Genomic DNA, 230686 nt, shown 5'->3' with positions numbered 1-230686 from the left:
GTCGCCGACGCATCATCGAGGCCGTAGCCCTGAAATGTCTTCCATGATGGGAATGCATCGGCAAGATGGTCTGCCAGGACGGCCGATCGCTCGATACGAAAACGTGAGATCGAACCGTCAGGCATCGGAATTCCAAGAATGACCGAACGTTCGTTAGCATCCTGGGTGAATTCGAGCGGCATTTCACCCATCAGACGCTTCAGACGGCTCTGATCAAGACTAAATGTTTGGAATCTTTCGGGGTTGAGCTTGCGTTCCCCGCGAGCCCTTACCTTGGCAGCGTCGATCTGCCGCCAAACACCCTCAACATCATTATTTACAGCGAACGTGGTCTGAACTCCGGCAGCAAAGATCGCCAAGGCGACTGCTGCAAATAGGGTTCTCACGATCAAAAAGCTTTTCATTGATCTTTCTCCTCAAATTACAAAAATATATCCAACGTACGTGCGTCGACTTTCTCGACGATCACGGCGGTGACTGCAAACCAATTCCAGTCAGAAGTTGCGCAAAGTGATCTTAGTTTGATTCGGGCTGGCGGGTGAAACGACCATGCGGCCCCAAAAAAGGCCGCATGACCAGATCGAATTAGGATTCAGTTTAACCAGTTTCTTGCCAATTGACCAAGTCATTGGCACCGAAACTTACGATCAAATTCTGACAAATGGCATTTTACTCCGACTCATCGTACAAACGCGCTCGGCAGCGGTACGTCGCCGGCGGCACCGAACTGCTGGATCAGCGTTCCGGCGGTCGAGCGTTGGATGAACCACGTTGAGTTCGAAGGCCGAAAGACGCCCGCGTCCGTCTTGCCGTCGCCGTCGTAATCGCCCGCGACAGGCACGTCACCGGTCGTGCCGAACGGGAACGCGAAGTACGAGAGGTCCTCGCTCCGCAGCACATTCCAAAATCCCGTCGAAGGCCGCCAGAATGCGATGTCAGCCTTGCCGTCACCCGTGAAATCGCCGGGAACGGCCTTGTCGGTGGACGAACCGAACTGCAATGCAGCCACCACTGCGGTCGACGAACGCCGCACCCACCACTCGGCCCCGTTCACACCGACCGGCCTGAAAATAGCCACGTCAGCCTTGCCGTCACCGTCATAGTCGGCCACCGCCGTCTTATCACCGGCCGACCCGAACCCGAATATATCGGTCCCGCCCGACGACTTGTTAATGTACCAAGTCGACGAACTCTCACGAAACACAGCCGGATCCGACTTCCCATCCCCATCAAAATCCGCCGGCACCGGCACATCGCCATTCGCCCCGAACGGAAACGCATAGAACGAAAAATCCTCGCTCCTCAACACGAACCAGAATCCGGTCGACGGCCTGAACGTAGCGATGTCCATCTTGCCGTCGCCCGTGTAATCCGCCGGCGTAAGAATGTCGCTTCCGGCTCCAAAGGTGACCGCTCCGTTTGAGCCATTGCTGCTCCTGAGCCACCACCATTCGCCCGGGCCGGGGCGAAAGATCGCCAGATCCGTTTTTCCGTCACCGTCCAGATCGAACGGGGCACTGCCGGTCACCGCCAACTGGTAAGCACCCCGCCCATAGCTCGCGGCTTGGATCAGACCGTTCTGCTGAGCTGTGATCTTAGTGATGACCGCGGGCGGCAGGCCGCTGTTGAATCCGGACCAGGCTCCGCCGTCATTGAGCGAACGAAAGATGCCGATGTCCGTTCCGACATAGAGCGTGTTTGCATTTCGCGGATCGACAAGCAGCGTATTGACCGGCACGTCCGGCAGGTTTGTGCTGATATCCGTCCAGGTTCCGCCGGTATTGGTCGTCTTGAACACGTGCCCCGAACCAAACCCCGAGACCGTGAGATATGCCACCGCTGCATTCGTTCTGCTGACCGTGATGCTCGTAACAGAACGGTTAGGGATATTGGTCCCGGCAGGATTCCAATTCACGCCGGCATTCGTACTGACCATGACCCTGCCGTCGCTCGATCCGGAATAGATCACGCTCGGGTTAGCCGGCCCAACGCCAATGGCCGAGACCGTTCCGCCGTTCGTCAGGTCCTGAGCTCCGCCGGGTGCGGTCCACGTCGCACCGCGATCCGCACTGATATAAATGCGGTAAGTGCCGATATAGAGGTTGGAATTAAGACCGTTACCAGTGATCGGCGGGTAGAATGCCACGCGGTCGTTGTTAAATGTCGCACACGTCACAAATGTTTCGCAGCCGACCGGAGCGTCATAGTTATCCCCGTTGTTCAGAAAGCGGACCATATATCCGTTGACGTAGGACGCGAACACGATCGACGGATCGACGGCGTCGATCACGGCGTGCCCTCCGTCGCCGGCAAAAAATTCCTGCCACGTGGATTGTCCGGTCCTTCTCTGTGTGCCGTTGTCCTGCGTACCGCCGTACGAAATTGCTGCATTGGTCGGGTGAAGAGACAGGCCGACGAACATCGACAAATTGAGCGATGCATTAAGCGTTTGAAATGTAGTGCCGCCGTCGGTCGCGCGCCATACGCCGCCGTCATTGCCGATGTATATCGTGTTCGGAGCCCCGGGGCTGATAAACATCGAGTGCTGGTCGGGATGAGCGTTGGACTGGGTCGGAGTATATGTGTTGTCGGTCGGGCTCTGAAAATTCTTGTTAAGATTGGTGAAATTCACGCCGCCGTCAGTACTCCGCCACACGTCGCGTGTACCGACATAGACCGTGTTCGGGTCTGCCGGACTGACATATACATAATTGTTATAACCGAATTGTCGTACGTCGAACGTTGCCGAACCGCGGTTCGTCCACATGCCGCCGCCGTTGGTCGTCACCTCGAGCCGCGGCCTCGGGTTGTCGCCGGCGAGAACGTAGAGCACCTGGCCGTTCGAGGGTGCGATCGCCAGTTTTACGACCTGAGCTTCGATCGGTGATGTATAGATCCGGTTCCAGGACGCTCCGCTGTCGATGGATTTAAAAACGCCGCCCGCGGTATTCGGGAGGTTTACAAAGCCAAATGCGGCAAAAAGTGTGGCGGCTTCGGTCGGGTGCCGGACGAGGTCCGTGCCCATACCCGATAGCGTATTGGTCCATGAAACGCCGCCATCATTCGAAAGGAAAAATCCGGCACCGTTCCCTCCGTTTGCAAATGTCGATTGGAGCACTACGTATACACGGTTTGGATTTGTCGGATCTATCTCGACCTTGACGGCCTGCGCCGGAGTCGGGAACGACGCGTTGCTGACACGCGTCCATGTCGCACCGGCGTCCGCCGACCTGAGGACTCCGGTTCCCATATAAGCACTCTTTGAGTCGCCCATGGCGGCGTAGACGACGTTGGCATCGCTGGGTGCAAACGCTATTGCACCGACCGCCATATCGACCTGCGTGTCGCTGACCGGAGCAAATGTCGTTCCGCCGTTCGTCGATCGCCAGATACCGCCGACAGCTCCGCCGACCAGTACGATCTGAGCGTTAGCCGGCGAAACCGCGACGGCGTTTATTCGCCCGCTCGTGACGCCCCAGTTCGCCGGAAACGCCGATGTCGTCGGTGCCGGCCCGATCGATTGCCAGATCGACGCAGCCGTCGCATTCATCATCGAATTTTCTGCGGGGCGTGATAGCCAGGCCCGTCTCCGGGCCTCATCCGGAAGCTTATCGAACGGATACTTTCGCTGATCGATGAACCAGTTGTCACGTTCCTTCTGGTCGCCTTCGATCCCGTCCTCCGATTTGGGCTGCGGGAAGTTTGCGCTCAGTCCGGCTTTTGACCTTTGCCTTTGTTTTCGAACGCCAAGTGTCTTCTGCTTTTGGGTCCGTATCTGTTTTTGGCTCGATCTCGAGGTTCTCGATTGGCCAAGGGCGGCTGTAGTGAGCCCAACCAACGCGATCAGGCAAATTATCAGCAAGTTCCGTACTTCGTGCATAACGCTATTCATCTTGATCATATTTTTGTTTGTTTCCAGTCAAAAGGGATTTTTCTGAAATTCTGCCTGCGTCCAAATTTACCCGCGATTTCGACGGATCGAGGGATAAAAAGCCGGACTCACGAGGCTTTGAGACCACAACAAACTACGATCTCCCAATCGGCAAAAAATAGGCATTGGGGAGTGTTTACCCCAAACCTAGATCCAACACATCGAATTTTGCCTTAAAACGCTACTTACTTAGCATAGAAAAAATGTAATTGCAAGAAAGAATGGAGTTCGTGTAGCGCCTGGGAAACACACGAATTTCGTGTCGTTATGCCTAAATGGCAGAAACGACATTGAAAGGGCGGCCCACGTCAACTTCCGAGATCAACACCCAAGTCTCCGTCTTCCGCCCTTATTCCGGTTGGGTCAGGACTACCTCACAAACGCGCTCGGCAGCGGAACATCGCCGGCGGCACCGAACTGCTGGATAAGCGTCCCGGCGGTCGAGCGTTGGATGAACCAGATCATCGGGATCAGGCATACCTTCTTTCGATTCGCTCGGAATGTTACTCATAGTACCAACGCAGCGTACGAAGATCCGACAATCGTTTTTCCATGTCAAATTCAGAAATTCCGTTTCACTTTCACAGTCGTTAAGATCACGTTCAATCAAATCTGTCGGACCCGCCGGTCTCGTCGTCGGCTGGCGGTGCGAACGGCGGGTTTTAGTTTGCTTTATGCGGCAAACCGAGATCTGTGAGCCGATGATCATCATTGTCATCGGCACAGTCGAACTCATTATTTTGGTGGTAATGGTCGGAGAGAGGCGAAACACACTTATGGCACCGATCTTCGCTGCGGAGCGGCCAGCGACAGTACTGATCCGTCCAAAAACGGATTGTCGCTGGGGGTCTTTTTATTGTCGCTGACCCTGTTTTTTACTGTCGCAAGCCCCCTAAAACACTGTCGCTGGCCCCCTTAAAAACTGTGGCAGAACGCATTTCTACGACATTTTCATCAATTTTGTTGATAAAATTGTGGTACGTACCACAATTTGAACGTGAGGTGAAAAATACACGTTTGGTTCACCCCCAAAAACGCGTTTCACGGATCACAAAATGCGGACGCGGCCGAATTCGGTCACGTGGCGTAACATGTGTTCGACTACGCTCTGATCTGCGTTTCCGTAACATCGGTTCGGTCGACACGAACAATGAAACAGACTCAAAACCACGGAAAAAGCCCACATGATCGCGCGAGTATTTCCGCACTTCAAGGTTCGTCTGACTCACGCATATAAGCGTCCGGAACCGGAATGTCACCGACAAAAGCACGCCGCCGACGGGTCCTATCGACTGGCACAACTCTTGCGCTCATGATTGATATGGAGGTGGATTGACCGTTACGGCGCGCGATCGACCTTCAGTTCACCTCCGGCGTTGTTCGAGATCGAACAATCACGTCCGGTCTAGGCAACTTTATTTGATGTTCTTAGGAGGTGAAGACAATGAGGATCCTTTCATTTAGCAGAGTAATCTTTCTCGCGCTCGGGCTAGGTCTTTTTTCAGGCCTTGCTTTTGCGCATCACATTTCATCTACACTTGACGCAACCGCTCCGGCAATACCGGACGGCGTGACGTCAGTTACGACGGGTACAATGCCCGCTCGTTTGTATCGTCCAGGCGGCACGCCGGGAACGTGCGACACGCCCAAGACGGTCCCGGTAGAGGCAAATTATACAGGTACGTTCCGATACGATACCTACACCATTACGCCGGCGGTCTCCGGATGTGTGACGGTCAGTTCCCATTATTATGGCGGCGAGGGTGTTTTTCAGGTCACTGCCTATTCGAGCTTTGACCCCACGAATCCAAAAGCGAATTTCATTGCGGATTCGTACCTGTCAGTCACAGGCACTAACAAAAGACAGTTCATGTCGTTCATGGCAACGGCAGGGACGCCCTACACCCTGGTCGTCTGGAACGCCTTTACAGGTGAAGGACAGCCTTACGTTATTGAGATCTGCGATTCGATGGCCCGTCCCGGCGATTTTGACGGCGACGGATTTACCGACACGGCTGTTTTCAGGCCGTCGACCGGTGATTGGTATATCCTGCAGAGCAGCACCAATACCACCTTTATCGATCACTTTGGTTTGAACGGCGACATACCGATCGATGCCGATTACGACGGCGACGGCTTGACGGATCTTGCCATTTTTCGGCCGTCGGCCGGCCAATGGTGGTTCAAGCGAAGCAGCAACGGCGTGGTTCTTGGCGTTCAATTTGGGCTGAGCAGCGACAAGCCGACGCCCGGTGATTATGACAAGGACGGCATAGCGGACATTGCTTTCTTCCGTCCGAGTAATTCCTACTGGTATGTTCTGCGAAGCAGCGACAACTTCGCGTCGTACTACGGCTATCCGTATGGTACTACCGGCGATATCCCTGTTGCGTCAGAGCGGAAATAACCCCCGGCGGCATCGTGCCGCGTGATCTGACAATTGCGTATGCAAGAAAAGGCCCCATCGATCGTCGATCGATGGGGCCTTCGTCTGGGCCGAATAACCTCAGTCCGAGTCAGCGAACGAATGCATTCGGCACAGGCATGTCGCCGGTGATGCCGAATTGCTGGATGAGAATGCCGGAGGTCGATCGGTCGATATACCAGTTACCGTTCGACGGGCGAAAGACGCCCGGGTCGGACCTTGCATCGCCGTCGTAGTCGCCCGGAACCGGCAGGTCGCCTGCGGCTCCGAACGGAAAGGCGAAGTACGAAAGGTCATCACTTCGCAGGATGTACCAATAGCCGGTCGCCGGATCCCAGAATGCAATGTCTGCCTTGCCGTCGCCTGTGTAATCAGCCGGTACGGCCTTGTCTGTCGGCCGGCCGAATTGTGTTGCAAACACACCGCCCGAGCTATATGCTATCCACCATTCGGCCCCGTACACACCATTCGGCCGAAAGATCGCAACGTCGGCTTTTCCGTCGCCGTCGAAATCCTCACCGATCGGCTTATCGCCGGTGGATCCAAATTGTACGATCCCGACGTCTCCCGCGGACCGATTGATATACCAGGTCGCATTCGACGGTCTGAAGATCGACGGGTCTGCCTTGCCGTCACCGTCGTAATCAGCCGGAACGGGAATATCCGACGTCGTACCGAACGGGAATGCGTAGAATGAAAAGTCCTCACTTCTAAGGATGTACCACTGACCGGTCGACGGCCGCCAAAAACCGACGTCAGTTTTACCATCACCGGTGTAGTCAGCCGCAACGACGGTGTCGCTAGAGACACCGAACTGGACTGCCGAGTTGCCGCCCGTGCTCCTGAGCCACCACCATTCAGCTCCAAAGGTTCCGTTTGGCCTGAAGATCGAAAGATCGGACCACATATCGCCGTCAAGATCTGCGGTGGTTTGCGTGCCCGCACACTTGCCGAAACCGTATTCAGAAGCGGCGTTGAAAATAGACCAGACTTCGGACGGCAAAAGAGCACGGTCATAAACGCTGACCTCGTCGATCCTTCCTTGTAGATTTGCCGCTGTTCCGTAATCCCAAAGCCCGAGCCGTGTCCCCCTTGACTGGTAGGAGTCGGAAACACCGGTGACTGATTTTTGATCACGAAGCACACCATTTACATAGAGAGCAAACGAATCGCCGCTTTTGGTCGCCGCCACGTGATACCAGCTTCCAAACGAGTATTTTAGGCCGGAACGCAATACTACTTGCCAGACGCTGCCGTCACCAATATTCAGTCCAAATTCGTTGTGTTCAGTATGGCCCGCTCCCAGATAGGCGAGCAGCAATCCGTCGGGAGTGCCATTGCTTCTGCCAAACACGGTACAGTGGCGGTCATCTGAACATGACGCGGGATTGACCCAACCTTCGACTGACCAATTGCTGCCCATATTGAATGCCGGTGCGGTGACGTAGTCATTAACACCGTCAAAGGCAAAGGCGTTGCCCAACATTCCGTTGACAAACGTCGTTCCGTTCATAAGTGTTGCGTGGTTAGCCTTTCGTTGATCGAGGGCATTTCCATTAGCCCTCCACCATGTGTTCAGTCCGTCCGGAATTGAAGCACATCCGGGTCCTTGAACTGTGGCGGCATTGCAGGTTCCAAGTCCTCCCGACCTATAGATCGTTTGGATCTCAGACTGTGATAGTGTGCGGGCGAATAGTTGGACCTCGTCGATAGTGCCGGCGAACCGATAGGCGGGGCCGCCATACACATCTGTTACTCTGGCACCAAGATATAGGTTTTTGGCCGTCATTGGGGTAAAGATCCCAAGGTTTGTGTTGGCAACGACTTCGCCGTTTCGATACAACTTCGCATCCCCTGTTGTTTTGTCGTACGTCAATGCTACATGGTAAAAGGAGTCAGCAGAAACCACGCCCGGACCGCTTTCGAAAACATGATATGTGCCGCTGGTGTCGATCAGATTAGCGAACAAAACACCGGCTGCGGCTGACAAATAGAAATGGGAGCCATAACCATTCGCGTCGCCCGGTTCGCCGCTCCATTCGAGTATCGGTCTGAGAGGTTCTCCGGTCGAATTGTCCGACCTGATCCATGCGTTCGCGGTAAGGCCGTTCGCTGCACCAACATTCAAGCTGGCAGACGCCGGGATTCGAACGTAGTCGTCAGTTCCGTCCAAAACGAACCCCCGACCTACCATTGCAGTACCAAAGGTAGTTCCTTTTAACAATGCTCCGTGATTTGAACCGACATTATCCAGGCCGTTGTCTTCGCCCCGCCACCAGCTGATCAAGTTCGCTGGCGGTGATGCACATGAACTGCACTTGCCGGTGAATCCGGCATTGTAGATCGCCAAGGCCTCGGCCGGCGACATCGCCTGTCCGGCGATTCCAACCTCATCGGCCATGCCGACTAGCTGTAGGACCGGCATTCCATCGTCCCGATCCATTCCGATCAGCAGCGGAGCGCTGTCGTAAGCGACGTCGCCATCGCCGGTTGTCGACGCAACCACAGAACCATCGATAAACAATCGGTGCATATCCGAAGCGTCGTCGTATGTATATGCGATGTAATACCATCGGCCGGGTGTCGGTGAGAATGGGTACGACAAAAAGACTCCACCATAGCTACCGTTAAGGTTGCCGCCTTGCATCCATATGACGTATGCGTTGAATCCACCCGTAAGGTACGGCTTAGAGATCAATGCCGCTTGCGGCGACGCCTCATTGAATTTGAACCAGCCGTCGAGTGTTATTCCGTTCACTGGGCGAAGGCTCGGGCTGTCCGGTATCTCGACATGCTGACCCGCAACGGCAAAGTTGAAAGCCTGACCGACCTTGCCTGCGGCAAACGTCGCTCCGTTCATAAGCGTGCCATTATTGTTCCCGATCGTGTCGCTGCCGTTCCCTTCGCCGGGCCACATACTTATCATATTGCTTGGTGGAGGCGCACAATCCGGGCACATGCCGGCGGCATCCGCGTTATAAACAGCGGCGACCTCGCCGGCAATGAGGGTTCGGTTGAATATCGCGACCTCGTCGATCTGTCCGGAAAAAAAGACCGAAGGGTCATTGATAAATCCGAACCCGATGCGTGCCCACCCTGAAACGTAGTTAAAATTCCGCGGCCGGCTCGCGGCCAGCGACCCATTCTTATACAGCCGTTCGGTCGTGCCATCCCATGTGTAGGTGATGTGCGTCCATGTACTGACTGTTACAGGCACCCCGGTCTGCCAGTCAAACGTATCCGTATGGTGATAGACCCTCACATTTCCGTTATCGATACCGAAACCGACCGCCTCGCCCGGTGCTCCGCTGCCGAATGCCGTAACCATGTGAAACTGTGTGACCGCGACCGGTGCCTGATTGACCCATGCCGAGATGGAACCCGCCGAATTATTTAGGTGCTGCGAAGTCGTGCCGAATGGAAGTTCGACATATTGTTGATTCAACTGGTTAAAACTGAATGCTTGATCGACCTTGCCCGGTGCAAATGAGACGCCGTTGACCAAGCTGCCGTTGTTGCTGTTTATAATGTCCGTGCCGTTACCATTGGCGGGCCACCATCCGACCGCACCGCTCGGAAGGGGCGAGCATTGGATCGTACATTTGCCTGAACTTCCTGCACTGTAGATCGCGGCGATCTCCGAATCGGAGAGCGCCCGGTCATATAGAGTCGGTTCATCGATCTGACCCGTCCAAGACGAACCTCCGGGCCGATAGCCGATCGTGATACCGGTTGTGTCGATCACGGTATTCAGGCCGATGGCCCCGGAATTTTCGAGCTGGCCATTAATGTAGATCTTTACGGTTGTGCCATCGTATGTCACGGCACCGTGATACCAGGTGTCTGGCTGGATGACCGTACTTGCTGCGAGGTCTGCACTATGGCCATAAAAATATAGCCGGCCCGGGGCATTGCTTGATGTAATTAGACCGAACATTTGTCCGCCGGACGGCGTGCCGTATTGAAAAAGACCGGACTCGCCAGGTGTCGCCGGAGCTTTGAACCAAAGTTCGACGGTCCGTGCCGATGCACCGACAGGTAAAGCCGATGTCGTCGACACCTGAGCATAGTCGCCGTCGCCGTCAAGATTGAAAGCTTGCCCGACCTTACCCGCGGTAAATGCCGCGTTGCCCTGCAGAACGGCATTGTTTCTGTTGAAGTTATCACCGGAACTATTCTCTGCCGACCACCACGAGATCGCCCCGGAGGGGATCGGCACGCATGCCTGACCGTTCGCGGTCGTTATCGCGCCAAAGATAATTATTGAAACTGCAATGAGTAATAGAATTTGGTATCTCATCTTGACCTCCACTCACCGATCCGGCGCAAACACAAAAAAGCACCGGCTTGCCAGACGGTGCTTTTTTCGGATAGTAGCGTTGAATTTTCCGGCTCAGGCGGAGGAATGCATAAACGTCCCGCGAACAGCCGATCGGTTGTAAAAATTTGTCCGGAAATGTGGCTTTCTATCATCGCCGCTCCCTCCCGGAAGAATAACTGAGAATATTTTCACATTTCGGTGGGCAAGAACTATGACATATGTCACAAATCCCAATAAACTTCGCCAAAAAAAGAAGAAAAGCTGCCCTTTTGGACAGCTTTTTTCGAAGGGATGAAACAGGCTCTCAGCGCACAAACGCATTGGGGACGGGCAGGTCGCCAGTTGTTCCAAATTGCTGGATGAGCGTTCCGGCGGTTGAGCGGTTGGCGTACCATGTTGAGTTGGACGGGCGGAAAACGGCCGCGTCGAACTTGCCGTCACCATCATAATCGCCGGGGCTTGGCAGATCGCCCGTAGTGCCGAACGGGAAGGCAAAGAATGATAGATCCTCACTTCTCAACACCGTCCAGAAACCGTTCGACGGGCGAAAATATGCAATGTCCGCCTTTCCGTCACCGGTAAAGTCGCCGGGAACCGTCTTGTCGCCATTTTGCCCGAATTGGAGAGCGAGCAAACCTGCAGTACTGCGGTTGATCCACCATTGGCCGACGCTTGGACGAAAGATCGCAACATCTGAGTGCCCATCGCCGTCGTAATCTGCAGGGACCGGCACATCGCCGTTTGTTCCGAATGCCTGGATCGAGATTCCTCCTCCGCCTGAATTATTAATATACCAAGTGCTGTTTGACGGGCGGAAAATGGCCGGATCCGCTTTGCCGTCGGCGTCATAATCAACCGGGGCCGGCACGTCGCCGTTAGTACCGAACGGGAACGCATAGAATGAAAAGTCCTCGCTTCGCAAAATGAACCAGTTGCCGTTCGACGGCCTCCAAACGGCAATATCCGTCTTGCCGTCTCCGGTGAAATCGCCCGGAGTGACCGTGTCGGTCGACGAACCGAACGCTACGGCCCCATTCGTACCGTTCGACGACCTTAGCCACCACCATTCGCCGGGGCCCGGACGAAAGATCGAAAGGTCTGTCTTTGCATCGCCGTCAAAATCAACCGCCGTCGAAGCTCCAACGTTGAAGGTCTGTTCATAAACGACCGTGTTGTATGTCGCACGGAATTTCCACTGTCCACGCGGCGCGTTTGCCGGAAGCGTGTGTGTCCAGTACCAGTACGACGAATTGTATGTATTTGGACTGTTGTGTGTCCACGATTGAAACGTCGAACCGTCAGGCCTAAGCACAATATAATTGGTTCCCTGTCCGGTCGTTTGATCTCGATAATAAGCGGCCGTAATGAGTGTGTCTCCGGGCTTGAATACACGTTTTTCGTTCGTGGTTTCGGTCGTTGGGCAGGCCGGGAAGACCGGAGCAGCGGAATGTGTGATAAGGCGGTTGATGCGTGAGACACGATACGGGTCCTGTGCTGCCCACCATGATGCTGCGTTCATCGTATTACAAGTGCCTTGAAACGGATCCTGCAACTGGTTCGCGGAATTGTACAGTTCGAAATGAAGGTGCGGCCCAGTCGAATTGCCCGAGCTGCCGATCACGCCGAGGCGTTCGCCGGTCACGACCGTGTCGCCGACCACTTTCGGATTGAGTGAGCCACTCTTCATGTGGCCGTACCATGCGACCGAATTATCCGCGTGACGGACGTAGATCGCGTTCCAATTGCCGGCTCCGAAGCCACATTGGCGGTCAAAATTTCCGTCCGCCTTGTTAATGATAGTTCCGGGGGCAGCGGCGATCACCTCGGCTTGGTTATTGTCCATCTTGTGCCAGGAGAAAGGCCATGTGTATATGTCTATGCCGCCGTGATTATATCCCGACGCCTGATCGTAGGTCCTTGCACCGCAATTCCAGTCGAGTACCTGATTTGGAAAGGCTAGATTTTGATCGACGTAATTCGAGATGGCGTCGGCGTTAAAATGGTCAACTCCGGGAGTCTTGCGAACCGGCCACGATAACGGCACAAGCTGCGGAACAGCCTCTGAAATCAGGCCTTCACGCGTCAGCCGTTCAATGTTTGCTCGATTCTCAGCCTGGATCGAGCGGCGCTGTTCGTCTGTGATCAGATCCTTTGGCTCATTTTCAAATTCGCCGCCGCCGAAGGGCTCCAAAACAGGCACGAGTTCCTGTGCGCCCGAGCCGGGGCCGGTTAGCGACAAGGAACCGAATGCGACCGTCATCACAATAGCGATCCCGAAAATCAAACTGAGCGAAGAGCGTGTTTTCATATGATTCTCCATAGGTACGGATCAAAAATCTGAACGACTGGCAGCCGTTAACAGAGCTGCCCAGGAATTGAAATCGAATGAGCTGTATTATATTTTCATTTCACCAAAATGAGCAAGATATTTTTATTTTTGGGGGAAGACCGATCGTGTATTTTTCACCTCGGGTTTGAATTGTGGTACGTACCACAATTTTATCAGCAAAATTGATGAAAATGTCGAAAAAACGCGTTCTGCCACAGTTTTTAAGGGGGTTAGCGACAGTGTTTTAGGGGGCTAGCGACAGTAAAAAACAGGGTCAGCGACAATAAAAAAGACCCCCAGCGACAATCGAAAAACGGGTGCAGTAAAATGTCGCTAGCCTTGTCGGAGACCGAGTTTGAGCAGAAAGTCCTTTCTCTGCCTTCGGACGAGAACGATCAAATCGACGATTCTGACTGAGCCGACAAGGACGAGCAGATTTTGCCGGAAGACTCCCTTTTGACCTTTAAGGACAAGCTCAGACGAATGTCCTAGCCGCCCGTTGCTGACAACCGCGACCAGATCAGCGATCCCGACATTGCCGGCAAAAACGAGTTGCCGGCCAGACCCAAGATATCTGGGCGAACGGGCGTCCTCATCCGTCATCCGGTATTGCGGATCGGTAAGCACCGCAGGGAAAAGACAGACCCGGCTTGTCCTCTAATCAAGAAGCGTTATTTTTTTACAAAAAAACGTCCGGAGATCGAATCTTCCGGACGGTAGTTACTATTTTAGATATGTGCTAGAGGCCGATCCTGAAGATGTGCCATGCGACATAGATGAACCCCGAAAGGAGTGCCCAGACGGCGCCGACGGTGAAGGTTCCGATCTGTGTATATCGTTTAAGAATGACCCGGTGAGTGCGGCTCGCATATCCCGTCAATGTCGCGATCTGAGGGCTCGCGAGCATGATCAGGACGCCGACAACCAGGTTGTAGGTCACGATCATCGAGCTGACATCACCGGTGGATTGCATGTTTTAGTATTTGAGGAAAGGACCACGAGCAACGGCCAAAGCGGCGGGCTCACCTCGTTGGTAGGGAGGTGAGCCAAGCCACAAGGTTATTTCGTCGGACCACCGGCGAGTTTGCCGATGAGTGAGAAGAGCGGCAGATACATCGAGATGACGATCGAGCCGATGGTCACACCGAGAAATGCGATGAGTACGGGCTCCATCAAGCCGAGCAAGTCGGCGATGGCGGTATCGACCTCTTCTTCATAGAAATCGGCGATCTTGCCGAGCATTGCATCGAGGGCACCGGTTTGTTCACCGACGCCGATCATCTGGCCGACCATATGCGGAAAGACGTTGGTCGCCTTGAGCGGGTCGACAAAATTCTCACCGCGTTCGACACCTGCACGGACCTTGAGGATCGCGTCTTCGATGATGACATTACCGGCTGTCTTTGCCGTAATATCAAGTGATTGGAGGATCGGCACGCCTGACGACAATAGTGTCGAGAGGATGCGTGAAAATCGGGCAACCGCCACTTTTCGGAGGATGCTGCCGATGATCGGCATCTTGAGCATCAAAGCGTCGATCTGCCAGCGGCCCTTCGGCGTGGCGTAGTAGAACTTGATGCCGACACCGCTTGCGATAAGGGCAACGGCGGTTGAGAGCCCGCCCCAACCGGCAAGGAAGTTACTGATCGACATGACGATACGAGTAGGCAGCGGAAGCTGTTCGCCCGGACCCAATAAGCCCAAAAAGATCTGTTGGAATTGCGGTATGACGACGATCATGATGATCGAGATCGCTCCGATCGCGACCGCTATGACTGCGGCCGGATAGATCGACGCTGATACGATGCTGCGTTTCAGCTTTACGACCTTTTCGATAAGGGTCGCCAACCGCTGCAGGATCAGATCGAGAACACCGCCCGTCTCACCGGCCTCGACCATGTGTGTGTATAGTTTGTCGAAGACCTTCGGATGCTTGTCCAGAGCCGCATAAAGGGTCGAACCTTCCTCGACACTCTGTCGAACCTGTCGCAGGACATCCTTGAAAAAGGCATTTTGCTGCTGTTCGCCGAGGATGTCGATACACTGGACCAGCGGCAGACCGGCATCGATCATGACGGAAAACTGTCGCGTGAACACGGCGAGTTCCTTTGCCTTGACCTTTTTGCGGCGGCCGAGTTTTGGGATCGAGATCTCGCGGCCCTTTTCTGAGGCCTGCGTCATCACGATCTGTTCGCGTCGCAATAGTGCTCGCAATTCGTCCTGTGTCGCGGCTTCGCGGTCGCCGGAGACAAGTTCGTTGAGACGGTTTCTACCCTTAAATGCGTATGTTGGCATATTTAACTCCAATGGAAAATCGAAAGTGGAAATTGGAAAATGGTGAATGAAAAAGTGAAAGGTGCTTGAATCTTCCGTTCTCCAATTTCCGCTTTACGTTACTATCTCGGCCTTTCGCCGATGTTTCGTCCCTGAGCGTAGGGGCTCGCGTGGCCGTTGGGCGGCATTCCGGCCCGGGCCGGTCCGCCGTATGATGAGTTCAATCCGCTGCCGCGTTCGATCAACTCCTTGAGCTCGTCGGCGTTAGACGAACGCTGCATGGCGACATCGAGCGTGATCTGTTTCTTATGAACGAGTGTCGCAAGAGCCTGGTTAAAGGTCTGCATACCGAATTTGTCCTGTCCGGTCTGCATCATCGAGTAGATCTGATGGATCTTATCCTCGCGGATGAGGTTGCGGATAGCCGGATTCGGGATGAGAATTTCGAGCGCCATACACCTGCCGTCGCCTGTTGCTTTCGGCAGCAGCGATTGGCACATGATGCCTTCGAGAACCAACGAGAGCTGCGTGCGGACCTGCGACTGCTGGGCCGACGGGAACACGTCGATGATACGGTTGATCGTCGAGTAGGCTGAGTTGGTGTGAAGTGTGGCGAACGTCAAATGGCCTGTTTCAGCAATACGCAGGGCCATCTCGATCGTTTCCAGATCTCGCATTTCGCCAACAAGCACGATGTCCGGATCCTGGCGAAGTGCAGTTCTAAGTGCGGCTCCAAATGAATGCGTATCGGCCGCGACCTCGCGTTGATTGACGACACAATTCTTATGGTTGTGCAAAAACTCGATCGGATCCTCGATCGTCAAAATATGGTCGTGGCGGTCCATATTTATCTTATCGATCATCGACGCGAGCGTGGTCGATTTACCGGAACCGGTCGGGCCGGTAACCAGGACCAGTCCGCGGGGCTTTTTACAAAGATCTGTGACGATCGGCGGCAGGCCCAGAGCGTCAAATGTTTTGATCTCGTAGGGAATTGAGCGGAAAACCGCACCGACGGCACCTTTTTGATTGAAGAGATTGGCACGAAAACGCGACATTCCTTTCAATCCGAAGGAGAAGTCGAGCTCGAGATTCTCTTCGAATCGGTGCTTTTGAGCATCGGTCAGGACCGAATACGCAAGGCGCTTTGTATCCGACGCCGTGAGCGGGGCAAAGCCCACGAGCGGAGACAAATGACCGTGTACGCGTACCTGCGGTGCCGAGTTGGTCGACAGGTGAAGGTCACTGCCGCCGGCATCGGTCATCTTTTTGAGCAGATCGGGAAGTGTGATCTGCGATTCAACACTGGTTTGGTTTTCGTAGCTCATAATGATCTGTGAGAGTCGAGTCGACTAGTCCTTTGTTGCGGCACGCTGTGTTCCGCGGACGCGGGTCTGCAGCGAATCGAGCACCTTTTCTGATTCCTCGGCTAGACGTTCTGCCTGTTCGACAGGTGAATTGGTCGCGACGTTGTAAATGCGGCCGTCAACCTCGGTGAAATAGAACATACGTGACTGAACACGGCCATTCTTTGCCTGAGATTGAGCAGCTACGACATATACCGTTCGTCCGCCGATCTCTTTCTGATAATCGTTAACGACCCAGCCGTTTTCGCGGATCATTTTGTTGATCACATCGCGGCGAAGTGCGGATGTCGAAACGCCGCCGACGCTCTTGCCTTTTACCGACGTCGAACTATCGCCCGCCGGGCCGACAACCGAGATCGACGCGATCCCGACTTGGGATCCGGCCGAATCATCGACGCGGAATTGCAGTTCGGACGGCGAACTCTGTGCTTGATTCCAGCCTTTCGGTGCGGTGTCGGCGGCCGACACTACAGTTGATTTGGCCTTTTCCGATCTGGGCCTGGGTGTTGAAGTTTTAGGCAAACCTGCCTGAGCGGCCCTGGCCAGACGAAGCTGGCGCAGGCGGAGAGCCCTCGCTCTTTTACGCTGAGCCTTTTTACGGGCCATACGGGCGCGATACTGACGCCACCATTTTTTAGAGTACTTTTTGTACTTTTTGACCTGTTTCTTTTTCTTGCGTTTCGGGCCGGCTTCGACGCTGTCCGTCGCGAGCGGAACGATGACGCCGATACCAACCAATAATGCTAAAGATAATGCGATTGCCCTAACTAACATACTTCCTCCGTGTGCTAAATAACTGTTTCCTTCACCACTTCTTCGATGGTTGTGATTCCCTGTCGGATCTTGCAAAGACCCGATTCCCGTAGGGTTATCATTCCGAGTTCGATCGCCTTTCTCCGTAATTCCATGGCGCTGGCGCCTATGATAATGAGTTCGCGGAGTTCGTCCGTGATCTCCATGACCTCGTACAGGCCGACGCGGCCTTTAAATCCTGTTCCGTTGCAAGTCGTGCAGCCGCGGCCCTTGTAAAGCTGTATCTCTGACACTTCTTCGGCTTTGAAACCGACGCTGACCAAGCCCTCCGGCGGATGGCTGACCTCTTCTTTACAGTTTGAACAGATGCGGCGAATAAGCCGCTGTGCCTGAATGATGTTGACCGACGTCGCCACCAAGAACGGCTCGATACCCATGTTGACCAGTCGCGAAACCGTCGATGGTGCGTCGTTGGTATGCAGTGTCGAGAGAACAAGGTGGCCTGTCAATGCGGCTTTGATAGCGATCTCGGCCGTTTCGAAGTCTCGGATCTCACCGACGAGCACGATATTCGGATCCTGACGCAGGAACGAGCGAAGTGCGGCGGCAAAATTGAGCCCGATCTGCTCCTTCATCTGCACCTGATTGATGCCCGAAAGGTTGAATTCGACCGGATCTTCGGCCGTCATGATGTTGGTCTCGGTCGTGTTTAGTGCCTGCAAGGCAGAGTAAAGCGTGTTCGTTTTACCCGAGCCGGTCGGGCCTGTAACGAGTACCATTCCGTAAGGATTGGCGATGTTGCGTTTGAATTTCTCGAGACTCTCTTCCTCGAAACCGAGCTTGGTCATATCGAGCATCAGCTTGTCTTTATCAAGCAGACGAAGCACGACCTTTTCACCGAATAGAGTCGGCAGGGACGATACACGAAAATCGAGCTCTCGCGAACGGTTGTCGATCTTGACCTTGATCTTGATACGGCCGTCCTGCGGCAGGCGTTTCTCGGAAATGTCCAATTTCGCCATGATCTTGAGACGCGAAATTAGCGGATCGCGAATCTTAAGTGGGGGATGCATGACATCGTAAAGGACGCCATCAATACGGAAACGAATGCGAAAGTCTTTCTCGTACGGTTCAACGTGTATGTCAGACGCTCCGCGTCGGAGTGAATCGACCATAAGCACGTTGACGAGACGAACGACAGGTGCATCTTCGCTGGCTTTTGCGAGTGCAGCGAGGTCTATTTCCTCGTTGTCGTCCAGGACCTCAAAATCCTCCCCCTCGTGAGAGGCGAATTCGAAGCGATCAAGGGAGACATCAAGGTCGGATTCATTGAGGCGTTGAACTTCGGCGGATTTGTTGTGATTAACAACGTGGCCATTGCCGTTGCTGTGACCGTTGCCGTTTAGGGCGGCTTCGGCTTCGACGGCGAAGGCAGCGTCGAAAATGTCGATCTCGTTCGAGCCGATGTAATATTTGCCGATGGCGAGTTGGATGGAGGATTCGGCGGCGATGACGGGCTCGACATTAAATCCGGTCATGAATTTAATATCGTCCATCGCAAAAACGTTGGTCGGATCGGCCATCGCGAGGGTTAGCGTAGCGCCGACCTTGGAGACAGGCAGGACGGAATATTTGAGGGCGACCTCGTGAGAGATCAGTTTGATGACGTCCTGTTCGATGTGGAAAAGTTCGAGGTTGATCGAAGGGACGCCGTACTGGCGGGACAAAACTGCGGTCACGACATCGTCCGAGCAGATGCCGAGTTTGACGAGATTAGATCCGAGACGGCCGCCGTTGGTACGTTGGTACTCGAGGGCCTCGCGCAATTGCTGCGACGTGATCAGATTTTCGCGGACGAGTATTTCGCCTAGTTTTGTGGACATTTATATGTGGGTTGCCTAAACAGTTACTTCAGCTCCGACATTGCATCGTTCAGAAGAGAATTGTCGCGGTCAATTTACTGAGAGGTAATACAGGAAAACGATGATAAACATCGTTGACAATTAAATATACATTGTTTAACCAACGAGTGTCAACAAAAGTTTTGTCGATTTGGAAAGAAATCGATCAGTATGAACAGTCGGTCAAATTGACGCAATTTATTGCCCGTCGAGCTGTTTGCGGAGTTGGGTGACGAAGGATCGGACGGCGGTGGCTTCGTTCGAGTCGGGGAAGATGCGGAGGAATTCCTCGTAGACGGCGATGGCGTCGGCGAGTTTTTGCTGGCGTTCGTAGATGAGGCCGAGGAGCTGCATGATGACCATGGCGTCGGGGGCACCCGCGAGCTGTTTGATCGAGAGCTTTAGATTCTTGGCGGCTTCGTTGTAATTCGCCTGCTCGTCGTCGAAATTGCCTGAGCCGCCGGCTGATTCGGCACGTTCCTTATATAGGAGTCCGAGGCCGGTGTAGGCTTCGGGCTGAAAGCCCTTGCCCTCAGTGATCGCGCGTTTGTAGAGGGCGATCGCCTTTTCGTCCTCGCCGTATTCGCGTTGGACACGGCCCTCGACAGCGGACGCCTCAGCGTAGCCGGGACGGAGTTTGCGAGCCGCGGCGAGCGACTTGAGAGCATCTTCGAGGTCGCCCATGTCGGCTTGTGTGCGGGCCATCGCAAGAAATGCCTCGGGATATGCGGGCCGCAGTTTTACTGCTTTTTTATATGCCGCGACGGCCTTTTCGCGGTCGAGTTGGCCGAGGCGTTCGGCTTCCTGGAATGTGAGCTCGGCCTCGTCGTCAGTCTTGACGAGCGGGACCTTGATCTCGCCTTTTTGAGCGGCGCTTAGCGGCTGATCCTTTTGCTTGAAACCGTCGGCGCGAACGCGGATCTTGTGACCGCCGGTGGTGACCGTTCTTATCGCCAAACTGCCGTCCTTATCTGCCTTGCCGTACAGAACGCCGTCGATCCAGACCGAAGCTCCGGGCTCGGTTACTACAGTGATGCTTCGAAATTGAGTTGCCGCCGTGACCGGGCGTTTTGGCTGGGCCGTCGCCGCCAACGGCAGAAGAACCGCCGTAAACACTATCGCAAGCCACAGATTTGCCCTTGTATTTCGCATAGATATCGTCCTTATTCGACGCCGCGGCGGCGAGCCGGGATGCTTTTGATTTTACAACAGAGATGTCGTTGAGCCACAAAGAACACGGCAAAATTTCTACGCAGAGGGCAGAGAGTTATTCGCAGAGGCCGGAGAGAAACCCGCTCTCACTGTCTTGCAACCGTTTTGCCCTTGATTTTTTCGCACGCGAAACTATAATCATATGTTCGTGGCTGGGTAGCTCAGCTGGTTAGAGCGCGGGATTCATAACCCCGAGGTCGAGTGTTCAAGTCACTCTCCAGCCACCATTTCGATTTAACAGGCTGCTGTTGAAACACATGTTTCGGCGGCAGCCTTTTCTTTTCAAAGCGTATATTCTGCGACAAAAAATAAGGCCCAGCGACAGTTCGAAACGGGTCCAGCGACAATCAAGAATGGGGGCAGCGACAATTAAAATTGGCCCAGCGACAATACGGAATTGGTACGATGGGTGAAATTTAGGCGAATTCGTCGCGTCCGGCGAATCGATCGATCTCGTCGAACTCTTCCGCCCGCAATTGATCCACGCAGAGGTCACGGAGCAAGGCCGCGGAGTTCGCGGAGGTGCCTTCGGACCATCGATCGATCCGAGCAGATTTCATAGTTGCAACATAATCGCGTATATGCTATATTGACCATCCGAATTTTGGAGGTGAACAACTATATGGAACGAAAATGGATGATCTATAGCGAACCGCCGACGCGGGTGACGAATGGCCTGTATCTGTCGATCAACAAGATCGGTGAACTGACGCTGGGCCGCGGTTCCTACGAAGCATTGGGGCAGCCCGAGGCCGTGTATCTGATGTATGACCCCGATAATGACCTGATCGGACTGAGAAAGACCGAACGGCTGATGCCGAACGCCTTCGCTCTGCGTGCCAAGAACGACAGCGGAAACTACGTCGTTCGTGCCAAACCGCTGTGCGTCAAGCATGACCTGAGATTTGACGGCACGGTCCAGTTCGTCGAAACATCGGTCGAGGGCGAAACCCTCGTCGCCCATCTGCTGAAAACAAGGCCGGTCCGCAAGCGATCGAACCCCAACCGCAAACGGTCTAAATGATAGACCGCTGCCCGCACGTAAAATGCGCGAGCGGAGAGTGGCGTCGCGATCGCGGAAATCACAAAATGCTTCGCGATCGCGAAGGAAACTGTTAACATCCATATCTGAACGCTATTGGGGAATTGTTCGCTGACCTTTGCCCTGAACACTTGTTCGGGTTGATTTTCTGAACAGCGCAAATATTGCCGGAGGAACGTTATGCATCTCTCAACGACCGGGGCCGGTCTTTTTAGGATCCCAGGGTATATTGCTTTGTTTTCGCTGATCATTTTCGCGTTTGCGGGGGTTAGTTTCGGGCAGGCCTGCGATCCGCCGGCGATCCAGTTCAATTCAAGATCGGAAAATATCTTTACTGCCGAGCAGGAAATGTATCTGGGCGAGACCATTTTGGACAAGGTCCGCAACAACCACGGCGTGATCGACGATGCGGCCGTGACGGCGTATTTGAACAAGATCGGCGAACGGCTTGGCCGCCACCTGCCAAACTCCGGCATCAAATTCAGGTTCATGATATCGGACGTTCCGGACACGAACGCGTTCGCATTCCCGGGCGGTATAATCATGGTCACGCGAAAGATGGTCAATTTCGTCAAGAACGAGGACGAACTGGCCGGCGTAATGGCACACGAGCTCGGCCACGCGACGGTAAGGCACGGCGGGCTCGACTGGAGCAAGTATTTTACCTCGCTATTGAATGTAAAGGCGGTCGGCGACCGAGCCGACGTTTTCGAAAAATACAATCAGGTGATCGATCTGTGGAACACGAAAAACGTAAAGACGGGCTCGAATCACGAAGACAACCAACAGTTAGAAGCGGACAAACTAGGCATGTTCGCCCTCGTTGCCGCCGGATATGACGCGTCGCAATTTCCGCAATTCTGGGTACGTTTGACCAAGGCCAAGAAACGCGGCGGCCTGTCGGCTCTGTTCGGCAGCAGCAGCCCGGCTGACAAACGGCTCAAGGAAATGCTCGACCAATTTCAGTCGCTGCCGCCTGCGTGCCGCGAACAAAGGGGCGGAGCCGCAACTGCGGATTTTGAAGCCTGGCGAACGTCCGTCCTCACGTTCAACGCTTCGGCGAAGACCGAGGTCGTGCCGGGACTGATCAACGTTCAGGAATTCAATCCGCTGCGGAGCGAGATCGAGCACCTCAAGTTCAGCGGAAACGGCCGGTACATTCTCGCCCAGGACGCATCGACCATAACCGTGCTGACGCGCGAACCGCTCAAGGCCGTGTTTCAGGTTCCTGCGTTGGATGCCCGTCCGGCCTGGTTTTCGGCGGATTCGAGCGAGATCGTCGTTGTCAGCGAATCGCTCCATGTTCAGAAATGGAATATCGCGGCGAACAAGTTGACCTCGGAATACGAGGTCTCGATCCCGGACCCGTTCTGGCAGTCGGAGGTTTCGCCGAACGGCGATCAGATAGCCGTCTACCATTACAGCGGCGATGTTGCGATATACGAGCTGAAGACCGGTGATGAGCTGTTTCGGGATAAAAAGTTCTTTGTGCCGCAGGACTTCATAATGGGCATGATGTACTTTATGCGGGCGATCAATGGCGGCGGGGAATTACCCGTACTGTCGCTGAATTTTTCGCCGGACGCTAAATACCTCTTAGTGAGCCGCGACCTTTCGCCGGGTTACGAAGATGGTTTTGTCGAATTTTCCGGCTCACCCTTCGGGAGCACTATGCGCGGTGCGTCAATACTCGGACTCCAATCGGACAAGTTCCTGGGCGTTGACATTGCGGCCCGAAAGGCATTTCCTGTCGGCGATAACATCAAGAAGCTGGTTCGGATCGGTTTCGGGTTTATGGGGACGGACAGGATCGTCGGACGGGCCGACGCGGATATCAAGAAGTCCGGCATTTTCTCGTTTCCGGATGGTAAAAGGCTCGAACAGTTCGATCTGGGCGGCACTAGCTTTAGCCAGTCGACCGCAGGCGATCATATCGTCGTGCGTCCGGTAAATGGTGCCGCGGTCGGCGTTTTCGATCTGAAGCAAAAGAAATATGTCTTTGCGGGAAAGAAAAAAGCCCTCGATGTGAGCGGAAACTCGGTCGTTGCGGAGAGAAAGAACGGGGAACTTGCAATATATACGGTCGGAACGGTCGAACCCATAGCTGCCGTTACCTTGCCAAAGAGCGACTTTGGTTCGCTGCGGACCGTGACATTCTCAGATGACGGGCAATGGCTGGCGGCGTCCGAGCGATCGCGTGGTGCGGTGTGGAATCTGGAGACGGGCGAGCGGCGATTTCATATCCGTTCGTTTCGCGGCAGCTATATCGCTCCTGACGGCAAGGTCTACGCCGATTTCCCAAAATTGGGCGAGACACCGAGGTCGATCGCTGCCCTCGATACAACCACATTGAACGTTGTGCAGGGCACCGAACTAAAAGACGGTGATTTTCGACAGTTCGGCCGGTATGTCGTCGTTCGCAGGCCGTTGAAAAAAGAAGCTCCGAAAACCGACAAAATTGCCGAGAAAAAGGCCGGAGATAAGCCGTTCGTCGAGGAAGAGGCAGACCGGCGGATCGGCTCGAAGCAGACGGCGATGGAGGTCCTCGATGCTCAAACGGGGGCGTCGCTGTGGACGCGCGAATTTCGCGACGAAACGCCGCGTTACTTTGTAAATCCGACCCACAATTCGATGGTTCTGGTGTGGCCCGTTAAATCGGCAGCAGCGGCGGAGATCATCAAGCAGAACGGCGAACTGCAGGGAAAGGTCAAGACCGCGAAAGAGAACGAACGCGATCTGCTGATCCAGATAGTCGATCCGGCGACGGGCGTCACGAGATCTCATTTCATACTGGAAACCGGACAGGGTTCGTTCGGTGTGCAGAGCGCAACGGCGGCCGGCGATTATCTGGTAGTCGACGACGACGAGAACCGGCAGCTGATCTATTCGATCTCAAAAGGTTCGCTTATACGGCGTGTTTTCGGCTCGAAGGGAACGTTTTCTCCTCAAAATGGCCTCATCGCAGTCGAAAATACCGAAGGCCGTGTCTCGGTGATCGATATTGCAACGGGACGCGAGTCCGGGCAGGTCGTGTTGAAAAAAGGGATCGCCGCGATGACATTCTCATCGGACGGCAAACGGCTGTTTTTACTGACCCGCGATCAGATCGCGTATGTCCTGGACGCAGAAAAGATCGGCAATTCGCAGGCCAATTGAGACGCTCAGAATGACGAATAGAACCAGATACTGCTTTGCCTTTTTGCTGATGCTCGTTGCCGCTGCGGCGGCGCGGGCCGACGGGCTTGATAGATTCATCGCCGAACAGATCAAGGAGCGAAAGATCCCGGGGCTTTCGATCGCTGTTATTCGTGACGGCAAGGTAATAAAGGCAACGGGTTACGGTTTTGCGAATCTTGAGACGCAGGCTCCGGCGACGAAAGACACGGTATATGAGATCGGTTCTATATCGAAGCAATTTGCGTCCGAGGCAGTAATGCTGTTGGTCGAGGACGGCAAGCTAGATCTCGACGATCCCATCCGAAAATATTTGCCCGCAAACGCGCCAGAATCCTGGCAGAAGATCACGGTCAGGAATCTGCTCAATCACACCTCGGGACTCAAAGACTGGACGGAGATCAAGGAATTTTCGTACCGGCGTGAATATTCGGCTGAGGAATTTATCGATCTTGTTAGGCCGTTTCCGTTGGTGTTTCAACCGAACGAAAACTGGGGCTATTCGAACACGAATTTGCCGCTGATCGGTATCATAGTCGAAAAAGCGAGCGGGAGATCGTTCGAGGAATTCGTCACTGAGCGCATTATCAGGCCTTTGAATTTTCCTTCGATACGTTTCAAACATCAGGAAGACGTAGTGAAGGATCGGGCGGCGGGCTATGTTTTGCGAAACGGCGAGTGGAAGACCGGCGAGCCTTTTCGGCCAAAGGTGATCGCTCCAAGCGGCGGGATCCTGGCGAGTGCCGTCGACCTCGCCCGTTGGTGGGAAGCCGTTTTTCAGGGCCGCGTGGTCAAACAATCGAGCCTAGAGCAAATGCTAATGCCGGCGAAAACTAGCGACGGCCGCCGCGTAAACCACGGCTTCGCGTTCTTTACGGATTCATTTAACGTCCACAAAATGGTCCATCATCACGGCTCGACCGTCGGCGGATTTGGCAGCGTCGTGCGTTATTATCCGGCGGAAAAGATCACCATAGCGATAATCGGGAACCTCGAGGATGGCGGTTTTGGGCCTGAGTATATTTCGAAACGCGTCGCCGACGCCTACATTCCCGGAACCTTTGCCGGCGGAATCAAAGAAGTGATCGACGCGGAGCAATCACAGAGGTCGCTCCAGATCTTGAAGGATATTGCTGAAGGTAAAACGCCGGATCAGTTGTCGGCAAATTTCGCCTCGAAAGTGAGTGCGGATTTTCGAAAACAACTGGCGTCAAACCTCAAGGCGATGAGGTCTTTCGCGTATCTCGGCACGGAAAAGATAGGCAGCGATCACTTTATGCTCGACGTGACGGCCAGCGAATTTGTCCGTTTCAAAATGACGCTCGCGAAAAGAGAGGTCTTTTATCATTTTCGAATGAACAATGAAGGCAAGATCGGTTGGATCGTCTTTGAGGATTAGCGGCGTATGAACAGTGTTCGCGAGACGTTCGGCGACATCGACATCTATCTTTTCGACCAGATCCAGAAAGGCCAATTCACGCCGGGAATGAAGATACTGGATGCCGGCTGCGGCGGCGGGCGGAATATCGTTTGGCTGATGCGGAACGGCTTTGACGTGTTTGCGGTCGATAAGGATGAAAGGGCTGTGGCGGCGGTCAGAGACACGGCGAGGCTAATTGCCCCCGATCTGCCGATGGATAATTTTCAGACGGCGTCGCTCGACGCGATACCGTTTGCGGAACAGACGTTCGACTGGGTGATATGCAACGCGGTGATGCATTTTGCGGCTGACCGCTCTCAATTCGATCGCTGGCTGGCCGAAATGTGGCGTGTACTCAAGCCCGGCGGCGTATTTTTCGCACGGCTTGCGTCGTCGATCGGGATCGAAAAGCTGCTAATTCCGACATCGAACGGCCGATATATGATGCCGGACGGGTCAGAGCGATTCATTGTCGATGAACAAATGCTGCGAGACTCGACCGCGAGCGTCGGCGGACAGTTTCTCGAACCTATCAAAACTACCAATGTCGAGAATTTGAGATGTATGACGACCTGGGTCGTCGTTAAATAGAAAGCGTCCGTTCCGGCTGTTCGAGCCGAAACGGACGCTATATTTACCAACTGATTTCCCGCCTATTTCATCTTGGCCTGGATGGCTTTGATCTTTTCGAGATGGCTCTTTAGTGTCGGCAAGGTCTTGGCGGCGAAGGCTTTGACGTCGGCATCGGTCGCGTTGTCGGCCTGTTTTTGGAAGGCGGCGACGTCGTCCTCGTGGTCTTTGACCATCGCTGCGACGTAATTTTTATCGAAATCCGCGGTCGCCTTGGTCAGGTCGTCAACGGTTGACTTGTGCGAGCCGATATCGATGGGAAGCGTGAGCTTAAGTTTGGTTGCGAGGGCCTTGACCTCGGCGTTGACCTTGGCGTGGTCGGCCGCGATCATCTTGCCGAACGCCTTTACTTCAGCATTTTGCGATTTGGTTGCTGCGAGGTTGCCGAGTTGGACCTCTGCCATTCCGCCCTGGGCGGCTGCTTTCAAAAAGTCCTCGGCACTCGGTGTGGTCATCGCCGTGGCGGTGTTCGCTATCGCGTTGACAGCGTTGCCGGCCATATTGGCGGTCCTGTTCACTGCATTGCCGGCCTGATTGGCCATGCGGTTGGTGTTTACGTTGACATCGCCGCAGGCTGCTAAAAATACGGCAAAGCCTATCGTCAATGAAGCTAATATAATGATGTTTTTCATGATCTACTCCTTATTCGTTGGAAAAAAAAGTTCCCGGTCTTAGGGATTCTAATCAACGCGGAGCGATCGAACTGTTAGTTATCGAACATAGGCGTAAATTTATTTAGCGGAGCCATGAGGCGACCGCCTTGAGGCCGTCGTACGGTTTTTTAATGATCGAACCTACTTTGGCGAGGAAAGAGCGTTTGTCGGGGCGTGCGGCTTTTTCGGTTTTGGCGGCATACTCGGAACGCTTATCGTCGGCCGCCGTGAATGTCACGGTCTGCGGAAATTCGGTCCGCTCGACCGTATACGCGGCAGATCGGTAAACGGGAGCGACGAACTTAGGCTGCGGTTTGACCGTTCTGGCGGCACGCGGGCCGGCGTTCGGTGTTCGGCGTTCGACGGCTGCGATGGCCGCCGGCCTCCGGGCCGTTCGTCTGTCAGCCGCGGGCGTTTCGGCCGGTCCCTCGGGCGTGGTGCCGCCGGCAACGACGATCTCATTGCTGAGAACGGGTTCTCCGGCCGCCGGGAGGGCATTTGGTTTGGCAAGCGATCTATCGTTTCGGGTCGATTCCATCGTGTCGAGCGTCGCAAAGAACGCCACAAATACGATATGCACGCCCAGGACAGCGATCATTCCGAATATAAATTTTCGCATGTTATCTCCGTTCTCCCTGTTATTTTTGTTTAAAACTAGACAAACACTGACAAGAGTTAGTATAGCGCGAAGGTAAATTGGTTGCAGGAACTATTCGCAATTATTTCATTGGGGTAAAATAACGTAAAATAGATTTGCAATAAAGTTTTCAGGGGAGCCGCAGGCTGAGAGTTGTTCGAGAGGACATTACCCTAAAAACCTGATGCGGATAATACCGACGAAGGGAGAAAAACATGGAACAGAGATCAGAGGTCAGTGGACAGTTGTCAGTGGAGAAGACGAGCGATGAGGTTAAATTGCCGGCTTCGCGCAAAGTTTATGTCGAGACGAATGGCTCGACGGTCAATCAAAACAAACACAATTTAAGGGTGCCGTTTCGGGAGATCGCTCTGTCGCCGTCGAAGGACTTTGACGGGGCTTTGCAGGAGAATCCGCCGGTGCGTGTGTATGACACGAGCGGCGTTTGGACCGATCCGGGCACTAAGTGTGACGTCCGCGAAGGCCTACCGGCATTGCGTCGGGATTGGATCGTCGGACGCGGCGATGTCGAGGAATACGAGGGCCGCCAAGTTTTGCCGCAGGATAACGGCTATCTGACCAAAGGTGCCGAGGAGATCGCGAAGGCGAATGAACGCGGGACGCTCGAGGAATTTCCGGGACTGAGGCGCGCTCCATTGAGAGCCAAAAACGGTGCGTGCGTCACGCAGATGCATTACGCGCGAAAGGGAATTATTACTCCCGAGATGGAATACGTCGCGATACGCGAGAATCTGGGGCGGCAGGCGGCGTTCGATCATCTTGCTCTTTCGGAACGCAGCGACCGTTCGTCGCTCAATCATCAGCACAAAGGCGAGTCGTTCGGGGCGGCGATACCTGAGTTTGTGACGCCCGAATTCGTCCGCGACGAGGTTGCTCGCGGGCGGGCGATCATCCCGAACAACATCAATCATCCCGAAAGCGAACCAATGGCGATCGGGCGTAATTTTCTGGTCAAGATCAACGCGAACATCGGCAATTCGGCGATCGCCTCAAGCATTGAGGAAGAGGTCGAGAAGATGCGTTGGTCGACGCTGTGGGGAGCTGATACGGTGATGGACCTCTCGACGGGCAAGAACATCCACGCGACTCGCGAATGGATCCTCCGCAATTCGCCGGTGCCGATCGGGACCGTTCCGATCTATCAGGCTCTTGAAAAAGTGAACGGCAAGGCTGAGGACCTGACGTGGGAAATTTACCGCGACACGCTGATCGAACAGGCCGAGCAGGGCGTTGATTATTTTACGATCCACGCGGGTGTGCGTTTGCCGTACATTCCGATGACGGCGAAACGCACGACCGGCATCGTCAGCCGCGGCGGTTCGATCATGGCAAAATGGTGTTTGGCCCATCACGAGGAAAGCTTCTTATACACACGTTTCCGAGAGATCTGCGAGATCATGCGGACGTATGATGTGGCGTTTTCGTTAGGCGACGGTTTGCGGCCTGGTTCGATCGCCGATGCGAACGACGAAGCGCAGTTTGCCGAGCTAGATACGCTTGGCGAGCTGACAAAGATCGCTTGGGAAATGGAATGCCAGACTATGATCGAAGGGCCGGGCCACGTGCCGATTCACCTGATCAAGGAAAACATGGACAAGCAGCTCGAGGTCTGCGGCGAAGCTCCGTTCTACACGCTGGGGCCGCTGACGACCGACATCGCTCCGGGCTACGACCACATCACGTCGGGCATCGGAGCGGCGATGATCGGCTGGTTCGGCACGGCGATGCTCTGCTACGTGACACCTAAAGAACACCTCGGACTGCCGAACAAACAGGATGTAAAAGAAGGCGTCATCACTTACAAGCTCGCCGCCCATGCTGCCGATCTGGCAAAGGGCCATCCCGGAGCACAATACCGCGACAATGCACTGTCGAAAGCACGCTTTGAATTCCGTTGGGAAGATCAATTCAACCTCGGCCTCGATCCGGAGAAAGCAAAGGAGTTTCACGACGAAACATTGCCTGCCGAAGGTGCAAAGCTCGCCCACTTCTGCTCGATGTGCGGCCCGCACTTCTGCTCGATGAAGATCACTCAGGACGTCCGCGATTATGCGAACGCCCAAAACATAGAGGCGGAAAGAGCATTGGCGGTTGGTATGAGCGAAAAAGCTGCGGAGTTCAAAGCTTCTGGCAGCGAGATCTACCACGGGAATGTGCCTGATGGGGCAAAAGAGCATCATTAACTCTTGCCTCAAAATTAACAGTCATGGAAGACGAAATCGTTGATGGTGTTGATTTTACGGAAAATCTGCCAAAAAACAACGAATACGAAAACTACACATTTAATAATTGCAATTTTTCCGAAATCGACCTTTCGGAATTTAAGTTTATAGATTGCGAGTTTAACGACTGCAATTTGAGTTTGGCAAAACTTATCGAAACGGTTTGGCGTGATGTGAGTTTCAACAACTGCAAAATGCTGGGACTGAGCTTTGACGTTTGCAACAAGTTCGGGCTGTCCTTTTCCTTTGACGGTTGCTCGCTAAATCATTCTTCGTTCCACAACACGAAAATCAAAAATACTGTTTTCAAAAATACTCGGTTACTCGAAGTCGATTTTTCGGAAAGCGATCTGACGGGCGTGATATTTGACCAATGCGACTTGAAGAACGCCGTTTTTGACCAGACCATACTTGAAAAATCGGACTTTCGGACTTCTTATAACTATTCCATTGATCCAGATAACAACAAGATCAAAATGGCGAAATTCTCGATCTCGGGGGTTAGCGGACTTTTGGAAAAATACAATATTGAAATAGAAAGATGACACCGCGAATAGAAATATCTAATGAGAAAAAATTAGCAGGCAACAAACTAACGATGAGTTTGGCAGATTTCCGAGTCGGCGAACTTTGGCAGTTGTTTTTACCGCGACGGAAAGCAATATCTAACAATCTGACGAGTGAACTCATCTCAATGGCCGTTTATCCGTCAACATATTTCGCGAATTTTTCACCGTCAAACGAGTTTCAAAAATGGGCAGCGGTTGAAGTTTCCGGCTTTGAAAACATTCCCGACGAGATGGAAAAGTTCACTCTGGAAAGCGGACTTTACGCGGTATTTGATTACAAAGGCCCAAACACGAACTCTATTTTTCAATATATTCTCGGCACTTGGCTGCCAAACTCAGAATATCAATTAGACGACAGACCCCATTTTGAGGTCTTGGGCGAAAAGTATAAAAACAACGACCCGAACTCTGAAGAAGAGATTTGGATCCCCATAAAACCAAATAAGTAAACATGCTGTCGCCGTCGGCATGAGCGAAAAGGCCGCCGAGTTCAAAGCGACCGGCAGCGAGATCTATCATGATCCGGATGGAGCTGCCTCGGGCGACCACCATTAAACTATGAAAATGACCAAGTTCATTTGTTTGTCGGCACTTGCCATTTTGGCTGCGTCAAGTTCGGTATTTACTCAGAGCAAGGACTCGCTTCGGAAGCAGATCGAGCAGATCGTTTCGACCAAGAAAGCTTTGGTCGGCGTTGCGATCGTTGGCGGCGACGGCAAGGACGAGATAGTGATCAACGGCGAGCGTCGCTATCCGATGCAGAGCGTTTTCAAATATCACATCGGGCTGATGATGTTGGCGGAGATCGACAAGGGCAAGTTTACGCTCGATCAACAGGTCGAGATCAAGAAAGACCAAATGCTGCCCGGCATGTGGAGTCCGCTAAGAGAAGAGAACCCCGAAGGCGGCAGTTTTCCGATATCAAAATTGATCGAATACTCAGTCTCGCAGAGCGACAATGCCACTTGCGATGCTCTGCTGCGGCTTCTCGGAGGCCCGGTCGCCGTTGAAAACTACTTCAAGAAACATGGCATCAAAGACATCGCGATCAAGATCAACGAAGAGACAATGCAGTCGAATTGGGACTTGATGTTCCAGAATTGGACCACGCCAAATGCCGCCAACGATGTCCTAAAAAAGTTTTACGAAAACAAGAAAAAGCAGCTCTCGCAAATAGGTCACGATTTTATCTGGAAAGCAATGCGTGAAACCTCGACCGGTCCAAAGCGTCTTAAGGGCCAGCTTCCCGCCGGTGCGATCGTCGCTCATAAAACAGGTTATTCCGGTGCCCACAAAACCACCGGTGTTTACGCCGCCGTAAATGACATCGGCATCGTCTTTCTGCCAAACGGCAAGTATTTCTACATCAGCGTATTCGTCACCGATTCGAAAGAAGATTTCGACACCAACGAAAGAATCATAGCCGACATCGCCAAAGCGGCTTGGGATCATTTTGCAGCGAAAACGAAATAGCTCGCATCAGCGGTTTATAAACAGGTTGTAAGCAGCGATCGCCTCGGGGGTGTCGAATAGCGATGTGTGGCCCCGCCCACAGCTCGTGCCTCATAGCTTTCCCAGCCTATCCCGGATAGCCAAGTTCCCGAGCGCACGGTCCATAGGTATCGTCTTAAACCCGTAATTCTAGTTCTCCGGCTCCCGTATACGCTTCAGGTCTGGTGCTTCTGGGCGGTTCCGATTCGTGTTAATTGGCCGTTAGAAAATCTAATCGGTTTAATTAGGTAATCGGATGTTATTCGTGTATAGTTCCTGAATTCAAGCCTTTTTCGTGCTCCCAGCCCTCTGTCAAACGCTGTGAATAAGGGACCAAACAGTCCCTCATTGCGTGCCGTTTGAACTCTCGTTCGTCAACGAGGACCGCATTCCTACCGTGTGCAACGTCTGTTGAATTACATTTTCCAGTGGCCCTGTGAAGGCCAACTTTTCAGGAGAAAAAAATGAAGCAGAAACTTTTAGTTCGGACAAAACCTGAAATGTATCGATCTAACGCTCTGGCTTATTTCGGGCTATTGATCTTTACGTTGTTTGCGGTTTTGATGCTGACGAACGCCGCTCAACTACCTGCGAGTGCGGCCGACACCGAAAGGCCGGCGCTTGAGCTCAGCTTCGAGGATCTTGATGCTGCTTCCAGGCACTCATGAACGCTCAGAACATCGTCTGGGAGCTTCGCTCAGATCAAGTAACCTCAGAAAACTCTTTGAAGGAACTGCGGGACAATATTAACCGAGCTCAAGATGCGATCGGCAATATAAATCGTACTTCGATATCAGACGAATGCACTATGGATAATCGAAGTCTTGAAGAAATGAAGTTATGTGCGGAAAACATGCTAAATGCAAATAAGAATTACCTCAGGACGGCATTGTCCGAGGTAACTGCGGCGAAGACCAAAAGCGGGATTATCAAGGACGATGGATTACGGAAAAAAGTAGTCGATTTTCTCGGCAAGGCGATCGACCATCTTAAGTAACGTCAATAGACAATACCTTTCGCCTTTCGCCAGATATCTTGATCGATTTCTATCGTGTGCAACGTTTGTTGAATTACATTTTCCAGTGGTACGAGGAGAGCCTTGCGACCACGACCAAACAAGGACGAAGTTTCAGAGGGATCGAAACATCTACGAGCGGACCCTCGGGATTTTGCTAAACACTCAAATACGCGGAAGATCACCGGCTTATTTCGATCGTTACCAATAAGGAGATCAATAAAATGTTAAATAGTGTCTGGAAAGCGCTTGGCTATTTCCGAATGAGCTTATTCCTAATAATTGTCGCGGGGTTTATTTTCGCGCCCACAATATATTCCCAGTCGTGGGGCAATACAAGCTTGATGACTACTGTCGGTAATGATCTCTACACTACTGAGCCGGATGGGAACCTCTACCGCACGGAAATCACAACGGGTGTAAAAACCGCAGTAGGTAAGGGCTTTCAGTCGGAAAAGTTTTTGTTTTCCAATGGCACAAATCTTTATAGCATTACCGCTGGTGGTGATCTTCAGAAACACTTCCCGTCAACGATTATCGCCAGTCGCAATTGGATCAACGTACGTTTACTGACTACAGACAGTGCTTTTCTTTATACGATCGAGAAGGATGGGGGGCTCTACCGAACAGATCTCATAAGCGCTGTTAAAACGAGAATTGGAACTAATCCCTGGCCAGGTGCCAAACTTTTTTTTGTCCAAGCTGGAATGATTGTCATAATTGGCTATTCACAAATTTATGGAGTCAATCCGTCAACTGGCGCGGCGGTCGCCGGTGGTCCGGCTAATCTATTGACAGGTACCCGTTTGGGCACTAATGTCGATGATCGTGATTTTTACAGTATTGAATCGTCCGGACTTTACCGCACTGTTACTACTACTCAACCTGTTAAAACTTTGGTTGTGGCGGCATGGGGTGCTGCGAAGTTTCTATTTTCTGTTGGCAAGGAATTGTGGCTGATCAATAATGACGGGCTCCTTTATCGAATCGAGCATTCAGGTAATGGCGGATACTCAATGGTCTTTCCGGCACCGACAAAGACGACGACACCGACACCGACACCGACACCAATACCGACGCCGACGCCCACTCCGGAGGTCAATGTTGCCCTCCGAAAACCCGCCGAACAATCGAGCAACATTGGGGGCGGTTCTGGTCCCACGGAGGGACTTGCGGCTCTGGCGGTGGACGGAAACACGGATGGCAATTGGTTTGGGGAAATCGGTTTCGCACACCGCTGTTGGGATGTCTGCGAACCCCTGGTGGAAGGTGGATTTGGGAGCGGATCACAAAGTCAGCAAGATCCAGATCTGGAACCGAACGGATTGTTGTTCGGAGGCACTGACCGATTTTCGGATCTGGACAAAAACTGCGACGGGCGAATGGGAAGAATTCTCTTTGGGATTGAAAACTTTTAAGAAAGACCAAACATATCCACTAAAATTTACCGGCAGCAAACGAGCCCGATATGTGATGGTGCAGATCACAGGTCCCAGTGCGAAGTTGATGCTTGCAGAAGTTAAGGTGTTCGGTACGCCTGCCGGCCCGATATTATAGAGCTTCGTGCTTTGTAAATAAGTGGAGCAGATCTGTCCTAAGGGCCTCCAAACCTTTAGCTCGCACCACGAGCAAAGTGACGCAGCGTTTGTTCGAAAATGAGGATAAAACCTAGATTCAGAATACGGAGAAAAATCAGATGATCAAAAATATATTGGTAATCGCATCGTTGATGCTTGTTTTTGGCAGCTATGCCATGGCTCAATCCGACGAGGCTGCTGTTTTAGACAATGCTTTGAAAGCTTGCCAAGCAAAAACTGCGGCCAACGACGAAGAAAAACCATGTCTTGAAACAGCTCTGGACGTTTGTGTTGAGAAAGACGACACCGCAGGGTGGGGAGCGCGTTGTGCCACGAGAGCTGAACAGTTGTGGGATAAGGAACTAAACAAGGTTTATAAAGAACTGCAGGGGAGATTGACCTTAAAGGAACGCAGCGTCTTGATCTCATCCCAACGAAGCTGGATCCTATATCGCAATGCCGAGTTTAAGCTAATAGATAGTATGTACTCTTTTGAGAAAGGTACGATGAACATTTCTTTCAATGCTCATGCACGCAAGGGAGTGGTCATGAAAAGGGCATTGGCTCTTAAACATTATTTGGAGGGGTATTCCCCGGACACAATGGCAAAATGATCTACCTTAGATGGACAAAAATACGGCAACAGGAGAAAAAATGATTGTAAAAACTTTGATCTGCGGTTTGTTGATAACTTTTTGCGGAACTCTTAATTTGTTTGCGCAAGACGGTTGTGGCGATGATGCATTTATCAATGCTTACGTAGCTGGTAAAGCCCCAAGATCTCTGGACATCCGAGATCAGCCAAATGCTAAAGGTAAGATCTTAGCGACAGTAAAAACGGTCCCTAATGATGCAGATTCCGGGTTTATTGTGGTTGTAATAAAGGGATTTTCAAACGGCTGGGTGAAAATTGCCAGCGCCCTTCGAGATGGGGGTTCATCGTTTGACGGCATCGGTTGGGTTTCGGCCAATATCGCGGTCAAGATCAAGGGATCAAGCGGACGAAACAACAAGCCCGCCGATCTTTACGCAGCGGCCAGGTCAAAGAGAAAGATCGGGACGCTCGCCGTTGAAACCCAGGTGTTGATCACCGATCTAACCTGCGGTTGGGTAAAGGTCAAATACAAAACGAAGGTCGGCTGGATCAAGGCTTCAAACTTCTGCGGTGACCCGGTTACGTCCTGTTCCTAAATGGTTAGTGTGAACCTGAAAACTTGGATCTGAGATCGTAAAGCGTCTCAGAGAGGCTCTTATAGAAATAAGGGCCTCTTTTTTGTCCGGAATAGCCCGATCAGCGGTTTATGAACGCGTTGTAAGCGGCGATCGCCTCGGGGCTGTCGAATAGCGATGTGTGGCCGCCGCCGGGGATCTCGATGAATTGGCGGTTTTGGCATGTGGTGCAGTTGGTCATTTGCTGCTTGAATGTCGGCCATGAGAAAAGCTGTATCGGCGAATCTTGCAAGCCCTGCACGAAAAAGATGTCAGATCGGTGGCCCTCGGTAAAGTTCAGCAGCGATCGTGCCATATAAGCTGCGGGGTTTGCCGTTGTTGTTCCGTAGGTCTGTCTCAGCAGATTGCAAACGGCGCTTTGCGGGGCCTGACCGGTTTCTTCGAGCCCGCAGCGGTAGACCAGATTCAAAGGTCCCGGGGCATTTGCGATCACGCCGTCGGTGGCATGCATCGTGTTCAGTCTGGTGACGATATATCCGCCCTGAGAATGGCCGATCAGGAAGATCTTTCTTACCTTTCTTTTCAGGTCCTTTCTGCTTTTTTCCTTGACCCAGAGCAACGCCGCCTCTGCCTCGCGAACATTATCGCCCATCAGCCGGCCCTCTTGAGGATAAGCCACACTGACGATCATCATGTCTGTTCGATTTGTGATTTCCTTCGTTCTTTGCAGGATAAACCTCGCCGCTTCAAGAATGTTGGCGTCAGATACGACCGTTCCGGGATATGCAATTAGCACATCGACGAAGTAGTTGGCGGGCTTATCAATGACAACGTCCATGCTTACGTTGTTGTACGTAATTCGCCGAACCTCTTGTGCATTATGAGAAATGCTCAACAGCAAGATGCTGAAAAGCGTTGCATATAAAAAAAGAAATTTGGCTCTCATAATTTGGGGCTCTAGACTATTATTATATTAAGACGCAGTTTGTTCGAAGAAAGCCCAAAGATCTTTTCGCCACGGGCCGAAAAATCTAACACGGGACCGGCGGACCAACGACAAGGAAATTATGAAACCGATCGTAATGGTTGACCTCAAGGGTCAATATGAAAAGATCAAGGACGAGATAGACGCGGCGGTGCTCGGGACCGTGAGTTCGACGCAGTTCATCAACGGGCCGCAGGTCGCGGATCTCCAGAAGAATCTCGAGGCATATCTGGGCATCGAGCACGTCATTCCGTGTGCTAACGGCACCGACGCATTGCAGATAGCGATGATGGCGCTCGGGCTGGAACCGGGCGATGAGGTGATCGTGCCGGCGTTTACGTTCATCGCGACGGCCGAGGTGATCGCGTTGCTAAGGCTGACGCCGGTGATGGTCGATGTCGACGAAGGCACATTCAACGTCACCGCCGAAGCGGTCGAAGCCGGAATCACGCCGAGGACCAAGGCGATCGTGCCGGTGCATATGTTCGGGCAAAGCTGTGATATGGAGCCGATAATGGCGGTCGCGGCGAAACACGGAATTCCGGTGATCGAGGACAACGCTCAGGCGATCGGAGCTGACTATATCTTCGCCGACGGCCGCCGGGCAAAGACCGGAACTGTCGGTGATATCGGCTGCACGTCGTTCTTTCCGTCGAAAAACCTCGGCTGCTACGGCGACGGCGGAGCGATATTTACGAACGACGGCGACCTCGCCGAGAAAATGCGCATCGTCGCGAACCATGGCCAGACACGGCGTTATTATCACGACCGAGTCGGCGTGAATTCACGCCTCGATTCGATCCAGGCAGCTGTTTTGAATGTAAAACTGCCGCATCTCGACGAATACTGCGATGCAAGACGAGCGGTCGCCGAACGCTACGACGCTGCGTTTGCGGACATCGACGGCGTCAAGACACCGGCCAGGGAACCGCGTTCGACGCACGTATTTCACCAATACACGCTCCGGATCGCCGACGGCCGCCGCGACGAACTGAACGCGTTTCTCGCAGCACGCGACATTCCGTCGATGATCTATTACCCCGTGCCCCTCTATAAACAAGAGGCATTTAAGGAGACCGCCGACCCGAATTTCACGCTCCCGGCCACCGAACGCCTATGTGAACAGGTCCTGTCGCTGCCCATCCACACCGAAATGGACCGCGATACCCAAGACCAAATCATCGCCGGCGTCCAAGAGTTCTTCGTCGGCAAAACGCGATCCGCGAGGTGAGGATCTGGATGATATGCGTTTTGGTGACGAGTTTTCTTGGCAGTTTTATCCTCTCGCTGCGCAATTGAAAGAAAAAGTTGCGGAGAAAAATGATTTAGTTGCAAAGTTTCAAGGCAAATTGCGCAGAAAATTGATCTTATTGCACATTGTAACGATAAAATTGCGCAGAATAATCATTGTGTTAGCTAATTCCACGGCAAACTGCGCAGAAAAATGAACAAAGTACTCAATGTAGGAACAAAATTGCGCAGAAAAGATCTCAATATGCGCAAATTCAAAAGAAAATTGCAATGAAAAATCATTTTTCTTCAAGGAAAAATGATTTTTCTGCAGAACACTGCAACCTTCAAGTTAATCGACTCCTATTACGTGGTAATTGGACAGTATTGAACCGAATATGTATACAGATGGATGCCTTTTGATGGGCTATCTCGCCAGATATCGATATTCGAGAGAGTGAATGAAAGTAGGTTAGGATAAAACGTTGACCGGTATGTATCTCAATCGCACCCCATTTTTAAGATCTTCTGTTTCCGCCCCAACGAGTTCCAAGTGCCGGCCGTCGCATTTGCGATACTCGATTCAATTACCAATAAGCCAAATGAGCAAGGACTAATGGCAACGAATTTGTACATTTGCTACTTTGGGGTACAGGAGCCGCTCGTTCAGACGCAAGTGCTGCCGTATCTGCGTGAGATCCAGAAGGACGGCATCGAGGTTAGCCTTTTAACTTTCGAACCGGCCCGAAAGGTTGGAAAGGCTGTGAACCGGAAAGAGCGTAAAAGGGAATTAGAGGCGATTCGTCAAGAACTGGCAGCGGAAGGTATTTCCTGGGATTGGCTCACGTATCACAAACGATTGAGTGTTCTGGCGACCGCATACGATATTCTGTGCGGATCGGTGTTTGTTTGGAACAGGCTCAGAAAGAAGCATATCGATGTGCTTCACGGACGAGTTCATATTCCAGTTTTGATGGCAGCGATCGCTCGTAAATGTTCTCGGCAGAAGCCGAAACTACTATTTGACATTCGCGGGTTTTTCCCGGAGGAATATACGGATGCTGGCCGGTGGGCCGAAAATGGATTGATATTTCGTTCTGCTAAGCGCGTCGAAAAGTGGCTTTTAAGAGTTTCCGATGGGTTTGTGGTATTAACCGAAAAGGCGAGAGAGATATTGTTCCCAGAAAGCTTGGAAGGCGGCTGGGAGGCACAGGGGCGGCCAGTCGAGGTCATACCGTGCTGTGTGGACATTGACCGGATCGGCTCTGCGGACGAAGGACGTCGAACTGAAATGCGTGAGCGATTGGGCATCGGCGACCGGCGAGTCATAGCCTATGTTGGCTCATTTGGCGGCTGGTATATGACCGATGAGATGCTTGAGTTCTTTCAGGCCGCCCACAAAGCCGACCCGACGGTGTTTGCAATGATATTGACTCAGCGGGAACCCGAAAAAATAGCAGAAAACCTGAAAAAACGGGGTTTTGCCGACGACGACCTCATTGTAGCGAGTGTCGCTCCCGGCGAGATCGCCGGTTATTTGGCGGCGGCCGATCTGGCGATCTCATTCATCAAGGCATGCTACTCTAAACAATCGTCCTCCCCGACAAAGATCGCAGAATACCTGGCTGCCGGATTGCCGATAATCTCGAATGGCGGGGTTGGCGATCTGGACGAACTCATCACCGGTGAAAGAGTCGGGACGATATTAAATGGATTCAGCGAGGCAGATTATTTAGATGCCGTTGCGCAAATAGATGCATTGATGCTGGATAGCGGTTTGGCTGCACATTGCAAAAGTGTGGCGAGAAAAAGATTTGACTTAGCTTCGGTAGCTGGAGAGAGATATCGGCGAGTTTATCGACGATTATTGGGAGTGGAAAATGCCAGAAAATAAGATAGTCGAGGTGGTCGAGGGGTTTGGCGACGAATGGTCAAGGTTTGACCAGTCCGCTTTATCCGTCAACGAACTTGAATCGATGTTTGAAAATTATTTCAACATTTTTCCATGGGAAAAGCTGACGGCCGATGCGATTGGCTTCGATCTGGGATGCGGCAGCGGACGTTGGGCAAAATTTGCAGTGCGACGAGTCGGGCGGCTGGTGTTGATGGATCCGATCTGGCGGGCCGTCGAAGTTGCTAAACGGAGCTTACAGGGGCAGACAAATTGCGAATTTCACGTGGCAGGTGTAGATGAGATCCCGTTTCCAGACGAACATTTTGATTTTGGATACTCGTTGGGGGTTCTACATCATATTCCTGATACTGAAAACGGACTGCGAAAATGCGTCAGCAAACTAAAGAAAGGTTCGCCATTTTTGGTCTATCTCTATTACGCATTTGATAATCGACCGTTCTGGTTTCGCTGGATTTGGAAGTTGAGTGAAATGATCCGGCGTGTTGTTTCCCGTCTTCCGCACGGACTTAGATATGTATTTAGTCAGATCCTAGCTCTCTTTTTATATTTGCCACTAGCGAGAACCGCATTTTTGTTAGAAAAGGCCGGATTGAATGTCGAATCGTTTCCGCTCGCACAATACCGTCATAACAGTTTTTATGTCATGAGAAATGATTCGCTTGATCGATTTGGAACGCGACTTGAACAACGATACACCAAATCCGAAATGAAAGCTTTGATGGAAAAATGTGGTTTGCAAAACATAACATTCAGTACAACGTCGTTTTGGACGGCGGTAGGTTACCGTAAATAAATTTAGGATGCGATCGAAGAATAAAAGAACGATATTGGTGATCTGCCCTTATCCGCAAAACGTAGCTGCAGGCCAACGATTGAAATATGAACAATACTTCGATGCTTGGCGTGAATCGGGTTTTGAGATCACGGTCTCGTCGTTCATGAGTGATGGGATGTGGTCGATCGCACATAAAAAGGGATATCTGATTGGTAAGATCCTCGGTACGTTACGCGGTGACATAAAACGAATTGGGACAATGTTCGTTTTGCGCAAATATGACCTTGTTTATGTGTTTATGTATGTTAGCCCGATCGGCACTTCTCTTTTCGAAAGGTGCTTTCGGTTCCTTTCCAAAAAGCTCGTCTACGATCTCGAAGACAACCGCTTTCTCGGTGCCGATGCGAAAACGAAAGGGCTTGCACAGATATTGAGAGGCACAGATAAGACCAGATTCCTCGTTAGATCGGCCGATCATGTCATTACAAGCTCACCAGCCCTAAATGAAGTATGTTTGCAGACAAATCAACAGAAGCAGTGTACATACATTTCATCATCGATTGATACTGATCGCTTTGTGCCCACGAATCAATATTCGAACGAAAAAAAGGTTACGATTGGTTGGACGGGTACATTCAGTACACGTCCCTTTCCTAGACTTGCTGCGGCCGGTGTTTATTGAGCTTAAGAAGCAACGCGATTTCAAACTGATCGTAATCGGGAATTTTGAATACGACTTTCCGGAAATGGATCTGGAGGTTATTCAGTGGTCCGCTGAAAGGGAGGTCGAAGACCTACAGAAACTAGATATTGGCGTATATCCGCTTCCTATGGATGACTGGGTAATGGGAAAGAGCGGCCTAAAGGCGATACAGTATATGGCTTTCGGTTTGCCTTGTGTGGCAACTGATATCAGCACTGTTCAGCAATTTATAGAAGATGGTAAAAACGGAATTTTGGTAAAGACAGTTGACGAATGGGTTTTCGCCCTATCAGAGTTGATCGATTCGCCGGAATTGCGACGACAAATCGGGCAATGCGCGACAGACCGTCCTAGAAAAGTTTTCGAAACACGTGGTAGAGGAACAATATCTCGAAGTGCTTGAGAGCACTGTGAAAACGAGTGGGTATGGAAACTAAAAATCGCCTCCGATATTTTTTGATGCCGTGAATAGTTGCGAGATGTGCGGATCCGGGCCTGATCTGCATAAAAATCTCGGGCAGCGGTTGAATCGTTCACAGGGACGCGACTCGAAGAACAAACCTGGAATTTCCGTTACGATCTTCAAATGCAGGCGTTGCGAGCTCATATTCACATCGCCCCAGCCGGTTCCTTTCGATATAAGCGACCACTATGGAATTCCGCCGGAGGAATATTGGCATTCTGATGATTTTCAATGGGGCCCGAATATTTTGCAGATCAGATAATTACGGCAAAACAATTGCTTCCGTTTACCGAGGGGATGTCGGCGTTGGATATAGGTGCCGGGTTGGGGAAAGGCATGATATCACTCGAGAAGGCGGGATTTGACACCTACGGTTTTGAGCCGTCGGAGCCATTTTATGCGCGGGCGATAGACAAAATGGGATTGGATCGGTCCAAGCTACGATACGGGATGATCGAGGAAATGGAATACGATGAAGAACGTTTTGATTTCATAACGTTTGGTGCGGTTCTCGAACATTTATATCACCCCGCCGAGAGCATTGAACTCGCACTGCGGTGGTTGAAGCCAAATGGGGTCGTCCATATAGAGGTTCCTTACTCCAATCACCTCATCTCACGAATCACAAATCTTGTGTACAAACTGAAAGGTACTAGTTTTGTAACTAATACCAGCCCAATGCATTCTCCTTTTCATTTGTATGAGTTTGGCTTAAAATCATTTGAAGAACTGGGAAAAAAAACTAGTATTTACTGTCGAGAGAAGCCAGCATGAAGTCTGCACAATATTCTTCATTCCTAGGATCTTACAGCCATTTTTCAGGAAGTATATGGAATTTACCAACTCAGGAATGCAGTTGACAGTTTGGTTGCGTAAGAATGCTCGAAAGTAATAATAATTTAGTTCCTGAAAATAAAAAATGAAGAAGAAAATATATATTGCCGGCGGAGGTGGAATGCTCGGCGAAGGGTTTTATCAGATCTTTGGGAATGATTTTGACTTAAGGGTTACAGACATCGATGTAAATGAAAGTTGGATATCCTATCTCGATTTTAGAGATTTTGAGGCTTATAAAAAGGATGTTTACGCGTTTGATCCGGATTATTTGTTTCATTTGGGTGCCTTCACAAGCCTTGAATACTGTGATCTCAATCCCGATGATACATATGATACCAACACGTTATCGGTTGAGAATGCGGTACACATCAGTAATGAACTCGACATCCCTCTGCTTTACATTAGCACCGCAGGTATTTTCGATGGAAATCAGGACACCTATGACGATTGGGATTTACCGAATCCGCTAGGGGTCTACGCTCGCAGCAAATATATGGGCGAGCTTTTTGTAAAAGAGAACAAAGCGAAACATATAATTTGCCGGGCCGGGTGGATGATGGGGGCGGGCCCGGAAAAGGATAAGAAGTTCATACAGAAATTGATGAAGCAGCTCAAAGATGGGAATAGGGAGTTGTTCGTTGTCAACGATAAAATGGGTACGCCAACGTACACCCATGATTTCGCAAGGAACGTGAAATTCCTGTTTGAAAAGGAGCATTGGGGCCTTTACAACATGGTTTGCGGCGGCACGACCGGTCGATTGGAGGTCGCAATCGAGCTGATCAATATTCTCGGAAAGAACGACGAGATAAAAGTCATACCGGTTAATTCGGAGTATTTTGCAAAAGAATTCTTTTCCGTTCGTCCACCGAGCGAGAGGCTTATTAACAAGAAGCTTGATATACGTAAATGCAATATAATGCGTGATTGGAAAGTCTGTCTTAATGAATACCTTAGCACTTACTATGCGGGCTACTTAGAAAAGTAGCCACTCTCCCTAGTATATGTAGGCGTCACCCATCCTGCTGAACCACTTCAATGAACCGCCTTTTAGTTATCTTAGCTACAATAACCGCGATCGCTTATTGCTTTATTGCGATGCCTGAAGGAGCTATCGCCATCGTGATCGTGGCGGTTCTCTCGGTGGGCATGATCCTAGTTATCCGTAAGGTTGACGATGATGTGCCCTTTCTCACTAACCTTTTTGTGACGGCATTACTTATTCGTTTATTGTTGGCTGCCATTATCAACATATTCGATCTCTTTGATTTTTTTGGGCCGGATGCTCGCGGTTATGTCGAGATCGGCAGGATCATCTCATCGGTTTGGAGCGGCACAATGGACGCGTCCACTCCGACGACAAGATTTTTAATGCGGATAGGCGGGCCCGGTTGGGGAATGAACTATTTTTCGGGAGTCTTATATTGGGCGTTCGGCCCCAATATGCTTGTCGGGCAAGCCGTCAGCTCGTTTTTTGGAGCAGCAACCGTTCCAACTATCTATTGGTGTGCGAAGAGTGTATTTGGTAATCAGCGGGTTTCGCGATATTCGGCAATTTGTATCGCTTTCTTTCCATCGATGATCGTTTGGTCGTCACAGTTTCTGAAGGACGGATTTATTATTTTCTTCTTGATATTGACTATGATGATGGTACTGGAGATTCAAAAGAAACTAAATCCTACATCGGCGGCGTTACTTATTTTTTCTTTACTGGCTATTTTATCCCTTCGATTCTATGTTTTCTACATGGTTGCAGCAGCTGTGTTCGGCAGTATTGTGATAGGTCTGGGTACGACGACGTCGTCAATTTTACGAAGAGTATTAGTTGTTCTGATAGTTAGTGGGGCGTTTATGTACCTCGGGTTGGTGCAAACGGCAACCAGCGATTTCGATAGATTTGCGTCGATCGAACGGTTTGAAAACAGCCGCTTCGGCATCGCCTGCGTCCTGCCGTTCCGATATTGATCTTTTCGACATTGCTTACTGTTGTTTATGCTTTTTCAGGGAAATGTCGGGACGGCATATAGGCAGCGGACGCAGATCCAAGTTTTTCTTTTGATCTTTATTTCGGTCGGGTGGGCGCTTTATCGCGAAAAACAAGAGAACCGCAAATTCCTGCGAATCGCCAATGAGAAACGACGATTTGCACAGTTTGGGGGGAGAGTGGAAAACGGATCTAGAATTTAAATGTGTGGAATTGCTGGTTTTGTAAATAAGGGGTCGAGGGGGGCGGATCGTGGGGTTTTGGCGGCGATGAACCTGGCGATCGAGCATCGGGGGCCGGACGATGACGGGTTCTATGTTCATGAGAATGTAGGCCTGGCTATGCGGCGCTTGGCTATTATCGATCTGGCGAGCGGCAAGCAGCCAATTCACAATGCCGACAGGACGAAATGGATCGTTTTTAACGGCGAGATCTATAATTATCAGGAACTGCGTCGTGGCCTGGAGCAACGCGGGCATAAGTTTTATACAAAATCTGATACCGAGGCGATCATTCACTTGTATGACGAATACGGCGTCGATTGCTTGCAGCATCTGCGAGGAATGTTTGCGATCGCGATCTGGGACCAGACGGAGAAAACGCTTTTTTTGGCACGCGACCGCGTGGGTAAAAAGCCGATACTTTACTCGCATCAGGCGAACGGCGATCTGATCTTCGGATCGGAATTCAGGGCGATGCTCCAGCATCCTTCGATCACGCGTGAGGTCGATTACGAAGCGATAGACAGCTATTTGTCGTATCTTTGCGTGCCTGCTCCGCAAACAGCGTTCAAGCAGATCCGCAAGCTCGAGCCCGGGCATTGGCTCAAATGGAAAAGCGGAGAGATCGAAACGCGGCGGTATTGGCTGCCGAATTTCTCTAAGAAAATAAAGATCACTGAGGAAGAAGCGATAGTCGAGACCACCCGAATACTGCGTGAATCGACGAAGATGCGAATGATCTCGGAAGTGCCGCTCGGAGCGTTTTTGTCGGGAGGCGTTGATTCGTCGGCGGTAGTGGCGTTGATGGCTCAGGAGAGTTCGACGCCCGTCAAGACATTTTCGATCGGTTTCGAGGAGCAGGATTTTAGCGAATTGAAATACGCCAAACGCGTAGCCGAACACGTCGGGGCCGAGTATAACGAGTTTATCGTCCGTCCAAATGCGGTTGATGTAATCCCGACGCTCGTCGACCACTACGGCGAGCCATATGCCGACTCAAGCGCGATACCGACCTACTACGTGTCAAAAGAGACGCGAAAACACGTCACCGTCGCTCTGAACGGCGACGGCGGCGACGAGAGCTTTGCCGGTTATGAGCGTTATATGGCGATGGAGATCGCCGAGGTTTATAAAAAAATACCAAAACCGCTGCGGCGAACTTTCATCGAAGCCCCGATCAATTTTCTGCCTTCGTCTGAGCTCAAAAAGACGCGGATCCGTGACGTTCAGCGGTTTTTGACGTCGGCCAATGAGGAAATGTCGGAACGGTATTTTCGCTGGATGTCCGTTTTTAAGCCGGCGTTCAAGCCTTTGGTCTATACTTCGGCGTTTAGCGAACAGATCGCTTCGAATGATGCGTTCGAGCTAATGGATAAATGGTACATGAGTTCGACAGGTCTAGGGTCGGTCGATGCGACTTTGTTGACTGACCAAATGACATATCTGCCGAACGATCTTCTCGTAAAGGTCGACATCGCGTCGATGGCTAACTCTCTAGAGGCTCGTTCCCCATTTCTCGATCATAAATTGATCGAATTCGCCGCTAGCCTGCCGGAAGGCCAAAAGATGAGTAGGTTTCGTCCGAAATCGCTCTTGAAAAAGGTCGCAGCCAGATTGGTGCCGAGTGACGTGGTTTACCGGCGGAAAATGGGCTTTGGTGTACCGATCGGCCGATGGCTTCGCGGATATATGAAAGATTATATGATCGAGAACCTGCTATCCGAAAAGTTGTCCAATCGTGGCCTTTTCGAACGAAAAGCGATCAAGAAAATGATTGACGAACATCTTTCCGGACAGACCGATTATGCGACACCGCTTTGGTCCCTGCTAATGCTCGAACTCTGGTTCCAACAATTCATCGATTAAGCTATAATCAGAAATCGCTCAAACGATTCTTATGTCCATTTCCGATTGCAGAATAATCGAACTACCCAAGATCGCCGATCCGCGTGGCAATCTTACATTTATTGAAAGTGGCCGACATGTGCCATTCGATCTAAAGAGAATTTTTTATCTATACGATGTGCCCGGCGGTGAGAGCCGGGCCGGGCACGCACTCAAAACGTGCTATCAGTTCATCATCGCGGTCAGCGGAAGTTTTGATGTTACGCTCGACGACGGAATCGCACGGCAAACGCATCATTTGAACCGCTCATATTATGGATTACTTGTACCTCCATTACTCTGGCGCGAGATCGACAACTTTTCTTCGGGCTCGGTTTGCATGGCGCTTGCGTCGGAGAACTATAACGAGGCCGACTATTATCGCGAATATGACGATTTCAAATTCGCCATGAACGAGACGAAATGATGAACGTCCCATTCCTCGAACTCAAGCGATCTTATCTAGAATCTAAAGTCGAATTTGACGCGGCGTATCAACGGGTGATGGACTCTGGATGGTTCATTCTTGGGGAGGAAGTGTCGGCGTTTGAGATCGAGTTCGCGGCGTACTGCGGAGCTAAATTCGCCGTTGGCTGTGCAAACGGCCTTGACGCTCTGCATTTGCTGTTGAGGGCCTACGGCATTGGCCGCGGCGACGAGGTCATTGTTCCGTCAAACACTTATATCGCATCTTGGCTTGCCGTGTCCTATGCTGGTTCGGAAATAGTACCGGTAGAGCCTGATCTTCGAAGTTACAATCTTGACCCTAAAAAGATCGCTGCGGCGATCACCGTTAGGACCAAGGCCATTATGCCGGTCCATCTATATGGACAGGCCGCGGATCTTGATCCGATCAAAAAGATCGCGGACGATTATGGCCTGAAAGTAATTGAAGACGCGGCACAAGCTCACGGGGCAATTTACAAAGGGCGAAAAATCGGTGTATCAAAAGACGGGGTCGGGTGGAGCTTTTATCCGAGCAAGAACCTCGGGGCTTTTGGGGACGCCGGTGCTATAACGACCGATGATGAAGAACTGGCGGTTAGGCTGCGAAGCCTCAGAAACTATGGTACTACGTCCAAATATGTCAACAAGATCAAGGGTTATAACAGCCGTTTGGACGAACTCCAAGCCGCCTTTTTGCGCGTCAGGCTTTCGAATCTTGACAAGCATAATGCGCGAAGACGCGAGATCGCTAATATTTACCTCGAACGGCTAACAGGCCTTGATCTGATCTTGCCATTTGTTTTGGACGAAACCGAGCCGGTTTGGCATTTGTTTGTTGTCCGTGTGAAAGAGCGCCAGAAGCTACAGAATTATCTGAACGAAAACGGTGTAGGAAACCTGATCCATTATCCGATACCGCCGCATCTACAAGACGCCTATGAGAACCTGAAGTTTCACGAAGGTGATTTTCCGATCGCTGAAGAAATTCATCGCACGATACTCAGCTTACCGATCAGTCCGTACCTGACGGACGAACAGGTCGATCATGTCATTGCGACGATCAGAGGGTCTTATGCTTAGTGACAAACACGCTGATTGGCTTGAACACTTTGTAACTACACTCTCGGCATCGCCGGATCTGCAAACGTGGGGCGGACACACAAAATGGCGAATGGCCGAGATGGAAATGATCTGCGAACGGGTCGAGATCGGCGAAGTGGCCTCGCTGCTTGAGATCGGATGCGGAAATGCGTTCGGCGGAGCGTATCTGGCAAGTCATACTGATAATCTGGTCGTATCGGACCTGCCGATGGTGCTTCACGCAGCGCACTCAATTGGTTTAACAAAGGCGAAAAAACTGCTTGAGCGGCTAGAGGTCAAAACCCATTCGGTCGTCGGTTGCTCGGGCGAAGATATGCCGTTTGAAGATAACAGCTTTGACATTGTTTTTTCGCTGTATAATCTTGAGCATATTCCGGACAGAGGTAGATGCCTGCGTGAGATCAAACGCATTCTTAAACCGAACGGGCGAATGATCGCGACCGTGCCGACGTTCGGCTGGTCGGCGGTCTACCCGATCATGTTTTACGCTGACTTTGCACAGCGAATTTTGAGCAGGGTTTTGCCAAAGCGAAAATCGTCAGGTCTGCCGGCAGAAATCGGTGAGCCGCTCGATCATTCGGCCGGGAACGGGCATAACATCAACAACTGGAAGACCTTTCGTACGGCTTTTCCGCAGTTTCCCTTTCCGAAACCGCACGGTGAATACAAAAGCTGGTCGGATGAATTGTGGAGTCAGAGAAAGAGCAATTGGGAACGGCAATGTGAAAAAGCTGGTTTGACCGTGAAGCAGTCTTTTCCGCTTTCGATCGTTCCGCAGGGATTGTTTGTAACGCTGTTGGGCAGATTCGGGTCGTCTCTTTATGAGCGGTTATTCAATTGGGATAGGCGCTTGTCGATGAACCCGAGATTTCAAAATGTCGGACAGTTTCTTTGTTTGGTTTGCGAAAAATAATGAATGCCGACCTTATAGCTGCTGCGAGATTTGACGACCTCGCAGTAAATTATTCCGATCTACTGCCTGGCGACAGGTCTGCTCGCATCCTTGACATCGGCTGCGGCAGCGGGCGGTTTTTGGAATATTTGAGTGGGCTCGGTTTCGCCCAATTGACGGGTGTCGATATCGACGGAAGATCGATCGCCGGCGTTAGGGAAAAACTGGGAATACGGGCCGAGGTGATAAACGATGTTGCCGGATTCTTGAATGAGGAATCGGAAAATATGAACTGATAATTGCTAAGGACGTAATATATTACTTTTCGAACGAAACGCTTATCCCTTATCTGAAAGCAATAAGAACAGGTTTGTCGCCGGGCGGCATACTTATTGTTGAGGTATTTAATGGGGCGCCGATGACCGGTTCGTACATCAAGAATAAGGATTATCCGATCAATTTTGTGTTTACCGAGCACAGTTTGCGAAGTGCACTGCAGGACGCAGGCTTTCAGGTCGACAAATTATTTGGCACCCGCTCGATCAGGAAGGGTCTAAAACGCGGGATATTTAATCTTGGCCAGGCGATATGGCAGAGTTGTTTGAAATTCATCTACCTAGTGGAACGAGGCGCGGACGAACAAAATCCAACCATCCTGACCAAGACACTGATTGCCGCCGCATCAGTTCCAAAAGGGTCCGGCTAATAAATGTCAGTGTCGAAACCGAACAAACGCAGATCGATCGTACACATCTGGAGCACCTTTACCCCCGGACTTTTTGCCGAACCCCATACGTACCTTCTCGAACACCGAGATCGTTGGGGCTCGACGCTGCTGGCGGCCCGTCTCGCTGATAACGGTTCGATGCTTCCGCCCCACACGTCGTATCTCTTGAAAGCGGATGTCGGCACTGCAGGGTCGTACACGTTTTTCGGGCGTTTGAAAGACAAATTTTCGGAGCGGTTAATTTGGCTAAGATTCAACAAGTGGTGTCTGAACAAAGTGCGTGAGCAGGGCGGTGAACTTGTCCACGCTCATTTTGGCGAGACCGGCGTCAGAATACTGCCGCTGATCAGGAAAAGCGGGTTGCCGTTGGTCGTTTCATTTTACGGGTTTGATGCCAGCACGCTCCTGCAAAGGCCGGATTGGGTTGCCCGGTATCAGGAGATGTTTAGGTACACGGATGCGATCATTGTTCTTAGCGAATCCGTTAAAGAGAGAATGACAAAGATCGGTTGCGACCCCGATAAGGTCCACGTATGGCGAATCCCTGTCGATCTTGATTTTTACGACTATCAGCCGCGGATTCCGACTGAAACTACGAGATTTTTGATCTGTGCCAGATTTGTAGAAAAGAAAGGGTATACCTATTTGCTTGCATCTTTTGAAAAACTGGTGCGTTCAGGAAGGAAGGTCCATTTGACGATGATAGGTTACGGGCCGTTGAAGGGTAAGATCGATGCAGAGATCGAAAAACGCGGTCTCGTTAATCACACGACGATCATCGACACCGAATTGCGTTCGGATTTCCCGGACATTTATCGCAAAGCTCTCACTTCGCATGACATTTTTGTTTTGCCATCGGTCGTCGCGAAAAATGGAGATGACGAGGCCGGGCCAGCTTTGACGATGATAATTGCACAGGCGGCGGGACTTCCTGTGATTTGTACGGACTTTTCGGGTGCTGAGATGTCCGTTGTCGACGGAAAGACGGGGTTGTTATGCGAATCGAATAGTTCGGACGATCTGGCCGAAAAGATGTCCTATCTGGCCGCATCCCCGCAATTGTGGACCGAACTTGGAGCGCGTGCGAGTGAATTCGTTCGAAAACGATTCGCGTCCGATCACCAAATGAAAGAGATCACGGATATCTACACCAACATATTGACCTCCGCAAAACGTAGGGGATAAGAACCATGTCCGAAAGTGTCACGCCGGTAAAAGCAGGGTCAAGCGCGTTTGAATTTTTTCGGGCAACTCTAAATACGGCGGGATTGACGATCGTCCGTCTCCTGACGGGCTGGGCCAGGGCCAAGGTGACATCGCTTCTGCTCGGGACCGCCGGCATTGGAATTCTTGCGCAGGCAAACCAAATATTGCTTTTGGGAACCTCATTCGGCTCGCTCGGACTCGTAAATGGCCTAATAAATCGTCTCAGCTTCAATTACGCTAACAACGACGACAAAAAAACGAAACAGCTTTTTTCGACGATCTTTACCGCGCAGTTGATTGCAATAGTGGTCTTGATGACTATCGGAATAATTGGGGCAAGACCGCTGGCAGCGTACTTTTTCGGCAGTGCCGAAAATTCGAACTATTTTATCATCACGTTGTTAGCCATTCCATTTTCAGTGGTTTCGACGAATTTTATCGAAGCGATCTTTTTTGCGAGAAACCGCTACGACATATACACCAAAGCCGGGATATGGGCCACCCTGCTCGGGCAATTGACGGTTATTGTGCTGACCTATTACTTTGGCCTGACGGGAGCGTTCTTCGGGATATTGGCCAGTTCAGTATTGTTGTTCCTATTTTATATTTTGTACCTAAACAAAGTAGAAACGTTTAAGAACGTTTTTAGCTTTGGAATTGAAAAAAGCAACTTTAAAGATGCAACTTCGCACGGATTTGTAAATTTGACCTACGGGGCTTTGGTGCCGTTGGCGTCGCTGGTGATAAGGACGTTTTTGATCGACGATTCGGGGGTTTCGGCAAACGGCATCTATCAAGTGCCGATAGCTCTTACGGCATATTATACGCCTTTCATCACGAATGGATTATGGGCCAGATTGTATCCAAAGGTAAGTGCCGTAAAGGATCCGAAGGAAGTGGACGGGGAGATAACGGCGTCGGTCAGGCAGAGCATTTTGGTGGTAACGACATTTGTTTTGCTGCTGCTGGTTTATCCCGAGGCACTTGTTTTGATCAGTTATTCGTCCGACTTTTTGCCTTCGGTTGAAGTAATGCCTTTTCAATTTGCGGGCGATCTTGGTTATTTTGTATTGTTCAATGTAGGGGTTTTCGCGCTTGCACTTAACCGACTCAGGGTCTACTTTGGCTTTTGGTTCATTTATTATGCAGCTCTCATATTAGCTTCATATTTGCTAATTCCCGGATTTGGGGTCAAAGGTGCCGCACTCGCGTATCTTATTTGCGCTAGTGCCGTTGGCACCTTTGCAATGATCTGGCTGGTGAAAAGTACCAGCCTGGAAACGATGCGTTCGATAATTGGTTTCTTTGTTTTGGGCGGAATTCTGATCGCTGCTCAATGCTCGATCTTTTCGTTATCGACAAACATCTGGTTGCGGCTTCCGATCCCGGGGATCTGGATGATCGTTATCGCCGCCAAATTTTTGGGCATGAGTTCGATCAGACGGGCGACGCAACTGTTTGTTTTAAGAGGCAATTTCTATGAAAGGCGTTGTGTTAGCCGGCGGCTTGGGTTCGCGCTTAAGTCCGTTGACGAGAATTACTAATAAGCATTTGCTGCCGGTTTATAACGAGCCGATGATCTATTATCCGATCAAGGCTCTTATAAATGCGGACATTGATGACATTATGATCGTCACCGGAGGCAATTCGGCGGGTGATTTTTTGAAGCTGCTCCGGAACGGCAAGGATTTTGGGCTGAAGCATTTGAATTACACGTATCAGGAAGGTGAAGGCGGGATCGCGGATGCGTTGGGTTTGGTCGAGCATTTTGCCGACGACGAGCCGATCTGTGTGATCCTGGGCGACAACATAATCGAGGGCAACATCCGTCAGGCTGCTGAAGAGTACAAGGCGCAAGGAAAGGGTGCAAAAATACTGCTCAAGAGAGTGCCTGATCCGCAGCGTTTCGGCGTGCCCGAACTCGATGGCGATCGAGTTTTGAATATCGAGGAAAAACCGAGTGATCCGAAATCGGACATGGCGGTGATCGGTATTTATTTTTATGACGCCACCGTATTTGACGTGATCAAAACGCTGGTTCGGTCGGGCCGCGGCGAGCTTGAGATCACCGACGTCAATAATCATTACATCAAACGGGGCGAGATGACCTGGAACGAACTCGACGGCTGGTGGACCGACGCGGGAACGTTCGAGAGCCTGTTGCTAGCTTCGAATTTGGTCGCTAAGAGCGGTGCGAATAATATATGAGTTTCATCGAAGCAGACATAAAGGATGTCGTAGTTTATCCGCTCAAAAAATATCATGACGACCGAGGCTGGTTGGCCGAGTTATTTCGTCATGACGAATTGGACGAAGAGTTTTATCCGGCGATGTCGTATATTTCGTTCACGACGCCGGGCGTTCAACGCGGTCCGCATGAACATGTTGACCAAGCGGATCTGTTTTGCTTTATCGGACCATCGACATTCAAAATGCGGATGTGGGACAACCGGCCGGAGTCGCCAACGTTCAACCACATAATGACGTTTTTGGCCGGTGCAGATAACCCGATGGCAGTCGTTGTTCCCAAGGGCGTTGTGCATGGATACAAGAATGTCGGCGAAACGGACGGTATGGTGATAAACTGTCCAAACCGGCTATACATGGGCGAAGGAAAACGTGAACCGATAGACGAGATCCGTCACGAGGATGACCCTGAGACGATCTACAAGATGGATTAGATCCAAGTTTAACTTGATCTGAGCCTTACAGGATCCGGCAGGCGGCGACGACTTGCCCGCACATTCGTATGGCCGAATACCACTGACGACAAGTTCCGATGCCGTGTTCGACTGAGCCGCCTGCCGGTTAATTTTATCCAATGAAGATCGCCCGTATCATCGCCCGCCTCAATGTCGGCGGCCCGGCCCGGCATGTGGTATGGCTAACCAAAAAACTGCAGCCCGCCGGATTTGAAAGTGTTCTCATCGCCGGAACGGTTCCCGAGGGCGAAGAGGATATGAGCTACTTTGCCGCCGAGAACGGCGTAGATCCGATCTATATTCGCGAGCTCAGCCGCGAGCTCTCGCCTAAAGACGTAGTTTCTCTATTCAAGATTTACCGAGAGATGTTCCGGCAAGCGCCGGATATTATCCACACCCATACTGCAAAAGCGGGAACCGTCGGGCGCGTTGCGGCCTTTTTTTACAAATGGCTGACGCCCGGAACGCTGGTCGGCCGGCCGCGGAATGTGAAAGTTGTCCATACGTTTCACGGACATGTATTTCATAGTTACTATGGAACGGCGAAAACGCGTGTTTTTTTATTGATCGAGAAGTTGCTGGCCAGGATCGCAACAGATCGAATAGTGGTGATCACGCCTCAACAGTTTGTCGAGATACATGAGGAATTTCGTGTCGGAAAGCGAGATCAATTTAGCATTATCCCGCTCGGAATCGATCTTGAACAATACCAAGATAGTGATGATAAACGAACCATCCTTCGAGAAGAGGTAGGAGCCGCGGCCGATGAATTGATCGTCGGATTTACCGGCCGTCTGACCGAGATAAAGAATGTATCGCTGCTGCTTGAGGTTGCGGCGAAATATCGGGAATCAGGTGAGGCTCCGCCGGTGAGATTTGTCATCATTGGCGACGGCAATCTTCGACAGCAGCTGGAACGACTGTCGGACGAATTGGGGCTCGGCGGCTCGGTTGTTTTTATCGGAAATCGCGACAACGTCGCGGAGCTTTTGCCGGGCATGGATATCATCGCTTTAACGTCGAGAAATGAGGGGACCCCGTTGTCGCTGATCGAGGCGATGGCTGCGGGAGTTCCGTTCATTTCGACGGCTGTCGGCGGCGTTGTCGATCTTGCAGGTGATACCCTCGAGCAGCATCTCGGATTTCGTGTTTGTGAGCGCGGCTTGGTCGTGGATGATTTTGATGCTGAACATTTCGTTAATGGCTTGATTTATCTTGTGAAAAATGAAAAATTACGATCAAGGATCAAAGACGAAAGTGCCGCTTTTGTGCACTCAAAGTACTCGGTTGACAGATTGACTAACGATATCGCTTCGCTCTACAGGGAATTGCAACGCGGCAATCAGAGCGATACGGGCAAAGTCTAAAAATGCTGCAATTAACATCAAACCCACTTTTGATCGGCGGCGTGAGCATTTTGCTCGGCATCTTGATGACGCTGGGCGTCAGGCATTATGCAACCGCACGCGGATTTGTGGCGAAGCCGAAGTCTGACCGGTGGCACAAAAGGCCGACGGCTATGATGGGCGGCGTGGCGATCTTTTTGACGACGATCGTCATGTACGCGCTTTTTGTGCCGCCGACGCGTGAGTCACTGGCGTTGATGGGCGGCAGCACGTTCTTGTTCATTGTCGGGTTGGTGGACGATGTAATAAATATCAAGCCTTATCAAAAGTTGATCGGCCAGCTGATCGGAGCGGCGATTTTGGTTTCTTTCGGGTTGACGCTACCAATCACGGGCTACGCGCTCGTCGATATCTGGATCACCACATTTTGGATCATCGGCATCACAAATGCGATCAACTTGCTCGACAACATGGACGGCCTTGCCGCAGGAATTTCGGCGATCGCAAGCATAGCATTGGGACTCAGTTTTGCGGTCAACGGTCAAACGACAGAGCTGATATTCGTCGCTGTGTTTGTCGGTGCCCTGGTCGGTTTTCTGGTATTCAATTTCAATCCGGCGTCGATCTTTATGGGCGATTGTGGCTCGATGTTCGTCGGCTTTCTGCTCGCCGGATCGGTACTTCTCAATCAGGTCGGCGGACGTTCCCGAGGTATATTGGCGATCCTCGCGGTGCCCGTTCTGATCTTGTTCGTACCGATATTCGACACGACATTCGTAACCATTTTGCGGAAGCTTTGGGGCCGAAAGGCTTCGCAGGGCGGACGTGACCATACATCGCACCGTCTGGTGGCGTTGGGGCTTTCGGAGCGTGCAGCGGTTTTGATGCTTTACGGTTTCGCCGCTATTGCCGGGGCGATCTCGATCGCGATCAGCCGGCTTGAGACTACCCAGAGCCTTGCACTGATCACCATTTTTTCGATCATCCTGGTGATAATCGGCGTTTACCTTTCGAAGGTAAAGGTCTATGAGGCAAAGGACGAAGAGCTGGCCGCCAAGGACAACGCTGTCTTCGCATTTTTAGTAAACGTCTCGCACAAACGGCGGATCTTTGAGGTATTCCTCGATGCGGCATTGATCACGCTCGCTTATTATTCGGCATCTGTCATTGTGTTGGGATCGATCGAGCGTAGTGGTGAATGGGATCTGTTCATCAAGAGCCTTCCGATCATCGTACTCCTACAACTCGGTGCCTTTCTCGCCACCGGAGTCTATCGAGGGCTGTGGCGGTATACAAGCGTCGGTGATTTCATCACGTATGCAAAAGGCGTCGCACTTGGGTCTGTTTTGAGCATATTGGCGCTGCTTCTGTTGTATCGATTTGAATTTTTCTCGCGAACCGTGTTTTTTGTCGACGCGATGCTGTTGTTAGCTGCGCTTATCGGCAGTCGAATGGCGTTTAGATTGATCCGGCAGGCGATCCCGCTCCCGATGATCAACGAGGGCCGGCGTGCATTGATCTACGGTGCAGGCGACGGCGGGGAAATGGTGCTGCGCGAACTGCGTAACAATCCAACGTGGGATTTTCGGCCGGTCGGCTTCATTGATGACGACCCGCTCAAGGCCGGCAAGGTCATCCACGGCCTGACGGTATTCCAGGGAAATGGTTTGCTGCCGGAGATATGCGAGGAGAAGGATATCGAAGAGATCCTTATCGCTTGCCGTGATATGACCCCGGAACGGCTAAAATATCTGCGCGAGTTGTGCAGCGACCAGAACATATCATTGCGGCGGGCTCAACTAAGGATCGAGCCGGTCGATTTTGAATGACCCGTTGAATTTCTATCCCGTGGCAAATTGTGGCTTTAAGTATCGTTAAGATCAAAACGAAGACCGATTGGACGATGCTAGGGATCGCTGCGGTCTTTGTGTTGCTCTGTGTGTGGTTTTCTGCCAAATGGAACTTTGCAAACGCCCTTTCGACGCGTGCCGGGCAAAAGGAAGTAGCCGATCTGGCGGTTTCGCTTGCTCCGTCTGATCCGCAGACGCGATTTGCCGCAGCGGCGATCTACGGAAGGACGTTTGAACCCGCAGATCTCGACCGGTCGCTCGCGGAATATGAACGCGTTGCCGCGTTGTCGCCTAACAACTTTTTGTGCTGGCTCGAACTCGGGCGTGCCCGCGAGCGAAACGGCGACCGGTCCGGTGCCGAACTTGCACTTAAGCGGGCATTGGAACTTGCGCCAAATTACGCCGACGTCCAGTGGGCGTACGGGAATACGCTGGTGCGTGCGGGTAAGGTTGACGAAGGTCTGGCTCAGATCAATTCCGCGGCGCGGACAAATGTGAGATTCGTTCTCCCTGCGGTTGGGATCGCGATGGAGATCTTTGCCGGCGATGCGAGCGTTGTTCGGCAGCAGCTCGGTGATACGACCGCCGTGAATATGGCATTGGCCGATTATTTGGCGAGGCAAAAGCGTTTTGACGAAGCAGTGGCGGCCTGGAGATCAAAACCCGCCGGACCACCGGACGCAGACGTGAAAGATCTGGGCAACCGGCTTTTGTCGTCGCTGTTGGCGGCAAAACAGTATCGGGCTGCATCTGCCGTATTCTCGGACCTCTACGGACCGCAGGACGAATCGCCTGCCGTCGGCCGGATATTGGACGGCGGCTTCGAGGCAGGAGTCAAGTTGAAAGGTGCACGCGATTTTGAGTGGCAGATCGCGGAAGGTGCGGAGCCGCAGATCGCGATCAGCCGGACCCAGAAACACGGCGGCGACAACTCATTATACTTGGTCTTTAACACTACGCAGGCCGCAGATATCAGGCCGCTCGGACAACTCGTCGCCGTCGAGCCGGGCGCGGTATACGACGTTGAGATATTTTATCGCTCCGAATTGAAGAAGGGTGTTACGGTCCGTTGGGACATTGTGAATGCAATGGACGGCGTCGCCATTGCATCATCGGAACCTATTGAGTTGATCAGTGATTGGAAGGCACTCAGCATCAAATTTACAGCTCCCGCATCGACGGACGGAGTTATTCTTCGGCTCGTGCGTGACCGTTGCCCGTCGCCCGTATGTCCGATCAGCGGATCCGTTTGGTTTGATGACGTTTCGATCAAAAAATTATGAGTCCGGCTGAGAGTGGATCCAAATATACCGAGATCTCGAGATTTGAAGAGATCGAGATCGGCGAAACCTCATCGCGGGCAAGCGGCGTTGTGTTTTTTGTCCTTTGCCTGATCCCGATATTATCCACCGTACTTTACGGCGGTGTGGATTCGGGTACTTGGGTTGTGATCAGCCTCCTCGCCGGCATCATCGCACTTGCCTGGCTGACAGACGCCTGGTTGGGAAAGGCGTTCCTCGTTGACCGCAACTCGATGCTGCTGCCGATCGCCGGAATGATCGCTATCGGTCTGGTCCAATTGGTTCCGGTGTTTTCGAGCGGTCTTGGCAGCGACCTGCTGCCGACGCAATACAGCCAGCCGATCTCGGCCGATCCGTATTCGACAAGGCTTTTTGTGATAAGGCTGATCGTTTACTTCGCATTTTTCGCAGCGGCATTAACGTTTATCAACACCGAGCGGCGGCTGAAACAGTTGACGGTCATTGTGATCAGCCTTGGGGCAATTACGGCGTTTTTCGGCATACTTCAATTTCTTGCAAAACCCGAGGCCATATACGGCTTGCGAGCGACGCCGAATGCCATTCCTTTCGGGCCATTTGTCAACCAGCATCATTTTGCGGCTTTCACGGAGCTCGGATTCGGGCTTGCCGTCGGGCTCATGGCCGGCAAGGCAGTAAAACGCGACAAAATGCTGCTGCTGGCGGTAGCTGCGTTGATGATGGTCGTTGCGGCAGTACTGACGGGTTCGAGAGGCGGGTTTCTGAGTTATGCCGGCATCGCGGCATTCATATTGGTGGCTATTGCCAAGTTGAAACCACGAGAAGGTGCGAACGGAGACACTTCGGCGACGATGCAAAAGGCGGCACTGGCCGCGGCGATCGTGATCTCGATCATTCTAGTCATCGGGATCGTTTTGTTCGTCGGCGGCGACAGCTCTCTCTCGCGTTTGACCGGAGTTGCCGGTGTCCAGGCAGACGTCAGCAGCGGCCGGATCCATTTTTGGACAACCGCGATCAAGATCTTTTTCGATCACCCGATCCTGGGGGCCGGATATGATGCATTTGGCGTCGCGTTTACGAGATACGATACATGGAACGGGGTCTTTCGCGTCGAACAGGCACACAACGACTATCTGCAGACGCTCGCGGATGCCGGCATCGCCGGATTTGTCTGTGTCGCGGGATTCATCTATTTGTTGTTCAGGAAAGGACTGCGGGTGATCTCGTTGACGGCTGATCCGCTTCGGTCATCGATAGCGATCGGGGCCATGGCGGGTTGTTTTGGTATCTTAATTCACAGCTTTTTTGATTTCCCGCTACGCACCCCGGTAAATGCCTTTCTATTCCTCCTGCTCGCCGCCGCCGCCACAGTTACCGTTAGAACGGCCGAACCCAAACGAAGAAAAAGCCGTTAACGGACACGAACCTCAACTTCTTGTTTGCCGCATGGCAAGGAAAACGTGATCTGGTATAGACCTGCCTTACCGCTTATCGTGCGGACAATGAACAAAGCCCGTCCTTTGACCGCCGAGATCTCCTCGCGACGCACACCGATCTCTTCCGGTTCGCCGGATACGAAGGTAAGATCCGTCAGGTCTTCGTCAGTCTCGGTGCCAATGATTATGGCCAGTTCACTGCCGGCCTTTTGAAGTGTGATCGACGACTCACTTGCTGTGAATGAACACGGCTTTATATCTGGCCGCTCATCTTGGGTCTTGACGGCAGCCGTAGTTTCACCCGGCGTCGGAGACGCTGTCGGTTTCGGCTGGTCTACGATGGTCTTCGCCATGGCCGAGTTTGCGGCCGGTATCGTGATCACGACCGGTGGAAAGAGATTGGTGGTCTTTGGTGAAGGGGTCGCTGTCGGCTCGGGGGTTGGCGTTGGAGTGGGCGTTTGGACAACGTCCGCGGCCGGTTCCGGAGTCAGTTCGGGCGAGGCTTTCGGCGTCGGCGATGGCGAAGCTGAAACGGTAGGCGTCGATTCAGGCGTAGGTTCGATCTTCACAGGAACGGTCGCGGGAATGGTCGGGCCCGGTTCCGGAGTCGGCTGCGGAGTCGCTTCCGGAGTTGAAGTCGGCGTTGTATTTTGAGCCACACCTTCGTCGGGCAGTAGCCTCAGCGGATTACGGCCGATCTTAAGTTCGAGGCCTTCGGTATTTCCGTTCGTGCGTCTATAGAGTGATTCGATCACCGCGTACTTGATCGGATCAGGTGTGCCTGCCTTGTAGCTCTTGTAATACGCGTCGAGTGCCTCAGCTGTGTTCCCGCTTGCCTCATAGGCTGTCGCCAGACGCCACATCGTCGAACGCCACCAGACACTATCGCCCGGAAGCACGCCGACTGCACGCCGATAGCGAATGATCGATTCTGCCGTATTGTCCATCTGAAAAAGAGCAGCTCCGGCCAGCTCCTCGATGCGGCCGCGAAGAATAGCGGAAAGGGTCGCCCTTGAGACATTTGCCACTTGAATATACTCATTACGTGCCTCGGCAAGGGTTCTCGGCTGGTATATCTCGTCCGCCAAGATCGCGGAGGTCGCATGTCTGAAATCGAGAGCAGTCTCAACGCCGGGTACCGCCGCCTTTGCCAGTTCGGCGACTTTGGCAGGGGCGAGTTTTTTTGCGAGCAGCTGCGACGACGCGAAAAGCTGGCGGTACGTTTTCATTCGGTCGCTGCCGTCGACAAACGCGTCTGCCAGTTTGGCCGCGGCGTCAGCCTCCGAGCCGTTGACCGCGTTCATGAATTCGAACAGCGATCTGAGTCTCAAAGCATTCTCTTGGGTGTCGGCAGCCATAGGAGCAAAGGTACTTGCACGCCGTTCGTCCTCGATCAGCTTGATGAACGAATCCGCCTGAACGGGCACGCGAAGCCCCAGATCTGTCGCAACTTGGCCGTCCTTCATCACGAACATTTTTGAAAGCGACTCGGCAGCCTCACGATATAGTCCGGCGGCGGCACGCATCGTGGCGATCTCATATTCGATGGTCGGAAAATTGCCGTATTTGCGAGCTGCAAGAAGTGTCTTTTCGGCCTCGAGCGGTTTGTCCTCGAGAAGCAGGCCGCGAGCAACGGCAATGTGCGACCAAATATATCTCGGATCAGCGGTGATCGCTTTTTGACCGTATTCGACCGCCTTTTCACCGATACCGTTTGCGGCGTACCAATAGGCTGCACCGGCGAGCAGGATGACGTTGCCGGCATTGGCGTCCAGCGATGTTTTGAGCTCGGCTTCGGCGTCGGCACGTTTGCCGGTATCAAACAATGACAATATCAGGCCCGCTCTTGCCGGGGCATTCGCGGGGTCACGTGTCAAGATCTCGCGATAAAGAACGACGGCTTCGTCAGCCTTGCCGAGCGAACGTTTCATTTCGGCGAGGCCGCGGCGGGCAGAGACCGATCCGGCATCAAGCTCGAGAGCTTTGGCGTAGGCCGCCGCCGAGTCTTCGAGTTTGAACTCAAGACGATTTGCCAGCCCTAATGTTTGGTAGGCCGCGGACGAATCCGGAACTATCTTTATTACGTTCTCAGCGACTCGTTTTGCCTTGGCACCATTCTCAACGCTCAGATAGAAATTGGCGATCGTGATCAGCTGTGTCGGGTTTGTTTCGATGCGTTCCTCGATCGTTTTGGCGATGTCGAGTGCGGCTTCCTGACTGCCGCGGAAGAATAGGTTAGCCGGAAATTTGGCCAGCGTCTCGGTAAACAGCTGATCGGCGACGGGCTTTGGAGCCTCGGCGGCTCCGGCCTTGAAGAGCTTGGCCGCGTTTTCGAGATCACCGGCGAGTATTCGCTGGTTGCCGATGTCAGCCCGCAGACGGAGCATCATCTCAAGACCCTCGCTCTGCCGCGTACTCCTTGGAAATTTTGAGAGAAATTTCTTGATCGCCCCGACTCGCTCAAATGCATCGGCTGTCGCGGTCGCCTTTTCCCATTCAGCGGTTTCGTCGACCTTTGGCTTCGGCGTGGCGGTCACCTTTGGCTTGGAAGCGGCGGCTGAAGGTTTTTTCGGCGTGGTTTTCGGTTTTGCAGCCGCCGTTTTCGAAGCAGTTTGTTTTGGTTTGGTGGTCTGTGTAAAGGCCGGGATGAGCAGTACGGAAAACAGGAAAATGATCGCAAATGATCTCATAAAACACTTTAACTAAGAGCCGTCGTTCTCAAAAGGATACCACGAAATTGCCTTTTGACACGTCTCGGCGGTATCCTCACCCTATGGTCGAACTCGACGAAATATGGTCGCAAATGCTCGCTGCCGCCGCCGCGAACGCGAGCGACGCAGGCCGGAGCGATGTCGCCGATTTTCTGCGGCTCAAGGCGTCGAATGATGCGATACGTTCGACGGGCGTCAAATGGCTGTTCGACACCGTGATCGAGATCGCAGCGAACGCAAACCGCGGCAGCACTTCACTTACCATCGAACGCGACGACCCGCACAATTTTGCCCACGGCAATTCAAACCTCGTCGGAACTCGCGTGATGGTACGTCACGGAGTGAGATGTCTTTCGGTCGAGGCAGGTTGGACGCGAACTCCGGCGGACGGCATAATGCGCGGCGGGGCACTCGCATTTGCTCGTGTTTCGCATTTTGGAATGCCGAAAAAGACGACCGAATTGAAGCTCGTGGCCGAAGAACCGGCACCGAAATGGCGCAACGCAGAAACATCGGACCACATCGATTCCGCCGAACTGCGGCGTCACCTCGAGATATTGACGACATGACATCACGGCTTTTTATTACTGCTTGTGTAATGTAGAATACTTATTAATCTTAGCTTTTGTATTAGGGAGATATTTTAACAACGTGATAGCAGATCTTGATAAACTGATAGAATTACAGCAGACGGATACTCACCTCAGAAAATTAAAACAGGCAATAGAATCATCGGAGACCAGGCGTGCAGAGATCGAACAAGAATTCGAACAGCACGCCTCTTCTATTCGGGATATACAAAACCGGCGTGATTCGCTGCATGCAAAACGTGCTGAGCTCGAAAAACAGATCGCCGAGAACAAGACCTATCTCGAACGTGCCGACCGTAACCTAAAGCACGCCCAGAACTCAAAAGAATACGAGACCGCAATGCGCGAGACCGACGCCCTGCAAAAGCAGATCGCGGCATATGAAACGCAGATCGTCGAGACGATGGAAGAGGTCGAAACAGTAGAAAAGGAGATCGCCGAACGCAGCGAAGAGATCGCTACGCTCGACACCAATCTCGAAACGGCCCTAAAACAGCACGATGCACAGATCGCAGCCGACAAGACCCAATTTGAAAAACTGTCGGCTGGACGTGAAAAGGTCTTTGTCACACTGCCCGCTCAACTCGCTTCCGTTTACAACCGCATGGCCCAACGCAGCCGCGACGGCATAGCCGTTGCCGAGGTCGTCAACGGTTCTTGCAGTGCATGCTATATGTCGCTCCGCCCGCAGATCCTGCTCGAGGTCAAACGCGGCGACCAGATCATCACCTGCGAGAGCTGCACCCGAATCATGTACATCCTAAAACGCGACGCCGAAGCCTCGGCGTAATTGAACCAGACATCTCAGATAGATCGGACGGCCCGGCCCGTCCTTTTTTATTGTCTTCTATCTAGGCTCTTTAACCATTTTAAGAACGAATCTTCGTAGACGAGCCACGGATCGTTTGGGCGCTTTTTGCCGGCCGTCTCAAGTGTTCCGTCTTCGCAGAGGCATATCAGTGCGCGTCGGGAAGGTGCGGGGATGATGATGCGGTGTGAGCGGATAAGCCGTTCGATCTCGGAAAGGCGGAGCTTTGGCCGGAGCGACAAATCCAATAAGTGTTGCGTGATATTCATATGTGTAGTGTGTAAGTTTGAATTTGTCCGCCGCACGCGGCGAGAGACCTCAATAAAAATGGGGCTGCGAGTAACGCATTTCCTGCAAAGTACGTCAAAACCTGAAAAGTACATCATTTCCTGCATTATCTGCAAAGTACGTCAAAGTCTGCAAAGCTGCATTTACTTGCCAAACGTGACTTGGTTAGTCTGAATATGTCGGGCGGATTCCATGTTGTGCAACAATGTTGCATCTATGCGTCGTCCGACCGTTAGAAGATATCAAACAATAGGCAAGAAAGCAAGAGTTTATGACATACACAGAAAAAGACAAATCAAAGGCAATGGCGATCGTGCATGTTTTCGAAACGTCGCGGCCGTTCGGCGAATATGCAGCGTGCGTCGTGCTAGACGACGGTGCGGGGATCTCGTACGGAATCAACCAATTTACGCACCGATCGGGCTCGCTCGCGGCGGTGGTCGATAAGTATCTGAAAGCAAAGGGCGTCGTCGGAGCGGCGGTGATGCTCGAAAATCTGGCATTGCTCCGAAGCACATCGGCAGCGGCTGTCGCCAAACTATCGGCGAATACGGTCTTGAAAAAAGCACTGCGGGCGGCGGCCGTCACGAGCGAGATGAAACGGGCTCAGGAACAGACGGCGTTCGAACTGTATCTGAGACCGGCACTAGTCATTTGTGAAAGATACGGATTTACCGAGCCGCTGAGCCTCGCTGTTATCTATGATTCCGTCGTCCACGGCTCATTCTTTCGCGTGGCACGCGGGGTCGATGTTGGGCCACGGAACGAACGCGAATGGATCACGGCGTATGTTCGCCGGCGTGATGCGTGGTTTGCCAGCTATCCGCGGCTCGCCAAAACGCGATACCGGACGCGGTTCTTTCTCGGCCAGATCGCAATAGCAAATTGGGCCCTAAACACACCGTTCGCCGTCAACGGCGTTAGATTGACGGGCCAAATGTTCGAACACCAGGCTGCGGCCCGCGGAAGAAGGGGAGAAGACGAGAAGGGGAGCAGGGGAGCGGAAGAACTTTCGACCGCGACGGTGTTCCCCGGGGCTGAGACGTCGGCGATTCCGGCAGCACCGATCGTTGAAAACGTTCTCACCACAGCGACCGAGAAATTTGACGCGGTCGAGAGCGTTGTCACGGGCGTGACGCGGCGGGCCGATTCGGTGAGATCGATGTGGGCGACGGTTGGCGGCTCGATCGGGCAGGCGGTTTGGGCGGTGTTCGGGTTTTTCGCCGGGCTGCCGCGTGAGGTCTGGATAACGGTCGCGGTGATCGCCGGATGCCTGATGATCTTTTATCTGTACCGGCAGATCGTACTGGGCAAGATCAGGGAGACTGCCGGTCGATCGTCGCCGTAGAACTGGATGTGCGGTTTTGCCGCAGGAAGAATAAGACAAGGCACGGTGAACCATAGGTTCACCGCAAATAGATGGGCAAAGCCCAAAGAGGGGAGGCAATGAACGACACAAAGAACATTTTGCTGGCGTGGGCCAGTACGGCAACGACCATCGCAACGGCGATCGATACACGGACGTGGATAACGCTGATCTCAGCCATCGTGCTGCCGATCGTATTTTTCGCGATCGGCAAGACGGTCGATGTGCTGCTGCAGATCTATTTCAGGCGGAAACACGACCGGTAGGGAGAATCTGCTATGAGTTGCCACTAGCTTCAGCTAGTGGTTAGAGGACAAATTGATCTGGGCTTTAGCCCAATTTAGGCTAAAGCCGGGAACTCTTGAGACCAAGCCCACTAGCTAAAGCTAGTAGTAACTCATCGGAAAAGAAAAATATGACAAACAAAACAAAGATCTACGTCGCGGTCGCGGCTTTGGCTTTGGTCACGCTCGGCATCATTGGCGGGCAGGCGTGGTCGGAGCATAAGATCGGCAAGCTTGAGGCGGCAGTTGAGGCGGCGAAACAACAGGCCGAGGAGCGCGAGAGCATCGCTCTCGCGGCCGAGCAAAAGGCGGCCGAATACAAGTCAAAGATCGAATATCTCGAACAACAGATAGCCGAATCGAAAACCAGGGCAATGAGACAAGATGAAAAAATCAAAACACAAAATACTAATACCACTCGTGCTCGTCGTGATGTCGAGCGTGCTCGCAGCGTCCGGTCAATCGACACAAACGCAGACGAACTCTGCGTCAAACTCGCCGAACTCGGGCATCCGTGCGGGTGAGCCCGTAGTCGCGCCATTAGGTGTGACAAGTGCGGCGGATATCACGCGTAAACGCGTAACTCTGAACGCTTGTATGGCTGCCGCGATCGACCTTGAGAAGTCGCGGGTTCTCGTCGCGGAACTTGAAAGCGAGAATCGGCTGCTCAATGAACGGCTGGCGACGGAGCAACGGACGACCGTAGTGCTGACCGAGCTCAATGAGACGCGGAAGAGCGAGAGCGAAGCTTTGCGTTCGACCATCGCTGCCAAGAACGAGACGATCTCGGCAAAGGACGCGGTCATCGCGTCGCAGGACAAGCTAGTTGACACATTGAGACGCAAAAAGACCTCGATCTGGCGACGCCTCGGCGACGTTCTGATCGGTGCGGCGGCGATAGCGGTATTGAGGTGATCCGATCGTATGAGCAAATTCGAAAGAAAGATACCGCGGGTGCCGCAGAAAAAGATCGACGATATCTGCGAGCTGTTCGTTAAATATCGCGGCCGAGAGCTGCAAAAGCTGGAAGCCGAAATGCGTGAACGCGGGTGGAACACGTTTTCTCAGTCGATGCTCCATAACAAGATCCACACAAGACAGCCGGGCTGGATACAGAGGTTAAAGCTGGTCGAACTCTTGAGCGAGGATGACCGGAAAGCCTTTAACGACCGGCGAATAAGACGCGGGTTCAAGACGTGGCTCCACTGGTCATCGCCGCAAATGACGTGGTCAGTTAAATTTCAGCATGAAATATTCGAACATCTGCAGCGTGTATCGCGCGGCAAATGCAAGCGGTTGATGATATTCCTGCCGCCGCGTCACGGAAAATCGGAGATGGTAACAGTTCGGTACGCGGTTTGGAGGCTGCTCTTCGAGCCCGCGACGAACATCGTCATCGGCAGTTATAACCAGCGACTCGCGAATCGATTTTCGCTCAGGGCAAAGCGGATAGCTGCCGGAGCCGGACTCAGGACCGGCGAGGCCCGCGAACGTCTGCAGCGTGCCGACGAATGGGAAAACGAATCGGGCGGCGGTGTAAAGGCGGTCGGTGTAGGTGCCGGGATCACCGGATTTGGGGCCGATCTTGTGATCATCGACGACCCGGTCAAGAGCCGCGAAGAGGCCGAATCTGCGAACAACCGCGAGCGGATCTGGGATTGGTACAACGACGATATCTGCACCCGTTTAGAGCCGGAAGGGGCCGTGATCGTGATCCAAACCCGCTGGCATGTCGACGATCTCGCCGGACGATTGCTGCAGCGGATGAAAAACGGCGGCGAACAATGGGAAGTGATCAGTCTGCCGGCACTTGCGGAAGACCACGACCCGATCGGGCGTCCCGAGGGCGACGCTCTGTGGCCAAAGCGCTTTACCGCAAAGCAGCTGCGGGAAAAGCAAGTACAGATGGGCTCGTATTCGTTCGAAGCACTCTACCAGCAAAGGCCGGTCCCGCGTGATGGTGCACATTTTAAGCGGAGCTGGTTTGCGGGCAAGGTCATCGACGACGCTCCGCGAGGTTTGAGGTGGTTTCGCGGATATGACCTCGCGGTCTCGACACGGACGTCCGCCGACTACACGGCGAGCTTTCGGGTCGCGATGGACACGAAGGGAAACATCTACATCGCTGACGGCTTTCGCAAACGGATCGAGTTTCCCGAGCAGCGGCGATACATCATCGAGCGCATTCGCGAAGAACGAAACACGACGCACGGTATCGAGTCAGCACTGCACGGGAAGGCGTTCGTACAGGACCTGATGCGTGACGAGCGGCTGGTAAACCGCAATTTTAAGGCGATCACCGTCGATAATGACAAATTTACACGAGCCCTGTCGTGGCAGAGCCGTGCCGAGGCCGGCAAGGTGCTTTTGGTTCGCGGGCCGTGGAACGAGGGATTCCTGGACGAGCTATGTTCGTTTCCGGACGGCAAACACGACGATCAGGTCGATGCGGTCAGCCTGGCGGTGCAGATGATGGCGCAGAGGCCGAAAGGGACGTTTGGATTTTAGGCGGTAGACGGTAGACGAGGGAAATAGAGATGAATATTCATATCGAAGAAGCGATCGAAAGTTTTCGCGGGAACGCGGCGAGGTATGCAAGGTCGGAAAGGTATTACGGCGGGAATCATGATCTGGCATTTGCGACGGACAAGTTTAGGAATGCGTTCGGGTCGCTGTTCAGGGAGTTTGCACTCAATCTGTGCCCGGCGGTTTGTGAGGCGGTGCGGGACAAGCTGCGGGTGGTCGGGTTTGGCGTTGACGGCATCAGTGCTGGTGGCGAAATGCAGGCTGCAGGCGTGCGGTCCGACGCAAATCGCATTTGGAACGCGAATCGAATGCGGATCAGGGCCGGGGAAGTGCATAGAGAGGTTCTTATATGCGCCGACGCGTATATGATCGTCTGGCCGGACGCGGCGGGCAATGCCGTGATGTATCCGAACGGTGCGGGAAGCGTCACGGTCACGTACGACGACGAACAGCCGGGCACGATAGCGCGTGCAGCGAAGTATTGGCGAGGTGTGGACAAACGGATAAGGCTGAATTTGTTTTATCCTGACAGCATCGAGAAATATGTGTCGAAAGAAACAAGTGAAGGCTCACTGTTCGATGCTGCGGAGTTTGTGCCGTTCGTTGAGAAAGAGAGAACCACCCCGTCCGCCCAGAGCGGCGGCCACCCCTCCTTTGTAAGGAGGGGAGCTTCCGAGCCGGAAATCGGCAATCCGCAATCCGCGATCCGCAATCCGTACGGCATCGTGCCGGTCTTTCATTTTGCAAATAATGCGGGGATCGGGGCGTTTGGGCGGTCGGAGCTGGAGGCGGCGATACCGATACAGGACGGGCTGAATAAATCGATGCTCGACATGCTGGTGGCGATGGAATATTCGGCGTTTCGGCAGCGTTGGGCGGCGGGCATCGAGGTCGAGGTGGACAACAACGGCAAGGTCGTGCCGCCTTTTACGGCCGGCATCGATCATCTATGGATCTCGCAAAACGCGGACGCGACGTTTGGCGATTTTGCGACGGCGAACCTCGAACAGTTCTTAAAAGTAAAGGACAGTTTTCGCGGCGACATCGCTTCGGTGACGGGAACGCCGCTGCACTATTTTATGCAGAGCCAGACGCGAAATACGGCGAGCGGCGAAGCCCTCAGAAAGGCCGAGACGCGTTTTATCGCCAAGGTCCGCGACCGGCAGGAATCGTTCGGCCAGATCTGGGCCGACGCGATGCAGTTCGCCCTCACGATCGAAGGCAAAGGCAGCGGCGTCCAGCTAATCACCGATTGGGAAGACCCCGCACCGATGTCCGACAAGGAATTTCTCGAAAATATTCTATTGAAAAAACAGATCGGTCTGCCGGTCGAACAGGCGTTGATCGAAGCGGGCTATGGTGAGGCTGATGTGAAGGCGATGGTAACGAAGGCGAGTTAATCAGAGCGTCGATCTCTGATCTTCGATATCAGCGTCGCTATTAGTGAACAGATCCCGTAGATGATGGCCGCGTTGATAAGGGCCCCGATCAGATAGATCACGATCGCGGTCGTTCTGCCGGAACCGGGATCGTCGAAACGGCGGGGCGGAAGGATGGACTGAGGAGCTCCACGGAAGATCCATGACCAATAATGCGGTTTCGACACGTTGAAAATCGATAGAGCGAACGGCAAATTCGGCTGCACGAGCAGGCCGCAGATGAAGAGGAAATACAACGATGCGATGGCGAACCCAAATTTTGACCGCATGGATAGCGAGTTTATGCGATGAAAAACCGCATCGTCAAGCTGCTAGTCGAATGACGGCGGTGGAGGTGGATGATCTAAACGGCTTGAGTCAACTTTTCCGATAAAAAATGCCTCCATTTTATCGGACAGGCTCAGAACGGCGATAACGATCGAACGCTGAAGAGGACTTGGATGACAATGCCGGTCATCGACTGGTCGGAATCCGATGGAAAGAGAACCTTTGAAAGGTTCGCAAAGATTTCCTCTTGAATGATGGCAAGCCAGCGCCTCAATCAACGTCAGTGGGCTTGCGAGATCTCAAAAAACCCAAAACGTGCCGTTAGAAAGAGCGACAAATATACTTGGCAGGCAGTGTAAAGGACCGCCGGGAATGAACGATATGGTGCGTAGTCATAATGGTCGGAAAAAGGCCGAACTTCCAGGAAGCAAATAAACGAAGAGCTTATATGTTCGATCCACCGGCATGAGGACGTTTGACCTGATTTGCCAGGAACCGCTGTTCCCGCGAGGCCGTTACTAAAAGCACGGAACCGGAACTCTACAAGGTTGGCCATGCAAGCCCGAGCGATGCTGATACCAAACGAGATTGCCAAGCGAACCATTTAATAAATTTACCAAAAAGAAACTGAAAACACAACACAACAAGACAACGAAGACGGCACGATTCGGCTGATGAACGGAAGCATGGAAGGCTCTTCAGGCGGAGAATGCGAAGACTCAAGACAGCGATCCGGTTGGCGGCGGCGAAGGAGCAGATCACGGCTTCGTTGGCTAGGGCCGGGGCGAGGTCGCCGGCGTTATTGTTTGACGCGGCGAAGGGCGATCTGCAGTTTGCGGAGGACGGCGGGCTTGCCAATGCGGCGGCGATCGTCGAGCGGCTGACGCGTGAGTTTCCGGAGCAGTTCGGAACGGAACGTCCGGTGTCGATAGATGCGGGTGCGGGACGTGTGATGGCTCCGGCACTCACGAAAGAAGCACTGTCACGGATGTCTGCGAGCGAGATCGCAAAGCTCGATTGGGCGGAGGTGCGGCAGGTTCTGTCGGCACCTTAATGTAAAAGTGAAAATGCAAAATGTGCTGAGAGATCCGGCCAAAGCCGGGAACCAAAAGCTACTTTTCCACTAGCTGAAGCTAGTGGAATCTTATAGATAAGAAAACACAGGAGAAAAAACATATGTCATTAGAATTTATACCAACAGTATGGGCGGCGAGGCTGCTTACCGCTCTCAACAACTCTCTCGTATATGGACAGGCGAATGTGTGCAATCGCGATTACGAAGGCGAGATCCAAAAGGCCGGAAATACGGTCAAGATCGCATCGGTCAGCGACGTTTCGGTCAACAACTATACAAAGGACGCCGATATCGCGGATCCCGAGATCTTGTCGGACGACGACCAGACCCTGTTGATAGATCAGCAGAAGTATTTTAACTTTTATGTCGATAGCGTCGATCGTGCCCAGCAGAATGTAAATGTGTTGGACGAAGCGATGCGTCAGGCGGGATGGAAACTGCGAAATGTGGCGGACACATACATTGCCGGGCTGATGGAAACGGACGTGCCGACCGATAACAAGATAGGCTCGGTGGCCGTACCGATCGTGCCGACCAAAGACAATGCGTACGAATACCTCGTCGATCTTGGCGTCAAGCTCGACGAATCGAACACGCCGATCGACGGCCGGTTTGTCGTCGTGCCGGCCTGGTTTCACGGGTTGCTGCTCAAGGACGACCGCTTTGTGCGGTCCGGAACCGCGACCGGCGACCATAGGCTCAGAAACGGCGAGGTGGGCGAGGCGGCGGGATTTTCGATCCTCAAATCGAACAACGTACCGCACACCACTGGGACGAAATACAAGATCCTCGCGGGCCATTCGATCGCGACGTCGTATGTCGAACAGGTCGTCGATGTCCAAACGTACAAGCCGGAAAAGCGCTTTGGCGATGCTGTCAAAGGACTGCACGTATACGGTGCCAAGGTCGTGAGGCCAACGGCGCTGGCGTGCTTGATCGCGAATAAGGCGTAAAAGTTGGAGAGTTGCAGGAAGTTTCAGAGTTGCGGAGTTTTTGAGAATCGCGACTCTGCAACTCCTGCGACTTTCTGCAAATTCTTGAAAACTATGACTTCATTAGACAAACTAAAACTACTTACAGCATGGGATGTGGAGCCTGCTTTGACCGAAGTCGAACTCGGCGATACGCTTGCTGCGTTTGCACTCGAAGACGCAAATGGCCTCGCTCCCGTCAATGAGGAATGGACACCGACCTACGACCTGAACGCCGCCGCGGCTCAAGCATGGCTGATCAAATCCGCCCGTGCCGCTGCTACGGTCGATGAACCGACCGCAGGCGTCGTCACATCAAAGGTCTTTGACAACTGCCGAATAATGGCAAGGATGTATGCCGGAAAACGTGGAATGAGTATTTCGGTGAGATAATATATGCGTGAAAGCATATGTGTAAAACAGGGCGGCCGCGGGGCCGTCCTGTTTTTTGTCAGGCACTGGCGGTCGGACGGCGATCGAGTAAGAACTCGTCCATATCACCAACTGTCAATGCTTTTGAAAAATGGAATCCCTGGCCGGCCTCGCAGCCGAGCAGTTGGAGTTCGCTGATCTGTTCAGGGTGCTCGATGCCTTCGGCGATGGTCTTGAGGTTGAGCGAGTCGCCCATCATTATTATCGCGCGTGCGACGGCGTTGCCCTCCCGGCCCTGGCCGAGTTTGTCGATGAACGATTTGTCGATCTTGAGGATGTCGATCGGGAATCGCTGCAGATAGCTGAGGCTCGAATAGCCGGTACCGAAATCGTCGATGGCGAGGCGTACACCGAGTTTTTTCAGCTCGTGGAGTTTTGCGATGGTCGCCTCGGTGTCCTGCATCATAAAGCTCTCCGTGATCTCCAGTATCAGCGAACGCGGCGGCAGGCCCGAGTTGCGAAGCGCCCGGCTGACGAGCTCGACGAGCTCTGCCTGCAGGAACTGGCGAATCGAAATATTGACCGTTACGGCGACATCGAGATCTTCCGGATACTGCACCCGCCATGCCTGAACCTGACGGCAAGCTTCGCCGAGGATCCATTCGCCTAGCGGCACGATGAGGTTCGTCTCCTCTGCCATCGGGATGAATTTCATCGGTGCGAGCAGGCCGAGTCGCGGATGCATCCAGCGCACCAAGGCTTCCATGCCGAGCATTTTGTTCGATTGCAGATCGAGGATCGGCTGGTAGTGAAGGACAAATTCACGCTTTTCTATTCCGCGGCGAAGCTCTTCTTCGAGTTCGATCCGCTCCATCAAAGCCTCGTGCATCTTGGCTTCGAAAACGATGTGTTTGCCTTTGCCCTGGCTCTTTGCAAGGTACATCGCGAGGTCGGCGTTACGGAGCAATTCTTCGGACGAAAGTGCGGCAGGCGAACTGACGGCTATTCCAATGCTGGTTCCGACGTGGATCTCTTTGCCGTCAACGACAAAAGGCTGGCGAAATACTGAGAGAATTCGTTCGGCGATCATGACGGCCTCGTCAGGCCGGTACATCGTTTCGACGAGGACGGCAAACTCGTCGCCGCCGAGCCGGGCTGCCGTATCAGCCTCGCGCAGGCAATCCTGCAAGCGTTCGGCGACACAGACCAGCAGCTTGTCACCGGCCGCGTGGCCGAGCGAATCATTTATCGCCTTAAAATTATCGAGATCAAGGAAAAGAACGGCCAGCGATGTATTTGCACGCGCGAGCTTGGTCAGTGCGTGATCGACCCGATCCTTAAAGAGTACTCGGTTTGCGATCTTAGTCAGCGGATCATGCAGTGCCTGATGCGTCAGCTGATCTTCGAGCGATTTGCGGTCGGTGACGTCCATCATCGAGCCGAGCATTCGCAGGGGCGTTTCGTTGTCGTAAACGACATAGCCGCGGTCAATGACAAAAGCATACGAGCCGTCGGCACGCCTGAAACGATATTCGTCCGACCAATTTGTGTGGCCGCTCTCGATATGACGGTGGATGTCATGTACCACGCGTTCCGAATCGTCAGGATGCAAACGCCCGATCCAAGAATCAAGGCCGCCGCCGATGGCTTCGCTCTCGTAGCCGAAGAGCTTTTGAAAGCCCTCATTCCACCAGATCTCATTCGTCGAAAGATTCCAATCCCAAACGGCATCGCTGGTCGCCCGGGCGACGAGTTCGAAGCGTTCCTGACTTCGGATCAATGCGTCTTCGGCACGCTTGCGCTCGATCGCCAATGCGATCTGATCGGCGACCGACGTCAATAATTCCACGTCGCGATACGTATACGTATCGGAATTCTCATAGTCCTGGACGACCAACACTCCAATGTTGCCTGACGGCGTCTTGAGCGGTACCCCGAGCCAGATCGGCGAATCGGTGCCGACCGATTCGACCTCGCCGCGTTCGATCAGACGTTTCGCATCGGCGTCGGTAAACAACATCGAACGCCCTTTACGAAATACATACGCGCTCAGGCTGCGGCCAACCTTGAGCGGTGCCGGCATTGGGTCGTATTTATCGACCCAGAACTGCATGGTAAGCATCTCGGTCTCGGGATCGAAAAGGGCGACGAAAAAGTTTTCGGCATAGACGATCTTTTTGATCGTGCGGTGAATGAGTTCGAATAATTCCTCGAGATTGGCGGTAGAGGCGGCCCCGTGGATGATGCGTGAGATGGCACGGGATTCGGCTTCGAGCCGTTTGCCCTTTGTAATGTCGCGGGCGACGCAGATCAATTTGTGCGAATCGGTCGCTGAATCGAATATGGTCGAGGTCGAAACTGATACGGGGAACCGGCTGCCGTCCTTTCGCTGGCAATGCATTTCAAAGCGGTTTCCGAGTGCACTCTTGTGCAGCGAACGCTCAAACATCTTTTCAAAGAAGCGGCGGTTTCGGGTGAGAATTTCGACGGATCGGCCGACAAGCTCGGCTTCGGAAAAGCCCGTCAGCTCAAGCGTTGCAGGATTGATCCGTTCGATCCTGGCATCAGCGTCGAGGACAAGGATCGCGTCCGAGATCGAGTTGAAGATGTTGTCACCGAGGCTTTGCGCTGACAAATCGCCGACGAAGCTATCGACCGGCGCCGAATTCGATTGGGTGACCGATTCCACTTCGCTAAACGTCAATGGGATCGAACGATCCTGACTCAGATTATTGTGCAGTTGGGATTCCATTTGTTTTTTTGGGCCGGATTGGGGGAAACAGATCCATCGGTCCGGCATTTGCCGGAAGGACAGAGCTACCTAGATGATGTATTAAACAATGTTTAATTGTCAAGAAAATACTTCAACGACACATTCGCTGAAGTCTTCGCCTGATTCAACTATAATGAGCATCGAATGAACGAAAAGATAAACGTGATTGGCGGTGGATTGGCTGGTGTAGAAGCGGCATGGCAGGCGGCGGAGTTGGGTGCGCGAGTTAGGTTGTACGAGATGCGGCCCGTGCAGCAGACGCCCGCACATCGGACCGACCAACTCGCAGAGATCGTTTGTTCAAATTCGCTCAAAACGGATGAGCCTGGCTCGGCACCTTATCTGTTGAAAGAAGAGCTGAGACGCGGCGGTTCGATGGTGCTGGAGGTTGCTCACGCGACTCGCGTTCCGGCTGGTGCGGCTTTGTCGGTGGACCGCGGGAAGTTTGCGGAGATGATAACCGAACGCGTTGAGGCTCATCCGGATATTGAGGTGATCAGGGAGGAAGTTACGGAAATTCCGGCGGATGAGATCTCAATAATCGCGACAGGGCCCCTGACCTCGGACGCGTTGACCAAAGAGATCATGAAGCTGACGGGCGACGATCAGCTTTATTTTTATGATGCGATCGCACCGATCATCGCGGCGGATTCGATAGATATGTCGATCGCGTTCAAGGCGGCCCGGTATGACAAAGGCGGCGACGATTATATAAATTGCCCGATGGACCGCGATCAGTACGAGGTATTTATCGACGCGGTTCTGAACGCGAAATCCGTCCCGCTCAAACGGTTTGAGGACACGCATTGGTTCGAATCGTGCCTGCCGATCGAAGAGATCGCCCGCCGCGGGCCTGAGACACTGCGGTTTGGACCGATGAAGCCGAAGGGCCTTCGGCACCCGAAGACCGGTGAAGAGCCGTGGGCGTGTGTGCAGCTTAGACAGGAAAATATGATGGCAGACGCGTATGGAATGGTCGGTTTTCAGAATCATCTGCGATATGGTGAGCAGGAACGCGTCCTAAAACTCATTCCCGGCCTCGAGAACGCTGAATTCCTGCAATTCGGCCAGATCCACCGCAATACATTCATCAACAGTCCAAAGATATTAAACGAATCGCTCGAAACACGCACAAATCCGCGACTCTTTTTCGCCGGCCAGATCACCGGCGTCGAAGGCTACGTCGAATCCGTCGCCACCGGCTGGCTCGCCGGCATCAACGCCGTTCGGGTCGCTCGCGGTTTCGATATGGTATCCGCGCCGTTAACATCGGCGATCGGAGCGCTATGTCGCTACGTCTCAAACGTCGAGACCAAAAATTTTCAGCCGGTGAATATTACGTTCGGTTTGCTCGAACCGCTGCCGGTCGAGCTTCGAAAGAAACACCGAAATAAAAGAGAAAGGCACGGCATTCAGGTCGAACGTGCCCTTGAGGATTGGGATGAATGGATCAAAGAGCTATAACGCTTTCCAATCTTTTGAACTCGTGGTTAGAAATTTTTTCCATTCGGATTTCACGTTATCTCGATAGAGTCGAATTCGGAACGTTCGTTGACCGCGTTCTGTGCCGCCGATGCCATTGGTCTTTTGTGTATATACTCCGACTAGATCGAACGAGACCGAATTCATCGTGTGCCAGTCGAATTTTGGATCAGCGGGCGGGCCGAACGATTCGATCTTGCCTACGACATTGTCGTAGTTGATACTGCCGAAGATCTCCTTAACAGTAAACCGATCGATCAACGCTTGGATCTCCTGGTTCGTCGGATTTGGAATTCCCTCAAACCTGCTCGAATTCGGGAACGTGCGCCAAAAAGTGTATGAACCACCGTTGGCGTTATAGGCGGCGTAACCCGTTACGATCTGAAATATTTTCGGGTCATCGCTCTTAAGTTTGGTTGTATAGTCGCGCGTCCATATCCATTTTTGCGACGATGTGTCCCACGTTCGAGAACCAGGCTTACCAAAAGTAATTGAAACGGTTCGAGGACCGGACATATCCTTTTTGATCTGAGCTTCAGATGGTTGGGCATAGCCCGCGATCGCTGAAGCTATCACGAGGAGAATGCTGAACAGTCCAAAAGATGCGAGTTTTTTCATAAACGAAATGGTTATCTCCTAAAGTAAATTGAAATCAAATTTCGAAGTACTGTATCAGTACATGTTCGCGATCCAATCGGGTAGGTGCGAAAATATGCCGAAATGTTAGCATAGGATTGGCTTACGTCCTAGATTCTTGCAGGGATAAATCCGAATTATTATTAAGATCGATTCGTTATGGAACCAGCGGCAATTCTGATCATTCTCGCCGTATTTGTCGTCGCGGTCCTATATTCATCGGTCGGGCATGGCGGGGCTTCGGGGTATCTGGCGGTGATGGCGCTTTTGGCGGTGGCACCTGAGGTTACGCGGCCGACGGCATTGGCGTTGAATGTCATTGTCTCGATGATCGCATTGGTACAGTTCGCTCGATTGGGGCATTTTTCCTGGAGGCTGTTTTGGCCATTTGCAGTTACGTCGATACCGTTTGCGTTCATCGGTGGAAACATCGATCTGCCGATGCACATTTATAAGGTCGTTCTCGGCGTTGTGCTGATAGTGACGGCGCTCCGACTTTCGCTGAATATCAGATCAAAAGGCGAAATAACCGAGCCGCGGCTGCCATTGGCCTTCGCGATCGGTGCGGCGATAGGGTTGGTTTCCGGTCTTGTCGGCGTCGGTGGCGGTATCTTCCTCACGCCGGTTCTGCTGTTGATGAATTGGTCAGAGGCACGTGTTGCTGCGGGCGTTTCGGCGTTGTTTATTCTGGTAAATTCCATCGCTGGTCTCGCGGGTGTTTATGAGAAAGCCCTTGCATTGCCGATGAGTGTGTTGCCTTGGGTCGTGGCTGCCGTTATAGGAGGATCGATCGGATCAACGATGGGTTCGAAAAGGTTCGACTCGTTGACGCTCCGACGTGCCCTCGCAATTGTGCTGGTTGTCGCGGGCGTGAAGTTAATTATTGTCTAGGCATATATTCTCGCGGTTTTGCAATCAAATGGAGAGAATAGAACGCGGATAAAGCGGATTCGGCGGATTTTCGCTGATCAGAAGTCTTATTTCATATCCGTGCAGATCCGTCTCATCTGTCTGATCAGCGTTCGATTTCTTTACAGCTTTAATGAAGTCAGTCTTGTTCACAATTTTGGCATTGACGATCAGCGTTTCGGCGCAATCGGGCCGTATAAAGCCGAGCCCGACGCCGACGCCTACGCCGCAGGATCGGACGTCAGTTGGTTACGTCCCGACCCAGATCAAAACGCCTCCGGGCGCAAAACCGACACCAACGCCCACGGTAGACGATATCGTCAAGGTCGATTCGACGCTCGTGCCGATCCCGGTTTCGGTCCTGGACGCGAACGGACGCTCGGTTTCGAACCTGCACGAGAAAGATTTTGAACTGCGGATCGACGGCAAACTCGCGGAGATGGGCGAGATATTCCGGAGCGATGCACCGATCAGGCTCGCGATGCTGTTTGATAATTCATCGAGCGTGCTGATCGCCCGCGATTTCGAACGCGAGGCCGCTATCCGATTTTTCCGCCGCGTTATCCGACCTGAAAAAGATCAGGCCGCGTTGTTTTCGGTCGCCGATTACACGAGGCTCGAACAGCCGTTTACAAGCGACATCGACCGGCTCATACAGGCGATACAGCTGTTCCCCGAACCTAAAGGAGCTACGGCATTGCTCGACGGTATCGTCGAGGCCGCCGATTATCTTAAAAAGTCCACGGGCCGCCGCGTGCTGGTCATTGTCTCGGACGGCGAAGACACATACAGCGAGCAAAAGAACACGCTCGAAGCAGTTGTTCGCCTCTTGCATATCAACAACGTCCAGGTCTATGTGGTGAAAACAAAGGACTTTGAGAATTACAAACGCAGCGGGACGCGTACCGGCAACGCCAACATTCACGCTCTCACTGCCGAACGACGGATGCTCGAGATCACGGCTCAAACCGGCGGAGCCGTCTATTCCCCGATCGACGAACGCGAAATGAAAGACGCCTTCGACCGCATCTCAGGCGAACTCGCACAGCAATACGTGATCAGCTATTACCCGGAAACTGAGACGGACAAGGCGGGCGAATTTCGCGAGATCGCGGTGACCGTCAAGACCAAACAAAACGTGACCGTAAGGGCGAGAAAAGGGTATTATGTGGGGAAGAAGTGACCCATGCTCAACGACCATCTCGCACAATTTCTCCAGCACCTCAAATACGAGCGTAATGTGAGCCCGCACACGCTGCGTAATTATACGAGCGATCTCGAGCAGTTTCGGCTGCATTTATTTAAGGTCGAAAAGCGTCAAGACGTGCCTGTCGCGGAGATCGATCGTCTGACGATCCGCGAATGGATGGCGGAGCTTCACGCGGATCATAAGAAAACAAGCGTGGCGAGGAAACTAGCAAGTTTACGCACCTTTTTCCAGTTTCTCGTTCGCGAAGGCAAGCTCGAATCGAATCCTGCAAAACAGGTCGCAACGCCAAAGATCGAACGTACATTGCCCAATCATCTCTCCATCGAAGACGCCGTTCGCTTTATCGAGACACCCGACATCAACACCGACCTCGGCCGCCGCGACCGTGCGATCATTGAATTTTTGTACGCGACGGGAATTCGTGTCGGCGAGCTTGTGAGCATTGACCTGCGCGACATTGATTTTCGCGAAAAGATGGTCCGCGTCACCGGCAAACGCAAAAAACAGCGCATCGTGCCGTTCGGCGAACCGGCGTTGCAAGCGTTGATGTTGTATCTCGAAACGACTCGCGGCACATTTCTCAATGAATGCCCCGAAGCCGATCGCGACCTGCAGGCCGTATTTCTCCACCGCCGCGGCGGCCGCATCACGACCCGCAGCGTCGGCCGAATGATCGACAAATACATTCGCCAATGTGCCGATATCCACGACATTAGCCCGCATAGCCTGCGGCACACGTTCGCTACGCACCTATTAGACCAAGGCGCCGACCTCCGCGACATCCAGGAACTCCTCGGCCACGCGAGGCTGTCGACGACGCAAATATACACGCAGGTCTCAATGGAAAAGATGATCGAGGTTTATGATAAGGCTCATCCAAAAGCCTGAGCAACAAGATACCTAACGATGGTTATGACTCCAATAAATGCCATGAAAAGAATTAGAACTAGGCAGCCGATGACTACTACCGGGACGAGATCGTCCTTCCAATTTCGCTTGTATTCATCGGCCTGAGGTTCATCACTAACCTTAAAATAGTGGCAATGGAAGTCCGAGTCTTCGTTGATCAGGTAATCGAGTTCAGCATGAGTTTCATCTTTATTGTCTTCTGTAATGCGAAGTCCGGCCTTAAGGAACTCGATTCCGTACCTTAAATATCCAGTCGTATTTCCCTGAGTAAATGACTCGTCGGCACCTCCTCCATACGTGTAAATGGCAAAGTGTGCACTCTCCTTAGAAACGGCAGAATCCAAGCAATCGACGATCTTACTGATTTCGACTTTGTCCATTTAAAAGGAACCAAACTACGCTGAAATCGAAAGTTTCACACCTATGCCGTTCAGGACCTTCAAGATCGTATCGTATCTCGGCTTCGCCCCCGGAGTGAGAGCCTTGTAGAGACTCTCTCGACCTAGTCCGCTTTCCTTGGCGATCCCAGCCATGCCGCGAGCCTTGGCAACGTCTGCGATCGCTGCGAGAAAAACGTCCGGATTTTTGTACTCAAGTGCCGCAGTGAGATATTCGGCTATCGCTACGTCACTCGTCAGATATTCTGAAGCATCAAATTTAGTCAGTTTCGCCATTTTTAATTTCTTCACTTTCCAACTCACTCACGACCGCCCAAATGTATCCAAATAGATACAATTTGTCAAGGTTGATTGACGCTCTTTATTGGCTTATGATGCAATTCATTGGTATTTAATCAAGTTTGGTACTCATCCGGAATATGAAAAAGATCAACCTGTTTGTAATCGCCCTTTTCGTTTTTTCCTCGGCTATATTTGCTCAAGAAAAACTGCTTTCGATCGACGACATCTACAATCCTGATCCCGCGAAGCGGGTGCGGTTTTCGGGGGCGTTGCCGCAGTTGCGGTGGGCGCCGAACGGGAAGTCGCTGATGCAGATCGCCGGCGGCAAACTGCTGCGGGTCGATCCGGTCAGCGGGAATTCGGCACCGTATTTTGACACGATGCAGTTTATAAATGCGGCGGCTCGTGCGGGCATTGGGGCACGTTTGGCCCAGCGGATCGTTGATTCCGGAGACTTTACGTTCGACGCCGGCGAGGCGAAGGTGTTGTTCAACTTCGAAGGCGATATCTATTTGTTCGATATCGCAACGGTAGTCACTAAGCGCGTAACGAACACTCGTGAAGAGGAAAAAGAAGCTGATTTCAGCCCCGACGCAAAATGGGTGAGCTTTGTTCGCGGTAATGATCTCTACGTGATCGACCTCGCGAAATCGGGCGAAAAGCAGCTCACACGTGACGGTAAAGAGGGCGACAAGCCGATCTACAACGGCTATCTCGATTGGGTCTACGAAGAGGAGCTCTACGGCCGCGGAAACAAGCGTGGCTATTGGTGGTCGCCCGATTCGACGCGGATCGCGTTCTTACGTCTCGACGAATCGCCGGTGTCCAAATTTATCCTCACAAACGACGTGACGCAGCCGCAGGTCGTCGAGACGATGAGCTATCCGAAGGCCGGCGAGCCGAATCCGATCGTTCGGATCGGCATCGCGAATGTCACTAAGAACTCGCTCATGCCCAACGTCGGCCGTATTCCAAAGGTTGGCGAACGCCTGCCGCCGACGCTGCTTCGATTTGGGGATTCGGTCCAATTCGTTGATCTCGCGGCGTACAAGCCCGAAGATCTGCTCATCGCCCGCGTCGCGTGGTCGCCGGACAGCCGTGCGGTCGTTTTTCAGGCGCTCAATCGCGAGCAGACGTTTCTCGATCTCAATTCGGCTGACGAGAAAGGCAAGGTCACGAAGCTTATCAACGAGACGACGCCCGCGTGGGTAGAGGTTTACGATAACCCCAATTTTCTGGCCGACGGCACCGCCGTTTGGCAATCGGCCCGCAACGGTTGGCGGCATCTCTATTTGTACAAGAGCAACGGCGAGTTGGTCCGGCAATTGACCAACGGCAAATGGGAAATTCGCAGCGTCCACGGTGTCGATGAGAAAAACGGCTGGGTCTATTTTTCGGGAACGAAGGACAGTCATATCGCCGAAAACGCCTATCGGGTTGCTCTCACGGGCGGCGAACCTGAGCGTTTGACGCAAGGTGCGGGTGCCCATCAAGTGTCTTTCAACAAAGACCTTACGCACTTTATCGATGTCACGAGCGATGCTCTGACGCCGCCGCAGATGCGGCTCTACCGCGCGGACGGCTCACTCGAACGCGTCATTACTGAGAACAAGGTCGAGGTTCTGAAAGATTATCGCCTCAGCAACGTCGAATTTCTCAAGGTGCCGACGCGCGACGGTTTTCAGATGGAAGCGATGATGATCAAACCGCCTGATTTTGAGCCGTCGAAGAAATATCCGGTTTTCCAGTTCACATACTCAGGCCCGCACGCGCCTTCGGTGGCGAACCGATGGTTGGGAAGCCGTGGAATGTGGTTTCAGATGCTCGCTCAAAAGGGATACATCGTTTGGGTCTGCGACAACCGCTCAGCGAGCGGCAAAGGCGAAGAATCGGTCTGGCCGATCTATAAACGGATGTACGAGCTCGAGCTCCGCGACCTTGAGGACGGCATAAACTATCTCAAATCAACAGGTTACGTCGATGCCGATCGTATCGGCATTCACGGCTGGAGCTACGGCGGTTCGATGACGAGCTATGCAATGAACCACAGCAAAGCATGGAAACTCGGCATCGCCGGCGGCACCGGCACCGATTGGCGAAACTATGATTCGATCTATACCGAGCGTTACATGATGACGCCGAAGAGCAATCCCGAAGGCTACAACACGACCTCGATCGTAAGATCCGCCGCCGGACTTTCTGGCAAATTAATGCTCATCCACGGCCAGATCGACGATAACGTGCATATGCAGAACACGACGCAATACGCCTACGAACTGCAAAAGGCCGGCAAGCAGTTTGACCTGATGATCTACCCAACCGCCCGCCACGGCGTTACCGACCCGCGACAGGTCCATCATATGTATACGATGATGACGGATTATATTTTGAAGAATCTATAGGACTATCTCGTCGGACTGTAGGCGGTTGACGTCATCGAGACAATCGATGTCGCCAGCCGCTTTTTCAATGACAACTGTGTCAACGATCTCGATATGGTTTTGGATAATTTGACGAGCACCTTTGTCACCAGTCAGCTCGAATAGTTGGTGAAATATTTCCTTGGAAAACAGAGCGGGAACCCCAGTGGTTTTGCCGTATTTTGCGGCTACTATCGGCGGACGGGAGACGTTATAGGCCGTGATGAGTTTGTCGATATCTACTGAATTTACGTGCGGTTGATCGCACAGCGTAATTACCGCGGCGTCGAGGTTGGGCTCGATCTCCAGCATTCTCTCCAGGCCGGTGATTATTGACGAACTCATTCCCGCTTGCCAATTTTCGTTGATACAGATCGCAACTTCAAGGCCGTGGAGTTCCGCAGTCGCATGTTCGATCTCGGCGCCGAGGACGACGACGATCCGATCGCATTGTGAGCCAAAAAGTGTTTCAGCGGCGCGGCGGATGAGGGTTTTGCCTTGGAATTTTAGTAATTGTTTGGGCTGGCCGAGACGGGACGAGCCTCCGGCGGCGAGCAGGATTCCGCCGATTTTTGACTTGCTATTTTCGGTCATATATCGAGCCTTGGCGGTTGCGAAGGTGGCCACCGTTGCGGTTCGCGAGGACGGTTTGGATCTCGCCGATGATCGAAAGAGCGATGCCCTCGGGCGTGTCGGCACCGATGTCGAGGCCGGCCGGAGCGTAGAGACGGGCGAGTTGTTCGGGCGAGAACGAGCCGCCGATCTCTTCGAGAAGCTGTTCGGTACGGCGTTTTGGGCCGAGGGCTCCGATATAAAATGCGTCGGAGTTCAGTGCGGGCGGTAGAATATAGCGGTCCCGGGCGTAGTTGTGAGTCATTATCACGATGGCGGTTCGGTCGTCGGTTTCGAGATCTGACAGGACATCGCACGCCGTTTGATGGACGAGCATTTGTGCGGTCGGGAACCGTTCGGTCGTCAGGAATGCGTGCCGATGGTCGTGAACCGTGATCTGCCAGCCCAGTTCAGTTCCGATCCGGACAAACGGTATAGCATCCGCACCTGCCCCGAACAATTTAACGGCGAGCGGGATCTCAAACTCATCATTACTGATGCGATCTTCGTAGGCGACCCGCATCTTTCCGATGACGGGGCTGAATTTTCCTATCGGTTCGAGCCGAATATCGATAACGCCGCCGCAGCCCATGTTTAGGCTGAAAACCGAATCTTCGTTTCCAGTCGTGTCGTAGGTGAAGATCTCGGCCTCGCCGCTCGCGAGCACTTTCTTTCCACGTTCCAGCACGTCGGCCTCAAGGCAGCCGCCGGAAACTGTGCCGACCGTTTGCCCGTCCGCGAGCATCAGCATCCGGGCTCCGGGCAAACGATAGCCTGAGCCTTTGACGTCAATGACCGTCGCTAGGATCGCTTTGTCGCCGTCGGTAAACCTGGTGACGACTCGTAGGATTTCAGCAATTTCTTTCATCCAAACAGAAAGAGCGACCCAATAGTGAGGCCGCATCAATTACAAGCGTTCTTATCAATTGCCTCCAGCTTTAGCTGGAGGACTGGGCTAAAGCCCGCCGTCTTTTCCAAATTTAACCACTAGCTGAAGCAAGTGGCAACTGATGAGAATAACACCTACTCCGGACACGCCGCTCCATTGTCGACCCAATCATTCATTTTCTTGAGGAACTCGGCATGGCTGAGCGGCGGCGTAGTGCGGCCGTTGCCGGGTTCCCACGCCCAGAGAACTTTGGGATCGGTGGTAATGTGCTGCACGGCGTCCTTGGCGGTCTTTCGGCCGCCGTTTTGAAGTGGGTCTTTAAGATTTCGGCAAAGCTGAACGGCGGAAATGCCCTGAAACGGCATCTTCTGAGCGGCTCCGGGCATGTGCCAATCGGGAGCTCCCGGCGGCATGTTGTCGCCGTCAAGATTGATGTCCTGATGGCAAGTCGAGCAGCTCAGCTCGCCGACACCGCGGCCGTCAGGCCCGCGTTTCACTTCCATCGAATGCGGCGTCATCGAATCGCCTTGCGTCGGGGCGTCGCCCCCCGGATGGCAGTTCGCACATCTCGCCGAAAAGAACACCCTGACCGCGTCGTTAAATGCAGTGCGCGCCTTTGCCGGATCGGGATCGGAGACAATAGATTCGCTCGAAACAGTTGATGCCTCGACCCGAATCAAACGATCTGAACGGTCCGAATATGCAAAAAACGCGATCAGCAATCCTGCAGCAGCAATGACCGTCAATTTCAAATATTTGGAATAGCTAAACAAGTATCTCATTACGCTTTTGTCGCCAGATCCGCAGGTTTGATCGGCAAACTTCTGACACGTTTTCCGGTCGCCGCAAAAATAGCATTGACCAGAGCCGGTGCGATCGGCGGAGTTCCCGGTTCGCCGACGCCGCCGTGCGGAGCTTTACTTGGAACGATATGGACCTCGACCTTTGGCATTTCGCTCATGCGGAGCGTTCGGTAATCATTAAAGTTCTTTTGCTGGACGCGCCCGTCCTTGAACGTGATCTCATTGAACAGGGCCGAACTGAGACCGTAGACGATGCCGCCTTCCATCTGTGCGGCGACCGTATCCGGATTTACCACCTGTCCGCAATCGACAGCGCAGACGACGCGTTCGACCTTGACCTTGCCGTCAGCCGCGACGGTCACCTCGGCGACCTGTGCGACAAAGCTGCCGAAACTCTCGTGAACCGCAATGCCGCGGCCGACTCCAGCCTTGGGCCTTGTCGACCAGCCGGCCTTTTCGGCTGCCAATTTCAGGACGCCGGCATGGCGTGAAGCAGGATCGAGCATCGAAAGCCGCAATTCCAACGGATCTTTGCCCGCCGCGGCTGCGACCTCGTCCATAAAACACTCGGTCGAAAACGCCGTATGCGAACTGCCTACGGACCGCCAAAATCCGACCGGTACGCCCGTATCGACGCGGACCCAATCGCACTGAAAATTAGGGAAAGTGTATGGCAGGTCATGGGCACCTTCAAACGAGGTTCCGTCGGGCTGATCGTCCTTGAGCGTGAAACCGAACGCCGGGCCGACACGTGCCATGATCGCATCATTGACGACGCGATGGTGCCAAAATACGGGCTTGCCCGCGGCGTCGACGCCGGCAGACATTTTGTTGTAGGTGCCGGGACGATAAAAGTCGTTCTGCATATCGTCCTCGCGGGTCCAAATGACCTTGACCGGTTTTCCCGCAGCTTTTGAGAGCAGCACCGCATCGACCACGTAGTCCATTTCAAACCTGCGCCCAAACCCGCCGCCGAGCAGCGTAGTGTTGACCTTGACCTTTTCGATAGGCACTCCGGCTGCTTTTGCGACCGTTCCCTGAACGGCCATTTGGGCCTGAATACCGCCCCAGACCTCTGCACCGTCGGCCCGAACGTCGGCCGTGAAATTCATCGGTTCCATCGTCGCGTGGGCGAGGAACGGTGCCCAATAGACGGCATCGATGGTCTTCGCCGCGGTGGCTTTGGCGGCCGCGACATCGCCGATCTTCTTCGGAACGAGACCCTTTTTATTGTCTGCACCGTCAGCGAACGACTTCATTATCGTTTCGCTTGAAACTGTCGCCATCGCACCGTCGTCCCACGTCACCTTCAGTGCATTCCGTCCTTTTCGGGCATTTACGAAATTGTCGGCGACGACGCCGACGCCGTAGCCGAGCGGCACGACGTGGGTTACGCCTTTGACGGCTTTGGCCCCAGCGTCATCGACGGTCTTGACCTTGCCGCCGATGACCGGCGAACGCAGGATCGTCGCATATAGCATTCCCTGTACGCGAACGTCGATGCCGAAAACGGCTTTGCCGTTCACCTTGTCGGGTGAATCGAGGCGTTTAATGGCCTTACCGATATATTTGAAATCTTTCGGATCTTTGAGTTTCGGCTCTTTCGGCGGGGCGATCTTTGCGGCTGCCTCGAGCAGTTCGCCGTATGCGGCCGAGCGTTTTGATTCCGCGTGAATCACCTTGCCGCCTTCGGCCTTGCAAGTGTCAGGCGACACATTCCAGCTCTGAGCCGCGGCAGCCACCAGCATTTCACGAACGGCAGCCGCAGATTTGCGAAGCGGCATAAAAAAGCCCTTGACGCTCGAACTGCCGCCCGTGCCCTGCATTCCCATCGCCGGATTTATAAAAGCCTTGTCCGGCGGGGCAGCTTCGTACGAGACGTTTGACCATTCGACCTCGAGTTCGTCGGCGACGATCATCGGCAGCGAAGTGTAAACGCCCTGGCCCATCTCGACCTGGCTGACGACCACCGTAACTTTGCCGTCCTTGGCGATCCTGATAAAAGCATTCGGTTGAAAATCAGCGGCGGGGTCGATCTCGATGCCAAGCCGTTCAGCCGCCCGAGTGCCCAGCGGAAGATTGAATCCGAAAACCACTGCACCGCCGGCGACGATCGTTGCCTTGAGAAATGTACGCCTGTCTAATCCGGAAGTTTGTGTCATTTCGAGCCTCCGTTCATCGCGGCCAGCTTGATCGCGGATCTGATGCGGTTGTATGTGCCGCAGCGGCAAATTATCCCGGCCATTGCCTGATCGATATCTGCGTCGGTCGGTTTGGGTTTTGCTTTCAGTAAACCGGCGGCCGCCATGATCTGGCCCGATTGGCAATATCCGCATTGCGGAGCGTCGGCCTCGATCCAGGCTTTTTGCAGCGGATGGCTGTTGTCGTCGGACAAGCCCTCGATGGTAGTCACCTCCTTGCCGGCGACCGCACTCACCGGCGTTACGCAGGAACGCCGGGCTTCGCCATTGACGTGCACGGTGCAAGCGCCGCACTGGGCGATACCGCAGCCGAATTTAGTGCCCGTCAGTCCGAGCTCATCGCGAAGCACCCAAAGCAGCAACGTGCTCGGGTCCGCATTGGTCTCGTACTGCTTACTGTTTACGCTGATCTTAGCCATAAAAATAACCTCGCAGATCGCAAATCAGATGGATTTGATTGTCAGAAAGTGTAATAAAACAATGGCGGTATTATAGCATCGAGCGAAGCAGAAAGGGAACACGATAACGGCCGGCCGGAAATCTATTAGTACTGAACTATGACATAGATCAAAACAGAGCTTTATTCAGCTGCCGTGTCATCAACATTCACTTCAGGGTACTCGGCCGTGAACTGCTCACGCGGGTTGCTGTCGATCTCGCCCCTCAGCGGCCGCGAGCCGACCTTTGTCCTGAAATTGCCGTTCTCGTCATAGAGGCGGCGGTATTGGGCCGTGTTTCGAATGATCCCCTGGACGTAGAGCCTTGTTTCCTTGAACGGTATGGCTTCGACGAAATCGTCCATGTCGGGCGGCAACAGTGCCCGCCATTGCGGCACACGGCCAGGTCCGGCATTGTACGCCATTGCTACGAATTCGATACGGCCAAATTTGTCGAGCTGATCGCGGAAATAGGCTGTGCCAAGCTCGATGTTGAACGGGGCCTGATAAAGCGATGAGGCTGTGACCATCGATGTCTTCGAAACATATTTCTTCGCCATCGACTGGGCCGTCGGAACGAGAAGCTGCATTAGTCCGTGGGCATTTGCCGGCGATTTTGCGGCCGGCATAAAGACCGATTCCTGTCTGATCATGCCCGCGACTTCATATGGATCAAGGCGGCGTTCACCTGACCAATATTTGATCTCGTTCCAGTGCGTGAGGGGATAGAATATCGCCCATTCCTCGCGTCCCATTTCTTCGGGAAACATCTGCGCGTAATCAGGGTAGCTGCCTTTGAGTGCAAGGAAAGCCGCGGTATTGTCGCCTTTCCAGCGGTAATGGCGTGCGAGGGCGAGATTGACCTTGGGGCTGTTTCCGGCGGTCTTTTTGGCCTCCGTCAGTTCGCTGATCGCCCAATCGAAAAGGCCGATGATACTCAATTCGTCGCTCTTTTCGACGCGGTCGAGTTCCTTGGCGGTCGAAGTTTCAGCGGCGACCGTGACAATTTTGAGATTAGCGACGGCCCTGGCAATGGTGTCGTTCGGCGGCACCGTCGAAGCACATTTGCCCTGAGCCTTCATCGTAGTCAAGCGCCCTATAGCCAGATAGCCGTACCAATTCGCGCTATACCGATAAGCGACACCGTCGTAGAGAGCGCATGCCTCGGCGGTCTTACCGGCCCGTTCACTATCGCGGGCGGCCCAATAGCCGGCGATGCCGCGATTGGTCGTGTCCTTTCCGGAATAGCGGGCGAGATGTTCGGTCAGCATCTGCGACGAGGCCGCGAAATTTTTGCCCAAATGCTGAAACCAGGCTGCCTCGAATTGTGCCTGAGCGACTTCGATCGCATTGGGAAATGCTGAGACGGCCGAATTGAGAAAGTAACCTTCGTCTATCCGGTTCTTGGCGTCACGAGCGGCGAGGCCGGCATCGATGAATGTTTTGGCCGCAAGTTTGCCGTTCGGAAATCTCGCACGCATTTCCTCCGCAGCCGTTTTCGCTTGTGCCCACATTCTAGCTTTTGCATAACCGAGAACGAGCTGGCGATAGCCTTCTTCCCGCTCATTCGCAGATTCGGGAAGTGAAAAGAACGCATTTTGCGCATCGGGCATTTTGCCTGAATTTGCCAACGCGGTGAGCCGGCTAAGCCGCGTTTGCGGGGTGAGCGAATTAGGGAAGTTATTTACCAGCAATGTATACGCAGCGACAGCATCGGCGTAACTCTTTGCAGCGAGCAGTTTATCGGCACGCGAGAGCTGTTCCTCGGCCGTTTGAGGGGCGAGCGGTTGGCCGAGCGAATTCAATTTTGCTTCAGCCTCCTTCGAGGCAGCCGAACCGGCGGCAAAGAAATATGTTCGGCGAAAATACGCGACCGCATCGTCCTGCGAGCCTTGGGCCTCATATGCCTTTGCGGTCACGAGCAGGGCGTCGGCGTCATTTTTTTCACTCAACTGAACAAGAAACGGCGGCACTTCGACCGCTCGTCCGGCCTGAATTGCTGACGTTGACCAGAGGAGTTTGGCATCTCGGACACGGATCGATTCCGGAAAATCGTCGAGCAATCTTGCAAGCACGGCCATCGCTTCTCCGTGGTTTCCGGCTGACTGCAAAGCCCTTCCTCTCAGCCACATCGCGTGATCCGCGAGCTTAGTTCGATTGCGAAAAACGTCTGAATTCAGGATCGCTGCCGCTCCTGCAAAATCCTGATTCTCAAATTTGATACGGGCATGCAAAAGAGCGGCGAGGGAACCGGTCTTTTTGCCCGCGAACCGTTTCTCAAGATCGGCCACGACGTTCTCCGGCGGCAATTTACCGCTGGAAGTCATATCGCGAAGGCTCTTAAGGGCCTGTTCCTCTGTCTGCTGGGCAGAGCAGCTTACGGTGAAAAGGACCGAGAGAACGAATACCGAGATGCCGAGTTTTGCCATTTCTGAAAGGTACCTTTGAAACATATTGCTTGGAGCTCCGAAGAAGTTTGGATGCAGTTTTGAAAGTTCGCTTTGCATGAGACAAAAGACTTTCCGCAAGACCCAAACCGTTATATCATATCAAACACAGTGGCTGGTTTTGGAGTTTGTTGTAATGAAGAAATGTTTCGCGATCGTTTTGACGTTGTTGTTTGCGGCTGCGAACATTTTAAGCCAAGACACCGGAGCTTCTCCAAAACCGACCCCGCCCGACGACGACGTTGTTAAAATTTCCACGAACCTTATCCAGATCGATGTTTCCGTCACTGATGCCAAAGGCAAGCCGATCACTGACATAAGACCGGAAGAGGTCGAGATATATGAGAACGGCGAAAAGCAGACGATCTCAAATTTTTCATTTGTTTCGTCCCACACTGTAAGATCCGTGAAGCCCGCCGTCATCGACAAGACCGGCGTTCCAATACCGCAGGGAACGCTTCGTCCTGAACAGATCCGCCGCACGATCGCCCTTGTTGTGGATGACCTTTCCTTATCGTTTGAAAGCGCATACCAAACGCGTCGCGGCCTAAAGAAATTTGTCGACGAACAGATGCAGGACGGCGATCTCGTCGCGATAATCCGGACCGGGGCCGGCATCGGTGCGCTCCAGCAATTTACAGGGGACAAGCGAATATTGTACGCAGCGATCGAAAAGGTGAAATGGAATCCGCAAGGGGGCGGCGGTATAAGCGCATTCGCACCCATCGAATCTGCCCCCGACACTTCGCTGCAAACGTCCGGCGACGATGGATCAACGGACGAGGTTCCGGCAGCGGGCGGCAGCGGCCAGAGCCTGGACGATTTTAGAACGCAGGGTTTTGTGACCGGGACACTCGGTGCCCTTCGCTACATCGTAACCGGCATGGGCGAACTGCCGGGACGCAAATCGGTGATCTTGTTCTCCGACGGATTTCGCATTCTCGAAACGGACGAAAGCGGCATTTCGACCACGGGTGTGGTGCTCGATTTTATGAGGGCATTGATCGACCAGGCAAATCGCTCGTCGGTCGTTTTTTATACTATTGATGCACGCGGGCTTGTATTTACGGGCTTTACCGCAGCCGATTCGATCACAAACACAAGCCCGGAGGGGATGAACCGGTTAGCTTCGGCCCGCCGTGAATTGCTCTCCGATACGCAGGCGGGACTCAGTTTCCTTGCCGAGGAAACCGGCGGCCTCGCCATCAAAAATAACAACGATCTCAGCGGAGGCGTCCGGCGCGTTCTCGAAGATCAGAGCTATTACCTGATAGCCTACGAACCGGACAGCGATACGTTCGATGCCGCAAAACGAAAATACAACAAGCTGGAGGTCAAGGTTTCCCGCAAGGGTGCAACGGCACGATATCGCAGCGGATTTTTTAACGTTGCTGACAGACCAAGTGTTCCGATCACTGCAAATTCGCTACCGCTCGATCAGTTGGAGACTGCGCTTGTTTCACCTTTTGCGGTCAACGGATTGAATCTTCGGCTCAACGCACTGTTCGGCAATGACAGGGTTAGCGGTTCGTTCGTCCGTTCGCTGCTTTTTGTGGACGGAAGCGAACTAAAATTCACAGACGAAAAGGACGGCATGAAAAAAGCGGTTTTCGATGTGATGGCGATGAGTTTTGGCGATAACGGACAGCCGATAGACAAGATCGCCAAAACCTACACGATTACCGACAAGGCAGAGTCGCTAAAGAAAATAATGAAGGACGGATTTGTCTATCATTTTCAATTTCCTGTCAAAAAGCCGGGTGCATATCAGTTTCGAGTCGCCCTACGCGATGCTCAGGGCGGCAAGATCGGTTCGGCAAGCCAGTTCATCGAGGTGCCAGATCTCAAAAAGGAACGCCTGTCGGCCTCAAGCGTTTTGCTTGAGAATCTGTCGGTCAAGGAATGGGAGAGTTTGAACGACCCGAACGGCGGATCTGTTCGCGGTGATCCGATGACTGCGACCGCACTTCGCCGGGTGAAATTAAATACGGTACTGAGATATGGATTTGAGATCTATAACGCCAAATTCGACAATTCAAAACAACCATCTCTAACTACTAAGGTCAGGGTCTATCGAGACGGCAAACTACTGCTCGACGGCAAGGATCAGCGTTTGGATCCTGCCGGTCAAACGGATCTTCAGCGGCTTAGATCTGCCGGTGCACTTGTGATAGGCGGCAAAATGCTGCCCGGCGATTACATTCTCCAGATCATCGTCACCGACGGTCTTGCCAAACCGAAACAGCAGATCGCGACGCAGTTCGTGCAATTTGAGGTCGTAGAATAATGTTTCGCGTGAAACACCTTTGTGTGGTGGAACGGAACACCCCTGCGGCACCGCCGATTGCTTTTGAAGCCTTCAGAAACTAACCTGGATTTTTGCAGCCATGCTCAAGATCAAATCAATACAGCTTACCGAGATCGATCTGCCCCTCGTCCATTTTTTCGAGACCAGCTTTGGCCGAACGTATAAGCGTCGGATAATTTTGGTGCGAGTCGAGGACACGGGCGGAGCTGAGGGCTGGGGTGAGGTTACCTGCGGCGAGACGCCGGGCTACTCTGACGAATGGACCGATTCGGCGTGGGCAACTGCAGAACAAATACTTGCCCCGATGGTCATTGGCAAGGAATTTGAAAGTGCGGCAGAAGTTTGGGACTCGATGAAATGGGTCCGCGGACATCGAATGGCAAAGGCTGGAATCGAAACCGCATGCTGGGACCTCGAAGCCAAAAAACTCGGCGTGCCGTTGTGGAGACATCTCGGCGGCGTCAATCAAACCATCGAATGCGGTGTTTCGATCGGTATTCAGGACAATGTCGCTCAATTATTAGAGAAGATCCGCGTCGAGGTCGAAGCGGGTTACAAACGCATCAAGATCAAGATCAGCCCTCGGTGGGATTACGACGTGATCAAGGCGGTGCGTGCCGAATTTGGCGATATTCTGCTGATGGGCGACGCAAATTCGGCGTACACGCTCGCCGACATCGACCTGCTCAAGAGTCTAGACGAATTTAACCTGATGATGCTCGAACAGCCGCTTGGTTACGACGACATAATCGACCACGCCAAACTGCAGGCTCAGCTCAAAACACCGATCTGCCTAGACGAGCCGATCAAATCGCCGGAAGATGCCAGAAAGGCGATCGAATTAAAGTCCGGCAAAATAATCAACCTAAAGAACGGACGCGTCGGCGGCCATACACAATCGAAAATGGTCGAGCAGATCTGCCGCGAAGCCGGAATGCCCGTCTGGTGCGGCGGAATGCTGGAGAGCGGGATCGGCCGTGCCCACAACATCGCCATCTCGACCCTCGCCGGCTACACGATGCCCGGCGACGTCTCTGCTTCGAAGAGATATTGGCACGAAGACATCATAGAACCAGCGGTTGAGGTTTCAGCAAATGGAACGATTGCCGCACCTGATTTGCCGGGAATTGGGTTTCGGGTGTGCAAGGAAAGAATCGAAAAGGCCACAACAAGGAGATTCTCTATACAATGAAGCTCCTTCTAGTATTTACGGGGTTCTTAGTGGTCTTTTTTGCTTGTTCGACTCCGAACGAAGTAAGGATCGCCGAGCCGCTAAAGCAAATAGAGATCCAGCCAACTCCGGAACCCACCAAACCGTCAATACCGGTACATATCACCGAAATGACAGCGACTGAATTGTGCGATCGCGTGGGTCAGATTGAGGTCCTTCCGACCCACGATCCGACGATCACGGATCCGATATACGAGAGTCTTTTACTTAAAGGTAATGAAGCAATTCCGTGTTTGGTCGAAAAAATAGGCAACGATACTTTAATAAAGGATCCTAGATATTCGGTTCCGACGTGGCATAGCTACGCGGTCGGTGATACTGCATTATTCGTACTCCTCCGTATAGTGAGCAAGGGTGACGACAAAGAATGGGAGAAGCGGTTGCTCGAATCACTTCCGCGGAAATACCAAGAAGAATGGGAAACCAACGGCATCTATGCGTACTTCAACTACGTTTTGGAACCAAAGAATCGGAAGGAGCTACAACGTTGGTGGAAGAATTGGTTGAGCAAGAATAAATAGTGGGCAATCCAGAACCGCCAGGATCAACTTTTCGGTGTAAAAGGCATTCGGCTTGGCAAAGTTTGCCATAACTGTTATTTTCTAACTATGAGCACAATGAACATCTCATTGCCGGAAACTCTTCGAACATTTGTGGATACACAAGTGTCTGATGGCGACTATGGCAGCAGCAGCGAGTATGTGCGGGAGCTTTTGCGAAAAGAACAAGATCGGGTACGACTGCGAGAGATGCTTCTGGAAGGGGCCGCGTCACCACTGAGTGAAAACGTGTGGAATGCGGAATACTTCGAGAAAATGCGTCAGAGCTTGAAAGCGGAAAAGAAGTGAGTAAGCCTGTCATCCCTCGCGTCCTGGCCGAGGACGATCTCGATCGCGCGCGCGATCATTATTTGGCAACTGCCGGCACTGATGTGGCCGTGGACTTCTTGCACGATTTTGAAAAGGCGGTCACGTTAATTTCGCGGTTCCCCGAAACGGGTTCGCCGAAATATGGATATGAGCCTAGCTTGGCCGGTATCCGTTTCTGGCCGTTGAAGAAATTTCCGTTCCTTATCTTCTACATTGAGACCGAGCATCAAATTGATGTCTGGCGCGTGATGCATAGCAATATGGATATCACCGCGGGACTTCACGATCCCGACTCACTTCCGTAATTATTTGTATATGAGCAATTCAGAACCAAACAAGATCATCTTTTCGATGGTCAAGGTCAGTAAGTTTTACGACAAAAAGGCTGTCCTCAAGGACATTTACCTTTCGTTCTTTTACGGTGCGAAGATCGGTGTACTGGGCCTAAACGGCGCGGGTAAATCGTCATTGCTACGCATCATCGCGGGTACCGACAAGGATTTTAACGGCGAGGTGGTGTTTTCCAAGGGCTACTCGGTCGGCTATCTTCAGCAGGAACCTCACCTGGACGAAAACAAGACGGTCCAGCAGATCGTAGAGGAAGCGGTCCAGGGGACGGTCGATCTGCTCAAGGAATTTGAGGAGATCAACGCCAAGTTTGCCGAGCCGATGGACGACGATGCGATGAACGCACTCATCGAACGTCAGGGCGAGGTTCAAGAGGCTCTCGATCACGCCGACGCGTGGGACCTCGACTCAAGGCTTGAGATGGCGATGGACGCGCTTCGCTGTCCGCCGGCAGATACGGTCGTCAAGAATCTTTCGGGCGGTGAAAAACGCCGCGTTGCCCTGTGCCGTCTGCTGCTGCAAAAACCCGACATTCTGCTGCTTGATGAGCCTACCAACCACCTTGACGCCGAGAGCGTAGGCTGGCTCGAACAGCATCTGCAAAAATACGAAGGCACGATCATCGCCGTCACGCACGACCGTTATTTCCTCGACAACATCGCCGGTTGGATACTTGAGCTCGACCGCGGACAGGGCATCCCGTATCAGGGCAATTACTCGTCGTGGCTTGAGCAAAAGAGCACGCGTCTTGCGCAGGAAGAGCGTAAGGAAGACAAGCTGCAGAAAACGCTCGAACGCGAACTCGACTGGATCCGCATGTCGCCCAAGGGCCGTCACGCCAAATCAAAGGCACGTATCAATGATTACGAGGCGATGGTCGCGACCGAGTCCGAAAAGCATGCAGACGACCTCGAGATCTATATTCCGCCGGGCCCGCGGCTCGGCGATAATGTCATCGAGGCACACGGAGTTTCTAAGGCTTACGGCGACACCGTTTTATTTGAGAATCTGGAATTTTCGCTGCCAAAGGGCGGGATCGTCGGTGTCATCGGCCCGAACGGTGCGGGTAAGACCACTCTATTCCGACTGATAACCGGACAGGAAACCCCGGACGCAGGGACGTTCAAGGTGGGCGAAACCGTCAAACTCGGCTACGTCGATCAATCGCGTGACTCGCTCAATGCCGAAAAGAATGTCTTTGACGAGATCTCGGACGGACTCGACAATGTTACGCTCGGAACCCGCGTGATGAACGCACGAACCTACGTTTCAAAATTCAATTTCTCCGGTGCCGATCAGCAAAAATTCGTCGGCCAGCTTTCTGGCGGCGAACGAAATCGAGTTCATCTCGCCAAGATGCTCAAGACCGGTGCCAACGTTCTGCTCCTTGATGAGCCGACCAACGACATTGACGTCAACACGATGCGTGCCCTCGAAGAAGCGCTCGAAAACTTTGCCGGCTGCGCCGTCGTAATTAGTCATGACCGTTGGTTTTTGGACCGTATCGCGACGCATATTCTGGCGTTCGAGGGCGACTCGCACGTCGAGTATTTTGACGGCAACTACAGCGAGTACGAAGCCGACCGCAAACGCCGCCTCGGCCACGACGCAGACCAGCCGCACCGGATAAAATATCGCAGCCTGACACGGGCCTAGTACGTAAAAATGACCGCACGACGCAGCAGAGACCGACGACCGGTGCCGATCCGAACCGACCGCGACCGGGCGTTGCTGCTCGTTTCGATACTGGCCGTATTTATTGTCGGATGGGCGGTTTTCATCAATGCTCGAAGCATTTTTGCGCTTGCCGAGCCGATGATGCGTGCGGCCTTGAGCGCTTGGGTCTCGATCGGTGTCACGATCTTGGTGACGACCTTTTCGTTCGTATTCGTTGCTTTGTCGCTTGTCTCTGTTCAATTTTCGCCTCGGATCGTGCGGCATTTCTGGCACCGCGACAGGTTTCGAGCGTTGTTTCTGTGGTCGTCGATCGCTGTTTGCGCGTTTTGTTTTGTAGTCCAATTCGGTGAAAATTCGTCGCTTCACGCCCTTGGGCTATTTCTCGGTGCGTATCAGACCTTTGTGTTGTTTCCCCTGTTTTTGGGCTACCTGGCGGACAATCTGAATGCTGCCACAATCACAAAAAGTATCGCCGACCGGACTGTCGCCGAGATAGATGGCGTCTACGATCTGGGGCCGATCGATACCCAGACCGAGGTTGCCGACGGTACCGTAATTTCGGAACGAAGCGGATTTCTCGAAAAGATCGACGCCGATCTGCTGGTCCAGGCGAGTCGCCGGATCGCGAAAACACATCCGGAGAGTTCGTTGCGTGTCACCAATTATCTCGGCAGCTTTATCGAGGTCGGTTCGACTTTGGTCACGATCGAGCCGCCGGTCGCGATCGATGGCGAACTGGAAACTTTGATACGCAAAAGTTTTTCGATACAGAAATTTCGAAGCTTTGACCAGGACGTCGAATATGGCATCAGGCAGTTGGTCGATATCGGGATCAAAGCTATCTCGCCTGCGGTCAATGATCCCACAACGTGTGTCAATTGCATTCACTATCTCGGCGTTATCATCAAGGAACTTTCGACACGCGATCTCACGTCACGCACGGCAAGAGAACTGGCTAATCATCGAATTAGCGTCAAGGAGCCGAGTTTTGAACAATTTGTTGATGATGCGTTCGATCAGATCTATCATTTTGGCCGACGCGACCATGTTATCGTTCGCACGCTGATCGGCGTTTTGACCGAGATCATCACATCAGTTGGCGATGCTGACAGGTTAAGGATATTGGCGAAAGAGGTCGCGGAAATGGAACTGTCCGAGCTCGGTAAGCATGATGGCGAAACGGCGTTCGCGACGGCTGAGCAGCGAAACTATGTTCGCAAATCGCTCGTAACATATTACCGAACTGCCGCGACACGGGCTGACGCCGTTGGCGAATCGGAGCTTGCCGCAGAATATCGTGCTTTGCAATCCGCCTATTCCGACGCGATCGAATAGCGGCCGTCAGTATTAATGATCGATGAGATATGTTTTTTATATCATTGCTACGGCAATTTTGGGAGTTTCGTGCACGAGACCGGTCGAACCTCCAACCAATGATTCTTCGACCACCTTGGACGCACCGACACAAGTACCTCAGCCAACGGCCGTTCCGACGCCGTCGATCCCAAACCTGCAGGCAGAGCTGACAGACGACCGCAATAAGACAACAACCTCGCCGATCGGGAAGTTTGATTTCAAAAACTACACCTACGAACTGCCTAGAGGCTGGCAAAATCCTGATGGTTCGACCGAGATCACATTGAAGAACGGAAAGATCGCACCGGTCGAAACGGCAGTTGATGAAGATATGGATCCCGAGAAAAAGGCAGAGGCTAAACAGCAGCGGCGCATCGGGATGACATTTGTTACGGCGAAATTCCTCGACGTGACCAGCGACGGAGCGGACGAGGCTATTGTCGTACTCAAGATCGAGACCGGCGGCGGTGCCGTTCCGCAGATCGCATATGTTTTTGAGTGGAAAGGCGGCAAGCCCGAGCTGATCTGGCCCTTCCGCACCGGTGATCGCGCCGATGGCGGGCTTAAAGATGTGCGAGCTGAGAATGGCGAACTCGTCATTGAGCTGTACGGCCAGGACCGCTTTGTTCTAGGCCAAAATGAGACCGGCAAGATCACGGGCGACGAAGAGCAGCTATGTTGCCCGACATTTTTCACCCGTTCATATTACAAATGGAACGGCAAGAACTTCCTCATGCAGCGAAAGCGACTTACATTTCCAGTTGGCGATCCGACTGCCCCGCCGCAAGAAAATCTCGGCGATATCGTCAATAATCCGAAGAACTTTAAAAAGTAATTGCTATTTAGTTTCGACTCGATATGATGAACGCGATCGCACGACCGTATCTGCCCGGGCGACCTTTACTTTGATCTCGTGCAGCCGTTTTTCGCCTGTTTCGTCCGGAGGATAAAAGCCTAGACGATATTGGAACCGCAGCTCCTCGACGATCGAGGCAAACAGCTTTTTGAGCTTGCCGTCGTCACTTTCGTAAAACCGTCCTGCGGTCGTGTCCGCTATTTTTTGCAGAAATTCCGAGGCCTCGCGATTTTGGCGTTCGACGCGTTCGACGCGTTCGCGTTGCCGGCCGTTGTCGCGCCGAGGCGGAAGTCCGCCGCCATTTCGTCCGCCGCCGGGGAAACTTCCTCCGCCTCGACGGCCAGGAAAACCGCCGCCGAATATGTCATCACGACGTAATATCTGCCGCATTATCATTCGACGTTCGTCAGTCTTAAACATTATCGGATAAACAAGCGTGTCACTCTCCTGCAGCCGGTAGAGCAACTCGCGGATTGAGATTCGGCTGCCGGCGTCTTTGCCGTCGGTCAGCAGAATGACGGCTTTGCGTCCCTTAATTCCCGAGAATGAGCGAAAAACAGTTTCATACGCTGCATCCCGCAGAGCCGTGCCAAACTCGCCGTCCGGGATCTCCGCCGATCTGACCGCTTTCTTTAGCTGCTCCTGATCTGATGTAAGGCTGCTGAGGACCTCGACATCGCGGTTAAAACTGACGATCATCGCTTTATCGGCGGGTGCCAGCAACTTAATGAATGAAACGGCCGAATCCTTGATATCGCCAAGCACTCCGCGCGTGCTCTGGCTCGTATCTATAAGCAATGCAATAGTTAACGGTTCTTCGGTAGCGGCGAAGAACTCGATATTTTGTTTGTTTCCATCCTGAAAAATGTTAAAGTCGGCCGCCGTAAGTTTAGGCACGTACCGGCCGTTCCGGTCGCTTACGATCACCGGTACACTCACCAAGGCCGTATCGACCTTGATGGTCTCGTCCGTGGCTTTGTCCTGCGAAAGCACGGTCAGAGACACCCCAAAAAGAGCCACCCAAAGCAAAACTGCGCGCCTGGTTTTCATATCGGTACGTTGGTTCATCCGTTTAGACGTTATACCGGGAACAAAAGTCGCAAATTTCTAATGCATTGTGATATCTATCACGTTTTACCTACGGTCGGTTCGTTATCTTTGAGCTAAAGGAACTGGGCATACGGCGGCGCGTCGGATTGTGCACCATCAAAGTAAGCCCAATATACAATGTTTTCCACCTCAAGGAGGATCGATGGAATCTAATACGCTCGCTCGAATACAATTTGCATTTACTATTACTTATCACTATTTGTTCCCGATGCTAACGATGGGCCTTGCCCCATTGATCGTCATTTTTAAGTCGCTTGCGATTTTGAAAAAGGACGAGCGTTGGAACGAGATCGCACGTTTCTGGGGCAAGATATTTGGCATCACATTCCTCTTCGGCGTAGTGACCGGAATTCCGATGGAGTTTCAGTTCGGAACGAACTGGGCAGCTTTTTCAAAATACGCGGGCGGCGTGATCGGCCAGACCCTCGCGATGGAGGGCACGTTTGCCTTCTTTCTCGAATCAGCATTTATCGGCCTATTTCTCTTTGGCGAGAAACGGCTAGGCCAAAAACTTCATTGGCTCACCGCATTTTTGTTGTTTGCCGGCACTTGGCTTTCGGGCTGGTTCATTATCGCGACAAACGCGTGGATGCAGCATCCCGTCGGTTACGAAATGATGCCGGACGGGTCGGTCCAGCTAACAAGCTTTTGGGCACTCGTGCTTAATCCGTGGGCCGTCTATCAGTACATGCACAATATGGGCGGTGCCGTCGTTGTCGGATCTTTTGCCGTTTCGGCTCTCGGTGCGTTTTATGTTCTTTCTAAGAAAAAGGTCGAATACGGACGGATGTTCATGAAGGTCGGCGTCATCGCCGGCTGTATCAGCAGCATCTGGATGCTGTTCCCATCCGGTGATCTGCAGGGCAAAATGGTCGCCGAACACCAACCTGCGACGCTTGCCGCGATGGAAGGTCTGTTCGAAACCCAAGAAGGTGCCCCGATCGCCCTCATCGGTCAACCCGATATGGAGAAACAACGACTCGATAATGCCATCCATATTCCGAACATGCTTAGCTTTATCACCTACCAGCGTTGGAACGCCAAGGTCCGCGGGCTTAACGAATTCCCGAAAGAAGACCACCCGACTAATATTCCGCTGCTATATTACAGCTTTCACATAATGGTCGGATTGGGGACGATATTTATTGCGATCATGGTGATCGCGGCAATATGGCTGTGGCGTGGATGGCTCTTTGACGCAAATTGGCTGCTTTGGATATTGATGCTCAGCTTTCCGTTCCCTTTCATTGCAAATACGGTCGGCTGGGCCGTCGCCGAACTTGGCCGGCAGCCGTGGCTGGTCTACGGGCTTTTCCGCACCGAACACGGTCATTCGCCGATGGTCTCGGGCGGCAATGTGCTGTTTACGCTGCTCGGCTTTGCGGGTATGTATACGATATTGTCGCTGCTCTACATCTTCTTGATGCTTCGTAGGATCGAGCACGGAGCCGATGAATTGGGAGCTGAGATAACAGCGGAGACCGTTTAAGGAGGACGATATGGAAACAGTTTGGTTCATGATAGTTGCGTTTATGTTGGTCTGTTATGTCATCCTCGACGGTTTCGATATCGGAGCAGGGATCGTCCACCATTACGTCGGCCGTACGAGCGGCGAACGTGCCGCCACGATCAGCGCCATCGGCCCCGTTTGGGACGGCAACGAGGTTTGGCTGCTCGCCACCGGAGGTACATTGTATTTCGCGTTTCCCGCCCTTTATGCTGCAGGTTTCAGCGGGTTTTATCTGCCGCTGATCATGGTGCTGTGGCTGCTGATAATGAGAGCGGCCGGCATCGAGCTTCGGCATCAGCTCGACAATCCGTTGTGGGTCAAGTTTTGGGATTTCGTATTCTCACTTTCGAGCATATTGCTTGCGATCTTTTTCGGCGCTGCTCTCGGCAACGTCATCCGCGGAGTTCCATTGGATGCGACCGGCTACTTTTTTGAGCCGCTTTTTACCGACTGGACGACCACGGGAGCGACGGGAATTCTCGATTGGTTCACCGTCCTCTCGGGCGTGGTGGCGTTTGTCGCACTTGCAATTCACGGTGCAAGCTACTTGGCGATCAAAACCGAGGGCGAAATGAATACACGTTCGCGCCAGGTCGTCAGCATCGCGTGGTTCGCGTTGGTCATCGTTACAGTGTTGAGCCTCGCCGCCGTTATGAGTGTGAGGCCGACTCTGATTGATAATTACTATTATCTGCCTATCGGTTGGCTGATACCCGCAGCTGTTATCGCTTCGCTTATCGCGATCAAATATTTCAACGCCAAGGGAAGCGATAAGGCTGCATTCATCGCATCGTCTGTTTATCTGGCAATGATGCTCGGCGGCGCCGTCTACGGGCTCTATCCTAACGTCCTGCCGGCTCTCGATCCTCAATACAGCCTGACCGTTCACAACGCGAAAGCAGGTGCCTACGGCCTCGGCGTCGGCCTCATCTGGTGGCCGATCGGGATCATCATTGCACTCGGATATTTCACATTCCTCTTCCGTACATTCAAAGGAAAGGTCGCGGTCGAGGATCACCATTAGTTTTTGTTTGCGTTCATCCTCCTTTTCGGGGCGGCCCTGCGGCTGCCCCATTTTTGCGCCCAAATAATTAGTACTTTGCAATACAAAGTACTTGACATCAAGAATTACTTGATGTAATTTACATCTACTATGGCGAAACTGAGTGCTGCGCGAAAGAGTGAAACCGAGACGAACGGCCCGGTAACTATCGGCGATCGAGCGATCGACAATTTGCAGTTTATCCGCGAGACGATGGAGCGTTCGACGCATTTCACGGCCGTGCCGGGCTATGGCGGAATGCTGATGGGTGCGACCGCGGTCGCGGCGGCGTTTATTGCAAACAGTCAGATGTATCTGCGTGATTCGCTCCTTGTCTGGCTCATCGAGGCCGCTCTCGCATTCGCCATAGGACTTTTGGCGATGTGGCAAAAATCGAAGATCGCGGGGACATCGCTGCTGTCGGCTCCGTCAAAGAAGTTTGCGATGAGCTTTGCCCCGCCGCTGATCGTCGGCGTCGCGATCGTTCTCGGTGTTTGGAAATACGAAAATTATTACGCGATGCCGGCGATCTGCATGCTATGCTACGGGGCCGCCGTGGTCTGTGGCGGAGCGTTTTCGGTAAAGGTTGTTCCCGTAATGGGCTGGTGCTTTATCGTGTTGGGAGCGGTCGCGTTTGCTCTGCCTTCGAATTACGGAAACCTGATGATGGGCGCAAGTTTCGGTGGGCTGCACATAATCTTCGGAGCGATCATCGCACGGCGGTACGGAGGTTAGAAATGGAAACATATATGACATTTCAGAATAAGAGACTCATAGGAATTGTGTGGGGAGTAGGGTTGCTATTGCTTATACCGTTCACAGCAATGAATTTAACGGCCGAAGTGAAATGGTCGGCATTTGATTTTGTAATCGCTGGCGTCTTGCTGCTGGGAACGGGGCTCGCAATCGAGCTAGTGCTGCGTCTCGTCAAAAAGCTTCAGTACCGATTGGCGATCTGTGCGGCCATTTGACTGGTCCTTTTCATCGTCTGGGCGGAACTCGCCGTCGGACTGATCGGGACGAGATTTGCGGGAGGTTAGGACAGGAAGAACAGCCCGGTGGAAATATGTCTAAAAACAATCTAGCAATAAGGCAGGAGGCCGACGATAACGGGAAGAATCGGCTTCGCGTCGAAGCGGCGGCCGAAAATGTCTCGGGCGATCTCGACAAGGTCATCCACGAGCGCATGCGGCTCGGCATCACGAGCGCGCTTGCGGCAAACGAAAAGCTCAGCTTTACCGAGCTCAAAACGCTGCTCAACACGACCGATGGCAACATCAGTGTCCACGCCCGCAAACTCGAAGACGCCGGTTACGTAACCTGCGAAAAATCATTCAAAGGCCGCATGCCGTTGACCGAATACAAGATCACCAAACACGGCCGGGCGGCGCTGGAACGATATCTAAATCACATGGAGTCCCTGATCAAGGCTATGAAAAAAGTATGAGCCGAGTGATAACCCGAAACGACCTGAGCTACACAAAACGGTCCAGACGATCGAGAAATCGACTTAGCCTCTACATGCTTGCATTTATTGCCTATTGGTACGCTCCGGTGATTTACGGATTTTGGCTTTGGCAAAACTTGAAAATGGGGGCATTCGCCGCCGATACCGACTCGACTGCGATTCCCCTGATGGCCTTTGTTTTCTTATGGTTTGTTGGATTTCCATTCTTCCTGCTGGCGACGATCGGCTTTGAAACGTTGATGCGAAAACGCGATAGGCGAGCAAGCTCACACGTTAGCGTTCGGTCAAGAGTTTGGGAACAAAGCCGCCCGGCCGGCGTCAAATAGAAATGGACCGCGAGACTCCGATCATCACCAAGATCCTGTTCATATTCTGCGGAGCTGCTTTCGCCCTACCGGCACTTTTCTTTGCTTATTACACAATTCGGCTGATCTGGCTCAATCTGACGTTGGAGAACGCGGCCGACTACCGTTCGACCGGGATGCTGATCGGGGCGATCGCATTTCCCCTTGCCGCAATTATTTTTGGTTTCATGAGTTGGTTTTTCATAAAGCGAGGTTTTATAAAAAAATGAATGCACGAACGAAGGCAGGCCTTCAGATCCTGCAGGTGGCAGTCGTTATCGGTATTTTGGGCAATCTTTTGCTGAGGGTGGCACCGTGGGGACTCAATGTACTCTTGTTCAACGCCGCATTTGCGGCGGGGATGATCGGGCTGCTCAGGCGGCACAAGCCTGAGTATCTGACGGCTCAAACGTATGCTCTTTTTGGGGCCCAAGTATTTTTCTCGGCTATGTTCGTCCTGCGCGATTCGGTCGAGCTCAGGGTTGCCGATTCGGTTGCGATCATCGCGATATTATCGGTACTATTCGTGCCGAAAATGAGGACGACAACGCGGCTCGCCGGTGTCTTTCAATACGCCGTGGCGTTCCTATGGTCGATATTCAGTGCATTTTTCGCACCGTTCGCCCTTGTGTTCAACGATATAGAATGGGTTTCCATCGAACGCACAGGTTGGTCGAAGCACGCTTTCTCGGTCTTTCGCGGACTGGCGATAGCAACGCCTATATTGCTGATATTCGGAGCGCTATTTGTTGCGGCCGATGCGGTTTATGAGAGCTGGGTACAGCGGGTTTTTAATATCGAACCGGCAGTGCTATTCACGCATCTGCTGCTCACGTCAATCTTCGCATGGTTCTCGGCAGGTTATCTCCGCGGCGTGATGATCGACTGGGCGGTTGCGATACCACTTCGAGTCACGCCTACGGAGGCAGAAGGGCGGGTGTCCGTCGCTGGTCCAATTCGATCAAAGGTCGAAGATCTCCGAACCGATGCGGCCGAAAGTTCTCCGGTTCTGCCAAATAATCTCTCGATCCTCGAACACATCAACCTGTCCGATCCACCAAATCCAAAGGCGGAAACGCGGGCCGCAGGGAGTGTGTCTTCTTCCGACGCTTCGGCTGAAGGGCCGAAAAACGAGAACGAGCCCAAAGAGAAATGGGACTGGCAAAAATTCGACAATACGGTCATGCCGACGGCATTCACCCTCGGCTCGGTCGAGATCGGTGTCATTCTAGGACTTACAAATCTGCTATTCCTCAGCTTCGTCATCGTCCAGGTACCGTACCTTTTCGGCGGAATGGACCTCGTCCAAAATACGCCTGATTTCAAACTCGCCGACTACGCACGCCGCGGATTTGGCGAACTCGTAGCCGTTTCAGCTCTCGTGCTGCCGATATTGCTCGCTTCGCACTGGCTGATCAGAAAAGACAGCCCGCTGGCGACGACGCTTTTCCGTGTATTCGCCGGTATTCAGATCGGCCTTTTGTTTGTAATCATGGCGTCCGCGGGCCAGCGGCTCGTGCTGCTGACCGGCAACCTCGGTTACGGCTTAACAACTATAAGGCTCTATCCGATGATCTTTATGTTGTGGCTTGCTTTGGTTTTTGTCTGGTTCTCGATCACGGTTCTTCGCGGCGCCCGTCAGCATTTCGCCTGGGGAGCACTTTGGTCGGCTTTCCTGATCCTCGGGGCGACGCATATTCTAAACCCGGATGCGTTTATCGTAAAAACGAACATCGCTCTAATGCAGCAGGGACGCGAATTCGACGCGACCTACAATTCAAGGCTCAGCAATGATGCTCTGCCGGTGCTTATCGATTCGTTTGATGAACTCAACTCTGAGGACAAGAAATATGTTCTCATAAATATTGGCCAACGCTATTGCAGCCTAAATGAAAAGGCCGATCTGCGAAGTTGGAGCATTGCCCGCCGCAATGCATATTCAGCCCTTTTGCTCAGAGAGGGCGCGTTGATGCATTTTGGTGAGTGCATCGGAACACGATTCGCATATCCGCGGCAATGATCATATTTTTCTTGCATTTGGGTCATTGATTTGCGTAGTCTTAAGACGCGCCACCCGATCTATCTGGTACGCATCTTATTCTATTCCGAACACAAATTGCTAATGACCGAAGATCTACGCCCAAAACGTGACCTGATTCGCGAGTATTTGTCGTACTGCCGCGTCGAGAAAGGGCTTTCGGCGAACTCGATCGAGAGTTATGCACACGACCTTTCGCGTTTGGGCGATTGGGCAAAGAAAAATGGCTGCGGCCTATTGGATATAAAACGGACCGACCTGCGTGAGTGGCTGATCGATCTGTCAGCGGAGAAATTGTCTGAGAACTCAAAACGCCGTCTGATAAGTGCGGTTCGTGGGTTTTACAAGTTCCTCATGTTCGATGGCCATATCAAACACAATCCCGCCGAGGACCTCGTCGCACCGCAAAAAGGCGTTTATCTGCCGAGATTCTTGAATTGTAGTGAGATCGAAACGCTGCTTGCCGTGCCCGACACTTCGACAGAGATCGGGCTCCGCGATCGTGCGATTTTGGAACTGATGTACGCTTCCGGACTGCGCGTTTCGGAGGCGGCAAATTTACGGATAAATGACATCGATCTCGACGGTGGTATTCTCACTACTACCGGAAAAGGCTCGAAAACGCGGCGTGTTCCGGTCGGTTCGAGTGCGATCGAATGGATCCGCAGCTACCTCGCTCTGCGGCGAAAGAAGGAAAATATCGAGATCGACAATATGTTCGTAAACGCCGCCGGCTCGCCCATCGACCGGCAGGCGATCTATAATTCGGTCACTCAATATGCCGAAAAATGCGGGCTAACCGGCGTGTCGCCGCACACCTTGAGACATTCATTTGCGACGCATCTCATCCAAAACAACGCCGACATCCGCTCGGTCCAGCAGATGCTCGGCCACACGGATATTTCGACCACACAGATCTACACGCACATCACAAGCGCCCACCTAAAGAAAAACTACGAACGCTTCCACCCGCGTTCGCGCGCTAAATAGCGCCAAAAACAAGCGTTTACGCGCTTGCAACCGATAGACTTTTTAGTTAGTATTGGAAATTTGCTATTTGACTCTAAAAGTCAGTAGGAGCAAATAAAAGAGATCACGCATGGGTGGTCGAGCGGTCAAAGGCAACGGGCTGTAAACCCGTCGGATTAATTTCCTACGTAGGTTCAAATCCTACCCCATGCACCATTTTGACAATTATGAATTTCGAATCAGGAATGTCGAATAACTGCGATATTCATAATTCTGCATTCGTCATTCATCATTGATTTGCGGGAGTAGCTCAGTTGGTAGAGCGTCAGCCTTCCAAGCTGAATGTCGCGAGTTCGAATCTCGTCTCCCGCTCCAACAGTTTTTTGTCAGGCGAGAATCTGCCCAAATAGCTCAGGGGTAGAGCGCATCCTTGGTAAGGATGAGGTCGCGGGTTCAAATCCCGCCTTGGGCTCCAGATTTTATTGATTTAGCTAAATATTTTTTAGAGGGAAAGAAAAGAGATGAGCAAAGAGAAATTCGACCGCAGTAAGCCGCACGTGAATATTGGGACAATTGGGCACGTGGATCACGGCAAGACGACATTGACGGCAGCGATCACGAAAGTGATGTCGAAGCACAACGCCAAGATGGTAGTACGTGCATTCGATTCGATCGACAACGCGCCTGAAGAGAAGGCACGCGGTATCACAATTGCGACGGCTCACGTTGAGTATGAGACGGCAAACCGCCACTACGCCCACGTCGACTGCCCGGGCCACGCTGACTATGTCAAGAACATGATCACTGGTGCGGCACAGATGGACGGAGCGATCCTGGTCGTTGCAGCGACGGACGGCCCGATGCCTCAGACCCGCGAGCACATCCTGCTTGCACGTCAGGTCGGTGTGCCTTCGATGGTCGTGTTCATGAATAAGGTCGACGCGGTTGACGATCCTGAATTGCTCGAACTCGTCGATATGGAGATCCGTGAACTTCTCAGTTCGTACGAATTCCCCGGCGACGATACACCGATCACGCAAGGGTCGGCACTGAAAGCTCTCGAAGGCGACCCGGCATGGGAATCGAAGATCGACGAGCTGATGCAGACGGTGGATGATTTCATCCCGACGCCTGCACGTGAGACGGACAAGCCGTTCCTGATGCCGGTCGAAGATATCTTCACCATCCAGGGCCGCGGAACAGTTGCGACGGGACGAATCGAGCGTGGAGTGATCAACGTCAACGAACCTGTCGAGATCGTCGGTATCAAAGACACGAGAAACTCGGTCGTCACCGGCGTCGAAATGTTCAAGAAGCTTCTTGATTCGGGAATGGCAGGCGACAACGTCGGACTGCTGCTCCGCGGAGTTGAAAGAAAGGAAATTGAACGCGGACAGGTCATCGCCAAACCGGGCTCGATCACACCGCACACTAAGTTCAAGGCTGAGGCATATGTCCTCACCAAAGAAGAAGGCGGACGCCACACCCCGTTCTTTACGGGATACCGCCCGCAGTTCTACTTCAGAACAACGGACGTGACGGGCGTTGCACACCTTCCGGCAGGAGTCGAGATGGTGATGCCCGGCGACAACATCCAGATGGAGATCGAACTGATCGCCCCCATCGCCATGGAAAAAGGCCTCCGCTTCGCTATCCGCGAAGGCGGCAGAACGGTCGGAGCCGGAACGGTTTCGGAAGTGGTGGAATAAGAATTAGTTAGTTGTTCGTGGTTCGTTGTTAAGAACGGCCACGATCAACCAACGACGAACGACGAACAGTTGTAGAGGATTTATGCCAAGAGATAACATTATTTTGCAGTGCACTGAGTGCAAAGAGCGCAATTACGTGACGACGAAGAACAAAAAGAACACGCCTAATCGGCTTGAGCTTAAAAAGTTTTGCCGTCGCTGCCGCTGCCATCGCGTGCACAGAGAGAATAAGTAAATGCCGAATATCGAATGATGAATGATGAATTTGAAACCAAGTTTGCCATTCAGAAAGTCGAATTCTTCATTGAAAATAGGGGTATGGTGTCAATGGTTAGCATGGAGGTCTCCAAAACCTTAGGTCCGGGTTCGAGTCCTGGTACCCCTGCCATTGGATCTTATTAGGAGAGAAAGTAGTGTCAGAAGCAGCAGCCCCGATAGAGGGGAAACATAAAGAAGGCATCGGCGAGTTCATCACAAAGACTCGCGGCGAGCTGGATAAAACATCATTTCCATCATCGGACGATGTAAAAGGCACGACGATCATTGTGATCGTCGCGGTATTCTTTTTCGCTGCATACCTCTTTCTCGTCGATCATGGTTGGACATACCTGTTAGAAGGGCTGACTTGGGCTGTTAATAAGCTCGCGGGTATATAAGGATATTTGAAATGAAGCAGTGGTATTTTATCCACACATATTCGGGGCATGAGAACAAGGTCGTTGAAAGCCTTGCGGCGAGGATCCGTGATCTGGAACTCGCTGAGCAGATCACCTCAGTAAAACTCCCGAAAGAAAAGGTCGTCGAAATGCGCGGCAACAAGGAATATGTCTCGGAGCGTATGTTCTATCCGGGATATGTTCTGGTCGAGATCGAGTGTGACGAAAAGGGTAAAATACCCGACAACGTTTTTCACGCGATCAAATCCACACCGAAAGTGACCGGCTTTCTCGGCGGAAAACAGCCGACGCCGCTCTCGCAGGAAGAGGTCGATCAGATCGACCGAAATATCGAGGTTACGACAGAGAAGCCGAAACCAAAGTTTTCGTACGAGGTCGGCGAAGTCGTCAGGATCAAATCGGGCCCGTTTGCCAGCTTTACCGGCAAAGTCGAAGAGGTCAACGAAGACAAGGCGACTCTCAAGGTCTCGATCACGATTTTTGGCCGCTCGACCCCGTACGAGTTGAGCTTCCTGGAAGTGGAAAAAGTCACTTTCGCAGAAGAAGAATAGCCGGAATGCAGGCTGCCAGGCTGCGAGAATTTGAAAAGTATTCGTTTGAATGAGGACATTCCCGCAATAAGTATCGGGATCGTTAATCGACAAGGAGAGACGCAGGCTGGCAGCCTGCGATTCGACACAAAATGGCAAAGAAGATAGAAGGTTATATTAAGTTGCAGATCCCGGCCGGTAAGGCCAATCCGGCGCCGCCGATCGGCCCGGCTTTGGGTCAGCATGGCGTCAACATCATGGAGTTTTGCAAGGCGTTCAACGCCAAAACGCAGAACGACGATCCGGATATGAAAATCCCGGTCGTGATTACGGTTTACGGCGATCGTTCGTTTACATTCGAAACGAAAACTCCGCCTGCTGCCGATCTATTGAGAAAGGCTTCGGGAATCGCTAAAGGTTCGGGTAAAGCCAATCGCGAAAAAGTTGGTTCGATCTCGAAAGCTAAGATCGAGGAGATCGCGAAGTTGAAAATGGTCGATCTGAATACGTCAGACCTTGCAGCCGCAATGCGGACGATCGAAGGAACGGCAAAATCGATGGGCTTGACCATAGATTAAGAAACAAGTCCTATTGGACCCATTGGTCCCAAAGGTCTCATTAGGGAGAGCAACTAGATTGCTCGTTAATACCTGGAGGTAAAATGAAAAGAGGCAAGAAATATCTTGCGGCTCTCGAAAAAGTGGAGCCGTACAAGAAGCACACGCTTGAAGAAGCGGTTGCAAAGTTGAAAGAGATCGCATTTGCTAAGTTTGACGAGACCGTCGAACTGACAATGTGGCTTGGTGTTGATCCCCGAAAGGCCGATCAGCTTGTCCGCGGCACGATCGTTCTGCCCCACGGCCTTGGCGGCACGGCAAAACGTATCGTTGTTATCGCTCAGGGCGACAAGATCCGCGAAGCTCAAGAAGCAGGTGCTGACGAAGCCGGCGGCGACGACATTGTCGATCGCATCAAGGGCGGTTGGCTCGACTTCGACGCACTGATCGCAACGCCCGATATGATGGGCAAGGTCGGTATGCTCGGTAAGGTCCTCGGTCCTCGAGGCCTGATGCCCAATCCAAAAACAGGAACGGTCACGATGGACGTGAAAACTGCCATCGAAGAGACCAAGGCCGGTAAGGTCGAATATCGCGTCGATAAGACAGGCGTTATTCACTCGCCGGTCGGCAAGGTGTCGTTTGACGATGACAAACTCGCCGAGAATACAAAGGTCCTGATCAATGCTGTGATGAAAGCTAAGCCGACCACCGCAAAGGGGCGTTACCTGAAAAAGATCAACTTGGCCGCGACCATGAGCCCGGGCGTTCTGCTCGACGAATTGGCGTACGCATAAGTGAGGTTGCAGACCGGCGAGGGAGTTGGAGGAAAAATGAAAAACAGAGAAACAAAAGCAAGAGATCTGGCCGCCCTCACTGAGTCGCTGTCTACGTCGAAATCCGCGATGGTCGTCAGTTTTACTAAGCTGACCGTGACCAAAGATCAGGAATTCCGTGCTCAGCTTCGCGAAGCAGGTGCGAAGTATCAGGTCGTCAAGAATACTTTGGCACGTATCGCTGTCAAGGGAACGCAGTTCGAAGATACGACGGAGAGCCTCAAAGGCGTGACCGCGATCGCGTGGACCGACGGTGATCCTGTGGTTCTTTCGAAAGCAATTTCGAAGTTCATGAAGGACAATGCCGACATCTACACGTTCAAATCGGGCGTTGTTGATGGCAAACTGGTCGATCTCGCACAATTGACGACGATCGCAAACTTGCCTTCGAAAGAAGAGCTTATTTCGAAACTGATGTGGGTGCTCAACAGCGGTGCACAGCGTCTCGTTACGGTCATCAATGCCGTGCCGCGTGACCTGGCCGTTGTGATCAAACAGATCGGCGAAGCGAAACCAGCAGAGGCGGCAACAGTTGCAGCAGCACCGGCGGCCGAAGCACCGGCAGCGGCAGAAGCTGCACCGGTAGCAGAAATTGCCGTAGCAGAAGACGCACCGGCGGTCGAAGCGGCACCGGAAGAAAGTCCGGAAGCTGTATCCGAGCCTGATGCTGGCGACAGTGTGGCCGAAGTTGAAGCGGACGCCGCACCAGCTGTGGAAACCGCAGTCGAAACCGTCGAGGAAGAAGTTTTAGAGGAGCCGACCGAAGCAGAGGCTGAAGAAAAGGCGGAATAACAAGGATTTAGATCTCACATATGAGATCTGAAAAAGCCGTACTCAAGGAAAGCGAGTCCAATTGATTTGTCAGGTCAAGTGGGCTTCGGACGCGGAAAGAAAGGTGATGCAACCCTTACTCGACACGTCCCTGGGTTCTAGCGGCAAGGCAAAAACCGTGGATTATAAAAGATTCACGATCAATAACTTAAGAACCCTAAATAGGAGATAGATAAATATCATGGCAGTTACAAAAGCAGATGTAGTTGAGTATTTGAAAGGAATGTCGCTTCTCGAAGCGTCGGAATTGGTCAAGGAATTGGAAGAAGTGTTCGGCGTTAGCGCCGCAGCCGCAGCTCCGATGATGATGGCCGCTGGTGCCGGTGCAGGCGGCGGTGACGCTGCTCCTGCGGCAGAAGCAAAGGATTCGTTTGACGTTGTTCTGACAGCGGCCGGCGGCAACAAGATCGCAGTGATCAAGGTTGTTCGCGAAGTCGTTGCAGGCCTCGGTTTGAAGGAAGCCAAGGATCTCGTCGATGCTGCCCCGAAGGCCATCAAAGAAGGCGTTTCGCAGTCAGAGGCAGACGATATCAAGGCCAAGCTCACCGAAGCCGGTGCTACCGTCGAATTGAAATAGTAAACATTCAATTATTACGGAGAGCCGGCGGTTTGACGCGCCGGCTCTTTCGTAACTTGTGTTTACAATAAATGGCTGTTATGCTACTTGGTTCGCGGGACTCTATTGATGTCGGAGACGCGGAACCAGGCACGGTCGGTTCGGAAGCAATGTTTTATTACGCTTTCGGTGGTTTTTACCGCGATAAAGATCGCAATCAAGTGGAGAGTTAGTGTCCCTTTTAGGCACGCTCGTACAAAATATCTAACGGCAAAAGCTGCTGCTAAGCGGTCAGGGAGAACTTTACCCTCGACCGCCGTTGCCGTCTATTCTTGACAGATTTTTACTACGGGGAGCGTTAGATTACGAAGAATCGTAACAGCAACCTTTGCAAAAATCAACAAGTTTTTATAGCCCGCTTTTAATAATATGATCAACAATCCTCTACAAAGCAGCCCCAACGGCCTCGGACGACGCACAAGCCAGTCGCCGACACGCGTAGATTTTTCTAAGATCTACACGTCGGCCCAGATCCCGAATCTTATCGAGGTCCAACGCGAATCATACAACCGCTTTCTGCAGATGGACCTGATCCCTGAGGAACGCGATTATATCGGTTTGCAGTCGGTATTCGCTTCGATCTTTCCGGTTTCCGATTTTCGCGAGACGGCGACGCTTGAATATGTCGAATATCAGATCGGCAACTGGCAGTGCAAATGCGGCAACCTCGAGGGCCTCGAGCACTTACGTGCAAACTGTAAGAACTGCTCGGCCAAGATCAAGGTCGATCCTTTTAATCCGGCCGAAGTGCTTTGTAAGAATTGCGGCACGTTCAATGCCGTCCGCCCGAATCTCTGCAACAACTGCGGGGAGCCGGTCGGCCTTAAGCACAAACACGATCAGCAGGAATGTCAGGAACGCGGAATGTCGTATAGCGTGCCGCTCAAGGTGAAGATCCGCCTGACGGTCTACGACAAAGATCCCGAGACCAACGTTTCGACGATCCGCGACATTAAAGAAGAAGACGTTTTCTTTGGCGAAATTCCGCTCATGACCGATAACGGCACGTTCGTTATCAACGGTACCGAGCGAGTCATCGTTTCGCAGCTTCACCGTTCGCCGGGCGTGTTTTTCAAGGGTGACCGCGACGATTATTTGGCGAAGATCATCCCGTACCGCGGTTCGTGGGTCGAGTTTGAATACGACCAGAAGGGTATCCTTCACGCACGTCTCGGTAAACGCAAGATCATCGCAACGATCTTCCTGCGGGCCCTCGGCCTGTGGCTGAATCCGCAGATCGATATGAAAACGGTCTCTGACCAGATCCTCGAAGAGGTGGTCAAGAACGCCGAATACCCCGATTCGAGCATTCTCGAACTCTTCTACGTGACAGACGAAGCGGTTGTCGAAAAGGGCAAGCTGTTCGTTAAGGTCCCTGAAAGGGCGAAACGCACCTCGTCGGTATGCGTGCCGAAGAGGACATTAAGAACAAGAAAGAAGAAGTCACACGTGTTGGCAAAAAGATCACCAAGTCCGCATTGAGCGAACTTCGCTCGATGGGCACCGGAAAGGTCGCCGTCGCGACTGCGGATTTTGAGACCGCCTACGCACTCGAGGATGTCATCAACACAGAAACCGGTGAGGTCATCATCGAATCGAACACCGAGATCGCCGCTGCCAAATTGCAGCAGATCATCGAAGAAGGTGTCGAGAGCTTTAAGGTGTTTTTCCCGAAACGCGACGTCATCGGCGACGTCATCGCCGCGACGCTTCGCAAGGACGCTATTTCGAAACCGGTCGATGCTCTGCTCGAAATTTACCGCAAGATGCGTCCGGGCGATCCTCCGACGGTTCCGACAGCTTACCGTCTGCTCGAAGGCATGTTCTTCGACGCACGCCGGTTCGATCTGTCGCGTGTCGGCCGTTTGAAATTCAACATCAAGATGGGCCGTCCTGAAAAAGAGGACATCACCAATCCGCTGCTCAAGCCGACCGATTTTATCGAGGTCGTCAATTACTTGCTGCGGATGAAAAAGGACAGCGAGCATTTTGGTCAGGACGATATCGATCACCTCGGCAACCGCCGCGTCCGCGCGGTGGGCGAACTGCTTGAAAATCAGTTCCGGATCGGCCTCGAACGCATGGAACGCGCGATCAAGGAGAAGATGTCGATCCAGCAGGATATGTTCACCACGATGCCGCGTGACCTGGTCAACGCAAAGCCGGTGACGGCTGCGGTCCGCGAGTTCTTTGGTTCGTCACAGCTTTCGCAGTTCATGGATCAAACTAATCCGCTGTCGGAAATTACGCACAAACGCCGTCTATCGGCTCTGGGACCAGGTGGTCTTTCGCGTGAACGTGCGGGATTCGAGGTTCGCGACGTTCACCCGACGCACTATGGCCGTATCTGCCCGATCGCGACGCCTGAAGGCCCGAATATCGGTCTGATCTCGTCGCTACCGCTCGAGGACGTCGAGGCAGCAAATAAAAAGCTCAAGGGCGGACAGATCGCACAGTTTGAACCGTGGCCGTTCTACCTCACCGCTTGGGAAGAGGACAAATGGATCATCGGCCAGGCAAATATCGAGCTGGACGAGAAAGGCAATTTTGTAAACGAGCGTAATGCCGCGCGTCAGAAAGGTGAATTTATCACCGCTGACAAGATGGACACGCAGTACATGGACGTTTCGCCGAAACAGCTTGTTTCGGTCGCCGCGTCGCTGATTCCGTTCCTCGAAAACGATGACGCCAACCGTGCTCTCATGGGCTCGAACATGCAGCGTCAGTCGGTGCCGCTACTTCGTGCTGAGTCGCCGTTCGTAGGTACCGGTATGGAAAAGATCGCTGCCCGCGACTCGGGTGCCGTCGTCATCGCAAAACGTGATGGCACGGTCGATTTTGTCGACAGCGAACGCATTATCGTCAAAGCCGATCATCAGGTCGACGGCACGATCTCGCGTGAGGTGACGGCCGACATTTACTCGCTGGTCAAGTTCAAGCGTTCCAACCAGAACACCTGTATCAACCAGCGTCCGATCGTTCAGGTCGGCGAACGCGTCAAGAAAGGCCAGGTCATAGCCGACGGCCCTTGTACCGACCGCGGCGAACTCGCTCTCGGCCGAAACGTGCTCGTGGCATTTATGCCTTGGCGAGGTTACAACTTTGAGGATGCCATTTTGGTCTCCGAAAAACTGGTCAAGGACGATTACTACACGTCGATTCATATCGAGGAACTCGAGATCGAGGCCCGCGATACCAAACTCGGACCTGAAGAGATCACACGCGATATTCCGAATATCGGTGAGAACATGCTCCGCGACCTCGACGAATCGGGCATCATCCGCATCGGTGCACAGGTCAAGCCGGGCAGCGTTCTGGTCGGTAAAGTAACGCCGAAGGGCGAAACGCAGTTGACGGCTGAAGAAAAACTTCTCCGTGCCATCTTCGGCGAAAAGGCCGGCGACGTTAAGGACGCTTCGCTAAACTGCCCGCCGGGAATCGATGGTACGGTCGTCGATGTTCAGATCTTTACACGTAAAGGCCAGGACAAGGACGAGCGTTCGCTCGACATCGAGGGAATGGAAGAAGACGATTTCCACCGCGATCTCGACGACGAAATTCGCATCCTGCAGGAACAGCGTGACGAGCGCATCTACGAGCTTTTCGACGGCCGCAAGCTGACGAAAGACCTCGTTGACGGCAAAGACGTGCTGATCAAAAAGGGCGAAACGCTGACGCGTGAAGTATTGACCGGAATCGATATCCGCCATCTTGGCAAAGCCGAAGTTTCGGCCGGATCGATCGATATCGCCGGTGAGGTCAAGGAATACCAGCAGCGTACCGAACGCCAGATCAACATTCTGCGTGACATCTACGACGAAAAGATCACCAAGCTCAAGCAGGGCGACGAATTGCCTCCGGGCGTGATCAAGATGGTCAAGGTCTTTGTCGCGATGAAGCGTAAGCTTAGCGTCGGTGACAAAATGGCCGGACGCCACGGTAACAAGGGCGTTATTGCACGCATCCTGCCAGAGGAAGATATGCCGTACCTGCCGGATGGAACTCCGGTCGAGATCGTGCTAAATCCGCTCGGCGTGCCGTCGCGTATGAACGTCGGACAGATCCTCGAGGCGCACCTTGGCTGGGCCGGCAAGATTCTCGGACTTCACTTTGCGACGCCCGTTTTTGACGGTGCGAGCGAAGAAGAGATCAAGGGCTACATCACTAAGGCCAATCAGAAGTACGACGAACTCGGCATTCCGGCATCGGTCGGGCCGTCGGGCAAGACCAGGCTCTATGACGGCATGACGGGCGAGCAGTTCGAACAGAAGGTGTGCGTTGGCTACATCTATATGCTCAAGCTCTCACATCTGGTCGACGACAAGATCCACGCACGCTCGATCGGGCCGTACTCGCTCATTACGCAGCAGCCGCTGGGCGGTAAAGCTCAGTTCGGCGGACAGCGTTTCGGCGAAATGGAAGTTTGGGCACTCGAGGCCTACGGTGCGGCTCACATCCTGCAGGAATTGCTGACATGCAAATCCGATGACGTCGCCGGACGTTCGAAGATCTACGAAACGATCGTCAAGGGCGTTTCGAACTTCGAACCGGGCATTCCCGAATCGTTCAACGTTCTCGTCCGCGAGCTGCAGAGCTTGTGCCTCGACGTTGAACTGATCCAGGAAGACGAGATCGATCCGGAAGAGATCGTAGCCGGTGTCGATGCCCTGGTTGGCGTTGATTGAGCCCATTAGGAGCTTATGAATCGGTCTCAAATCATCGGAGTACTTGCGATATGGGGAGCGGCCGTTTTGATTGCTTTCCTTTGGAGGAGTACTGCAGACCAGCTTCTATCTTTTTTTCTTCTTGTATTAGGAGCTGGCATGTGGAGAGCCTTCATAGGTTTTGACAAAAAGAGTGAATAGTTCTGACCCGCGATAAGCATCCTAAATTTTGGATAGCTGGAATCATTTTGGAGAAATATGTTTCGATTTAATAACGAGAGCAAAACACAATTGACCACCAATTACGAAGCGATCCGCATTTCACTTGCGTCGCCGGATAAGATCCGTTCGTGGTCGCACGGAGAGGTCACCAAACCGGAAACGATCAACTATCGAACGTTCAAACCGGAACGCGACGGCCTGTTTTGCGCCCGCATCTTCGGCCCGGTCTCTGACTGGGAATGTCTGTGCGGAAAATACAAGCGAATGAAGCATCGCGGCGTCATCTGCGACAAGTGCGGCGTCGAGGTCACTCAGTCGAAGGTCCGACGCGAACGCCTCGGCCATATCGAGCTTGCTTCGCCCTGTTCGCACGTCTGGTTCTTCAAAGGCCTGCCGTCGCGTATCGGCCACCTGCTCGACATCACTCTGCGCGATCTCGAAAAGATCCTTTATTTCGAAACCTACATCGTCGTGGACGAAGGCGACGTGCCTGATCTCAAGCCCAAGGAATTGCTCAACGACGAGCGTTTCCGCGAATTGTCGCGTGATTATCCTAATCAGTTCGTCGCCAAAATGGGGCCGAAGCGATCAAGGACCTGCTCCAGACCATCGATATTGCCGAGCTCGTCGAAGAGCTGCGTGCCAAAATGAAAGACGAAACGTCGCAGCAGAAGAAGCTTAAATATTCCAAGCGTCTCAAGGTTTCGAACTCATTCTTACGAAGCGGAAATCATCCCGACTGGATGATCCTCGACGTTATTCCGGTCATCCCGCCTGAGCTTCGCCCGCTCGTGCCCCTCGACGGCGGACGATTCGCGACATCTGATCTTAACGATCTCTATCGCCACGTTATCAACCGTAATAACCGTCTCAAGAAACTGATCGAGCTGCGTGCTCCTGAGGTCATCGTCCGCAACGAAAAACGCATGCTGCAAGAGGCTGTCGATGCGTTGTTTGACAACGGACGCCGAGGCCGTGTCTGCGTGGTGCGAACAATCGCCCGCTCAAATCGCTGTCCGGCACGCTCAAAGGTAAGCAGGGCCGTTTTCGTCAGAATCTGCTCGGAAAACGTGTCGATTACTCAGGACGTTCGGTGATCGTCGTCGGTCCTGAACTGAAACTGCATCAGTGCGGTTTGCCGAAGAAAATGGCTCTTGAGCTGTTCAAGCCGTTTATCTACAACAAGTTAGAAAAGACCAGCACGCCGCGACCATCAAACAGGCACGCGAAATGGTCGAACGTCAGGAGCAGATCGTTTGGGACCTTCTCGAAGAGGTCATTCGCGAATATCCGGTTCTATTGAATTGCGCACCGACCCTTCACCGCCTTGGTATTCAGGCTTTTGAGCCGGGACTAGGCGAAGGTAAGGCGATCAAGATCCATCCGCTCGTTCGTACGGCTTTCAACGCCGACTTCGACGGTGACCAGATGGCTGTTCACATTCCGCTGTCGCCTGAGGCACAGATCGAAGCGAGCGTACTAATGCTGGCGTCGAACAATCTGCTGTCGCCCGCCAGCGGCCAGCCGATCACGGTTCCTTCGCAGGATATCGTTCTGGGCTGCTACTATCTGACGCTCGCTCGCGACGAGATGAAGGGACACAATAAGGCTTTCAACTCGATCGAAGACGCACTGCTCGCACTCGACGCCGGCGTCATCGAAACACAAACCAAGATCCGTCTGCGTTGGCGCGGAGATCTGATCGATCTCTCGGCCGAACATTCAAATCAGGACGTGATGCGTGCCAACGTTCGCGAAGGTGTTGACGTTCTCATGGAAACGACCGCCGGCCGTGCGATCCTCAACGAACGCCTCACCCGCGACGGATTGCCATATATCAATGGTGTTCTCAAGAAGAAAGGCTTGCAGAGCCTAGTTACTTTTTGCCACCTTAAACTCGGCCACACGCAGACGGTCGCATTGCTCGACGATCTGAAAGCGATGGGCTTCCTGTATGCCACGAAGGCCGGTGTTTCGATCGGAATCGATGACATGGTGACGCCGACCAACAAGAAGGCGATCATTGCCGAAGCCCTGAAAGAGGTAGATAAACTTCGCAAACAATACGAAGACGCCACAATGACCGATATGGAACGTACCAACAAGGTGACGGCCATTTGGTCCGACGTGACCGATCGCGTTGCTAAAGAAATGTTCAAGGCGATGCACGATCGTGAGAATGAACGCAACGAACTGAATCCGATCCTCGTCATGGCCGACTCAGGTGCTCGTGGTTCGGAAGCTCAGATCCGACAGCTCGCCGGTATGCGAGGCCTGATGGCCAAGCCGTCGGGCGAGATCATCGAAAACCCGATCCTCGCGAATTTCCGCGAAGGTCTCGACGTCCTGCAGTACTTTATTTCGACGCACGGCGCCCGTAAGGGTCTGGCCGATACGGCTCTCAAAACGGCCGATTCTGGTTACCTGACACGCCGCCTCGTTGACGTCGCACAGGATGTGATCGTTTCCGAACAGGATTGCGGCACGCTCCGCGGTGTTTACTCTGAGGCCATCATCCGTAATGGTGAAGAGGTCGAGAGTCTTCGTGACCGAATCGTCGGCTGCACATCGCTCGACGACATAATCGATCCGGTCGACGGCAACGTCATCGTAGCCGCAAACACTGAGATCGACGAGGACCTCGGCTCTGCCGTTCAGCTTTCGGGCCTACAAAAGGTTCGTATCCGTTCCGCACTGACCTGCGAATCGCGTCGCGGTATCTGCGTCAAATGTTATGGCCGCAACCTTGCGACCGGCAACACGGTCGAGATCGGCGAGGCTGTCGGCGTTATCGCCGCACAGTCGATCGGCGAACCGGGAACGCAGTTGACGATGCGCACTTTCCACGTCGGTGGTACCGCTCGTCTCGAACAGGAGACCAAACACGTCGCTGCGATGGATGGAACGGTCAAATATCTCGGCGAGACCAAGGTCATTAAGAACCGTGCTGGTGAATCCGTGTCGCTTCGCCGCCAGTCGGAGATCGCCCTATTGGACGACCGCGGCCGCGAAGTAGCTCGTTACACGATCGTTTACGGAGCTCAGATCCACGTCAAGGATGGCCAAAAGGTCAAGGAAGACGACATCATCGTCACCTGGGATCCATTCACCTTCGCTATTCTTTCCGAGGTTTCGGGTACGATCAAGTACCAGGATCTGAAGGAAGGCAAAACGGTCGAAGAAGAGATCGACAAGGTCACGGGCCAGAAACGTCTCGTGGTCAAAGATTCGGATGAGAAAAATCAGCCGCGTCTCGAGATCCGCAACGGCAACAAGGTGCTCAAGACCTATCAGTTGCCGATCAGTGCCAACCTTCACGTCGAAGACGGTGATGAGGTTCAGGCCGGCGATATTATCGCTAAGATCCCGCGTGAAACCACCAAGACGAAAGACATCGTCGGCGGTCTGCCGCGTGTCGTCGAGCTTTTCGAAGCACGGCGTCCGGGCGAAACGGCGGTCATGTCAGAGATCAACGGTACGATCACGTTCGGACCGATCTCAAAGGGTAAACGAAAACTGATCGTTACCGGCGACGATGGCAGCGAACGCGAATACGACATTCCGCGTGGTACGCACATCAACGTGCAGGAAGGCGATCACGTCCGTGCCGGCGAACCGCTTATGGACGGCCCGCTCAACCCGCACGATATCCTGCGTGTTCTCGGAACGGGAGCATTGCAGAATTACGTCGTGAACGAGATCCAGGAAGTCTATCGTCTGCAGGGCGTTAACATCAATGACAAGCACATTGAGGTCATCGTTCGTCAGATGCTCCGCTGGGTCAAGATCAAAGAGGTCGGCGATACGGAATTCCTGCTCGAAGAACAGGTCGATCGTTTCCGTTACGAAGACGAAAACCGACGTGTCGCGGACGAAGGCGGACAGACATCTGTCGGCGAACCGCTGCTCTTGGGTATCACGAAGGCTTCGCTTTCGACCGATTCGTTCATCTCGGCGGCCAGCTTCCAGGAAACGACTCGTGTCCTGACCGAAGCTGCCATCTCGGGCCGCATCGATTATCTGCGCGGTCTCAAGGAAAACGTCATCATGGGACGCCTCATTCCGGCCGGTACGGGTATGAAATACTACCGCAACGTCAAGGTCGCCTACGATCCGACCGAGAATCGTAAGCAGGAGGACGAGTTCGACGAGTTGACCGACATCCGCGGCGGCCTCGAACTCCCGATCCCGATGGACGTTCCCGGAATCGAGGCAGACGGTTTTGATGACGACATCGATCTCGATGTGGACGAGAACCAGGAGCTCGAAAATGACGAGATCTTTGACATCGACGAAGCCATGAAGATCGAGCTTCCGGACGACGAACTCTAATCGAGTGCGGACGCTGTTGTCCGCTCAACGTTAATTAATATAGAGGCCGCGAGAACCACGCTCGCGGCCTTTGTTCCTGAACGCCGTTGCATATATGAGAGAGTGTATTAGGATCGCACTTTGTGATATACTCGCAGGGATGGATCACATCCGATTTTGCTCTTTGAAAAGAAACCGCCATTCTTGACTCGGTCGATCGTCGCAAACGTTTTTCAAAAACTCGCGGTATGACCCTTGAATACCGCAACCATACTATTTACAACATTTCCGGAATTACGACGTGCGGGACAGCAGCGACAAACGGGACGGTAAACGGTACCGATACTTAGCTAAACTGAATGTTTACAGGCAGTTAGCCGTGTCAACTGTGACAATTTGTGACACAGCTCAAACGAGTCGGCGAAGCAAAATGGGCCAATTGCTTCGACAGCCATTGACCAGTTTAGAATCCAATCGATCTACCAGATCTCACAGAACTTCTCACGGATCATCTTGGCCGGAGCTTTACATGCAAATGCTTCGGCGAATTCGGGCATGTTCGACATCGGGCCGTTGACGCGCCAGCGGGGCAGGGAATGAGAGTTGGTTGCGACCTGCAGGCGTTCAGCGTCGGGCGTGTATTTGCCGGCCCAGACCTGGGCCCAGCCGAGGAAGAAACGCTGTTCCGGTGTAAAGCCGTCGATGTTGGCCGGACGAGGTTTGCCTTCCATCGATTTCTTGAACGCGTAGTACGAAACGGTTAGCCCTGCAAAATCGCCGATGTTCTCACCGAGTGTCAGTTTCCCGTTGATAAACAGGTTAGGCTGGACTTCGTACTCGTTGAACCGTTTGACGACACCTTCGGCACGTTTCTCGAACTGCTTACGGTCGGCGTCGGTCCACCACATCTTCAGGTTGCCGTCGGCGTCGAAACGGCTGCCCGAATCGTCAAATCCGTGCGTGATCTCGTGGCCGATGACACCGCCGATAGCACCATAATTTATGGCGTCGTCAGCGTTGAAATTAAAAAACGGCGGCTGCAGGATCCCGGCCGGGAAAGTGATGTCATTGTTGACACTGTTGTACGAGGCGTTGACCGTCGGCGGTGTCATGCCCATGCGCGTCTTGTCACGCGGTTTGCCGAGGTCCTTAAAGTTACGCGCGATCTGGAAACTGATTCGACCGCAGAATGTTGCCCGCATACGATTTGCGGTCGATCGTCAGCCCGCATATCCGCGAAGGACATCAGGATAGCCGATCTTTCGTTTGAACGTCGCGAGCTTTGCATGAGCCTGTTTTTTGGTCTCGGCACTCATCCATTTGAGTCCGTCGATACGCTCTTTCATCGAGACCATCAGGTTGTCGATGAGTTCGTTCATCCTTGCCTTCGCCTCCGGCTTAAACGCGATCTTTGCGTACTCCATTCCGAGTGCTTCTCCGAGTGCACCGTCAACGGCCTGAGTGCAGGTTTTCCAACGTGGTTGGCGTTCCTTTTGACCGGCTAAATATTTGCCGAAGAAATTGAAGTTTTCGTCGGCGAATGCCTTGGGCAGGGCCGGAGCGGTCGAGTTTATCGTCATCCAGCGGAAATATACTTTCCAGTCTTCGACGGGAACGGACGTGAGCATCGCGTTCACTTCTTTAAAGAAATTAGGTTGGGCGAGATTAATGGTGGCTTCGGGAGTCACGCCGCGTGTCGCCATATAGGTTGCCCAAGAGAGATTCGGAGTCAGATCCTGTGCCGCAGCCATTGTGATCTTGTTGTAGCGAGTGTCCGGATTTCGCATCTCGGTCTGAGCAAGTGATGCCTTGGCAAGACGGGTCTGCATCTCCATGACCTTGGCGGCATGGTCTGCTGCAGAATTTGGAGCATCTCCGAGCAGCTTGAACATATTCGTCATGTATTCGACGAATTTGCCACGCGTCTCTACAGATTTGGCATCGTCTTTGGTGTAGTAATCTTTGCCCGGCAAGGTCAGTCCGCCTTGACCGGCGTTTATGATCACGGCGTTCGAATCTTTCAGATCGGGCCCGGCACCGAAACCGAAAAGGGCAGGAAGAGGAGCATTATGCATCTTCCCGATCAATTTGACGATATCTGCTGACGATTTCAGCGATTCGATCTCCTTGAGATACGGTTTGATCGGCTTGAGGCCCGCCTTTTCGATCGACGCTTCGTCCATGCAGGATGCGTAATAGTCACCGATCATCTGCTGATCACTGCCTTTCGTTGCTTTTGCTGTAACCGCTTTTTCGAGGATCGTTTTCAACAAAGCGCTGTTCGAATCGCCGAGAATATTGGAAGGTTCCCCAGCGGGATTCGGTCGGAGGGATCTGAGTATTCTTAAGCCAAGTGCCATTGGCGTATTCGAAAAGTCCTGGCAGGCATCCACCGAACGGTCCATTCGGCCGGTATCAAACCCGGTGCTCTGGGCAAGGGTGGACGAGTACATCGACATCAAAATAACGAAGACCGTCATTGAACGGAAAAGGTGTTTAGGCATAGTTTGCTCCTGTAAGAAAAGTCGTGTTAATACGGAGGGAATTAACAAAAGTTTATGTCGAAACGTACCGGATCACAAGACCGGAACGAACATCTCGGCCACACGGTCACGCAATTCGGCAGCGAGCAGTTTGCGGTCCTGGTTCTGGATCGGAGTTTCACCGAATGTAACGGTCGCGGTGTACTCAGGTTGTTTGAAAATTCGCCAGAGATGCTCGAAAAAACTGATGTCCTCCCACCAGCAAATAGCCTGATTTGCCGACATTCCGCCGGGCGGCATCCGGTAGCTTATCGAGGCATACGAGACCGGAATATTTTTGACGGCGGCAAATTGTAGAAACGACGAGTTAAAGGGCAGCACAGTTTCGCCTTTGGTGCTTGTACCTTCGGGAAAGACGATCACACCTTCGCCGTCGTCGAGGCGTTTTATGATCTCTTCGCCGGCACGCGGAATGTCGCGGCGATTTTGACGGTCGATAAAGATGGTACCCATATCGCGTATGATCCGGCCTGCGACCGGCCAACCGTTGACCTCGCTCTTGGCGACAAATACTCCCATTGCAGCAACTCGCAATGCTGACATGTCGACAATGCTGAGGTGATTGCAGACCAGAAAAACGGCGGCTTTGGCGCGGTGCCGATGACCTCAAGCCGCATTGCCGATATTTTTGCAAAGCTGAGCGTCCACCAGTAAAAGATCGACTGACGCCAATGTATTTTGTTTGGAACAAAGTAATGCGTGATGAGCCAAAAAGAAATAAAGCCCAAGCGTCGATACTGTGAAGAGAATTGTTTTGACGGTGGCCCGAACAGTTTGCATAGATCACGGTTTGGCTTCGGCCTTTTTGAAATTGTACCGAAGCAAAACGCGCATTGGCAAAGTCCTTTTGTCACGTTCCGCGGGTCGCCAGTTCATCGTTCGCACCGCTTTTTGGACCGATTCATCGAGCCCGAACCCAGCCCAGCGGACGATCTCGGTTCCGGGTGACAGAGCCGGCAGCATCGAGGTCGACGAGAATCTCGACCGTCGCGGTGACGTTGTAGAGATAGGCCGTCTCTGAATATTCGGGTTTGATGCGTCGATAAGGGATCGGGGCAATAAAGCCTTTTGCATCCGGCGTACCGGCAGCGGCGGCTCTGCTATGTTCAAAGGGCGATGTTCGACGATCTCCAGCTTATGAGCTCCTTTGATCGTTGCCGCAAGATCGAGGGCCATAGCCGGGATAAGAGCGAGCAGCTTGGTATTGGCCTCTGCCTGAGTTCTTTGCTCGGCGTTTCGGATCGTCCAATATGCGAGTCGTCCGGTGCGTGAACTAACGACATAGATCGCAGCGAACGATTCGTAATACTCGGGCCGTTCAAATGACGTTCGCCTTAGGTTTCCCGTCTTTATAAGGAGTAGGAAGTCACACCCGATCGCCGAACCAGTGATCTTGGCCTCTTCGGAGGTCATATTGTATGGATCGCTATGCTTCGAAGCCTTGAAGGCCGCTTCGACAAGCGATGGGTCAAGTGTATCAAGATGAGCCGAAAGGTCGCCTTTGAGTTTGGGAACAAGGTCAGAGACCGGTTCAGCATTCGGTTCCAGCACAGCGACGATCTGGGCTTCTACCGAAACGGTGAAAATACACAAGAGTAAGCTGATGAAAAGAATGGGGCTCCAATTATGCGCACCTTTTACCTTTCCACTCGAGAACTTAGTTTTTATGATAAAGCCGGCCGATCTCATTTTTTAGCTCGGAAGGAAAACAAATACGGTGAAGCGAATAGCCCTCTTGTAGTCCTCGAACGGCTGCGCTGACCTCAGATATCTCGCGGATCGACGGCTTAGCAAAACCGTGCTCGACATATATCAGATCTTTGGCGTCCGATTTGTCCTTGGTATAAAAATAATGATCCGAATTTCCGCTTCGTCCTCGATCACGTAATAATCGGGATCGAAGCCGTGGTCTTTGACAACTTGACGGACGCCTTCGATAAATGCCGGCCTTGTCTCGGCCGGCATATCAAGATCGAATGCTTTGAAAAGCCGACGGTCGAGAAACCGCGAGGACAGGTCGGCGAGTATCTGGTCCGTCGATGTGCGCCATTGCTTGATATAAAAGAGCACGTCAGTATCATCGAGGGCGAGGTGTTCGGTCAAAGTCAATTTCTGTCCGCGAAGTACATTTTCGAATGGCGTATTGGGCCGGTACCAAACATCTCCACCGTTACGAAACAGCTGAAGGGCACGTCTAAGCAGCAGTTTGAGCACGGCCTCAGCTGATCGAAGCGTTCGGTGAAAATAGACCTGACGAAACATATAGTACCTCGCCTGCAGATAATCTTCGACGGCATAAATGCCCGGAGCTGAGATATAAAGATGGTCCTCGGCCTCGTTGATCTCGATCGATTTTATGATCCACTCAAGGTCGTAGATGCCGTATTTGGCACCGGTCATCAAGCTGTCTCGGAGCAAATAGTCCATTCGGTCGACATCGAGTTGTGACGATACAAGCTGAGCCAGTGCCCGCCGGCGAAAATCGCCGCGAATGATCGACGCCACGTCCGCAGCAAGATCAGGGGAGTGATCATACAACAGGCGGCCTATCGCGGTTTCGGTGCTCAATATCGAGTCGATCGAAAATTGCTCGTGATGGAAACCGAGGATCGACTCAACAACATGTGAATACGGACCGTGGCCTACGTCATGCAGAAGTGCGGCGATCCGCACTGCGGAATATTCCTCGCCGCTGATCGAATATCTCAGCCGCAAACGATCGAGTGAACGCGTTGCCAGATGCAATGCTCCAAGTGAATGCGTAAATCGTGAATGTTCTGCCGATTGATATGCAAAATACGCTAGCCCTAGCTGCCGGACACGGCAGCCGCTGAAATTCCGGGGTGTCGATCAGCGACACGAGCAATTGACCATCGGTCGAACCATTACCGACGCGAATAATATTGTGCACCGAATCTCGATAGATCCGCTCTCGTCCGTGTTTGCTCATAACGAATTATCCCGAGGTCTAAGCTCGAATTTTAACAGGATAAGGCGAAAACTACACATCAAAATAGGTTGATGATATAATTCACTCTTCCTATCAATTTCGTTCTTATTACCTGGAGGTTGCAATGAAACCAATTTACAAACGACTACTTATGATCTCTGCCGTGTCATTATTGGCTGCCGGGGCTGTATTAGGTTCCGCGGGTACGCCCGTTGCGAGTAGTGTGCAGGGCACGGTCTACGACAAGCAGCGAAACCCATTGCCTGACGTGGATGTCGAGATATTGAATGATCTCTATCAATCGCTCAATCGTACCAAGACCGATGCCACCGGTCGATACTACTTTGGCGGATTGAGTGACGGACGCTTCACAATACGTGTTCTCGCGTTCCGATATGATCTTGCGGATCAGGACGTCCCGATCGAGATCTAAACGATGACCGTCAGAGGCACCGAGGGAGTTTCGACCATTGTCCAGGATTTTTTCCTTCAGCCGAAGAAAGGCGGGCTTAAGGAGTCGGAAATGGGTGTTGTGTTCGCGCAGGATATTCCAAAGGCCGCCAAGGATTCATATGATCAGGCCTTGAAGGATTTTGCAAGTAAACGCGATTCGGAAGCTTTTCAAGGAATAAAGAAAGCCCTTGAGCTATTTCCAAACTACTACAATGCTTCATCGTTTCGGAACGGAGTTATTTGTGAGAAAACAGTATCTCGAGTCTGCCGGAGTATTTTTGAAGGCAGTCGAGATCAATCCGAAAAGTGCAACATCTTTCTATTACCTGGGTTTTGACTTTTACAACCTTGGCGATAAGTACAATAAGGCTGCGAGAACCGCTACGAAAGAAGCGCTTTCGATGGCTCCCGGATCGCTGCAGGTACTGATGCTTATGGGCAAGATCGAGCGGCGTGACAGCAATTTTGCCGACGCGGAAACTCATTATCTGCTTGCTAAAAAGCTCTCAGCGTCCAAGGTGCCGGAGATCCATAAGGAACTTGCCCAGCTATATGCAAACGATATGAAGAAATATGGCGAGGCCGCGGCGGAACTTGAACTTTACCTCAAAACAAGCGGAGCTACGGGTGAAGATGAAAAGAAGACCAAAAAGCTGATCGCGGATCTTAGAGCTAAATCAAAGCCTTCGAATTGATATTGTTTCAGATCTGACCGGTATATGAGGCTGTCTGGCAAGACAGCCTCTTTTTTATGCCCAGGAAGGATCATCTCCGCTCCGAGAGTTTCCGATCGTTCTTCTCGCAAGACCTCCCCAACTTCTCATCGGATACGAATGACCGGCGGAGTGTTCAAACCCCGTATTTGTCATAATTCTTCAAGTGAACCGAGTTTGAGCTGTATCAGGATCGCTGCAACATCAACGAATATCTTTCCGATAGCTTGCTCGATGCAGTGTGCGATATCTGCCTAAGGGGTTCCGGAGATATGCTCAGTTCCGGGTAACGCCAAGCCAATCATATTGCCGGAGCAGGACATCTGTCGACGACCTTGAGTCCGGTCAATATGGATATGCATGTCGGGAAATAAAAAGGGCCTGTCCGTTGCCGGACAGGCCCAAAGCGTTTCTTAAACTATAATTTAGAAGTAGAAACGGAATCCAAAGCGGACGTCACGTCCAGCCTGGAATGAGTTAGGCTGACCGTACGTGTTGAGCGTACGGTTGGCTTGAGGTGTCTGGACAAGGCCCAGGTGACCAAAGGAACGCCAATTTATTGTTGATATAATTCAGCACAAACTGGCTAATTCCAGTACCGTTGAATATTGTCTGGAATACCTGAAGTTCACCCTGACATGTGGTGCAGCCGCCAAGGACCAGCGCGTCGAAGGATTACCAGCATTGGGGTTGCTGGCCCGCTACGCCGCCCGTATAGCAGTCCACCAGCAAAGTTTACTCCGCTAATGTTATTCTGTACTCCAAGTACATTGCTTTCATTGAACAAGTTGCGGATATCGAGGAATCCTTCGATAGCGAAGCGATTGTCACGTCCGAACTTGTAGCGATGATTGATACCGATGTCGGTTTCCGTAAACATTTCTGTTCGGCCGAGGTCTCCGCGTCCGTTGAGGATCGTGGTTCCCAAGCTGTACAGATTGTAGATCGTGGTCAACGGAGTTCCCGACTGGATGGTCGTGAAAGCATTGACGCTGGTGCGGTTGACACCGTTGCTCTTCCAATCAAATGAATAACCGCCGTATGCCTTGACGACATGCGTACGATCTGTTGCAAGAAGTCCGTTATCCGGATCGCCGTCAGCGGTGAAGCCGAGGGGCGGAAGGTCGAAGTAACGGTTTACGTTCGGGCTGTTACGTCCGCCTTCGTCAGTACTTGCCAAACCTGAGTAGTTACCGAATAGACGGCTCCAGGTGTAGTTAATATTGAAGAAGTAGTTAGTAGCACGTTTGTCCAAACGAACTTCGATAGCATCGTATTTACGATTAGCTTTCGTGCAAGGATAGTTGCCCTGACGCGAAATTTCGCAAACGAGGCCAAGTCCCGGGTTTCCGATGATGTATGCTTCCGAACCTTGAGCGTTGAAAACGCCGACGTCTTCGATAGCACGGTCAACCTGCTTGTGCGTGTAACGTCCGGCAAGAACAAAGTTCTGGCCAAGCTGTCGCTCAAGTCCGAATGTGTATTCGCTCTGACGAGCGGCCTTGATGTCAGGATCGATACCGCCTGATTCAAAGATATCGGCTCCGATGATGTTCGTCGCGATACGGAAATCACGCTGACAGATCGAATATCCGGTACCGCCAACGATCGGGCACTGTCCACCAAGGATATCCGGCGTGTTGCCGAGAATGTTGGCGTAAGTGTAACCGAGGTAGTTGTAGCCGCGAGCCGGCGTGAGGTCAAAGAAATCACGACGGAAGAAATCGCCGCCAAACGAACCGCGGGGCAGTTCATACTTGAAGCGGTCATAGAACCAACCATAGTTAGCAATCAATTTGGTCTTGCCATCACCGGTCAGGTCAAATGCACCACCGATGCGGGGTGAGATCTTGTCGCCCCAACCAAAGGTGATCGCCTGCGAAGTTGCAGCCGGGCCAAAGCTCGGGACCTGTTCGTTTTCGATACGGACACCGAGGTTGAGCGTCAAGCGGCTGTTAACCTGCCAGCTGTCCTGAACGAACAAACCGTGGTTGTCGCTGCTGGCTTCTCCGACCGTGCCGAAACGGGTCATCAGACCAGATCCGAGTACACAGCCAGGGGTCGGCGGAGCAGGTGCGGTCGGGCAAAGCGGTCCTGACGGGGTTGCTCCACCGTCAAGTGCGTTGACCAAACGGCCATAGAACAACTGAATGAGGCCGAGGTCCGCGTATCCGCGATCAACGGTATTGAACAAGCGGTTCAACTGGTAACCGAATTTGATATTGTGACGTCCGCCGGCATTTAAGCCAACAAATCCGGCATCAGCATCAAATGTGGTACGGGTCGAAACGTCGTAGCTAACCTGTGAGTTAGTGGAAACGTTCTGGAAGCCCTGGGTGCAACCGGTCAAAGCGGCGGTAGCAGGCCCCGAAACCTGAGAGCAAAGCACTCGGGTTATACGCGGAACTGAATATGAGCCAAGTTTTTCATTCAGGAAGCTTCGGCCGAAGCGGAAGTTCAGAATCGCCCAGTTGGTCGGATTCCAGGTTGCGCCTGAGTTGAACGCGTTGGCGTTCTGACGTCCACCATACTGGCCATAAAGGTCAGGACCGACAAGCGTTCCAATGGTGCCGCCGTAATTGACAGGTGCCGGAGAGCCGTTAAGGCCTTCGGTCGTTCCCGGAAGCAGGCCGTCCTGAACCGGCGGGTTGTAAAGGAATGTTGCAAACATGCGAAGTCTCTTGAACGGCTGTGCATCCAAACGACCAAACATATTCTCCTGACGGGTATTGCTCTGATAGCGAACGGTACCTGCAGGAGCGACCGCACGCGTCGCAGGGTTAAGTGCGCTGCTGCCCGGATCGGTTGTGATGAAATACGTAATGTCACGTGTTACATCATCGATCTGCGGTGCATACGAACCAGAGAACCAAAGTTTGCCTTTGGCGATCGGGCCGCTGAACGAAGCAGTCGGATAGAAAGAAGTTCCGCCGTCATTGGGCGGCTGGAAATAGGTCGTTGCACCGGCCGTGTTCGTGACACCGCCGACGTTGAACGAACCCAGGATCGCACGACGGTCACCCTGGAATTTTGCGACTCGGAAGGACGAACCGAACGATCCACGCCATTTGTCATTACCACCAGAGGTGACAACGTTGACGATACCACCGGTAGCTCCGCCGTATTCAGCTTCGTAACCGGTCGATTTTACCTGTACTTCCTGAACCATTTCGAAAGGAATGTTGAAGTTCCCGTCGAGTGAACCGGTACGGAAGTTAGTAACTTCCTGTCCATCGATGATGAACACGTTTTCCGATCCGCTGGCGCCGTCAATCTGAAATCCGCCGAGTTCCGGACGGACATTCGGAGCGATCTTGAGCAACGAAGCAAAGGTAACGCCTGCAGGAAGATCTTCGATGATGCGTTTGGTGATGGTCGTGTCAACCTTGGTATTGCCAAGATCGATACTAACAGCCGAGTCAGATGTGACTTCGACCGTAACCTCACCAGCACCGACTTCGAGTTTCGGGCTTACGTTGGTCGTTTTGTCGACCGAAACCTGGATCTCCTGGGTGGTTCGCTTAAAGTTTGTCGCCGTCGAGGTCATGGTGTATGAGCCCGGAGCGATCTGTGAAAATTGAAAGAAGCCGTCATCTCTCGATGTGGTCGTCGCAGAAAAACCAGAGGTTGATCCCGATGCCCTTAACGTCACCGTTGCGCCGGCTACGACGGCACCATTCGGGTCAGTTACGGTTCCTTCAACATTACCCGTGGTCTTTTGGCCGAATGCAATTGCCGTGAAGCAAAAGACCAGCGAAAGAGCTGCGGTAATAAATTTGAAGTTCTTGTTCATTTTTATCTCCTAAAAAATTAGAGTCGTGAAGTTAAATACATAAGCGAATCGATCAAACCATTTAAAATACTCAACCGATGCGCAAAATACACCTTACTTAATGCAATTCTGAAGCCATTGGGAAACCATTGCGGTGTTGGATGTTAAAGTGTTGAAAACAAATGACTTGTCGTCAGGGTTACCTGCGGGATGATGAGCGAATTTCAATGCGGGATTTCAATTTATCGTAATATATTCACGAATTTGGATTTTTCGAATCAAAAATTGATCAAATGGCCCATTTTTTCCTTTTTTGTCCTCATATAATGGGCTGCGGGCTTCTCGGCTGCCACTTCGATCGGAATTCGTTCAACTATCCTGAGTCCGGCTGTTTCAAGAGCTTTCAATTTGTCGGGATTGTTAGAGATCACGCGGACCTTGCATAATCCAAGATCGAACAAGATCTCGGCACACTGCTGATAATCTCGGCTGTCCACTGCGAATCCGAGCTGCTCATTGGCCTCGACAGTATCGGCACCTTCGTCCTGCAGTGCGTAGGCCCGGATCTTGTTTATGATGCCGATGCCGCGGCCTTCCTGCTGTTGATAGACGATAGCTCCGCGGCCTTCGGCCTCGATCATTTCCATCGCCTTGTGAAGCTGCGGGCCGCAATCGCATTTGATCGATCCGAAGACGTCACCCGTCAGACACTGCGAGTGAATACGTACAAGAGTCGGCACGTCTGCCTCCATCTCGCCCTTATAAATGACAACAAACTCCTCATCGCTGGTGAGCGAGCGGTAACCGGTGATGTTGAACTCGCCGATCTGCGTTGGCAGTTTGGCAGTGGCCACACGTTCGACAGTGACTGTGCGGGAGGCCCCCCGGCAATCGGGACTGCTTTCAGGTTGACCGGAGTTTTCTAGCATCTTTTTCCTATTGCTGGATTATAAACTTTAACGCGAACAAAATCTATAAACAACAATTCTCTTCAAAGCGGATCGAATTTTCGATCGTATCGACCATGCCGCCTCTATCCGGATCAATGCCCGAAACTAGTTTCGCACGGCGTACTATTCCTCGCTCTCACGGGAAAAATTGGCCAAAACTTTAATATCTTGTCCCGCAGTTGTCCCGCTCATGTCTGGGACAGGGAAGTAACTGAAAACAATAGAGTTGCAGTGTTTGACCGTGAAATTTTCGCCAAAATCTGAAAAAAATCTCCGCGGATCAAAAAAAAGCTAAACTGCTGGAAACAGTAGGCTTAACAATTTCGGCTGGCGAAGTCTCTTTGGGACAAGTTTTCCCCGACCTCCTTTGCCCTAGACCACCTATTTTTTCAAAGATCACGCCTCTTCGCTGCGATAATTTTGAGGCCAATAAGAAGTATATCATAGATAGCGAGGCGTTCCGTATATGCAATTATTCAAGCTCAGATGCATATAGTAGGCGCAATTTCTTTGAGCGGTGAGAATTGCCGATTCCCCGACGTGAAGCAAGTCGATCAAATATAGAAACTAAGAAGCTGCCGGGAAAGCGAATTTCCGGCAGCCTCGTAATCCATCGATGGCGATCTCTATTTGTCGTCTTTCGTTTCGTCTTCAGAAGCTTTCTCATCATTATCAGGTTCCTGGTGAGCGAATACGGCCGAGTCGGCAGATCCGAATATCCGTGAGAGTATTCCGCTCAATACTTCTGAAACTTTTGCTGGTGCGCGGTCGGAGACGAGCAGGGCACTGTTGTCGTTTTCGGCAAATGCGAGGTCGAGCCGGACAAGTTCGGAGGTGATGTGCCGGCAATAATTGCAATCGGCAAGGTGGCTGACAACCGGCGCGGCTTCGCGCTCCGTGATGTTGCCCTCGGCAAATGCACTGAGAGTGTCCTGATCGAGATGGCTAACAGTTGCTTCGTTCGACGAGCGTCCGCGAAGGAAACTGCCAAGCAATGCCTGGAACCTCTCGTCCGTATTGTTGATCTTTTCTATGTTTCCCATCTCAATTATGAACCTCCCGAATACTAGACGCAGATCGCAAAACTTTTTGCGTAAGTATTTTGTATGCGACTTGATCTCCTTAAACTAGACGAGCGTGAGCGATCATTTTGCCGTCAAGTTTCGATAAATATCGCCGCCGGAAAGGTCTTGTGTTGCAAGGCCAAGACAGATCTCGATCTCCTCCTTTTTGAGATTGTGAACATTGGTAAGTTCGTCGCGGAAAAGCTGCAGCACTTTGGCATAACTCTTTTCGAGCCAACGCATTACGGTCGATTCGTGGATCTTGGCTCCGGGCTGGTCGCGCGTTGCAGACTTTCGCTGGAACCATCCGCGGAGCGGCGAAGTTTCGTTTTCAACCAGTCGCGAGATCTCTCGCAGCTTTAGATTATCGACGTGGTAGTACATCAGCAAGAGCCGTTCGTGATCGTCGAGTGAGCGGAAAGCGTTGTTAAGAGACGACACCGTGGCGGTTCGGTAGCGATTGACGGCCATCTCTTCGAAAACGGCATCTTCGCCGCCGGATGGTGGAGCCGCAAAATTGGCGTGAGCGGCACCTTCACCGATCGTCTCGGTCATTTCGTCGAGCGAAACTTCGTCGTGGCTAGCACGATGGAGATCGACGACTGAATGCCATATTACCGTCCGGAGCCAACCGCGAAGAGAGCCACGGCCGCTGTAGGTTGCAAATTTTGAGACGCGTTCACCGTCAACCACGCGTGTTCCATATAATTCGACGTAAACACTGTCGATAACTTCCTGAGCGTCGATGTCGGTCTTGGCGAGGTGACGGGCGACGCGTTCCATGTAGGACCGGTGCTGCTGATCAAATTCCCACCAGGCACGTTCATTGCCAGCCGAGCAGGCGAGAGCCATAAACAGATCGTCTGCCTGGATCTGACCGAGAAATTCCCGAAGGTCTGATTCTGTAACGGGCTCAGACGAGGCGGCAAAGAGATATTTCGCGGCGGTCTTGTTTAGCGACGCGTTGAATGTGTCAGCCGAAACACCAAAATTAGGCTCGTTTTCGTAGCAACCGGCGTAAATACCGGCGATCATCGAATCGGCTAATTTTTGGAGAGAATCATTCATCGGTTGAGAGTGAGCAATTTATTTGCCCGTAATTATAAACAAATTTGAATGAGCAGCCTAATTAAAAAGTTCACCCTTGTGTTCCATTTTCGACACCCAGCGGCGGCGTCAGAAATCCGGGAGCTGAAGTGTGCAGCTTCTCGTCGGAATACTGCAATTGGTATAGACGCCAATAAAGGCCTCGATTTGCCAACAGTTCATTATGCGTACCGATCTCGCGGAGTTCGCCGTGATGCAGAACGATGATGCGGTCGCATTTTTGGATCGTCGAAAGACGGTGAGCGACAACCAGAGACGTTCGGCCTTCCATTACGCGTTCGACGGCGCGTTGGATAAGCTGTTCGGTCTCGGTATCGATCGAGCTGGTGGCCTCGTCCAGGATCAATATCGTCGGATCGAAGGCGAGTGCACGGGCGAATGAGATCAATTGCTTCTGCCCGACTGACAGGCCGGCACCGCGTTCACGAACCTCTGCGGAATAGCCGCCATCCAGCTTTTTAATGAATTCGTCGGCCCGCACTTCTTTCGCGGCCCACTCGACGCGTTCCATACCGATCTCATCATTGCCGAGTTTGATGTTATTTTCGATCGTCCCGCTAAACAGAAAGACGTCCTGCAAAACGACCGCAAAGATCGAACGCAGGTCGTGAAGATCCCACTCGCGGATATCGACACCATCGAGCAGGATCGATCCCTTCTGAATGTCGTAAAACCGCATCAGCAGATTGGTGACTGTCGATTTGCCTGAACCTGTATGGCCCACAAGAGCAATACTTTCACCGAGATCGACCTTGAACGAAATATCCTTAAGGACCCAATCTTCTTCTTTGTAAGCGAACCAAACGTTCTTAAATTCGATCTTGCCCACCGCTTTGCCCGTGCGTTTCGGCGCCGCCGGTGTGGTGACCTCAATGTCGCGGTCAAGCAAAATAAAGATGCGATGCGAAGCTACGATTGCGGCCTGCAGCACGTTGAACTTGTCCGAAAGATCACGTATCGGCTGAAACAGCTGCAGCGAGTACTGGATAAATGAAGCAAGGATACCGACCGTAAGCCCGGCACCGGCCGCAGACATTCCACTCAAGCTTTCGTAACCATAAGCAAAGATGACCATCGCAATGCCGATCGCCCCAATGAAGTCGACCAACGGATAAAATATCGCGTAGTAATAAATGGTCTCAATATTCGCATTGCGATAATCGTCGTTGATCTCGGAGAATCGCTTTTTTGCTTTATCCTCAGCATTGAATAGCTGAACGGTTTGAGCACCAGAAATGTATTCTTGAAGAAATGCGTTGAGCTTGGCACTTCGGGTCCGAACTTTGTCGAAACCATTCCGGGCGTGCTTGCGAAACCAATTTGTGGCCGTGAACAAGAGTGGGACTGTGATCAGCGAGACCAAGGCAAGCTTCCAATCCATCCAGAACATCATCCCGATGATCGCGAAAATGACGACCAGATCGCCCAACACATCGATGACACCTGAGGTGAAAAGTTCATTGAGAGCATCGACATCGCCGGTCAGCCGAGTCATCGTCCGCCCAACAGGATATCGGTCGAAATAGGCTACTTCCTGACGTTGGAGTTTTGTGAAAAGCTCCGTCCGCAGATCGAACATCACCCGCTGGCCGACATTATTAAGAAGAATTTCCTGAATATAGGAAAAGAGGAACCGGAACAGGAATACACCAAAAAATACGAGTGCAAACAACCAAATACCGTCTGTCTTTTTGGGCGTGATGTAGTCGTCAACCGCCATTTTTGTGAACAGTGGCTGCGTGCTGATCAATATATTTGTTATGAGTGTTAGAAATAGAGCAGTAACGACGAGTTTCCAATATGGGCGCAGGTACCGCAACAGACGGCGAGCCACACGCAGGTCGTACGTTTTTCCGATCTCGTCTTCTTCGTGATATTTGCGAACCTCGTCGGACATAGTTATAAATAGATTCTAGTCACGACGAACGATTTGCGCCAACGGGTCGGCATGAGTTTGAGGGGGAACGGATCAAGCGTTACTAAACTGTTAAATCTGCGGTATCACGAACTTACAACCGTCCGAATTCGTATTTACGTTCGCGAATATTCTTAATGGGGAACACTGTATGTCTGATCTGATCGTTCTAGGCGACTCCGGGGCGAGTCCTTATCACACAACCGAGCACTACCTACGAAAGGTGCTCGTCGGCGATATCAAAAGCGTTCGAGTCAGATTGATCGCGGCACTCGAGCGGTTGGATTATGACATCTTGGATGACGACGACCACATCGTTCGCGGCAGGCGGCAGGCACGCGGTTGGGGTACGTCGTATTCGTCGGCGGATGTGCTCGATTATCCGATGACGTTGATCGTTAAGCTCAAGGAGCAGGGCGAACACGCCACGCGTGCCACCTTCGATTATGTAGTTAAACACCCGTCACTTTCGAAGGGCGAAAAGGAAGTTTTGACTCGAGAAGCCGAGGCGATCTCCGCACTGGCGACGGTTCGTGCCCTCGACAAGATCTGCTCTGCATGCGGAATTGAATCGACTGACGATTCTCGATTTTGTCGTCGATGCGGATCGAAGATGGTCGTCGAGTCAAACGAACTCGAAATATTGCCTATGTATTCAGAGATCCGGGCTGGCCATACCTCCGTCGTGACGACCTTTATTGTGTCAGCCGCTTCAACTGTTATTATGGGTTCGGCACTGCTCGCAATGCTGCTGAACGGGGTCGTGTTTGGAAAAGGCATCGCGGCACTGTTGGTGATCGGTATGGTGCTGTCGTTTCTTTCAACTGTATTTGTTTGTTTCGGTTGGAACCGAATGAACCGTTCGCTCAAACGATCTCAAAATGAGAGAGAATTGATGGGATCCTCAACTTCGGTACTACCTTTTCCGGACCGTTCAAATCAATTCGAACTCGAAACGCCGCCTGCGTCGGTTACGGAGCGAACTACAAACCTTCTCAGAGTAAATGCGGATCCGGCGAAGACCGGCGAATTCGGTACTGATTAGCCAAGTCCAACTAATTAATGAATCGATTTCTAAAGGAGAAAAAGGACAACTGGCAGCGGCTCGAAGACCTACTGACAATGCTCAGTGGTTCGAGTCTTCGCTCACTGTCGCGGGTCGAGGTCCGTGAGTTTGGCGAACTTTATCGGCGGGCGGCCGCCGATCTTGCCATTGCAAGGGCTGAAACGCGGGATGCAAAGCTCATAAATTATCTGAATAGCCTTGTTATCCGGGCACATGGCAAGATCTATCGTGCGGAGAGCGATGGCTTTGGGCTTATTTGGAAATTTTTTGCTCAGGATTTTCCGGCCGCATTCCGAAGTGCCCGAGTGTTTATATTGGTCGCGTTTTTGGTCTTTACTGTTTCAGCATTTATTTCAGGCTGGCTCAGCTTCAATAATCCTGAATTCGCAGTATTGATCGGGGTTGAAGAGACGGCGGACGCGGCAAGATCAAACAAAATGTGGTGGCTCTCGCTTAACGAAGCAAATCAGGTTGGTGCCAGTCAAATTTTGACAAATAACATTAGGGTTGCATTTCTCGCTTTCGCTTGGGGAGCGTTATTGGGACTTGGCTCGTTCTATATTCTAATGATGAACGGCGTAAGTATCGGCGGAGTCGTCGGTGCTTGCTATCGTGGAAATACCGATTTTGCCAATGAGCTAATGACGTTTATGGTCGGCCACGGTGTTATTGAATTGTCGACGATCTTCATGGCCGGCGGCGCGGGCATGATGATCGGGTACGCTTTCATCGATCCCGGCGATCTGACACGGGCTCAGGCACTCAAGAAAAAAGGCATGGAAGCTGCCAAGATCGTGTTCGGATGTGCTTGCTTACTAGTAGTTGCAGGCGTTATCGAAGGTTTTCTCTCTCCTTCGGCATTGCCGGCACCATATAAGATCGCGACAGGGGTTTTCACCGGAATTGTTATGTACTCGTATCTGATGATGGCCGGCCGTGATCCGCTGCCTGTAAATGAGGACATCCCCTAGTCGATCACTTTGATCGACGGCTGGCATTTGTGGCGTTCTTTCACACGGACAAACCTCAGGAAATTTGCGGTAACGGCATTTGTGATCGTAAGCTTTCCGTTTGATAGTTCGAAGTTTTTTGCACCTTCCAGAGTTCGAAAGAATGTCTGCTCAAACTGCATCGATGGCTCTTCGCACGCCATCATTGTGGAGATGATGCCGGTGATCGAAAGTTCTCCATCCTCCATCGAGTAGTTGCCGCCGTATACATTGCAACCTGATTTGCCGCCCAGTTTTCCTTCCTCATGGATGTTCAGCGTAATCGTATTCTTATCGATCGGATAGGCGATCTTTTGCATAAAATTGTACGATTCCAGCCGCCATTTGCCTTGCGGTAAAGACTGGGAAATGGCTGTCGTCGAGATGATCGAAATCGAAATCATCGTAATAATAGCGGATTTGATAATTTTTCTCATATAGCTCCTAGATTCGGGTCTGCAAAATAATGAACCCAAATTTAGGAACGGCGGAAAGTAGGAATTCTTGCGTTATATCGAGGTCTTCTTCACGTGTTCGAGTTTTGCTTGAAATGCTGCGAGAGCAGCTTTTTCATCACCGAAGTATCGCCGGTGGTAAGAAAAACGTCGTTGCCGTCACCAGTCAATTTCCATTTTGCGACCCGATCAATAAGAGCGCCAGCGGGATCTATGAATCTTGTTTCCGGAGAAACATTGGCTTCAAGTAGTTCGGTAATCGCCGGATAGTGAGTACAAGCAAGCAGAATGTGAGAGCAATTCCTAAGAGGCGAGATGATCTGGCGTGCCGACAATCTCAATTCGTCCGACGAAACGTCGCCGCTTTCGATCATTCCGGACAGTGGCTGGGCTATGCGTTGTCTGAGACAGATGCCGGATCCAGCAAAGGCTCGTCTGTAAATTCCTGAAATCACAGTCCTTCGTCCACCGATCAGCCCGAGATCCTTCGGCTCAAGATTCACGGTCATCGCGACTGCGGGCTCTATGACCCCCTCGATCGGGATGCAATGGTCGGCCAGGTCGCCGATCGCAGTGCTCGCAGCGTTACAGCCGATGATCAAGTGAGTGACGCCTTTATTTTTCAGATGATCAATAACCAAATCCAGGCGGGACGAGAGTTCCTTACGTGACATCTTGCCGTACGGTGTAGTTCCCGTATCAGAAAAATAGGTCACCGGCACTCCGCCAAGTCGTTCCTTTATTAGCTTATGAATGCTGACGCCGCCGATGCCCCAATCGATTATGCCGAGTCGATTCATTTATGGATAAGATAGTTTGACTTCGATACCTTGCTCAACCGGCCCGCTGTCAAAGGCGACGATCCGCGAATTCCAAGCCATATTAAGCGTTTCCATTTTTTGACCGGGGAAACGGCTTTCGAGATACCATTTCATCTCGTGTTCGGATCGGATCGGATTATACTCGAGCATCTTTTTCCAATCGGGATGAGAAACGAGTTTCTGCAATGCGGCGTCGAACCGGGCATTTGCCTTTTGGTTGCGTTTTGTCCGCATCTTATCCTTGAGCAGCCGCGGATATTCTGAGATTGCGACAGGAACGGTGACCATGTCAATTATTAGAAATTTTCCGCCGGGTTTCATCACACGTTTGATCTCAGTCAACAACGGGTCCCAATCTAGATATCGAAATGACATCAGCGAAGTTACGACATCGAACGTATTATCGGCAAACGGCAGGACAGGGCCGTTTATCTTCTGAAATTCGATCTGTTGGTGCCCAATGTTCTTGAGTTTAGCGCGTTCGATTATGCCAGCTGATTCATCGACTCCTCGGCCAATCGTCACGCGATCGGCGAGCGCGTTTAGCAGAGCTCCGTTTCCACAGCCGATATCGAGCATTGTGAAATTGCCGGGCGGCAGGTGTTCGTCAAGCCATTTCCACTCATCCTTTCGCACTCGAATATCGACAAACGCATCGTCGTACAATTCGGCAACGTGGTCATACGAAGTATCTCCATCCGGTGGCTTCGGCTCGAAACGTTTCATTTCCTCAGCGGGCATAAACCCTAGGCGCTTTTGTGCCGATGCTAGTAATCCGTGCGATTTTCGGCCTTTGCAGCCTATTGTGTATAGATCGCCTTCGGTGCTGTCACCAGCGGAGACGTATTTCGAATTGCTTCGCGAGAATGTCGTGTACCAAAAAAAGCCATATGCCAGAACATTGAAGGTTCTTGCGAAAAATGGTGCAAACCAGCGTGCAGAACGGCAGCAGTGGAAATATGCCATTCCGTCCTCCGCAAACGGAATTTCCATCTGCTCCCATTCATAGGGGGAGAATTGCTCGGGAAACGCAACTGAGCCATACATCGGCCCGTACATTCCCGAATGGCCGACGAAATGGAATTCACTGATCTGCATCCCAGCATCTTTGATATCGGCTATAGCTTTAAGCACATCGACCTTGCTCTCGACAGCACGAGTGACGATCTCGCCGTCAAAACCGGCGGCCCTCTTTTCGGTGGCGATGGTCTTTGCGACTATCGGAAACTGATGGCCTCCGAGGCGGTATTTGGTCGTGTAAATGATCAGGATCGCTTTATCTTCAGGCATAAAAGGACGGGCAAAAAGGAATGATACACGATTGCGACACGTGCGAAAACCTCAGACAGTTTCGCCCCTACTCATCCGCTCGATCCGGTGAACTTTTTCGAGATAGCCTTGGGCGGCATCGGACTGGAATAGTTCCCGTTCTTCTTCGTGGTCTGTCACCGGCTCCAGGGCAGCGTCCATGTAATCAAAACGGGCAGGGTCGCGTTTGACACGCTTGTAGATGATGCGGAGCCGAATATAAAGAATCGCCCATTTCAATTGCTTGACGAGCGTCTCAAGCCAATATTTGGGATAAAACACGAGCGGGTTTTCGATCTTGAGGCCCGAACGGCGATTCTTTCTGACCTTTCTCCTGAGAAAGCCGCCCTCAAGCGGATGGATGCGTTCGATGCCAAGGCATCCGCGGAACCAAACGATAAAAAACGTCGTCTTGCCGGGGCTTGTACCTGAAACGATCGACCGACGGATTATCGTCTCGATATGTTCGTCGGTATAATATGTGTCCCACGCTTGTTTGTACACATCGCGCCATTCCACACGAGACATTTTCGGGTGTGCGGTCACATCGTGGTTAAGATCGTATTTATTCAGATCCTCGTCCATGGCGATGCCCGCCTCGTATAACTTTTTATGATCTTCAGAGCCGGGGAGCGGCGTCAGATAAAAAAATTCGAGCAGGTCGACCGGCAATTCGCGCTTGATGACCTCAATATCATGCAGTATCGACGCCTTGGTGTCTCCGGGAAAACCAAGAATATAACCGCAATAGGTGACGATCCCGACACGCTTCCATTCTAGGAGCATTGTGCGGTAATCAGTGATCTTGTTCTGCCGTTTTTTTGCGCCGAGCAAGTTGTCGGGATTTACATTTTCTAGGCCTATAAAAACGCGCTTGACGCCGGCCCGCTTACATTTGTCGACGAAATTCGGCAATTTATGGCAAAGCGTATCGACCTGAATGATAAAGCTGATGTTCAGTTTCTCGACCTCACGGAGATCGATCAGCCTGTTAAGTATCACTTCCCAATCTTTATTTCGAGCGAAATTATCGTCCGTGATGAAGAACGAATGCAAGCCTTGCCCGACATTGGCTCGGACAATGCGTTCAATGTCGTCAGGCGAACGCCGCCGCGACTTTCGTCCCTGAACATTTATGATGGTACAAAATGAACAGGTGAACGGGCATCCGCGACCGGCATCAAAACTCGTCGTTGCGCCGGCAGTCAGATGGACACGTTCCGCCGGCAGCAAAGGAGTGGCAACGCCTTCGATATTCGGCAGATCGCCCATGAAATTGTAGATCGGCGGCAACGCTTCCATCGCGGCATCGACCAATACATTGCCAAGCCTGCCCTCAGCTTCGCCCGCAAACAGCGTCACGCCCATATCGAGAGCCTGCTGCACGTATGGATCGCGGTGCTCAAGCATCGCCATCGTTCCCGAGACATGAAATCCGCCGATAGCCACCTTGATCCCCATTTCATGCAATGGCCGTGCGATATCAAGTGCACGCGGGAACTGATTTGATTGAACGCCCACGAGCATCACCATCCCATTGTCACCGGCCCGGACCAACTCGATGATCTTTTCGATATTGATCACTGTGTTTGTCTCGTCAAATGCAGATGTGACGATTTCAGTTTCCGGCCCAAGAACCTTTTCCTCAGCGCATTCTAGAGCAAGACCATAGAGACATGCGAGCGAATTCGCCGGAATTGCCGAGCGAAACCACTGGATCACGTAACCGTCGTCATCATAATGAGACGGCTTTACCAAAACCAATGCGAATCGTTTTTTCATCGTTGACGAAATTCTATTTGAAAGCGAGCCCATTTACAAAACCACTGGTTGTCAAGGAAATTAGAGCATTCCGCGTTCTTTGACCTTTAGATATGATTCCAATAATTTTGGTGCGAGCGTTTCTGTTGTCACATCTATAGCCAGCCCGCCTAGGCTTTCGACCATTCGAAGAGCCGTTTCGCGTTGGTGGATGATCTCCTCGGCGGCGGACTGGGTAAAGACGTCTTTTATCTCGCTTGGCGACTGACTGACCGCAGCAGTCAGGTCCCGATCACCGATGGTGGCGACGAGTGGCAGGTGGCGGGGTCGTAGCAGCTTTAGTGAGGTCAGCAATTCCCGTGAGCTTTCTTTATCAACCAAGTCCGTCAGGATCACGACAAATGCCCGTTTTTTCGAATTTGAAGCAATGAATTGAAATCCCCTGGCATACGAAGGCTCGATCAATTCTGGTTCCAGATCGTGCAAAGCCTCGAGTACTGCATCGATATGTTCGACGCCGCGTTTTGGCGGTATATATTTTCGAACACGGCGGCCGAAAACGACCAAGCCGCAGTTGTCCCCCGCACGGGCACACGCTGAAATGAGGGCAAGAGAAGCGTGAATGGCAGAGTCAAATTTAGTTTCAGTCCCGATGCGGCCGGTCATCAGACGCCCAGCGTCGATCGCAATAATGATCGTCTGGTCACGCTCGATCTGATACTGGCGTGTGGTCAGTTTGTTACGCCTCGCCGTCGCGGTCCATGAAATGTGCCGCAACTCGTCGCCCCGAACATAATCGCGCATCGATTCGAATTCACGCCCCTCACCGCGCCTTACCGCACGCCGTTGAATGGCGAGAAACGATCGGGCTCCGAGAGCTTTCAATTCCATTTCGCGGGCCCGTCGCATGTTTGGATAGACTTTGACTGATTGCGTTGCCCCGACCGACGCCTGGCACCAAACAAGCCCGAGCCGCGACCGAAAACGGATCGCCGTTTGCCCAAATTCATATCCGCCCCTATGCGGCGGCGTGACCGAATAAACGAATGAGGCAGCGGTCTGTGCTTCAACCATAAACTCCGCCTCACGCGTTTCGTTCAGCTTCATCTCGGCCGGATATTCGTCCTTCAAACGCAGATGAATATCGCGAGCGGTACCGTTCTCGATATGGATCTTGACCTGAGTCGGGTCGCCGATCGCAAATCTTCGGTCGAATTCTCTCGAGACCCTAAACTCCTCGGGCAATTGTCGGCTTATGATAAAGTCGACTATGGCAGTGATTACGAGCAACGCATCGAACAGGAAAACCACCCACCGCAGGTCCGGATAGGTCCACGAGAGCGACAACGGTACAATGCCGAGAGCAATCAGCAGAAAGAAACGGCGTGAGAATACGAATCGCATAGATCGGGGATATTGTAGCACTCAAGACCGGCATTTCGTTGCAAATCCTGCGGCATTGTGTTTCATTAGAAGTTCGCTTTTCGAATTATGAGCCTCACCCATTCGTCCGACACCGATCGCAAATTACCGACAGTACGCGAAGCCGCCGTTTTTAGATTTAAAAGTTTGGCATTTCAGTCAAAACGGGCAGTTTCAGATGTTCTTGGCCGCGAGGCAAAGCGATTTGCCAAACGATCCGAGCTTGTTGGGATGCCGTTAATTGCGGAATCGAAAAGTGCTTTGTGGACAGAGATCGAGCCAGAAGAACGATTCCTGGTCGCCGGAAAGATCCAGAATTTGCGTGTCGCGATCGCCGCGCTCGATGGTCTTGAGGTGCCGGCAGGCGAGGTGTTCTCGTTTTGGAAACAAGTTGGACGAACGACCAAATTCAAAGGATATGTAGAGGGCCGCGAACTTCGCGAAGGCTGTATAATCCCAAACGTTGGCGGCGGTTTGTGCCAACTTTCAAATGCCTTATATGATGCGGCGCTCAAGGCTAATTTCGAGATCGTCGAGCGCCATGCTCACACGCAGACGATCGCCGGTTCGCTCGCCGAACAAGGTCGCGACGCAACTGTTTTCTGGAATTATGTCGATCTGAGGTTCCGATCTCAACACTCGTTTCGTATCGAGGCGAAACTGACGAGCGACCACCTACTAATAAATTTCCGGGGCACAAAACAGGAACGCCCCAAATTTCACCAGATCGGCCGGAATATCAAGGTCGACCACGTCAATAGCTGTGCGTCGTGCGGAATGGACGATTGTTTTCGTTCGGTAAAACCTGAAAAGAACATTGATTTCGGCAAGACCGCGTTTCTGGTTGACGAGTTTTCCAGCGAATTTGACTGTTACATTCAAGCGAACCGAACCGGTAAAGACGCGCTTTTGATCCCGCTTGATGGCAATCGATTCAAAAAGGCAAATTACGCTTGGACGACGAGCGGATTTAGCTCTACTGAGCAATCTGCTGTGATCACGGCGGTTCGGGCATTCAAATCACGTCGCCTTTCTTCACAAGGTGCAGCGAGGCAAAAGAACCTGCTCGCGACATACGAACAACTTGCTGAGAGCTATGCCAGGAAATTGAGTTTTGACGTGCTCCATGTTGTCGTTCAGCAAAATCTACTGCCACATTTGTGGAAAGGGGGGCATCTCGGTGGCAGAACGTTCGACGTTTTGATGACCGCGTTGCCGATGGCCGAATTGCAGAATCGGCTCGATCACGCCTTTGAACTCCACGGCGAAAGCAAAACGCTCGGCGATTTCCGCGCGGACCCAAAGCTTGTCGGTGCCGAGACCGAAGCTCTCAAAAACGCGCGCCGGATCATTGCCACACATTCCGCGATCGCAATGTTGTTTCCCGAAAAGGCAGAGTTGCTCTCGTGGAAGATGCCGGAAGTAAAGCACTTCGACAGAATTAAGAACGATAAACCGCGCATCGTATTTCCTGCGTCGACCGTAGGGCGAAAGGGTTGCTACGAACTTCGAGAGGCTTTACGCGGACTCGACCTCACGCTTGTAACGATGGGCCCGAATATCGAGGGCGCCGAATTTTGGGAAGGGTTCGATGCAACGCGTGGGGGTGACGATTGGCTCGAATCTGCCGACCTCGTCGTCCTGCCGGCGTTTGTTGAACACAAACCTTACCGGCTATTGCGTGCAACTGCCGCAAATGTGCCGGTTATTGCGTCGTCCGCATGTGGGATCGAAAAAGTGGCGGGCGTGATCACTGTCGACGCGGGCGACGCCTTCGCTTTGCGGCAGGCGATCGAGTCGGTTCTCGAGAACGAAATGCAGGTAAGAGAATCGGTCGTGGTATAAATTTCCGCCGACAAATACAACTTGCCTGTGACAATTCGTCTCTAACGAGATATATGTCGAACGCTCAATCTTTACTACGAATTTCGAAATATCTGATGGTGACGGCGATCCTTTGTTTGCCCGCTATGATCGTTTCCGGCCAATCCGATCCGGTCATCACACCATCCAACGAGGTTGAGATCTTTCTAGCCAAGGACGACGGCACCGGACAGGTGGGCGATCCGGCAACGAGCTTTCAGACCACTGACTCACGGATCTTCTGCATTGTTCAGTTGCCATCAAGTACGCCGGCGACGGTCAAAATGCATTTTGTCGCCGTTAGCGTGCCCGGCGTCAAACCCGAGACCCGGGTCGTAACGACCAGCTACACGACCAAGGATGGCGAGGACAGAGTAAATTTTCACGGCAAACCAAAGACTTCGTGGGTCGCCGGAAGATATCGCGTTGAGATCTTCGTCGACGGAAAAGTCGTTAAGGACGTTTCTTTTGACATAAATGGTCCCAAAACCGACACCGGATCATCTTTTGTCGCACCAGCGACAAAATCCAGGCAAAAGCCGGTCGTTATCGGCAGACCGAAAAAGAACCAAGAATAAACAAAAAAGCCCGATGCTAAACGCCTCGGGCTTTCTTAATACTATAAATGAGCTTACCAACGGCTTTCGCGTTGGCCGCCGTAGCCGCCTCCGCCTCCGCGATGACCACCACCGCCGCCGCCATATCCTCCGCGTCCGCCGCCGCCGCGATCTTCGCGAGGTTTAGCTTCGTTTACTTTGATCTCACGGCCGGCAAATTCTTTGCCGTTAAATTCGGCAATTGCCTTTTCCCCTTCTTCCTGTGACGACATTTCGACAAACCCAAAACCGCGTGAGCGGCCGGTTTCGCGATCTTCGACCACGGTTGCGGATTCAACTGTTCCGACGCCGCCGAACAGCTCTTCCAACTCGTAGCTTGAGGTCTGGAAAGACAGGTTTCCAACATACAATTTCATTGACATAACAAGTTTTTTTCCTTTTCCCTCGGAATCGGGGAATTGAATAGAAGCTCGAAATAGGATCTGATCTAGCGGAGATACGGTCTTCTTCGTAAGAATCCAAGCATTCGGACGTTCGCATTAGATGCGATCTGCTTCAGGTACCAAATAACAACCAACCCTCTCGCCTTCCAAACGCCGTCGAACAAATCCAAAGTACGGGGCGCATCACCGTCGATGCGCGAGAGCAGGACTAACAAGAGGTATGATGCAAAATTCGAGCGCGCGTTGCAAGCGTGAAAATCGACTTTTATTCACGTTTGCTCAATGAAAGCGAGGATCTCGTCGATCCTTTCGCGGGCTGAGGATTCTCCGGGGGCGTAGAATTCGTCGCGTTTTCCGATCTGATCGGGCCGAAGATGGGCGATCGGCGGGACTATCACGACATCGGCATTTCTGCCCTGAACGCCAGCCGATGTACGCAACAGTGTCATTGCCGAGCGGATCATAATGCCGACTGCGGTACCCGAAACGCCTTTGAAATCGGATCCGCACGCTAACAGGTCGACCGCGATGACGATATCGGCGCCCATTTCGCGCAAAACATCGACGGGCATTACGTTGGTCACGCCGCCGTCGACGAAGAGCTCGCCGTTCTCGCCTTTGACAGGTGCAAACACGCCGGGAACGGCGCAGCTTGCACGGATCGCCGTCACCAGATCGCCGCTTTCTTTTAGGACAACTTGCCGTCCGGCGACGAGATCGTAGGCGACCGCGGCAAAGGGAATCGGCAGATGTTCGAATCGAGTAAACGGCAATTCGCGTCGAAGAAAGTCGCCCATTGGGGCGTTCGAGAGCAGGCCGCGGGGCGATAGGGACGGCCGCATCATATTGAAATAACCGACCTTGCTCGACATCGACACCATTTCGTCCGGCGTCATTCCGGCGGCCAAACAACCGCCAATGATCGAGCCGGCGGACGTTCCGGCGATCATGTCGAACTTGATGTCGTACTCGGCGAACACCTTGAGAACGCCGATATGAGCGAACCCGCGTGCCCCGCCGCCCGATAATGCAAGCCCGATCTTTTTATGTTCCATAAGATTTTTTGCCTACGAAAGACACTAAAGATACGAAAAAACAGAAAGAATTTGGCCGCGAATAAAGCTAATGAACGCTAATAAGTATCTAGTGACATTGAATCGCGAAGATTAGCGTTATTCGCGAGCAGATCTTTCTCCGAATTTTAGTGCCTTTCGTGTATTTCGTGGGCAAACTTCCGCAAATTGATTTTACTCGCACGTTATGGAAAACTTAAATCCCTAAATGACTCCACAGGAATCACTTTTATTTCCGAGGCAGAGCACGATCGCGGATATCGCTGCGGGCGAGACGGCGTGTCCGGTTTGCTCGCGTGCATCGCGTGACGAATACGTACCGCTTCTGTCGCTTCCTGAAGACCTTGCGAAACTGATCCGTGCAAATGCTCCTGATACGGCCGAATTTAAGGCCGTTTGTGCGAGGTGCGTGCTGCTTTTCGAACGGGCGAAGGATCATATTATCAAAGACGCCGCGATGCAAAAGGACGGTTCGCATGTCCTCTCAACTCCTCTGCGGCTAGACGCCGACGAACACGTTACCGGCAAAGGCGTTACGATCGCGTTTCTCGACTCCGGATTTTATCCGCACGTTGATCTGACGACGCCGCGAAACCGCATCGTCGCCTATCGCAGCCTGCTCGACAAGGACGGCGACCTTTCGTCGCTGTTCCAGCCGGATGTCGCGAGCTGGCACGGAATGATGACGTCGGTCGTAGCGGCGGGCAACGGGCAGCTCTCGAACGGCTTTTACCGAGGCCTCGCTCCGGACGCTGATGTGGTGCTCGTAAAGCTCGCCCGCACCGGTCGAATTACCGACCAAAACATCGAAGACGGCCTCGCGTGGGTGCTCGAAAACCAGGAAAAATACGGCATCCGCGTCGTTAATATCTCGGCCGGAGGCGATTACGAGGCGAGCTATCTGAGCGATCCTTTGTCGCAAGCGGTCGAGGAATGTTCGCGTGCCGGAATCGCGGTTGTCTGTGCGGTCGGCAATGCCGGGCACATGCCGAATCATCCCGTTCTGCCGCCCGCGAGTGCTCCGTCGGCGATCGCGGTCGGCGGGCTGGACGATCAAAATTCGATCAATCGAGCAAAACGCGGTATGTACCGTTCGTCTTACGGCCCGACGATCGACGGGCTGCAAAAACCTGAGGTCATCGCGTCGTCGATCTGGGTCCCGGCTCCGATATTACCGAACACACCGACCGCCCAACAGGCCGAATTGCTCGAAAAGCTCGACAGAGCAGCCGACGAGGACCTGCATCCGATCATCGACGCTAATGCCGAGATCGACCCTGAACTGGACGCCGCCGCCGACCGCGAGCCGCACAGCATCCGTCAGCTAATTACCCTGAAAATACGGCGTGAGAACGTGATAACGCGGCACTACAAATACGTTGACGGAACATCGTTCTCGGCCCCGATCGTGTCGTCGCTGGTCGCCCAAATGCTCGAAGCAAACCCCGACCTCACACCCGGGGCCATTAAACGAATCCTGATCTCGACCGCAGAACGCCTTCCCCAATACGAAGTCGACCGCCAAGGCTGGGGCGTCATCGACGCCCGACAAGCAGTCGAACGGGCGGTGTCATTCCGCTAAAGGGCTGTGAATGAAAATTCGCTGCTTTTTTTCACTTATTGAGCGCGTTTCGGGGGAAAACCAAACGTGTATTTTTCACCTCATGTTCAAATTGTGGTACGTACCACAATTTTATCAGCAAAATTGATGAAAATATCGTAAAAATGCGTTCTGCCACAGTTTTTAAGGGGGCCAGCGACAGTGTTTTAGGGGGCAAGCGACAGTAAAAAACAGGGTCAGCGACAATAAAAAAGACCCCCAGCGACAATCCGTTTTTGGACGAACCAAAACTGTCGCTGGCCGCTCCGCAGCAAGAATTGGTGCCGTAAGTGCGTTTCGCCTCTCTCCGACCATTACCACCAAAATGTCGAGTTCGACTATGCCGATGACAATGATGAACATCGGCTCATCGATTTCGGTTTGCCGCATTAAATGAACCAAAAACCGCCTTTCACACTGCCGGCCGCCGACAAGACCGACGGGTCCGACACGTCTTATTTAACGTGATCGCAGCGACTGTGAAAGTGAAACGGAATTTCTGAATTTTCTTTGGCAAAACAATGGTCGGAACAGTGTGATCGGCGTCGGCTCTATGAGTAACGTCTCAGGCGAATCGCCGGAAAGCGAGTCAGTCCCCGATGAGGTCACTAAAAGGTGATGACGCCTGTCTGTCGTGCTTTTCGGGTGTAAGTAACGCTCGAGACTATTTTGTCGTATCTTCTCCGAGTTTTTCGCATTTAGCATTGAAAAGTAAAAATCCGGGTGGAGGCTCGAAATGAAAAGATCGATGATCAAGTTGTTTGCTGTAATTCTGGGTCTATTCGTTGGACTTATAGATGTAAATGCCCAAGAACTGAGTTCGACGCTCTTTCCGGCGGTTTCGAAGGCAAATAGAACCGCAGAAGCTCAGCGTCCGGTCGAATCGCCTACCGATCTCGATCGTTTGATCAGGATCGCGAACGAGGACGGCTCAGTCAAAGTAATCGTGGGATTTCGGATCGACAATTACGAACCAGATTCAAGCCTTGCCGGCCCGGCACAGAAAAAGCAGCGTGACGACATCGAGCGTATGCAGATTTCCCTGCTCGATCGTCTGAGAAATTTCAGCTTCACGAACGCAAAGCGATTCGAGTACATTCCCTTCATTGCACTTGAAACGTCGGCTGATGCACTGCGATACCTGATCCGGTCGTCGGACGTGACCTTTATTCAGGAAGATGAGGTGAACTATCCGATGCTGCCGCAGAGCATTCCGATCCTCGGCGGAAGCCCGTTCGGCGGAGCGACGGGCGGCACATTCGGCGGATTCTCAGGTGCCGGACGAACGGTCGCAATACTGGATACCGGCATCGACAAGGCTCATCCATTCTTTAACAACCGTGTCGTTTCCGAGGCCTGCTATTCGACGACAAGCGGCTCGACGACGAGCTTCTGCCCGGGCGGTGCGGGTTCGTCCACCGCCTCCGGGTCAGGTGTTCAATGCCCGGCAAATGTCGACGGCTGCGCCCACGGGACACATGTTGCGGGCATCGCTGCAGGAGGCAATCCTCTAATTTCCGGCAACGGCGTGGCCCGAAACGCGAACATCATTGCGATGCAAGTCTTTTCCAGAACGACGGATTGCGGCGGTAACCCTTCGCCGTGCACCACCGCATTCACATCTGATGTGATCCTCGGTCTTGAACGTGTCTATGCACTTAGAACGGTCTATTCGATCGATTCTGTGAATATGAGTCTCGGATCAGGCCGGTATTTCAACTATTGCGATACTGAACAGGCGGCATATAAATCGGCGATCGATGCGTTGCGTTCGGCTGGGATCGTATCGATCATTGCGTCAGGAAACGATGGCTACGCTGATTCCATATCGGCGCCGGCCTGCGTCTCGACGGGTATCAGTGTTGGCTCTACCAATGACGGCGATTCTTTTCCTGTCGATTTTGTATCATCGTTCTCAAACGCCGCACTGATGCTTAACCTGCTCGCTCCCGGCGAGCTTATCCTATCGGCGGTTCCGGGCGGCTCTTATGACAATAAGCAGGGAACATCGATGGCCGCTCCGATGGTAGCCGGTGCATGGGCCGTGATGAAGGAAAAGTTTCCAGGCGACACGATCCCACAAACACTTACGCGTCTCAGATACAGCGGTGTGCAGGTTTTAGATTCCAGACAGGGCCTGGTCAAGCCGCGAATCAAACTGGATGCGGCACTCAACGCCTCGAACGCAGATCCGTGCTCATCCACAACCGCGATCTCCTTTGGTCAAACCGTTAACGGATCGTTCACAAATACCGACTGTCTAATGCTCGGCGGCAGCCGAACCGATATCTACACTTTTAACGGAACTCAGGGGCAAGGAATTGCCATCACGGAAAGTGCTGCCTTCTTTACCTATCTATTTCTTGTTGATGCAAACGGCAATGTAATTGGCCAGAACGGTGGCGGCCTGACGTCACGAATACCTGCCGGAACGGGTTTTCTTTCGCTCCCGGCGACCGGGACCTACCGGATCTATGCCACCACGGTCGAGGGCAATCGATTGGGAAATTACACGCTCAATTTGGCGACAAACGGCTGCACCTTTGGGGTCTCGTCGAGCAGTGCGAACGTTGCGGCCAGTGCCGGAAGCGGTAATTTCAACGTTACGACTACCGCGGGCTGCGCGTGGGCAGCTCAGAGCAACGCGGCGTGGCTGACGACCAGTTCGGCCGGCAGCGGCAACGGTGCGGTGAACTATAACTTTGTTGCCAATACCGGTGCTCAGCGAACCGGCACTATCACGGTCGGTGGACAAACCCACACCGTCACACAGGCCAGCGTGGCAGTTACGATCCGGTCACCGTTCGACTTTGACGGAGACCAGAAGACCGATCTGTCGATCTTCCGCCCCGGCCCGGGCGAATGGTGGTGGTTGAGGTCTTCGACCGGCGGGAATTCGGCGTTGCAGTTTGGGGCTTCGACGGATCGGTTGGTGCCGGTTGATTTTACGGGGGACGGGAAGACGGATGTGGCGTTTTGGCGGCCTGCGACGGGGCAGTGGTTTGTACTGAGGTCGGAAGACTTTTCGTTTTATGCGTTTCCGTTTGGGGCGAATGGGGATGTGCCTGTGCCGGCGGATTTTGATGGTGACGGGAAGTCGGATCCGGCTGTGTTTCGTGAGAGTTCGTCGACTTGGTTCATCAACAAGTCGTCGGGCGGGACGGATATCTTCGGGTTCGGGTCGGCCGGCGACAAGACGGCGGTGGCCGATTATGACGGTGACGGCAAGGCTGATGTTGCCATTTTCAGGCCCGTCGGTGTGAACGGGGCCGAGTGGTGGGTGAGGCGTTCGTCGGATGCGGCGGTAGTCGCATTGCAGTTCGGTTCATCTACCGACAAGGCCGTTCCCGGCGATTTCACGGGTGACGGCAAGGCTGACATTGCATTCTGGCGGCCTTCGACGGGATTTTGGAATGTGCTGCGGAGCGAGGACCTTTCGTACTTTGCGTTCCCGTTCGGCACGACGGGCGACGTGCCCGTCGCGGGCGATTACGACGGCGACGGCAAGACGGACGCGGGCGTCTTTCGGCCTTCGAACTCAACGTGGTTCATCCAACGCTCGACCGCCGGAACGCTGATCCAGCAGTTCGGTGCCGCCGGCGACGTACCGCTGCCAAGCGCGTTCTTGAGATAAAGCGGACGAAGATCTGCGGCTTTTTTACTTTTGGTGTTGCTGATGCAGGCAGGCTGCCTGCGTTCCGTCCGAATCGCAACAGACACACGCGGTTCTGATATGGAAACGCCGCTGTCCGGATGTCTCAGTCCGGGCAGCGGCGTTTGCTTTACATCGCTAGAGGATGTAAAAGACATTGCCCTAGCCGTTAGGATCAGGGATCTCGGTGACCGATTGCGGTGAGAGATTCATTACGTTATCGCCGGCGATCACGGAGACGGGCGAATTCCAGAGGGCGAATCCGCGGCCGACGCGTGAGATGGCGAAAAGGTAATACGACGAAGGCGAAACGCCTTTGAGGTCGGTGGTGCCGCTGCCGCCGGTAGTGCCGGAATATTTGACGTGCGAGCCGATGGCACGCATCGCGGCTCGCTGAAATTCGCCATAGCGGTCGGGAAAAACGGCGGCGAGGCCGAGGCTGGCGGCGAGCGTGTTGCCTTCGATCGGCTCGACTCGGGCTTCGCTGAGGATCTGTTCGACATCTTTATCAAGCAAATAGAATTTGGTCCCGCTTGCCGCACGCGGACCGCCTTGACGCGGAGCGATGCGGGCATTGATCTTGACGACGCCTTTGTCAGGCGGCGGTGCGTTGGGCACGGACGTCTCGGTGCTTTGGACCGTTGTCGTCTGCGTCGGGGCACTGCTGGTCACAGGCACATCGGTGGAGGTCGAAGGTACTGTGGTCGTCTTGGTATCACGGAGCGGCTCGTTGGTCGAATTGCGACGCCCGGCCAGATTGACGTTGACATTGGTATTTCCCTGGTCGTTGGTACTGCGGAAGAGCAGAAATCCAAGAATCAAGACGGCAATGCCTGTGAATACAACAGCGGCGATCGCCCAGGGCGGAAAGCTGTTCTCGCTTTCTGCTTTGGTGATCAGCACCCGCTTTTCGACGGCTGGCGGACGCATTCTTAAACCGCAATTTGGACACGCGTCGGCACCCGTCGAGACCTCATGATTACACTCTGGACAATATAGTAGTGACATAAAAACAAATCTCCTCTGAGAAAAGTATGTCAGATATCAAACGTGGGCTCTGTTCGGTTGCGAACATAGCGGAAATTAGCGAAGCGACGCAGAGAGAGAGCGAGACCAGAGGACGCTGTTCTGCCGCTGAGTGCAGTTTTTCGGCGTCCCGCGTTCTCGTTATCTATACTCGCGGACGAGGCCGTCCGCGTCGCTGCTAAGGCGTTGGGTTTGGATTTGGCGTCGGACGCGGGCCTTGGCGGGGCGTTCCGGATGGAGTTGGCCTCGGGGTCGGCGTGCCGGCCGGCGTTCGGGTCGGCGTAGGTGACGGCGACGCAGATGGGCTCGGGCTCGGGCTGGGTGTTACGCTCGGGCTCGGCTTGGGCGTTGGACTCGGAGTCGGCGTCGCGATATTCGTGTTCAGATTGAGATTCATCGGGGGCGGGACCGAATTGAAGTTGAAATTGGAATCGATACCGCCGATATTGGCGTTGAGATTAACGTTCGGGCCCGACGTGTTGACGTTCATGTTCTTGTTGGCCGAGTCGTCTTTCTGCAGCATCCAAAACAGCCCTGCACCGGCACCGAGGACGAGCAGCGTGAGAAATACAGTCAGTACGACCGTCTTCATCGTATTCGATTGCGGAGGCGGAGGCGGATAGTACGCCTGAGCGGTACGAGGACGGACGGCCTGTTCGCGGATAGGTTCGTTGGTCGTCGGGATCACGATGCGCTGGCCTTTGGGCTCGACCGGCGGCAGGCCTTCGTCGAGATTCGGGGGCGGTGCGGGCACGTCTTTGCGGCGGATCATGGTGATCTCACCGATATCATCCTCTTCCGGTTCCATATTCTCGCTGGGCAATTCGGTAAATTTCGGCTCGGCCTCTTCGATCAGCGGCGTGCCGTCCTTTGTGCAAAATCGAATGATCTCTTCGTCAAAACGCATGTCGCAGATCGGGCAATATTTCATAGAGTTTATGGCAGGCGGCGTACGAACCGGTCGAATTTTGAAAACGCGTTATTTTATCACGAAATGTTTGATGAAAGGCAAACAACCTCAGCGAACTCCGCGAGAAACTCAGCGGCCTCTGCGTTGAAATGTAAATTTACAACGCAGAGGCCGGAGAGATCTTCGCAGAGGCCGCAAAGAAGCCGACGATCTATCGACGGCTGATAACCTGTTTTAAATCGTCGTTAGGATCTGTTTCGGGCTCGTCGGGCATTACTTCGGAACCGTAGCTGACCAAGAGCTGCTCGACCGCATCTTCTTCGGCATAGTACCAGGCGTTTTCGCCCTCTTTGTCGCGGGCGTTGACGTTGGCACCGGATTCGAGCAAAAGGCGGACGTTCTCGAGATGACCGGCCTCGGCGGCACGCATGAGCGGCGTTTTACCTTCTTTGTTAGCGAGGTTGACGTCGGCTCCGGCGTCGATCAGGGCACGGAGAACCTCGGTCGAGACTCCGCCCGAGGCAAGTATCAACGCCGTGTTGCCGTCATTGTCAGAGAGGTTGAGCTTGACGCCGTGGCGGACGAGCAGGTCGATCAGTTCGGGCCTAGCATCGGCGTCGAGCCGCATTAAGGCGGTCTGTTTGTTCCTGTCGCGGACGTTTAGCTTTGCACCCGAATCTATCAGCATCTCGGCGATCTCGAGGCTGCCGTTTTCGACCGCGATGAACAGCGGCGTGAGGTCGTCGTAGTTCTTATCCTTGCCGTTCACATTCTCGCCCTTTGAGATAAGCTCGCGAACCTCGTCGATCTCTTCGCTGTCAACGGCACGTGCCAACGCGGTTGCATAATCGCGAGAGACAGCAATGACGCCGCCCCAACTGTCAGTAGTGATGGAGGTGTCGGCAATGATCTCGACGGTCGCTTCAAGTTTGATCTCAAGCGTGAGGTCTGTGTTCGTCTCGCTGTCGGCGGTGACGGCTATCTCGGCCGAACTTTCGGCAAAGCCGGCGGCGGTCGATTCGATACGATAATTGCCGGGAGCGAGGCCTGACAGCGTATATTGGCCTTCGTCATTTGTCGTGAGTTTGTGATCAATGTTCGTCGCGACATTTATGACCGAGACGACGGCGTTTTGGATCACCGCACCATGCGGATCTAAGATCGTGCCGGAAATACGGCCGGTGGCGGCGGTTTCGCTATTTTGCGGCTTTAAGAGCGTTGAAATTTCAAGCGGTCCACGCGATACATGCGGGACACCAGTAACGACTCCTTCGCTTTGAGCGTAAGCAGCGGTGGAAAGTGAGAGTGACGCCGTCATCACGCCGGCCGCAATGCCGGGAACGCGCCGTGTGATCTGATACATCTGGCCGGCGAACACCGGCCGTTTGGTTACGGGGTGTTTCATGTAGCGGATGCAGATGTTGCCGTCAGAGGCTCGGACGAGGCGTTTTGCGTCCTTTCGGTTCATTTCAGAGAGGTTGTTGACGTCCTTAGAGCAGTGCTCGCAGGTGCGCACCATTTCGCTTCCGACCATTTTGTCCCAATCCGCAGTACAGGGGCTGCCGACGCTTACATTATCGATAAATCCATTTTTAGGCATAGTGGTATCCTCACGTACTCGGACGCTTTTTTGTATTTTGTTGTCACCTATTAGACAACCAGAATTAAAGAATGTTCCCGAGGAGAGAAACTTGCGTGTTAGCTAACTGCCTAGATGCATCGAGGTTTTTGAATGGTTGCTTTTGCGGGAGTGAGAAATATCGCGATCTAGCCGTCGCCGGAGAATTGGCCGCCGATGTAGCTGTGATACATCGGGTCGGCGGCAAGCGAATCACGAAGGACGCCGAGGAAAAATGCGACGTCGCTCGTATTGCGGGCACGCATATTCTCGACGATCGAATATGCGTGGATCGCATGCGAACCAAACTCATATGCCATTCGCGGCAAACCCGAATTGCGGGCGTAGTATGCCTGGGCGATGTAGCCGGCGGCTTCGTTATCGACCCACGGCATCGCGGAGCGCGTAAGATCGAACGATGCATGAACCGCTTCGTGGCAAATTAGTGCGTTGAAAAGGCGTGAATATCGCGGGTTGTTGCCGAGGTAAAAGGTATTTGCCGCGAAGCCGTTGGCAGTGTCGTTGCGTGCCGAGTACATCGCGATGTCGTTTGGGAAACGGCCCTCGACGACGGCGATGCTGCCGCTGCGGAGTGCGTCGGCGACACGGGCAAAGCTGCGTGCATCGACCGAGACGGTCGCACCGGTCGAACCCGTGAAACTGAATGAAATACGCTGCGTCTCGCCGCTTTTGAGGATCGAGATCATTTGTTCTTTTACGCCCATAATTCACCTCCGGAATGCTATATGAAAGAGTGACGTTAGAATCTTAACTCTTTTGCGGCCGCATCAGTTAATAAATTCTTTGGCCTCGGTCGGATCGGGCAATAGCGGCGCGTCAAAGGCGGCGGGCTCTTCTTCGAGGTTCCAGATCTCGTAGAGCGAAGCAGGGCATTCGGTGATGAAGCGGGACGGCTTTTGGAGGACCGTTTGGCGGTTGTAGTCGGTCATCAAGAGCGGATATGTGAGATACAGTTCGTCCTTGGCACGCGTCATGGCGACGTACCAGAGTCGGCGTTCCTCTTCTTCGCTGTCGATCTCGCGAAGCGATCGCGGGCTGGGGAATTTGCCCTCGGCGGCCCAGATGATAAAGACTGCCTTCCACTCGAGCCCTTTCGCCTGATGGACCGATGTGAGCGTGAGCAGTTCGTCCTCGTCGCCGCCCTGGACGACCTCTTCGCCGACCAGCGGCTGCGGTTCTTTGAAACGCTCGGTCGAGAGCAAAGCTAATTCGCTGAGGAGATCTTCGGTCGATTTGTAACGGATGGCGTAGGCGGCGAGGCCTTTGAGGTCTTCGATGCGCGCGTCGGCGTTCTCAAAATTTTCCTGTAGATATTGTTCGTAGCCGTGCGTCAGGATGATCTCGATCTGCTTGCTCGGATTGTTGCGGTTTTCGTCGGATACCAAGAGTTCGAGGAGCACGATGAAATTTCGCCAGGAAGTGCTGGAGCGAAGACGGTCCAGTGACGATGAAAGTTCGATCAATCGCGACGTTGAGAGAACCACCCCGTCAGCCGAAGCGGCTGCCACCCCTCCTTCGTACGGAGGGGAGTTTAAAGCACTCGATGACACATCCGGCCCGGTAACGATCGCCTCGAATACGCGATTGGCGGTCTTGTTTCCGATCCCGGGAATCATCTTCAGGATCCGTTTCCACGCCAACTCGTCACGGGGATTTACGATGACTCGCAGGTACGAAATTACATCTTTGATGTGTGCCTGCTCGAAAAATCTGACGCCGGACTGGATGCGGTACGGGATGTTGCGGCGTGAGAGTTCGAGCTGCAGTTCGATCGAATGATAGTGCGAGCGGTACATGACGGCAATGTCTTCGAGATCGGTGCCTTCGTCGCGGAGTTCGAGGATGCGTGAGGCGACAAAGGCGGATTGCTGCTCGACATCGCTGCATGGAACGATCGCCGGGCTAAAATCGCGTGAACGCCGAACCGCTGTGAGCATCTTTGGGAACTGCTTGCGGTTGCATGCGATCGACGTGTTCGCAAGTCCCAGGATCTCGGGTGTCGAGCGGTAGTTTGTTTCGAGTTTGTAGACAGATGCCTCGGGATACCGCTTTGGAAACTCGTAGATGTTAGTAAACTCGGCTCCGCGCCACGCGAAGATCGATTGGGCGTCATCGCCGACGACCATTACGTTGCGGTGTTTGGAGGCGAGCAGGTCGATGACCTCGGCCTGGAGTTTGTTCGTGTCCTGATATTCGTCGACCAGAATGTGTTGAAACTGCTCAGCGTAGAGAGCATGTATCTCCGGTTTTTCGACGAGCAGCCGTCTTACGTTGAGCAATAGATCGTCGTAATCCATCACGTTTCGCTCTTGTTTGCGCAACTGATAGATCGTATCGACGCGTTCGATCTTTTGGGTAAGCGGTTCGAAATACGGGTATTTGTCGACGATCACTGCATCGATCGGAGTCGCTGTATTGTTGGCGTACGAGATGATGGATTGAACGACTTCGGCCTTGGGGAAGCGCTTTTTCGTTGTGTCGATGGAGGCTTCGTCGACGCAGACATTGATCATTTCGCGGGCGTCTTCGCTATCGAGGATCGAGTAATTGGCGTCGTAACCGATCGAGACCGCGTGCCGCCGCAGGAGCATATTCGCGATCCGGTGGAAAGTGCCGCCCCAGACGCGATGGACATTTTGTGAGCCGGTTAGCTGCTCGACGCGCCGCAGCATCTCACGGGCCGCACGATTGGTGAACGTCGCGAGCAATATCCGCTGCGGCGAAACTCCGTGTTCGATGAGGTAGGCGACACGATAGGTGATCGCCCGTGTTTTGCCCGTGCCGGCACCAGCGACGACGAGTGCGGCCTGCGGCTTTGCCGTCACGACGCGAAACTGCTCGTCATTCAATTCACTCTTGTATCGAGTGAGCTTGTCGGGCAGGGAACTTTTATCGCGTTTTAGGACATAGCGTGCCATTGTTTCATTTATAGCACGCTATGCCGTAAATCAATAATCCCGGCAGAATTTTCCGGGATCAGTTTCCATGAATTTCCGGGCCGATCCGGGAACGGCGGTTGGTACCGATGTAGTTGCCTTGGACGACGTTGGAAGTAGACGTAACGGTTGTTTGCTGTTGGCCCATCATTCCCTGCACACCGATCAGCGATCGTGACGGATCGGTGACACGTTTGACTCGAACATTCCGGCTTTGTGCGGGAACCGTATTCCCGCTCGGGTCGCTCGGGTCGATGGCGATCCCGGATATTCGGCCGCCGATCGCCGGAGTTGTCGAGTTCGTCGAAGTTCTGCGAACTCTTTGAGGTGTATCGATCATCGGATCCACAGAGATCGATATCGCGGAACTCCGATTCGGATCGGCGGTGGAATTTGTGTTTTGAGACCGGTCCCGTTTTTGAGCTGATGCGTCAAGGGAGAGGATAAAGATAAACGCCGATGCGATAATTGCGGTGCAAATAGATTTCATGGTTTTTCCTCCTTTCGTCTGTCGCAGGCGTTTTAGAAAAGCAAGATCCGCCCACGCAGAGTGGACGCAGATGGCAGGGGATTTTGCTTAAAAACCGACGATCCATGTCCGCTAGAGGTAGACGATCTTATTTTGCACCGGCCGACGGCACAGGCCACGGCTGGCCCTTTTTTGGCAGGCGTGCGGCCATCGCTTTGCCTTCGGGGGTCGTCCAGGCGAGTCCGCTAAAAAGCGAGGTCGAGGGCCCGGCGAGCCTTCCATCCATCGGAGCCCCGCCGACCGGAATCTCCATATCGACGAGATAGGCATTTGCAGCAAGGTTGATATTGCTGACCTGTTCGGGATGCGTCACGATGCGGCCGCCGCGCTGAACCGTAAAACGCCAAGTTCGCCAGACCGTGCTGTTCTTTGATATCGTACACTGCCAATTGCCCGGGTGATCCTCGATCTGAAGTCTACCGCTGCGCCGGTCGCCGCCGAACGAGAGCGGCGCCCTCAGATATACCATGTAGAACTGCATCTTCTCCTCGTACGGCATACCGGCCTTGTATTTTGGAGCAAGCCGGTCCTGGTAGATATTAAAAGCGTTTTGCACGTATTTCATGTTCGCTTCTGTCGCGTATTCCCCGGGACCGGGAAAGGTGAGTGCTTTGCCATCGACCGTGCAGCCGAAGGTTGTCGCCGGCAGCGGATTCATGACGTCGGTCGGCGGGCTGACGCTGAAATAGAATTCGACCTCGTTGTGGCCCGAACGCTCGGGCCGCTGTGCATAGTCGAAATACGGAATATGTCCGGCGGGGCGCATATACAAAAATCCGACGGCCGCCTCGCTGTGGCGGTTGACCATGTATTTGGGCGGGGCCGTGCCGGGCTGCTGGCCCGAAGGTGCTCGATTTATTGGCTTAATATCGATCTTGTAAGTGCGGACGAGTTTTTGATCGCTGCCGTTCATTCGGTAAACCTGCACGTCAAACACGCCGGTTTCCTTGGTAGCGGAATCCTTTTGCCAACAATCGACGGTCCAGGCAAATCCCTCGACAAATAGTCCGGAAAGCGGATGATAGGTGCTGGTGTTGCAGAGCGTTGTTCCTGTGGGCTTGCCGTTCTTCAACACAACAAACTTGATCTGAGTGCCCTCCGGATAATTGCCGAAAATGCGAGCATATGCCTTGAGCATCCAGCCGTGATGGACCGGAGCTCCGTTAACGCCCGTGTTCGTGGTCGCGACCGGAGATTCGAACCAGGTGAAGCCGTCATCGACGACGTCCTGCCGATTCTGCGAGACGGCAGCAGTCGTGAACAGTACAAGCGGGAACAAGTGTAAAATTATCTTTTTCATAGGATCGAATATTCGGTTTTCGGCATCATACCACAGACACAAACTTGCCTGATAGACCAATTTATCCAGACAATGCGGTTATCTTTACATCTCGGGCGACTATGGCTAAAATTCTCGTACTTTTGAACCAAGATAGGAGACTTATGAAGAATCTGTTAAAAGTGTCGGTCGCCGCGACCATAATCCTCGCCGGAATTTTCGCTTACTCGACGCGTCCGACGATCGCAAAATTTGCCGACCCGAGCGCGGGTTTTGCTGAGAACAACGCCTCGCCACGGTCGCTATACCAAGCGAATTGCTCCAGCTGCCACGGCAGCGACGGACGAGCAAATACGGCCAAAGGCCGCGAAACTGACGCGGACGACCTCACCACGTCAAAAGTGCAGGGAATGGCGGCGTCCAAGATGGCGCGGATCATAAAGGCCGGAAAGGGTGATATGCCCGGATTCAGCAAAAAGCTGACCACGGCACAGGTCAACCAGATCGTCAGCTACGTTCGCTCATTGTGATCATTGGTCACGGAGTCTTGCCCGCCTTTTTGGTGAGCTTTTCGAGTTCACTTTTCGCCTCGGTGTAATCGGGTTTGATCGCGATCGAGCGCTTGAGGTCACTGATGGCGTCTTTGTTTCGTTTCAGATCGATATAAACAAGTGCGCGGTAATAAAGGACCTCTGAGTCGTCAGGTCTTTGTTTCAGCGCGGTCGTATAGTCAGCGACAGCTGCATAGTATTGGCCCAAGTTGTGGTGTTCCCAGCCGCGGCGAATGTATGCGAGCGTCAGGTTCGGATCAATGGCGATGGCTTTGGTGTAATTGGCGATCGCAGATCTGTGGTCATTCTTCTCGCCGTAGAGATCTCCAAGATTGGCAAATGCATTGGCGTTCTTCCAGTCGTATTTGAGAGCAATTTCGTATTCGGCGACCGCCGCGTCGTATTCTTTTTTCGAGTGATGAGCCATGCCGCATACGACATGGGCATCGGCGTGAGAATACTGTAGTTTTGTCGCCGCCTTACAATCGGCAAGTGCCTCGTCAAAGCGATCTTGGTTAAGATGGATGAGGCTGCGGTTGTACAATGCCAGGACAAAATCAGGATTCAACCGGATCGCCTCGTTGTAATCGGCGAGAGCCTCGGCGTTTGAGCCCTTCCTATAATAAGCGTTTCCGCGTCCGTTGTACGCTCCGAATGCGACGGGCCTTAGCTTGATCGCTGACGTGAAATCGGCGATCGCGGCATCGTAATCACCTTTGTCGAACAGGGCATTTGCCCTGTCGAAAAACTCCTGTGCCGTTTGCGGCGAGGTTTGAGAAACCTGACCCAGGATCGAAACAGCGAGGGAAACAGCCAGTACCAACAAGAACAGACAACGAGAAACCAAAACTCTCACTAAGAACTCCTTTACGCTTTTTTCGAGAATGATAGCATAGAAATACCTAATCGAGGCGGCATCGAAGAATCTGATGCGCGCCGCAGGGGCGTTATACGACATGTGATCGTTCGAATGGTATAATCACGGTCAAGAAAGGCAGTAATCTATATTTTTGGAGATAAAAGGAAATGAAACTTCCGGGTGGAATGGACCTGAACGCAATGATGGAGCAGGCTCAGGCGATGCAGGAGCAAATGGGCCGCGAGATGAAGCAGATGGTCGTCGACGCATCGGCGGGCGGCGGTGCGGTGAATGTGAAAATGCGCGGCGATTTTGAGGTCGTCTCGGTCACGATCTCGCCCGACCTCGTCAAAGACGGCGATGTCGAAATGATACAGGACCTGACGGTCGCGGCATTGAACGAGGCTAAGCGAAAGGTTGAAGAGTCGCTCAAGGGCAAACTGGGCGGAATGCTGCCTCCGGGGCTGATGTAAGTTGAATATGAATGGTGAGCGGTGAACGTCTTGTCACTCATCTCTTATCACTCATCATTATTTATGCTTGATTATTCCGAACCGGTCGCTAAGCTAATCGACGAATTCAAACGTTTGCCGGGTATCGGCAGCAAGTCAGCTCAGCGGCTGGCTTTTTACATATTGCGGCGGCCCTTGGGCGAGGTCGAGAATTTTGCCAATTCGCTGCTTGAGGTCAAGGCAAAGATCGTATTCTGCTCGGTCTGCAACAATCTGACCGACGTAAACCCCTGTCTGTACTGCTCAAATCCAAAACGCGACCGCTCGATCATCTGTATTGTCGAAGAGCCGTACAATCTAGTCTCGATCGAGAAAACCCGCTCTTTCAAGGGGCTTTATCACATTCTGCACGGGTCACTGTCGCCGCTTCGCGGCGTCGGGCCGGACGAATTGATGTTAGCGAATTTATTGCCGAGGCTTCGGCCGGAAAATAACGAGGGCGTCGAGATCGCAGAAATAATCGTCGCAACAAATCCTACCACCGAGGGCGAAGCGACCGCCAACTACATTGCCAGGCTGCTCAAACCGCTCGGTATGCGCGTCACTCGAATTGCGATGGGGATGCCGGTCGGGGCCGATCTGGAATTCGTCGATGAAGTGACGATGGACAAGGCATTGTCGAACCGACACGAGATCTAAGAAAGACGAGAGACAGGAGAAAAGGAGACGGGAGATATCGATCATCCTGTCTCCTTTCTATTTTCTCCGGAATTTCTAAAATCTTACTTTCTGCTCCTCGGCCTCGGATGCACTGCGTGAATGTTTCCACTCTTCTTCGGTTTCGTAGAAATTCACATCAAAGCTGAGCAGCGATTTTGCCGCAACACCATCGAATTCATTCGGGGCATCGTCAAATTTGGCGATCGTCCCGATGCCGATCACTTCGGTGCCTAGATCTTTTACGATATCGATCGTCTCTTGAATGGCCTTGCCCGAACGGTTGATGTCATCGACAATGATCGCCGGATAGACCTCATAATCAGACATGTACTGGCGAAACTGCCTGATCCCATCTTCGGTCTCCGCCCAATAGATCTGCTGAGCACCGAGAGCTTCGCGGACACCGAATGCAACCATAATTCCGCCCGGACTCGGGCTAATCACCGAAACTTTCGGCAAACGGCTCGAGATCGATTTTTCGAGACGGAACATACGGCTAAGTCCCACTGACAAAATACGTGCCGTGTCGTAATAGCGAAATGCGAGCGGCATCTGGAAATAGTGCGATGCGTGTTTGCCGTTCGGATAAATAAAATGACCTTTTCGGTAAGCACCGGTGTCGGTCATTATCTTCATTACAGATTCGGCAGAAGGAATCAGATCAACCATATTAAATCTCCTATGAAAGCGTGAAAAATAAACGAATAATCGATTTTAATAACGCGGCCGTCTTTTATCAAACATCAGCCTGAAATATCTTGTGTATCAGGAATTGCTGGTCGAGATTCATCTCGCGGGGTATGTCGTTCGGATGACACCAGCGGATCTCTTTGATCTCGCGGCTGCCGATCACTCCGACGCCCGTGGACCTGGCCATGAACAGGATCTCGACATGACGCTTCAGCGTGCGTACCCGGTAGAGAGTGATATCGGTCAATTCGAGCCCGGTTTCCTCTCGGATCTCGCGCCGGATAGCGGCCTCGGGCTGTTCCCCGGGGTTGATGAAGCCGCCGGGCAAACCCCATCCGGATGCCGGACGCAACAAGTGATCCAAAAGGAGCAATTCACCCTTTTCGTTAGTTATAATTCCAACGACCGAGGCAGTGAATTTATGCTGCGTCGCCCGCGTTATCCTCAGCCGTGCCCATGACGGCAGCAGTTTCCAAGAATTACCGATTGTAGAGAGGACAAAACCCATCAAAATTTCGTGTGTGATCGCGGAAAAACAACAGCGTTAAAACTTTATATACACTATGGACCATTCGTTCTGAATGCGTACCGTTAACGATCATCATAGCAGTTTCCCTTCGCGAGTTTTATTATGCGTTACGTCAATATCAGGTCATGGCTCACCGTCGTTGTTTTCTTCGTCTGCCTAGCAGCTGTTTCCGGCAGTGCACAAAGCGGTGTGCTGCGGAGCGACGTCGAGCGTTCGTTCAGCCGTGCAGATGTCGTTCGTGTCGAAGTGTCTAATGGGAAGATGAGGTTTCGCACGGCCGGCGGAGCGGTGGAAATTGCGTTACAGCCGCACGACCTGCGGGCACCTGATTACCGTGCGGAGAATACCGGTTTCGAGGGAAATACCGCGGAGGAGCGGCGGCCGGTAAACACATTTATCGGCACTGTAAACGGAGACTCTGGATCGAACGCAAGATTGAATCTTCTTCGCGGCGGATATGAAGGGTTTTTTGAGCTGCGAGGTACGCGTTATTTTATCGAGCCGGCTATAAACTATTCAGCGGCTGCAGAACCTCGAGATCACATTATTTATCGCCCTCAGGATGCAATTCGGACAGACGAATTTTCATGCGGATCTTACCTTGCGGACAAGATCGAATACGGAAAGCAGTTAACAGATTCGGGTCTCGCGGCGCGTCCGTCGGGGCCGAAGCGGATCGAGATCGCAACGGACGCTGATCTCGAATATGTCAATATTCTGGGCAGTGTCTCGTCTGCAAACGATGAGATATTGGGTATTTTGAATACGATCGAAGGACTCTATTCCAGTGACCTCAACCTTTCTATCGCGGTGACATTTCAGCACACTTGGACGACGCCGGACCCGTATGCAGGGGCAAATACCGAATTGACGGTTCGAAGCTTCCAGGCGTTTTGGAACGCAAACTATCCGTTGTCGTCAGCCCCGAGGGACACGGCTCATCTATTTTCGGGCAAGGCACACCTTCAATCTCAAGGATGGGCATTTATCGGTGTTATCTGTAACAATCCGAATTTTGCGTACGGTATGAGCGGGTATATCAACTGGTCGCCGGGCCGATATCTGGTCACAGGACACGAACTCGCACACAATCTCGGAGCAAACCACGCCGAAATTGCTCAAAGCTGCGGCAATTCACTCATGAATGCCCAGTTGAGCGGAGGCACTCCGCTCTCATTCTGCCAATACTCACGCACGGAGATCGACAATTTCGTTAATACAAACGGGGCATGCATGACATCGCGCACAGCGTGTCAATTTGATCTTGACGGCGATGCGAAGTCGGATATTGCCGTATTTCGTCCGACTGCCGGCGAATGGTGGTTTCAGCGGAGCGGGGACGGCGGCAACGGTGCGGTCACGTTCGGCGAGGCTGCAGATAAGATCGTACCGGCCGATCTCACCGGCGACGGCACGACGGATATAGCAATTTGGCGGCCCTCGACAGGATTCTGGTACGTGCTTAGGAGCGAGGATCGAACTTTCTATGCGTTCCCGTTCGGTACAAGCGGCGACACACCGGTGCCGGCTGATTTTGACGGTGACGGCAAGGCCGATCCGGCAATTTTCAGGCCGGCGTCAAATACGTGGTTCATCGACAATTCAAATGGCGGTATGACGATCTCGCAGTTCGGCACCGCCGGCGATCTTCCAGTGAATGCAGACTACGACGGCGACGGAAAGGCGGACATCGCGATCTTTCGTCCCGCATCGGGGCAATGGTGGATACAGCGAAGCACCGAGGGGCTCACTGCATTTCAGTTCGGCAGTAACGGCGACCGGACGATCCCGGGCGACTTCACAGGCGACGGCAAAGCTGACGTTGCGATCTGGCGGCCTTCGAATGGATTTTGGTCTGTGATGCGCAGCGAAGACGGAAGCTTCTACTCGTTTCCATTCGGCACGTCGGGTGACATTCCCGTCGCAGGCGACTATGACGGCGACGGTGAGTTTGACGCGGCGGTATTTCGGCCGTCGAGTTCGACCTGGTATGTGCAACGCTCGACCGCAGGCACGTTAATTCAGCAATTTGGGACGGCCGGAGATCTGCCGGTGCAAAATGCGTTCGTCCGATAGACAGGCGGGCGCGTTTTCCGGCAAACCGTGTGATAGCATTGGGAATACGGCAGTTTGAACGCGGCGGATCGAACTGTCGATAACTGAGATGTTGTCGAGGTAGAAATGAGAAAGATCAAGTTTGCGTGTTTGCTTCTATTTGCGGGTCTTGGGATCTTTGGCTTTTTTTCGGAAAGCGGGTTTGTTCAAACGGCCAACTCATTCACGGCCGGGCCGCCTGCCGGTTTTTCGGGTGCTCCTGACGAGAACAATTGTGCGAGTTGTCACCTCGGCCCCGCGTCTGTCGGACAGTTTGCGATCTTAAATGCTCCGGCGAGTTACACTCCCGGTCAGACATACCAATTCCAGGTCAGGCACACGACGGCTGATACGACACGGTTGAAGTGGGGCTTTCAGATGACGGCCCTTGCAGGGCAAAATTCGGCGGGGACTTTCGCTAACGCAAATGGAAACACACAGACCATTACAGAAAATGGCCGTTTTTACATTCAACACACGACGGCAGGCACATACACCGGGCAAACTCTTTCTGCCGAATGGACGGTAAATTGGACCGCCCCATCTGCATTAGTCGGCCCTGTGACATTTTATGCCGCGGGAAATCAGGCGAATAACGGTAATGGGCCCGACGGCGATCAGCTTTACACCACCAACAGCGTTTCGCAGGCAACGGTGCGGCGTCCGATCTTTGATTTTGACGGCGACAGCAAGACGGACCTGTCGATCTTTCGTCCGGGCCCGGTAACCGGGGCGGAATGGTGGCACCTCAGATCTTCGGATGGGGGAAATCGAGCAACTCAGTTTGGCACCTCGACTGACACGGTCGTACCTGCTGATTTCACCGGTGACGGCAAGACCGACATCGCATTTTGGAGGCCCTCGACCGGATTTTGGTATGTGCTTAGGAGTGATGATCTCTCATTCTTTGCGTTCCCGTTCGGAGCCACGGGCGATATTCCGACACCCGCCGACTACGACGGCGACGGCAAATCTGATGCGGCCGTCTATCGACCGTCGACTACGACATGGTTCATCTCAAGATCGACAGGCGGTACGCAGATCAGCAATTTCGGTGCGGCAAATGACCTTCCCGTCGCGGCCGATTATGACGGCGACGGCAAAGCCGACATAGCTGTATTTCGAAGAAACGGACAAAGCGGAACTGAATGGTGGCTGCAGCGAAGTACTGACCTGTCGGTATTTGCCGTGCAATTCGGTTCTCCGACGGACAAAGCGGTTTCGGGCGACTACACCGGAGATGGTAAAGCCGATATAGCATTTTGGACGCCGTCGAGCGGCAATTGGTTCGTGCTGAGAAGCGAAGACCTTTCATACTTCGCGTTCCCGTTCGGTACTGCGACGGATGTTCCGAGCCCCGGTGACTATGACGGTGACGGTAGATTTGATGCTGCTGTCTTTCGTCCTTCGACGTCAACGTGGTTTGCCCAGCGTTCTACCGCAGGAACCCTGATACAGCAATTCGGTACTGCCGGGGATGTACCTTTGCCGAGCGTCTTTGTAAGGTAAGTACTGACCTCCATAAAAAATGTTAAGGCACTAAAGAGGAATTTCTTCCCATTTAGTGCCTTTTTGTTGCTCTTTGGCGAGCAGCGTCCTTATTTCACCGATACGTCGTCGACCCGGAAGGTCGTCGTGATCGAGCTGTCCATCGTCGAACGGAATTGGATCCGCACGGTTTGGCCCTTGTAGGCAGCGACGTTGAACGACTTTTGCGAGTAGCTGCCCTGTGTGGTCTTGTTCAGGTTGCTGTATGTTGCAAGAGTTGACAGCAGCGTTCCGCTTGTATTGCGGACCTCGACAAACAGTTTGTCGTACTGCGTCGTCGTTGTCGTTTCGCTCGACGTCACATTGAGCCAGAAGGTCATCGTGCCTGTCGCGGTCGACGGGATCGAAACCGACTGGTACGACTGTCCGGTGACGCTGTTATTGACACCGAAATAGATATAGCCGGTTCCGCCGTGCGGAGCATTGCCATTTGCGGTGTAGAAATAACCGGTACCGGATCCGACCCATGGGCTGGCACTACCCTCAAATCCGCCGTTGACGATCAGTTCGTTTCCGCTCGGTGTCGGCGTCGGTGTTGGAGTCGGTGTGCTGCCGCCCGGGCAAGTTCCAACGCCGACTGCACACCATGTAGTCGCGATCGTCGTATATTGGGCACTCGACGAGCCGAAAAGGTCGGTTGCGGCATTGAGCATTGCCGTCCGAGCCGCCGAGAAATTGGTTCCTGACGTCATATAAACGGTCAGGGCACGATACCAGATCCTTGCGGCATCCGTCGCACCGATACCGGTAACAGTGACGCCGCTCAAATGATGCGTGCCGCCCGCTGCTGCGAGGTAATACGCATGATTGGCGATACCTGAATTGATATGTACGCCGCCGCTGTCGGCCGTTCCGGTGTAGCGTTCGGTGTAGTGGTCGGGATCGTCATTCGATGTATAGCCGCCATTGCCGGCGAGATGCGGATTGTCCATGTAACGAAGGGCATCGCCCGACGTTGCGGGCGTATATGATTGTTCGCCGATCTTCCAGGTGTCTCCGGTGACAACGCCGCCGCGGGAATAGAGTTCGGTCATCGAGCCGAAAACGTCGGACATCGATTCGTTGAGAGCTCCGGATTCACTGGAATAAGTGAGATTTGCCGAATACTGCGTTACGCCGTGCGTCATCTCGTGGCCGGCGATATCGACGGTCGTGAGCGGTGAGAATGTCGTTCCGTTCCCGTCGCCATAGGTCATTTTATTCTGATACCAAAACGCGTTGTTGTAGTTGCGCCCAAAATGGACACGCGATGTGATCAGACTGACGCCGCTGTTTGCCGCCGCCGCTGTCGTTCCTGGGCCGCCGCTGCCGTTGATGCCGTTTCGTCCGTGAACGTTAAGGAAATAATCATATGTCCAGCGAGCTCCCCAATGTGCGTCAACACCGGCATCCTCAGTATTTGTTCCGGTGCCCGACACGCCCCAGATGTCGTCAGTGCCCGAGTAACGCGATTGCGTGCCGCCCGTGCCGGTCGTCGTGTTGCCGGTGTTGTTCATGTTGAAAGTGCCCATCTTGCGGGACAGATCTTCCATATAGAAGGTAGAGCCTGATTGGCTGGTGTCGATCGCGACAGTTCCGCTGTACAACGAATTGCCGGTGCCGGTCTGGAGATTGTCGTATTCGAACACTTTTTCGCCCGTGTGAGCGTCTATGAACACGACCGGGGCCGAGGTGTGCCGTGTTCCGTCAAGCCTTGGCGTTTCTACTCGATAGACCAGATGGTCGCGGGTCTCGCCGCGGTAGACGTAGAGGTCGACCATCGGTGAATCGGTCTGTTTGGCGCGGCCGGCGTAAGCATTTTCGGCGAAACGGAGAGCCTCTTTCTGCGAAAAGTTTGCGGTCGTGTTGACCGAAATATTTTCCCTCAGATCATCGGTGACGGTCGCAAGCGTTCCGTCCGATTTGAGATGAACGATCGCCTCACCTCCCCAAACCGGCACACCGCCGACGGTTTGCCGGACACGCGTGTGAGCCATCCGAAGTTCATCGATCTCGACCTTCTGTATCTCAAACTCGTCGACATTACCGATCGCGCTCTGGGCCGCACGGTCGCGAAGAATATCCAAACTTATTCGTTTGGCAACTTCGCGTTCGTCCTGCGAGCCGGTGCCAAATAACGCCTTGTTCGCCTCAGCACGCTTCGAAATAGTGCCGAATACGATCAAAACACTTACAACTATCGCCAAAAGGCCGAGAATTTTTTTCACGTTGATGATCTCCTTAATTTTTAATTTGCAGCAATGTAAGGAATGGCGAAACGATATGGAAAGAGTGCTCTAACCAATTTCACCAAATAGCTAAAATTGTCGAACGAACTGCCAAAAGTACCGTTAAATTTTGTTAAAGATTCTGAAAGGCGAGATGATTCTATCACCATTCTTCTTTGAGTCAAGTGTACAAAGAATCGATAACGCGGCGAGGAATCAACCAATCGCCGCCAGCAGAGCGATCTTAGGAATCGACACTACCAGCGGCTGGACGCGGGACGCTGAATTGTGGGTATATTTCGGTTATTTGAGGCTAACCTTGAGCGTATAATTTACGGTCGGGTGGGCGACCACATAGATGTAATAGTTTCCCGTTCTTGGGATCTTGCCCCGCCATCGTTTTCCGCCGTTCGACTCGGCGCCGAACGTGACCGCACTGCTCGAGAAGAAATTTGCCGAGCGGCTGACCGAGAATTCGGCCCGGTTATTATCACGGCGACGCCAAGAGATGTTCACCGTCAGTGTCTTGCCCTTCTGCGCGCGAATAACATAGCTGTCATGAGCTTCGCCGCCTACGTAGCCTTTGACCGTAGCCGGACTCGTAAGGCGTTTCTTTGGCGTACGGTCAGCCTGTGCCGAAGCTAAACCGGCCGCAGCTAGTAATGCGATCGTAACAACGGCCATCAAGGCCAAACTGTTTGCTATTCTTTTCATACCAATAGTTAGTCCCGGTGCTTGACCAAAAATCTGGTCGCCATAAATCCTTCTTTTCCTTTGAATAGTACCTTGCACCAAGTCTTATCGTAAAACACGATCTCGACCTCATCACCATTGAAGCCTTCGGCAAGAACTTCGCTTGTTTCATTGGCGGCGGCACGCAATTTCAAAAAACTGCTCTTGATGCTGATATTGACGAGTTCGCCCTGGACAAAGACCGGCCCGGCTTTTACCGGCTGGGCGCTGTTCTTTTTGTCATCGGCGAGTTTTTTCTGCTCTTTTTTGAGATCTTCTTGCTGCTTCGTCAGGTCCTCTTTTTGTTTGGCCAGCTTCTCATCCTCTGTTTGTTTCTTTAGGTCTTCGATCTCCTTTTTTAACTTTTCCGTTTCCTGTGAACTCGAACTGCCGCCGCAGCCGGCGAGCCCAAGCGTCATCGCCAACATCAACGCAAAGATCAAGATGATCATCCATGACATCTTTCTCATATTCTTAAGATTCTCCTGTTTGTCTGTGTCCACGGAATTGATCATTCCACCGCATCAGGCGAGCGTTCCTGTGCGATCGAAATGGTGTAAATATAGGCATTTGCGACGTATCGAGTGGTTTCCCGCGTGCCTTCAGCGTAAATGCCCGCATTGGAATCCGGCCCCATTAGCCTGAACATAAAGCCGTCGGCCTTTTTGGTAAAATCGGCGTATTCGCGAGCTTCGATCTCGCTTGTGATTATCTTTGTGACCTTGCCGAGGATCTTCTCAACGTCAACGAGTTTCATGTTGACGTGAACGCCATTGGGTGTCTTGAATCGCGAATCCCAGACCTCGATATTCATGATGCGGGCAGTTTCGTCTATCGGCCTTTGCGGGTCTTCTTCGTCAGCGTAGAGCGTCATCAACTGGACGTCGCCCTGCTTGACGGAGATCAGAGCCACGCCTTCGCCGTCGCTAGTGCGTTCGAATGTCGTTCCTTTCATCGCCGTGCGTGCCTCGGCAATCGTCATAGTGAGACGAATGCCGCCCGCGGAGGTCTTGGTGATCAGATAATTTGCGGGTGATGATGACGCGACGTTTCGGCGGGTGCCCGAGACCTTGGTCTGACCGTCCCAATCGATGCCGGAATAAATATTCGCCGAATCGAAGGTAAGGGTCATTTCTTTGCCGCTTTCAAGATTTTTAAGCCGTATTTGATTGTTGCCGATCGAAGTCCAGGTAATGCCTTGCCACCAGCCGTTTGAGAATTTTTCGATCCTAGTTTGCCCAAAATCGAACTGGTAGGTGGTTCCGCCATAGCTGTATGTCCATCCCGTTCCCGCGAGGCCGGCGGTAAAGTCCTGCGTGTTGGCGTCTTCATCCGAGTAGAGAGAGAGCCCGATGCCGTAAATATAAGCACCTGGGGTAAATTTGTTCGCATACTGTTCTCGCGGGTCAGGAGTTTTCACATCGTAAATACCGGCTTTTGCAGAATTCGCTCCTTTGAACTCAAAGTTAAAGCCGTCCGGCTGATTGGCAAAATCACCTGTTTCCGTTTCGCCGTAGGATAGTGTCATCCGGCCGAGTTTGCCCATTACCTTTTCTGCTGCAACGATCGTAATTCCGGGATAGAGACCGTTGGCGGTCCTGTATCGGGAATCGATGGCCTTTACCGCAAAGATCTTCGAACCGCCCGTGATCTCATTTGCATCAGTCGTCACAACCGTTGCGATCATCACGAGCTTTCCCTTGCGGAAGACCTTGACCTCGCCGTTTTCGCCCTGCATATTGAGCTCGGCGTCATCGAGTGCCCTTTTCGCCTCGTTGATCGTCATTCCGAGACGAACTGCGCCGACCGATTCGCTGGTGATCAAATACTCCGAACCGCCCTGTCCAAGCGTGGTAATTACAGTGAACAATGCAATAAAACTCGCGGCTGACAAGAACTTGGCCGATCTCGTTTTCATAATTTCTCCTTAAAATTCCCATTGATAATCTGATCGACGGCGAGCATGGGCCTCAACTTTTCTCGATTATCTTTTTCAAGTTATTTCGTTCTGACAACCCTGAGACCAACGCTGCCATGACGCATCGTCGGAGAATTTGAGTAGCGATGCGATGACCGCATGAATTCCGCCCCCTGGTAGTAAGACCCGCCGCGGATCGACCTCACGGAGCCGCCGGTCCAAGAAATGACCGGATCAATGGCATCTTTCGGGGAGTAATTGTCCCAACAATCCTCCACCCATTCGGCAGCGTTTCCGAGCATGTCGAACAAGCCCCAGGCATTTGCCTTTTTTGTAGCTACCTCGTGGGTTGTTCCCGAGTGGTTTCCAAGGAACCACGCATACGTGCCCGTTTCTTTAGCGTCGTCGCCAAAGGGGTAATTGGTGCTAGATCCGGCCCGGCAGGCATATTCCCACTCTGCTTCGGTAGGCAAACGATACTTAAAACCGTCACTTTTCGAGTTCAGTTTGGCGACAAATTCCTGTGCGTCATCCCACGATACTTTCTCGACCGGGCATTTCGGACACGTCGCGTTCTCGCTCGGATTCTTACCCATCACGGCGAGCCATTGCTGCTGGGTGACCTCGGTGGCGTGCATCTCAAAGCTCTTGCTAAGTGTCACCTTGTGAACCGGCTTTTCGCTGGAACTCTCGGCACACCCCTGACAATTTTCTGTTACCGCGGTATTGAAACCCATTTGGAAGCTACCCGCAGGGATTGCGACGAATTTCATCCCGAAGCTGTTCGTCATGTTTCCCACGGCAGTCGTTGGGGATGACGGGGTCGCTTTTGGCGTCGGCGTCGGTTTTGCCTTGCCGGTGCCCGTTTTCGCGGGTGTCTTAGAAGGCTTTTGGGCATTAGATGTCTGTGCACCAAAGGTTAGAGCAATGGCGACCACGGATAATTTCAGTAGCAACTCTATGTTTTTCATATTCTTTTTGATGAATGTTCTAAGCGTGCGATGCGGCTACTCAACGACCACTCCTCCGCGTTTTTTCCATATTTCGATATTGACCCCTTGTGTATTACTTGAGATCTTTGCCCCTTTCAGCTTGACCGATTCCATGTTCTCCAGATGCATCTGAATACGATCATTGATCGCTCGCCTCTCGGCTGCCGGCAATCGCTCCCAACCTCCCCAACCCAACTCGCTCTGATTCTTGGAAAAGACCTCTAAATGCGTATTAAACCCGCAATCCGCTAGATCCGCCCCTCGAAGATCGGCGTTTGTGAGATCCGAGCGGTAGAGAGCCGAACGGCTCAGATTCGCCGACATAAGTGTTGCCCCGATCATTTTGGCATCCCTAAGATTGGCGTACCTGAGCCGGGCGGATGTCATGTCGGCACCGTTCAACGTGGCTCCGGACAGATCCGCTTCGTAGAGGTCTGCTCCGGCCAGATTTGCGTTAGTCAGATCCACTTTTGCGTACTTAGCAGGATTCGTTTCTGAAGCGGACAAGTCTGCGGCATAAAGGAATGCTCCCGCCATTTTCTTCTCGCCGCTTTTGAGCTTTGCCACCCAGCAATCACGTTGTTTAACGGCTTCGGCCTGTGTAATTGTGTCCTTTTGCTCCATTATTGCCTGAGCTGTCAGGCAAGTCGTCTGGCCCGTAGTTATGACCGAGCCGAAACCCATCAGAAGTGCCGCCACCGCTCCTACGATAATGAAACTACGGATATTGGTCTCAGTTGTCACTCTGTTCATGGTGCTCCTTCCGATGCTCTCCATATACCCCATTGATTAGCGCTGCACGCGCACGACACGTATCCCATCTTCCCCACCAATGACGACCTTGGAACCGTCCATATTGAACGACACTGACTTAGCCGGCTTCGTCTCTTTGACCGTCCAAAGCTCGGCCCCGGTAGCTGCATTCCAGATCGCGACCGAGCCGTCTTCGCTCACGCTGGCGATGATCTGTCCGTTTGGACTGTACGAAACGGAATTGACCATTTTCGTGTGGCCCTTGATCGCAGTAATTTCCTTGCCCGTATTCGCGTCCCAGATCGTTATCGATCCGTTGGAATTACCTGAAACGAGGTGCTTGCCGTCAGGGCTCATTGCAACGCTTTCAACCCCATTGAAGCTTTGTCCGTTGATCGAAAACACTTCGTTGCCCGTAGAGATCTCAAACAACTTAAGCATCCGGGTGTAGCCATGGCCGCCGGTCACGCGGCTGCCGTATTTGCTGAAAACAACGGGGCCGTCGACATCCTTTATGATTTTTATTTCGGCACCGGTCTTTGCATCCCAGATACGTACAGATCGCGCGGCGGTATCTTGATTGAAACAGCCGGCCGCAACGCGTGCTCCGTCGCGGCTATATGCGACCGATCCACACAGTTCGGACGGTACATTTTTCAGCGCTACACCGGGAGTTCCATCAGCGGCGTTCCATACGCGAACCGAAGGCGCGGGTTTCGAATAGTCGGGGCGGCTGCCGGTTACGATGCTTTTTCCGTCGGGACTAAATGCCAGGTCAAATATCAAGTTGCCGCTTACACTCGCATTTGCGGCATACATCTGCTCGTTGTCCGTGCCCCTCCAGTGTTTTAGAGAATTATTCCAACCTCCGCTGGCTATCATATTCATCACCGGGCTGAATCGTACCGTCATTACCGATTCTTTCTCATTGAACAACGATTCCTGGATCAATGAGACATTACCGATCGGAACGTTAGTCGATACGGGCGGTTTCGTTGGAAAAGGAGCCTTTAACGAGGCCATCTGCTGACGAGCGGTCTCGGCACAGCGGCCTTTTGGAAATTGAGTGAGGTAGGACTGATAGTCCTTTTCATTTCGGCTGTCCTTTATCGAGTTCCACTTTGCTTTCTCGGCCTTGCCGGCTAATTTCAGCGACGCCGGCGGGCACGTCCGGCTCTGCGTGTATGCGGTTTGGGAACAAACCCAAACCAGGCAAGTTACCAGGAAGAAGACTCGAATGTGTCGGAAAGTGAATATCATATTGTCCTTTGTTTTAGGCATTCTTGCTCCATTCTTCTTAATCGGCCACCACGCCACCGTTTGCCGTCCAATACGTAACACTCGTTCCTTTTGTCGCGCTTGAGATCTTTGCACCCTTTAGGTTGACTGATAGGCCGACCTCTGTGCGGGTGGCTATGTCCTTTTTGATATTCGTTAGGTCGGCACCCGGGATCCTCCGCCATTCTTCGTCGGAATAGTTGCTTCGGACCTTCGCGAAACCTTCGTCGTATGTGAAAAATCCGCAATCTGTCAGATCTGCTCCGCGAAGATCCGCATTAGTGAGGTTCGCTATGTAGAGTTTGGATCCCGATAGATTGGCAGATATCAGAATTGCGCCGTTCAATTTAGCCCCTCTTAGGTCAGCCCCTCTTAGGTCAGCTCCTGAGAGATCCGCCCGGTTCAAGATGGCGTCCATCAGATTCGCCCCGGATAGATCCGCCCTCGATAGATTGGCGTCGTTCAGATCGAGATTCTTGTATTTATCGACAGGCATGGTGATATTTGAAGCGCTCAGATCAGCTCCCATAAGGAATGCTCCGGCAAAATTCATGTCGCGATTACCCTGATTCTTGAGCTTCGCGACCCAGCAATCGCGCTGTTTGAGGACTTCAGCCTGTGTGATCGTGTCCTTTTGAGCCATTATCGCCTGGGCGGTGAGGCAAGTTGCCTGGGCCTGGGTCCCGATCGAGCCGAAACATATTAAAACGGCCGAAGCCGCCGCTCCGATGATGAAATTACGGATATTGATCTCAATTGTTAGTTTTTTCATGTTGCTCCTTTGAGGCTCAAACGCTCATTAATCGCGAATTTGATAATTTCCCTATTCACTTATTCAAACGAGAACGGGCAATGAAAAGGGACAATGTTATCGAGAAATAAAATTCAAAGAAGAAAAAAGCGGATAACCCCAATCGAGGAAAGTGAATCATAGCGGCTAATTGGCTACTTGCTAAGTAGAAACTGATATATAATCCATAAATTCCCCTGATTGCCGATGTCTGTTAAATCAACCAGCGAGATCACCCAGCTTCTTAATGATTGGAGCGGCGGCGATGAAATAGCTCTTGAGCAATTGATGCCGCGTGTCTACTCGGAACTGCATCGAATGGCCCGGCAATACATGAACAGCCAGCCGAGCGGCCACACGCTGCAGCCGACGGCGTTGATACACGAGATGTACGTCAAACTCGCCGGGCAGGACGAGCAGAAATGGGCGAACCGAGCACATTTTTTCGGTGTTGCGGCCCAGGCAATGCGGCATATTTTGGTCGATCATGCCCGCAGCCGGGCGTCGAGAAAGCGTTCAGGCGGCCAACGGGTCGATCTGGACGAGGCGATGATGGTCTCGGACGAGCGGAACGCCGGTCTCGTTGAACTCGATGACGCTCTGACGAGGCTTTCCAAATTGGACGAGCGAAAAGGCCGTGTGGTAGAGATGAAATACTTCGGCGGCCTCAGCAATGAAGAAATGGCCGATGTCCTTAGGGTGACCACGAAGACGGTTATTCGGGATTGGCAGTTTGCCCGGACATGGCTGCTGCGTGAACTATCTACCTGATATGAAAGCCGAGCGACTCGCACAGGTTGAGGATATTTATCATGCCGTACTCGAAGTGTCGGCGGAGGAATGGCCGTCGTTTCTCACTAGTTCCTGCGGCGGCGACGCCGATTTGCGGCGTGAGGTCGAGTCGCTGCTTTCGTATTCAAACAAACCGCACAGCCTGATCGATGTCCCGCCGCTAGACGTTGCAGCGGAACTCGTCCGCGAGAATCACCACCCCAATATAATTGGGAAAAAGATCAAACATTACAAGATACTTTCGCAGATCGGTACGGGCGGCATGGGCGATGTCTTTCTCGCAAAGGATACCGTCCTCGAACGCAACGTCGCGATCAAATTTGTCAGCAAACAATTTTCGCAAGACGCTGCGGGCTTGAAGCGATTTTTACGGGAAGCAAAAACCGCGTCATCGCTCAATCATCCAAATATCATTACCGTTCACGAGGTTGGAAAAACTAAGGACACTCCGTTTATCGCGACCGAATTCATCGAAGGCAAAACGCTTCGCAATGTTCTCGATAACGGCGGCTTACGGTTTGAGGAATCGATCGATATTGTCGTTCAGGTTGCATCAGCTCTTATCGCCGCCCACTCGGCCGGAATATATCATCGCGACATAAAACCCGAGAACATAATGCTGAGGTCCGACAAACTGGTTAAGGTCTTGGATTTTGGTCTGGCAAAGATCGCAGGAACACCCACGCTGGGTGAGTACACGATAGTGCCGGTTCAAAATGACCTTAAATTGTCATCTCCGGGCCTTGTTATGGGAACGCTGGCTTACATGTCGCCCGAGCAGGCGGCCGGCAAAATAACCGATGCCCGCAGCGATATTTGGAGCCTCGGCGTCGTGATGTTTGAGATGTTCTCCGGCCAAAAGCCATTTATTGGAGATTCGCCGGACGAACTTAGGGCTTCGATATTGGACGGATCGCCGTTGTCGTTAGTTGAAAGCATTCCCGTTGCCGTTAGAGACGTTATCGCCAAAACTCTGGCTAAAGATCCGAATGCTCGCTATCAAAGTGCGGACGAACTGCTCAGCGATATCAACAAGTTCGGCGGAGGCCAAGTTGTTCGCGCCCGTAGAAAACATCGGGTGCTTACGATGGGCGTCGGGGCCATGTTGATAGCATTGCTCTCATTCGCGGGCTATTACTACTCCACTTCGAATTCAAAATCTGTGAATTCGATCGCGGTGATGCCGTTTGAAAATGAAAGTGGCGACACTGAAGGCGAGTATCTGTCGGATGGAATGAGCGAAGCTCTGATCAACGAACTTTCCCAACTCCAGAACGTCAAAGTCATCGCTCGCGGCTCCTCATTTAAGTACAAAGGTCAAAACACTGACATCCAACGCGTCGCCCGTGAACTAGGCGTTCAGGCGATCATGACCGGCAAAGTCTCTTTGCGGGATGGCATGTTAAATGTGAACGCAGAGTTGGTAAATGCGAGCGATAATTCACAGATATGGGGCGGAAGTTTCGTCCGCCGCCGATCGGAACTGGAACAGATCCACAGGGATATTGTGCGGCAGATCGGCGTGAGTCTAAACCTATTGCCCGCTAAATCGGGACAGCAAGTTGCTCAAGCAGATCCTCAAGCGTATGAACTGCTCTTGAAAGGGCGTTACTCACATTCAAAAAGCACGGAAGAAGGGGCAAAAAAGGCGATCGAATATTTCGAACAAGCGATCGCGATCGACCCGAACTATGCATTGGCACACGCGGCTATGGCCAGCTCATATCTCTATTTGGGAGCAAATGGGTTTGACGCTCCGAACGAAAGTATGGAGCGAGCGGAAATTGCCGCCGCTCGGGCTCAGGAGCTTAATGGCGACCTTGCCGAGGTTCATCTTGCATCAGCGACGATCAATCAATTTGCTTGGAATTGGGCTGCCGCTGAAAACGAATTCGAGAAAGCGACAGAACTAAACGCGAATCTCGCGTCGGTGCATTTTGGCTATGCTCTTTTTCTCAGCACGCAGGGAAGGCACGAACAGGCGATTGTTGAAATGAAGCAGGCTCGAGATCTGGATCCGCTCAAGAAGGGAATCAATCTCAACATCGCATACGTGCTTTACTTTGCACAGCGTTATGACGAGGCCCTGGAACAATACTCGAACGGGATCGACTTGGTGCCTGAGTATGGCGGAGCCTATTACGGCCGAGGATTGGCGCGAACCGCGACAGGAAACTTCGCGGAGGCTATCACCGATTTCAAAGAGATGATCCGTCTCAATGGAGAACACACCGGTGTCAATTGTTATCTCGGATACGCACTTGCGAAAGCGGGCCGGATCAATGAATCGAGAGCGATCCTGCGACGGCTTGAAAAAGGAATCGAGTATGTATCGCCCGTGGAGTTGGCGATTTTATATATCGGACTCGGCGAAAAAGAAAAAGCTCTCGCCGCCCTCGAACGCGGCTTTGCCGAACGGGATTCGCAGATGCAGTTTCTAATGATCGAACCAAATTTTAACGAAATACGATCGGAACCGCGTTTTGCAGAACTCGTGCGAAAAGTCGGCCTGCCATCCTAGTTCAAAATGACCAGCAACGTCGAAGAGTACGAACCGGGGTCGATCTATTCGTGGGATCAGGTCAGCGAAACTCATCGCGTTCGCAACGGTATTTACCAGCGAAACGGGCGGCTGATATCGCTGCTCACCGATTTCGGCAGGATCAATCCGTGCTATCCGGATTTTCACGGCGACTCAACGGACATTATTCACTACACAGGCTCGGGACGACGCGGCGATCAAAAGCTCGATCCGGCAAATCGCGCGTTGCTCGATGCAGTCGATTCGGAGATCGCGGTTCCGCTGTTCAACAAACTTGCCCCAGGCCGTTGGGAGTTTCTCGGTCATTGGCGAATTACGAATGGCAGTTACATTTTCGATGAAGGTCAGAGTAGAATGGTGTGGAAATTTACTTTAGAAAAGGTCTACGGAGATTGTTGAAATGAGAAATGTCGCGCTTGTTCTCTTTGTTTTCGCAGGTTTTGTTATAGGTTCTGTCGCACAAACGCCGACGACTGCCTGGTCGCCGGAGGTGCAGTTAAAGGTGAAAGCGTTGGGTGTGCCGCGTGTTTCGCCGGATGGCTCGAAGGTTGTTTACACGGTTGTCAGCGAGGTGATGACGGCTGATAAGAGCGAATACCTGACGCAGATATGGCTCGCCTCGACCGATGGAAAAGAGAATACGCAACTCACCTTTGCCGACAAGTCTTCGACAAATCCGAAATGGTCGCCGGACGGAAAGTGGATCGCGTTTACATCGACCCGAAAAGACAACAAGAGCAATCTCTATCTGCTCCGCGTGGGCGGCGGCGAGGCTGAGATGATGACAGACGTAAAATCCGGCGTTACGGATTTTGACTGGTCGCAAGACGGACGAATGGTCGCCTTCACAATGACCGATGCCAAGTCTGAAGACGAAGAGAAGGATGACAAGGCAAAAAATGATTTTCGGTATGTCGATGAGAATATCAAACTCGCCCGGCTCTATGTAATGCCGGTCGCAAAGGACGCAAACGGCAAACGCGAATCGCGGAAACTGACCTCCAACAATCGCAGCGTCAACGGCTTTGACTGGTCGCCTGACAGAACGAAGATCGTTTTCAGCCACGTCAGCGATCCTCGGGCAGATTTTTGGCCGACATCTGATATATCGGTCGTCGATGTCGCGAGTGCGGCGATAACGCCGCTAGTCGCGACCGCCGCGGCCGAAAGTAGTCTAAGCTATTCGCCGGACGGCAAATGGATCGCGTTTTCAGCGAGCGACGGCCCGGTCCATTGGGCGCAGAGCAACCGTGTAAGCATAATTCCCGCAGGCGGCGGACCTGCAAAGGTAATGCCGCTCTCTCATGACGGACAGCCCGGTATCATCGCCTGGTCGGCCGACGGCAGCAAGGTCTATTTTAACGAGGCGAAGGGAACCGGCACCTCGCTCTATTCAGCTAATGTCGGTTCAGCAACGATCACAGAGGAGCAGACAGACGATGCCGTTATAAGCGGCCTAAACCTCAATTCAACCGGTACAGCGTGGGGTTTTGTAAAACAGCGTGCGAGCGAACCGGCCGAGGTTTTCGTTGTCAAAATGGGCGATCAAACCCCAACACAAATCACGCGTTTTAACGACGAATTTACCAAGATCCCGACCGGTCGAACGGAACTCGTCAAATGGAAAAGCAAGGATGGCCGTGCTGTCGAGGGCCTGTTGACCTATCCAGTTGGTTTCAAAATGGGAACGAAAGTTCCGTTGATCGTTAACATCCACGGCGGCCCGGCGGGCGTTTTTCAGCAGAGTTATCTCGGCGGCCGCGGCGTCTATCCGCTTGCGACATTTGCCGCTCGCGGATATGCGATACTGAGGCCGAATCCTCGCGGTTCTTCCGGATACGGAACTGAGTTTCGGCGTTCGAATATGAAAGATTGGGGCGGCGGCGACTACGAAGACATCATGACAGGCGTCGACAAAGTGATCGAAATGGGTGTTGCCGACGCGAACAAGCTCGGCGTTATGGGCTGGAGCTATGGCGGCTACATGACCTCGACGATCGTCACAAAGACCAAACGATTCAAGGCTGCTTCGGCAGGAGCACCGGTGACGAACCTGATGAGTTTCAATGGAACCGCAGATATACCGGCGTTCATACCGGACTATTTTGGCGGACAGTCATGGGAGATCCCCGAGGTCTACTCAAAACACTCCGCAATGTTCAATGTGAAAGGCGTCACGACGCCAACTCTCATTCAGCACGGTGACGCCGACATCCGCGTCCCGATATCGCAGGGCTACGAATTCTACAACGCTCTAAAACTTCAGGGCGTCCCAACTCGGATGATCGTCTTACCACGCCAACCCCACGGCCCGACCGAACCGCGAATGCAGCTCGCGGCAATGCAAAGCAATTTGGATTGGTTTGAGAAGTATTTGAAGTAAAACGGAGAGATTGACGTGTGAAAAGAGGCCTACTCAAGAAGTTTGGGGCGGCCTCTTTTCTATTTGCTCAAATTTCTAGTGAATGAATACATTCGGCACGGGAACATCGGAGGCAATGCCCCAGCGAACGCCCGTAAATCCTGCACTTGAGCGCAACAGGTACCATATGCCATCGGACGGCCGGTAAACGGCAGCATCGGCTCTGCCGTCACCGTCGTAATCGGCAGGCACCGGCTTATCACCCAACAATCCAAAAGGAAAGATGGTGAATGATCCGTTGCCGCTGTTAACGATGTACCAGACTCCGGTGGAAGGCCGGAAAACGGCAAGATCCGTCTTTCCATCTCCGTCGAAATCGGCCGGAGCAGGGATATCCTCGGCGATGCCCCAGCGAATCGCCCGCTGCACTCCGTCAGCACTGCTGTGCCACCACCAATTACCATCCGATGGACGGAAAATAGCCGGATCGGCGATCCCATCGCCATTAAAATCAACGATAACGGGTTTATCGCCGGCAGCCCCAAACCAAATGTCGGACTGTACTCCTGTCGCGGTGCTTACGCGATACCAATGGCCGTTCGACGGCCGGTAAACCACATAGTCCGAACGCCCGTCACCGTCGATATCGGACGGCATGGCGATGTCACCGGTCTGGCCAAGACGGTAGTTGATCTGCTGGCCGTTCAAAGAGCTGAGCGACCAGAAATCACCGTTTGACGGCCGATGGATCGCAATGTCGGTCTTTGAATCACCGTCAAAATCGGCCGCTACCGGCAGATCGCCCGCCAACGCAAAAGGTGTCTGATTGAAGCCAGAATCAGAACTGCGAAGTATATACCACATGCCTTCGCTCGGACGGAATACCGCGACATCTGCTTTTCCATCGCCGTCAAAGTCGAACGGTGGCCTTCTGACCGCAGGTGCTACGGGCTGCCAATCAACGTGATGGCCATTCGACAACATCAACGTTCCGGTTCCTCCGCTTATTGGCGAAGAGTAGATATTATAAGTTCCAACTCCTGATATACCCGAGTAAATAACCCGTGTTCCATCCGGCGAGAACGAAGGTTTGTAAATAAATCCGCTGAAGCCCATGGAAACCGGATTTGCCCCGTCAGCATTTGCGATAAAAAATTCCGACCGAAATGGCCCACTATCGTACCGCCGAAACAGCAGTTTAGTTCCATCCGGCGAAAATGACGGATTATTATCAGAGAGCGGAGCGGCCGTTGACGGAAACGTGATCTGCACAGCGTTCGAACCGTCAGCGGCATTCATCGTGTAGATCGCCGTTCTACCCTGTGGCGTGCTTTCATAAGCTCTAGCAAAAACGACCTTTGTGCCATCGATTGAAAACGAAGGTTCTTTGTCCACAACCGAATTGTTGGTCAACCGCTGCAGATTCGAGCCATCCGCCGCATTCATCGTATAGATCTCCGGGTTTCCGTCGCGATTGCTTACAAACACTATCTTCGAACCGTCCGGTGAATATGCCGGATATTCATTGTTACCTGAATTATTGGTCAATCGCTGGAGATTCGTTCCGTTTGTATTTACCTGATAGATTTGACGGGTTGCGTCTCGATCGGACATAAAGGCGACCTTGTTGCCGTCCGGTGAGAATGCAGGGTCTTCGTTAACGTTGCCCCCATTGGTGAGATTGATCAGGGTCGTACCATCAACGCTCGAAATGAAGATGTCCGAGCCGCGAACGAACGTTACCTTGCCATTCACCTTGCAGCCCGGCGTAGAGCACGTCTGGCCGCCGGCGAAATCTGCGATCCGGTTTGTAGTAACACCGTTGAAGATCTTTCGACTCGGAGTGAAAATGTGGTTTGCGAGTGTCGGCGTCACGGTGTAAGAACCGCCGCTCGGGAGGTTTCCGAAGCTAAACTCGCCCAACACATTCGTGGTCGCCGCCATTGTCGCCGAACCGGATAGATTGACAGTAACACCCGCGAGGCTTTCGCCATTTCTGTTAATACGGCCGCTAATTATTACAGTATTTGGTTGGACTGCAACGGGTTGCCAAGCCGGATTGTTATGTTCGGTACGGCCAGGACTTGTTGGATTGTCTGCTAGGGTGCGAATCTGATTGCCGCCTACCGCATCCATCGTATAAATGCCGTCTAAACCGTTGATCGAGGTTCCGCGTCTGACATAGGCGATTTTTGTACCGTCGTTTGACCACGAAGGGGCACGGTCCCCGATACCATTGGTCAACGCAACTTCGCTGGTGCCGTCAATGTTGATGACCGAGATGCCGGAGCCGCCTTTGGAGAAGATAATTTTCGTGCCGTCCGGTGACCACGCCGGACCCGAATCATAGTAGTTGGGGCCCGTCAGGCGGCGTTCATTTGTGCCGTCGGTGTTTATTATCCAAATATCGCCGCCGGATTGGAACGCGAGTTTGATGCCGTCCGGCGAATATGCCGGGTCGGCGGGCAGGGGCTGCGTGATCCCTGGGAAGGGTGCTTGCATCATGCCGTTCGCATCCATCGTCCAGATCTCTGAATTGCGTTCGTAGGCGATCTTGCCGGTCGAGGACCACGACGGATCGCGTTCGGACGCGATTCCGGTTTGTGTATTGGTGAGATTTACCTTCCCGCTCCCGTCGGAGTTCATCACCCAGATCTCATTGTCGGTTTCGTAAACGATCTTTGTGCCGACCGAGTTCCACGAAGGATTGTTGTTGTAAATTGGCGGAACGCCTGCACCCGCAAGGTTTACGGTGCCGGTTCCATCGCTGTTGGACGAAGCAATGGCAATGTACCCAAAGCCGCTCGTAGTGAAATCCGTCCGGTCATAGGCGAGTCGGCCTAGGGCTGTTGGTTGGGTGGCAACATCCTTGGTCGACGATTCCCGGGAAAAGCCCAAGAAGCCGACTATTGCGGCAAACGCCAGCACAGCCAAAAGGATCGCCCGATGATCAACAACAATAAGTCTTGTGGAAGTTCGTTTCATTGCAGTAACCCCTTGCAAATATACTTGAAACCAAATTCTCTCAGTTACCCATGCAATTTACAATAGTAATGCGGTTGAGACAGCGTCCGAAACAATGCTGAGTTAACCCTTTTTCCCGAGATCTACAGCGCGTTTGTAAGCGGCATATACGGCTTTCGACAGCACTGTCCTCAACGAACCTTTCTCCATTTGATAGATAGCCTCCGCGGATGTGCCGCCGGGCGAAGTGACCATATTGCGAAGCTCCGCCGGATGTCTGTGCGATTCCATCGCGAATTTTACCGAACCTAGCATCGTTTCCTGAACGAGTTCCTTGGCCATGTCGCGTGAGAAGCCGAGGTGGACGCCGGCGTCGGTCAGGGCTTCCATCACCATAAAGATATATGTTGGCCCCGTTGCCGATAATGATGTCGCCATGTCGATCATATTTTCGGTCTCGACGAACAACTCTTTGCCAAGAGCGGCGAGTATTTCGCGAACATGTCCGCGTTCAGCGTCGACGACAGCGTCGGTACACGTCCACGCCGTTATTCCCGCACCGATCTGCGAAGGCGTGTTAGGCATTGCGCGAACGATCTTCGCCGTGCCGAGTTCGTCGGCAAGGTGCTCAATTCTCGCTCCGGCGACGATCGAAAGAACAAGCTGATCAAGATGCAAAACGCCGGTAAGATCGCTGAGGACGCGAGCAAGCCGCTGCGGCTTAACGCAGATCAAGACCGCCGAATTCGCCTGCCCGACCACGGTTTTGGCGGCTTCGGCGTTGCTCTCAAACACGGCGATGCCGTACTTTTCCGTGAGTTCTGAGCGCCGTGACTCGCGTGGGTGGCTCGCCGCGATGTTCTTCGGATCGACCAGTTCACGCCGCAGCAGTCCAGCGACCATCGATTCGCCCATCACGCCGCAGCCGATAAATGCCAGATGCAGATCGTTGAGTTTCGTTGACATGATAAAAGTTTAGATCGAAAGCGGAAGAAACGCGAGTATGACCGAGCTCCCGGTGTGGCGACTAGGCAGGCTCGTTCATACTTGCGTTTCAGCATTCGGACCGGCTCCGATTTTTATTGAATTGTTTACCGAAATGACATACTATCCCAATACAATAAAGACAAAGAGCAATTTTGGATGATGAACGCGGTGGGTTGTTTCGCCGCGAGGTGATTCGAAAAAAGGGAGATTTATGCCGAGATCACAGACGGGTTTGAAGCTGACGGTCGTAATGAGCAGGGTTCGATGGATCATTGTTATTGCCATTCTTGCCGGAGTCGCGCTCCCCGCGATCGCGTTAAGGTTGATCGGGACGACGACCGTCTCGGCGCAGATCACTGATGACCAGATCGCCGCTCCCGAAGCGACGACCGTGATCTCGGGCAATCTTGCGCCGATCACGATCAATGACAACACGACCGCATCGCTCTATCCGTCCGAAGCGACCGTCAGCGGCGTCAATACGTCGATCACGCGGGTCCGTGTGCAGTTGAACAACTTCTCTCATACGTTTCCGGACGATGTCGATATCATTCTCGAAGGCCCGCAGGGGCAGCGGGCGATGGTGATGTCGGACGCCGGAGCCGGTATCGATGTTAGCGGCCTAAAGTTGATCTTTGATTCGACGGCGGCCTTATCCGCAGTTTTGCCGGATGAATTGCCGCTGACGACCGGCACATTTCGGGCGGCGAATTACGGAAACACCCCGACTCTTTTCACCGACACGTTTCCCGCTCCGTTTCCTGCTCCGAACACATTGACCGACGCACCGGCCGATCTGAGCGTATTTCACCAGACAAACCCAAACGGACAGTGGAAGCTGTATGTGGTTGATGACGCCACGCAGGACACGGGCTCGATCGCGGGCGGCTGGACGCTGCTTGTGATGGTGCCAGCGATCTTTACTGTCAATTCAACGAATGACCCCGGCAACGGCGTTTGCGACGGTTCGGAATGCACCCTTCGGGAGGCGATCAACGCCGCCATCGCCGCCCCCGGCAACAGCGATCAGATCAGTTTCGATTCCAGCTTTAACACGCCGAAGACCATCGATCTCCTCACGCCACTTCCCGACATCACCGAAAGCATGGCGATTGCCGGCCCCGGAGCGAATCTACTCACCGTGCGACGCTCCTTTAACGCAGTCACGGACTTTCGCATCTTCACGATTCCTATCGGCATCACGACCGGTGTCGCCATAAGCGGAATGACTATCACCGGCGGGCGTGATACCGGGCCTTTCGGCGGCGGGGGCATCTACAGCCAGAGTCTTCTGACGCTGGCCAATGTTCATGTAACCGGCAATCAAGCAAGCAACGACGGGGGCGGAGTGTTATTGAGGTTCGCTGATGGACTATTTACAAGAAGCACGTTTAGCGACAACAGGGCAGGCGACTTCGGCGGCGGAATCGCGACCCTCATAGATGATCGTACTTTGCGGTTGGTGAGTAGCACGATAAGCGGCAATGTCGCGAACACTGGCGGCGGCATCATGAATAACGCGAATGCCTCAAGCAGCGTCAACAGCATATTGGAGGTAATCGGTAGTACCATTGCCAACAACACGTCGACAGGATTCAGCCCCGTAGGCGGCATTGCTACCACGGTCAGCCCTGGAGCAGGGGCTTCCGCAACGACGACCCTCAGGAACAGCATTGTCGCGAACAACACACCGATCAATTTGGCGAAATTCGGTAGCACGGCAACTGTCACGACCAATGGCTTTAATCTGAGCGACAACTACAACGGCGTGTTCACACCGCTCGCCAACGACATCACCAGCGCGACACCGCGACTTGCTCCCTTAGCGCTCTACGGCGGGCAAACGCCGACGCACGCTTTGCTCGGCGGCAGTCCGGCGATCGACGCAGGCAACAGTTCCGGCGCGTCGACCGACCAGCGTGGGCGGACTCGTCCATTTGATTTGCCGTTCGCTCCCAATGTCAATGGCACGGACGGCGCAGACATCGGCGCGGTGGAAATGTATTCGTTCTTTCTCGTGACCAACGCAGGCGGAGTGGGATCAAACAGCCTGCGCGACGCAGTTGGCTCATCGCCCACGAACAGCGACATTTTGTTTGACCCGACATTTTTCAACACGCCGCGCACCATCACGCTCGGCGGGACGGAATTGGTTATAGACAGAAACCTGAACATCATCGCCCCCGGCGCAAATCTCGTGACCGTTTCGGGCGGTAACCAAAGCCGCGTCTTTAACATCAACTCCGGCTCTACCGCCACCTTGAGCGAAATGACCATCACCGGCGGAAATGGGAGCGGCGGTGGCGGCGGTGCGATCAATGTCTTTAGTCCAAACACCACTTTAAACCTCAACCGCTCGCGCATTACAGGCAATACGGTAACGAACGGCAACGGCGGCGGGTTATTGAACAGCGATAATGCAGTGGTGAATATCAGCGACTCGACTTTTGATAACAACACCTCAACATTCAATGGAGGTGCAATTCAAAATGAAACCGCAACGCTGATGACGATTCGCAATACAACCATCTCCGGCAACACGGCAAATAGTTCATCACCCCTTGGCGGCGGCGGTATCCATCAAACCGGCACCGGAACGCTGACAATTAACAACTCCACCATTACAAACAACACAGCTGCCGGAAATGGCGGAGGTATCCGTATGGCAAATGGTTCAATCAACGTCCGCAACACCATCATTGCCGGAAACATAGACGCTTCGGGCGGCAATGCGCCTAACATCTTCGGCACATTTGTTTCTAATGGCTTCAATCTCATCGGCAACTCTGCCGGCGGCTCAGGCTTTACAAATGGCGTTAACAGCGATCAGGTCGGTTCAGCCGCGGTGGTGTTGAATCCGGGACTTGCTTCCTTAGCACTAAACGGCGGGCAAATGCCGACTCACGCGTTGCTTTTCGCAAGCCCTGCTCTCGACAAAGGCAACAGTTCCGGCGCAACCTCAGACCAACGCGGCCTCAGACGCCCCGTCGATCTGCCCGCAACGAACGCCCCAAACAGCGACGGCTCCGACATCGGTGCATTCGAGGCACAGACGGCGCCTGTTGCTCAGAATCGAGCCCCATTTGATTACGACGGCGACAACAAGACGGACATCTCGATATTCCGTCCCGGGCCCGGCGAATGGTGGTTGTCTCGGTCATCGAATGGAAGTAATTTCGCGACGCAGTTTGGGTCATCGTCCGACAAGATCGTACCGGCCGATTTTACGGGAGACGGCAAGGCAGACATCGCATTCTGGCGGCCGTCGAACGGTAATTGGTTCGTATTGCGAAGCGAAGACCTGACGTTCTTTGCGTTCCCGTTCGGTACGAACGGAGATGTGCCTGTTCCTGCGGATTTCGACGGTGATCTCAAAGCCGATGCGGCCGTTTTCCGTCCATCGACGCTTACCTGGATCATCCAAAAATCGACCGGAGGGGTCGATTTCATCGGATTCGGAGCATTGAATGACAAGCCTGTGGTCGCCGATTACACCGGGGACGGAAAAGCAGACATCGCAATATTTCGTCCGAACGGGGGCACTTCTGAGTGGTGGGTCCGCCGCAGTTCCGACGGCAGCGTATTTGCACTGCAATTTGGAGCCTCGACGGATCGTCCGGTTCCGGGCGATTTTACGGGTGACGGAAAAGCAGACATTGCTTTTTGGCGGCCGTCGAACGGGAACTGGTTCGTACTTCGTTCCGAAGACTTTTCTTTCTTTGCGTTCCCATTTGGTACAAATGGCGATGTTCCGGCACCGGGAGATTATGATGGCGACGGCAAATTTGACGCTGGGGTCTTCCGTCCGTCTAACTTCACGTGGTTTATCGACCGCTCGACTGCCGGAACGTTGATCCAGACGTTCGGCATCGCCGGTGACATCCCGACGCCAAGTGCTTACATACCTTAACTAGTGAAAGATGTTGATCTAGAAAATGGTTGAAATTCGACGGGCGATCGAAAGTGACAAACCCGCGATCTGGCAGATCATCAAAGCTGTGATCGCCGGCGGCGACACGTACGTTTTTTCACCTGACTCGACCGAAGATGAGATGATGGCGTTTTGGTGTACGCCGGACAAGCACAACTATATCGCCGTGACTCGCGTGGGTGGCTCGCCGCGATGTTCTTCGGATCGACCAGTTCACGCCGCAGCCTATGAATGCCAAGTGCAGATATTTCAATTCGTTTGCCATAGATAATTGCCGCCGAAAAGGTTAGGCGCTGCAAGCTTCCGATCACTTTTGACCACGCACTCTGAGAACGAGCAGTATGATCAGGTCCACGATCACCACAAACAAAACGATCGCACCGGTGATGATCATCGACATTCGTCCGAAGACAAAGCCGAATGCGACCGCCAATACTCCGCCGATTGCGGCAATTGGCCAGTGTTTCTGGAGAACGTCATAAATAAACGTCAAATCCCAAATGATATTTCGCATTGGTAGTTATTGTTCGCCTTTCAATTGGCATTCGACTTTGCGCGCTACGCGGCTTTGCGTAAAAATACCTCAACCGGCGCAATACGAGTTTTACCCAAAGTCGCCCAGAACGCAATGGCAGCAAAAACGATCGAGATCCGCAATGCCGAAGACCGCGATAAGCCCGCGATCTGGCAGATAATTAAGGCCGTCATTGCCGGTGGCGATACGTATGTTTTTTCACCTGACTCGACCGAAGATGAGATGATGGCGTTTTGGTTTACGCCGGACAAGCACAACTATATCGCCGTTGACGACGGCGAGGTCGTCGCGACATTTTGGCTGCGGGCGAACAATCCGGGCCTGGGGAGACACGTCGGGAACGCCGCCTATATGGTCGCTCCTTCAGCTGCGGGTAAGGGCATCGGCAAGCAGAGCGCTCTGTGGTCGCTCGGCGAGGCACGTCGGCTTGGCTTCACAGCGATGCAGTTCAATTTTGTTGTCCGATCCAACACCGTCGCGGTCAAACTGTGGCAAAGTATCGGTTTCGAGATCATCGGCGAGATCCCCGACGCGATGAACCACGCACAAAACGGCCTGACGAATGCGTACATTATGGCCGGAAGCTCTAAGCCAAATTAGCGGCTAATTCTTTTCGAGTTTTGGCCGTTCGATCTTGACGGGTGTTTTGTAGTCAAACGTTCGCTCGTTCGTCGATCCGTCATCCATTTCGAAGATCAACTTTAATGGAAGGCCTGTCTCCGTGGCTACCCATATCTTGACAGATGAGGGCACATCAAGCTTTTTCTCGGTCAACTTAAAGCTAAAGACCTCGGCGGCTTGACCGTCGAAAGTCTCACTGCCCTCTGAAGCTGCGTTGAACCCGGGCAAAGTTCTTTCTAAATCATCCAAGGGAAAATAAAATGTTTTTGCCGCAGTGTAGTTTACTCCTGAATCAATGCGCCAAGGCCACGCGCTGTTCATTTTACTGAAGTTCTCTTTGCCGATAATTATTACCTTCGTTTCGCTGTCATCTGAAGATGATCTGCTAAAACTCTCGTCTTTTGCCGAGAATTGCTCGATGAGTTTATATGAGCCGCCTTTCCCTCGAGTAAATGTTGACGTCACAAATGGAACCGACCGCAGCTTTTTCAATGCATCCGTTGCCCGTGCGACCGGATCGGCCTTTGCGGTATTTGAGGTGTTGGCTGTTCCGCTATTTGACGTTCCGCTGCTGCCGGTATTGGACGAATTTTGGCCGGGCAGCTTGCAGCCGATAATAGAGAACAACAATATCAAGACGATGGGGATCAGGTTCTTCATAGTTACGCTTCGGCCAAATAATGGTCGTTTTGAAATAGTCTGGGTTTGTTTTTGTATTTATACAACAACACATCGTCGCTCGACAAGGCGAGCAACTCGCGAATATTAGCGGCTGCGGCTCTGAGCACGACCATTGGCGAACAACTCGAATACGTAAACGGACGGTCGATCTGATCCGTGACGAAGATTTGCGAAACGAGCTGGACCGGTAAAAGAAAATTGTCGACTGAATTTAGAAAAAAAAGCTTTGCCCGATCGGTAAAATGCGATGACATCAAAGCCGGAAAGATATAAAATAATCGGAAAATCGCACCGAAAGAAAAGATCAGTTCTATTGTCAGATCGTTGGGGGAAATTATGAAGAGCCTACGCACTATATCCATACTTTTACTTCTCTATTCCGCCAGTTTCGCTTTGCCGGGAGACTTGGATACGACCTTTGGCGTTTCCGACGGGTATGTCGTTTCGGATTTTCTGGTGGCGCAGGTCGATGAAATCGCGAACGATGTTGCGGTGCAAACGGATGGGAAAATAGTCATTGTCGGAAGCCGATATGCGGGCATCAATGCTCTCGATTATTTGGTTGCCCGTTATAACGCGGACGGTACGCTCGATACGACATTTAGCGGCGACGGGATCTTTCTTTTACATAACTCAAATTCAGATAATCTAAACGCTGTCGCTATTCAAACTGACGGAAAGATCGTGGCGGTCGGGCAAAGTAATTCGTCGTCCGAGGCGTACGCTATCCGCCTTAATACGAACGGCACACTCGACACGACATTCAGCGGGGACGGAATTTTTGAGATCACAAGCGCAGGAATCGCTCTATCGGTCGCTCTTCAGACGGACGGAAAAATTGTCATCGGTTCGCGCGGCTTGTCGGGCGAATCGATCATCATTCGTTTGACGACAACAGGAGGACTCGACACGACTTTCGACACGGATGGACTTGTCTCATTGAGTCCGAGTCATTTTGAGCCGTACGGTTTGGCAATTCAATCAAACGGCCGGATCGTTGTCGCGGGGTCGAGTTCGATCTTTGCGGGCGGCGATATTTCGACGGTGCGCCTCCTGACCACGGGCGCACTCGATCCGACCTTTGACTCGGACGGGATCGCGGTAACCGCGGTTTACGCTGGCGACAGCGAAGCAAGAAGTTTGGCGATCCAAACGGACGGGAAGATCCTTGTCGGCGGTGGTCCGGGAGCAAACGGAAGCGAAACCGAAGCCGCACTCGTCCGTTACAATTCCAATGGTTCGCTCGATACTACTTTCGACGGCGACGGCATAAAAACATTCAATTTGAACATCGGAAGCGGCGACAAATATTTCAACGACCTCGCCGCACAGGCGGACGGCAAGATCTTGGCGATCGGCGACACGACCTATTCTATACTGTCACTTTTCGTTATCGAAGATTTTACAATTTTGCGTCTCAACGCGGACGGGAGTTTCGATACGAGTTTCGACGGAAATGGCATTGTCCGCTCGCAATGGTGCGAGCAAGGTTCGGATCTTGCCTTGCAAACCGATGGCAAAATTGTTGCGATCGGTTGGCAAGAGCGTCCGTCAAGTCCGAACGACTCCGGCATTTGCACACAACGATTTAACGATAACGGCGCGGTTGATACAAGTCTGAATTTTTCGGCCGGCGACGGCACGATGAAGCAAACCGTCCTGTCCGCGCAGGAATTTAGTTCCGTCGAAGCAATTGCTGCCCAACTGAACGGCAAAATTTATGTTGCCGGTTGGGGCGAGGTTGCGAATCAGTCATACAATATTGCAAAACTGATTCGGCTGAATGCGGACGGTACGCTCGACACGACATTTATGGACGAAGGCGTTTATGAATACTCAAACGGCTCGACTTCGACCTATTTTAATGACTTGAAAGTGTTGAGCGACGGCAGTCTTTTCGTTGCGGGCGAAGGCGGAATCCCGCTTGGCGGTGTTATCGCCAAATTCACTCCGTCGGGAGCACCTGACACCACATTCAGCGTTGACGGCGTTACAAATGTAAGTGCTATTTCGCGGATCTACGGTTTGACCGTGCAACCGGATGGCAAGATCATCGGCTGCGGTTCGAACGGTTCAGGATTGGCACCGAGAAACGGTAAGATCGTCCGACTTTCTGCGACGGGGACACTTGAGACCGATATTTTTTCAAATTTCGGCAACGCCAACAATAACGAGATCTTCGAATGCTCGTTGCAATCCGACGGCAAGCTTATCGTTGCCGGCTACGGCAACGACGGTACGAGTGATTTTGTCGGCATTTCACGCAAACTCACCACGCTTGCCACTGACACAGCCTTCGGCACAAGCGGCATTGTGACCAACGATCTGTCCGCCGCGTTAAATGATCGAGCCACAGATCTGATCGTTCAACCGGACAATAAGATCGTGGTCACCTCTACGGGTCTAAATATGGGCGGCGACCGCGATTTTGCGATATTACGGTACGATCCGAACGGAGCTTTAGACCCGAATTTTACGGAGAATTTCGGCACCAACGGCATTTCGCTGATCGATTTTGTCATCGGCAATCCCAATGACGACGCAAACGCTCTTTTATTTCAGCCCGATGGACAAATGATCGCTGGCGGCTTGAGCGATAACGCAGTTGACAAACGCTTCGGCGTGGCAAAGTTGAACGCCAACGGCACGCCGGCGCTCGGTTTCGGCACATTGGGCAGAATCGCTACGACATTTCCAAACAACGACGCCCGGATCAACGCCTTGGGCTTTTACTTGACCGACAGAATTGTCGCGGCCGGGAAAACCTGGAACGGAACAGATTACGATCTTGCCGTTGTGCGCTATCAAAACGAACTTATCCCGACATCTGCCAACGTTTCGGTTTCGGGCAGAATTTCATCAGCAGCCGGAAACGGCATCAAAAATGTGATCGTAACGCTGGTTTCGCCAAACGGAAGCGTTCTGACCTCCCGTACAAGCACATTCGGCTATTTTCGCTTCGATGAGATCGCGGTTGGCGAAACCTACGTCATTTCCGTTAATTCGAAACGATATACGTTCGATCCGTCGTCGCAAATTTTGAGCGTCAACGAAGAACTGACAAATATTGATTTTGTCGCACAAGAATAAGAAACGCAGTTACTCTTAGGTCGAAGTTGTCCTGGCAAAAGCAGCTCGATCGTGGACGATATCCCGGGTCTTTGCCCGAGCAATAAACGGCTTGACGAATGCGTACATCAGTGTATCGCCAGCTATAGAAAGATTCCCAAGTTTGTATGCGTTGGTACGATAAGATCATAACCCAAACTCGTTTTGAAGATGGCTCGCGAGAACTCAAGAAAGGCGAATTGAAGGGCATTCTGGTTGAGTGCTTCACTGATCGCGTTCAGGAACTCTCGTACGTTGGATTTGAAAAAGGTGCCTATCGGTTTCGGCGCACAGCCGAAAATGAGGGATTCAAAGTTTGGCAGACGGTTGAACTGATGCACAGCTTTAGTGGGCGTAATATTTCCTGTTCGGTTTCATCATGCCTCAATCTCAATTACCTATACTCGAATCAATACAATTCTGGTCTATTAAATCCTCGACAGCCCTTGATCGGTCTTAAGAAGCGGACGCCAGGCATTCCACTCGAAGAGGCCTACTACTTTCACAACGGAAGAATCTCTACTACTACAGATCGGGTAAAGCAGATCTGCGACGACGTAACGAAGTTTGGCCTGCCATTTTTTGAAAGACATTTGCACTACGTACGTAGCTCTCCGCTTCTAAACACGGGTTTCGACTTCGTACGCAAGCTTGAGATTGACAAAACGACATTGCAAGAAGAAATGGTCTCCAATCTCAAGGAACGGCGATATCGCATTTCCGGGATAGAGAATCCAGTCTATCTTGAGTTGAAACGACTGCTTCAGTCGGTTTCTGGTCAAGAAAGAGAAGTACGGAAACAGATTTCAAAGCTCGCTTATGAGTTATTGGAACTATATTGGGCCTGTGAGTAGCCGCCTCGCGTTCAGACATTTCGCCACATAAGGTATGATTGTTGTTTTACCATGACCATTGACGAACAACTCGAATACCTCAAAAAAGGCACGGTCGATGTGATACGTGAGGAAGATTTGCGGAAAAAGCTTGAACGGTCGGCGAAGACCGGAAGACCACTGCGCGTCAAGCTTGGGCTCGACCCGACCGCACCGGATATTCATGTCGGGCATACGGTTGTGATCCGAAAGTTGAAGGCCTTTCAGGACCTCGGACATACGGTGATCTTTTTGATCGGCGATTTTACCGGAATGATCGGTGACCCTTCGGGCAAGAACGTGACGCGGCCGCCGTTGTCGCGTGAAGAGATAAATGTGAACGCCGAGACGTATAAGCGGCAGATGTTCAAGCTGCTTGACCCGGAAAAGACAGAGCTCCGGTTTAACGGTGAATGGCTCGATAAGTTTACGGCGGCCGATTTTGTAAAACTGTGTGCGAAAACGACGGTCAAACAGATCCTCGAACGCGACGATTTTACAAAGCGGATGAACGAGGAAAAACCGATCTCGCTGCACGAGCTGCTCTATCCGCTCGTCCAGGGCTACGACAGCGTTGCACTAAATGCGGACGTGGAACTTGGTGGCACCGATCAAAAATTCAACCTCTTGATGGGCCGCAATCTTCAGCGTGAATACGATCAGGAACCGCAGGTGATCATCACCACGCCGCTGCTCGAGGGCCTCGACGGCGTCCAGAAAATGTCCAAATCACTTGGCAATTACATCGGCATCGAAGACGCCCCGAATGAGATGTTCGGTAAGATAATGTCGATATCGGACGAGTTGATGTGGAAGTATTATGAGCTGCTGACCGACCTCACTCCATCGGAAATTTCAAATCTCAGGTCTGAAGTTTCAAATGGCGGTAATCCTCGCGATGAAAAGGTAAACCTCGCCAAGCGGATAATCGCGGATTTTCATTCGAACGAAGATGCAGCGATGGCCGAAGAGGATTTCGTCAAACGCTTCGTCCAGACAGAGGTGCCCGACGAGATCGACGAAAAGCATATTGCCGCCGGGAACTTTGCATTAGCGCAATTGCTCGCTGATACGGGACTTGCGGCATCAAAGGGCGAAGCCCGCCGCCTTATCGAACAAGGCGGTGTAAGGGTCAATAATGAAAAGGCGGCCGCCGCAAATGCGGAGATCGTGATCGATCAGAACGGTGTCCTGCTGCAGGTCGGCAAACGAAAGTTTCTGAGGGTCTTCGGTTCGTAATACGGTTCTGAGATTGTGATATAATCCGAAATACTCATGAGAACCGCTGCACCAAAACGTGTCAAACTGGCTGAACGTATAAATGCTTACGTTACCAGCGAAGCACCGCTTCGGGCGATGGCGGGGAATTGGTCAAAGACAGCCAAGGTCGCAATGGACGAGGCCAACAGCCTGTCGCTCGAGCACGTCGATATCACGCTCGACCGCCTGCCCAAAAAACTTGATGGCTTTAAGATAGTTCATCTATCAGATATTCATCATAGCCCGTTCACTGGCCTAGAACATATCGAGCGCGTTATCAAAGTGGCCAATCGACTCCGGCCGGATATGATAATGCTTACCGGCGATTATGTCTCGCATGAGCGTGAATACATTGCTCCGGTAGCGGCCGCATTAGGGCATTTGAAGTCGCGGTTCGGTACGTTCGCCTGCCTCGGCAATCACGATCATTGGACCGATGCGGAGCTTGTTACGCACCTTTTCCGCGGCGAAGGGATTAACATGCTCGTCAACGAGGGTGTCAGGATCGAGGCCCGCGGATCGTCATTTTGGCTCGCTGGCGTTGATGATTATATGGTCGGCAAGACCGACATCGTCTCGGCCCTCAGAGGTTCATTTCCGGACGAAATGAAATTGCTCCTCGCACACAATCCGCTGATATTCCGCGAGGCAGTAAGGGCAGGTGTCGATCTAACGCTGAGCGGACACACGCACGGCGGGCAGATCAAGATACGCGACGAAGAGAAACGAATTTTGCCCCGACGCAAACTCAAGGCCGGGCTGCACGCACGCAAAAATTCACAGGTTTACATCACCCGCGGCATCGGCACGGTCGTGGTCCCGATGCGATACCAATGTCCGCCCGAGATCTCGTTGTTGGAGTTAAGAGCGGCGGAATGAGCGACCCACAAGTTTCGACCAAGGTCCTGACGATCCCAAATATCCTGACTTTCCTGAGGATCGGGCTAATACCGGTTTTTGCCATCCTCCTTGTATACCAACGCGTCGGCTGGGCTCTTGTTGTTTTTACTATCGCAGGTGTGTCTGACGGTATTGACGGTTTTGTTGCCCGCAGATACAAACAAGAATCTGAGCTCGGCACTATCATCGATCCGATCGCCGATAAGCTGCTGATGACGACCGCGTTCGTGATGCTGACGATGTCGAGCGTTATGGGAACACCGCGTCACCTTCCGGTGCCGTTTTGGGTGACGGCGACGGTTATCGGCCGTGATGTGGCGATCGTAGCGATCGCCGGTGCAATAAATGTGATGACCGGTTTTCGCGGATTCAAACCGTCATGGCTCGGAAAGGCGAGCACCTTTGTCCAGGTAATCGGCGTCATTGCAATACTTGTTGCAGCCGTTTTCCCCGAACTTCGGGGATTCTATCTTCCTACTGTTTATACAACGGTAGCCGGATTCGCAGTTTTCTCCGGCATCCATTACATCTTCCACGTCGCCAAACTAATGCGTGAAGCCGAAAAAGAATAAGGGCCCCGCGTTTCGGCGAAGCCCTTGTCGATCACTTTTCGTGAGCAAGCTAGAACTTGCTGGGATCCGGAAGCGGCGTCTTAGTGATGTAGCTGACGTATTCCGAAAGGCCTTCGTCCGTCTTCTTGACAAATTTGTAGACCTGGGCGAGACGGCTCTTAAGCGCATCTTTATTTGCCGCATTTTCCGCATCGGCCTTTTTCGATGAACGGGCATAAGCGTCAAGCATCAGATCGAGGGCTTTCTTTACCCGTTCTTCCAGTGCGGCCACCTCAGCTTCGTTTACCGGTTTTGATCCCAATTTTGCTTTCATTGCATTGCCGAGATTGGTATATTCGTCCTCATAGTAGAGGGCGATCATGTTGTACGGTAAAGGATTTTCCTTTATCGGCGATTCGAGAAGCGTTGCTTTGTAAATACTGACAGCCCCCGCCTTTTTGTCCCGAGGAGTGACCAACGTACCTTCGATATAGTAGGTCCAAGCCAATGCTTCGGGTTTGTCCTTGAAAGGTGCAAACGATTTCGGCGAGGTCCCGGCCTCAAGCAATTCCTCAGCCTTTTTTGCGGACGAGATCGTGTCGTCAACGAACGACTTATCGCCGGCTGCCATCGCATTGTATCCGGCGTATGTCAGGTTGATAAGGATATCTACGTTCTGAGGCTCGTCAGCAAGTATTTCCTTGCCCAATGTGAATGCAGTGGGGAATTTATTACCGTCCACAGCCTTGAAGAACGTCGATGTCCTATAGTTTTCTACATACTTACGGACCTTCTTAACGTTGTCGTTCTTTTCTGAACCGAACCTGGTCAAAAACTCCTTGCCGGTCTGATACGCCTTTTCCTTGTCGTCAGTGCTGGAACTGTTTGACAGCGTCGCAAGTTCCTTTAACAGTTCGTCCTTTGACAGCTCTTTTTGAGCGATGCCCGACGTAACAAACATAACCGTCAACATCATAACTGCTGCGGTCGAAAACAATATCTTCATGAAATACCAAACTCCTAAAATTAATTTATTTTGAAAATATAGCAAACCGGCATTTGTTTGCCCAAACCGACACGGAGACTTATTTCAAACCGATCATCTCCTCCAAAGTTGGATGGATAAAACCTCGCTTTTGTTGCGTGAAAACTTTGCCCGCGGCGACCTTGTGCGAACTGAAATACGATCTCGTTCGAGGAAAAGATTTAAACTTGACAATAAGACACTCAAGTATTATATTCGCTCTAGGCTCAAGTTAAGTTTATATTGGTGAGCTACGCAATAATTTCGACGGAGAATATATATATGAGCAAAATTATAGGTATCGATCTGGGAACGACAAATTCGGTTGTCGCCGTTATGGAAGGTGGCGAACCGATCGTTATAACAAACAGCGAAGGCGGTCGCACGACGCCGTCGGTCGTGGCATTTGCCAAGGATGGCAACCGCCTCGTCGGACAGGTAGCTAAGCGACAAGCCGTGACAAATCCTGAAAACACGCTGTATTCGATCAAACGATTTATGGGCCGCCAATTCGGTGAGGTCAGCGAAGAGATCAAACAGGTGCCATACAAGGTCGACAAAGCCGGGAATGGCGATGTCAGCATTAACGTAGACGGCAAGCATTTCAGTCCGCCCGAGATCGCGGCGATGGTGCTGCAGAAATTGAAGCAGTCTGCCGAAGATTATCTGGGATCAAAGGTCGAAAAGGCCGTTATCACCGTTCCTGCATATTTCAACGATGCACAGCGTCAAGCGACTAAGGATGCAGGAAAGATCGCAGGCCTCGAAGTCCTGCGAATCGTAAACGAACCTACCGCGGCCGCCTTGGCATACGGACTGGACAAGAAAAAGGACGAGATCATCGCGGTCTTCGACTTCGGCGGCGGTACATTTGATATATCCGTGCTTGAGGTCGGCGAGGGTGTGGTCGAAGTAAAATCGACCAACGGCGATACGCACCTTGGCGGCGACGATGTCGACGAAGTGCTCGTCGGCTGGATCATCGAAGAATTCAAGAAAGACCAGGGTATCGACCTGCACAACGACAAAATGGCTCTTCAGCGTCTCAAAGAGGCCGGTGAAAAGGCAAAGGTCGAGCTCTCGTCGGCAATGGAAACGGAGATCAACCTGCCATTCATCACGGCGGACGCCTCAGGGCCGAAGCATTTGGTGATGAAGCTAACGCGTTCAAAATTTGAACAGTTGGTCGAGCCTGTCCTCAAACGCCTTATGCCGCCTGTCGAACAGGCTATAAAAGATGCCGGCCTAACGCCGAAGGACATCGAAGAGATCGTGCTGGTTGGCGGTTCGACCCGTATCCCGAAGGTCCAGGAAATGGTCAAAGAGTTCTTTGGCAAAGAGCCGAACAAATCGGTAAATCCTGATGAGGTCGTTGCTCTCGGAGCTGCGGTCCAGGCCGGTGTTTTGGGCGGTGAGAAGACAGATATTCTCCTGCTTGACGTCACTCCGCTGAGCCTCGGTATCGAGACCTTGGGCGGTGTTTCGACGCCGATGATCCAAAAGAACACGACCATCCCGACACGCAAATCGGAGATCTTTTCGACCGCATCGGACAATCAGACATCCGTCGAGGTCCATGTGCTGCAGGGCGAACGCCCGATGGCCTCGGACAACAAGACGCTCGGAAAGTTTCACCTCGTTGGCATTCCGCCGGCACCCCGCGGCGTACCGCAGGTCGAAGTTACTTTCGACATTGACGCTAACGGTATCGTGAATGTTTCGGCAAAGGATGTCGGAACCGGACGTGAGCAGAAGATCACGATCACATCATCGTCGGGCCTCTCGAAAGAAGAGATCGACAAGATGATGAAGGACGCCGAAGCACACGCAGGCGAGGACGAAAAGAAAAAGTCCGAGATCGAAGCCCGCAATCGTCTCGACGGACTGATGTACAGCGTCGAGAAAACGTACAGCGAGAACAAGGATAAACTCGATGAAGCTTCGTCGACCGAACTCGAAGCCGCGATCGCCGAATCGAAAACTGCCCTCGCCGGCAGCGATGTGGACGCAATGAACTCAGCGTTCGACCGCATTCAGACCGCTTCGCACAAGTTGGCTGAGGTGCTCTATGCAAATACAGCTTCGGCCGAAGGCGGTGCTGCGGCGGACGAACAGGCGGCATCGGCAACGGCCGGGGCCGACGGTGACAGCGGAGCCGCGGCGGCCGATGATAATGTCATCGATGCCGAGTACGTTGATGTCGAAGACGAAGAAAAGAAGTAGTGAGTTTTAACCATTGATGCGGGGCGAGGGACAAGCTAAAGCTGAGTTTGCCTCTCGCCCTTCGTCACTTTACACTTGTCACTGACAAATGGCCAAAAAAGACTATTACCAGATCCTGGGCGTCAAAAAAGACGCAAAAGCGGACGAGATCAAGAAGGCGTACCGCCGTTTGGCGCGCAAGCACCATCCGGATGTGAATCCGAATGACAAGGCGTCGGAGGACAAGTTCAAGGAAGTCCAGGAAGCTTATGACATCCTTTCGGATGACAAGAAGCGAAAGGTATTCGATCGTTTTGGCTACTACGCGGATAATCTTGATGTAAATTCGCCGTTCTCGACTGGTCCGTCCGGCGGCGGAGCCGGAAGCCCGGGTTTCGATTTCTCGGGATTCGATTTTTCGACCGGGCCGAGCAGCGGTGGCGGCGGTTCAAGCTTTCGAGATATCTTCTCCGACCTTTTCGGCGGCAGCGGTGCAGCAAGCGGAGCACGTGCCCAGCCCGAACCGCCGCGTGCAATGCCGAAGAAGGGACGCGATATCGAGATGCCTCTGGCATTGAGTTTTGAAGAGTCATTCACGGGATTGACGACAAATATCACGGTAAATCGCAGTGAGCAATGTTCGCGATGCCATGGAGCCGGTGATACAGGCGGGCCCGTTGTTACCTGCCCCACTTGTAAGGGCGCGGGACAAGTGATGCGGACCGGCGGGCGGCTGCAATTTTCGCAGAGCTGCAGCGATTGTGATGGTACCGGCAGGCGTCGACAGCCTTGTTCCTTGTGTAACGGGAAGGGAGTGACGCCAAAGACCGAACAAGTAAAGGTCAAGATTCCTGCGGGCGTCGATACGGGTTCACGGGTACGCATCCCGAAAAAAGGCCACGGCGGCCGTTTGGGTGCCGAACCCGGCGATCTCTTTATCCTGACCAACGTCGGCAAGCACAAGTTCCTTGAACGCAAAGGCGACAATATCTACATCTTCGTGCCGATCACCGTTTCCGAAGCTGCCCTTGGAACCAAGATCGATGTGCCTACGGTCGAAGGTAAAGCCCAGCTAAAGATCCCGTCGGGAACAGAATCAGGCCAGAAGTTTCGCCTTAGAGAACGCGGATTCCCAAGTTTGAGAAATCCGCAGCTTCGCGGCGATCAGTTCGTCGAGGTCAAGATCACGCTGCCGCGGGTGATCTCAGAAGAGACGAAGCAGGTTTTGCGTGAGTTTGAAAGATTAAACCCCGAGAATCCGCGAAAGGTGATCGGATTGGAATAGATCATGTCGGCATCAACGGCACAGCAAAAACGATCGTACATTTCTCTGGTGATCTGTGTTTTGACGTGTGGTCTGACCATCTGGTCGTTCTATCCGGGGTTTATGACACCCGATTCGATCGCGAACCTGACGCAAGGACGCGAGGGTGTTTTCTACGACGTAAACGCTCCGTTGATGTCGTACCTGATGGGCATTTTTGATCGAATCGTCGCCGGCCCGGGCCTGATCTTTGTCATTCATAATATTGTATTTTGGACGGCGTGCTATTTCCTTTGGCTTTCGGTAGCGGATAGATCTCGATGGTTGGGATTGTGTGTGATTCTGTTTGGATCAACCCCGGGCATCATGGCACAGATGACAATGGTTCTTAAGGATGTCGCACTGGCGACCGGGCTGTTTGCGTCCATCGCTCTCTTATATTTCGCGATTTCGAAAAGGAGCCGTATTGCACTGTTGATCTCGCCGGTATTTTTGTTTTATGCCTTCGCAGCAAGGCTAAATGCAATAGCGGCGATCGTTCCGATCGCTATCTGGGCCGGATTTGTTTTTGTTGAGGTATTCGGATACAAAACGTCGCGGTTAGCTTCGGCCTTTGTCGGAATTGTGTATCTTGCAACGCTCTGGACCGGAGTTTACCTAGTGAATACTGCTTTGACCGAAGGCAAAACGACGTTTCCGTTTCAGCAGGTCTATCTTTACGATCTAGCGGCGATCTCGGTCGCTACGAATGAGAACTTGTTTCCGGCGTATATCGCTCAGGACCGAGACTTCTCGATGAATGCGGTTCGCGAAAGGTACAACGAAAGGTCGGTGAACGACCTGATCTATAAAGATGTTCCGTTGGAGGGTGACCGGCCGGTGTTAGCGTTGACACAGGATCCGGAGAATATCGCAGACCTCAAAACGGCTTGGACGGCGGCGTTGTGGGCCAATCCCATAACGTATATGCGCCACCGGTTCGATATTTTTGCCCAGCTTGTAGGGCTGAAGAGGTCGGTCTCTGTGCCGTATTGGTTTCACGGATTTGCCACGAGTCCCACGGAGTTTCGTGGAACGGAAAATTCAGGCTTTTTGGTGCTGATGAAGTATTTCGAGGCGTTTCGGCGGCCTCTGATGCAAACGTTCTTTCACCGTATGTTCATCTGCTTGGGAATCTGCCTGTTTATGTTGTATAAATCGGTTAGGATACGGCTCGCGGGTGATTGGCAGTTTGTATTTGTGCTGGCATCAAGCGGTTTGCTTTATTCGATGGCGTATTTCCCAACGACGCCTTCGACAGAATTTAGATATCTTTTTTGGCCGGCGATCTCGTCGGCACTGGCAATTATATTCGGAGTATATTTGATACGGACGAACAAAACTGAGCGATCGAGTCTTTTAAGCAAAAAGATTTCGGCTTAAAGTGGAGGCCCATTTTTGTTGTTCCACTTAATTTTGTGTGAGGTGGAACGGAACAAAACGAAACACGATTAGATATTGAGAGCGAAGGCAGTCGGCAAATGGTGAAATCACGGATTCGAACTTATACGATCAGTGCGGTGGCGGAAATGTACGACATTCATCCGCAGACGCTGCGGCTGTACGAACGCGAAGGCCTTTTGCTTCCGTCGCGTTCGGTCGGCAACACGCGACTTTATGAGGACAGCGACCTCGAGCGCCTTGAGATCATCCTGTCCTTAACGCGTGAACTCGGTGTCAACCTGGCCGGTGTCGAGATCATTCTCAACATGCGAGCCAAAATGGACGAAATGCAGCGCGAGTTCGAACGCTTTTTTGAATACCTCAAAAATCATGCCTCTGAGTTTTCGAGCCGGAGCGAAGCCTTTTCCTCCAGCGAAGCTCTCATTCCCGTTTCGCGACATCGCGTGATGAGGGCTGCTTCGCATTCCGACACTGAAGACGCAACCTAACCGCTGATCCGCTTTTTGTTCAGGGCGGTCTTACCAATCAATTAACGTCGAGCCGGGCTTCTATTGCGTTCCTTTCGGTTTTGGGATAGGATTCTTAGATTCTCGCTACTATATTTTCGTTAGGAGTTATCGATGTTTGGAAGAATTTTGTCACGCAGTTTAGCATTGGCGCTTATTGTTTTTGCACTTGGTTTGGTCGCTTTCGCTCAGGATCTGGATGACGTGACCATTGGTGGTCAGATCTCTGACTCTAACGGGCTCGCCGTGGTCGGGGCAACCGTTACAGTCACAAATGAGGATACGGGCGAAACCCGAACCTTGACGACAGATGGTGACGGCCGATACAGATTCCTTAAGCTCAAGCCCGGAGCGTACAAGGTCAAGGCGGCCGCCAGCGGATTCGGAGCTCAGGAAACGCCCGCTTTTTCAACCATTTCAGCTCAGAATGTGCTGAGGGATTTCAAATTAACTCCGGCGGCAGTAACGGCTGAACAGAGTATTACCGTTACCGAGGACGATGCTCCAATTGTCGATACGACCAGGACGATCGTCGGCGGAACGATCGCCGAACGTGACATCGAAGAGATCCCAAACTCAACGCGAAATGCACTTGACCTTGTATTAACGCTCGGCGGCACATCCGAGGAGCAGTTGTCGACAAGCGGCCTTGCTGAGGATCGCAATGCAAATCCGAGTTCCGCACCGCTCGAACAAGGTAATTTCTCGATCTCAGGTGGTACGGCCTATTCAAACAACATCACGATCGACGGCCTTGACAACAATGATGACCGATCGTCACGCGACCGTTTCCAGCCTTCTCTTGAGGCGATAGCTGAGGTGCAGGTGATCGCTAATCAGTTTTCATCAGAGTACGGACGTGCGTCAGGCGGCCGTGTCAATATCAGGACACGAGCCGGCGGCAACAATTTCCGCGGACGTGCGTTTATGTTCTTTCGCGATGATTCGCTCAACGCAAACAGTTGGTACAACAACAGCCGAGCCATTCCACGGCCGGATCTTCGTGAGTGGAATCCCGGATTTTCGCTCAGCGGCCCGGTCAAGATCCCTTACATCTATGATGGCAAGAACCGCACGTTTTTTGCATCGACCTACGAATACAATAAATTAGAGGATACGACGCTGATCGACACGTATATTCCGGTTGTTCCAAACCCGCGATATACGCTGCCGACACCGACGGGTTCACAGCAATTTTGCGATAATGCGAACCCCGCCAATTGTCCGTTAACGGCGGGCTTCATTTCGCCTTATTCCGTATTGTATTCCACACCCAGCACCAATCACGTTTGGTCGGCGAGGATCGACCATCGGCTCTTTAAGGGCAACGACCTTACGTTTGGGATCCAATTTGCTGATCGCAGCAATCGCCGCACGAACGGTTCGTCGACAACCCGTCTCGAAGACGCATTTCAGGAAAAGAACAACAACACGATCGCATATAATATTACCGACAATCAGGTATTTGGTGCTGTTGCGGTCAATCAGATCCGTGCCCAATGGTCGCAGTTCAAACCTAGTTTCCAAACGGCTAACCCGCTTGATCCGGTCGTTCTCGTTGGATTCCGAAATCCGGTGACAAACGGCGTTCAGACGCTCATTGCCGGCAACTCGACCACCAGCACCTCCTCGAATTTCTCTGATTCGCGAAATGAAACTCGTTTCCAGATCCAGGATTCGCTTACATACATGTGGCGAAATCACACATTCAAAGCCGGAGCGGACATCCAGAATGTCGTTTCGAAGGTTTTGGGGCTGGGTGATGCGACGGGAACATTCAATTTTGGCAGCGTTCTCCAGTATTCGAACAACCAAGTTACTCGATTCCGACAAAGATTTGGCACCGGTCAGGATGTCGAAAACACGTACTACGGGGTTTTCTTCAACGATGAATTCAAGCCGACCTCAAACGTTACCATCAGTGCTGGGTTGCGTTATGAACGTGAAACTGCCGTCTCTGACAATAACAATTTCGGCCCGCGTTTCGGGATCGCTTGGGACCCGTTCAAATCCGGAAAAGGGGCCATTCGTTTCGGAACCGGTATTTTCTACAACCGAGTCCTGCTCCGCACCGTCGGCGATTCAATTCAAAACGGCGGAGGAACTCAGGTCGATTTCGATTCGAACTTTATTGGAACCGGAGCGACCGATGTTCGTCGTATCCCCATCCTGAATGCTATATCGGCCGGTTTCCCCAATAGCTACGCTTCGGTAGCAGATCTAAGGGCATTGGTCGTGGCAGCATGTGCGACAATAACAACAACACTTCCGTGTAATTCAAACACTGGTTTTTCGGTCGGCAATCTTTCAACTGCCGGAAATCCCCTTCGTACCGTCGAAGCCGACCTGAAAATACCTGAAAGCTATCAATTCAACATTGGTTTCGAACGAGAACTCCTTAAGGGCTGGGTTTTTGAAGCCAATTATACGTGGAATAAAACGGTCCATCTCTGGCGCGACTACAATTCGAACGCTCCGCGGCTACCGGCCGGATTTGCCGACTGGACAGCTTATTTGGTGGCGAATCCGTTCGATCTTTCCCCGACGCGGCGCTATACATTTTATCTTGGCAGCACCGGCGACGGCAGCGGACTTGCAACTACAGCGGGCGGAGCCACGGCTTGCGGCACCACCACGGCAAATTGCTTTGTCAATCTGAACACGCTCAACAGTTCATCGACCTCTCCTGCCGTGGCCGTGGTCGGACAGAACAACAATTCGACCGGAGCTCCGATCGGCATCGCTCTTGCCGCGATCTCACGTTTTCGCCCTGACCAAACGGTCGAGGAAACGTCGCTTATCGGTTCACGCGGAAATTCCTTGTATCAAGGGTTGATCTTGGAATTGCGCAGCCGTTACCGGCAGCTTGGAGGCGGATTTGCCGGTTCGATCCGAATGGCATATACGCTGTCGAGCACAAAGGACGATGGCCTGAATAATACTTCAAATGCCGAAGTCAACGGCGATTTTAGCCGTGAATGGGCCCCGAACCTACAGGATCGCAGGCATCGGCTTGCCGTTTCAGGCACGATTCAGACACCGCAATGGTTTGGCCGGTTGCGCTTCTCACCGCTACTTCGTTGGGGGAGCCCGGGTCGATTCAATCTCGGGGCAGGCGGATCTGACCGCAATCTGGACGATCTTGGGACCGACCGTTTGAATTTCAGCGGGAACATCAAGGACATTGTCTATCGTGAACCCGGATCTCCGATCCCTGACGCATTGATCGCACAGTTCTCACTTCAGCCGATCGGTGCCCGAAGCGGAAATTTGATGAGGAATGCCGGTACCGGTCCGAGCCTCTTCACTTTTGATATCAACGTTACACGCGAATTCAAATTTGAAAAGCGATTCAGGTTGAGGCCAGTCATTGAGATCAATAATCTATTCAATTCTTCGGTCTTTAGCTTTGGCTCCGAGTTCATCGATTTCGCCGCTTTGCGAAGCGATGGTACGGCACCGACAGCCACCCAACTTCTTGCGCGACAGAATTTCCTCGTTCCGACCCGAACCTATCGCCAACGGACGATACGGCTTGGAGTTCGATTCGATTTCTAGTTGCATTTCAAGTTGAGTCACTTGGCCGCTTCTCCTGGAGGCGGCCTTTTTTTGTTGGGAACAAAGATGATGACTTAGCAGGTGTAAACGTGGTAAATTGGATTGTTGAACATCTTTGTTCACATGACCAATATGAATCAGGTTTTGACTGAGCCGCGGTTGCCGTTCACCGAGACATCGATCGAATCGGTGCTGCTCGACGCCGAGTTGTTTGTAAAATACAGTTCGCCGGAAAAGGCGTTTGCTTTGCTTCGTGACGCTATCGACCGAAGCCCTCGCTCCATCTCACTCCGTGAGAAGATGAGGGATATCTGTGTCCGTCAGAAGAATCTCAACGAGGCAGCCCGGCAGTGTCTTGCATTGGTGAGTCTGTATATAGGCCGCGAGGCATTTGACGTCGCGTACGACCGTTTGCAGGAAGCAAAGCTGCTTGACCCTCGAATATCGGTGGCACCGGGGCTCGAGGCGATTCGCCGAGCCCGCAGGCCCGATTTTGCTGTCGGTCGCGAAAAAACATCGCAACAGGTCCGCACCGACGTTACATTCGCCGGAAACCTAGCCTACGTTAATGTTTTCGACGCGGTACAGGTCATCGAGAATTCCAAGATGACCGGGCTACTTGTGATCAAATCCGATATGCATCTGGCCAACGTTGCGTTTAACGAAGGCAAGATCGTCGATGCTGAATGTAACGGGCGCAATGGTGTTACGGCGTTTCGCGAGATCATCGAGATCAGTGGCGGTACATTTGAATTTTCCACTTCGGACAACGAATTTCCCGTCGTTATCAATGTCACCAGCAATACGAATTTTCTTCTGGATTGCCTTACTGAACTGGATAATGAGCGAGCCGAAAAGCAAGGTCTTAGAAACGTCGGCGATGAGATGATTTAGGTTGACTTCAACGTTCATTTACCGCAAAATATAGTGTTCCTTCATTCGAAGAGCACTATAGGATGTTTAAGCTTCAGCGCCTCGAAATAACCGGATTCAAGTCTTTCGCGGACTACACCGAAATAGTATTTACCGGAAATGGCATCACCGCCGTCGTCGGTCCGAATGGTTGCGGCAAGTCGAACGTGTCTGATGCGATCTCGTGGGTGTTGGGTGAACAGCGAGCGAAATCGCTTCGCGGCGGCGAGATGAAGGACGTTGTATTTGCCGGCACCAAGAACCGTAAACCCGGAGGAATGGCCGAGGTCGTCCTCCACCTTGTCCGCGACGATTCGGTCGATCTTGGAGACGAAAATGAACTCGAAGGCATAGACGAAGCTCTCGGCGGTATCGACGAAATGGCCGTCGATATGGACGAGATCGAAGGTGTCGATCCTGATCTGGAAACTGAGGTGATCGAGGCCGTCGTTGATCTCGAATCCAATGGCTATGGCCATCATGAGTCGGAGTTTGAAGTAGAGTCGGTCATGGCGGCTCAGGTCGGTTCGATCCAGACCATTGAGAAAAAAATCAAGACAAAACGCCATTGGCGTCCACGATCATTCGCACTTGACTTTGCCCCGGGCGAGGCCGTTTCAGTCACTCGCCGTTTATATATGTCGGGCGAGAGCGAATATCAGCTAAACGGCAAAAATTGCCGTCTACGCGATATCTCGGATCTGTTTGCCGGTACCGGCCTTTCCGGTTCGCATTACGCGATCATCGAACAGGGCCGTATCGGCCAGATCCTGTCGTCAAAGCCTGCCGATCGCCGTAATCTGATCGAAGAAGCGGCAGGGATTTCGAAGTTCCGTACCCGCCAGCGTGCCGCTGAATCGCGACTCGAGAGTGCAAAGACAAATCTCGGCCGAATTTCGGATATTGTTTCCGAGATCGATAAACAGGTCAATTCGCTTCGCCGCCAGGCCGCCAAGACGCGAAGATTCAAAATACTCCAAGAAGAATTCCGTGTCCTTTTGCGGCAGCTTTTTGCCGCCGAAGGTAAACACCTGACCGAACTTTCCGCCCGGCTTGAGATCGATCTCGCGAAAGCTGCCGAGGCCGAGGCCGGACTTCACGCTGAACTCGCCGTTAAGGAAGAGGCCTCTCGTGATTCGACAGTGACCGCTCGAAAAGCCGAAGAAAGCCTGGCCGAATTGCGGAAGATCCACTCGGTAAATGCGCTCGAACGCGATCGCGCTGAGCGTGAGCACATCTACAAGAGCGAGCAGGTAGTCAATCTGAACAACCGAATGGAGGTTCTGCGAGGCGAGATCGCTGCCAGCGAACAGCGGCTCGGGTTGCTTGCGACCGAGCTCGAACGCCTGCAGGAAGAAGAACAAAAGGAATCCGTCGAATTCAACCTCGCCGACGCCGCTCTTAATGAGGCGGAGGCTATCCATTCGCATGAATTCGAGTCGCTTCGAGCGGTCGAATCCGCGATGGAACTTGTTCGTGCTGAACTGATCCAACACACGTCTGCCGCCGAAAGGTTTGATGAGATCGGCCGCCAGCTTGAGATCAATCTCGACCGTCTATCGCAGCGTGCGTCGGGCCTTGAATCAGAAGCAAAGCGGGCGGAACAAAATTTTGCGGAGCACGAAAAGCAAGCGGCCGAACTCGCGCGGACACTAGCCGCCGAAGAGAAAAAACTCAACGAGCTAAATGCTGAAAAAGACGAGCTGATGGCTGTTACGAACGCCTCTCTCGATGCACTTCGTTCAAAAGAGGCCGGACTTGAGTCGCTCAACGAGGAACATTCCGCAAAACGCCATCGGCTCGCTACCTTGCTTGAACTCGAGGATAGCCGTGCTGTTTACACGCCTCAGGTGCAAAAACTGTTTGCCGAACAGGGATCGATCGGCGTAAGACTCGCCGGCGTACTCGCTGATAAACTAAACGTCAACGAAAATGCCGAGACAGCCGTTGAGACGCTATTTGGTGATTATCTTCAGGCAGTTTTGGTCGAATCGCTCGCCGATGCAAAACGTGTCTCAGAGTGGCTCAAGGCGAATAACATCGGCCGGACGGCGATGCTGATCTTGCCGAGCGGAGGTGAAACGAGGACGGCGACCTCAAGCAGCGGCGATACGATCGGCGACAGTCTCGGGGTTTCATCTGAGATCGCAGCATTGCTTCGCGACGTCTTTCCACGAGAGATGTCGGCGCGGTTGGTCGATGATCTTGAAATTTCAGGTGCCGGAGATGTGCTGATCAATCACGACGGAGATCTGCTGCTGGGCGGCCGATTGTTCGTCGGCGGAAAACAGCGTTTGGACGGCAAGAACGAATCGCTGCTCGCCTTCAAACGTGAACTCAGCGGCCTCGAAAAAACGACCAAACGCCTCGCTTCCGAGATCGAAACGGCCCGGACAGCGGCCGAAAAGGCACGACGAATACTCGCTGACAACGAGAGCAAGATGGTCGATCTGCAGTCACTGATCATCAAGGTCGATCGCGGCGTTCACGGCTTGCAGATCCAGGTCCGTACGGCCCGCGAAGAGATCGAACGTGCCGAACGCCATCGCAAGGTCGTCGCGGATGAGTCAGGCCAGACGGTCTCGGAGATCACCGAGCTCCGCCAAAAACGAGATGATGCGTTGGCAAACAAGATAGCTGCTGACCAAGCACGTGCCGAGTCGACCTCGGCTCTCGAACGAATCGCCAGACAGCTCACGGAGGCACGCGTCATTCTCGACGCGTCTAGTGCGGTGCTCAACGAAAAGCGTATGGTCGCTGCGACATCAGGAGAGCGTCGACGTTCTGTTCAATCGGCCCTTCGCCGTGTCGAGAACGAAGGCAAAGAGATCGAATCGAGGCTTGCACTCCAAAATCTTGAGATCTCAGAGGCTGATTCCAAGATCAAAGCTCTGCATTCTTCGATCACCGAGATCACTGATCGCATTGCTAATGCCGACGACGAGATCGTACGCGAGAATTCGGAGCTTTCGGGCGCGATCAACGCGCTTGCGGCCGCTCGGGCCAATTCCGATGCGATGAGCGAGCAACTTGCCGAGATCAACCGTCGGTTGGGCGATGCTCGAAACGAAAGAGCCGAGATCGAGATCCGCCAAGCTGAGGCAGTAACGCAGCTCCGCAACACTGCCGAACATTGCCAGCAAGAGCTAAACATTGCACTTTCTGAGCTCGTCGAACAGACGGTGATCGATGAAGATCTGGAACTCGAGTCCGCCCGCCGCGAGGCAGACGATCTTCGTCAGCGGCTCGAAAATTTTGGTGCGATCAACATGCTCGCCCTCGAGGAACTCGGCGAATCGGAAGAGCGGCTGCTGTTCCTGACGACACAGCGGCAGGACATTGTCGACAGTATTGCCGCGACCGAAGAAGCCTTGCGAGAGATCAAACAGCGTTCGCGGGAACGGTTCCGGACGGCGTTCGATTCGATAAACTCGAATTTTATCGAGTTCTTCCACGAGCTGTTCGGCGGCGGCCGCGGCGAGATGACATTGCTTGAATCCGACGACATACTCGAAGCCGGAATCGAAGTCGTCGCTCAACCGCCGGGCAAACGCCTGCAGAACATCATGCTGCTCTCAGGCGGCGAAAAGGCAATGACGGCGATCGCACTCGTGATGTCGATATTCAAATATCGTCCGTCACCGTTCTGTCTGCTCGACGAGGTTGACGCGCCGCTCGATGACGCTAACGTCGGACGTTTCGTCAACAAGATCGCCGATATGTCTGAAAAGACACAGTTCATCGTCATCACCCACAACAAACGAACCATGGAAGCCGCAAGAGCGCTTTACGGGGTAACGATGCAAGAAGCAGGCGTTTCAAAGGTCGTTTCCGTCAAATTCGAATAGCGGACTTCTGTTCCGTTCCACCACACACAAAAGCGTTTCACGCGGAACAAACCTAAGATACCAATTTGTCATCAAACAGCCGTCCATCTGATAATAGCGCGATCGGTCTATGGTGCAATTTTGGAGAAAACTCATTCCCTTCGTAATGACCGCGTTGGCCGCGTCAGCCGTTATTGCTCAGACAAAGCCGAAGCCGGTAATTAAGAAACCCGTCGCGCAGCCCGTAGTTGGACAGCCCCAACCGACACCGACACCGACGCCCTCAAAGACTCAAAAGAAAAATGAACGCCCGACCGAAGTCGATCAAACGCCCAAGATCCCCGCGTTTACACCGGTTTACTTTTACGAATTTTCACGCCCCGGATTTCTTATCGGTAAGATATGGATCGAGCATGACGAAACAGGAAAAGGCAAAATCACATTTCAACGGCAGGAATTCGACGAAATGGTCACCGACCCGATCGAGCTTTCTCTCGGAACGATGGAAAAGCTTAGAACGGCGTTCGCGAATCTCAATTTTCTTGAGTCGACGGAGAGCTATCAGTACGAAAAAGACTATCCGCACATGGGAAATATCGCGATAACCGTCAAGAAGGACAGCAAGTCGCGAACTGCGAAATACAACTGGACGACAAACACGGACGCGAAGGTACTGATGGATACCTATCGCGGCATCGGCCAAGAATACATATGGCGATTTGAGATCAACCTCGCCGCAGATATGCAGCCGCTCCAAACGCCAAGCCTGATGGATGCGATCACGATCTATGTCAATCGTAATGAGATACCCGATCCGCCGCACCTAATACCGATCTTGACCAAACTCTCAACTGACGAACGCATGCCCCTAATGGCCCGCAACCGCGCTCAAAGCTCATCAGAGAAATCGAAAAGACAAAGAAGTAGCCCTCATTTTCGAAGCCTAAAAGTAGTTCTGCTCCGGTCAATGGAAGGACCGACATATGGCGCCTGTTCCGCCATGAAATCGATATCGGTCGCATCGTCGGTTGGCGAAACAACCAACGTCGGGTTGACGAAGGAATATCGTTTACTGCCGACTGACAAGACATAGGTCTGCCCTGCTTCGACTGCGTCAAAGCGATAGTAACCAAAGGAATTGGTGATCACTCTCCGAACATCGCCGCCTTGGTTCGTGAGAGTCACGATCGCCTTGTTTATCCCATTTCCATTAGCCGTCACCACGCGTCCGCTGATGGATACACTTGCAGCTGTAGGGCCAAAATCGGCAAGCGTCCAATCGGAATAGGCTGTAACATTGGGTACGGCAACGCGGTTGGAGAACGTGTTTGCGGTCGTGCTAAAGACCGACGCCGAGCCGCCTGAGATACGATATGCTCGATAGCTGGCCTCGTTCCCAACAATGTCGCTCTGAAGATAGTTAAAGATAACCTCAGAATTCGTAACGCCGCCGCCCGGATTCTCGATCTGCCACCAACGCCTTAACCGGTCCGTCGGTAAATACATCACCGGACCGGAATACGGTCCTTGATTGGCTCGGACCAAAATATTGCCTGTACCAGTGATGTTTTTGAGGAAAACAGGAGCATAGCCACTCTTCGTTCCAGCAGGAAATGTAAAGGTTCCCGTGTTGTTCACACATCGAACCAGTGCTGTTCGGATGTAGGCTGTCGCGTCGCCGCCCATAATACCGTCGGGTTGGCAGTTGGCGATGACAACCGTTCCATCACCTGTGATCGTACCGCCTTTTAGGTTGAGAATACCGTTGACGGTGAGAGTTCGACCGGTGGCAATATTCAAAGTCCCGCCGTTGATATTCAGATCATTCATTACCACATCGGCAGTGGCAATATTAATAATTCCGGCACCGTTGGGAATCACGGCACTGGAGTTAGAGGCTGGAACCGCTCCGGTGGACCAGTTATTAATGTCAAACCAATCAGATGTCGGTGCGGGAACATTCCACCTTTGAAGATATAACCGCGTGAAAAAATGAGCCACACCGTCACCCGCTCCGTGAAATCTGCCGCCGAAATAAACTTCGTTTCCCGTTTGGACCGTCGCCAGGGTGTCACGGGCGGCGCTGCGCTCATCGCTCGCGCCCGTGATCGTCACCCAGATGTTGTTTTGCAGATCATACCGGGCCAGGCCATTGAGCTGTTTGGTGCCATCACCGGTAACAATGAAGTTTCCTTGAACGTACATGAAGTTTCCCGTTACGGCCAACGCCTCGGCGTAATCACTCAAACCGAGGTTAGCGAGCGGTGACCACGTATTGGTAACGGTGTTGTAGCGGGCAATGAAGTTCAAATTGATGTTGGAAAAACTGAAAGTTGACGTAAAGAAGCCGCCCGCATACAAATTATCGCCCGACACTGCCAACGTAAAAACCGCATCATTTACCCCGTTGAACGCGACAGGTGACCAGATATTTGTCGTCAAATTGTAGCGGGCAATACGGTTGAGGTTTAACACCGTACCGTCAAAGGTTCGGATAAAACTGCCGCCGGCATACAAGTTGCCGCCTGAGATCACCAGCGACGCAACCTCGTTGTTTAAGCCTCCGTTCGTCAATGGAAACCACGTATTCGTGGTTAGATCGTATCGGGCGATGCGATTGAGCCCCGTGACCATGCCATCGGCGGTCGCAGTAAAGGCTCCGCCAACATATAGGTTATTGCCGGAAATTGCCAGTCCGGTTACGGTACCATTCAATCCAATGTTAGCCAGAGCGGACCAAGTGTTCATCGCGGGATCGTAACGGGCAATGCGGTTCAGATTGGGGGTTGCACCATCGGCAGTAGCGGTGAAATAGCCTCCCGCATAAATATTGCCCGCAGGATCAGCCGCGAGTGCCGTAATTTGCTCGTTTAGCGCTTTGCCGTTGTTCAGGCCCATCGGTAAGTGAGAATAGGTTGAACCTAATTTTGCATCCGATGCGATCATGTTAAGATTAAGCGAATAACTCGTGACACCGAACGAAGGATTGGGTGAATCGGCCGTCGTATCCGTGAATGTTCCGCCCACATACAAAAGATCGGCATCCGTTTCGATATTGTAATATCGGGAAATGGCATTTACTGCCCCATTCAGGCCGTCATACGGAAATGCTTCCCAATCGCCGCTGCAATAACAGGCAATGCTCTTCAACTCAGTCAGTCCATCGGCCGTTTGTAGAAAATCTCCGCCGACGATAACGCCCGGACCACCAAGTGATATAGTTTTGACGGTGCCGTTCAAACCGCTATCTAGAGCCTGCCATGAATCTGTATAAGACTCGTCATAATAACCAACACGGCTGAGAGGTACAAATGGGCTTACGGTTCCCGTGAAACTGCCGCCTACGTATATGTAGTCATTAGTAGTTTTCACGGAATAGACATTACCGTTCAATCCAAAATTAGGAGGTATTTGCCAGGCGCCATTTGAGTAGCGTGCGATACGGTTTAGAGGCATTGCTGGATTGAGAACTGGGGCCGTAAATTCACCGCCGGCATAGAAGCCGCCGCCCCACGAATCCATCGCATTCACTGCTCCATTCAATCCGTTGCCCGCAAGTGCGGCCCAACAGCCGACCGTACAGACTGTGTGATTGGCGTAAACAGCAATGTTGTTAAGATTTGGAATGTTCCCGTCGTGTGATTCTGCGAAACTACCGCCGACATATAGATCAGTACCGGAAACGTGAAACGCGTTTACATCGCCATCCAGGCCGCCATTGGCGAACGGTGTCCAAGTTCCATTTTCAACTTCATCGACAGTTCCTGATCCGAAATTGTAACGGGCAATTCGGTTGAGCCCGGTTGTTACCCCATTCTCTGTTTGATTGAAATAGCCGCCGACATATAAATAGCTACCGTGAATAGCCAGAGCCTTAACGTAGCTGCCTTTTTGGTTCGAGCCTTCTGTCAAACCACCCCCCGAGAGGGAAAACCATCGGTTCTGATCTTTGTCAAAAAATGCGATATTCTGTGCCTGAACGTTGTCAACAGAGAAAAACTGCCCTCCAATGAAGACATTCCCGGTTCTCGGGTCCACGGCGGTGGCGTAAACCTTCAGCGGCGCATAAGAGGACCCTCCGGATAAGCCGGTTTGGTAAAATCGCGGATCGAGCTCGGCATCTACCTCCGGTGGTATATAGGTTAGTGTCCCACATTCGAATCCGAATCCCGCAGTAAAAAAAACATGAGCAACAAACAAACTCAGCGACCAATAGCTCCGCAAACTACTAGTCGTCGCTATCCAAGATCTTTCCATCATAATCATTTTGTCCTCAGTCAATTTAATTTTCTTCACCGCATTGCTCCAAGGTTCTTTACCAAAATTCCGGTGCGAACCGTGTACACGCTACGCACCGGATGCAACGAAGGCGGCACTGGTGATGACGGCCTTCGCAACTTGTTCAGATTGTTTGGTTGATGGCCAACCGGCATTAGACCAGGCACGGCTTAGCGGGCCGGCCAAGTTTTGGTTGGCAGGTCTGCTTCGTCGTGGATATTCGCCGGTTTGTTCACCGTACGGTTTAGCAAAACCGTTGGCGGAGAAAGGGGCAATCACCAGTAGTTTTGAGACGACGGCCGCGTTTGCGGTCACCAGTTCATCGTTCAACACCTTGCACCTCTTGCTAAATTGGTTATCAATTAGGGCTTAGGGTGCAAACTTAACTTGACCTGTTCTCAAAAATCCTCAAAACTAGTCTCAAAACTTCTCAAATTTGTGTTTTATGCAGGAGCTTTCCAAGCCGGTCATTTTTGAGTTCGGTGAGTTTCGGCTTGACGCCAAGAGTCAGCGTCTCTATAGGTGCGACTCAGGAGAAACCGTAGCGCTCACGCCGCGTGCGGTTTTGCTACTGATAACGCTTGTTTGTAGCAAGGGTCGGCTACTCACGAAAGAAGAACTTCTCGATCGTGTATGGGCGGGTTCGGTGGTCGAGGAAGGGAATCTCTCGCAAACGATCTTTGTCTTGCGTAAAGCTCTCGGCGAAGGGAAGAAGAACCCCAAATTCATCCTGACCGTGCCAGGCCGTGGCTATCAGTTCATTGCCAACGTCGCCGAGACGAATGACGCACGGTCGCTCGACATCAATAAATACGAGCGGTTTGCCGCCTCGCCAAAGGTCAGTACCGCAGCGTACGAATCGTATGTGCAGGCACGATCGTTTTGGAATAAGCGCACCGAGGCGGGCCTTAAACAGGCCGTTACGCATTTTGAAGATGCGATCTGCCAGGACCCGAATTTTGCATTCGCCTATTCGGGCCTCGTCGACAGTCATCGAATGCTTGCCGACTACTATGCCGCAGCTTTGCCGGATGGTTACGCGAACGGTTATGAAGATGCGAAGCGGATCAATTCCGAGCTTTCACTTGCACATACGACACTTGCTTACGCAAAGGCCTTTTACGATTGGGATTGGGCGGGGGGCGAACGCGAGTTTCTGACGGCACTCGACCTGGATCCGACATCTGCTACTGCTCATCAATGGTATGCCGATCTGCTGAATGTGGTTGGCCGTTTTGATGAGGCGAATAAACACTTTGCGGAGGCGATCTCGCTTGCACCTGATTCCGCCATGGCTGCAACGGGACTCGCCGGCTATTATTACACGCAGCGTGATTCGGCCCGGCTGATTAGACAGGCAAAACGGATCATCGAGATCGACCCGGATTTTGGCTATGGCCATTTTTATCTCGGCTTTGGCCTGGAATTTGCGGGGAAAGAGCAGGAAGCTGTCGATGTATTTGCGGTTGCGGCGACGAAATTTGGCGAGCCCGCGGAGATCGGTGAGGAACTAAAGGCTGCCTATGATCAGAATGGAATGAACGGCGTCTGGCACAAGCGGCTCGAGCAATACGAAACGCGCCCGCATTTGAAAAACTATCCGCGATACCTTAAATCGCTCGTTCCCGTGCGCCTCGGAGACAAAGAAACGAGCCTCGCGTGGCTCGAACAGGCCTTCGAAAACCGCGACCGCGGAATCATCTATTCCAAATACGAACCTCTGCTCGAACCGCTCCGGATTGACCGTCGCTTTAAAGACCTGATCCGCCGAATTGGGTTGTAGGGAAGGGGGCCGAATTTACACGGCCCTTTTGCAATTTAGGTATTACTTCACAGAGATCGTGCCGTCGTCGGCGATCGTTGGGGCGTTGGTACCGAAATTGTTGGTCGACAGGTTCTTTACTGTGCGTATCGATGTGCCGTTCTTATCAAGTGTCGGGATACCCTTGCCTTCGAGCGTTGCGGCGTTGATCTTGCCGCTCATAAATTTCCCGTCCGCATCCAGTTTGACCTCGAGCACCATCGTCAAAGCGGTTTCCCCGGCAAGCCGAAACCAGCCGTATGTCGCAAAATTGCCCAGTGAATAAGCGATCAACCGATCCTTGTAGATCTCCATCCCGCGCATTACGTGGGGCCCGTGGCCGAGGACAAGGTCGGCTCCTGCGTCGATAACGGTACGGGCAAATGCCGGCAGATTACCTCGGTTCTCGCCGAGAAATATCTCGTTGCGATTGGGGACGTTCTGTGCATCGGTCCCCTCAGCACCGCCGTGAAAAGATACAACGACCAGGTTCGCCTTTTTCTTGGCGTCGAGAACGAGCTGGCGTGCACCGGCAAGGTCATTTATGTTCGGCATTCCGTTGTTGTGGCCGAAGCCGATAAAGGCGACCTTCTTGCCTTTGACATCAAGATAAGTGGTGGTCGCCGGCGGATCGAGGCTGCCGGCATACTTGATGCCTTGCTCATCCAATACCTTCTGCGTGCTCACACGCCCGGGCAAGCCGAAATCGCCGGCATGGTTATTGGCCACGCTCATAACGTCAAATCCGGCTTCTTTGAGAGATTTGCCGTAACGTGTCGGCGTGCGAAAAGCAAAACACTGCGTTGAGCCGGGACGGCACTTCGCCGATGTGCCGCCGTCAACGATCGGGCCTTCGAGATTTCCAAACGCGATATCGGCGGCCGAGAGGATCGGCGTGACATCTTTCAACATGTCCGCACCGTCATTCGGCGGCATCCGAGATTCGTTCGGGAACGGAGACGCCAACATTATGTCGCCGACAGCCGCGATCGTGATAGGTTCTTTATTTGTAGGCGGCGTCGGTTCCGGAGCAGCAGTATTTGTCTTTGCTGGCTCCTCGCTGCTTACCGTTTTGGGCTGGCAGGCGAGCATCAAAAACACCGCGAACGGAACAACCGCAACGGCTGCGAATATTTTTGGATATTTCATAACTAGGCGTTTCATCGAAAAGTTAGATGCAATTTTTGATTATACCGAACAAACAGGTCAACCGGCAGCCAACGATATGTCCCTTTCGATCCGCAAAGACCGCGTAACCAGCTGCTCCTGTTCAAGATTGTGTATCGCGTACGAGCCCGTCGCCGGCGATGCGGACGCTGAGCGGCCAACGTAGCTTAGTGTTGGGGATTCAGGCAAAACGTTTCTCAAACGAGGTTCGACAAATGTCCATCCGCCCATGTTCTGCGGTTCTTCCTGTGTCCAGACGATCTCTGCTGCGTTTGGATAAGAGGCGAACACCTCAACGAGTTTTGCAGCAGGGAAAGGATAGAATTGCTCAAGCCGAACGACCGCAACATCCGATGAGGCGCTGTTTTCGCGTGCTGCATCAAGATCGTAGAATACCTTTCCGCTGCAAACAACGACGCGTTTGACGCCGGAACGGTCAGTGATCCGGGCATCGTCGATAACCGGTTGAAAACCGCCGGATTCGAGTTCAGACATTTCCGATGTAGCTGCCGGGAGCCTCAACAAGCTCTTTGGCGTCATCACGACGAGCGGCCGAATGATCTCCTGCTTGACTTGACGGCGGAGCAGATGGAAATACTGAGCAGGCGTCGATGGGTAGCAGACCTGCATATTGTTTTCAGCGCAAAGCTGCAGATAGCGCTCGAGCCGTGCCGATGAGTGTTCAGGCCCTTGACCTTCGTAGCCGTGCGGGAGCAGCATTACCAAACGCGAACGCTGCTGCCATTTGTCTTCGCTGGATGAAATGTACTGATCGATCATGATCTGGGCGCCGTTCGAGAAATCACCGAACTGAGCTTCCCAGGCCACGAGTTGATCCTGCGACATCACCGAGTATCCATACTCAAAACCGAGCACACCATATTCCGAAAGCGAACTGTCGAAAATGTATGCACGGGCATTCGGATTTGATTCGCTCTTCAATTCATTGAGCGGAGCCCACCGGTCGCCGGTCATCGTGTCATACATATTGGCATGACGCTGCGAGAATGTGCCGCGGCCCGAATCCTGTCCGCTGAATCGAACCGGCAGGCCCTCAAGAACGAGCGAGCCGATCGCCATTGCTTCTCCGAATGCCCAATCCATCGGCACGCTCCCGTCGCCCATTTTCGCACGACGGGCAAGTTGGCCGACCATTTTCGGATTGATGTAAAAGTCTTCAGGTACGAGGGATATCTTTTCGGAAACTTGTTTGAGCAAGGTTGCCGAAACGCCGGTCTCAAGGATCGTCGAACCGTCGTCGTCGATCGAGTGTGCCGCCAGCGTTGCCTTTGCAGGCTTATTGGCTGCGATTTCTTTGGCTCGGGCAAGAATACCTTCGTATTTCTCGCCTACCTTGTTCGTCATCGCGGTCAGTGCCTCTTCGGAAATAACACCTTCGCGAAGCAGCTGCTGAGCATAGAGGTGGCGGGTACCCGGATGAGCCTTTACGCGGGCGTACATTACCGGCTGTGTGTAGCTCGGTTCGTCGCCTTCGTTATGGCCGAGGCGGCGAAATCCGACGAGATCGATGACCACATCCTTATCAAATTCGCGGCGGTAATCGAGTGCGATCTGCACAACACGATATGCCGCTTCGGGGTCGTCGCCGTTGACGTGAAAGATCGGCGTTTGGGTAATGTGTCCGGCGTCGGTCGAATAAATGGAACTGCGGCTGAGGCCCGGAGACGTCGTGAAACCGATCTGATTGTTGATCACGATGTGAACCGTGCCGCCCGTGCGATAGCCCGGAAGCCCAGCGAGCTGCAGCGTCTCCATCACGACACCCTGCCCTGCAAATGCCGCGTCGCCATGCAGAAGCAGCGGAAGAATATGCGAATACGATTCCTGACGGCTAAGCCCTTTGCCGTCGCGAAGTTCGTCTTGGCGTGCACGGGCCATTCCTTCAACGACAGGATTTACCGTTTCGAGATGGCTCGGGTTACAGGAAAGCTGGATCTTGAGGTCGCGGCCGGCTTTTGTCTTGCGGTTGCCGATCGCTCCCTGGTGATATTTCACGTCGCCCTCATCGGCAGGGAAGTCAGGGTGCGAGGTGCCTTCGAAGACGGTGAAAATACGTTCGGCCATCGCCCCGGTTTCCGGATCGCCGACAATGTTCGATAGTACATTGAGGCGGCCGCGATGTGCCATGCCGAGATAGATCTCGTCAACGCCGCGCGCCGAAGCACCTTCGACCAATTGATCGAGCATCGGGATCACCGTTTCACAGCCTTCGAGCGAAAACCGCTTCTGGCCGAGGTACTTTTTGTGCAGGAATTGCTCGAATTGCTCGGCTTCGATCAATTTTTGGAGCAATTCGATCTTGGTCTCAGGCGTGAGCGGTTCGGTGTCAACGAACTGTTCGCGAACGCGGGCACGTATCCACGCCTTTTGCGTGTTGCTTGCCATGTGGCGGTACTCGATGCCGACCTTTCCGCAGTATGCCTTTCGGAGAATTTCGAGAATGCGACGGAGCGTTGCAGTTTGTTCGCCGTGTAGTCCTCCGGTGATAAAGACCCGATCCAGATCCCAGACCGTTAAACCAAAGTTCTCGAGGTCGAGCTCTGACGTCCGACGCTGGATCATATTCAGCGGATCGATATCAGCAAGCAGATGGCCGCGTTCCCGGTATGTATTGATCATCTGCAGCACGTTCGCCTGTTCCTCGATCTTTTCGTGTTCCCCGCCAAAGAGCCTCGGATTATAGTCTTCGGCCCATCGGAACGGCGGGTAGTTGATCTCAAGATCGGCAAAGATCTGGTCAAACAAAGCCTCGCTGCCGATCAGATATTCGTGCAGTTTCGCCAGGAATAAACCGCTCTCGGCGCCTTGAATGACGCGGTGGTCATAGGTGTTGGTCAGCGTTATGGTCTTGCTTATGCCTATCGATGATAGGACCGCATTGGTCATCGCCTGATACTCTGCCGGATATTCGATAGCTCCGGTCGCGATTATCGCGCTTTGACCGGACATTAATCGCGGATTCGATGCCGCTGTGCCGATCGTGCCCGGATTGGTCAGCGAAATGGTCGTACCCTGAAAATCGGCGATCTCGAGTTTGCCGTTTCGAGCCTTTTTGACCTGTTCGTTGTAAGCCGCGAAAAAGTTGGCAAAATTCATCTTGTCTGCGGCCTTGATATTCGGCACAAGCAGATTTCGCGAGCCGTCTTTTTTCTCGACATCGATAGCGATGCCGAGATTGACGTCGTCATGCTCGAGCCGCGACGGGACTCCATTTACGACGGCGAAACCGACGTTCAAACTCGGATAGACCTTGACCGACTGAATGATCGCCCAGGCGATAATGTGCGTGAAGGATACTTTCCCGAGACCCTTCAATGCCAAATGTTCGTTGATTATGCGGCGATTCTCCTCGAGGATCTTTACCGGAATTGTACGAAAACTCGTCGCCGTCGGAACCGTCAGGCTCTGTTCCATGTTCTCAACGATCTTTTTTGCCGGGCCCGTGATCGGACGTGATCCGGTATCGGAAGAAAGCGGAACGGCGACAGGCGTTTTTACCGGCGGCGGAACCGATATTGACGTTTGTGCGGCTGGTTCGACCAATGCGGAGCTCGCCTCAGGAGTCGGGGAACCGCCATTCAGCAGATCGTGAAAATAGGTTTGCCAGGACTCGTCGACCAATTTGGGATCGGTCTGATACCGTGTCAAAAGGCCTTCGACATAGGTCGCATTCGACCCGAAACTCTCTTTGATAAATGCGGATAAATTGGTGTTGATTTCGCTCACTTTATTTCCTTTAGCCTCGTCGAATCTGACATTTTAACGCAAAACAGCTGAAAAAAGTAGTTTCAGTCGGCCGAGATGACCTAATTGAGTGGATTTGCGATGGTCAGATCGATCTTGATCGGAACGACCCGTTTGAAACTCATGCCAAACTTCTTGAACTTACCGAAAACGAAAACTGTTCCGGTCACGCTCCATTTCTTTTTTGGATCGAGCAGTGCACTTCGGGCGGCGCGTGCCAAATTAAGGGTGCCGACAAAAACACGTGCAGGTTTGGGCAGCGATATCTGTTCGCCCTTTTTGAACGAAAACTCGTGTTTGTATTCCTCGATATCGACCGCGATTCCGTTAATGCGAAAGTCTCGAAATGTTAGAAATTCGACACGGCCGCTGTGATCGACCGGCGATATCCTGGCTCCGGCACTCAAAGTGATCCCGGAAATGCCGTAGTCGGCCACTTCTAGTTCGCCCAGCGTGATAACTGCTTCGCGATCGGTGCTTGCGGGCTGTTTATCCTCGGAACTCCGGACCTGGATCTTTGCGTTGTGGACCTTGTAGCCGCGGATCTTAGCAGGCATTTCCTGAGCGAAGCTAATATTCGCGGACGCAAGGAACCAAACTGCGGTTATTGCGATCAGAATTCTCATTTGCTGCTGCTATTTCGCGGATGTCGTGGTTGAAACTTGGGGAGCGTCACTGTCCGCGTCTGCAATAGATCTCTCGTGATCCTGTTTGATCGAGTCGAGTAACCCGTTTATGAACTGTGTCGCCTCGTAGGTAGAGAATTTCCGTGCGATCTCGAGAGCCTCGTTCAGGGCGACGGTGTCAGGCGTGTCGTGAAAGTACATCTCGAATACCGCTAGCCTGAGCACATTGCGGTCAACAATTGCCATCCGCTCGATACGCCAATGTTCGGCGCGGATCCGGATTATGTCGTCGATCTCAGTTTGTTTGTCGATCGTTCCGCAAACAAGTTTGTTGGCGAATTCGCGGGTTTTGTCATCGTGGTTCGTGTCACCGAGTTCGTTCCAATAATGATCGGTGAGCTGCTGACACGGCGAGTCGTCCATGTCGTGAGCAAAGAGCATCTGCAAAGCCGCTTCGCGGGCCTTATGCCTGGTGCCGGAACCCTTTTCTATATTTTCAAACGACATTCGCTAGACTGATTTCCTAAAAATTCGGTTCAAACCGCTCATTTAAAGCTCGCATTGCGTGAACCGTCTCGATCGCGGACATAGCCGCTTCGTAACCTTTATTATCCGCTTTTTCGCCCGTTCGCGCTAGCGCCTGTTCTAAAGTATCTACGGTGATGACGCCGAACATCACCGGCACGCCGGTATCAAGCGAGGCCCGCATAATACCGGCGGCGGCCTGACCGGCGACGTATTCGAAATGCGGCGTATCGCCGCGGATCACGACCCCGATCGCGATCACCCCGTCATATTGTCGTTTTGCTGCTGCCTTAAAGCACAACAGCGGCAATTCTAACGCTCCCGGAACATCATATCGATCGACATTATCGGCGGACGCTCCGGATTCAACCAGTGCTTCCACCGCACCTGCGGCCAGCCTCGAAGTCAGATCGTGATTCCAGCGACTGACGACAATCGCGAAACGCATGCCCTCGGCCGAAAAATTTTCTCGTATCAGTTCAGTTTTCAACTCTACTCACCTGCACACCGACGTAAATACTAAATGAGAGTATAGAGAACACGGTTTGATAAAGACAAGGGAAGACTGCCCTTTGCAATTCCCGGAGATTCTCTGAATAATAACCGTTAAATGTCTCGCCACATCATCGAAACCGAAGAAACGCTGATCATCGAAACGCCTGAGCGCGTTCCGCTCGAGTTCGCGTTGGCGTCGATCGGGAACCGATTCCTGGCTGTTGCTATCGATCATTTTATTCAGTACTTGTCGATATTCTTGATCGCATGGCTGGTGATAAATCTGGGCAATCTGGGCGGCAGCGGCGGTATAGATGCTCCGGAGCAGTTCTTTTCGGAGATGCCAAAATGGACGCTGGCATTGCTGATAATCGGCGTTTTTCTGATCTTTGCGTCTTATTTCATCTTGTTCGAATGGCTCTGGAACGGCCAGACGCCGGGGAAACGACTGCTCAAGCTGCGCGTCATACGCGAGGACGGCCGCCCGCTGACCTTGTGGGAAGCGATCGCCAGAAATCTCCTGCGTATCTGCGATGCGATCCCCGGATTTGTGCTTCCTGTATATTCGATCGGGCTGATAGCGATCTTCTTAAGTAACCGTGACCAGCGTCTGGGCGATCTTTTTGCCGGAACTGTCGTTATTCGCGAACGCACTGACGAGGCTCCGACATTTATGGAGACGTTCTCAAATCCGGTTAGCGACAGGGCATTCAGCCGAGTGCAAAAGCCCGTCAACACAAATGCGAACGTCGCTAAACTGAACGAAGGTGAGATCGAGGTCGTCGAGAGTTTTCTCCGTCGCCGATGGGATCTGACGGAGCGCCAACGACTCTGGATGGCGTGGCGGATCGCCTTGCCGCTGATGTACAAACTCAAGCCGGAATACAACCTCACGGATTTCACATATGAGGGCTTTCTCGAAGATATCCTCCACCGATTTCATGCACGGCAACGTTATCTGAATTAGACGATCTGA

At 52.7% G+C, this 230686-nt stretch carries 190 protein-coding genes, 5 tRNA genes, 2 pseudogenes and 1 riboswitch (1 of these 198 running past the window's edge); of the genes and pseudogenes, 120 read left to right on the top strand and 77 right to left on the bottom strand.

All coding sequences use genetic code 11. From position 1 onward, the window contains the following. Positions 1 to 404, bottom strand: partial view of a VCBS repeat-containing protein gene (locus IPK01_02865; protein ID MBK7932439.1) — the 5' end (the start) only. It extends 2632 nt beyond the left edge of the window; 404 of the gene's 3036 nt are visible here — the first part of the coding sequence; its start codon is at positions 402 to 404; its stop codon lies off the left edge, out of view. A 275-nt stretch (positions 405 to 679) separates the two neighbouring features. Next, positions 680 to 3901 carry a VCBS repeat-containing protein gene (locus IPK01_02860; protein MBK7932438.1) on the bottom strand — a complete coding sequence of 1074 codons (3222 nt, stop codon included), beginning with the start codon at positions 3899 to 3901 and terminating at the stop codon, positions 680 to 682. 1474 nt (positions 3902 to 5375) lie between these two features. On the opposite strand from IPK01_02860, the gene IPK01_02855 reads away from it, so the two are divergent. Further along, complete coding sequence (locus tag IPK01_02855; protein MBK7932437.1) at positions 5376 to 6338, top strand: VCBS repeat-containing protein; 963 nt, start codon at positions 5376 to 5378, stop codon at positions 6336 to 6338. 109 nt (positions 6339 to 6447) lie between these two features. On the opposite strand, the gene IPK01_02850 is transcribed toward IPK01_02855, so the two are convergent. From IPK01_02850 to IPK01_02810, 9 genes are all read right to left on the bottom strand, one after another. Continuing rightward, a complete protein-coding gene (locus IPK01_02850) occupies positions 6448 to 10656 on the bottom strand; it encodes a hypothetical protein (protein MBK7932436.1) in 4209 nt (1402 codons plus the stop codon). 325 nt (positions 10657 to 10981) lie between these two features. Beyond that, positions 10982 to 12985 (bottom strand): VCBS repeat-containing protein, encoded by a 2004-nt coding sequence (locus IPK01_02845; GenBank protein ID MBK7932435.1) that lies wholly within the window; start codon positions 12983 to 12985, stop codon positions 10982 to 10984. 354 nt (positions 12986 to 13339) lie between these two features. Continuing rightward, positions 13340 to 13609 carry a hypothetical protein gene (locus IPK01_02840; protein ID MBK7932434.1) on the bottom strand — a complete coding sequence of 90 codons (270 nt, stop codon included), beginning with the start codon at positions 13607 to 13609 and terminating at the stop codon, positions 13340 to 13342. A gap of 136 nt (positions 13610 to 13745) precedes the next feature. Continuing rightward, the gene (locus tag IPK01_02835) at positions 13746 to 13979 is read right to left on the bottom strand and encodes a hypothetical protein (protein ID MBK7932433.1); all 234 of its coding nucleotides are present in this window, start codon (positions 13977 to 13979) and stop codon (positions 13746 to 13748) included. A gap of 86 nt (positions 13980 to 14065) precedes the next feature. Then, positions 14066 to 15301 (bottom strand): type II secretion system F family protein, encoded by a 1236-nt coding sequence (locus IPK01_02830; GenBank protein ID MBK7932432.1) that lies wholly within the window; start codon positions 15299 to 15301, stop codon positions 14066 to 14068. A 101-nt stretch (positions 15302 to 15402) separates the two neighbouring features. Continuing rightward, positions 15403 to 16608 (bottom strand): type IV pilus twitching motility protein PilT, encoded by a 1206-nt coding sequence (locus IPK01_02825; protein ID MBK7932431.1) that lies wholly within the window; start codon positions 16606 to 16608, stop codon positions 15403 to 15405. A 24-nt stretch (positions 16609 to 16632) separates the two neighbouring features. Beyond that, positions 16633 to 17421, bottom strand: coding sequence for a hypothetical protein (locus IPK01_02820; protein ID MBK7932430.1), 789 nt, complete (start codon positions 17419 to 17421; stop codon positions 16633 to 16635). 14 nt (positions 17422 to 17435) lie between these two features. Continuing rightward, positions 17436 to 19283, bottom strand: a complete 1848-nt coding sequence (pilB, locus tag IPK01_02815) for a type IV-A pilus assembly ATPase PilB (protein MBK7932429.1) — start codon at positions 19281 to 19283, stop codon at positions 17436 to 17438. A 216-nt stretch (positions 19284 to 19499) separates the two neighbouring features. Next, positions 19500 to 20453 carry a tetratricopeptide repeat protein gene (locus IPK01_02810; GenBank protein ID MBK7932428.1) on the bottom strand — a complete coding sequence of 318 codons (954 nt, stop codon included), beginning with the start codon at positions 20451 to 20453 and terminating at the stop codon, positions 19500 to 19502. Positions 20454 to 20663: 210 nt separating this feature from the next. On the opposite strand from IPK01_02810, the gene IPK01_02805 reads away from it, so the two are divergent. Further along, positions 20664 to 20740, top strand: a tRNA-Met gene (locus IPK01_02805). Between the two features lie 189 nt (positions 20741 to 20929). Here the strand turns inward: IPK01_02805 and IPK01_02800 are convergent. Continuing rightward, entirely contained in the window at positions 20930 to 21073 is a 144-nt protein-coding gene (locus IPK01_02800) for a hypothetical protein (protein ID MBK7932427.1), read from the bottom strand. Between the two features lie 62 nt (positions 21074 to 21135). Here IPK01_02800 and IPK01_02795 point away from each other — a divergent pair, with 62 nt between their 5' ends. From IPK01_02795 to IPK01_02780, 4 genes are all read left to right on the top strand, one after another. Further along, the gene (locus IPK01_02795) at positions 21136 to 21537 is read left to right on the top strand and encodes a hypothetical protein (GenBank protein ID MBK7932426.1); all 402 of its coding nucleotides are present in this window, start codon (positions 21136 to 21138) and stop codon (positions 21535 to 21537) included. Positions 21538 to 21735: 198 nt separating this feature from the next. Beyond that, complete coding sequence (locus IPK01_02790; protein MBK7932425.1) at positions 21736 to 24711, top strand: M48 family metalloprotease; 2976 nt, start codon at positions 21736 to 21738, stop codon at positions 24709 to 24711. 10 nt (positions 24712 to 24721) lie between these two features. Continuing rightward, the gene (locus IPK01_02785; GenBank protein ID MBK7932424.1) at positions 24722 to 26128 is read left to right on the top strand and encodes a beta-lactamase family protein; all 1407 of its coding nucleotides are present in this window, start codon (positions 24722 to 24724) and stop codon (positions 26126 to 26128) included. Between the two features lie 6 nt (positions 26129 to 26134). Next, positions 26135 to 26740, top strand: a complete 606-nt coding sequence (locus tag IPK01_02780) for a class I SAM-dependent methyltransferase (protein MBK7932423.1) — start codon at positions 26135 to 26137, stop codon at positions 26738 to 26740. A 62-nt stretch (positions 26741 to 26802) separates the two neighbouring features. Here the strand turns inward: IPK01_02780 and IPK01_02775 are convergent, their stop codons facing one another. Continuing rightward, positions 26803 to 27411, bottom strand: coding sequence for a DUF4142 domain-containing protein (locus tag IPK01_02775; protein ID MBK7932422.1), 609 nt, complete (start codon positions 27409 to 27411; stop codon positions 26803 to 26805). Between the two features lie 103 nt (positions 27412 to 27514). Beyond that, positions 27515 to 28051 (bottom strand): hypothetical protein, encoded by a 537-nt coding sequence (locus tag IPK01_02770; GenBank protein MBK7932421.1) that lies wholly within the window; start codon positions 28049 to 28051, stop codon positions 27515 to 27517. Between the two features lie 140 nt (positions 28052 to 28191). Beyond that, positions 28192 to 28294, top strand: a riboswitch (TPP riboswitch). Here IPK01_02770 and thiC point away from each other — a divergent pair. The 9 genes from thiC (at position 28285) to IPK01_02725 (ending at position 36155) form a co-directional block, all read left to right on the top strand. Next, on the top strand, positions 28285 to 30273 hold the full coding sequence (gene thiC / locus IPK01_02765) for a phosphomethylpyrimidine synthase ThiC (protein MBK7932420.1): 1989 nt from the start codon (positions 28285 to 28287) through the stop codon (positions 30271 to 30273). (Overlaps the previous riboswitch by 10 nt.) 23 nt (positions 30274 to 30296) lie before the next feature. Next, positions 30297 to 30857, top strand: a complete 561-nt coding sequence (locus IPK01_02760; GenBank protein MBK7932419.1) for a pentapeptide repeat-containing protein — start codon at positions 30297 to 30299, stop codon at positions 30855 to 30857. Continuing rightward, positions 30854 to 31330 (top strand): GyrI-like domain-containing protein, encoded by a 477-nt coding sequence (locus IPK01_02755; GenBank protein MBK7932418.1) that lies wholly within the window; start codon positions 30854 to 30856, stop codon positions 31328 to 31330. The genes IPK01_02760 and IPK01_02755 overlap by 4 nt, the downstream gene beginning before the upstream one ends. Before the next feature lie 115 nt (positions 31331 to 31445). Then, positions 31446 to 32354, top strand: a complete 909-nt coding sequence (bla, locus tag IPK01_02750; protein ID MBK7932417.1) for a class A beta-lactamase, subclass A2 — start codon at positions 31446 to 31448, stop codon at positions 32352 to 32354. 482 nt (positions 32355 to 32836) lie between these two features. After that, positions 32837 to 33040: a hypothetical protein gene (locus tag IPK01_02745; protein MBK7932416.1), complete on the top strand. Its 204-nt coding sequence runs from the start codon at positions 32837 to 32839 to the stop codon at positions 33038 to 33040. 164 nt (positions 33041 to 33204) lie between these two features. Beyond that, positions 33205 to 33369 carry a hypothetical protein gene (locus IPK01_02740; GenBank protein ID MBK7932415.1) on the top strand — a complete coding sequence of 55 codons (165 nt, stop codon included), beginning with the start codon at positions 33205 to 33207 and terminating at the stop codon, positions 33367 to 33369. A 1293-nt stretch (positions 33370 to 34662) separates the two neighbouring features. Next, on the top strand, positions 34663 to 34944 hold the full coding sequence (locus IPK01_02735) for a hypothetical protein (GenBank protein ID MBK7932414.1): 282 nt from the start codon (positions 34663 to 34665) through the stop codon (positions 34942 to 34944). 139 nt (positions 34945 to 35083) lie between these two features. Next, entirely contained in the window at positions 35084 to 35578 is a 495-nt protein-coding gene (locus IPK01_02730) for a DUF1311 domain-containing protein (GenBank protein ID MBK7932413.1), read from the top strand. Between the two features lie 10 nt (positions 35579 to 35588). Further along, positions 35589 to 36155: a hypothetical protein gene (locus IPK01_02725; GenBank protein ID MBK7932412.1), complete on the top strand. Its 567-nt coding sequence runs from the start codon at positions 35589 to 35591 to the stop codon at positions 36153 to 36155. 100 nt (positions 36156 to 36255) lie between these two features. Here IPK01_02725 and IPK01_02720 read toward each other — a convergent pair whose 3' ends face one another. Next, positions 36256 to 37080: an alpha/beta fold hydrolase gene (locus IPK01_02720; GenBank protein MBK7932411.1), complete on the bottom strand. Its 825-nt coding sequence runs from the start codon at positions 37078 to 37080 to the stop codon at positions 36256 to 36258. A 121-nt stretch (positions 37081 to 37201) separates the two neighbouring features. Here IPK01_02720 and IPK01_02715 point away from each other — a divergent pair, with 121 nt between their 5' ends. The 23 genes from IPK01_02715 (at position 37202) to IPK01_02605 (ending at position 60097) form a co-directional block, all read left to right on the top strand. Further along, positions 37202 to 38350, top strand: coding sequence for a DegT/DnrJ/EryC1/StrS family aminotransferase (locus IPK01_02715; protein MBK7932410.1), 1149 nt, complete (start codon positions 37202 to 37204; stop codon positions 38348 to 38350). A gap of 13 nt (positions 38351 to 38363) precedes the next feature. Next, positions 38364 to 38567 (top strand): hypothetical protein, encoded by a 204-nt coding sequence (locus IPK01_02710; GenBank protein ID MBK7932409.1) that lies wholly within the window; start codon positions 38364 to 38366, stop codon positions 38565 to 38567. Between the two features lie 398 nt (positions 38568 to 38965). Further along, entirely contained in the window at positions 38966 to 40243 is a 1278-nt protein-coding gene (locus tag IPK01_02705; protein MBK7932408.1) for a glycosyltransferase, read from the top strand. After that, complete coding sequence (locus IPK01_02700) at positions 40230 to 41057, top strand: class I SAM-dependent methyltransferase (GenBank protein ID MBK7932407.1); 828 nt, start codon at positions 40230 to 40232, stop codon at positions 41055 to 41057. The genes IPK01_02705 and IPK01_02700 overlap by 14 nt, the downstream gene beginning before the upstream one ends. A gap of 7 nt (positions 41058 to 41064) precedes the next feature. After that, positions 41065 to 41721: a hypothetical protein gene (locus tag IPK01_02695; protein MBK7932406.1), complete on the top strand. Its 657-nt coding sequence runs from the start codon at positions 41065 to 41067 to the stop codon at positions 41719 to 41721. Beyond that, the gene (locus IPK01_02690) at positions 41657 to 42145 is read left to right on the top strand and encodes a glycosyltransferase (protein MBK7932405.1); all 489 of its coding nucleotides are present in this window, start codon (positions 41657 to 41659) and stop codon (positions 42143 to 42145) included. The genes IPK01_02695 and IPK01_02690 overlap by 65 nt, the downstream gene beginning before the upstream one ends. Positions 42146 to 42436: 291 nt before the next feature. Next, positions 42437 to 42979, top strand: coding sequence for a class I SAM-dependent methyltransferase (locus IPK01_02685; GenBank protein ID MBK7932404.1), 543 nt, complete (start codon positions 42437 to 42439; stop codon positions 42977 to 42979). A gap of 145 nt (positions 42980 to 43124) precedes the next feature. Next, positions 43125 to 44030, top strand: a complete 906-nt coding sequence (locus IPK01_02680; GenBank protein MBK7932403.1) for a sugar nucleotide-binding protein — start codon at positions 43125 to 43127, stop codon at positions 44028 to 44030. Positions 44031 to 44080: 50 nt separating this feature from the next. Beyond that, a complete protein-coding gene (locus IPK01_02675; protein MBK7932402.1) occupies positions 44081 to 45007 on the top strand; it encodes a glycosyltransferase family 39 protein in 927 nt (308 codons plus the stop codon). Between the two features lie 222 nt (positions 45008 to 45229). Continuing rightward, a complete protein-coding gene (gene asnB, locus IPK01_02670; protein MBK7932401.1) occupies positions 45230 to 47113 on the top strand; it encodes an asparagine synthase (glutamine-hydrolyzing) in 1884 nt (627 codons plus the stop codon). 31 nt (positions 47114 to 47144) lie between these two features. Continuing rightward, complete coding sequence (locus tag IPK01_02665; protein MBK7932400.1) at positions 47145 to 47558, top strand: WxcM-like domain-containing protein; 414 nt, start codon at positions 47145 to 47147, stop codon at positions 47556 to 47558. Beyond that, positions 47558 to 48658: a DegT/DnrJ/EryC1/StrS family aminotransferase gene (locus IPK01_02660; GenBank protein ID MBK7932399.1), complete on the top strand. Its 1101-nt coding sequence runs from the start codon at positions 47558 to 47560 to the stop codon at positions 48656 to 48658. The genes IPK01_02665 and IPK01_02660 overlap by 1 nt, the downstream gene beginning before the upstream one ends. Continuing rightward, entirely contained in the window at positions 48651 to 49592 is a 942-nt protein-coding gene (locus IPK01_02655) for a class I SAM-dependent methyltransferase (protein MBK7932398.1), read from the top strand. The genes IPK01_02660 and IPK01_02655 overlap by 8 nt, the downstream gene beginning before the upstream one ends. Then, on the top strand, positions 49592 to 49867 hold the full coding sequence (locus IPK01_02650) for a class I SAM-dependent methyltransferase (GenBank protein MBK7932397.1): 276 nt from the start codon (positions 49592 to 49594) through the stop codon (positions 49865 to 49867). The genes IPK01_02655 and IPK01_02650 overlap by 1 nt, the downstream gene beginning before the upstream one ends. A 122-nt stretch (positions 49868 to 49989) precedes the next feature. Beyond that, positions 49990 to 50277 (top strand): hypothetical protein, encoded by a 288-nt coding sequence (locus IPK01_02645; protein MBK7932396.1) that lies wholly within the window; start codon positions 49990 to 49992, stop codon positions 50275 to 50277. 3 nt (positions 50278 to 50280) lie between these two features. Continuing rightward, a complete protein-coding gene (locus IPK01_02640) occupies positions 50281 to 51483 on the top strand; it encodes a glycosyltransferase (protein MBK7932395.1) in 1203 nt (400 codons plus the stop codon). A gap of 5 nt (positions 51484 to 51488) precedes the next feature. After that, positions 51489 to 53048, top strand: coding sequence for a hypothetical protein (locus IPK01_02635; protein MBK7932394.1), 1560 nt, complete (start codon positions 51489 to 51491; stop codon positions 53046 to 53048). After that, on the top strand, positions 52984 to 53712 hold the full coding sequence (locus IPK01_02630; protein ID MBK7932393.1) for an NTP transferase domain-containing protein: 729 nt from the start codon (positions 52984 to 52986) through the stop codon (positions 53710 to 53712). Before IPK01_02635 ends, IPK01_02630 begins: the two co-directional genes overlap by 65 nt. Next, the gene (locus tag IPK01_02625) at positions 53709 to 54185 is read left to right on the top strand and encodes a dTDP-4-dehydrorhamnose 3,5-epimerase family protein (protein ID MBK7932392.1); all 477 of its coding nucleotides are present in this window, start codon (positions 53709 to 53711) and stop codon (positions 54183 to 54185) included. The genes IPK01_02630 and IPK01_02625 overlap by 4 nt, the downstream gene beginning before the upstream one ends. Before the next feature lie 140 nt (positions 54186 to 54325). Beyond that, positions 54326 to 55573: a glycosyltransferase gene (locus IPK01_02620; protein MBK7932391.1), complete on the top strand. Its 1248-nt coding sequence runs from the start codon at positions 54326 to 54328 to the stop codon at positions 55571 to 55573. A 2-nt stretch (positions 55574 to 55575) separates the two neighbouring features. Then, entirely contained in the window at positions 55576 to 57381 is a 1806-nt protein-coding gene (locus IPK01_02615) for a hypothetical protein (protein ID MBK7932390.1), read from the top strand. A gap of 29 nt (positions 57382 to 57410) precedes the next feature. Beyond that, positions 57411 to 58685 (top strand): tetratricopeptide repeat protein, encoded by a 1275-nt coding sequence (locus IPK01_02610; GenBank protein MBK7932389.1) that lies wholly within the window; start codon positions 57411 to 57413, stop codon positions 58683 to 58685. Beyond that, on the top strand, positions 58682 to 60097 hold the full coding sequence (locus IPK01_02605) for an O-antigen ligase family protein (protein MBK7932388.1): 1416 nt from the start codon (positions 58682 to 58684) through the stop codon (positions 60095 to 60097). Before IPK01_02610 ends, IPK01_02605 begins: the two co-directional genes overlap by 4 nt. Here IPK01_02605 and IPK01_02600 read toward each other — a convergent pair. Beyond that, entirely contained in the window at positions 60094 to 62808 is a 2715-nt protein-coding gene (locus IPK01_02600) for a hypothetical protein (protein ID MBK7932387.1), read from the bottom strand. The two genes, IPK01_02605 and IPK01_02600, sit on opposite strands and share 4 nt — an antisense overlap. An 83-nt stretch (positions 62809 to 62891) precedes the next feature. Between IPK01_02600 and IPK01_02595 the strand changes: the two genes are divergently transcribed. Both IPK01_02595 and IPK01_02590 read left to right on the top strand, forming a co-directional pair. Beyond that, entirely contained in the window at positions 62892 to 63398 is a 507-nt protein-coding gene (locus IPK01_02595) for a hypothetical protein (protein ID MBK7932386.1), read from the top strand. 82 nt (positions 63399 to 63480) lie between these two features. After that, entirely contained in the window at positions 63481 to 64209 is a 729-nt protein-coding gene (locus IPK01_02590) for a hypothetical protein (GenBank protein ID MBK7932385.1), read from the top strand. 47 nt (positions 64210 to 64256) lie between these two features. Here the strand turns inward: IPK01_02590 and IPK01_02585 are convergent, their stop codons facing one another. Further along, positions 64257 to 64496 (bottom strand): hypothetical protein, encoded by a 240-nt coding sequence (locus IPK01_02585; protein ID MBK7932384.1) that lies wholly within the window; start codon positions 64494 to 64496, stop codon positions 64257 to 64259. Positions 64497 to 64786: 290 nt separating this feature from the next. On the opposite strand from IPK01_02585, the gene IPK01_02580 reads away from it, so the two are divergent. The 6 genes from IPK01_02580 (at position 64787) to IPK01_02555 (ending at position 70091) form a co-directional block, all read left to right on the top strand. After that, entirely contained in the window at positions 64787 to 65863 is a 1077-nt protein-coding gene (locus IPK01_02580; protein ID MBK7932383.1) for a chitosanase, read from the top strand. A 98-nt stretch (positions 65864 to 65961) separates the two neighbouring features. Next, positions 65962 to 66147 carry a hypothetical protein gene (locus IPK01_02575; protein ID MBK7932382.1) on the top strand — a complete coding sequence of 62 codons (186 nt, stop codon included), beginning with the start codon at positions 65962 to 65964 and terminating at the stop codon, positions 66145 to 66147. A 149-nt stretch (positions 66148 to 66296) separates the two neighbouring features. Next, positions 66297 to 66689, top strand: coding sequence for a hypothetical protein (locus IPK01_02570; protein ID MBK7932381.1), 393 nt, complete (start codon positions 66297 to 66299; stop codon positions 66687 to 66689). Between the two features lie 22 nt (positions 66690 to 66711). Next, positions 66712 to 67080 carry a hypothetical protein gene (locus tag IPK01_02565; protein ID MBK7932380.1) on the top strand — a complete coding sequence of 123 codons (369 nt, stop codon included), beginning with the start codon at positions 66712 to 66714 and terminating at the stop codon, positions 67078 to 67080. Between the two features lie 9 nt (positions 67081 to 67089). Next, complete coding sequence (terL, locus tag IPK01_02560) at positions 67090 to 68673, top strand: phage terminase large subunit (protein MBK7932379.1); 1584 nt, start codon at positions 67090 to 67092, stop codon at positions 68671 to 68673. Positions 68674 to 68702: 29 nt separating this feature from the next. Beyond that, positions 68703 to 70091: a phage portal protein gene (locus IPK01_02555; protein ID MBK7932378.1), complete on the top strand. Its 1389-nt coding sequence runs from the start codon at positions 68703 to 68705 to the stop codon at positions 70089 to 70091. Here the strand turns inward: IPK01_02555 and IPK01_02550 are convergent. Further along, positions 70088 to 70399 carry a hypothetical protein gene (locus IPK01_02550; GenBank protein MBK7932377.1) on the bottom strand — a complete coding sequence of 104 codons (312 nt, stop codon included), beginning with the start codon at positions 70397 to 70399 and terminating at the stop codon, positions 70088 to 70090. The genes IPK01_02555 and IPK01_02550 overlap by 4 nt on opposite strands. 707 nt (positions 70400 to 71106) lie before the next feature. Here IPK01_02550 and IPK01_02545 point away from each other — a divergent pair. The 3 genes from IPK01_02545 to IPK01_02535 all read left to right on the top strand — a co-directional run bounded on the left by IPK01_02545 (position 71107) and on the right by IPK01_02535 (position 72836). Further along, entirely contained in the window at positions 71107 to 71451 is a 345-nt protein-coding gene (locus IPK01_02545) for a hypothetical protein (protein MBK7932376.1), read from the top strand. A gap of 122 nt (positions 71452 to 71573) precedes the next feature. Next, positions 71574 to 72425, top strand: coding sequence for a P22 coat protein - protein 5 domain protein (locus tag IPK01_02540; GenBank protein MBK7932375.1), 852 nt, complete (start codon positions 71574 to 71576; stop codon positions 72423 to 72425). A gap of 93 nt (positions 72426 to 72518) precedes the next feature. Continuing rightward, a complete protein-coding gene (locus IPK01_02535) occupies positions 72519 to 72836 on the top strand; it encodes a hypothetical protein (protein MBK7932374.1) in 318 nt (105 codons plus the stop codon). 58 nt (positions 72837 to 72894) lie between these two features. On the opposite strand, the gene IPK01_02530 is transcribed toward IPK01_02535, so the two are convergent. Next, on the bottom strand, positions 72895 to 75567 hold the full coding sequence (locus tag IPK01_02530) for an EAL domain-containing protein (protein MBK7932373.1): 2673 nt from the start codon (positions 75565 to 75567) through the stop codon (positions 72895 to 72897). 165 nt (positions 75568 to 75732) lie between these two features. On the opposite strand from IPK01_02530, the gene trmFO reads away from it, so the two are divergent. Beyond that, positions 75733 to 77052, top strand: a complete 1320-nt coding sequence (trmFO, locus tag IPK01_02525; protein MBK7932372.1) for a methylenetetrahydrofolate--tRNA-(uracil(54)-C(5))-methyltransferase (FADH(2)-oxidizing) TrmFO — start codon at positions 75733 to 75735, stop codon at positions 77050 to 77052. On the opposite strand, the gene IPK01_02520 is transcribed toward trmFO, so the two are convergent. Next, a complete protein-coding gene (locus tag IPK01_02520) occupies positions 77047 to 77688 on the bottom strand; it encodes a hypothetical protein (protein ID MBK7932371.1) in 642 nt (213 codons plus the stop codon). The two genes, trmFO and IPK01_02520, sit on opposite strands and share 6 nt — an antisense overlap. Positions 77689 to 77865: 177 nt before the next feature. Here IPK01_02520 and IPK01_02515 point away from each other — a divergent pair, with 177 nt between their 5' ends. The 3 genes from IPK01_02515 (at position 77866) to xerC (ending at position 80713) form a co-directional block, all read left to right on the top strand. Further along, positions 77866 to 78597, top strand: coding sequence for a sulfite exporter TauE/SafE family protein (locus IPK01_02515; protein MBK7932370.1), 732 nt, complete (start codon positions 77866 to 77868; stop codon positions 78595 to 78597). A gap of 151 nt (positions 78598 to 78748) precedes the next feature. Further along, positions 78749 to 79798: a VWA domain-containing protein gene (locus IPK01_02510; GenBank protein ID MBK7932369.1), complete on the top strand. Its 1050-nt coding sequence runs from the start codon at positions 78749 to 78751 to the stop codon at positions 79796 to 79798. 3 nt (positions 79799 to 79801) lie between these two features. Continuing rightward, positions 79802 to 80713 (top strand): tyrosine recombinase XerC, encoded by a 912-nt coding sequence (gene xerC / locus IPK01_02505; GenBank protein MBK7932368.1) that lies wholly within the window; start codon positions 79802 to 79804, stop codon positions 80711 to 80713. Here xerC and IPK01_02500 read toward each other — a convergent pair. Next, the gene (locus IPK01_02500; GenBank protein MBK7932367.1) at positions 80698 to 81114 is read right to left on the bottom strand and encodes a hypothetical protein; all 417 of its coding nucleotides are present in this window, start codon (positions 81112 to 81114) and stop codon (positions 80698 to 80700) included. The two genes, xerC and IPK01_02500, sit on opposite strands and share 16 nt — an antisense overlap. 15 nt (positions 81115 to 81129) lie before the next feature. Beyond that, on the bottom strand, positions 81130 to 81408 hold the full coding sequence (locus tag IPK01_02495; GenBank protein ID MBK7932366.1) for a putative addiction module antidote protein: 279 nt from the start codon (positions 81406 to 81408) through the stop codon (positions 81130 to 81132). A 143-nt stretch (positions 81409 to 81551) separates the two neighbouring features. Between IPK01_02495 and IPK01_02490 the strand changes: the two genes are divergently transcribed. After that, entirely contained in the window at positions 81552 to 83816 is a 2265-nt protein-coding gene (locus IPK01_02490; protein MBK7932365.1) for a DPP IV N-terminal domain-containing protein, read from the top strand. Here the strand turns inward: IPK01_02490 and IPK01_02485 are convergent. From IPK01_02485 to IPK01_02460, 6 genes are all read right to left on the bottom strand, one after another. Continuing rightward, entirely contained in the window at positions 83811 to 84428 is a 618-nt protein-coding gene (locus IPK01_02485) for a nucleotidyltransferase family protein (GenBank protein ID MBK7932364.1), read from the bottom strand. The genes IPK01_02490 and IPK01_02485 overlap by 6 nt on opposite strands. Then, positions 84415 to 85314, bottom strand: a complete 900-nt coding sequence (locus tag IPK01_02480) for an XdhC family protein (protein ID MBK7932363.1) — start codon at positions 85312 to 85314, stop codon at positions 84415 to 84417. Before IPK01_02480 ends, IPK01_02485 begins: the two co-directional genes overlap by 14 nt. A 155-nt stretch (positions 85315 to 85469) precedes the next feature. Further along, positions 85470 to 86117, bottom strand: coding sequence for a hypothetical protein (locus IPK01_02475; GenBank protein ID MBK7932362.1), 648 nt, complete (start codon positions 86115 to 86117; stop codon positions 85470 to 85472). Next, a complete protein-coding gene (locus tag IPK01_02470) occupies positions 86117 to 88300 on the bottom strand; it encodes a xanthine dehydrogenase family protein molybdopterin-binding subunit (GenBank protein ID MBK7932361.1) in 2184 nt (727 codons plus the stop codon). The genes IPK01_02475 and IPK01_02470 overlap by 1 nt, the downstream gene beginning before the upstream one ends. After that, a complete protein-coding gene (locus IPK01_02465; protein MBK7932360.1) occupies positions 88297 to 88758 on the bottom strand; it encodes a (2Fe-2S)-binding protein in 462 nt (153 codons plus the stop codon). The genes IPK01_02470 and IPK01_02465 overlap by 4 nt, the downstream gene beginning before the upstream one ends. A 161-nt stretch (positions 88759 to 88919) precedes the next feature. After that, entirely contained in the window at positions 88920 to 91205 is a 2286-nt protein-coding gene (locus IPK01_02460; GenBank protein MBK7932359.1) for a transglycosylase SLT domain-containing protein, read from the bottom strand. Positions 91206 to 91359: 154 nt separating this feature from the next. On the opposite strand from IPK01_02460, the gene IPK01_02455 reads away from it, so the two are divergent. From IPK01_02455 to IPK01_02420, 8 genes are all read left to right on the top strand, one after another. Next, positions 91360 to 93510, top strand: a complete 2151-nt coding sequence (locus tag IPK01_02455) for a VWA domain-containing protein (protein MBK7932358.1) — start codon at positions 91360 to 91362, stop codon at positions 93508 to 93510. Between the two features lie 100 nt (positions 93511 to 93610). Continuing rightward, a complete protein-coding gene (gene menC, locus IPK01_02450; GenBank protein MBK7932357.1) occupies positions 93611 to 94723 on the top strand; it encodes an o-succinylbenzoate synthase in 1113 nt (370 codons plus the stop codon). Beyond that, the gene (locus IPK01_02445) at positions 94720 to 95283 is read left to right on the top strand and encodes a hypothetical protein (protein ID MBK7932356.1); all 564 of its coding nucleotides are present in this window, start codon (positions 94720 to 94722) and stop codon (positions 95281 to 95283) included. The genes menC and IPK01_02445 overlap by 4 nt, the downstream gene beginning before the upstream one ends. A gap of 87 nt (positions 95284 to 95370) precedes the next feature. Next, on the top strand, positions 95371 to 95610 hold the full coding sequence (locus IPK01_02440; GenBank protein ID MBK7932355.1) for a type II toxin-antitoxin system ParD family antitoxin: 240 nt from the start codon (positions 95371 to 95373) through the stop codon (positions 95608 to 95610). Further along, the gene (locus IPK01_02435) at positions 95607 to 95936 is read left to right on the top strand and encodes a type II toxin-antitoxin system RelE/ParE family toxin (GenBank protein ID MBK7932354.1); all 330 of its coding nucleotides are present in this window, start codon (positions 95607 to 95609) and stop codon (positions 95934 to 95936) included. The genes IPK01_02440 and IPK01_02435 overlap by 4 nt, the downstream gene beginning before the upstream one ends. A gap of 10 nt (positions 95937 to 95946) precedes the next feature. Then, on the top strand, positions 95947 to 97635 hold the full coding sequence (gene ettA / locus IPK01_02430) for an energy-dependent translational throttle protein EttA (GenBank protein ID MBK7932353.1): 1689 nt from the start codon (positions 95947 to 95949) through the stop codon (positions 97633 to 97635). 9 nt (positions 97636 to 97644) lie between these two features. Next, complete coding sequence (locus IPK01_02425; GenBank protein ID MBK7932352.1) at positions 97645 to 98991, top strand: DUF2254 domain-containing protein; 1347 nt, start codon at positions 97645 to 97647, stop codon at positions 98989 to 98991. Positions 98992 to 99013: 22 nt separating this feature from the next. Next, complete coding sequence (locus IPK01_02420; protein ID MBK7932351.1) at positions 99014 to 99847, top strand: hypothetical protein; 834 nt, start codon at positions 99014 to 99016, stop codon at positions 99845 to 99847. A gap of 3 nt (positions 99848 to 99850) precedes the next feature. Here the strand turns inward: IPK01_02420 and IPK01_02415 are convergent, their stop codons facing one another. After that, complete coding sequence (locus tag IPK01_02415; GenBank protein ID MBK7932350.1) at positions 99851 to 100918, bottom strand: VWA domain-containing protein; 1068 nt, start codon at positions 100916 to 100918, stop codon at positions 99851 to 99853. Positions 100919 to 101120: 202 nt separating this feature from the next. Here IPK01_02415 and IPK01_02410 point away from each other — a divergent pair, with 202 nt between their 5' ends. The 24 genes and pseudogenes from IPK01_02410 to rpoC all read left to right on the top strand — a co-directional run bounded on the left by IPK01_02410 (position 101121) and on the right by rpoC (position 123323). After that, a complete protein-coding gene (locus tag IPK01_02410) occupies positions 101121 to 102467 on the top strand; it encodes a cytochrome ubiquinol oxidase subunit I (protein MBK7932349.1) in 1347 nt (448 codons plus the stop codon). Between the two features lie 10 nt (positions 102468 to 102477). Beyond that, a complete protein-coding gene (cydB, locus tag IPK01_02405) occupies positions 102478 to 103512 on the top strand; it encodes a cytochrome d ubiquinol oxidase subunit II (protein MBK7932348.1) in 1035 nt (344 codons plus the stop codon). Positions 103513 to 103641: 129 nt separating this feature from the next. Beyond that, positions 103642 to 104265 carry a hypothetical protein gene (locus IPK01_02400; GenBank protein MBK7932347.1) on the top strand — a complete coding sequence of 208 codons (624 nt, stop codon included), beginning with the start codon at positions 103642 to 103644 and terminating at the stop codon, positions 104263 to 104265. 14 nt (positions 104266 to 104279) lie between these two features. Beyond that, positions 104280 to 104570: pseudogene (locus IPK01_02395) on the top strand (hypothetical protein). 26 nt (positions 104571 to 104596) lie between these two features. After that, on the top strand, positions 104597 to 104977 hold the full coding sequence (locus tag IPK01_02390; protein ID MBK7932346.1) for a transcriptional regulator: 381 nt from the start codon (positions 104597 to 104599) through the stop codon (positions 104975 to 104977). After that, on the top strand, positions 104974 to 105324 hold the full coding sequence (locus tag IPK01_02385; protein MBK7932345.1) for a hypothetical protein: 351 nt from the start codon (positions 104974 to 104976) through the stop codon (positions 105322 to 105324). Before IPK01_02390 ends, IPK01_02385 begins: the two co-directional genes overlap by 4 nt. A gap of 2 nt (positions 105325 to 105326) precedes the next feature. Beyond that, entirely contained in the window at positions 105327 to 105572 is a 246-nt protein-coding gene (locus IPK01_02380) for a hypothetical protein (protein ID MBK7932344.1), read from the top strand. After that, the gene (locus IPK01_02375) at positions 105569 to 107362 is read left to right on the top strand and encodes a DUF4173 domain-containing protein (GenBank protein ID MBK7932343.1); all 1794 of its coding nucleotides are present in this window, start codon (positions 105569 to 105571) and stop codon (positions 107360 to 107362) included. The genes IPK01_02380 and IPK01_02375 overlap by 4 nt, the downstream gene beginning before the upstream one ends. A gap of 102 nt (positions 107363 to 107464) precedes the next feature. After that, positions 107465 to 108370 carry a site-specific tyrosine recombinase XerD gene (gene xerD, locus IPK01_02370; GenBank protein MBK7932342.1) on the top strand — a complete coding sequence of 302 codons (906 nt, stop codon included), beginning with the start codon at positions 107465 to 107467 and terminating at the stop codon, positions 108368 to 108370. A 107-nt stretch (positions 108371 to 108477) separates the two neighbouring features. Beyond that, positions 108478 to 108565 (top strand) — tRNA-Tyr (locus IPK01_02365). An 83-nt stretch (positions 108566 to 108648) separates the two neighbouring features. After that, positions 108649 to 108724 (top strand) — tRNA-Gly (locus tag IPK01_02360). Between the two features lie 25 nt (positions 108725 to 108749). After that, a tRNA-Thr gene (locus IPK01_02355) sits at positions 108750 to 108824 on the top strand. 46 nt (positions 108825 to 108870) lie between these two features. Beyond that, a complete protein-coding gene (tuf, locus tag IPK01_02350) occupies positions 108871 to 110058 on the top strand; it encodes an elongation factor Tu (protein MBK7932341.1) in 1188 nt (395 codons plus the stop codon). Positions 110059 to 110140: 82 nt separating this feature from the next. Continuing rightward, a complete protein-coding gene (rpmG, locus tag IPK01_02345) occupies positions 110141 to 110293 on the top strand; it encodes a 50S ribosomal protein L33 (GenBank protein MBK7932340.1) in 153 nt (50 codons plus the stop codon). A 77-nt stretch (positions 110294 to 110370) separates the two neighbouring features. Next, positions 110371 to 110446 (top strand) — tRNA-Trp (locus IPK01_02340). Positions 110447 to 110471: 25 nt separating this feature from the next. Beyond that, entirely contained in the window at positions 110472 to 110714 is a 243-nt protein-coding gene (gene secE, locus IPK01_02335) for a preprotein translocase subunit SecE (GenBank protein ID MBK7932339.1), read from the top strand. An 11-nt stretch (positions 110715 to 110725) separates the two neighbouring features. Next, positions 110726 to 111286 (top strand): transcription termination/antitermination protein NusG, encoded by a 561-nt coding sequence (nusG, locus tag IPK01_02330; GenBank protein MBK7932338.1) that lies wholly within the window; start codon positions 110726 to 110728, stop codon positions 111284 to 111286. Positions 111287 to 111417: 131 nt separating this feature from the next. Continuing rightward, a complete protein-coding gene (rplK, locus tag IPK01_02325; protein MBK7932337.1) occupies positions 111418 to 111843 on the top strand; it encodes a 50S ribosomal protein L11 in 426 nt (141 codons plus the stop codon). A gap of 83 nt (positions 111844 to 111926) precedes the next feature. Beyond that, the gene (locus IPK01_02320; GenBank protein MBK7932336.1) at positions 111927 to 112619 is read left to right on the top strand and encodes a 50S ribosomal protein L1; all 693 of its coding nucleotides are present in this window, start codon (positions 111927 to 111929) and stop codon (positions 112617 to 112619) included. A 36-nt stretch (positions 112620 to 112655) separates the two neighbouring features. Next, the gene (locus IPK01_02315; GenBank protein ID MBK7932335.1) at positions 112656 to 113450 is read left to right on the top strand and encodes a 50S ribosomal protein L10; all 795 of its coding nucleotides are present in this window, start codon (positions 112656 to 112658) and stop codon (positions 113448 to 113450) included. Positions 113451 to 113670: 220 nt separating this feature from the next. After that, the gene (rplL, locus tag IPK01_02310) at positions 113671 to 114066 is read left to right on the top strand and encodes a 50S ribosomal protein L7/L12 (protein MBK7932334.1); all 396 of its coding nucleotides are present in this window, start codon (positions 113671 to 113673) and stop codon (positions 114064 to 114066) included. 408 nt (positions 114067 to 114474) lie between these two features. Then, entirely contained in the window at positions 114475 to 115587 is a 1113-nt protein-coding gene (locus IPK01_02305; protein ID MBK7932333.1) for a hypothetical protein, read from the top strand. Then, entirely contained in the window at positions 115509 to 118790 is a 3282-nt protein-coding gene (gene rpoB, locus IPK01_02300; protein MBK7932332.1) for a DNA-directed RNA polymerase subunit beta, read from the top strand. Before IPK01_02305 ends, rpoB begins: the two co-directional genes overlap by 79 nt. A 237-nt stretch (positions 118791 to 119027) precedes the next feature. Next, positions 119028 to 123323: pseudogene (gene rpoC, locus IPK01_02295) on the top strand (DNA-directed RNA polymerase subunit beta'). 458 nt (positions 123324 to 123781) lie between these two features. On the opposite strand, the gene IPK01_02290 reads toward rpoC, so the two are convergent. From IPK01_02290 to IPK01_02265, 6 genes are all read right to left on the bottom strand, one after another. Beyond that, positions 123782 to 124504, bottom strand: coding sequence for a M13 family metallopeptidase (locus IPK01_02290; protein MBK7932331.1), 723 nt, complete (start codon positions 124502 to 124504; stop codon positions 123782 to 123784). An 18-nt stretch (positions 124505 to 124522) separates the two neighbouring features. Then, positions 124523 to 125806 carry a hypothetical protein gene (locus IPK01_02285; GenBank protein MBK7932330.1) on the bottom strand — a complete coding sequence of 428 codons (1284 nt, stop codon included), beginning with the start codon at positions 125804 to 125806 and terminating at the stop codon, positions 124523 to 124525. Between the two features lie 72 nt (positions 125807 to 125878). Further along, positions 125879 to 126388 (bottom strand): 1-acyl-sn-glycerol-3-phosphate acyltransferase, encoded by a 510-nt coding sequence (locus IPK01_02280; protein ID MBK7932329.1) that lies wholly within the window; start codon positions 126386 to 126388, stop codon positions 125879 to 125881. 240 nt (positions 126389 to 126628) lie between these two features. After that, positions 126629 to 127534: a hypothetical protein gene (locus tag IPK01_02275; GenBank protein MBK7932328.1), complete on the bottom strand. Its 906-nt coding sequence runs from the start codon at positions 127532 to 127534 to the stop codon at positions 126629 to 126631. Between the two features lie 123 nt (positions 127535 to 127657). Continuing rightward, positions 127658 to 128590 carry an HD domain-containing protein gene (locus IPK01_02270; protein MBK7932327.1) on the bottom strand — a complete coding sequence of 311 codons (933 nt, stop codon included), beginning with the start codon at positions 128588 to 128590 and terminating at the stop codon, positions 127658 to 127660. Next, positions 128493 to 128795, bottom strand: coding sequence for a hypothetical protein (locus IPK01_02265; GenBank protein ID MBK7932326.1), 303 nt, complete (start codon positions 128793 to 128795; stop codon positions 128493 to 128495). Before IPK01_02265 ends, IPK01_02270 begins: the two co-directional genes overlap by 98 nt. A 124-nt stretch (positions 128796 to 128919) precedes the next feature. Between IPK01_02265 and IPK01_02260 the strand changes: the two genes are divergently transcribed. Together IPK01_02260 and IPK01_02255 are read left to right on the top strand one after the other, a co-directional pair. Continuing rightward, entirely contained in the window at positions 128920 to 129228 is a 309-nt protein-coding gene (locus tag IPK01_02260) for a carboxypeptidase regulatory-like domain-containing protein (protein MBK7932325.1), read from the top strand. Between the two features lie 262 nt (positions 129229 to 129490). Beyond that, positions 129491 to 129943 carry a hypothetical protein gene (locus IPK01_02255; GenBank protein MBK7932324.1) on the top strand — a complete coding sequence of 151 codons (453 nt, stop codon included), beginning with the start codon at positions 129491 to 129493 and terminating at the stop codon, positions 129941 to 129943. Between the two features lie 646 nt (positions 129944 to 130589). On the opposite strand, the gene IPK01_02250 is transcribed toward IPK01_02255, so the two are convergent. The 5 genes from IPK01_02250 to IPK01_02230 all read right to left on the bottom strand — a co-directional run bounded on the left by IPK01_02250 (position 130590) and on the right by IPK01_02230 (position 138751). Continuing rightward, entirely contained in the window at positions 130590 to 133754 is a 3165-nt protein-coding gene (locus tag IPK01_02250; GenBank protein MBK7932323.1) for a TonB-dependent receptor, read from the bottom strand. A gap of 257 nt (positions 133755 to 134011) precedes the next feature. Continuing rightward, positions 134012 to 134662, bottom strand: coding sequence for a GTP cyclohydrolase II (gene ribA / locus IPK01_02245; GenBank protein ID MBK7932322.1), 651 nt, complete (start codon positions 134660 to 134662; stop codon positions 134012 to 134014). Positions 134663 to 135309: 647 nt separating this feature from the next. Next, positions 135310 to 135726 (bottom strand): hypothetical protein, encoded by a 417-nt coding sequence (locus tag IPK01_02240; GenBank protein ID MBK7932321.1) that lies wholly within the window; start codon positions 135724 to 135726, stop codon positions 135310 to 135312. A gap of 102 nt (positions 135727 to 135828) precedes the next feature. Further along, a complete protein-coding gene (locus IPK01_02235; protein MBK7932320.1) occupies positions 135829 to 136815 on the bottom strand; it encodes a hypothetical protein in 987 nt (328 codons plus the stop codon). Positions 136816 to 136885: 70 nt separating this feature from the next. After that, positions 136886 to 138751, bottom strand: coding sequence for an ABC transporter ATP-binding protein (locus IPK01_02230; protein MBK7932319.1), 1866 nt, complete (start codon positions 138749 to 138751; stop codon positions 136886 to 136888). 169 nt (positions 138752 to 138920) lie between these two features. Between IPK01_02230 and IPK01_02225 the strand changes: the two genes are divergently transcribed. Together IPK01_02225 and IPK01_02220 are read left to right on the top strand one after the other, a co-directional pair. Next, positions 138921 to 139814 (top strand): zinc ribbon domain-containing protein, encoded by an 894-nt coding sequence (locus IPK01_02225; protein ID MBK7932318.1) that lies wholly within the window; start codon positions 138921 to 138923, stop codon positions 139812 to 139814. A 17-nt stretch (positions 139815 to 139831) separates the two neighbouring features. Then, on the top strand, positions 139832 to 140806 hold the full coding sequence (locus IPK01_02220; GenBank protein MBK7932317.1) for a stage II sporulation protein M: 975 nt from the start codon (positions 139832 to 139834) through the stop codon (positions 140804 to 140806). On the opposite strand, the gene IPK01_02215 is transcribed toward IPK01_02220, so the two are convergent. The 5 genes from IPK01_02215 to IPK01_02195 form a co-directional block, all read right to left on the bottom strand. Next, positions 140803 to 141261 carry an META domain-containing protein gene (locus IPK01_02215; GenBank protein ID MBK7932316.1) on the bottom strand — a complete coding sequence of 153 codons (459 nt, stop codon included), beginning with the start codon at positions 141259 to 141261 and terminating at the stop codon, positions 140803 to 140805. The two genes, IPK01_02220 and IPK01_02215, sit on opposite strands and share 4 nt — an antisense overlap. Before the next feature lie 89 nt (positions 141262 to 141350). Further along, positions 141351 to 142079, bottom strand: a complete 729-nt coding sequence (locus IPK01_02210) for an aspartate/glutamate racemase family protein (GenBank protein MBK7932315.1) — start codon at positions 142077 to 142079, stop codon at positions 141351 to 141353. Then, positions 142080 to 143390 carry a class I SAM-dependent methyltransferase gene (locus IPK01_02205; GenBank protein MBK7932314.1) on the bottom strand — a complete coding sequence of 437 codons (1311 nt, stop codon included), beginning with the start codon at positions 143388 to 143390 and terminating at the stop codon, positions 142080 to 142082. A gap of 51 nt (positions 143391 to 143441) precedes the next feature. Beyond that, positions 143442 to 145190: a radical SAM protein gene (locus tag IPK01_02200; protein MBK7932313.1), complete on the bottom strand. Its 1749-nt coding sequence runs from the start codon at positions 145188 to 145190 to the stop codon at positions 143442 to 143444. Positions 145191 to 145250: 60 nt separating this feature from the next. Then, entirely contained in the window at positions 145251 to 146573 is a 1323-nt protein-coding gene (locus tag IPK01_02195) for a DUF58 domain-containing protein (GenBank protein ID MBK7932312.1), read from the bottom strand. 165 nt (positions 146574 to 146738) lie between these two features. Between IPK01_02195 and IPK01_02190 the strand changes: the two genes are divergently transcribed. Both IPK01_02190 and IPK01_02185 read left to right on the top strand, forming a co-directional pair. Beyond that, complete coding sequence (locus tag IPK01_02190) at positions 146739 to 148436, top strand: VanW family protein (GenBank protein MBK7932311.1); 1698 nt, start codon at positions 146739 to 146741, stop codon at positions 148434 to 148436. A 53-nt stretch (positions 148437 to 148489) separates the two neighbouring features. Continuing rightward, complete coding sequence (locus tag IPK01_02185; GenBank protein MBK7932310.1) at positions 148490 to 149032, top strand: hypothetical protein; 543 nt, start codon at positions 148490 to 148492, stop codon at positions 149030 to 149032. A 53-nt stretch (positions 149033 to 149085) separates the two neighbouring features. Here IPK01_02185 and IPK01_02180 read toward each other — a convergent pair whose 3' ends face one another. Beyond that, on the bottom strand, positions 149086 to 149433 hold the full coding sequence (locus tag IPK01_02180) for an RNA-binding protein (protein MBK7932309.1): 348 nt from the start codon (positions 149431 to 149433) through the stop codon (positions 149086 to 149088). A 290-nt stretch (positions 149434 to 149723) separates the two neighbouring features. Further along, positions 149724 to 150509 carry a patatin-like phospholipase family protein gene (locus IPK01_02175; protein ID MBK7932308.1) on the bottom strand — a complete coding sequence of 262 codons (786 nt, stop codon included), beginning with the start codon at positions 150507 to 150509 and terminating at the stop codon, positions 149724 to 149726. A gap of 475 nt (positions 150510 to 150984) precedes the next feature. Here IPK01_02175 and IPK01_02170 point away from each other — a divergent pair, with 475 nt between their 5' ends. Together IPK01_02170 and IPK01_02165 are read left to right on the top strand one after the other, a co-directional pair. Then, entirely contained in the window at positions 150985 to 152109 is a 1125-nt protein-coding gene (locus tag IPK01_02170) for a S8 family serine peptidase (protein MBK7932307.1), read from the top strand. A 754-nt stretch (positions 152110 to 152863) separates the two neighbouring features. Further along, positions 152864 to 155761, top strand: a complete 2898-nt coding sequence (locus tag IPK01_02165; GenBank protein MBK7932306.1) for a S8 family serine peptidase — start codon at positions 152864 to 152866, stop codon at positions 155759 to 155761. A 180-nt stretch (positions 155762 to 155941) separates the two neighbouring features. Here the strand turns inward: IPK01_02165 and IPK01_02160 are convergent, their stop codons facing one another. The 7 genes from IPK01_02160 to IPK01_02130 all read right to left on the bottom strand — a co-directional run bounded on the left by IPK01_02160 (position 155942) and on the right by IPK01_02130 (position 164119). Further along, complete coding sequence (locus IPK01_02160; protein MBK7932305.1) at positions 155942 to 156787, bottom strand: zinc ribbon domain-containing protein; 846 nt, start codon at positions 156785 to 156787, stop codon at positions 155942 to 155944. A 196-nt stretch (positions 156788 to 156983) separates the two neighbouring features. Then, positions 156984 to 157736, bottom strand: coding sequence for a hypothetical protein (locus IPK01_02155; protein MBK7932304.1), 753 nt, complete (start codon positions 157734 to 157736; stop codon positions 156984 to 156986). Between the two features lie 190 nt (positions 157737 to 157926). After that, complete coding sequence (locus tag IPK01_02150; GenBank protein MBK7932303.1) at positions 157927 to 159315, bottom strand: ankyrin repeat domain-containing protein; 1389 nt, start codon at positions 159313 to 159315, stop codon at positions 157927 to 157929. 167 nt (positions 159316 to 159482) lie between these two features. Then, positions 159483 to 160058, bottom strand: coding sequence for a hypothetical protein (locus IPK01_02145; GenBank protein MBK7932302.1), 576 nt, complete (start codon positions 160056 to 160058; stop codon positions 159483 to 159485). A 63-nt stretch (positions 160059 to 160121) separates the two neighbouring features. Continuing rightward, positions 160122 to 162272, bottom strand: a complete 2151-nt coding sequence (locus IPK01_02140; protein ID MBK7932301.1) for an ATP-dependent helicase — start codon at positions 162270 to 162272, stop codon at positions 160122 to 160124. Between the two features lie 58 nt (positions 162273 to 162330). Continuing rightward, the gene (locus tag IPK01_02135) at positions 162331 to 162780 is read right to left on the bottom strand and encodes a hypothetical protein (protein MBK7932300.1); all 450 of its coding nucleotides are present in this window, start codon (positions 162778 to 162780) and stop codon (positions 162331 to 162333) included. Between the two features lie 127 nt (positions 162781 to 162907). Continuing rightward, positions 162908 to 164119 (bottom strand): hypothetical protein, encoded by a 1212-nt coding sequence (locus IPK01_02130; protein MBK7932299.1) that lies wholly within the window; start codon positions 164117 to 164119, stop codon positions 162908 to 162910. Between the two features lie 143 nt (positions 164120 to 164262). Here IPK01_02130 and IPK01_02125 point away from each other — a divergent pair, with 143 nt between their 5' ends. Beyond that, positions 164263 to 164628, top strand: a complete 366-nt coding sequence (locus tag IPK01_02125) for a cytochrome c (GenBank protein MBK7932298.1) — start codon at positions 164263 to 164265, stop codon at positions 164626 to 164628. Positions 164629 to 164635: 7 nt separating this feature from the next. Here IPK01_02125 and IPK01_02120 read toward each other — a convergent pair whose 3' ends face one another. Beyond that, positions 164636 to 165505, bottom strand: a complete 870-nt coding sequence (locus IPK01_02120) for a tetratricopeptide repeat protein (GenBank protein ID MBK7932297.1) — start codon at positions 165503 to 165505, stop codon at positions 164636 to 164638. 170 nt (positions 165506 to 165675) lie between these two features. On the opposite strand from IPK01_02120, the gene IPK01_02115 reads away from it, so the two are divergent. Both IPK01_02115 and recR read left to right on the top strand, forming a co-directional pair. Next, positions 165676 to 165981 carry a YbaB/EbfC family nucleoid-associated protein gene (locus tag IPK01_02115; protein MBK7932296.1) on the top strand — a complete coding sequence of 102 codons (306 nt, stop codon included), beginning with the start codon at positions 165676 to 165678 and terminating at the stop codon, positions 165979 to 165981. Positions 165982 to 166044: 63 nt separating this feature from the next. Continuing rightward, the gene (gene recR, locus IPK01_02110) at positions 166045 to 166659 is read left to right on the top strand and encodes a recombination protein RecR (protein ID MBK7932295.1); all 615 of its coding nucleotides are present in this window, start codon (positions 166045 to 166047) and stop codon (positions 166657 to 166659) included. A gap of 75 nt (positions 166660 to 166734) precedes the next feature. Here the strand turns inward: recR and IPK01_02105 are convergent, their stop codons facing one another. Both IPK01_02105 and IPK01_02100 read right to left on the bottom strand, forming a co-directional pair. Then, positions 166735 to 167349, bottom strand: coding sequence for a hypothetical protein (locus tag IPK01_02105; protein MBK7932294.1), 615 nt, complete (start codon positions 167347 to 167349; stop codon positions 166735 to 166737). 67 nt (positions 167350 to 167416) lie between these two features. Further along, positions 167417 to 167878 carry an NUDIX domain-containing protein gene (locus IPK01_02100; GenBank protein ID MBK7932293.1) on the bottom strand — a complete coding sequence of 154 codons (462 nt, stop codon included), beginning with the start codon at positions 167876 to 167878 and terminating at the stop codon, positions 167417 to 167419. A gap of 123 nt (positions 167879 to 168001) precedes the next feature. On the opposite strand from IPK01_02100, the gene IPK01_02095 reads away from it, so the two are divergent. Together IPK01_02095 and IPK01_02090 are read left to right on the top strand one after the other, a co-directional pair. After that, positions 168002 to 169975, top strand: a complete 1974-nt coding sequence (locus IPK01_02095) for a VCBS repeat-containing protein (protein ID MBK7932292.1) — start codon at positions 168002 to 168004, stop codon at positions 169973 to 169975. A gap of 105 nt (positions 169976 to 170080) precedes the next feature. Then, positions 170081 to 171502, top strand: a complete 1422-nt coding sequence (locus IPK01_02090; protein ID MBK7932291.1) for a VCBS repeat-containing protein — start codon at positions 170081 to 170083, stop codon at positions 171500 to 171502. 89 nt (positions 171503 to 171591) lie between these two features. Here IPK01_02090 and IPK01_02085 read toward each other — a convergent pair whose 3' ends face one another. From IPK01_02085 to IPK01_02050, 8 genes are all read right to left on the bottom strand, one after another. Next, positions 171592 to 173748, bottom strand: a complete 2157-nt coding sequence (locus IPK01_02085; GenBank protein ID MBK7932290.1) for a M4 family metallopeptidase — start codon at positions 173746 to 173748, stop codon at positions 171592 to 171594. A gap of 303 nt (positions 173749 to 174051) precedes the next feature. Next, positions 174052 to 174462: a hypothetical protein gene (locus IPK01_02080; protein ID MBK7932289.1), complete on the bottom strand. Its 411-nt coding sequence runs from the start codon at positions 174460 to 174462 to the stop codon at positions 174052 to 174054. 8 nt (positions 174463 to 174470) lie between these two features. After that, positions 174471 to 174950, bottom strand: coding sequence for an SH3 domain-containing protein (locus IPK01_02075; GenBank protein ID MBK7932288.1), 480 nt, complete (start codon positions 174948 to 174950; stop codon positions 174471 to 174473). A 41-nt stretch (positions 174951 to 174991) separates the two neighbouring features. Next, positions 174992 to 176398 carry a hypothetical protein gene (locus IPK01_02070; GenBank protein ID MBK7932287.1) on the bottom strand — a complete coding sequence of 469 codons (1407 nt, stop codon included), beginning with the start codon at positions 176396 to 176398 and terminating at the stop codon, positions 174992 to 174994. Positions 176399 to 176478: 80 nt separating this feature from the next. Further along, the gene (locus tag IPK01_02065; protein MBK7932286.1) at positions 176479 to 177369 is read right to left on the bottom strand and encodes a formylglycine-generating enzyme family protein; all 891 of its coding nucleotides are present in this window, start codon (positions 177367 to 177369) and stop codon (positions 176479 to 176481) included. A gap of 36 nt (positions 177370 to 177405) precedes the next feature. Further along, positions 177406 to 178074, bottom strand: a complete 669-nt coding sequence (locus tag IPK01_02060) for a pentapeptide repeat-containing protein (GenBank protein ID MBK7932285.1) — start codon at positions 178072 to 178074, stop codon at positions 177406 to 177408. Between the two features lie 105 nt (positions 178075 to 178179). Next, positions 178180 to 179424: a WD40 repeat domain-containing protein gene (locus tag IPK01_02055; GenBank protein MBK7932284.1), complete on the bottom strand. Its 1245-nt coding sequence runs from the start codon at positions 179422 to 179424 to the stop codon at positions 178180 to 178182. A 16-nt stretch (positions 179425 to 179440) separates the two neighbouring features. Beyond that, positions 179441 to 179974, bottom strand: coding sequence for a pentapeptide repeat-containing protein (locus IPK01_02050; protein ID MBK7932283.1), 534 nt, complete (start codon positions 179972 to 179974; stop codon positions 179441 to 179443). 444 nt (positions 179975 to 180418) lie between these two features. Here IPK01_02050 and IPK01_02045 point away from each other — a divergent pair, with 444 nt between their 5' ends. Genes IPK01_02045 through IPK01_02030 form a run of 4 tightly spaced genes read left to right on the top strand, consistent with a single transcriptional unit; the run spans position 180419 to position 185928 of the window. After that, positions 180419 to 180982 (top strand): sigma-70 family RNA polymerase sigma factor, encoded by a 564-nt coding sequence (locus tag IPK01_02045; GenBank protein ID MBK7932282.1) that lies wholly within the window; start codon positions 180419 to 180421, stop codon positions 180980 to 180982. A 1-nt stretch (position 180983) separates the two neighbouring features. Then, a complete protein-coding gene (locus IPK01_02040) occupies positions 180984 to 183524 on the top strand; it encodes a protein kinase (GenBank protein MBK7932281.1) in 2541 nt (846 codons plus the stop codon). 6 nt (positions 183525 to 183530) lie between these two features. Further along, on the top strand, positions 183531 to 183944 hold the full coding sequence (locus tag IPK01_02035) for a hypothetical protein (GenBank protein MBK7932280.1): 414 nt from the start codon (positions 183531 to 183533) through the stop codon (positions 183942 to 183944). Position 183945: 1 nt separating this feature from the next. Then, entirely contained in the window at positions 183946 to 185928 is a 1983-nt protein-coding gene (locus tag IPK01_02030) for a S9 family peptidase (GenBank protein MBK7932279.1), read from the top strand. Positions 185929 to 186003: 75 nt separating this feature from the next. Here the strand turns inward: IPK01_02030 and IPK01_02025 are convergent, their stop codons facing one another. Together IPK01_02025 and IPK01_02020 are read right to left on the bottom strand one after the other, a co-directional pair. Next, positions 186004 to 188892: a PD40 domain-containing protein gene (locus IPK01_02025; GenBank protein MBK7932278.1), complete on the bottom strand. Its 2889-nt coding sequence runs from the start codon at positions 188890 to 188892 to the stop codon at positions 186004 to 186006. A 102-nt stretch (positions 188893 to 188994) separates the two neighbouring features. Next, the gene (locus IPK01_02020; protein MBK7932277.1) at positions 188995 to 189837 is read right to left on the bottom strand and encodes a pyrroline-5-carboxylate reductase; all 843 of its coding nucleotides are present in this window, start codon (positions 189835 to 189837) and stop codon (positions 188995 to 188997) included. A gap of 232 nt (positions 189838 to 190069) precedes the next feature. Between IPK01_02020 and IPK01_02015 the strand changes: the two genes are divergently transcribed. Then, entirely contained in the window at positions 190070 to 193768 is a 3699-nt protein-coding gene (locus tag IPK01_02015) for a CSLREA domain-containing protein (protein ID MBK7932276.1), read from the top strand. 25 nt (positions 193769 to 193793) lie between these two features. Beyond that, positions 193794 to 194060, top strand: a complete 267-nt coding sequence (locus tag IPK01_02010; protein ID MBK7932275.1) for a hypothetical protein — start codon at positions 193794 to 193796, stop codon at positions 194058 to 194060. 36 nt (positions 194061 to 194096) lie between these two features. Here the strand turns inward: IPK01_02010 and IPK01_02005 are convergent, their stop codons facing one another. Further along, a complete protein-coding gene (locus tag IPK01_02005; protein ID MBK7932274.1) occupies positions 194097 to 194303 on the bottom strand; it encodes a hypothetical protein in 207 nt (68 codons plus the stop codon). 114 nt (positions 194304 to 194417) lie between these two features. On the opposite strand from IPK01_02005, the gene IPK01_02000 reads away from it, so the two are divergent. Next, positions 194418 to 194924, top strand: coding sequence for a GNAT family N-acetyltransferase (locus tag IPK01_02000; GenBank protein ID MBK7932273.1), 507 nt, complete (start codon positions 194418 to 194420; stop codon positions 194922 to 194924). A 3-nt stretch (positions 194925 to 194927) separates the two neighbouring features. Here IPK01_02000 and IPK01_01995 read toward each other — a convergent pair whose 3' ends face one another. After that, a complete protein-coding gene (locus IPK01_01995) occupies positions 194928 to 195605 on the bottom strand; it encodes a hypothetical protein (protein ID MBK7932272.1) in 678 nt (225 codons plus the stop codon). 357 nt (positions 195606 to 195962) lie between these two features. Here IPK01_01995 and IPK01_01990 point away from each other — a divergent pair, with 357 nt between their 5' ends. From IPK01_01990 to IPK01_01970, 5 genes are all read left to right on the top strand, one after another. Further along, the gene (locus tag IPK01_01990; protein ID MBK7932271.1) at positions 195963 to 198716 is read left to right on the top strand and encodes a hypothetical protein; all 2754 of its coding nucleotides are present in this window, start codon (positions 195963 to 195965) and stop codon (positions 198714 to 198716) included. A gap of 146 nt (positions 198717 to 198862) precedes the next feature. Further along, a complete protein-coding gene (locus tag IPK01_01985) occupies positions 198863 to 199588 on the top strand; it encodes a hypothetical protein (protein ID MBK7932270.1) in 726 nt (241 codons plus the stop codon). A gap of 51 nt (positions 199589 to 199639) precedes the next feature. Then, a complete protein-coding gene (locus IPK01_01980; GenBank protein MBK7932269.1) occupies positions 199640 to 200845 on the top strand; it encodes a tyrosine--tRNA ligase in 1206 nt (401 codons plus the stop codon). A 36-nt stretch (positions 200846 to 200881) separates the two neighbouring features. Further along, the gene (locus IPK01_01975; GenBank protein MBK7932268.1) at positions 200882 to 201745 is read left to right on the top strand and encodes a metallophosphoesterase; all 864 of its coding nucleotides are present in this window, start codon (positions 200882 to 200884) and stop codon (positions 201743 to 201745) included. Then, a complete protein-coding gene (locus IPK01_01970; protein ID MBK7932267.1) occupies positions 201742 to 202338 on the top strand; it encodes a CDP-alcohol phosphatidyltransferase family protein in 597 nt (198 codons plus the stop codon). The genes IPK01_01975 and IPK01_01970 overlap by 4 nt, the downstream gene beginning before the upstream one ends. A 49-nt stretch (positions 202339 to 202387) precedes the next feature. On the opposite strand, the gene IPK01_01965 is transcribed toward IPK01_01970, so the two are convergent. Then, positions 202388 to 203323 (bottom strand): hypothetical protein, encoded by a 936-nt coding sequence (locus IPK01_01965; protein MBK7932266.1) that lies wholly within the window; start codon positions 203321 to 203323, stop codon positions 202388 to 202390. A 300-nt stretch (positions 203324 to 203623) separates the two neighbouring features. On the opposite strand from IPK01_01965, the gene dnaK reads away from it, so the two are divergent. The 7 genes from dnaK (at position 203624) to smc (ending at position 217074) form a co-directional block, all read left to right on the top strand. After that, on the top strand, positions 203624 to 205564 hold the full coding sequence (dnaK, locus tag IPK01_01960; protein MBK7932265.1) for a molecular chaperone DnaK: 1941 nt from the start codon (positions 203624 to 203626) through the stop codon (positions 205562 to 205564). Between the two features lie 88 nt (positions 205565 to 205652). Then, entirely contained in the window at positions 205653 to 206828 is a 1176-nt protein-coding gene (gene dnaJ, locus IPK01_01955; GenBank protein ID MBK7932264.1) for a molecular chaperone DnaJ, read from the top strand. A gap of 3 nt (positions 206829 to 206831) precedes the next feature. Continuing rightward, positions 206832 to 208229: a hypothetical protein gene (locus IPK01_01950; protein MBK7932263.1), complete on the top strand. Its 1398-nt coding sequence runs from the start codon at positions 206832 to 206834 to the stop codon at positions 208227 to 208229. A gap of 98 nt (positions 208230 to 208327) precedes the next feature. After that, on the top strand, positions 208328 to 208738 hold the full coding sequence (locus IPK01_01945) for a helix-turn-helix transcriptional regulator (GenBank protein MBK7932262.1): 411 nt from the start codon (positions 208328 to 208330) through the stop codon (positions 208736 to 208738). A gap of 132 nt (positions 208739 to 208870) precedes the next feature. Then, a complete protein-coding gene (locus IPK01_01940) occupies positions 208871 to 212314 on the top strand; it encodes a carboxypeptidase regulatory-like domain-containing protein (protein ID MBK7932261.1) in 3444 nt (1147 codons plus the stop codon). Between the two features lie 105 nt (positions 212315 to 212419). After that, positions 212420 to 213208, top strand: coding sequence for a DUF4388 domain-containing protein (locus tag IPK01_01935; protein ID MBK7932260.1), 789 nt, complete (start codon positions 212420 to 212422; stop codon positions 213206 to 213208). 62 nt (positions 213209 to 213270) lie between these two features. Then, the gene (gene smc, locus IPK01_01930; protein ID MBK7932259.1) at positions 213271 to 217074 is read left to right on the top strand and encodes a chromosome segregation protein SMC; all 3804 of its coding nucleotides are present in this window, start codon (positions 213271 to 213273) and stop codon (positions 217072 to 217074) included. Positions 217075 to 217983: 909 nt separating this feature from the next. Here smc and IPK01_01925 read toward each other — a convergent pair. Together IPK01_01925 and IPK01_01920 are read right to left on the bottom strand one after the other, a co-directional pair. After that, positions 217984 to 221091, bottom strand: coding sequence for a carboxypeptidase regulatory-like domain-containing protein (locus IPK01_01925; protein MBK7932258.1), 3108 nt, complete (start codon positions 221089 to 221091; stop codon positions 217984 to 217986). A 309-nt stretch (positions 221092 to 221400) separates the two neighbouring features. Continuing rightward, complete coding sequence (locus IPK01_01920) at positions 221401 to 221661, bottom strand: hypothetical protein (protein MBK7932257.1); 261 nt, start codon at positions 221659 to 221661, stop codon at positions 221401 to 221403. 115 nt (positions 221662 to 221776) lie between these two features. On the opposite strand from IPK01_01920, the gene IPK01_01915 reads away from it, so the two are divergent. Next, positions 221777 to 223114: a winged helix-turn-helix domain-containing protein gene (locus IPK01_01915; protein ID MBK7932256.1), complete on the top strand. Its 1338-nt coding sequence runs from the start codon at positions 221777 to 221779 to the stop codon at positions 223112 to 223114. A 42-nt stretch (positions 223115 to 223156) separates the two neighbouring features. On the opposite strand, the gene IPK01_01910 is transcribed toward IPK01_01915, so the two are convergent. The 5 genes from IPK01_01910 to IPK01_01890 all read right to left on the bottom strand — a co-directional run bounded on the left by IPK01_01910 (position 223157) and on the right by IPK01_01890 (position 229663). Beyond that, the gene (locus tag IPK01_01910) at positions 223157 to 224281 is read right to left on the bottom strand and encodes a CapA family protein (GenBank protein MBK7932255.1); all 1125 of its coding nucleotides are present in this window, start codon (positions 224279 to 224281) and stop codon (positions 223157 to 223159) included. A 57-nt stretch (positions 224282 to 224338) separates the two neighbouring features. Then, a complete protein-coding gene (locus tag IPK01_01905) occupies positions 224339 to 228013 on the bottom strand; it encodes a multifunctional oxoglutarate decarboxylase/oxoglutarate dehydrogenase thiamine pyrophosphate-binding subunit/dihydrolipoyllysine-residue succinyltransferase subunit (GenBank protein ID MBK7932254.1) in 3675 nt (1224 codons plus the stop codon). A gap of 113 nt (positions 228014 to 228126) precedes the next feature. Continuing rightward, positions 228127 to 228690 (bottom strand): hypothetical protein, encoded by a 564-nt coding sequence (locus IPK01_01900; GenBank protein MBK7932253.1) that lies wholly within the window; start codon positions 228688 to 228690, stop codon positions 228127 to 228129. A 9-nt stretch (positions 228691 to 228699) separates the two neighbouring features. After that, entirely contained in the window at positions 228700 to 229197 is a 498-nt protein-coding gene (nusB, locus tag IPK01_01895; protein MBK7932252.1) for a transcription antitermination factor NusB, read from the bottom strand. A 16-nt stretch (positions 229198 to 229213) separates the two neighbouring features. Then, on the bottom strand, positions 229214 to 229663 hold the full coding sequence (locus IPK01_01890) for a 6,7-dimethyl-8-ribityllumazine synthase (protein MBK7932251.1): 450 nt from the start codon (positions 229661 to 229663) through the stop codon (positions 229214 to 229216). Between the two features lie 162 nt (positions 229664 to 229825). On the opposite strand from IPK01_01890, the gene IPK01_01885 reads away from it, so the two are divergent. Then, positions 229826 to 230677, top strand: coding sequence for an RDD family protein (locus tag IPK01_01885; protein ID MBK7932250.1), 852 nt, complete (start codon positions 229826 to 229828; stop codon positions 230675 to 230677). The last annotated feature ends 9 nt before the right edge of the window (positions 230678 to 230686 follow it).

The organism is Acidobacteriota bacterium (assembly GCA_016713675.1).
Lineage (GTDB): Bacteria > Acidobacteriota > Blastocatellia > Pyrinomonadales > Pyrinomonadaceae > OLB17.
Note: the sequence above shows the minus strand (reverse complement) of the source record. Positions and strands in the feature narration are given on the sequence as shown.

Coding starts and splice junctions, on each gene's coding strand:
- IPK01_02860 (MBK7932438.1), bottom strand. CDS start 3,901: ATGATCAAGATGAATAGCGTTATGCACGAAGTACGGAACTTGCTGATA.
- IPK01_02855 (MBK7932437.1), top strand. CDS start 5,376: ATGAGGATCCTTTCATTTAGCAGAGTAATCTTTCTCGCGCTCGGGCTA.
- IPK01_02850 (MBK7932436.1), bottom strand. CDS start 10,656: ATGAGATACCAAATTCTATTACTCATTGCAGTTTCAATAATTATCTTT.
- IPK01_02845 (MBK7932435.1), bottom strand. CDS start 12,985: ATGAAAACACGCTCTTCGCTCAGTTTGATTTTCGGGATCGCTATTGTG.
- IPK01_02840 (MBK7932434.1), bottom strand. CDS start 13,609: ATGACGGATGAGGACGCCCGTTCGCCCAGATATCTTGGGTCTGGCCGG.
- IPK01_02835 (MBK7932433.1), bottom strand. CDS start 13,979: ATGCAATCCACCGGTGATGTCAGCTCGATGATCGTGACCTACAACCTG.
- IPK01_02830 (MBK7932432.1), bottom strand. CDS start 15,301: ATGCCAACATACGCATTTAAGGGTAGAAACCGTCTCAACGAACTTGTC.
- IPK01_02825 (MBK7932431.1), bottom strand. CDS start 16,608: ATGAGCTACGAAAACCAAACCAGTGTTGAATCGCAGATCACACTTCCC.
- IPK01_02820 (MBK7932430.1), bottom strand. CDS start 17,421: ATGTTAGTTAGGGCAATCGCATTATCTTTAGCATTATTGGTTGGTATC.
- pilB (MBK7932429.1), bottom strand. CDS start 19,283: ATGTCCACAAAACTAGGCGAAATACTCGTCCGCGAAAATCTGATCACG.
- IPK01_02810 (MBK7932428.1), bottom strand. CDS start 20,453: ATGCGAAATACAAGGGCAAATCTGTGGCTTGCGATAGTGTTTACGGCG.
- IPK01_02800 (MBK7932427.1), bottom strand. CDS start 21,073: ATGAAATCTGCTCGGATCGATCGATGGTCCGAAGGCACCTCCGCGAAC.
- IPK01_02795 (MBK7932426.1), top strand. CDS start 21,136: ATGGAACGAAAATGGATGATCTATAGCGAACCGCCGACGCGGGTGACG.
- IPK01_02790 (MBK7932425.1), top strand. CDS start 21,736: ATGCATCTCTCAACGACCGGGGCCGGTCTTTTTAGGATCCCAGGGTAT.
- IPK01_02785 (MBK7932424.1), top strand. CDS start 24,722: ATGACGAATAGAACCAGATACTGCTTTGCCTTTTTGCTGATGCTCGTT.
- IPK01_02780 (MBK7932423.1), top strand. CDS start 26,135: ATGAACAGTGTTCGCGAGACGTTCGGCGACATCGACATCTATCTTTTC.
- IPK01_02775 (MBK7932422.1), bottom strand. CDS start 27,411: ATGAAAAACATCATTATATTAGCTTCATTGACGATAGGCTTTGCCGTA.
- IPK01_02770 (MBK7932421.1), bottom strand. CDS start 28,051: ATGCGAAAATTTATATTCGGAATGATCGCTGTCCTGGGCGTGCATATC.
- thiC (MBK7932420.1), top strand. CDS start 28,285: ATGGAACAGAGATCAGAGGTCAGTGGACAGTTGTCAGTGGAGAAGACG.
- IPK01_02760 (MBK7932419.1), top strand. CDS start 30,297: ATGGAAGACGAAATCGTTGATGGTGTTGATTTTACGGAAAATCTGCCA.
- IPK01_02755 (MBK7932418.1), top strand. CDS start 30,854: ATGACACCGCGAATAGAAATATCTAATGAGAAAAAATTAGCAGGCAAC.
- bla (MBK7932417.1), top strand. CDS start 31,446: ATGACCAAGTTCATTTGTTTGTCGGCACTTGCCATTTTGGCTGCGTCA.
- IPK01_02745 (MBK7932416.1), top strand. CDS start 32,837: ATGAAGCAGAAACTTTTAGTTCGGACAAAACCTGAAATGTATCGATCT.
- IPK01_02740 (MBK7932415.1), top strand. CDS start 33,205: ATGAAGTTATGTGCGGAAAACATGCTAAATGCAAATAAGAATTACCTC.
- IPK01_02730 (MBK7932413.1), top strand. CDS start 35,084: ATGATCAAAAATATATTGGTAATCGCATCGTTGATGCTTGTTTTTGGC.
- IPK01_02725 (MBK7932412.1), top strand. CDS start 35,589: ATGGACAAAAATACGGCAACAGGAGAAAAAATGATTGTAAAAACTTTG.
- IPK01_02720 (MBK7932411.1), bottom strand. CDS start 37,080: ATGAGAGCCAAATTTCTTTTTTTATATGCAACGCTTTTCAGCATCTTG.
- IPK01_02715 (MBK7932410.1), top strand. CDS start 37,202: ATGAAACCGATCGTAATGGTTGACCTCAAGGGTCAATATGAAAAGATC.
- IPK01_02710 (MBK7932409.1), top strand. CDS start 38,364: ATGCGTTTTGGTGACGAGTTTTCTTGGCAGTTTTATCCTCTCGCTGCG.
- IPK01_02705 (MBK7932408.1), top strand. CDS start 38,966: ATGGCAACGAATTTGTACATTTGCTACTTTGGGGTACAGGAGCCGCTC.
- IPK01_02700 (MBK7932407.1), top strand. CDS start 40,230: ATGCCAGAAAATAAGATAGTCGAGGTGGTCGAGGGGTTTGGCGACGAA.
- IPK01_02695 (MBK7932406.1), top strand. CDS start 41,065: ATGCGATCGAAGAATAAAAGAACGATATTGGTGATCTGCCCTTATCCG.
- IPK01_02685 (MBK7932404.1), top strand. CDS start 42,437: ATGGGGCCCGAATATTTTGCAGATCAGATAATTACGGCAAAACAATTG.
- IPK01_02680 (MBK7932403.1), top strand. CDS start 43,125: ATGAAGAAGAAAATATATATTGCCGGCGGAGGTGGAATGCTCGGCGAA.
- IPK01_02675 (MBK7932402.1), top strand. CDS start 44,081: ATGAACCGCCTTTTAGTTATCTTAGCTACAATAACCGCGATCGCTTAT.
- asnB (MBK7932401.1), top strand. CDS start 45,230: ATGTGTGGAATTGCTGGTTTTGTAAATAAGGGGTCGAGGGGGGCGGAT.
- IPK01_02665 (MBK7932400.1), top strand. CDS start 47,145: ATGTCCATTTCCGATTGCAGAATAATCGAACTACCCAAGATCGCCGAT.
- IPK01_02660 (MBK7932399.1), top strand. CDS start 47,558: ATGAACGTCCCATTCCTCGAACTCAAGCGATCTTATCTAGAATCTAAA.
- IPK01_02655 (MBK7932398.1), top strand. CDS start 48,651: ATGCTTAGTGACAAACACGCTGATTGGCTTGAACACTTTGTAACTACA.
- IPK01_02650 (MBK7932397.1), top strand. CDS start 49,592: ATGAATGCCGACCTTATAGCTGCTGCGAGATTTGACGACCTCGCAGTA.
- IPK01_02645 (MBK7932396.1), top strand. CDS start 49,990: ATGACCGGTTCGTACATCAAGAATAAGGATTATCCGATCAATTTTGTG.
- IPK01_02640 (MBK7932395.1), top strand. CDS start 50,281: ATGTCAGTGTCGAAACCGAACAAACGCAGATCGATCGTACACATCTGG.
- IPK01_02635 (MBK7932394.1), top strand. CDS start 51,489: ATGTCCGAAAGTGTCACGCCGGTAAAAGCAGGGTCAAGCGCGTTTGAA.
- IPK01_02630 (MBK7932393.1), top strand. CDS start 52,984: ATGAAAGGCGTTGTGTTAGCCGGCGGCTTGGGTTCGCGCTTAAGTCCG.
- IPK01_02625 (MBK7932392.1), top strand. CDS start 53,709: ATGAGTTTCATCGAAGCAGACATAAAGGATGTCGTAGTTTATCCGCTC.
- IPK01_02620 (MBK7932391.1), top strand. CDS start 54,326: ATGAAGATCGCCCGTATCATCGCCCGCCTCAATGTCGGCGGCCCGGCC.
- IPK01_02615 (MBK7932390.1), top strand. CDS start 55,576: ATGCTGCAATTAACATCAAACCCACTTTTGATCGGCGGCGTGAGCATT.
- IPK01_02605 (MBK7932388.1), top strand. CDS start 58,682: ATGAGTCCGGCTGAGAGTGGATCCAAATATACCGAGATCTCGAGATTT.
- IPK01_02600 (MBK7932387.1), bottom strand. CDS start 62,808: ATGAGATCATTTGCGATCATTTTCCTGTTTTCCGTACTGCTCATCCCG.
- IPK01_02595 (MBK7932386.1), top strand. CDS start 62,892: ATGGTCGAACTCGACGAAATATGGTCGCAAATGCTCGCTGCCGCCGCC.
- IPK01_02585 (MBK7932384.1), bottom strand. CDS start 64,496: ATGAATATCACGCAACACTTATTGGATTTGTCGCTCCGGCCAAAGCTC.
- IPK01_02580 (MBK7932383.1), top strand. CDS start 64,787: ATGACATACACAGAAAAAGACAAATCAAAGGCAATGGCGATCGTGCAT.
- IPK01_02575 (MBK7932382.1), top strand. CDS start 65,962: ATGAACGACACAAAGAACATTTTGCTGGCGTGGGCCAGTACGGCAACG.
- IPK01_02570 (MBK7932381.1), top strand. CDS start 66,297: ATGACAAACAAAACAAAGATCTACGTCGCGGTCGCGGCTTTGGCTTTG.
- terL (MBK7932379.1), top strand. CDS start 67,090: ATGAGCAAATTCGAAAGAAAGATACCGCGGGTGCCGCAGAAAAAGATC.
- IPK01_02555 (MBK7932378.1), top strand. CDS start 68,703: ATGAATATTCATATCGAAGAAGCGATCGAAAGTTTTCGCGGGAACGCG.
- IPK01_02550 (MBK7932377.1), bottom strand. CDS start 70,399: ATGCGGTCAAAATTTGGGTTCGCCATCGCATCGTTGTATTTCCTCTTC.
- IPK01_02545 (MBK7932376.1), top strand. CDS start 71,107: ATGCGAAGACTCAAGACAGCGATCCGGTTGGCGGCGGCGAAGGAGCAG.
- IPK01_02540 (MBK7932375.1), top strand. CDS start 71,574: ATGTCATTAGAATTTATACCAACAGTATGGGCGGCGAGGCTGCTTACC.
- IPK01_02535 (MBK7932374.1), top strand. CDS start 72,519: ATGACTTCATTAGACAAACTAAAACTACTTACAGCATGGGATGTGGAG.
- IPK01_02530 (MBK7932373.1), bottom strand. CDS start 75,567: ATGGAATCCCAACTGCACAATAATCTGAGTCAGGATCGTTCGATCCCA.
- trmFO (MBK7932372.1), top strand. CDS start 75,733: ATGAACGAAAAGATAAACGTGATTGGCGGTGGATTGGCTGGTGTAGAA.
- IPK01_02520 (MBK7932371.1), bottom strand. CDS start 77,688: ATGAAAAAACTCGCATCTTTTGGACTGTTCAGCATTCTCCTCGTGATA.
- IPK01_02515 (MBK7932370.1), top strand. CDS start 77,866: ATGGAACCAGCGGCAATTCTGATCATTCTCGCCGTATTTGTCGTCGCG.
- IPK01_02510 (MBK7932369.1), top strand. CDS start 78,749: ATGAAGTCAGTCTTGTTCACAATTTTGGCATTGACGATCAGCGTTTCG.
- xerC (MBK7932368.1), top strand. CDS start 79,802: ATGCTCAACGACCATCTCGCACAATTTCTCCAGCACCTCAAATACGAG.
- IPK01_02500 (MBK7932367.1), bottom strand. CDS start 81,114: ATGGACAAAGTCGAAATCAGTAAGATCGTCGATTGCTTGGATTCTGCC.
- IPK01_02495 (MBK7932366.1), bottom strand. CDS start 81,408: ATGGCGAAACTGACTAAATTTGATGCTTCAGAATATCTGACGAGTGAC.
- IPK01_02490 (MBK7932365.1), top strand. CDS start 81,552: ATGAAAAAGATCAACCTGTTTGTAATCGCCCTTTTCGTTTTTTCCTCG.
- IPK01_02485 (MBK7932364.1), bottom strand. CDS start 84,428: ATGACCGAAAATAGCAAGTCAAAAATCGGCGGAATCCTGCTCGCCGCC.
- IPK01_02480 (MBK7932363.1), bottom strand. CDS start 85,314: ATGAAAGAAATTGCTGAAATCCTACGAGTCGTCACCAGGTTTACCGAC.
- IPK01_02475 (MBK7932362.1), bottom strand. CDS start 86,117: ATGAGATACTTGTTTAGCTATTCCAAATATTTGAAATTGACGGTCATT.
- IPK01_02470 (MBK7932361.1), bottom strand. CDS start 88,300: ATGACACAAACTTCCGGATTAGACAGGCGTACATTTCTCAAGGCAACG.
- IPK01_02465 (MBK7932360.1), bottom strand. CDS start 88,758: ATGGCTAAGATCAGCGTAAACAGTAAGCAGTACGAGACCAATGCGGAC.
- IPK01_02460 (MBK7932359.1), bottom strand. CDS start 91,205: ATGGCAAAACTCGGCATCTCGGTATTCGTTCTCTCGGTCCTTTTCACC.
- IPK01_02455 (MBK7932358.1), top strand. CDS start 91,360: ATGAAGAAATGTTTCGCGATCGTTTTGACGTTGTTGTTTGCGGCTGCG.
- menC (MBK7932357.1), top strand. CDS start 93,611: ATGCTCAAGATCAAATCAATACAGCTTACCGAGATCGATCTGCCCCTC.
- IPK01_02445 (MBK7932356.1), top strand. CDS start 94,720: ATGAAGCTCCTTCTAGTATTTACGGGGTTCTTAGTGGTCTTTTTTGCT.
- IPK01_02440 (MBK7932355.1), top strand. CDS start 95,371: ATGAGCACAATGAACATCTCATTGCCGGAAACTCTTCGAACATTTGTG.
- ettA (MBK7932353.1), top strand. CDS start 95,947: ATGAGCAATTCAGAACCAAACAAGATCATCTTTTCGATGGTCAAGGTC.
- IPK01_02425 (MBK7932352.1), top strand. CDS start 97,645: ATGACCGCACGACGCAGCAGAGACCGACGACCGGTGCCGATCCGAACC.
- IPK01_02420 (MBK7932351.1), top strand. CDS start 99,014: ATGAGATATGTTTTTTATATCATTGCTACGGCAATTTTGGGAGTTTCG.
- IPK01_02415 (MBK7932350.1), bottom strand. CDS start 100,918: ATGAAAACCAGGCGCGCAGTTTTGCTTTGGGTGGCTCTTTTTGGGGTG.
- IPK01_02410 (MBK7932349.1), top strand. CDS start 101,121: ATGGAATCTAATACGCTCGCTCGAATACAATTTGCATTTACTATTACT.
- cydB (MBK7932348.1), top strand. CDS start 102,478: ATGGAAACAGTTTGGTTCATGATAGTTGCGTTTATGTTGGTCTGTTAT.
- IPK01_02400 (MBK7932347.1), top strand. CDS start 103,642: ATGGCGAAACTGAGTGCTGCGCGAAAGAGTGAAACCGAGACGAACGGC.
- IPK01_02390 (MBK7932346.1), top strand. CDS start 104,597: ATGTCTAAAAACAATCTAGCAATAAGGCAGGAGGCCGACGATAACGGG.
- IPK01_02385 (MBK7932345.1), top strand. CDS start 104,974: ATGAGCCGAGTGATAACCCGAAACGACCTGAGCTACACAAAACGGTCC.
- IPK01_02380 (MBK7932344.1), top strand. CDS start 105,327: ATGGACCGCGAGACTCCGATCATCACCAAGATCCTGTTCATATTCTGC.
- IPK01_02375 (MBK7932343.1), top strand. CDS start 105,569: ATGAATGCACGAACGAAGGCAGGCCTTCAGATCCTGCAGGTGGCAGTC.
- xerD (MBK7932342.1), top strand. CDS start 107,465: ATGACCGAAGATCTACGCCCAAAACGTGACCTGATTCGCGAGTATTTG.
- tuf (MBK7932341.1), top strand. CDS start 108,871: ATGAGCAAAGAGAAATTCGACCGCAGTAAGCCGCACGTGAATATTGGG.
- rpmG (MBK7932340.1), top strand. CDS start 110,141: ATGCCAAGAGATAACATTATTTTGCAGTGCACTGAGTGCAAAGAGCGC.
- nusG (MBK7932338.1), top strand. CDS start 110,726: ATGAAGCAGTGGTATTTTATCCACACATATTCGGGGCATGAGAACAAG.
- rplK (MBK7932337.1), top strand. CDS start 111,418: ATGGCAAAGAAGATAGAAGGTTATATTAAGTTGCAGATCCCGGCCGGT.
- IPK01_02320 (MBK7932336.1), top strand. CDS start 111,927: ATGAAAAGAGGCAAGAAATATCTTGCGGCTCTCGAAAAAGTGGAGCCG.
- IPK01_02315 (MBK7932335.1), top strand. CDS start 112,656: ATGAAAAACAGAGAAACAAAAGCAAGAGATCTGGCCGCCCTCACTGAG.
- rplL (MBK7932334.1), top strand. CDS start 113,671: ATGGCAGTTACAAAAGCAGATGTAGTTGAGTATTTGAAAGGAATGTCG.
- IPK01_02305 (MBK7932333.1), top strand. CDS start 114,475: ATGATCAACAATCCTCTACAAAGCAGCCCCAACGGCCTCGGACGACGC.
- rpoB (MBK7932332.1), top strand. CDS start 115,509: ATGCGTGCCGAAGAGGACATTAAGAACAAGAAAGAAGAAGTCACACGT.
- IPK01_02290 (MBK7932331.1), bottom strand. CDS start 124,504: ATGCGGGCAACATTCTGCGGTCGAATCAGTTTCCAGATCGCGCGTAAC.
- IPK01_02285 (MBK7932330.1), bottom strand. CDS start 125,806: ATGCCTAAACACCTTTTCCGTTCAATGACGGTCTTCGTTATTTTGATG.
- IPK01_02280 (MBK7932329.1), bottom strand. CDS start 126,388: ATGTCAGCATTGCGAGTTGCTGCAATGGGAGTATTTGTCGCCAAGAGC.
- IPK01_02275 (MBK7932328.1), bottom strand. CDS start 127,534: ATGAGATCGGCCGGCTTTATCATAAAAACTAAGTTCTCGAGTGGAAAG.
- IPK01_02265 (MBK7932326.1), bottom strand. CDS start 128,795: ATGAGCAAACACGGACGAGAGCGGATCTATCGAGATTCGGTGCACAAT.
- IPK01_02260 (MBK7932325.1), top strand. CDS start 128,920: ATGAAACCAATTTACAAACGACTACTTATGATCTCTGCCGTGTCATTA.
- IPK01_02250 (MBK7932323.1), bottom strand. CDS start 133,754: ATGAACAAGAACTTCAAATTTATTACCGCAGCTCTTTCGCTGGTCTTT.
- ribA (MBK7932322.1), bottom strand. CDS start 134,662: ATGCTAGAAAACTCCGGTCAACCTGAAAGCAGTCCCGATTGCCGGGGG.
- IPK01_02240 (MBK7932321.1), bottom strand. CDS start 135,726: ATGGGAAACATAGAAAAGATCAACAATACGGACGAGAGGTTCCAGGCA.
- IPK01_02235 (MBK7932320.1), bottom strand. CDS start 136,815: ATGAATGATTCTCTCCAAAAATTAGCCGATTCGATGATCGCCGGTATT.
- IPK01_02230 (MBK7932319.1), bottom strand. CDS start 138,751: ATGTCCGACGAGGTTCGCAAATATCACGAAGAAGACGAGATCGGAAAA.
- IPK01_02225 (MBK7932318.1), top strand. CDS start 138,921: ATGTCTGATCTGATCGTTCTAGGCGACTCCGGGGCGAGTCCTTATCAC.
- IPK01_02220 (MBK7932317.1), top strand. CDS start 139,832: ATGAATCGATTTCTAAAGGAGAAAAAGGACAACTGGCAGCGGCTCGAA.
- IPK01_02215 (MBK7932316.1), bottom strand. CDS start 141,261: ATGAGAAAAATTATCAAATCCGCTATTATTACGATGATTTCGATTTCG.
- IPK01_02210 (MBK7932315.1), bottom strand. CDS start 142,079: ATGAATCGACTCGGCATAATCGATTGGGGCATCGGCGGCGTCAGCATT.
- IPK01_02205 (MBK7932314.1), bottom strand. CDS start 143,390: ATGCCTGAAGATAAAGCGATCCTGATCATTTACACGACCAAATACCGC.
- IPK01_02200 (MBK7932313.1), bottom strand. CDS start 145,190: ATGAAAAAACGATTCGCATTGGTTTTGGTAAAGCCGTCTCATTATGAT.
- IPK01_02195 (MBK7932312.1), bottom strand. CDS start 146,573: ATGCGATTCGTATTCTCACGCCGTTTCTTTCTGCTGATTGCTCTCGGC.
- IPK01_02185 (MBK7932310.1), top strand. CDS start 148,490: ATGTCGAACGCTCAATCTTTACTACGAATTTCGAAATATCTGATGGTG.
- IPK01_02180 (MBK7932309.1), bottom strand. CDS start 149,433: ATGTCAATGAAATTGTATGTTGGAAACCTGTCTTTCCAGACCTCAAGC.
- IPK01_02175 (MBK7932308.1), bottom strand. CDS start 150,509: ATGGAACATAAAAAGATCGGGCTTGCATTATCGGGCGGCGGGGCACGC.
- IPK01_02170 (MBK7932307.1), top strand. CDS start 150,985: ATGCAAAAGGACGGTTCGCATGTCCTCTCAACTCCTCTGCGGCTAGAC.
- IPK01_02165 (MBK7932306.1), top strand. CDS start 152,864: ATGAAAAGATCGATGATCAAGTTGTTTGCTGTAATTCTGGGTCTATTC.
- IPK01_02160 (MBK7932305.1), bottom strand. CDS start 156,787: ATGTCACTACTATATTGTCCAGAGTGTAATCATGAGGTCTCGACGGGT.
- IPK01_02155 (MBK7932304.1), bottom strand. CDS start 157,736: ATGAAATATTGCCCGATCTGCGACATGCGTTTTGACGAAGAGATCATT.
- IPK01_02150 (MBK7932303.1), bottom strand. CDS start 159,315: ATGCCTAAAAATGGATTTATCGATAATGTAAGCGTCGGCAGCCCCTGT.
- IPK01_02145 (MBK7932302.1), bottom strand. CDS start 160,058: ATGGGCGTAAAAGAACAAATGATCTCGATCCTCAAAAGCGGCGAGACG.
- IPK01_02140 (MBK7932301.1), bottom strand. CDS start 162,272: ATGGCACGCTATGTCCTAAAACGCGATAAAAGTTCCCTGCCCGACAAG.
- IPK01_02135 (MBK7932300.1), bottom strand. CDS start 162,780: ATGAAATCTATTTGCACCGCAATTATCGCATCGGCGTTTATCTTTATC.
- IPK01_02130 (MBK7932299.1), bottom strand. CDS start 164,119: ATGAAAAAGATAATTTTACACTTGTTCCCGCTTGTACTGTTCACGACT.
- IPK01_02125 (MBK7932298.1), top strand. CDS start 164,263: ATGAAGAATCTGTTAAAAGTGTCGGTCGCCGCGACCATAATCCTCGCC.
- IPK01_02115 (MBK7932296.1), top strand. CDS start 165,676: ATGAAACTTCCGGGTGGAATGGACCTGAACGCAATGATGGAGCAGGCT.
- recR (MBK7932295.1), top strand. CDS start 166,045: ATGCTTGATTATTCCGAACCGGTCGCTAAGCTAATCGACGAATTCAAA.
- IPK01_02105 (MBK7932294.1), bottom strand. CDS start 167,349: ATGGTTGATCTGATTCCTTCTGCCGAATCTGTAATGAAGATAATGACC.
- IPK01_02100 (MBK7932293.1), bottom strand. CDS start 167,878: ATGGGTTTTGTCCTCTCTACAATCGGTAATTCTTGGAAACTGCTGCCG.
- IPK01_02095 (MBK7932292.1), top strand. CDS start 168,002: ATGCGTTACGTCAATATCAGGTCATGGCTCACCGTCGTTGTTTTCTTC.
- IPK01_02090 (MBK7932291.1), top strand. CDS start 170,081: ATGAGAAAGATCAAGTTTGCGTGTTTGCTTCTATTTGCGGGTCTTGGG.
- IPK01_02080 (MBK7932289.1), bottom strand. CDS start 174,462: ATGAAAAGAATAGCAAACAGTTTGGCCTTGATGGCCGTTGTTACGATC.
- IPK01_02075 (MBK7932288.1), bottom strand. CDS start 174,950: ATGAGAAAGATGTCATGGATGATCATCTTGATCTTTGCGTTGATGTTG.
- IPK01_02070 (MBK7932287.1), bottom strand. CDS start 176,398: ATGAAAACGAGATCGGCCAAGTTCTTGTCAGCCGCGAGTTTTATTGCA.
- IPK01_02065 (MBK7932286.1), bottom strand. CDS start 177,369: ATGAAAAACATAGAGTTGCTACTGAAATTATCCGTGGTCGCCATTGCT.
- IPK01_02060 (MBK7932285.1), bottom strand. CDS start 178,074: ATGGGTTTCGGCTCGGTCATAACTACGGGCCAGACGACTTGCCTGACA.
- IPK01_02055 (MBK7932284.1), bottom strand. CDS start 179,424: ATGCCTAAAACAAAGGACAATATGATATTCACTTTCCGACACATTCGA.
- IPK01_02050 (MBK7932283.1), bottom strand. CDS start 179,974: ATGAATTTTGCCGGAGCATTCCTTATGGGAGCTGATCTGAGCGCTTCA.
- IPK01_02045 (MBK7932282.1), top strand. CDS start 180,419: ATGTCTGTTAAATCAACCAGCGAGATCACCCAGCTTCTTAATGATTGG.
- IPK01_02040 (MBK7932281.1), top strand. CDS start 180,984: ATGAAAGCCGAGCGACTCGCACAGGTTGAGGATATTTATCATGCCGTA.
- IPK01_02035 (MBK7932280.1), top strand. CDS start 183,531: ATGACCAGCAACGTCGAAGAGTACGAACCGGGGTCGATCTATTCGTGG.
- IPK01_02030 (MBK7932279.1), top strand. CDS start 183,946: ATGAGAAATGTCGCGCTTGTTCTCTTTGTTTTCGCAGGTTTTGTTATA.
- IPK01_02025 (MBK7932278.1), bottom strand. CDS start 188,892: ATGAAACGAACTTCCACAAGACTTATTGTTGTTGATCATCGGGCGATC.
- IPK01_02020 (MBK7932277.1), bottom strand. CDS start 189,837: ATGTCAACGAAACTCAACGATCTGCATCTGGCATTTATCGGCTGCGGC.
- IPK01_02015 (MBK7932276.1), top strand. CDS start 190,070: ATGCCGAGATCACAGACGGGTTTGAAGCTGACGGTCGTAATGAGCAGG.
- IPK01_02010 (MBK7932275.1), top strand. CDS start 193,794: ATGGTTGAAATTCGACGGGCGATCGAAAGTGACAAACCCGCGATCTGG.
- IPK01_02005 (MBK7932274.1), bottom strand. CDS start 194,303: ATGCGAAATATCATTTGGGATTTGACGTTTATTTATGACGTTCTCCAG.
- IPK01_02000 (MBK7932273.1), top strand. CDS start 194,418: ATGGCAGCAAAAACGATCGAGATCCGCAATGCCGAAGACCGCGATAAG.
- IPK01_01995 (MBK7932272.1), bottom strand. CDS start 195,605: ATGAAGAACCTGATCCCCATCGTCTTGATATTGTTGTTCTCTATTATC.
- IPK01_01990 (MBK7932271.1), top strand. CDS start 195,963: ATGAAGAGCCTACGCACTATATCCATACTTTTACTTCTCTATTCCGCC.
- IPK01_01985 (MBK7932270.1), top strand. CDS start 198,863: ATGCGTTGGTACGATAAGATCATAACCCAAACTCGTTTTGAAGATGGC.
- IPK01_01980 (MBK7932269.1), top strand. CDS start 199,640: ATGACCATTGACGAACAACTCGAATACCTCAAAAAAGGCACGGTCGAT.
- IPK01_01975 (MBK7932268.1), top strand. CDS start 200,882: ATGAGAACCGCTGCACCAAAACGTGTCAAACTGGCTGAACGTATAAAT.
- IPK01_01970 (MBK7932267.1), top strand. CDS start 201,742: ATGAGCGACCCACAAGTTTCGACCAAGGTCCTGACGATCCCAAATATC.
- IPK01_01965 (MBK7932266.1), bottom strand. CDS start 203,323: ATGAAGATATTGTTTTCGACCGCAGCAGTTATGATGTTGACGGTTATG.
- dnaK (MBK7932265.1), top strand. CDS start 203,624: ATGAGCAAAATTATAGGTATCGATCTGGGAACGACAAATTCGGTTGTC.
- dnaJ (MBK7932264.1), top strand. CDS start 205,653: ATGGCCAAAAAAGACTATTACCAGATCCTGGGCGTCAAAAAAGACGCA.
- IPK01_01950 (MBK7932263.1), top strand. CDS start 206,832: ATGTCGGCATCAACGGCACAGCAAAAACGATCGTACATTTCTCTGGTG.
- IPK01_01945 (MBK7932262.1), top strand. CDS start 208,328: ATGGTGAAATCACGGATTCGAACTTATACGATCAGTGCGGTGGCGGAA.
- IPK01_01940 (MBK7932261.1), top strand. CDS start 208,871: ATGTTTGGAAGAATTTTGTCACGCAGTTTAGCATTGGCGCTTATTGTT.
- smc (MBK7932259.1), top strand. CDS start 213,271: ATGTTTAAGCTTCAGCGCCTCGAAATAACCGGATTCAAGTCTTTCGCG.
- IPK01_01915 (MBK7932256.1), top strand. CDS start 221,777: ATGCAGGAGCTTTCCAAGCCGGTCATTTTTGAGTTCGGTGAGTTTCGG.
- IPK01_01910 (MBK7932255.1), bottom strand. CDS start 224,281: ATGAAATATCCAAAAATATTCGCAGCCGTTGCGGTTGTTCCGTTCGCG.
- IPK01_01900 (MBK7932253.1), bottom strand. CDS start 228,690: ATGAGAATTCTGATCGCAATAACCGCAGTTTGGTTCCTTGCGTCCGCG.
- nusB (MBK7932252.1), bottom strand. CDS start 229,197: ATGTCGTTTGAAAATATAGAAAAGGGTTCCGGCACCAGGCATAAGGCC.
- IPK01_01890 (MBK7932251.1), bottom strand. CDS start 229,663: ATGCGTTTCGCGATTGTCGTCAGTCGCTGGAATCACGATCTGACTTCG.
- IPK01_01885 (MBK7932250.1), top strand. CDS start 229,826: ATGTCTCGCCACATCATCGAAACCGAAGAAACGCTGATCATCGAAACG.